This window comes from Variovorax sp. RCC_210 (assembly GCF_041355175.1).
Classification (GTDB): Bacteria; Pseudomonadota; Gammaproteobacteria; order Burkholderiales; family Burkholderiaceae_C; genus Variovorax.
Genome location: NZ_JBFUPJ010000002.1, coordinates 333,146 through 554,316 on the forward strand (window position 1 = coordinate 333,146; position 221,171 = coordinate 554,316).

General features: G+C 68.0%; 217 protein-coding genes and 1 tRNA gene (2 of these 218 running past the window's edge). 92 read left to right on the forward strand and 126 right to left on the reverse strand.

Annotated elements, in window-relative coordinates; genetic code table 11:
- The 3 genes in view from AB6807_RS09545 to AB6807_RS09555 are tightly spaced (at most 29 nt apart) and all read left to right on the forward strand, a layout consistent with a single transcriptional unit that may run on beyond the window.
- Window positions 1-895 carry the 3' portion of a thiamine pyrophosphate-dependent dehydrogenase E1 component subunit alpha gene (locus AB6807_RS09545; RefSeq protein WP_371084718.1) on the forward strand. It extends 80 nt beyond the left edge of the window, so the window shows 895 of its 975 coding nt (coding positions 81-975); its start codon lies off the left edge, out of view; its stop codon occupies window positions 893-895.
- Window positions 886-1,884 (forward strand): alpha-ketoacid dehydrogenase subunit beta, encoded by a 999-nt coding sequence (locus tag AB6807_RS09550; RefSeq protein WP_371084379.1) that lies wholly within the window; start codon window positions 886-888, stop codon window positions 1,882-1,884. Before AB6807_RS09545 ends, AB6807_RS09550 begins: the two co-directional genes overlap by 10 nt.
- 29 nt (window positions 1,885-1,913) lie before the next feature.
- Window positions 1,914-2,336: a MarR family winged helix-turn-helix transcriptional regulator gene (locus tag AB6807_RS09555; RefSeq protein WP_371084380.1), complete on the forward strand. Its 423-nt coding sequence runs from the start codon at window positions 1,914-1,916 to the stop codon at window positions 2,334-2,336.
- 101 nt (window positions 2,337-2,437) lie between these two features.
- On the opposite strand, the gene AB6807_RS09560 is transcribed toward AB6807_RS09555, so the two are convergent.
- Window positions 2,438-3,223 (reverse strand): SDR family oxidoreductase, encoded by a 786-nt coding sequence (locus AB6807_RS09560; protein ID WP_371084381.1) that lies wholly within the window; start codon window positions 3,221-3,223, stop codon window positions 2,438-2,440.
- 125 nt (window positions 3,224-3,348) lie between these two features.
- Between AB6807_RS09560 and AB6807_RS09565 the strand changes: the two genes are divergently transcribed.
- Both AB6807_RS09565 and AB6807_RS09570 read left to right on the forward strand, forming a co-directional pair.
- Window positions 3,349-4,281, forward strand: coding sequence for a LysR family transcriptional regulator (locus AB6807_RS09565; RefSeq protein WP_371084382.1), 933 nt, complete (start codon window positions 3,349-3,351; stop codon window positions 4,279-4,281).
- 102 nt (window positions 4,282-4,383) lie between these two features.
- Complete coding sequence (locus tag AB6807_RS09570) at window positions 4,384-5,403, forward strand: tripartite tricarboxylate transporter substrate binding protein (protein WP_116910270.1); 1,020 nt, start codon at window positions 4,384-4,386, stop codon at window positions 5,401-5,403.
- 9 nt (window positions 5,404-5,412) lie between these two features.
- Here AB6807_RS09570 and AB6807_RS09575 read toward each other — a convergent pair whose 3' ends face one another.
- Both AB6807_RS09575 and AB6807_RS09580 read right to left on the reverse strand, forming a co-directional pair.
- Window positions 5,413-5,736 carry a DUF1840 domain-containing protein gene (locus tag AB6807_RS09575; protein ID WP_116910497.1) on the reverse strand — a complete coding sequence of 108 codons (324 nt, stop codon included), beginning with the start codon at window positions 5,734-5,736 and terminating at the stop codon, window positions 5,413-5,415.
- A 12-nt stretch (window positions 5,737-5,748) separates the two neighbouring features.
- Window positions 5,749-7,020, reverse strand: a complete 1,272-nt coding sequence (locus tag AB6807_RS09580) for a class I SAM-dependent methyltransferase (RefSeq protein ID WP_116910496.1) — start codon at window positions 7,018-7,020, stop codon at window positions 5,749-5,751.
- Between the two features lie 130 nt (window positions 7,021-7,150).
- Here AB6807_RS09580 and AB6807_RS09585 point away from each other — a divergent pair, with 130 nt between their 5' ends.
- The 6 genes from AB6807_RS09585 to AB6807_RS09610 are packed head-to-tail and all read left to right on the forward strand — an operon-like array spanning window position 7,151 to window position 14,085.
- A complete protein-coding gene (locus tag AB6807_RS09585) occupies window positions 7,151-9,532 on the forward strand; it encodes a bifunctional salicylyl-CoA 5-hydroxylase/oxidoreductase (protein WP_371084383.1) in 2,382 nt (793 codons plus the stop codon).
- A 1-nt stretch (window position 9,533) separates the two neighbouring features.
- Window positions 9,534-10,013: a MarR family winged helix-turn-helix transcriptional regulator gene (locus tag AB6807_RS09590; protein ID WP_116910272.1), complete on the forward strand. Its 480-nt coding sequence runs from the start codon at window positions 9,534-9,536 to the stop codon at window positions 10,011-10,013.
- Window positions 10,010-10,864 (forward strand): enoyl-CoA hydratase family protein, encoded by an 855-nt coding sequence (locus tag AB6807_RS09595; protein WP_371084384.1) that lies wholly within the window; start codon window positions 10,010-10,012, stop codon window positions 10,862-10,864. Before AB6807_RS09590 ends, AB6807_RS09595 begins: the two co-directional genes overlap by 4 nt.
- A gap of 4 nt (window positions 10,865-10,868) precedes the next feature.
- The gene (locus tag AB6807_RS09600; RefSeq protein ID WP_371084385.1) at window positions 10,869-12,062 is read left to right on the forward strand and encodes an acyl-CoA dehydrogenase family protein; all 1,194 of its coding nucleotides are present in this window, start codon (window positions 10,869-10,871) and stop codon (window positions 12,060-12,062) included.
- 5 nt (window positions 12,063-12,067) lie between these two features.
- The gene (locus AB6807_RS09605) at window positions 12,068-13,690 is read left to right on the forward strand and encodes an AMP-binding protein (protein ID WP_371084386.1); all 1,623 of its coding nucleotides are present in this window, start codon (window positions 12,068-12,070) and stop codon (window positions 13,688-13,690) included.
- Window positions 13,687-14,085: a RidA family protein gene (locus AB6807_RS09610; RefSeq protein ID WP_116910276.1), complete on the forward strand. Its 399-nt coding sequence runs from the start codon at window positions 13,687-13,689 to the stop codon at window positions 14,083-14,085. Before AB6807_RS09605 ends, AB6807_RS09610 begins: the two co-directional genes overlap by 4 nt.
- Before the next feature lie 35 nt (window positions 14,086-14,120).
- Here the strand turns inward: AB6807_RS09610 and AB6807_RS09615 are convergent, their stop codons facing one another.
- A complete protein-coding gene (locus AB6807_RS09615; protein ID WP_371084387.1) occupies window positions 14,121-15,095 on the reverse strand; it encodes a GlxA family transcriptional regulator in 975 nt (324 codons plus the stop codon).
- Window positions 15,096-15,210: 115 nt separating this feature from the next.
- Here AB6807_RS09615 and AB6807_RS09620 point away from each other — a divergent pair, with 115 nt between their 5' ends.
- The gene (locus AB6807_RS09620) at window positions 15,211-15,861 is read left to right on the forward strand and encodes an HD domain-containing protein (protein WP_371084388.1); all 651 of its coding nucleotides are present in this window, start codon (window positions 15,211-15,213) and stop codon (window positions 15,859-15,861) included.
- 103 nt (window positions 15,862-15,964) lie between these two features.
- Here AB6807_RS09620 and AB6807_RS09625 read toward each other — a convergent pair.
- The 18 genes from AB6807_RS09625 to rplN all read right to left on the reverse strand — a co-directional run bounded on the left by AB6807_RS09625 (window position 15,965) and on the right by rplN (window position 24,887).
- Window positions 15,965-16,041, reverse strand: a tRNA-Met gene (locus AB6807_RS09625).
- Window positions 16,042-16,059: 18 nt separating this feature from the next.
- Window positions 16,060-16,458: a 50S ribosomal protein L17 gene (gene rplQ, locus AB6807_RS09630; RefSeq protein ID WP_371084389.1), complete on the reverse strand. Its 399-nt coding sequence runs from the start codon at window positions 16,456-16,458 to the stop codon at window positions 16,060-16,062.
- 95 nt (window positions 16,459-16,553) lie between these two features.
- The gene (gene rpoA / locus AB6807_RS09635) at window positions 16,554-17,543 is read right to left on the reverse strand and encodes a DNA-directed RNA polymerase subunit alpha (protein WP_009124827.1); all 990 of its coding nucleotides are present in this window, start codon (window positions 17,541-17,543) and stop codon (window positions 16,554-16,556) included.
- A gap of 142 nt (window positions 17,544-17,685) precedes the next feature.
- Complete coding sequence (rpsD, locus tag AB6807_RS09640) at window positions 17,686-18,309, reverse strand: 30S ribosomal protein S4 (RefSeq protein WP_009124826.1); 624 nt, start codon at window positions 18,307-18,309, stop codon at window positions 17,686-17,688.
- 130 nt (window positions 18,310-18,439) lie between these two features.
- Window positions 18,440-18,844, reverse strand: a complete 405-nt coding sequence (gene rpsK / locus AB6807_RS09645) for a 30S ribosomal protein S11 (RefSeq protein ID WP_009124825.1) — start codon at window positions 18,842-18,844, stop codon at window positions 18,440-18,442.
- A 12-nt stretch (window positions 18,845-18,856) separates the two neighbouring features.
- Complete coding sequence (gene rpsM / locus AB6807_RS09650) at window positions 18,857-19,222, reverse strand: 30S ribosomal protein S13 (protein WP_013544105.1); 366 nt, start codon at window positions 19,220-19,222, stop codon at window positions 18,857-18,859.
- A 23-nt stretch (window positions 19,223-19,245) separates the two neighbouring features.
- Complete coding sequence (gene rpmJ, locus AB6807_RS09655; protein ID WP_013544106.1) at window positions 19,246-19,359, reverse strand: 50S ribosomal protein L36; 114 nt, start codon at window positions 19,357-19,359, stop codon at window positions 19,246-19,248.
- 64 nt (window positions 19,360-19,423) lie between these two features.
- Window positions 19,424-20,737 carry a preprotein translocase subunit SecY gene (secY, locus tag AB6807_RS09660; protein WP_116910280.1) on the reverse strand — a complete coding sequence of 438 codons (1,314 nt, stop codon included), beginning with the start codon at window positions 20,735-20,737 and terminating at the stop codon, window positions 19,424-19,426.
- 27 nt (window positions 20,738-20,764) lie between these two features.
- On the reverse strand, window positions 20,765-21,196 hold the full coding sequence (gene rplO / locus AB6807_RS09665; protein WP_101491466.1) for a 50S ribosomal protein L15: 432 nt from the start codon (window positions 21,194-21,196) through the stop codon (window positions 20,765-20,767).
- An 11-nt stretch (window positions 21,197-21,207) separates the two neighbouring features.
- Window positions 21,208-21,393 carry a 50S ribosomal protein L30 gene (gene rpmD, locus AB6807_RS09670; protein ID WP_009124818.1) on the reverse strand — a complete coding sequence of 62 codons (186 nt, stop codon included), beginning with the start codon at window positions 21,391-21,393 and terminating at the stop codon, window positions 21,208-21,210.
- A gap of 24 nt (window positions 21,394-21,417) precedes the next feature.
- A complete protein-coding gene (gene rpsE / locus AB6807_RS09675) occupies window positions 21,418-21,936 on the reverse strand; it encodes a 30S ribosomal protein S5 (protein ID WP_013544109.1) in 519 nt (172 codons plus the stop codon).
- 18 nt (window positions 21,937-21,954) lie between these two features.
- Window positions 21,955-22,320 carry a 50S ribosomal protein L18 gene (gene rplR / locus AB6807_RS09680; RefSeq protein ID WP_042672913.1) on the reverse strand — a complete coding sequence of 122 codons (366 nt, stop codon included), beginning with the start codon at window positions 22,318-22,320 and terminating at the stop codon, window positions 21,955-21,957.
- Between the two features lie 14 nt (window positions 22,321-22,334).
- On the reverse strand, window positions 22,335-22,868 hold the full coding sequence (gene rplF / locus AB6807_RS09685) for a 50S ribosomal protein L6 (protein ID WP_116910281.1): 534 nt from the start codon (window positions 22,866-22,868) through the stop codon (window positions 22,335-22,337).
- Between the two features lie 24 nt (window positions 22,869-22,892).
- Window positions 22,893-23,288, reverse strand: a complete 396-nt coding sequence (gene rpsH, locus AB6807_RS09690; protein WP_056516708.1) for a 30S ribosomal protein S8 — start codon at window positions 23,286-23,288, stop codon at window positions 22,893-22,895.
- A 20-nt stretch (window positions 23,289-23,308) separates the two neighbouring features.
- Window positions 23,309-23,614 carry a 30S ribosomal protein S14 gene (gene rpsN / locus AB6807_RS09695; protein WP_116910282.1) on the reverse strand — a complete coding sequence of 102 codons (306 nt, stop codon included), beginning with the start codon at window positions 23,612-23,614 and terminating at the stop codon, window positions 23,309-23,311.
- Window positions 23,615-23,622: 8 nt separating this feature from the next.
- Entirely contained in the window at window positions 23,623-24,162 is a 540-nt protein-coding gene (rplE, locus tag AB6807_RS09700) for a 50S ribosomal protein L5 (protein ID WP_013544114.1), read from the reverse strand.
- Between the two features lie 11 nt (window positions 24,163-24,173).
- Complete coding sequence (rplX, locus tag AB6807_RS09705; RefSeq protein WP_116910283.1) at window positions 24,174-24,506, reverse strand: 50S ribosomal protein L24; 333 nt, start codon at window positions 24,504-24,506, stop codon at window positions 24,174-24,176.
- 12 nt (window positions 24,507-24,518) lie between these two features.
- Complete coding sequence (gene rplN / locus AB6807_RS09710) at window positions 24,519-24,887, reverse strand: 50S ribosomal protein L14 (protein ID WP_009124801.1); 369 nt, start codon at window positions 24,885-24,887, stop codon at window positions 24,519-24,521.
- Between the two features lie 242 nt (window positions 24,888-25,129).
- On the opposite strand from rplN, the gene AB6807_RS09715 reads away from it, so the two are divergent.
- A complete protein-coding gene (locus AB6807_RS09715; RefSeq protein ID WP_371084390.1) occupies window positions 25,130-26,284 on the forward strand; it encodes an esterase-like activity of phytase family protein in 1,155 nt (384 codons plus the stop codon).
- A complete protein-coding gene (gene proC, locus AB6807_RS09720; RefSeq protein WP_371084391.1) occupies window positions 26,281-27,147 on the forward strand; it encodes a pyrroline-5-carboxylate reductase in 867 nt (288 codons plus the stop codon). The genes AB6807_RS09715 and proC overlap by 4 nt, the downstream gene beginning before the upstream one ends.
- A 30-nt stretch (window positions 27,148-27,177) precedes the next feature.
- On the opposite strand, the gene AB6807_RS09725 is transcribed toward proC, so the two are convergent.
- From AB6807_RS09725 to AB6807_RS09775, 11 genes are all read right to left on the reverse strand, one after another.
- Window positions 27,178-27,648 (reverse strand): MaoC/PaaZ C-terminal domain-containing protein, encoded by a 471-nt coding sequence (locus AB6807_RS09725; protein WP_371084392.1) that lies wholly within the window; start codon window positions 27,646-27,648, stop codon window positions 27,178-27,180.
- Between the two features lie 10 nt (window positions 27,649-27,658).
- Window positions 27,659-28,519: a 4-hydroxybenzoate octaprenyltransferase gene (gene ubiA / locus AB6807_RS09730; RefSeq protein ID WP_371084393.1), complete on the reverse strand. Its 861-nt coding sequence runs from the start codon at window positions 28,517-28,519 to the stop codon at window positions 27,659-27,661.
- A gap of 93 nt (window positions 28,520-28,612) precedes the next feature.
- Window positions 28,613-29,188, reverse strand: a complete 576-nt coding sequence (locus AB6807_RS09735; RefSeq protein WP_371084394.1) for a Dps family protein — start codon at window positions 29,186-29,188, stop codon at window positions 28,613-28,615.
- A 134-nt stretch (window positions 29,189-29,322) separates the two neighbouring features.
- A complete protein-coding gene (locus tag AB6807_RS09740; RefSeq protein ID WP_371084395.1) occupies window positions 29,323-30,288 on the reverse strand; it encodes a LysR substrate-binding domain-containing protein in 966 nt (321 codons plus the stop codon).
- Window positions 30,289-30,383: 95 nt separating this feature from the next.
- Entirely contained in the window at window positions 30,384-32,885 is a 2,502-nt protein-coding gene (locus AB6807_RS09745; RefSeq protein WP_371084396.1) for an EAL domain-containing protein, read from the reverse strand.
- A 236-nt stretch (window positions 32,886-33,121) separates the two neighbouring features.
- Complete coding sequence (locus AB6807_RS09750) at window positions 33,122-34,849, reverse strand: biotin carboxylase N-terminal domain-containing protein (RefSeq protein WP_371084397.1); 1,728 nt, start codon at window positions 34,847-34,849, stop codon at window positions 33,122-33,124.
- 10 nt (window positions 34,850-34,859) lie between these two features.
- Window positions 34,860-36,479: a 5-oxoprolinase/urea amidolyase family protein gene (locus tag AB6807_RS09755; protein WP_371084719.1), complete on the reverse strand. Its 1,620-nt coding sequence runs from the start codon at window positions 36,477-36,479 to the stop codon at window positions 34,860-34,862.
- Window positions 36,480-36,481: 2 nt separating this feature from the next.
- Window positions 36,482-37,261 carry a LamB/YcsF family protein gene (locus AB6807_RS09760; RefSeq protein ID WP_371084398.1) on the reverse strand — a complete coding sequence of 260 codons (780 nt, stop codon included), beginning with the start codon at window positions 37,259-37,261 and terminating at the stop codon, window positions 36,482-36,484.
- An 85-nt stretch (window positions 37,262-37,346) separates the two neighbouring features.
- Window positions 37,347-38,033, reverse strand: coding sequence for a pyroglutamyl-peptidase I (gene pcp / locus AB6807_RS09765; protein WP_116910294.1), 687 nt, complete (start codon window positions 38,031-38,033; stop codon window positions 37,347-37,349).
- Between the two features lie 10 nt (window positions 38,034-38,043).
- Entirely contained in the window at window positions 38,044-39,000 is a 957-nt protein-coding gene (locus AB6807_RS09770) for a DUF979 domain-containing protein (protein WP_371084399.1), read from the reverse strand.
- 2 nt (window positions 39,001-39,002) lie between these two features.
- Window positions 39,003-39,746, reverse strand: a complete 744-nt coding sequence (locus AB6807_RS09775) for a DUF969 domain-containing protein (protein ID WP_371084400.1) — start codon at window positions 39,744-39,746, stop codon at window positions 39,003-39,005.
- Window positions 39,747-40,075: 329 nt separating this feature from the next.
- Here AB6807_RS09775 and AB6807_RS09780 point away from each other — a divergent pair, with 329 nt between their 5' ends.
- Entirely contained in the window at window positions 40,076-40,780 is a 705-nt protein-coding gene (locus tag AB6807_RS09780; RefSeq protein ID WP_116910297.1) for a GntR family transcriptional regulator, read from the forward strand.
- On the opposite strand, the gene AB6807_RS09785 is transcribed toward AB6807_RS09780, so the two are convergent.
- The gene (locus tag AB6807_RS09785; protein ID WP_371084720.1) at window positions 40,781-41,179 is read right to left on the reverse strand and encodes a GNAT family N-acetyltransferase; all 399 of its coding nucleotides are present in this window, start codon (window positions 41,177-41,179) and stop codon (window positions 40,781-40,783) included.
- 219 nt (window positions 41,180-41,398) lie between these two features.
- Between AB6807_RS09785 and AB6807_RS09790 the strand changes: the two genes are divergently transcribed.
- On the forward strand, window positions 41,399-42,031 hold the full coding sequence (locus tag AB6807_RS09790; RefSeq protein WP_371084401.1) for a LysE family translocator: 633 nt from the start codon (window positions 41,399-41,401) through the stop codon (window positions 42,029-42,031).
- Between the two features lie 35 nt (window positions 42,032-42,066).
- Here AB6807_RS09790 and recG read toward each other — a convergent pair whose 3' ends face one another.
- The 3 genes from recG to AB6807_RS09805 are packed head-to-tail and all read right to left on the reverse strand — an operon-like array spanning window position 42,067 to window position 46,444.
- A complete protein-coding gene (gene recG, locus AB6807_RS09795; RefSeq protein WP_371084402.1) occupies window positions 42,067-44,223 on the reverse strand; it encodes an ATP-dependent DNA helicase RecG in 2,157 nt (718 codons plus the stop codon).
- A gap of 5 nt (window positions 44,224-44,228) precedes the next feature.
- Window positions 44,229-45,719 (reverse strand): TIGR01777 family oxidoreductase, encoded by a 1,491-nt coding sequence (locus AB6807_RS09800; protein ID WP_371084403.1) that lies wholly within the window; start codon window positions 45,717-45,719, stop codon window positions 44,229-44,231.
- Window positions 45,716-46,444, reverse strand: a complete 729-nt coding sequence (locus AB6807_RS09805) for a DUF4166 domain-containing protein (RefSeq protein ID WP_371084404.1) — start codon at window positions 46,442-46,444, stop codon at window positions 45,716-45,718. Before AB6807_RS09805 ends, AB6807_RS09800 begins: the two co-directional genes overlap by 4 nt.
- Window positions 46,445-46,558: 114 nt before the next feature.
- Here AB6807_RS09805 and queA point away from each other — a divergent pair, with 114 nt between their 5' ends.
- From queA to tgt, 4 genes are read left to right on the forward strand one after another with little or no spacing between them, the layout of a single operon-like run.
- Window positions 46,559-47,608 (forward strand): tRNA preQ1(34) S-adenosylmethionine ribosyltransferase-isomerase QueA, encoded by a 1,050-nt coding sequence (queA, locus tag AB6807_RS09810; RefSeq protein WP_371084405.1) that lies wholly within the window; start codon window positions 46,559-46,561, stop codon window positions 47,606-47,608.
- 37 nt (window positions 47,609-47,645) lie between these two features.
- Window positions 47,646-47,852 (forward strand): AbrB/MazE/SpoVT family DNA-binding domain-containing protein, encoded by a 207-nt coding sequence (locus tag AB6807_RS09815; RefSeq protein ID WP_116910302.1) that lies wholly within the window; start codon window positions 47,646-47,648, stop codon window positions 47,850-47,852.
- Window positions 47,852-48,247 carry a type II toxin-antitoxin system VapC family toxin gene (locus AB6807_RS09820; RefSeq protein WP_371084406.1) on the forward strand — a complete coding sequence of 132 codons (396 nt, stop codon included), beginning with the start codon at window positions 47,852-47,854 and terminating at the stop codon, window positions 48,245-48,247. The genes AB6807_RS09815 and AB6807_RS09820 overlap by 1 nt, the downstream gene beginning before the upstream one ends.
- The gene (gene tgt / locus AB6807_RS09825; protein WP_116910304.1) at window positions 48,247-49,419 is read left to right on the forward strand and encodes a tRNA guanosine(34) transglycosylase Tgt; all 1,173 of its coding nucleotides are present in this window, start codon (window positions 48,247-48,249) and stop codon (window positions 49,417-49,419) included. The genes AB6807_RS09820 and tgt overlap by 1 nt, the downstream gene beginning before the upstream one ends.
- Before the next feature lie 37 nt (window positions 49,420-49,456).
- Here tgt and AB6807_RS09830 read toward each other — a convergent pair whose 3' ends face one another.
- A complete protein-coding gene (locus AB6807_RS09830; protein ID WP_371084407.1) occupies window positions 49,457-49,822 on the reverse strand; it encodes a hypothetical protein in 366 nt (121 codons plus the stop codon).
- Window positions 49,823-50,026: 204 nt separating this feature from the next.
- On the opposite strand from AB6807_RS09830, the gene AB6807_RS09835 reads away from it, so the two are divergent.
- Window positions 50,027-50,812, forward strand: a complete 786-nt coding sequence (locus AB6807_RS09835; protein ID WP_371084408.1) for an SDR family NAD(P)-dependent oxidoreductase — start codon at window positions 50,027-50,029, stop codon at window positions 50,810-50,812.
- A gap of 94 nt (window positions 50,813-50,906) precedes the next feature.
- Here AB6807_RS09835 and AB6807_RS09840 read toward each other — a convergent pair whose 3' ends face one another.
- The 7 genes from AB6807_RS09840 to AB6807_RS09870 all read right to left on the reverse strand — a co-directional run bounded on the left by AB6807_RS09840 (window position 50,907) and on the right by AB6807_RS09870 (window position 57,341).
- Window positions 50,907-51,296 carry a DUF3597 domain-containing protein gene (locus AB6807_RS09840; RefSeq protein WP_116910307.1) on the reverse strand — a complete coding sequence of 130 codons (390 nt, stop codon included), beginning with the start codon at window positions 51,294-51,296 and terminating at the stop codon, window positions 50,907-50,909.
- A 123-nt stretch (window positions 51,297-51,419) separates the two neighbouring features.
- Entirely contained in the window at window positions 51,420-52,517 is a 1,098-nt protein-coding gene (locus AB6807_RS09845) for a serine endopeptidase (RefSeq protein ID WP_371084409.1), read from the reverse strand.
- Between the two features lie 22 nt (window positions 52,518-52,539).
- Window positions 52,540-53,283: a DUF2145 domain-containing protein gene (locus tag AB6807_RS09850; RefSeq protein WP_371084721.1), complete on the reverse strand. Its 744-nt coding sequence runs from the start codon at window positions 53,281-53,283 to the stop codon at window positions 52,540-52,542.
- 68 nt (window positions 53,284-53,351) lie between these two features.
- Window positions 53,352-53,831 carry a hypothetical protein gene (locus AB6807_RS09855; protein ID WP_371084722.1) on the reverse strand — a complete coding sequence of 160 codons (480 nt, stop codon included), beginning with the start codon at window positions 53,829-53,831 and terminating at the stop codon, window positions 53,352-53,354.
- A 53-nt stretch (window positions 53,832-53,884) separates the two neighbouring features.
- Window positions 53,885-54,385 carry a YiaA/YiaB family inner membrane protein gene (locus AB6807_RS09860; protein WP_371084410.1) on the reverse strand — a complete coding sequence of 167 codons (501 nt, stop codon included), beginning with the start codon at window positions 54,383-54,385 and terminating at the stop codon, window positions 53,885-53,887.
- A 110-nt stretch (window positions 54,386-54,495) separates the two neighbouring features.
- Window positions 54,496-56,463, reverse strand: coding sequence for an MFS transporter (locus AB6807_RS09865; protein WP_371084411.1), 1,968 nt, complete (start codon window positions 56,461-56,463; stop codon window positions 54,496-54,498).
- 14 nt (window positions 56,464-56,477) lie between these two features.
- Window positions 56,478-57,341 carry a hypothetical protein gene (locus AB6807_RS09870; RefSeq protein ID WP_371084412.1) on the reverse strand — a complete coding sequence of 288 codons (864 nt, stop codon included), beginning with the start codon at window positions 57,339-57,341 and terminating at the stop codon, window positions 56,478-56,480.
- Window positions 57,342-57,479: 138 nt separating this feature from the next.
- Between AB6807_RS09870 and AB6807_RS09875 the strand changes: the two genes are divergently transcribed.
- Window positions 57,480-58,214, forward strand: coding sequence for a helix-turn-helix transcriptional regulator (locus AB6807_RS09875; RefSeq protein WP_093129097.1), 735 nt, complete (start codon window positions 57,480-57,482; stop codon window positions 58,212-58,214).
- Between the two features lie 6 nt (window positions 58,215-58,220).
- On the opposite strand, the gene pyrF is transcribed toward AB6807_RS09875, so the two are convergent.
- The 5 genes from pyrF to AB6807_RS09900 form a co-directional block, all read right to left on the reverse strand.
- Window positions 58,221-59,054 (reverse strand): orotidine-5'-phosphate decarboxylase, encoded by an 834-nt coding sequence (gene pyrF / locus AB6807_RS09880; RefSeq protein WP_371084413.1) that lies wholly within the window; start codon window positions 59,052-59,054, stop codon window positions 58,221-58,223.
- Between the two features lie 58 nt (window positions 59,055-59,112).
- Window positions 59,113-59,949: a uracil-DNA glycosylase family protein gene (locus AB6807_RS09885; RefSeq protein WP_371084414.1), complete on the reverse strand. Its 837-nt coding sequence runs from the start codon at window positions 59,947-59,949 to the stop codon at window positions 59,113-59,115.
- On the reverse strand, window positions 59,946-60,488 hold the full coding sequence (rimI, locus tag AB6807_RS09890) for a ribosomal protein S18-alanine N-acetyltransferase (protein WP_371084415.1): 543 nt from the start codon (window positions 60,486-60,488) through the stop codon (window positions 59,946-59,948). Before rimI ends, AB6807_RS09885 begins: the two co-directional genes overlap by 4 nt.
- A 77-nt stretch (window positions 60,489-60,565) precedes the next feature.
- Window positions 60,566-61,300: a tRNA (adenosine(37)-N6)-threonylcarbamoyltransferase complex dimerization subunit type 1 TsaB gene (tsaB, locus tag AB6807_RS09895; protein ID WP_116910316.1), complete on the reverse strand. Its 735-nt coding sequence runs from the start codon at window positions 61,298-61,300 to the stop codon at window positions 60,566-60,568.
- 73 nt (window positions 61,301-61,373) lie between these two features.
- Window positions 61,374-62,141, reverse strand: coding sequence for a DeoR/GlpR family DNA-binding transcription regulator (locus AB6807_RS09900; RefSeq protein WP_371084723.1), 768 nt, complete (start codon window positions 62,139-62,141; stop codon window positions 61,374-61,376).
- A 116-nt stretch (window positions 62,142-62,257) separates the two neighbouring features.
- Between AB6807_RS09900 and AB6807_RS09905 the strand changes: the two genes are divergently transcribed.
- From AB6807_RS09905 to AB6807_RS09915, 3 genes are all read left to right on the forward strand, one after another.
- Window positions 62,258-62,842 carry a GDP-mannose pyrophosphatase gene (locus tag AB6807_RS09905; protein ID WP_371084416.1) on the forward strand — a complete coding sequence of 195 codons (585 nt, stop codon included), beginning with the start codon at window positions 62,258-62,260 and terminating at the stop codon, window positions 62,840-62,842.
- A gap of 22 nt (window positions 62,843-62,864) precedes the next feature.
- A complete protein-coding gene (gene dacB / locus AB6807_RS09910; protein WP_371084417.1) occupies window positions 62,865-64,313 on the forward strand; it encodes a D-alanyl-D-alanine carboxypeptidase/D-alanyl-D-alanine-endopeptidase in 1,449 nt (482 codons plus the stop codon).
- Window positions 64,314-64,441: 128 nt separating this feature from the next.
- A complete protein-coding gene (locus tag AB6807_RS09915) occupies window positions 64,442-66,046 on the forward strand; it encodes an alpha/beta hydrolase family protein (protein ID WP_371084418.1) in 1,605 nt (534 codons plus the stop codon).
- A 15-nt stretch (window positions 66,047-66,061) separates the two neighbouring features.
- On the opposite strand, the gene AB6807_RS09920 is transcribed toward AB6807_RS09915, so the two are convergent.
- Genes AB6807_RS09920 through purE form a run of 3 tightly spaced genes read right to left on the reverse strand, consistent with a single transcriptional unit; the run spans window position 66,062 to window position 68,825 of the window.
- Window positions 66,062-67,072 carry an L-threonylcarbamoyladenylate synthase gene (locus tag AB6807_RS09920; RefSeq protein WP_371084419.1) on the reverse strand — a complete coding sequence of 337 codons (1,011 nt, stop codon included), beginning with the start codon at window positions 67,070-67,072 and terminating at the stop codon, window positions 66,062-66,064.
- The gene (locus AB6807_RS09925; protein ID WP_371084420.1) at window positions 67,069-68,265 is read right to left on the reverse strand and encodes a 5-(carboxyamino)imidazole ribonucleotide synthase; all 1,197 of its coding nucleotides are present in this window, start codon (window positions 68,263-68,265) and stop codon (window positions 67,069-67,071) included. Before AB6807_RS09925 ends, AB6807_RS09920 begins: the two co-directional genes overlap by 4 nt.
- Window positions 68,262-68,825 (reverse strand): 5-(carboxyamino)imidazole ribonucleotide mutase, encoded by a 564-nt coding sequence (purE, locus tag AB6807_RS09930; RefSeq protein ID WP_371084421.1) that lies wholly within the window; start codon window positions 68,823-68,825, stop codon window positions 68,262-68,264. The genes AB6807_RS09925 and purE overlap by 4 nt, the downstream gene beginning before the upstream one ends.
- 36 nt (window positions 68,826-68,861) lie before the next feature.
- Between purE and AB6807_RS09935 the strand changes: the two genes are divergently transcribed.
- Both AB6807_RS09935 and AB6807_RS09940 read left to right on the forward strand, forming a co-directional pair.
- Complete coding sequence (locus AB6807_RS09935) at window positions 68,862-69,782, forward strand: tetratricopeptide repeat protein (RefSeq protein ID WP_116910324.1); 921 nt, start codon at window positions 68,862-68,864, stop codon at window positions 69,780-69,782.
- A gap of 169 nt (window positions 69,783-69,951) precedes the next feature.
- A complete protein-coding gene (locus AB6807_RS09940) occupies window positions 69,952-70,422 on the forward strand; it encodes an META domain-containing protein (RefSeq protein ID WP_371084422.1) in 471 nt (156 codons plus the stop codon).
- An 89-nt stretch (window positions 70,423-70,511) separates the two neighbouring features.
- On the opposite strand, the gene AB6807_RS09945 is transcribed toward AB6807_RS09940, so the two are convergent.
- The 4 genes from AB6807_RS09945 to AB6807_RS09960 all read right to left on the reverse strand — a co-directional run bounded on the left by AB6807_RS09945 (window position 70,512) and on the right by AB6807_RS09960 (window position 74,147).
- Window positions 70,512-71,417 carry a phosphoribosylaminoimidazolesuccinocarboxamide synthase gene (locus tag AB6807_RS09945; RefSeq protein ID WP_116910326.1) on the reverse strand — a complete coding sequence of 302 codons (906 nt, stop codon included), beginning with the start codon at window positions 71,415-71,417 and terminating at the stop codon, window positions 70,512-70,514.
- Between the two features lie 116 nt (window positions 71,418-71,533).
- Window positions 71,534-72,598, reverse strand: a complete 1,065-nt coding sequence (gene fba, locus AB6807_RS09950) for a class II fructose-bisphosphate aldolase (RefSeq protein ID WP_371084423.1) — start codon at window positions 72,596-72,598, stop codon at window positions 71,534-71,536.
- Window positions 72,599-72,693: 95 nt separating this feature from the next.
- Window positions 72,694-73,626, reverse strand: coding sequence for an alpha/beta hydrolase (locus AB6807_RS09955; RefSeq protein ID WP_116910328.1), 933 nt, complete (start codon window positions 73,624-73,626; stop codon window positions 72,694-72,696).
- A gap of 35 nt (window positions 73,627-73,661) precedes the next feature.
- Complete coding sequence (locus tag AB6807_RS09960; RefSeq protein WP_093215558.1) at window positions 73,662-74,147, reverse strand: Lrp/AsnC family transcriptional regulator; 486 nt, start codon at window positions 74,145-74,147, stop codon at window positions 73,662-73,664.
- 135 nt (window positions 74,148-74,282) lie between these two features.
- Between AB6807_RS09960 and AB6807_RS09965 the strand changes: the two genes are divergently transcribed.
- A complete protein-coding gene (locus AB6807_RS09965) occupies window positions 74,283-75,299 on the forward strand; it encodes a 1-aminocyclopropane-1-carboxylate deaminase (protein WP_116910329.1) in 1,017 nt (338 codons plus the stop codon).
- A gap of 6 nt (window positions 75,300-75,305) precedes the next feature.
- Here AB6807_RS09965 and pyk read toward each other — a convergent pair whose 3' ends face one another.
- The 3 genes from pyk to AB6807_RS09980 form a co-directional block, all read right to left on the reverse strand.
- Window positions 75,306-76,754 carry a pyruvate kinase gene (pyk, locus tag AB6807_RS09970; protein ID WP_116910330.1) on the reverse strand — a complete coding sequence of 483 codons (1,449 nt, stop codon included), beginning with the start codon at window positions 76,752-76,754 and terminating at the stop codon, window positions 75,306-75,308.
- Between the two features lie 99 nt (window positions 76,755-76,853).
- The gene (locus AB6807_RS09975) at window positions 76,854-78,047 is read right to left on the reverse strand and encodes a phosphoglycerate kinase (protein ID WP_371084424.1); all 1,194 of its coding nucleotides are present in this window, start codon (window positions 78,045-78,047) and stop codon (window positions 76,854-76,856) included.
- A gap of 102 nt (window positions 78,048-78,149) precedes the next feature.
- Window positions 78,150-79,055: a LysR family transcriptional regulator gene (locus AB6807_RS09980; protein ID WP_371084425.1), complete on the reverse strand. Its 906-nt coding sequence runs from the start codon at window positions 79,053-79,055 to the stop codon at window positions 78,150-78,152.
- Between the two features lie 130 nt (window positions 79,056-79,185).
- Here AB6807_RS09980 and AB6807_RS09985 point away from each other — a divergent pair, with 130 nt between their 5' ends.
- From AB6807_RS09985 to AB6807_RS10010, 6 genes are all read left to right on the forward strand, one after another.
- Complete coding sequence (locus AB6807_RS09985; RefSeq protein WP_371084724.1) at window positions 79,186-79,761, forward strand: VOC family protein; 576 nt, start codon at window positions 79,186-79,188, stop codon at window positions 79,759-79,761.
- Entirely contained in the window at window positions 79,754-80,875 is a 1,122-nt protein-coding gene (locus AB6807_RS09990) for an alpha/beta hydrolase family protein (protein WP_371084426.1), read from the forward strand. Before AB6807_RS09985 ends, AB6807_RS09990 begins: the two co-directional genes overlap by 8 nt.
- Window positions 80,876-80,974: 99 nt before the next feature.
- The gene (locus AB6807_RS09995; protein WP_371084427.1) at window positions 80,975-82,663 is read left to right on the forward strand and encodes an FAD-dependent oxidoreductase; all 1,689 of its coding nucleotides are present in this window, start codon (window positions 80,975-80,977) and stop codon (window positions 82,661-82,663) included.
- Window positions 82,660-82,869, forward strand: coding sequence for a DUF2783 domain-containing protein (locus tag AB6807_RS10000; RefSeq protein ID WP_371084428.1), 210 nt, complete (start codon window positions 82,660-82,662; stop codon window positions 82,867-82,869). Before AB6807_RS09995 ends, AB6807_RS10000 begins: the two co-directional genes overlap by 4 nt.
- A complete protein-coding gene (locus tag AB6807_RS10005) occupies window positions 82,866-83,861 on the forward strand; it encodes an MBL fold metallo-hydrolase (protein WP_371084429.1) in 996 nt (331 codons plus the stop codon). The genes AB6807_RS10000 and AB6807_RS10005 overlap by 4 nt, the downstream gene beginning before the upstream one ends.
- 49 nt (window positions 83,862-83,910) lie before the next feature.
- A complete protein-coding gene (locus tag AB6807_RS10010) occupies window positions 83,911-84,882 on the forward strand; it encodes a Bug family tripartite tricarboxylate transporter substrate binding protein (protein WP_371084430.1) in 972 nt (323 codons plus the stop codon).
- 24 nt (window positions 84,883-84,906) lie between these two features.
- Here AB6807_RS10010 and AB6807_RS10015 read toward each other — a convergent pair whose 3' ends face one another.
- Genes AB6807_RS10015 through def form a run of 5 tightly spaced genes read right to left on the reverse strand, consistent with a single transcriptional unit; the run spans window position 84,907 to window position 87,995 of the window.
- Entirely contained in the window at window positions 84,907-85,257 is a 351-nt protein-coding gene (locus AB6807_RS10015; protein WP_116910338.1) for an AzlD domain-containing protein, read from the reverse strand.
- A complete protein-coding gene (locus AB6807_RS10020; protein ID WP_371084431.1) occupies window positions 85,254-85,994 on the reverse strand; it encodes an AzlC family ABC transporter permease in 741 nt (246 codons plus the stop codon). Before AB6807_RS10020 ends, AB6807_RS10015 begins: the two co-directional genes overlap by 4 nt.
- Window positions 85,994-86,965: a methionyl-tRNA formyltransferase gene (gene fmt, locus AB6807_RS10025; RefSeq protein ID WP_371084432.1), complete on the reverse strand. Its 972-nt coding sequence runs from the start codon at window positions 86,963-86,965 to the stop codon at window positions 85,994-85,996. The genes AB6807_RS10020 and fmt overlap by 1 nt, the downstream gene beginning before the upstream one ends.
- Window positions 86,962-87,462 carry a hypothetical protein gene (locus AB6807_RS10030; protein ID WP_116910341.1) on the reverse strand — a complete coding sequence of 167 codons (501 nt, stop codon included), beginning with the start codon at window positions 87,460-87,462 and terminating at the stop codon, window positions 86,962-86,964. Before AB6807_RS10030 ends, fmt begins: the two co-directional genes overlap by 4 nt.
- A gap of 14 nt (window positions 87,463-87,476) precedes the next feature.
- On the reverse strand, window positions 87,477-87,995 hold the full coding sequence (gene def / locus AB6807_RS10035; protein WP_371084433.1) for a peptide deformylase: 519 nt from the start codon (window positions 87,993-87,995) through the stop codon (window positions 87,477-87,479).
- A 158-nt stretch (window positions 87,996-88,153) separates the two neighbouring features.
- Between def and AB6807_RS10040 the strand changes: the two genes are divergently transcribed.
- From AB6807_RS10040 to AB6807_RS10050, 3 genes are all read left to right on the forward strand, one after another.
- Entirely contained in the window at window positions 88,154-89,371 is a 1,218-nt protein-coding gene (locus tag AB6807_RS10040; RefSeq protein WP_371084434.1) for a LysM peptidoglycan-binding domain-containing protein, read from the forward strand.
- A gap of 30 nt (window positions 89,372-89,401) precedes the next feature.
- Window positions 89,402-90,547 (forward strand): DNA-processing protein DprA, encoded by a 1,146-nt coding sequence (gene dprA, locus AB6807_RS10045; protein WP_371084435.1) that lies wholly within the window; start codon window positions 89,402-89,404, stop codon window positions 90,545-90,547.
- A 103-nt stretch (window positions 90,548-90,650) separates the two neighbouring features.
- A complete protein-coding gene (locus tag AB6807_RS10050) occupies window positions 90,651-91,169 on the forward strand; it encodes a DUF494 family protein (protein WP_371084436.1) in 519 nt (172 codons plus the stop codon).
- A 50-nt stretch (window positions 91,170-91,219) separates the two neighbouring features.
- Here AB6807_RS10050 and AB6807_RS10055 read toward each other — a convergent pair whose 3' ends face one another.
- The 5 genes from AB6807_RS10055 to AB6807_RS10075 form a co-directional block, all read right to left on the reverse strand.
- Window positions 91,220-93,709, reverse strand: a complete 2,490-nt coding sequence (locus tag AB6807_RS10055) for a DUF1631 family protein (protein WP_371084437.1) — start codon at window positions 93,707-93,709, stop codon at window positions 91,220-91,222.
- Window positions 93,710-93,866: 157 nt separating this feature from the next.
- A complete protein-coding gene (gene secF / locus AB6807_RS10060) occupies window positions 93,867-94,826 on the reverse strand; it encodes a protein translocase subunit SecF (RefSeq protein ID WP_116910347.1) in 960 nt (319 codons plus the stop codon).
- 18 nt (window positions 94,827-94,844) lie between these two features.
- A complete protein-coding gene (gene secD / locus AB6807_RS10065; RefSeq protein ID WP_371084438.1) occupies window positions 94,845-96,725 on the reverse strand; it encodes a protein translocase subunit SecD in 1,881 nt (626 codons plus the stop codon).
- Between the two features lie 79 nt (window positions 96,726-96,804).
- A complete protein-coding gene (gene yajC, locus AB6807_RS10070; RefSeq protein WP_056577179.1) occupies window positions 96,805-97,140 on the reverse strand; it encodes a preprotein translocase subunit YajC in 336 nt (111 codons plus the stop codon).
- A gap of 284 nt (window positions 97,141-97,424) precedes the next feature.
- A complete protein-coding gene (locus AB6807_RS10075) occupies window positions 97,425-101,033 on the reverse strand; it encodes an indolepyruvate ferredoxin oxidoreductase family protein (protein WP_371084439.1) in 3,609 nt (1,202 codons plus the stop codon).
- A gap of 178 nt (window positions 101,034-101,211) precedes the next feature.
- Here AB6807_RS10075 and AB6807_RS10080 point away from each other — a divergent pair, with 178 nt between their 5' ends.
- On the forward strand, window positions 101,212-101,688 hold the full coding sequence (locus AB6807_RS10080; protein WP_116910350.1) for an Lrp/AsnC family transcriptional regulator: 477 nt from the start codon (window positions 101,212-101,214) through the stop codon (window positions 101,686-101,688).
- A 112-nt stretch (window positions 101,689-101,800) separates the two neighbouring features.
- On the opposite strand, the gene AB6807_RS10085 is transcribed toward AB6807_RS10080, so the two are convergent.
- From AB6807_RS10085 to AB6807_RS10100, 4 genes are all read right to left on the reverse strand, one after another.
- Complete coding sequence (locus tag AB6807_RS10085) at window positions 101,801-102,160, reverse strand: hypothetical protein (protein ID WP_116910351.1); 360 nt, start codon at window positions 102,158-102,160, stop codon at window positions 101,801-101,803.
- A gap of 96 nt (window positions 102,161-102,256) precedes the next feature.
- Window positions 102,257-102,694, reverse strand: coding sequence for a roadblock/LC7 domain-containing protein (locus tag AB6807_RS10090; protein ID WP_371084440.1), 438 nt, complete (start codon window positions 102,692-102,694; stop codon window positions 102,257-102,259).
- Window positions 102,691-103,233, reverse strand: a complete 543-nt coding sequence (locus tag AB6807_RS10095) for an ATP/GTP-binding protein (RefSeq protein WP_207786717.1) — start codon at window positions 103,231-103,233, stop codon at window positions 102,691-102,693. Before AB6807_RS10095 ends, AB6807_RS10090 begins: the two co-directional genes overlap by 4 nt.
- 100 nt (window positions 103,234-103,333) lie before the next feature.
- On the reverse strand, window positions 103,334-103,999 hold the full coding sequence (locus tag AB6807_RS10100) for a hypothetical protein (protein WP_371084441.1): 666 nt from the start codon (window positions 103,997-103,999) through the stop codon (window positions 103,334-103,336).
- 267 nt (window positions 104,000-104,266) lie between these two features.
- Between AB6807_RS10100 and AB6807_RS10105 the strand changes: the two genes are divergently transcribed.
- The 12 genes from AB6807_RS10105 to AB6807_RS10160 all read left to right on the forward strand — a co-directional run bounded on the left by AB6807_RS10105 (window position 104,267) and on the right by AB6807_RS10160 (window position 118,161).
- Window positions 104,267-105,043, forward strand: a complete 777-nt coding sequence (locus AB6807_RS10105; RefSeq protein ID WP_116910355.1) for a basic amino acid ABC transporter substrate-binding protein — start codon at window positions 104,267-104,269, stop codon at window positions 105,041-105,043.
- Window positions 105,044-105,124: 81 nt separating this feature from the next.
- On the forward strand, window positions 105,125-105,895 hold the full coding sequence (locus tag AB6807_RS10110; RefSeq protein ID WP_371084442.1) for an amino acid ABC transporter permease: 771 nt from the start codon (window positions 105,125-105,127) through the stop codon (window positions 105,893-105,895).
- Between the two features lie 32 nt (window positions 105,896-105,927).
- Window positions 105,928-107,553, forward strand: a complete 1,626-nt coding sequence (locus AB6807_RS10115; protein WP_116910357.1) for an MFS transporter — start codon at window positions 105,928-105,930, stop codon at window positions 107,551-107,553.
- 281 nt (window positions 107,554-107,834) lie between these two features.
- Window positions 107,835-110,522: an autotransporter outer membrane beta-barrel domain-containing protein gene (locus AB6807_RS10120; RefSeq protein ID WP_371084443.1), complete on the forward strand. Its 2,688-nt coding sequence runs from the start codon at window positions 107,835-107,837 to the stop codon at window positions 110,520-110,522.
- Between the two features lie 173 nt (window positions 110,523-110,695).
- Window positions 110,696-111,517: a creatininase family protein gene (locus AB6807_RS10125; RefSeq protein ID WP_371084444.1), complete on the forward strand. Its 822-nt coding sequence runs from the start codon at window positions 110,696-110,698 to the stop codon at window positions 111,515-111,517.
- A gap of 23 nt (window positions 111,518-111,540) precedes the next feature.
- The gene (locus tag AB6807_RS10130; RefSeq protein ID WP_116910360.1) at window positions 111,541-112,371 is read left to right on the forward strand and encodes an ABC transporter ATP-binding protein; all 831 of its coding nucleotides are present in this window, start codon (window positions 111,541-111,543) and stop codon (window positions 112,369-112,371) included.
- On the forward strand, window positions 112,349-113,242 hold the full coding sequence (locus AB6807_RS10135) for an ABC transporter permease (RefSeq protein ID WP_371084445.1): 894 nt from the start codon (window positions 112,349-112,351) through the stop codon (window positions 113,240-113,242). Before AB6807_RS10130 ends, AB6807_RS10135 begins: the two co-directional genes overlap by 23 nt.
- Window positions 113,232-114,614 (forward strand): FAD-binding oxidoreductase, encoded by a 1,383-nt coding sequence (locus AB6807_RS10140; RefSeq protein ID WP_371084446.1) that lies wholly within the window; start codon window positions 113,232-113,234, stop codon window positions 114,612-114,614. The genes AB6807_RS10135 and AB6807_RS10140 overlap by 11 nt, the downstream gene beginning before the upstream one ends.
- 105 nt (window positions 114,615-114,719) lie before the next feature.
- On the forward strand, window positions 114,720-115,748 hold the full coding sequence (locus AB6807_RS10145; RefSeq protein WP_116910362.1) for an ABC transporter substrate-binding protein: 1,029 nt from the start codon (window positions 114,720-114,722) through the stop codon (window positions 115,746-115,748).
- A 151-nt stretch (window positions 115,749-115,899) separates the two neighbouring features.
- Window positions 115,900-116,496, forward strand: a complete 597-nt coding sequence (locus AB6807_RS10150) for an NAD(P)H-dependent oxidoreductase (protein ID WP_116910363.1) — start codon at window positions 115,900-115,902, stop codon at window positions 116,494-116,496.
- 16 nt (window positions 116,497-116,512) lie between these two features.
- Entirely contained in the window at window positions 116,513-117,508 is a 996-nt protein-coding gene (locus tag AB6807_RS10155; RefSeq protein WP_371084447.1) for a 2Fe-2S iron-sulfur cluster-binding protein, read from the forward strand.
- Window positions 117,505-118,161, forward strand: coding sequence for a TetR family transcriptional regulator C-terminal domain-containing protein (locus tag AB6807_RS10160; protein WP_371084448.1), 657 nt, complete (start codon window positions 117,505-117,507; stop codon window positions 118,159-118,161). Before AB6807_RS10155 ends, AB6807_RS10160 begins: the two co-directional genes overlap by 4 nt.
- Here AB6807_RS10160 and AB6807_RS10165 read toward each other — a convergent pair.
- From AB6807_RS10165 to mdeB, 9 genes are all read right to left on the reverse strand, one after another.
- Entirely contained in the window at window positions 118,154-118,621 is a 468-nt protein-coding gene (locus AB6807_RS10165) for a RidA family protein (RefSeq protein ID WP_116910366.1), read from the reverse strand. The genes AB6807_RS10160 and AB6807_RS10165 overlap by 8 nt on opposite strands.
- 30 nt (window positions 118,622-118,651) lie before the next feature.
- The gene (locus AB6807_RS10170) at window positions 118,652-119,878 is read right to left on the reverse strand and encodes an amidohydrolase family protein (RefSeq protein WP_371084449.1); all 1,227 of its coding nucleotides are present in this window, start codon (window positions 119,876-119,878) and stop codon (window positions 118,652-118,654) included.
- A complete protein-coding gene (gene otnI / locus AB6807_RS10175) occupies window positions 119,875-120,717 on the reverse strand; it encodes a 2-oxo-tetronate isomerase (RefSeq protein WP_371084450.1) in 843 nt (280 codons plus the stop codon). Before otnI ends, AB6807_RS10170 begins: the two co-directional genes overlap by 4 nt.
- A 12-nt stretch (window positions 120,718-120,729) precedes the next feature.
- Window positions 120,730-121,404 (reverse strand): aldolase, encoded by a 675-nt coding sequence (locus AB6807_RS10180; RefSeq protein WP_371084451.1) that lies wholly within the window; start codon window positions 121,402-121,404, stop codon window positions 120,730-120,732.
- A gap of 69 nt (window positions 121,405-121,473) precedes the next feature.
- Window positions 121,474-122,772 carry a 3-oxo-tetronate kinase gene (gene otnK, locus AB6807_RS10185; RefSeq protein WP_371084452.1) on the reverse strand — a complete coding sequence of 433 codons (1,299 nt, stop codon included), beginning with the start codon at window positions 122,770-122,772 and terminating at the stop codon, window positions 121,474-121,476.
- Between the two features lie 3 nt (window positions 122,773-122,775).
- Window positions 122,776-123,789 (reverse strand): D-erythronate dehydrogenase, encoded by a 1,014-nt coding sequence (denD, locus tag AB6807_RS10190; protein ID WP_371084453.1) that lies wholly within the window; start codon window positions 123,787-123,789, stop codon window positions 122,776-122,778.
- 16 nt (window positions 123,790-123,805) lie between these two features.
- The gene (gene ltnD / locus AB6807_RS10195; RefSeq protein ID WP_371084454.1) at window positions 123,806-124,732 is read right to left on the reverse strand and encodes an L-threonate dehydrogenase; all 927 of its coding nucleotides are present in this window, start codon (window positions 124,730-124,732) and stop codon (window positions 123,806-123,808) included.
- Between the two features lie 156 nt (window positions 124,733-124,888).
- Window positions 124,889-125,665 (reverse strand): FadR/GntR family transcriptional regulator, encoded by a 777-nt coding sequence (locus tag AB6807_RS10200; RefSeq protein WP_371084455.1) that lies wholly within the window; start codon window positions 125,663-125,665, stop codon window positions 124,889-124,891.
- An 80-nt stretch (window positions 125,666-125,745) separates the two neighbouring features.
- Window positions 125,746-128,433: an alpha-ketoglutarate dehydrogenase gene (gene mdeB / locus AB6807_RS10205; RefSeq protein WP_371084456.1), complete on the reverse strand. Its 2,688-nt coding sequence runs from the start codon at window positions 128,431-128,433 to the stop codon at window positions 125,746-125,748.
- 105 nt (window positions 128,434-128,538) lie between these two features.
- Between mdeB and AB6807_RS10210 the strand changes: the two genes are divergently transcribed.
- Window positions 128,539-129,012, forward strand: coding sequence for an Lrp/AsnC family transcriptional regulator (locus AB6807_RS10210; RefSeq protein ID WP_116910375.1), 474 nt, complete (start codon window positions 128,539-128,541; stop codon window positions 129,010-129,012).
- Between the two features lie 16 nt (window positions 129,013-129,028).
- On the opposite strand, the gene AB6807_RS10215 is transcribed toward AB6807_RS10210, so the two are convergent.
- Both AB6807_RS10215 and AB6807_RS10220 read right to left on the reverse strand, forming a co-directional pair.
- Window positions 129,029-131,077, reverse strand: a complete 2,049-nt coding sequence (locus tag AB6807_RS10215) for a PhoX family phosphatase (RefSeq protein WP_371084457.1) — start codon at window positions 131,075-131,077, stop codon at window positions 129,029-129,031.
- 204 nt (window positions 131,078-131,281) lie between these two features.
- Window positions 131,282-132,433, reverse strand: a complete 1,152-nt coding sequence (locus AB6807_RS10220) for a murein transglycosylase A (protein WP_116910377.1) — start codon at window positions 132,431-132,433, stop codon at window positions 131,282-131,284.
- On the opposite strand from AB6807_RS10220, the gene AB6807_RS10225 reads away from it, so the two are divergent.
- From AB6807_RS10225 to AB6807_RS10235, 3 genes are all read left to right on the forward strand, one after another.
- Window positions 132,432-132,629: a hypothetical protein gene (locus AB6807_RS10225; RefSeq protein ID WP_371084458.1), complete on the forward strand. Its 198-nt coding sequence runs from the start codon at window positions 132,432-132,434 to the stop codon at window positions 132,627-132,629. The two genes, AB6807_RS10220 and AB6807_RS10225, sit on opposite strands and share 2 nt — an antisense overlap.
- A gap of 197 nt (window positions 132,630-132,826) precedes the next feature.
- Entirely contained in the window at window positions 132,827-133,486 is a 660-nt protein-coding gene (locus tag AB6807_RS10230; RefSeq protein ID WP_116910379.1) for an OmpA family protein, read from the forward strand.
- Between the two features lie 92 nt (window positions 133,487-133,578).
- Window positions 133,579-134,145: an OmpA family protein gene (locus tag AB6807_RS10235; RefSeq protein WP_116910380.1), complete on the forward strand. Its 567-nt coding sequence runs from the start codon at window positions 133,579-133,581 to the stop codon at window positions 134,143-134,145.
- Between the two features lie 38 nt (window positions 134,146-134,183).
- Here the strand turns inward: AB6807_RS10235 and AB6807_RS10240 are convergent, their stop codons facing one another.
- The 4 genes from AB6807_RS10240 to AB6807_RS10255 are packed head-to-tail and all read right to left on the reverse strand — an operon-like array spanning window position 134,184 to window position 142,000.
- A complete protein-coding gene (locus AB6807_RS10240) occupies window positions 134,184-134,810 on the reverse strand; it encodes a response regulator transcription factor (protein ID WP_093129028.1) in 627 nt (208 codons plus the stop codon).
- Window positions 134,811-134,847: 37 nt separating this feature from the next.
- On the reverse strand, window positions 134,848-136,929 hold the full coding sequence (locus tag AB6807_RS10245; RefSeq protein WP_371084459.1) for a nitrogen regulation protein NR(II): 2,082 nt from the start codon (window positions 136,927-136,929) through the stop codon (window positions 134,848-134,850).
- 2 nt (window positions 136,930-136,931) lie between these two features.
- A complete protein-coding gene (locus AB6807_RS10250; RefSeq protein WP_371084460.1) occupies window positions 136,932-137,747 on the reverse strand; it encodes a carbon-nitrogen hydrolase family protein in 816 nt (271 codons plus the stop codon).
- Window positions 137,744-142,000: a YhdP family protein gene (locus AB6807_RS10255; RefSeq protein ID WP_371084461.1), complete on the reverse strand. Its 4,257-nt coding sequence runs from the start codon at window positions 141,998-142,000 to the stop codon at window positions 137,744-137,746. Before AB6807_RS10255 ends, AB6807_RS10250 begins: the two co-directional genes overlap by 4 nt.
- 25 nt (window positions 142,001-142,025) lie before the next feature.
- Between AB6807_RS10255 and glnE the strand changes: the two genes are divergently transcribed.
- Entirely contained in the window at window positions 142,026-144,830 is a 2,805-nt protein-coding gene (gene glnE, locus AB6807_RS10260) for a bifunctional [glutamate--ammonia ligase]-adenylyl-L-tyrosine phosphorylase/[glutamate--ammonia-ligase] adenylyltransferase (RefSeq protein WP_371084462.1), read from the forward strand.
- The gene (locus AB6807_RS10265; protein ID WP_371084463.1) at window positions 144,823-146,076 is read left to right on the forward strand and encodes a septal ring lytic transglycosylase RlpA family protein; all 1,254 of its coding nucleotides are present in this window, start codon (window positions 144,823-144,825) and stop codon (window positions 146,074-146,076) included. The genes glnE and AB6807_RS10265 overlap by 8 nt, the downstream gene beginning before the upstream one ends.
- A gap of 35 nt (window positions 146,077-146,111) precedes the next feature.
- Here AB6807_RS10265 and AB6807_RS10270 read toward each other — a convergent pair whose 3' ends face one another.
- From AB6807_RS10270 to AB6807_RS10280, 3 genes are all read right to left on the reverse strand, one after another.
- Window positions 146,112-146,573 (reverse strand): carboxymuconolactone decarboxylase family protein, encoded by a 462-nt coding sequence (locus AB6807_RS10270; RefSeq protein ID WP_116910386.1) that lies wholly within the window; start codon window positions 146,571-146,573, stop codon window positions 146,112-146,114.
- Window positions 146,574-146,659: 86 nt separating this feature from the next.
- Window positions 146,660-147,571, reverse strand: coding sequence for an RNA polymerase sigma-70 factor (locus AB6807_RS10275; RefSeq protein ID WP_371084464.1), 912 nt, complete (start codon window positions 147,569-147,571; stop codon window positions 146,660-146,662).
- Window positions 147,572-147,682: 111 nt separating this feature from the next.
- A complete protein-coding gene (locus AB6807_RS10280; protein WP_116910388.1) occupies window positions 147,683-148,540 on the reverse strand; it encodes a ferritin-like domain-containing protein in 858 nt (285 codons plus the stop codon).
- 128 nt (window positions 148,541-148,668) lie between these two features.
- On the opposite strand from AB6807_RS10280, the gene AB6807_RS10285 reads away from it, so the two are divergent.
- The 6 genes from AB6807_RS10285 (at window position 148,669) to AB6807_RS10310 (ending at window position 155,180) form a co-directional block, all read left to right on the forward strand.
- Complete coding sequence (locus AB6807_RS10285) at window positions 148,669-149,283, forward strand: glutathione peroxidase (protein WP_371084465.1); 615 nt, start codon at window positions 148,669-148,671, stop codon at window positions 149,281-149,283.
- Between the two features lie 302 nt (window positions 149,284-149,585).
- The gene (locus AB6807_RS10290; RefSeq protein WP_371084466.1) at window positions 149,586-150,941 is read left to right on the forward strand and encodes an NAD(P)/FAD-dependent oxidoreductase; all 1,356 of its coding nucleotides are present in this window, start codon (window positions 149,586-149,588) and stop codon (window positions 150,939-150,941) included.
- Window positions 150,938-151,828 (forward strand): DUF1365 domain-containing protein, encoded by an 891-nt coding sequence (locus AB6807_RS10295; protein WP_371084467.1) that lies wholly within the window; start codon window positions 150,938-150,940, stop codon window positions 151,826-151,828. The genes AB6807_RS10290 and AB6807_RS10295 overlap by 4 nt, the downstream gene beginning before the upstream one ends.
- 22 nt (window positions 151,829-151,850) lie before the next feature.
- Window positions 151,851-153,065: a cyclopropane-fatty-acyl-phospholipid synthase family protein gene (locus tag AB6807_RS10300; RefSeq protein WP_116910392.1), complete on the forward strand. Its 1,215-nt coding sequence runs from the start codon at window positions 151,851-151,853 to the stop codon at window positions 153,063-153,065.
- A 16-nt stretch (window positions 153,066-153,081) separates the two neighbouring features.
- The gene (locus tag AB6807_RS10305; protein WP_371084468.1) at window positions 153,082-154,389 is read left to right on the forward strand and encodes an MFS transporter; all 1,308 of its coding nucleotides are present in this window, start codon (window positions 153,082-153,084) and stop codon (window positions 154,387-154,389) included.
- A gap of 5 nt (window positions 154,390-154,394) precedes the next feature.
- A complete protein-coding gene (locus tag AB6807_RS10310) occupies window positions 154,395-155,180 on the forward strand; it encodes an SDR family NAD(P)-dependent oxidoreductase (RefSeq protein ID WP_371084469.1) in 786 nt (261 codons plus the stop codon).
- A 68-nt stretch (window positions 155,181-155,248) separates the two neighbouring features.
- Here the strand turns inward: AB6807_RS10310 and AB6807_RS10315 are convergent, their stop codons facing one another.
- Window positions 155,249-155,860 (reverse strand): glutathione S-transferase N-terminal domain-containing protein, encoded by a 612-nt coding sequence (locus AB6807_RS10315; RefSeq protein WP_116910395.1) that lies wholly within the window; start codon window positions 155,858-155,860, stop codon window positions 155,249-155,251.
- Window positions 155,861-155,990: 130 nt separating this feature from the next.
- On the opposite strand from AB6807_RS10315, the gene purB reads away from it, so the two are divergent.
- The 4 genes from purB (at window position 155,991) to AB6807_RS10335 (ending at window position 161,471) form a co-directional block, all read left to right on the forward strand.
- The gene (purB, locus tag AB6807_RS10320; protein WP_116910396.1) at window positions 155,991-157,370 is read left to right on the forward strand and encodes an adenylosuccinate lyase; all 1,380 of its coding nucleotides are present in this window, start codon (window positions 155,991-155,993) and stop codon (window positions 157,368-157,370) included.
- Window positions 157,371-157,515: 145 nt separating this feature from the next.
- Complete coding sequence (locus tag AB6807_RS10325; RefSeq protein WP_371084470.1) at window positions 157,516-158,649, forward strand: PepSY-associated TM helix domain-containing protein; 1,134 nt, start codon at window positions 157,516-157,518, stop codon at window positions 158,647-158,649.
- A gap of 16 nt (window positions 158,650-158,665) precedes the next feature.
- A complete protein-coding gene (locus AB6807_RS10330) occupies window positions 158,666-160,876 on the forward strand; it encodes a TonB-dependent receptor family protein (protein WP_371084725.1) in 2,211 nt (736 codons plus the stop codon).
- A gap of 34 nt (window positions 160,877-160,910) precedes the next feature.
- Entirely contained in the window at window positions 160,911-161,471 is a 561-nt protein-coding gene (locus AB6807_RS10335; RefSeq protein WP_116910398.1) for a YaeQ family protein, read from the forward strand.
- Window positions 161,472-161,487: 16 nt separating this feature from the next.
- Here the strand turns inward: AB6807_RS10335 and AB6807_RS10340 are convergent, their stop codons facing one another.
- Together AB6807_RS10340 and AB6807_RS10345 are read right to left on the reverse strand one after the other, a co-directional pair.
- A complete protein-coding gene (locus tag AB6807_RS10340) occupies window positions 161,488-161,793 on the reverse strand; it encodes a putative signal transducing protein (protein WP_116910399.1) in 306 nt (101 codons plus the stop codon).
- A 2-nt stretch (window positions 161,794-161,795) separates the two neighbouring features.
- On the reverse strand, window positions 161,796-162,284 hold the full coding sequence (locus AB6807_RS10345; RefSeq protein WP_371084471.1) for a DUF3717 domain-containing protein: 489 nt from the start codon (window positions 162,282-162,284) through the stop codon (window positions 161,796-161,798).
- A 486-nt stretch (window positions 162,285-162,770) separates the two neighbouring features.
- On the opposite strand from AB6807_RS10345, the gene AB6807_RS10350 reads away from it, so the two are divergent.
- From AB6807_RS10350 to AB6807_RS10360, 3 genes are all read left to right on the forward strand, one after another.
- Window positions 162,771-163,517, forward strand: a complete 747-nt coding sequence (locus AB6807_RS10350) for a TerC family protein (RefSeq protein ID WP_116910401.1) — start codon at window positions 162,771-162,773, stop codon at window positions 163,515-163,517.
- A 72-nt stretch (window positions 163,518-163,589) separates the two neighbouring features.
- Window positions 163,590-164,054: a hypothetical protein gene (locus AB6807_RS10355; RefSeq protein WP_116910402.1), complete on the forward strand. Its 465-nt coding sequence runs from the start codon at window positions 163,590-163,592 to the stop codon at window positions 164,052-164,054.
- 85 nt (window positions 164,055-164,139) lie between these two features.
- Complete coding sequence (locus tag AB6807_RS10360; RefSeq protein WP_116910403.1) at window positions 164,140-164,493, forward strand: phage holin family protein; 354 nt, start codon at window positions 164,140-164,142, stop codon at window positions 164,491-164,493.
- Between the two features lie 44 nt (window positions 164,494-164,537).
- Here the strand turns inward: AB6807_RS10360 and AB6807_RS10365 are convergent, their stop codons facing one another.
- Complete coding sequence (locus tag AB6807_RS10365; RefSeq protein ID WP_116910404.1) at window positions 164,538-166,112, reverse strand: M48 family metalloprotease; 1,575 nt, start codon at window positions 166,110-166,112, stop codon at window positions 164,538-164,540.
- A 111-nt stretch (window positions 166,113-166,223) separates the two neighbouring features.
- Between AB6807_RS10365 and moaC the strand changes: the two genes are divergently transcribed.
- A complete protein-coding gene (gene moaC, locus AB6807_RS10370) occupies window positions 166,224-166,715 on the forward strand; it encodes a cyclic pyranopterin monophosphate synthase MoaC (protein ID WP_371084472.1) in 492 nt (163 codons plus the stop codon).
- Between the two features lie 10 nt (window positions 166,716-166,725).
- On the opposite strand, the gene AB6807_RS10375 is transcribed toward moaC, so the two are convergent.
- Window positions 166,726-168,414 (reverse strand): PglL family O-oligosaccharyltransferase, encoded by a 1,689-nt coding sequence (locus AB6807_RS10375; protein WP_371084473.1) that lies wholly within the window; start codon window positions 168,412-168,414, stop codon window positions 166,726-166,728.
- A gap of 134 nt (window positions 168,415-168,548) precedes the next feature.
- On the opposite strand from AB6807_RS10375, the gene AB6807_RS10380 reads away from it, so the two are divergent.
- Complete coding sequence (locus AB6807_RS10380) at window positions 168,549-168,884, forward strand: hypothetical protein (protein WP_116910406.1); 336 nt, start codon at window positions 168,549-168,551, stop codon at window positions 168,882-168,884.
- A 3-nt stretch (window positions 168,885-168,887) separates the two neighbouring features.
- On the opposite strand, the gene AB6807_RS10385 is transcribed toward AB6807_RS10380, so the two are convergent.
- The 17 genes from AB6807_RS10385 to sucC form a co-directional block, all read right to left on the reverse strand.
- Window positions 168,888-169,271 (reverse strand): energy transducer TonB, encoded by a 384-nt coding sequence (locus AB6807_RS10385; protein WP_371084474.1) that lies wholly within the window; start codon window positions 169,269-169,271, stop codon window positions 168,888-168,890.
- 440 nt (window positions 169,272-169,711) lie between these two features.
- Window positions 169,712-176,464, reverse strand: coding sequence for a PilC/PilY family type IV pilus protein (locus AB6807_RS10390; RefSeq protein ID WP_371084475.1), 6,753 nt, complete (start codon window positions 176,462-176,464; stop codon window positions 169,712-169,714).
- Window positions 176,465-176,475: 11 nt separating this feature from the next.
- A complete protein-coding gene (locus AB6807_RS10395) occupies window positions 176,476-177,051 on the reverse strand; it encodes a hypothetical protein (RefSeq protein ID WP_132748845.1) in 576 nt (191 codons plus the stop codon).
- Window positions 177,048-178,253, reverse strand: coding sequence for a PilW family protein (locus AB6807_RS10400; protein ID WP_371084476.1), 1,206 nt, complete (start codon window positions 178,251-178,253; stop codon window positions 177,048-177,050). Before AB6807_RS10400 ends, AB6807_RS10395 begins: the two co-directional genes overlap by 4 nt.
- Before the next feature lie 10 nt (window positions 178,254-178,263).
- Window positions 178,264-178,815 (reverse strand): hypothetical protein, encoded by a 552-nt coding sequence (locus AB6807_RS10405; RefSeq protein WP_132748843.1) that lies wholly within the window; start codon window positions 178,813-178,815, stop codon window positions 178,264-178,266.
- Entirely contained in the window at window positions 178,809-179,402 is a 594-nt protein-coding gene (locus AB6807_RS10410) for a GspH/FimT family pseudopilin (protein ID WP_116910412.1), read from the reverse strand. Before AB6807_RS10410 ends, AB6807_RS10405 begins: the two co-directional genes overlap by 7 nt.
- Complete coding sequence (locus AB6807_RS10415; protein WP_371084477.1) at window positions 179,396-179,851, reverse strand: type IV pilin protein; 456 nt, start codon at window positions 179,849-179,851, stop codon at window positions 179,396-179,398. The genes AB6807_RS10410 and AB6807_RS10415 overlap by 7 nt, the downstream gene beginning before the upstream one ends.
- Window positions 179,852-180,484: 633 nt before the next feature.
- Window positions 180,485-182,347, reverse strand: a complete 1,863-nt coding sequence (locus AB6807_RS10420) for a sulfatase-like hydrolase/transferase (RefSeq protein ID WP_371084478.1) — start codon at window positions 182,345-182,347, stop codon at window positions 180,485-180,487.
- Between the two features lie 37 nt (window positions 182,348-182,384).
- Window positions 182,385-183,086 (reverse strand): class I SAM-dependent methyltransferase, encoded by a 702-nt coding sequence (locus tag AB6807_RS10425; protein WP_371084479.1) that lies wholly within the window; start codon window positions 183,084-183,086, stop codon window positions 182,385-182,387.
- Between the two features lie 226 nt (window positions 183,087-183,312).
- Window positions 183,313-183,804: a pilin gene (locus tag AB6807_RS10430; protein WP_371084480.1), complete on the reverse strand. Its 492-nt coding sequence runs from the start codon at window positions 183,802-183,804 to the stop codon at window positions 183,313-183,315.
- 208 nt (window positions 183,805-184,012) lie between these two features.
- Entirely contained in the window at window positions 184,013-184,816 is an 804-nt protein-coding gene (locus AB6807_RS10435) for a 3',5'-cyclic-nucleotide phosphodiesterase (protein WP_371084481.1), read from the reverse strand.
- Window positions 184,817-184,845: 29 nt separating this feature from the next.
- Window positions 184,846-187,116, reverse strand: coding sequence for a CHASE2 domain-containing protein (locus AB6807_RS10440; RefSeq protein WP_371084482.1), 2,271 nt, complete (start codon window positions 187,114-187,116; stop codon window positions 184,846-184,848).
- 48 nt (window positions 187,117-187,164) lie between these two features.
- The gene (locus AB6807_RS10445; RefSeq protein WP_116910419.1) at window positions 187,165-187,833 is read right to left on the reverse strand and encodes an FHA domain-containing protein; all 669 of its coding nucleotides are present in this window, start codon (window positions 187,831-187,833) and stop codon (window positions 187,165-187,167) included.
- A gap of 66 nt (window positions 187,834-187,899) precedes the next feature.
- Window positions 187,900-188,709, reverse strand: coding sequence for a Stp1/IreP family PP2C-type Ser/Thr phosphatase (locus AB6807_RS10450; RefSeq protein WP_371084483.1), 810 nt, complete (start codon window positions 188,707-188,709; stop codon window positions 187,900-187,902).
- Window positions 188,710-188,737: 28 nt separating this feature from the next.
- Window positions 188,738-189,421 (reverse strand): TerC family protein, encoded by a 684-nt coding sequence (locus AB6807_RS10455; protein WP_116910421.1) that lies wholly within the window; start codon window positions 189,419-189,421, stop codon window positions 188,738-188,740.
- A gap of 119 nt (window positions 189,422-189,540) precedes the next feature.
- On the reverse strand, window positions 189,541-190,434 hold the full coding sequence (gene sucD / locus AB6807_RS10460) for a succinate--CoA ligase subunit alpha (protein ID WP_116910422.1): 894 nt from the start codon (window positions 190,432-190,434) through the stop codon (window positions 189,541-189,543).
- A gap of 10 nt (window positions 190,435-190,444) precedes the next feature.
- The gene (sucC, locus tag AB6807_RS10465) at window positions 190,445-191,611 is read right to left on the reverse strand and encodes an ADP-forming succinate--CoA ligase subunit beta (protein WP_116910423.1); all 1,167 of its coding nucleotides are present in this window, start codon (window positions 191,609-191,611) and stop codon (window positions 190,445-190,447) included.
- A 238-nt stretch (window positions 191,612-191,849) separates the two neighbouring features.
- Here sucC and argC point away from each other — a divergent pair, with 238 nt between their 5' ends.
- Window positions 191,850-192,773 carry an N-acetyl-gamma-glutamyl-phosphate reductase gene (argC, locus tag AB6807_RS10470; protein WP_371084484.1) on the forward strand — a complete coding sequence of 308 codons (924 nt, stop codon included), beginning with the start codon at window positions 191,850-191,852 and terminating at the stop codon, window positions 192,771-192,773.
- A 33-nt stretch (window positions 192,774-192,806) separates the two neighbouring features.
- Here the strand turns inward: argC and AB6807_RS10475 are convergent, their stop codons facing one another.
- On the reverse strand, window positions 192,807-193,550 hold the full coding sequence (locus tag AB6807_RS10475; RefSeq protein ID WP_371084485.1) for a hypothetical protein: 744 nt from the start codon (window positions 193,548-193,550) through the stop codon (window positions 192,807-192,809).
- A gap of 210 nt (window positions 193,551-193,760) precedes the next feature.
- Between AB6807_RS10475 and yiaA the strand changes: the two genes are divergently transcribed.
- Window positions 193,761-194,198, forward strand: a complete 438-nt coding sequence (gene yiaA / locus AB6807_RS10480; protein ID WP_286517113.1) for an inner membrane protein YiaA — start codon at window positions 193,761-193,763, stop codon at window positions 194,196-194,198.
- A gap of 33 nt (window positions 194,199-194,231) precedes the next feature.
- Here the strand turns inward: yiaA and AB6807_RS10485 are convergent, their stop codons facing one another.
- Window positions 194,232-195,086 (reverse strand): IclR family transcriptional regulator, encoded by an 855-nt coding sequence (locus AB6807_RS10485; RefSeq protein WP_371084486.1) that lies wholly within the window; start codon window positions 195,084-195,086, stop codon window positions 194,232-194,234.
- A 10-nt stretch (window positions 195,087-195,096) separates the two neighbouring features.
- Complete coding sequence (locus AB6807_RS10490) at window positions 195,097-195,867, reverse strand: SDR family oxidoreductase (RefSeq protein ID WP_371084487.1); 771 nt, start codon at window positions 195,865-195,867, stop codon at window positions 195,097-195,099.
- 238 nt (window positions 195,868-196,105) lie between these two features.
- Here AB6807_RS10490 and AB6807_RS10495 point away from each other — a divergent pair, with 238 nt between their 5' ends.
- From AB6807_RS10495 to AB6807_RS10530, 8 genes are all read left to right on the forward strand, one after another.
- A complete protein-coding gene (locus AB6807_RS10495) occupies window positions 196,106-196,762 on the forward strand; it encodes an RraA family protein (protein WP_371084488.1) in 657 nt (218 codons plus the stop codon).
- Between the two features lie 7 nt (window positions 196,763-196,769).
- Entirely contained in the window at window positions 196,770-197,105 is a 336-nt protein-coding gene (locus tag AB6807_RS10500; protein ID WP_116910430.1) for a UxaA family hydrolase, read from the forward strand.
- A 14-nt stretch (window positions 197,106-197,119) separates the two neighbouring features.
- The gene (locus tag AB6807_RS10505; RefSeq protein ID WP_371084489.1) at window positions 197,120-198,391 is read left to right on the forward strand and encodes a UxaA family hydrolase; all 1,272 of its coding nucleotides are present in this window, start codon (window positions 197,120-197,122) and stop codon (window positions 198,389-198,391) included.
- A gap of 65 nt (window positions 198,392-198,456) precedes the next feature.
- Window positions 198,457-199,140 carry an amino acid ABC transporter permease gene (locus tag AB6807_RS10510; protein ID WP_116910432.1) on the forward strand — a complete coding sequence of 228 codons (684 nt, stop codon included), beginning with the start codon at window positions 198,457-198,459 and terminating at the stop codon, window positions 199,138-199,140.
- Between the two features lie 22 nt (window positions 199,141-199,162).
- Window positions 199,163-199,819: an amino acid ABC transporter permease gene (locus tag AB6807_RS10515; RefSeq protein WP_371084490.1), complete on the forward strand. Its 657-nt coding sequence runs from the start codon at window positions 199,163-199,165 to the stop codon at window positions 199,817-199,819.
- Window positions 199,803-200,531: an amino acid ABC transporter ATP-binding protein gene (locus AB6807_RS10520; protein ID WP_371084491.1), complete on the forward strand. Its 729-nt coding sequence runs from the start codon at window positions 199,803-199,805 to the stop codon at window positions 200,529-200,531. Before AB6807_RS10515 ends, AB6807_RS10520 begins: the two co-directional genes overlap by 17 nt.
- Before the next feature lie 35 nt (window positions 200,532-200,566).
- Window positions 200,567-201,385 carry a transporter substrate-binding domain-containing protein gene (locus AB6807_RS10525; protein WP_116910435.1) on the forward strand — a complete coding sequence of 273 codons (819 nt, stop codon included), beginning with the start codon at window positions 200,567-200,569 and terminating at the stop codon, window positions 201,383-201,385.
- Between the two features lie 144 nt (window positions 201,386-201,529).
- Window positions 201,530-202,639 carry a mandelate racemase/muconate lactonizing enzyme family protein gene (locus AB6807_RS10530; RefSeq protein ID WP_371084492.1) on the forward strand — a complete coding sequence of 370 codons (1,110 nt, stop codon included), beginning with the start codon at window positions 201,530-201,532 and terminating at the stop codon, window positions 202,637-202,639.
- Between the two features lie 25 nt (window positions 202,640-202,664).
- Here the strand turns inward: AB6807_RS10530 and AB6807_RS10535 are convergent, their stop codons facing one another.
- From AB6807_RS10535 to recA, 3 genes are all read right to left on the reverse strand, one after another.
- Entirely contained in the window at window positions 202,665-203,102 is a 438-nt protein-coding gene (locus tag AB6807_RS10535) for an SRPBCC family protein (RefSeq protein ID WP_371084493.1), read from the reverse strand.
- Window positions 203,083-203,544: a recombination regulator RecX gene (gene recX, locus AB6807_RS10540; protein ID WP_116910438.1), complete on the reverse strand. Its 462-nt coding sequence runs from the start codon at window positions 203,542-203,544 to the stop codon at window positions 203,083-203,085. Before recX ends, AB6807_RS10535 begins: the two co-directional genes overlap by 20 nt.
- Window positions 203,545-203,616: 72 nt before the next feature.
- Window positions 203,617-204,732: a recombinase RecA gene (gene recA / locus AB6807_RS10545; protein ID WP_116910439.1), complete on the reverse strand. Its 1,116-nt coding sequence runs from the start codon at window positions 204,730-204,732 to the stop codon at window positions 203,617-203,619.
- Window positions 204,733-204,879: 147 nt separating this feature from the next.
- Between recA and AB6807_RS10550 the strand changes: the two genes are divergently transcribed.
- The 3 genes from AB6807_RS10550 to AB6807_RS10560 all read left to right on the forward strand — a co-directional run bounded on the left by AB6807_RS10550 (window position 204,880) and on the right by AB6807_RS10560 (window position 207,678).
- Window positions 204,880-205,374 carry a MarR family winged helix-turn-helix transcriptional regulator gene (locus AB6807_RS10550; RefSeq protein ID WP_371084494.1) on the forward strand — a complete coding sequence of 165 codons (495 nt, stop codon included), beginning with the start codon at window positions 204,880-204,882 and terminating at the stop codon, window positions 205,372-205,374.
- 71 nt (window positions 205,375-205,445) lie between these two features.
- Window positions 205,446-206,120 carry a response regulator transcription factor gene (locus tag AB6807_RS10555; RefSeq protein ID WP_116910441.1) on the forward strand — a complete coding sequence of 225 codons (675 nt, stop codon included), beginning with the start codon at window positions 205,446-205,448 and terminating at the stop codon, window positions 206,118-206,120.
- Between the two features lie 115 nt (window positions 206,121-206,235).
- Window positions 206,236-207,678 carry a sensor histidine kinase gene (locus tag AB6807_RS10560; protein ID WP_116910442.1) on the forward strand — a complete coding sequence of 481 codons (1,443 nt, stop codon included), beginning with the start codon at window positions 206,236-206,238 and terminating at the stop codon, window positions 207,676-207,678.
- 10 nt (window positions 207,679-207,688) lie between these two features.
- Here the strand turns inward: AB6807_RS10560 and AB6807_RS10565 are convergent, their stop codons facing one another.
- The 3 genes from AB6807_RS10565 to AB6807_RS10575 are packed head-to-tail and all read right to left on the reverse strand — an operon-like array spanning window position 207,689 to window position 209,362.
- Entirely contained in the window at window positions 207,689-207,886 is a 198-nt protein-coding gene (locus AB6807_RS10565; protein WP_371084495.1) for a sporulation protein, read from the reverse strand.
- 5 nt (window positions 207,887-207,891) lie between these two features.
- The gene (locus AB6807_RS10570; RefSeq protein WP_371084496.1) at window positions 207,892-208,704 is read right to left on the reverse strand and encodes a biotin--[acetyl-CoA-carboxylase] ligase; all 813 of its coding nucleotides are present in this window, start codon (window positions 208,702-208,704) and stop codon (window positions 207,892-207,894) included.
- Window positions 208,705-208,708: 4 nt separating this feature from the next.
- Window positions 208,709-209,362, reverse strand: coding sequence for an SET domain-containing protein (locus tag AB6807_RS10575; RefSeq protein ID WP_371084497.1), 654 nt, complete (start codon window positions 209,360-209,362; stop codon window positions 208,709-208,711).
- Window positions 209,363-209,447: 85 nt separating this feature from the next.
- Between AB6807_RS10575 and AB6807_RS10580 the strand changes: the two genes are divergently transcribed.
- Window positions 209,448-212,408: a DNA topoisomerase III gene (locus AB6807_RS10580; protein WP_371084498.1), complete on the forward strand. Its 2,961-nt coding sequence runs from the start codon at window positions 209,448-209,450 to the stop codon at window positions 212,406-212,408.
- A 2-nt stretch (window positions 212,409-212,410) separates the two neighbouring features.
- On the forward strand, window positions 212,411-213,394 hold the full coding sequence (locus AB6807_RS10585) for a tripartite tricarboxylate transporter substrate binding protein (RefSeq protein ID WP_371084499.1): 984 nt from the start codon (window positions 212,411-212,413) through the stop codon (window positions 213,392-213,394).
- Between the two features lie 31 nt (window positions 213,395-213,425).
- On the opposite strand, the gene AB6807_RS10590 is transcribed toward AB6807_RS10585, so the two are convergent.
- A complete protein-coding gene (locus AB6807_RS10590) occupies window positions 213,426-214,352 on the reverse strand; it encodes a LysR substrate-binding domain-containing protein (RefSeq protein ID WP_116910448.1) in 927 nt (308 codons plus the stop codon).
- 112 nt (window positions 214,353-214,464) lie between these two features.
- Between AB6807_RS10590 and AB6807_RS10595 the strand changes: the two genes are divergently transcribed.
- Both AB6807_RS10595 and AB6807_RS10600 read left to right on the forward strand, forming a co-directional pair.
- The gene (locus tag AB6807_RS10595; RefSeq protein WP_116910449.1) at window positions 214,465-215,427 is read left to right on the forward strand and encodes a tripartite tricarboxylate transporter substrate binding protein BugE; all 963 of its coding nucleotides are present in this window, start codon (window positions 214,465-214,467) and stop codon (window positions 215,425-215,427) included.
- Window positions 215,428-215,440: 13 nt separating this feature from the next.
- Window positions 215,441-216,313, forward strand: a complete 873-nt coding sequence (locus AB6807_RS10600; protein ID WP_371084500.1) for an N-formylglutamate amidohydrolase — start codon at window positions 215,441-215,443, stop codon at window positions 216,311-216,313.
- 73 nt (window positions 216,314-216,386) lie between these two features.
- Here the strand turns inward: AB6807_RS10600 and AB6807_RS10605 are convergent, their stop codons facing one another.
- Entirely contained in the window at window positions 216,387-217,247 is an 861-nt protein-coding gene (locus AB6807_RS10605) for an oxidoreductase (protein WP_371084501.1), read from the reverse strand.
- 154 nt (window positions 217,248-217,401) lie between these two features.
- Here AB6807_RS10605 and AB6807_RS10610 point away from each other — a divergent pair, with 154 nt between their 5' ends.
- Window positions 217,402-218,343, forward strand: a complete 942-nt coding sequence (locus AB6807_RS10610; protein ID WP_371084502.1) for a LysR family transcriptional regulator — start codon at window positions 217,402-217,404, stop codon at window positions 218,341-218,343.
- Window positions 218,344-218,389: 46 nt separating this feature from the next.
- Window positions 218,390-218,572, forward strand: coding sequence for a hypothetical protein (locus tag AB6807_RS10615; RefSeq protein WP_116910453.1), 183 nt, complete (start codon window positions 218,390-218,392; stop codon window positions 218,570-218,572).
- 25 nt (window positions 218,573-218,597) lie between these two features.
- Here the strand turns inward: AB6807_RS10615 and AB6807_RS10620 are convergent, their stop codons facing one another.
- On the reverse strand, window positions 218,598-219,263 hold the full coding sequence (locus AB6807_RS10620) for a TetR/AcrR family transcriptional regulator (protein ID WP_371084503.1): 666 nt from the start codon (window positions 219,261-219,263) through the stop codon (window positions 218,598-218,600).
- 71 nt (window positions 219,264-219,334) lie between these two features.
- Between AB6807_RS10620 and AB6807_RS10625 the strand changes: the two genes are divergently transcribed.
- The gene (locus AB6807_RS10625) at window positions 219,335-220,171 is read left to right on the forward strand and encodes a thioesterase family protein (RefSeq protein WP_371084504.1); all 837 of its coding nucleotides are present in this window, start codon (window positions 219,335-219,337) and stop codon (window positions 220,169-220,171) included.
- Between the two features lie 44 nt (window positions 220,172-220,215).
- Window positions 220,216-221,171, forward strand: the 5' portion of a protein-coding gene (locus tag AB6807_RS10630; protein WP_371084505.1) for an acyl-CoA dehydrogenase family protein. 685 nt of this gene lie beyond the right edge of the window; only the first 956 of its 1,641 coding nucleotides appear in the window; it begins with the start codon at window positions 220,216-220,218; its stop codon lies off the right edge, out of view.

Here is a 221,171-nt window from a genome sequence, read left to right on the forward strand (position 1 = left end):
GGGCGCCGCCAAGGTGCGCGGGCCGCTGCACCTCTCCACGGGGCAGGAGGCGGTGCCCGCGGGCGTGTGCGCTCACCTGCGCGCCGCCGACTACCTCACCTCCACCCACCGCGGCCACGGCCACACGCTGGCCAAGGGCGCGGACCTCGCGCGGATGATGTGCGAGCTGTTCGGCAAGGCCACCGGCTTCAACGGCGGCAAGGGCGGCTCGATGCACATCGCGGACTTCTCGGTCGGCATGCTCGGCGCCAACGGCGTGGTGGCGGCGGGCCTGCCCATCGCGGTGGGCGCGGCGCATGCGCAGAAGCTGCTGAAGCAGTCGGACGACATCACGGTGTGCTTCTTCGGCGACGGCGCCATCAACCGCGGCCCCTTTCTCGAGGCGCTGAACTGGGCGCGCGTGTACCAGCTGCCCGTGCTGTTCGTGTGCGAGGACAACCGCTGGAGCGCGACCACCGCCAGCGGCCCGATGACGGCGGGCGACGGCGCCTCGGCGCGCGCCGAGGCCATGGACATCGCGGCCACGCAGGTCGACGGCAACGACGTGTTCGCGGTGCACGAAGCCGCGGCCCGCCTGGTGGCCGAGGTGCGCGCCGGCGGCGGGCCGCGCCTGCTGCACGCGCTCACGTACCGGGTGAAGGGCCACGTGTCGGTCGACCTGGCGGCGTACCGCGACCCGGCCGAACTGGCGGCGGCGCTGCAGACCGACCCGATCGCGCGGGCGCGCGACCGCCTGCTGACCCAGGGCGTTGCCGCCGCGACGCTGGACGCCATCGAGAACGCGGCGCGCGACGAGGTCGACACCGCGCTGGCCATCGCCGACGCGGCGCCTTGGCCCGAGGCCGGCGCCGCCTTCACCGACGTGCAGACCACCGGCGCGGGCCAATGGCACTGACCCCGGAAACCACGCAAGCGAAGACCTCGATGAAAAAAGACCTGAGCTATTCGGAAGCCGCCGTGCTTGCCCTGCAGCGCGAGATGGAGGCCGACCCGCGCGTGGTGGTGCTGGGCGAAGACGTGGGCCGCGGCGGCATCTTCGGCCAGTACAAGGGGCTGCAGCAGCACTTCGGCCCCGAGCGCGTGATCGACACGCCGATCAGCGAGGCCGCGATCATGGGCGCCGGCGTGGGCATGGCGCTGGCGGGGCTGCGCCCGGTGGTGGAGATGCGCGTGGTCGACTTCGCGCTGTGCGGCATGGACGAGCTGGTGAACCAGGCGGCCAAGAACCGCTTCATGTTCGGCGGCCAGGGCCGCGTGCCGCTGGTGGCGCGCATGCCCGGCGGCATCTGGGACGCCTCGGCGGCGCAGCATTCGCAGTCGCTGGAGGCCTGGTTCGCGCACCTGCCGGGCGTGGTGGTGGTGTGCCCGTCGACCCCGCAGGACAACCACGGCCTGCTGCGCGCGGCGCTGCAGTGCGGCGACCCGGTGGTCTACATCGAGCACAAGACGCTGTGGGGCGTGCGCGGCGAGGTCGACGAGGGCATCGACGTGCCGCTGGGCAAGGCGGCGCGCGTGCGCGAAGGCAACGCGCTCACGCTGGTGAGCTGGAGCCGGCAGATGCAGGCCTGCGCGGCCGCCTGCGACGCGCTGGCGGCCGAAGGCGTGGCGGTCGACCTGATCGACCTGCGCACGCTGTGGCCCTGGGACCGCGAGACGGTGCTGTCGTCGTGCGGGCGCACCGGCCGGTTGCTGGTGGTGCACGAGGCGGTGCAGGCGGCGGGCTTCGGCGCCGAGATTGCGGCGAGCGCGGCCGAGGCCACGGGCTGCCGCGTGGCGCGGCTGGGCGCGCCGCGCATTCCGGTGGGCTACGCGCCGGTGCTGGAGGCGCAGTCGCGCGTGGGGGTGGAGGCCATCGTGGCGGCGGCGAAGAAGCTGGCGGGCTGAGCTGAGCTGAGCGGCCGGGGCTTTTTCGCATGGACCCGCTTTTCTTCAAGCTGGTGCGGGTGGTGAACCTGACGGCGCGGCCGTTCCACGAGCGCGTGGGCCGCGAGCACCAGCTCACGCTGAACGAATGGCGCGCCATGGCCGTGCTGGGCGCGCAACCGGGGCTGACCGCCACGCAGGTGGCCGACCAGACCGGCCTGGACAAGATGGCCGTGAGCCGCGCGCTGGCCGGCCTGAAGCGCCACAAGCGCGTGCAGCGCCACGAAGACCCGACCGACCAGCGCCGCAGCCGGCTCTACCTGACGGCGGCCGGCAAGGCGTTGCACGAGACGGTGAGCGCGCTGGGGCGGGAGCGCGAGGCGGCGCTGTTCGCGGGCGTCGATGCCGATGAGCTCGCCGGGCTGGGGAAGACGCTGGACAAGCTGATCCTGTCGGTGTCGGGGCGGCCCTGAAGCGCTCGGCGCTCGGCGCTCGGCGCTCGGCAGCGTCGTGCCACCGAGCGAGCGCTGCCTGCCGCCAACCCGACCTTCCCCCAGAAGGGGAAGGCGCAGCTTCAGGCTGCGAAGCCGCCGTCGATGTTCAGGCCGGCGCCGGTCACGAAGGCCGCTTCCGGGCTGGCCAGGTAGGCGACCATGCCGGCGATTTCATCGGCGTGGCCGTGGCGGTCGATGGCCATGAAGCTGTGCATGGTCGAGGCCATCGGGCCGTTGGCGGGGTTCATGTCGGTGTCGACCGGGCCGGGCTGCACGTTGTTGATGGTGATGCCGCGCGGGCCCAGGTCGCGCGCCAGGCCCTGCACCAGGCCGGTCAGCGCCGACTTGCTCATGGCGTACACGCCGCCGCCGGCGAAGGGCATGCGCTCGGCGTTGGTGCTGCTGATGTTCACGATGCGCCCGCCCGTGCCCATGTGCGACAGCGCGGCCTGGATGGCGACGAACACAGCGCGCACGTTCACCGCCAGGGTGCGGTCGAAGTCGGCCAGCGTGAACTGGTCGATGGGGCCGAGGTGCAGCACGCCGGCGTTGTTCACCAGGATGTCGATGCGCCCGCCGAAGTGCCTGGCGGCCTGGTCGATGCCGGCCTTGAGCGCGTCGGCTTCGGCGCTGTCGATCTTCAGCGCCAGCGCGCGGCCGCCTTCGGCCTCGATGGCGCGGGCCAGTTCGTCGGCGGTGGCCTGGGCGTTGCTGTAGCTGAAGGCCACGGCCGCGCCGTCGCGTGCCAGGCGCCGGACGATGGCCGCGCCGATGCCGCGCGAGCCGCCGGTGACGAAGGCGACCTTGCCGGCCAGCACGGCGGACGAAGTCGAAGAAGAAGAGGAGGAAGCAGTGGTGGAAGCCATGATGTTTTCCGTTCGATGTAGTGGAGGAATAGACGCAGTTTCCGCCTTTCATTCCCCTGCCGATAGCCATCAATCCGCGCAATCAAATTCAACTGGAAGTTGAAGATGCGCGAGACAATCCGGCGATGGAACCACTCAATCACCTGGAGTCCTTCGTGCAGAGCGCCGAGGGCGGCAGCTTCTCGGCGGCGGCGCGGCGGCTGGGGCTGACGCCGGCCGCGGTCAGCAAGAACGTGGCGCGGCTGGAGGCGCGGCTGGGCGTGCGGCTGTTCCAGCGCAGCACGCGCCGCCTGACGCTCACCGAGGGCGGTGAGCGCTTTCTGGCGCAGGTCGGCGGCGCGCTGGCCACCCTGCAGGAGGCGGTGGCCGGCATCGACACCGACGACGGGCGCCCCGCCGGCACGCTCAAGGTGAGCATGGGCCAGGCCTTCGGGCGCGAGCATGTGCTGCCGATGATGGGCGACTTCCTGGCGCGCTACCCGGCCATCCTGCCGGACTGGCACTTCGACAACCAGCAGGTCGACCTGGTGGGCGAAGGCTTCGACGCGGCCATCGGCGGCGGCATCGAGTTGTCGGCCGGGCTGGTGGCGCGCGAGCTGTCGCGCATCCACGTGGTGGCGGTGGCTTCGCCGGCGTACATGAAGGGGCGCAAGAAGCCGCGCCACCCGTCGGAGCTGGCCCTGCTCGACACGCTGCTGCGCCGCTCGTCGCCCACCGGCCGGCTGCGCAGCTGGACGCTGCGGGAAGCCAGGAGCGGCGGCGAGCAAGCCACCGTCGAGCTGCCGCACCCGCGCGCGATCTTCAACGACCCGCAGGCCATCGCGGACGCCGCGCTGATGGGGCTGGGCGTGGCGATGCTGCCCATGCCTTTCGTGGAACGCGGGCTGCGCACCGGCGAGCTGGTGCGGCTGCTGCCCGAGTGGTACCAGGACACGGGCGCGGTGTGGCTCTACTACCCGAGCAAGAAGCTGCTGCCGCCGAAGACGCGCGTGTTCATCGACTTCGTGCTGGAGCGCTTTCGCACCGAGCGCTTCGCGCAGCGCATGCAGGTGGACTGACGCGCGGGTTGTCCGTCGACTTGTTGCGTCGCGTCGCCGCCCCGCGGGTTCACGGGGTTTTCACTCGCGACGCCCGCGGCGCGCCCCTGTACAAACGCGCGCATGACTTCTTCCTCATTCGCATCGAGCCGCCGCACCGCGCTGGCCACTTCCATCGCTACCGCCCTCACCGTGCTGGCCGCGCCCTCGTGGGCCCAGGCCACCTGGCCGACCAAGCCCGTGCGCATCGTCGTGCCCTTCGCGGCCGGCGGCACCACCGACATCCTGGCGCGCGCCGTGGCGCCCGAACTCTCGAAGGCCTTCGGCCAGCAGTTCATCGTGGACAACCGCGCAGGCGCCGGCGGCAACGTGGGCGCCGAGCTGGTGGCGCGCGCCCCCAACGACGGCTACACGCTGCTCATGGGCACGGTGGGCACGCACGGCATCAACCGCGCGCTGTACCCCAAGCTGCCCTTCGACCCGATCAAGGACTTCGTGCCGATCACGCTGGTGGCCGCCGTGCCCAACGTGATGGAAATGAACGCCGACAAGGCCAAGGCGGCGAACATCCACAACGTGCAGGACTTCATCAAGTACGCCAAGGCCAACCCCGGCAAGCTGAACATGGCGTCCAGCGGCAGCGGCACCTCCATCCACCTGGCGGGCGAGCTGTTCAAGAGCATGACGGGCACCTTCATGGCGCACATTCCGTACAAGGGCTCGGGCCCGGCGCTGCTGGACATGGTGGGTGGCAACGCCGACGTGATGTTCGACAACCTGCCCTCGTCGATGGCGCAGATCAAGGCCGGCAAGCTCACGGCGCTGGCCGTGACCAGCGCGCAGCGTTCGCCTGCGCTGCCGGACGTTCCGACGGTGGAAGAGGTGGGGGGCCCGACGCTCAAGGGCTTCGAGGCGAGCTCGTGGTTCGGGCTGCTGGCGCCGGCCGGCACCTCGCCCGAGATCGTCAACCGCATTCAGCAGGAAGTGGCCAAGTCGCTGGGCACGCCGGCCATCAAGGAAAAGATGCTCGCGCAGGGCGCGCTGCCCAGCGGCAACTCACCCGCCGACTTCACCAAGCTCATTGCGAGCGAGCACGTGAAGTGGGCGAAGGTGGTGAAGGACTCCGGCGCGAAGGTCGACTGAACCGGAAGCTCAGGTCTTCCAGGTCACGTCCTTCTTCTCGGCCAGGGAGTCCTTGAGCATGTGAAGCAGGGGGGCTGCACGCTGGTGCAGTCCTACATGCTGCTTCTCGGCGTCGTTCGCGTGGCCTTCGACGGCGTAGTCGTCGTGGTTGTGGGCGTTGCTGCCCTCGCGGGCCAACGCGGCCTCCAGCGCCGAGATGGCGCCGGGGATCTGGTCGACCGTGATGATGCCTTGGGGCGCGACCGACTTGCCGACGATGTCGAGCAGTTGGCGCGCATGCACTTCGAGCATCACGAAATCAGCGGAAGCCCGGGACTGGAAACGGTAGAGCATGGTGTTTTTCACTCACTTGTAGATGTAGTCACGGGCAAAAGGGTACTCCGATTGCGCGCCCCGCAAGACGCCTGCGCGCCCTACGTTGCCGTCAGGCTTTGTCGACAACATCTGGTGCAAGGAGATCCATCCCTGCTCGAAACTCATGGCCGATCCGGCCAGGTACAGGCGGTAGGCGCGCAGCACGCGCTCGGCGTTCTCGCCCTGGCGCCCGCCGCTGCGCTGCAGCACTTCCAGCGCCGCGCCCAGCTGCGCCTCCAGCGCGTCCGACCAGGCCCACAGCGTGCGCGCGTAGTGCGGGCGCAGGCTTTCGGTGTCGACCATCTCCAGCCCCGCGGCGGCGGTTTCGCGCAGCACGTGCGTCACGTGCAGCAGCTCGCCGCCCGGAAAGATGTACTTCTCGATGAAGTCGCCCATGCCGGCGCCCAGCTGCCGGTAGTTGAGCTCGCCCGAGGTGATGCCGTGGTTGAGCACCAGCCCGCCCGGCTTGAGCAGCTTGTGGATCTTGCGGAAGTAGGTCGGCATGTTGGCCGCGCCCACGTGCTCGAACATGCCCACGGAGGAGATCTTGTCGAAGGGCTGGGCGTCGGGCAGCTCGCGGTAGTCGCGCAGCTCCACGCGCACGCGGCCCTGCAGGCCCTTTTCCTCGATGAGCCGCTGCACGTGCGCGTGCTGGTTCTTCGACAGCGTGATGCCGGTGGCGTCCACGCCGTAGTGCTCGGCCGCCCACAGCAGCAGGCCGCCCCAGCCGGAGCCGATGTCCAGGTAGCGCTCGCCGGGCTTGAGCATCAGCTTGCGGCAGATGTGGTCTAGCTTGGCTTCCTGCGCCTGGGCCAGCGTGAGCTCGGGGGTGCGGAAGTAGGCGCATGAATACACGCGGCGCGGGTCGAGCCACAGCGCGTAGAAGTCGTCGGACACGTCGTAGTGGAACTCGATCTGCGCGGCGTCCTTGCGCAGCGAATGCGAACCGCGCGACTTGGCGCGGTGCTGCAGGCGGCTCCACCAGCTGGTGTCGGTCTCGGCCGGGTTGCCCGGCAGCAAACCCACGGTGGCGTCGATCAGGTCGCGCATGGCGCCTTCGATCTGCACCTTGCCCTCGACGTAGGCCTCCCCGATGGCCCCGACCTGCCGGGCCGCCAGCTTGGCGAGCACCGTCCACTCCTTGAAGGCCAGCGTGACGCGGGCCCCCGCCTGGGCAACACGCCGGCCATCCGGCAGTTCCAGCGCGATGGGGACAGGCAGCGAAGCCAGCTGCGACTCGATCTTCGGTATCAAGTTTTGCATGGGGCCCATGGTATTGATTTTTCACAGTTCGTGCATGGGTTGCCCTGCCGGCGCGGGGTACCGCCCCCTTGCCGGCCCCCGTTACCAATCCTCATTGACAGCAGATTGTTTATGCCTAAACTATTCAACCATGAACAGCCTCAGCACGGTCAAACCCGCCCCCGCCTCGGACCTCCAACGCATCCTGTGCATCGGCGGCGGGCCGGCAGGCCTGTACTTCGCCCTGTTGATGAAGGCGCGCAACCCGGCGCTGCAGATCACGGTGGTCGAGCGCAACCGCCCCTTCGACACCTTCGGCTGGGGCGTGGTGCTGAGCGACCAGACGCTGGGCAACCTGCGCGCCGCCGACGGCCCCACCGCCGCGCTCATCGGCAACGAATTCCATCACTGGGACGACATCCAGGTGTTCTTCAAGGGCGGCCAGGTGCGCTCGGGCGGCCACGGCTTCTGCGGCATCGGCCGCAAGCGGCTGCTGAACATCCTGCAGGAGCGTTGCCTCGAGCTGGGCGTGGACCTGGTCTTCGAGACCGACGCCACCGACGACCAGGCCATTGCCGCGAAGTACAACGCCGACCTGGTCATTGCCAGCGACGGACTGAACAGCCGCATCCGCCAGCGCTACGCCGAGGTGTTCAAGCCCGACGTCGACCTGCGCGAGTGCCGCTTCGTGTGGCTGGGCACGCACCAGACCTTCGACGCCTTCACCTTCGCCTTCGAGCAGACCGAGCACGGCTGGTTCCAGGCGCATGCCTACCAGTTCGACGACAAGACCTCGACCTTCATCGTGGAGACGCCCGAGGCCGTGTGGAAGGCCCACGGGCTCGACCAGATGGAGCAGCCCGAGGCCATCGCCTTCTGCGAGAAACTGTTCTCCAAGTACCTGGGCGGCCACTCGCTCATCAGCAACGCCACGCACCTGCGCGGCTCGGCCAACTGGATTCGTTTTCCGCGCGTGGTGTGCGAGCGCTGGACGCACCGCATCGACGTGGAAGGCCGCTCGGTGCCCGTCGTGCTGATGGGCGACGCCGCGCACACGGCGCACTTCTCCATCGGCTCGGGCACCAAGCTGGCGCTCGAAGACGCGATCGACCTCGCGAACGAATTCGAGCAGGGCGGCACGCTCGACCATGTGCTCGAAGGCTACGAGGCGCGCCGCAGCGTCGAGGTGTTGAAGATCCAGAATGCCGCGCGCAACTCCACCGAATGGTTCGAGAACGTGCCGCGCTACACGGGCATGCAGATCGAGCAGTTCGCTTACTCGCTGCTCACGCGCTCGCAGCGCATCAGCCACGAGAACCTGCGCGTGCGCGACACGCAATGGCTCGGCGGCTACGAACAGTGGCTGGCCGGCGGCAAGGCGATGCCGCCCATGCTCATGCCCTACAAGGTGCGCGGGCTCACGCTGAAGAACCGCATCCTGGTGTCACCGATGGCCACCTACAGCGCGGTCGACGGCGTGCCGCAAGACTTCCTGCTGGTGCACCTGGGCGCGCGTGCGCTCGGCGGCGCCGCGATGGTGTTCGTCGAAATGACGAGCCCGACGCCCGAAGGCCGCATCACCCCGGCCTGCACCGGCCTGTACAACGACGCGCAGCAAGCGGCCTTCAAGCGCATCGTCGATTTCGTGCACACGCAGTCCAGCGCCAGGATCGCCATGCAGCTCGGCCACAGCGGCCCCAAGGGTTCCACCCGCGTGGGCTGGGAAGGCACCGACGAGCCGCTGGAAGACGGCAACTGGCCGCTGCTGGGCGCCAGCGCCGTGCCCTACGGCGAACAGAACCAGCTGCCCGCGGCCATCACGCGCGCCGAGATGGACACGCTGCGCGATCAGTTCGTGGACGCCACCCGCCGCACCCTGGAGGCCGGCTTCGACTGGCTCGAGCTGCATTGCGCGCACGGCTACCTGCTGTCGGCCTTCATCAGCCCGCTGACCAACCTGCGCACCGACGAATACGGCGGCGACATCGAGGCGCGCTGCCGCTACCCGCTCGAAGTGTTCCGCGCCATGCGCGCCGCGTGGCCCGAAGACAAGCCGATGAGCGTGCGCATCTCCGCGCACGACTGGGCTCCCGGCGGCAACACCGACGCCGATGCGACCGTGGTCGCGCGCCTGTTCAAGGAGGCCGGCGCCGACTTCATCGACGTGTCGTCGGGCCAGACCACGCGTGCGGCCAAGCCGGTGTACGGGCGCATGTACCAGACGCCGTTCTCCGACCGCATCCGCAACGAGGTCGGCATCGCGACCATTGCCGTGGGCGCCATCACCGACGCCGACCAGGCCAACAGCATCATCGCGGCCGGTCGCGCAGACCTGTGCGCCATCGCGCGCCCGCACCTGGCCGACCCGGCATGGACGCTGCACGAAGCGGCCAAGCTGCAGAGCCGCCATGTCGACTGGCCCAGGCAGTACCTGAGCGGGCGCGACCAGATGTACCGCGAGATCGCCAAGCAACAGCAGATCGCCGCAGCCACAGCATCGGCCGCCGCAGCCAACAGCGAGGAGACGCATTGACATGGACCTCGAAGCGCGCGCGCACAGCGAACACCCCGAAGCCTTGCGGCTCTGGCTGCGGCTGCTCACCTGCACCCAGCTGATCGAGAAGCAGGTGCGCAACGAACTGCGCTCGCAGTTCACCACCACGCTGCCGCGCTTCGACCTGATGTCGCAACTCGAGCGCTCGCCCGACGGCCTGAAGATGAACGAGCTCTCGCGCCGCATGATGGTCACGGGCGGCAACGTCACCGGCATCACCGACCAGCTGGTGACCGAAGGGCTGGTGGAGCGCATCAACGTCGAGGGCGACCGGCGCGCCTGGCGCGTGCGCCTCACACCGCGCGGACGCAAGCTCTTCAACGACATGGCGCAACAGCACGAAGACTGGATCGTCGGGGCCTTCTCGGGCCTCAGCACCAAGGAGATCGCGCAGCTGCACAAGCTGCTCGGCAAGGTCAAGCAACACTCACACAACCAATCGATGGCGGAGACCGAATGAAGCACTACATCGGCGCAGGCAATCCCATGCGCGCGCAATTCGAACCGAAGGCAGCCTACAAGGCCGAGCACTTCGCATGGAGCTACGACAACGGCATCGGCACCATCACGCTGAACCGGCCCGAGCGCAAGAACCCGCTCACCTTCGACTCGTACGCCGAGCTGCGCGACCTGTTTCGCGCGCTGAACTACGCGACCGACGTGAAGGTGATCGTGGTCACCGGCGCGGGCGGCAACTTCTGCTCGGGCGGCGACGTGCATGAGATCATCGGCCCGCTCACCGGCATGCGCATGCCCGAGCTGCTGGAGTTCACGCGCATGACGGGCGACCTGGTGAAGGCCATTCGCGCCTGCCCGCAACCCATCGTGGGCGCCATCGACGGCGTGTGCGCCGGTGCCGGCGCAATGATCGCGCTGGCCTGCGACCTGCGCTACGGCTCTCCCGCCACGCGCACCGCGTTCCTGTTCACGCGCGTGGGCCTTGCCGGTGCGGACATGGGTGCGTGCGCCCTGCTGCCGCGCGTGATCGGCCAGGGCCGTGCGTCGGAGCTGCTGTTCACGGGCCGCGCCATGACCGCGCAGGAAGGCCATGCCTGGGGCTTCTTCAACGCGCTGCATGAAAGCGACGCGCTGCTCGAGGCCGCCACCAAGGTCGCGCGCGACCTGGCCGAAGGCCCGACCTTCGCGCACGGCATGACCAAGACCATGCTCGCGCAGGAATGGTCGATGACCATCGACCAGGCCATCGAATCCGAAGCGCAAGCGCAAGCCATCTGCATGCAGACCGAAGACTTCAAGCGTGCGTACGAAGCCTTCGCGGCCAAGCGCAAGCCGGTGTTCGGCGGAGACTGACTCGATGATGACGAAGATTCCCGCACCGCCTTCGACGGCGCATCTCGCGCTGCCGTTCTTCGACGAGGCCCATCGCTCGCTCGCGCGTGACCTGCTGCCCTGGTGCGCGGCGCAAGAGATCGACGAGCGCGACGACCGTGCGGCCTGCCGCGAATGGGTGCGCCGCCTTGGTGACGGCGGCTGGCTGCGCTACGCCGTGCCCGGCAGCGCAGGCGGCGCGCTCGAGCGCCTCGATTCACGCGCGCTCGTGCTGCTGCGCGAAACACTCGGCTATCACTCGCCACTGGCCGACTTCGCCTTTGCCATGCAGGGGCTGGGCAGCGGCGCGATCACGCTCGCTGGCACGCCCGAGCAGCAATCGCAGTACCTCACCGCCGTCGGCAAGGGCGAGAAGATCGCGGCCTTCGCACTGAGCGAGCCCGACGCAGGTTCCGACGTCGCTGCGATGGCCATGCGCGCCGAGGCCACCGCCGACGGCTGGCTGCTGAACGGCGAGAAGACCTGGATCAGCAACGGCGGCATCGCCGACTTCTATTGCGTGTTCGCGAAGACCGATCCGACCGGCGGCACGCGCGGCATCACCGTCTTCATCGTCGATGCGACGACGCCGGGCCTGGACACCTCGCAGCACATCGACGTGATGGCGCCGCATCCGCTGGCCACGCTGCGCTTCGAGAACTGCGTGGTGCCGCGCACCGCGCAGCTCGGCGAGCTCAACGGCGGCTTCAAGCTGGCGATGCGCACGCTCGACATCTTTCGCGCGTCGGTGGCGGCAGCGGCACTGGGCATGGGCCGCCGCGCACTGGCGGAGGCCATCTCGCATGCGAAGAACCGCCGCATGTTCGGCCAGACCCTTGCCGACTTCCAGCTCACGCAGGCCAAGCTCGGCGAGATGGCCGCACTGATCGACAGCGCCGCACTGCTCACCTACCGCGCGGCATGGATGCGCGACGACGCCGAGCAGCGCGGCGCGCCTGCCGTGGGCGATGTGTCTGCCGCCGCGGCCATGGCCAAGATGTGCGCCACCGAGAACGCGAGCCGCGTGATCGACATGGCGCTGCAGATGCACGGCGGCCTGGGCGTGAAGGTTGGCACGAAGATTGAAAGCCTCTACCGCGACATCCGTTCGCTGCGCATCTACGAAGGCGCGACGGAAGTCCAACAACTGATCATTGGCAAATCCGTTCTGCGGGGATAAATACCGTGTCTGCCCAAGTCGACCGCTTCGTTCACGACCGCCTGCCGCCTGCCGCGCAGCTGCCCATCTTTCGCTATGAGCTGCCCGAGCTGCAGCTGCCCGACCAGCTGAACCTGGTCGAGGAGCTGCTCGACAAGGCCGCGGCGAAGGGCTTCGGCGACAAGCCGATGCTGCGTTCGCCGCAAGGCACGCTGACGTACGCGCAAGCGGCCGTCGAGGTCAACCGCATCGCGCAGGTGCTGACGGAAGACCTCGGGCTGGTGCCGGGCAACCGCGTGCTGCTGCGCGGCGGCAATTCGGTGGCGATGGCGCTGTCGTGGCTCGCGGTGGTGAAGGCAGGGCTCATCGCCGTGGCGACGATGCCGCTGCTGCGTGCCAAGGAGCTGGGCGAGATCATCGAAAAGTCGCGGCCCGTGGCTGCGCTGTGCGACGGCCGCCTGCTCGACGAACTCGTCATCGCGCAGCGCGAGCATCCTGTGCTTGCCACGGTGGTCGCGTTCAACAAGCCCGATGCGCCCGACTCGCTCTCGGCACGCGCCGCGACCAAGAGCGGCGTGTTCACGGCCTGCCCCACCGCGTCGGACGACATCGCGCTGCTGGCGTTCACCTCGGGCACCACGGGAAAACCCAAGGCACCCGTGACCACGCACCGCGACGTGCTCGCGATGTGCGAGACCTGGCCGCGCCATGTGCTGCGCGCACGCAGCGACGACATCGTGATCGGCTCGCCGCCGCTCGCCTTCACCTTCGGGCTGGGCGGCTTGCTGGTGTTTCCGATGTGGGCCGGTGCTTCTATCTACTTTGCCGATGCGCCGTTCACGCCCGAAGGGCTGGTGAAGCTCATCAACGAGGTGGGCGCGACCATCTGCTACACCGCGCCCACGTTCTACCGCCAGATGGCGCCGTTCGTGAAGCAGCACGGCATGCCGAGCCTGCGCATCAGCGTGAGCGCGGGCGAGGCCTTGCCCGACGCCACGCGCCAGCTGTGGAAGGAAGCCGCCGGCATCGAGATGCTCGACGGCATCGGCGGCACCGAGGTGTTCCACATCTACATTTCCGCGGCAGGCGCCGAAGTGCGCCGCGGCGCGGTCGGCAAGGCCGTGCCCGGCTTCACCGCGAAGGTGGTGGACAACGAAGGCAACGAGGTGCCGCGCGGCACCGTCGGCAAGCTGGCGTTGCAAGGCCCGGTGGGCTGCCGCTACCTCGACGACGCACGCCAGGCAGACTATGTGAAGAACGGCTGGAACTACCCCGGCGACTCGTTCGTGCAGGACGACGACGGCTACTTCTTCTACCAGGCGCGCGCCGACGACATGATCATCACCGCCGGCTACAACGTCGGCGGGCCGGAGGTCGAAGACGCGCTGCTCAAGCACCCGGCGGTGGCCGAGTGCGGCGTCATCGGCAAGCCCGACGCCGACCGCGGCATGATTGTGAAGGCCTTCTGCGTGCTCAAGCCGGGCAACGAAGGCGACGCCGCGCTTGTGAAGGCGCTGCAGGACCACGTGAAGGCCACCATCGCGCCTTTCAAATACCCGCGCGAGATCGAGTTCGTGCCGGTGCTGCCGCGCACCGAGACCGGCAAGCTGCAGCGATTCAAACTGAGACAACTGAACACCACACCATGATTCACAAACTTCTTCAGCCCGAGGGCTGGTTGCCTCCCAAGGGCTATGCGAACGGCGTCGCCGCACGCGGCACCACGCTGTTCGTCGGCGGCCAGATCGGCTGGAACGCGCAGCAGCAGTTCGAGTCGGACGACTTCATCGACCAGTGCGGCCTGGCGCTGCGCAACATCGCCGAGGTGCTGCGCGCGGGCGGCGCGGGCCCCGAGCACATGGTGCGCATGACCTGGTACGTGACCGACCGCGACGAATACACCCGCCGCCTGGCCGAGCTCGGCCCGGTCTACCGCGATGCGATGGGCCGCAACTTTCCGGCCATGACCTGCGTGCAGGTGGCTGCGCTGGTGGAGCACCGCGCGAAGGTCGAGATCGAGGTGACGGCGGTCGTTCCGGACTGATCGATCGATGCTGTCTTCGCGCCGCCGATCGCCGTTCAGGCGATGGCGTGCGCAAAGCGCTTGCGGTATTCCGCCGGCGTGATGCCGACCTGGCGCTGGAACGCGCGGCGCAGCGTGTCGGCATCGGCAAAGCCGCACAGGGAGGCCACCTGCTTGGGTGCGGCGTCCCCAGCCTCGAGCAGGCGGCGCGCGGCGGCCACGCGAATGTCTTCCACCCATGCCGCGGGTGTGACCCCCACCTCCTGCCTGAAGAGCCGCGCGAAGTGCCGCTCGCTGAGGCCCATGCGCGCCGCGAGGCTCGCGACGCCGTGGTCCGTCGCGGGGTGGGCCGCGACCCAGCGTTGAACCTCCTGCAGCGCGGAGCGGCCGGCCGGTGCCGCCTCGCCCTTGCGGCTGAACTGCATCTGCCCGCCCGGGCGCTTGAAGAACATCACGAGTTGCGCGGCGACCTTCATCGCGATCTCTCGGCCCAGGTCTTCCTCCACCAGTGCGAGCGCGAGGTCCAGGCCTGCGGTCACGCCCGCGGCGGTGCGCAGGCGGCCGTCGCGCACGTGGATGGCGTCCGCATCGACGGTGACCGAAGGAAAGTCCTGCGCGAGTTGCTCCGCCACGGCCCAGTGCGTGGTCACGCGGCGGCCGTCGAGCAAGCCGGCCTGCGCGAGCACGAAGGCGCCACTGCAGACCGAGCCGAAGCGACGCACCTTGGGGGCGCGCCGGCGCAGCCATTCGCTCACGCCGAGGTCGCACACGGTGCTGGCCGCGTGCGGTGTGCCGGCAACGAGCAGCGTGTGGATGGGCTCGTCGAACTCGTCGCCGATCACCTCGTCGGGCATCAGGCGCACACCCGATGAACTCTGGATCGCACCACGACGGCTTGCGATGACTTTCAGCCGATAGGCCTGTGCATGGGCTTGCACGTTGGCTTCGGCGAATACGTCGAGCGGGCCCGACACGTCCAGCAGCTGCACACCTGGCATGGCGAGGATGGCGATGGTCTTGGTGCTGCGCATGGTGCGTGTGTGTGTCTTCTTTGTCCCGGCAATGTCTGGATTCGCCGTGCCGCGGCGGTTCAGGACACTCTACCCGACTCCTAAAGTGGAGCTCACACTCACAGGAGAAATCCACATGGCTTCGACGAAGACCGATATCGAGGGGGTTCGCATCCCCGACAGCAAGCTCGCGAGCGAGATCACTGAGCTGGTTCGGGACACCGCGCCACCGCTGCTCTTTCACCACTCGAGCCGGGTCTACTACTTCGGCGCGCTCGCGGGCAAGCGCCGCGGCTTCACCTTCGACCCCGAGCTGCTCTATGCCGGCGCAATGTTCCACGACATGGGCCTGGTGAAGCAGCACAGCAGCGTGAACGAGCGCTTCGAGGTCGACGGTGCGAACGTCGCACGTGACTTTTTGCGCGGCCATGGGATCTCGCAGCAGGACATCGACCTCGTGTGGACGGCCATCGCGCTGCACACCACGCCGGGGATTCCGCAACACATGCACCCGGTGGTGGCGCTCGTGACGGCCGGCGTCGAGATGGATGTTCTGGGGCTGACCTACAAGGAATACAGCGAGCAGGAGCGCACGCGGGTCGTGCATGCGCATCCGCGTAGCGAACACTTCAAGGAAGACATCATCCTGGCCTTCTATGACGGGATTCGTCACAAGCCCGAGACCACTTTTGGCAACGTCAAAGCAGACGTGATCGCGGACAAGGAGCCGCACTTTCACCGGGACAACTTCTGCAGCGTGATTCGCTGCTCCGCCTGGCACGGTTAACCGTAGTTTCCAGAAACAGAAAAGCCCTCTTTGCGAGGGCTTTTTCAATTCATTAACCGGCCAAAGAAAAAAGGCCCTTTGAAATTCAAAGGGCCTTTTAAATTGGTTGCGCGAGCAAGATTTGAACTTGCGACCTTTGGGTTATGAGCCCAACGAGCTACCAGGCTGCTCCATCGCGCGGCAAGTATAAATTATAGCTTATTCAGCAGCGTTTTGCTCGGCTGCGTCATTTTTAATTTCAGCACGGTCCACGAGTTCGACGAGCGCCATCGGAGCGTTGTCGCCCACGCGGAAACCCATCTTCAGGATGCGGGTGTAGCCACCCGGACGCGCGGCGAAGCGCGGGCCGAGTTCGCCGAACAGCTTGACCACGCTGTCGCGGCTGCGCAGGCGGTCGAATGCCAGGCGCTTGTTGGCCAGCGTGGGCTTCTTGGCGAGCGTGATCATCGGTTCGATGACGCGGCGCAGTTCCTTGGCCTTGGGGACCGTGGTCTTGATGACTTCGTGCTCGATGAGCGAATTCATCATGTTTTGCAGCATCGCAAGGCGGTGCGAGCTGGTGCGGTTGAGTTTGCGGAGTCCGTGACCGTGACGCATGGTGCTTTTCCTTTACTTTATAAAAACAGGCAGCCGTAATCAGGTACTGCCCGGTGCACTGGCCCTTTTCAGGGGGCCGATTTCAAAAATTCAAATCAACGCTTGTCGAGGCCGGCCGGCGGCCAGCTTTCGAGCTTCATGCCCAGCGTCAGGCCGCGCGAAGCAAGGACTTCCTTGATTTCGTTGAGCGACTTGCGACCCAGGTTAGGCGTCTTGAGCAGTTCGTTCTCGGTGCGCTGGATCAGGTCACCGATGTAGTAGATGTTTTCGGCCTTCAGGCAGTTGGCCGAACGCACCGTCAGTTCGAGTTCGTCGACAGGGCGCAGCAGGATCGGATCGAATTGCTGTGCGCTGCGCGGTGCGGGTGCATCGAATGCAGCGAGTTCGCCGCCTTCGAGCTGCGCAAACACGGCGAGCTGTTCGACCAGGATTTTAGCCGATGCACGCACTGCGTCTTCGGCGGTGATCGCACCGTTGGTCTCGATCTCAACCAGCAGCTTGTCCAGGTCGGTACGCTGTTCGACACGGGCGCTTTCGACGGTGTAGCTCACGCGCTTCACAGGCGAGAACGACGCGTCGAGAACGATGCGGCCAATCGACTTGGTCGGCTCGTCCGCGTAGCGGCGCATCGTGCCGGGCACGTAGCCGCGACCCTTTTCAACCTTGATCTGCATGTCGAGCTTGCCGCCTTGCGACAGGTGCGCGATCACGTGGTCGGGGTTGATGATCTCGACGTCGTGCGGGGTCTGGATGTCCGATGCCAGGACCGGGCCTTCGCCGTCCTTGCGCAGGCTCAGCGTGACTTCGTCGCGGTTGTGGAGCTTGAACACCACGCCCTTGAGGTTCAGAAGGATGTTGACGACATCTTCCTGCACGCCGTCGATCGACGAGTACTCATGCAGAACGCCAGCGATCGTGACTTCGGTGGCCGAGTAGCCCACCATGGACGACAGCAGAACGCGACGCAGCGCGTTGCCGAGCGTGTGGCCGTAGCCGCGCTCGAAAGGTTCGAGCGTGACCTTGGCCTTGTTGGCGGCAAGTTGCTCGACCTGAATGGTCTTGGGTTTCAGCAGGGTGGTTTGCATGCAGACTTCCTCTCAATACCCCCGGCTCGTTACACCGGTAAGGCTGGTGAAGCACCTGATCCGCAGCAGAGTGCGGAGCAGGAACGTGAACAACAATAACAATCTCCCGCACGCGCCGAAGGGCGGGTGCGGGTAGAAAAAATCAACGCGAATACAGTTCGACGATCAGCGATTCGTTGATGTCGGCTGCGAATTCGTCGCGATCGGGCACCTTCTTGAACGTGCCTTCAGCCTTGTCGGCGTTCACATCGACCCATGCCGGGATACCGACTTGCTGGGCGAGTTGAAGCGCTTCAACAATGCGGTTCTGCTTCTTCGACTTGTCGCGCACGGCAATCACGTCACCGGTCTTGACCAGGTACGACGGGATGTTGACCGACTGACCGTTCACCGTGATCGCCTTGTGCGACACGAGCTGGCGCGCTTCGGCGCGGGTCGAGCCGAAGCCCATGCGGTAGACGACGTTGTCCAGGCGCGATTCGAGGATGAACAGCAGGTTGGCGCCGGTGTTGCCACGGCGGCGGTCCGCTTCTTCGAAGTAGCGGCGGAATTGCTTTTCCAGCACGCCGTACATGCGCTTGACCTTCTGCTTTTCACGCAGTTGCAGGCCGTAGTCGGAAGTGCGCTGACCCGAGGTGCGACCGTGCTGGCCGGGCTTGGAGTCGAACTTGGCCTTGTCTTGAATGGAGCGGCGGGCGCTCTTCAGGAACAGGTCGGTGCCTTCACGGCGGGAAAGTTTGGCCTTGGGGCCGAGGTAACGTGCCACGATTCTTCCTTTGTGTATCTGCCGCAGTTGCCTGCGGGAGCCACTTGCGAGACGCGAGTGGCGGTGGGCTTAGATAAAAAACAAATGCGCAGCCGCTATTCAAAGCCGGCTGCGCCTTGCGGACTGACGATCAGATGCGGCGACGCTTCTGGGGACGGCAGCCGTTGTGCGGAACGGGCGTCACGTCGGCAATGGAATTGATCCGGATGCCGAGCGCAGCCAGTGCGCGCACCGACGATTCGCGACCGGGGCCGGGGCCCTTGATCTCGACGTCGAGGTTCTTGATGCCTTGTTCGACAGCAGCACGGCCGGCCACTTCCGAAGCGACCTGCGCAGCGAACGGGGTCGACTTGCGCGAGCCCTTGAAGCCCTGGCCACCCGACGAAGCCCACGACAGGGCGTTGCCCTGGCGATCGGTGATCGTGATGATGGTGTTGTTGAACGAGGCATGCACATGGGCGATACCGTCCGCAACGTTCTTGCGAACCTTCTTGCGAACGCGCTGTGCGGCGTTGTTTGCAGGTGCTTTAGCCATGCTGGTCTATCCTTATTTCTTCAGGGACTGCGCAGCCTTGCGCGGACCCTTGCGGGTGCGGGCATTGGTGCGCGTGCGCTGGCCGCGCATCGGCAGGCCGCGACGGTGACGGAAGCCGCGATAGCAACCGATGTCCATCAAACGCTTGATGTTCATCGTCGTTTCGCGACGCAGATCGCCTTCGATGGTGAACAGAGCGATCTGGTCGCGGATCTTTTCGAGATCGGCGTCGGTCAGATCCTTGATCTTCTTCGAATATTCGATGCCGCTCGCTTCGCAGATTTGACGGGCGCGGGTGCGACCGATACCGAAAATGGCGGTCAGGCCGATTTCAGCGTGCTTGTGCGGCGGGATGTTGATGCCAGCAATACGTGCCATGTGCGTCCTCTAATACTCTTCAATCAACCCTGGCGCTGCTTGTGGCGCGGGTCGGTGCAAATCACACGCACCACACCTTTACGGCGGATGACCTTGCAATTACGGCAGATGGTTTTGACCGAAGCCGAAACTCTCATTTCATTCTCCTAAAACTGTTTAACGTGGCGGTCTACCGCCCGGACTCAATACTGAAACACAGCCTTACGATGTCTTGAAGTTAGCCTTCTTCAGCAGCGATTCGTACTGCTGGGACATCATGTAGTTTTGCACCTGGGCCATGAAGTCCATCGTGACGACCACGATGATCAGCAGGGAGGTACCACCGAAGTAGAACGGCACGTTGTACTTCAGGATCAGGAACTCTGGCAGCAGGCAGACGAAGGTGATGTACACCGCGCCGGCCAACGTCAGGCGAACCAGAATCTTGTCGATATAGCGAGCGGTCTGGTCACCCGGGCGAATGCCAGGAATGAATGCACCACTCTTCTTCAGGTTGTCGGCGGTTTCCTTGCTGTTGAACACGAGTGCCGTGTAGAAGAAGCAGAAGAAAACGATCGCAGCGGCATACAGCAGCACATAGATCGGCTCACCCGGACGCAGTGCGCCAGCGATATCCTTGATCCAGCGGAAACCACCGTCACCCGTGCTGAACCAGCCAACCACCGTTGCGGGCAGCAGGATGATCGACGAAGCGAAGATCGGCGGGATCACGCCAGCCATGTTCAGCTTCAGCGGCAGGTGCGACGACTGACCGCCGTAGACCTTGTTGCCCACCTGACGCCGCGCATAGTTCACGAGGATCTTGCGCTGACCGCGTTCCACGAACACCACGAAGTAGGTGACCAGCACCACGACCGCGATGATGAAAAGCGCAATGATGGGATTCATCGCACCGGTCGTCACCAGCGAAGCCAGGCCGCCGATGGCGTTGGGCAGACCGGCTGCGATACCTGCAAAGATCAGGATCGAAATGCCGTTGCCCAGGCCGCGTTCGGTGATCTGCTCGCCGAGCCACATCAGGAACATCGAACCGGCCGTCAAGCTCACCATGGCGGTCAGGCGGAAGCCGAAACCGGGTGCGATGACCAGGCCAGCCGACGACTCGAGCGCCACTGCGATGCTGAACGACTGGAACAGTGCCAGACCCAGCGCGCCGTAGCGCGTGTACTGCGTGATCTTGCGGCGACCAGCCTCGCCTTCCTTCTTCAATTGCTCGAAGGTCGGAAGCACGTAGGTCATCAACTGCATGATGATCGACGCCGAGATGTACGGCATGATCCCCAACGCGAACACGGTGAAGCGCGAAAGCGCCCCGCCCGAGAACATGTTGAACAGGCTCAGAATGCCGCCCTGCTGGCCCTGGAACAACGCTGCCAGCTGGTCCGGGTTGATACCCGGCACAGGAATGTGCGCGCCGACCCGGTAGACCACGAGCGCGAGCAGCAAAAACACGAGCCGACGACGGAGGTCGCCGAACTTGCCTGTCTTTGCGATCGTTGCCGCGTTAGTTGCCACGAAGAACTTCTTTCAGTCCGAGGGTGATCAGGCGAAGCTGCCGCCAGCTGCTTCGATAGCAGCCTTGGCGCCAGCCGTTGCGCCCACGCCCGTCAGCTTGACGGCCTTGGTGAGCTCACCGGTCTTGATGATCTTGACGACCTTGGCGAGCTGGCCCACGAGGCCGGCTTGCTTCAGCGCCAGGACGTCCACTTCGGCCAAGCCGAGCTGCTCGAGAGCAGTCAGCGTGACTTCAGCGTTGAACTTCAGCAGATGCGATTTGAAGCCACGCTTCGGAAGACGACGCTGCAGAGGCATTTGACCGCCTTCGAAGCCCACCTTGTGGAAACCGCCTGCGCGCGACTTCTGGCCCTTGTGACCGCGACCCGCGGTCTTGCCGATGCCAGAGCCGATACCACGGCCAACGCGACGCTTGGCGTGCTTGGCGCCGGCTGCCGGCTTGATGCCATTGAGTTCCATATCAGTCTCTCTTACAGAACTTTGACCAGATAACTGATCTTGTTGATCATGCCGCGCACCGCCGGGGTGTCTTGCAGCTCGCTCACGCTGTTGAGCTTGCGCAGGCCGAGGCCACGCACGGTCGCGCGATGCGATTCCTTGGTGCCAATCGGGCTCTTGACCAATTGCACCTTGAGGGTTTGTTGTTGCGTCGTCATTTGAATGCTTCTTTCGGCTTGCGCTTAAGCGAAGATTTCTTCGACGGTCAGGCCACGCTTGGCAGCCACCGCGGACGCGGTCGTCGAGTTCTTCAACCCGTCGAGCGTGGCGCGAACCATGTTGTAGGGGTTCGACGAACCATGGCTCTTGGCCACGATGTCGGTGATGCCCATGACTTCGAACACAGCGCGCATCGGGCCGCCGGCGATGATGCCGGTACCCTTCGGTGCGGGGATCATGACGACCGAAGCGGCGCCGTGATGACCCGTCACGCGGTGATGCAGCGTGCCGTTCTTGATCGAGATCTTGGCCAGGTTGCGACGGGCTTCTTCCATTGCCTTCTGCACGGCAGCAGGCACTTCCTTCGACTTGCCCTTGCCCATGCCGACGCGACCTTCGCCGTCACCCACCACGGTGAGTGCTGCGAAACCGAGGATACGACCACCCTTCACCACCTTGGTGACGCGGTTGATCGCGATCATCTTCTCGCGCAAACCGTCTTCAGGGCCTTCGTTCTGCGTTCTTGCTTGAATCTTTGCCATTTTGAATCTCGTGTCCGGTTAGAACTGCAGACCGGCTTCGCGGGCGGCCTCGGCCAGCGCCTTGACGCGGCCGTGGTAAGCGAAACCAGCGCGGTCGAAAGCGACCTTCTCGACGCCGGCTGCCTTCGCCTTCTCAGCGATGCGCTTGCCGACGGCGGTGGCTGCGGCGGCATTGCCGCCCTTGCCGGAACCGCCGAGCGAGGTACGCACTTCGGCTTCTGCCGTCGATGCGGTTGCAATCACCTTGGTGCCGTCGTCGGAGATGACGGTGGCGTAGATGTGCAGGTTGGTGCGGTTCACCGTGAGACGGGCCACGCCCTGCGTCGCGATGCGAATGCGGGTCTGGCGCGAGCGGCGAAGACGCTGTGCTTTTTTGGTCAACATCATTTTGCTGCCCCTTACTTCTTCTTGGTCTCTTTGATCACGATCTTCTCGTCCGAATAACGGATGCCCTTGCCCTTGTAAGGCTCAGGCGGACGAACAGCGCGGATCTCAGCGGCGATTTGACCAACGCGCTGACGGTCAGCACCCTTGATCACGATTTCGGTCGGGGTCGCGGTGGCCACCGTGATGCCCTGGGGCATCTCGATGTTGACCGGGTGCGAGTAACCGACTTGCAGGTTCAACTTGTTGTTGGAGGCTGCAGCCTTGTAGCCGACGCCGACCAAGTTCAGCTTCTTCTCGAAGCCCTTGGTCACGCCAACCACCATGTTGTTCACCAGCTGACGGATCGTGCCGCTCATCGCATTCGCTTCACGCGAATCGTTGGCGGGCTCGAAGTTCAGCTTGCCGTCATTGCTGACGACGTTGACCAGTGCATTGCGGTGCAGGACGAGCGAACCGCCCGTGCCCTTCACGCTGATCTGGTCTTCCTTGATCGACACATCCACGCCTGCGGGGATGGTGATCGGCATTTTTCCTACTCGGGACATTTCAGTGACTCCTCGATGTCTCGGTTAGGCGACGTAGCACAGAACTTCGCCGCCGACACCGGTGGCGCGAGCCTTGCGGTCGGTCATCACGCCTTGGGGGGTCGTGACGATCGCAACGCCGAGGCCGTTCTGGACTTGCGGGATGGCTGCGCTGGCCTTGTAGACGCGCAGGCCGGGGCGGCTCACGCGTTCGATACGTTCGATGACCGGGCGGCCAGCGTAGTACTTCAGCGTGATAACGAGTTCGGACTTGCCGGCATCGGTCTTCACTTCGAAGCCGTCGATGTAGCCTTCGTCCTTCAGGACTTGTGCAATCGCGGCCTTCACCTTGGAGGACGGGATCGACACAGTGGGCTTCGCCACCATCTGCGCGTTACGGATACGCGTCAGCAGGTCGGCAATGGGATCACTCATGCTCATGTTGTTTGCTCCTGCCTGGCTTACCAGCTGGCCTTGGTGACACCGGGGATGTCGCCAGCGAAAGCCAGTTCACGAATCTTGGCGCGAGCCAGACCGAATTGACGGAAGGTGCCACGCGGGCGACCGGTGATTTCGCAGCGGTTGCGTTGACGCGTCGGATTTGCGTTGCGCGGCAGCTTCTGCAGCGCCAGGCGTGCAGCAGCGCGCTCTTCTTCGCTCTTCTTCAGGTCGTTGGAAGCAGCCTTCAGTTCAGCGTGCTTCACGGCGAACTTGGCAACCAGCTTGTCGCGCTTGAGTTCGCGCTGGATCAGAGATTGTTTGGCCATGGTTCGCCTCAGTTCTTGAACGGGAAACGGAAACCAGCGAGAAGCGCCTTGGCTTCTTCGTCGGTCTTGGCCGTCGTCGTGATGCTGATATTGAGACCGCGCAGGGCATCGACCTTGTCGTATTCGATCTCAGGGAAAATGATCTGTTCCTTGACGCCGATGTTGTAGTTGCCACGGCCGTCGAACGCACGGCCGGAGATGCCGCGGAAGTCGCGAACACGCGGCAGCGCGATGGTCACGAAACGGTCCAGGAACTCATACATCTGCACGCCACGCAGCGTGACCATGCAGCCGATAGGCTGGTTTTCGCGGATCTTGAAACCGGCGATAGCCTTCTTCGACTTGGTGACCACGGGCTTCTGGCCGGCGATCTTGGTCAGATCGGCGACAGCGTTGTCGAGAACCTTCTTGTCGGCGACTGCTTCACCCACACCCATGTTCAGGGTGATCTTGGTGAGGCGGGGGACCTGCATCGGCGACTTGTAGCCGAACTTTTCCGTCAGGTCTTTCGCGATCTTTTCGCGATAGTGTTGTTGGAGACGTGCCATGTGAGTACCTCTTAGGCGAACTTGATTTCGTCGCCGCTGGACTTGAAGACGCGAACAGCCACGCGCTTGCCGTCAGCACCCTGGGTGATCTTGATGCCCACGCGATCGGCCTTGCCGGTCGCGGCATTGAAGATCGCCACGTTGGATTGGTGAATGGGCATGGACTTCTCGACGATGCCACCGGTCGTACCCTTGAGGGGGTTCGGCTTGGTGTGCTTCTTGACGAGGTTCAGGCCGTCGATGACGATGTGCGAATCGTCCTTGCGAAGCGAGACGGTGCCGCGCTTGCCCTTGTCACGACCGGCCAACACGATGACCTGGTCGCCTTTGCGAATCTTGTTCATGGCGTTGTGTCCTTAGAGAACTTCGGGTGCCAGCGACACGATCTTCATGAACTTCTCGGTGCGCAGTTCGCGCGTGACCGGTCCGAAGATGCGGGTGCCGATGGGCTCCAGCTTGGCGTTGAGCAACACTGCGGCGTTGCCGTCGAACTTGACGAGCGAGCCGTCAGCGCGGCGGATGCCCTTGGCGGTGCGAACCACCACTGCGCTGTAGATCTCGCCCTTCTTGACGCGACCACGCGGAGCGGCTTCCTTGATGCTCACCTTGATGACGTCGCCCACGCTGGCATAACGCCGCTTGGAGCCACCGAGCACCTTGATACACAGGACGGATTTCGCGCCTGTGTTGTCGGCCACTTCGAGCCGGGATTCAGTTTGGATCATTTCTTGATATTCCCAACTTGTACCGATGCGCCTCCAGGAGGGAGACACCGCGGTCAGTCTTGGTCCCGTCGTCCACACCCCGAACCACTCGGGGCGCTTCCGCTTTGGGCTGAAAGCTTCGCCTTTTGGAAGCGAAGCCCGCGATTGTGGCACGCACTTATGGCGATGTCAACAACCCCATTACACCATTTCCCGCTGGCACTAGACTTCGGGGCGTGCAGTCGCCCGAGAAACCCCCTCTGATGCCCCTGTCGCCCCAGCGCCGCCGCCTGCTGGCGGGCGCCGCCAGCCTGCTAGCGCTGGGCCTGGCCGCCTGCAGGAGCGCCACGCCGAAACCCGACACCGGCCGGCTGCGCCTGATCGCGGAAAGCCGTTGGTCTCACCGCCTCCATATAGAAGGCACCACCGCGGGCGGCCTGTCGGGCATCGACTACGACCCGATCCGAGGTGAGTACCTGCTCATCAGCGACGACCGGTCAGATCTGGATCCGGTGCGCTACTACATCGCCCGCTGGCCGCGCCCGGAGGCCACCCAGCCCGAACCGATCGGCGTGGTACAGCTGCAACGGCCCGGCAGCGGCCCCTGGCCGAACCGGCGCCACGCGGTCGACGGCCTGCCCGTGCCCGACCCCGAAGCCTTGCGGCTGCGCCCCGCGACGAACACCCTGCTCTGGACCAGCGAGGGCGACGTGGCCCGCGGCTTCGGTCCCGCGCTGTACGAATCGACCCGCGACGGCCGCTTTCTGCGCGAATTCCCGATGCCGGCCATGTTCCGGCCCGATCCGGCGCAGCGCCGCGGCCCGCGCGACAACCTGACCTTCGAGGGCGTCACCCTCACGCCCGACGGCCGCTTCGCCTGGCTGGGCATGGAAAACGCCCTGATGCAGGACGGCCCCGAGCCCACCGTCGGCGCGCCCGGCGGCCCCTGCCGCTTCACCTGCATCGACCTGCAGACCGGCCAGCCCGACCGCCAGATCGCCTACGTGCCCGACGCCATTCCGCTGCGCCCGCTGGTGCCCGGCACCTATGCCGACAACGGCGTGAGCGAGATCCTCATGCTCGACGCCGACCGCATGCTGGTGCTGGAGCGCGCCTACGCCACCGGCAAGGGCAATTCGCTGCGCCTGTACGAAATCGACACCCGCGCCGGCAGCGACGTGCTCGCCGTCGATGCGCTGGCGCCCGGCAACCACCGCCCCACGACCAAGACCCTGGTGGCCGACTTCGCCACGCTGGGCCTGTCCCGCCTCGACAACACCGAAGGCATGTGCTGGGGGCCGCCGCTGCCCGACGGCAAGCGCCTGCTGGTGGTCGTGAGCGACGACAATTTCAACCCGCTTCAGGTGACCCAGTTCGTCGCCTTCGAATACACAGACAGCACCGACCGCCAACCATGACCATCGCCGTCACCTTCCTCCCCCGCACCGGCCCCGCGCCCCTCCCTCCGCTGCCGCCCGTTGCCTTCATCGGCGGCGGCAACATGGCCAGCGCCATCATCGGCGGCCTGGTGCAGCAAGGCACGCCGGCGGAGTCCTTCGAGGTGGTGGAGCCCTTCGAGGAAGCCCGCGCGAAGCTGGCGCATTCGTTCGGCATCACGGCGCAGGCCGAGGCCGGGCCGGCGCTGTCGCGCTGCGGCGTGGTGGTCTGGGCGGTCAAGCCCCAGACCTTCGCGGACGCCGCCCGTCCCGTGCGCGAATTTGCCCAGGACGCCCTGCACCTGAGCGTGGCCGCGGGCATTCCTTCAGACAGCATCGCCCGCTGGCTGGGCACCGAGCGCGTGGTGCGCGCCATGCCCAACACGCCGGCCCTGGTGGGCAAGGGCATGACCGGCCTGTACGCCCGTCCCGGCGTGGAAAGCGCCGACCGCGCGACCGTCGGCCAGCTGCTGGCGCCGACCGGCGAGCTGATCTGGGTGGACGCCGAGCCTGCGCTGGACGCCGTCACCGCCATGTCGGGCTCGGGCCCGGCCTATGTCTTCTATTTCATCGAGGCCATGACCGAGGCCGGCGTCGAGATGGGCCTCACGCCCGAGCAGGCGCAGCAGCTGGCCATCGGCACCTTCACCGGCGCCTCGGCGCTGGCGCACAGCGCCACCGAGCCCCCGTCGGTGCTGCGCGAGCGAGTCACCTCCAAGGGCGGCACCACTTACGCGGCGATCACCTCGCTGCAGCAGGCCGACGTGAAGGCGCAGTTCAAGACCGCGATCCGCGCCGCGCAGAAGCGCGCCGCCGAGCTGGGCGAGGAATTCGGCCGCGGTTGATCGGCTGGTTGGGCCGTCAGTCGACCGGCTTCAGGCCGGCGGCAACGCACCCGGCCCGAGCAGGAAGAGCCATTCGGCGGCCAGCGTGACGGTGCCGTCCTCCAGCTCGAGGCGCACTTCTTCTTTCAGCAGAAAGCTGTCGTCGCCCTTGGGCGTGACGTCCATGATGCGCACCCGTGCCCGAAAGCGCGCGCCCACCGGCATGGGCCGCACGAAACGCAGCCGGTCGAAACCGTAGTTCAGCGCGTGGTTCGAATCGAAGGGCAGCAGCGTGCGCATCGCCTCGCCGGTCAGCCGGATCAGGTGCGACACCTGAAAAAAGCCCTGCACGATGGTGCCGCCGTAGCCCGCTTCGCGCGCGGCGCGCTCGGGGTCCAGGTGGATCCACTCGCCTTCGCCGTCGCCCGACAGGTCCGAATAGCGCTGCACCATCTCCTGCGTGATGCGGTGCCACCCGGAGAAGCCCTCTTCGCCGACCTTCTGCTGAAGCCGTTCCAGCATCGGCGACGCCTCAGCGCACCGCGTATCCGGCGACGATGCCGGCGAACACGGTGAAGCCCAGCCAGTGGTTCAGCCGGAAGGCCTTGAAACAGCCCTCACGGGTGCGGTCGCGAATCAGCCGCCAATGCCACGCGGCCTGCGCCGTCGCCAGGGCGATGCCCGCGTAGAACAGCAGGCCCAGCCCGTGCGCGACGCCGGCCCAGCCCCAGATCGCCAGGAAGATCGCATAGCTCGTCATCACCGCCGCCACGTCGAGGCGCCCGAAGGTGATGGCCGAGGTTTTCATGCCGATCTTCAGGTCGTCGTCGCGGTCGACCATCGCGTACTCGGTGTCGTAGGCCAGCACCCAGAACAGGTTGCCCACCAGCAGCCACGCCACCAGCACCGGCACCGTCGACTGCACCGCCGTGAAGGCCATCGGAATGCCGAAGCTGAAGGCAATGCCCAGCACCGCCTGCGGAATCGACACGAAGCGCTTGGCGAAGGGATAGATCAGCGTGATGGCCAGCGCCGCGAAAGACCACAGCACCGTCAGCCGGTTGGTGGTCAGCACCAGGGCGAAGGCCACCAGCGCCAGCACCGCGCCGAGCCCCAGCGCCTCCTTGACCGAGATGGCGCCGCTGGTGACGGGCCGCTGCGCGGTGCGCTTCACGTGGCGGTCGAAGTCGCGGTCGGCCACGTCGTTGATGCAGCAGCCCGCGCTGCGCATGAGGAAAGTGCCCAGCGTGAACACCACCACCAGGTGCCAGCCGGGCCAGCCGCCGGCCGCGAACCACAACGCGCCCAGCGTGGGCCACAGCAGCAGCAGCCAACCGGCGGGCCGGTTCCAGCGGATCAGGTCGAGGTACAGCGCGAAACGGCGGGCGAGCATTGCGGTGGCTACTGAAGACGCGCGCGGGATTGCGGCGGGCAAAAAAAGAGCGGCTATTGTGCCGCTCGTGTCAGGGGGTGTGAGGCGCTCGACTCAGTCTTCAAGCAGCGAGCGCAGCATCCACGCCGTCTGATCGTGCACCGTGCAGCGCGCGGTGAGCATGTCGGCCGTCGGGTCGTCGCCGGCTTCCTCGGCCACCGGAATGAATTCGCGCGCAATGCGCGACACCGTCTCGTGGCCCTTCACCAGGATGCGCACCATTTCCATCGCCTTGGGCGGGGTCTGCGGCACGTCGGGCACGGTGGCGATCTTGCTGAACTCGGCGTACGAGCCCGGCGCGTAGTGGCCCAGGGCACGAATGCGCTCGGCCAGCACGTCGGTGGCGCCCCACAGCTCGGTGTACTGGCCCATGAACATCGCGTGCAGCGAGTTGAAGTGCGGGCCCGTCACGTTCCAGTGGAAGTTGTGCGTGGTGAGGTACAGCGTGTAGGTGTCGGCCAGCACGCGGCTCAGGCCTTCGGCGATGGCGGCGCGGTCCTGGCGCTCAATGCCGATGTTGATGATCGGCGCATTGCGGCTGCCGGACTCCTGCGCGACCACCGCGCCGCCCTTCTTGGGCACCTTGCCGACGGAGGAAGCAGGCGACGATTTCTTCGGGGCTTTGGCCATGGCGAGAGCTCTTTCTTCAAGTTGGAGGGAACACCGGAATTCTGAAAGCCGGCAGGCGGCTTCGCAACAGCGAGACTCTATCCCAGCGATCAACGATGCAAACCGCACGGCGCGTAGGCCGACCCCGCAAAGTGCTAGGACAGCCGCTTCACGCCCGGCAGCTCGCACGCATAGATGGCGTTGCGCAGCGCCGCGATGGCCTCGTAGCGCGTGAAGGTGCGCCGCCACGCGAGCACCACGCGGCGCGTGGGCGGCTCGCGGTCCTGCGCGTCGCGCACGGGCAGGTAGCGCACCATCTGCTCGGAGCTGCCACGGCCCTTGCCCTTGGGCTTGAGCGCCTCGGCCGGCACCGACAGCCGCGGCACCAGCGTCACGCCCATGCCCGAGGCCACCATGTGCTTGATGGTTTCGAGCGACGAGCCCTCGAAGCTCTTGCGGATGCCTTCGGCATTGCTGGAGAAGCGCGCGAACTCCGGGCACACCTCGAGCACGTGGTCGCGAAAGCAGTGGCCCGTGCCCAGCAGCAGCATGGTCTCGCTCTGCAGCTCTTCGGAGGTGATCGAGTCGCGGTCGGCGAACTTGTGCTTGGTGGGCAGCGCGGCCATGAAGGGCTCGTCGTACAGCGGTGCCATGGCCAGGCCGGTGTCGGGAAACGGCTCGGCCATGATGGCGCAGTCGATCTCGCCGGCGCGCAGCATCTCCAGCAGCTTGACGGTGAAGTTCTCCTGCAGGACCAGCGGCATCTGCGGCGTGCGCGAGATCACCTGGCGCACCAGGTCGGGCAGCAGGTACGGCCCGATGGTGTAGATCACGCCCAGGTTCAGCGGGCCGGCCAGCGGGTCCTTGCCGCGCTTGGCGATCTCCTTGATGCTGGCGGCCTGGTCGAGCACGCTTTGCGCCTGCTGCACGATCTGCTCGCCCAGCGGCGTGACGGTCACTTCGCCGGCGCTGCGCTCGAAGAGCTTGACCTCCAGCTCGTCCTCCAGCTTCTTGATGGCGACCGAGAGGGTCGGCTGGGAAACGTAGCAGGCCTCGGCCGCCTTGCCGAAGTGCCGTTCGCGGGCTACTGCGACGATGTATTTGAGTTCGGTGAGAGTCATAGCTTGCGTCAATTATGCGCAAGGGGCCCCCGACCGGGCCGGGCCGGGGCCGGAAGGCCCTGCAAAGCGCCGTGGCCCTCGGCCCAGCCCTCGGCTCAACCCACGGCTTCCCCGTCTTCCACCGCTTCCACGGCTTCCTCCTCCTCCACCATCCCCACCAGCATCGGCGCCGTCATCGGCCGCCCCAGCAAGAAGCCCTGCACCTCCGCGCAGTGGTCTTCGATCAGCGTCTGCAGCTGCCCGTCGGTTTCCACCCCCTCGGCCGTCACCGACAGGCCCAGCGCCTTGCCCAGCGCCAGGATGGCCTTCACCACGTCGCGGCTGCCGTCGCGCTGCTCGATGTCGGCGATGAAGCGGCGGTCGATCTTGATGACGTCGAACGGAAAGCTGCGCAGCGAGCTCAGCGACGCGTAGCCGGTGCCGAAGTCGTCGATGGCCAGCTTCACGCCCATGGCCTTGAGCTCGCGCAGCACCAGGCCGGCGCCCTCGGCGTCGTCCATCAGCACGCCCTCGGTGATCTCGATTTCCAGCCGCTCGGGCGCCAGGCCGGCGCTGCGCAACGCGTCCCTCACGCGCTGCACCAGCCGGCCGTCGCGGAACTGCACCGGCGACACGTTCACCGACACGCCGATCTCCGGCCACTGCACCGCGGCCTCGCAGGCGGTCTGCAGCACCCAGTCGCCCAGCGGCAGGATGAGGCCGCTTTTCTCGGCGAGCGGAATGAAGTCGTCCGGCCCGATGCGCCCGCGCTGCGGATGCGCCCAGCGCACCAGCGCCTCGGCGCTGCGGATCGACTGCGTGCGCGTGTCGAAGCGCGGCTGAAAGTCCAGGTAGAACTCGCCGGCCGCGATGCCCAGGCGCATCTCCTCGATCAGCCGGCGATTGGCCGTCACCCGGTCGTTCATCTCGTTGGCGAAGAAGCAGTAGGTGTTGCGCCCGTTGTGCTTGGAGCGGTAGAGCGCCGTGTCGGCCGAGCGCAGCAGCTCGTCGGGCGTGGTGCCGTCGGCCGGCGACACCGCCACGCCAATCGAAGCACCCACCTCCAGGTCGCCCACGTCGTTGCGAATGGGCGCGCCGATGGCCTCCAGCAGCTGCTGGCAGTAGGCGTCGATTTCCTCGTCGGCGAGGTTGGGCGCGGCAATCACGAACTCGTCGCCGCCGATGCGCGCGGCCAGCTGGTCGCTCTTGAGCGAGCGGCGCAGCCGGTCGGCCACCTCACCCAGCACCTTGTCGCCCACCGGGTGGCCGTAGGTGTCGTTGATGGGCTTGAAGCGGTCCAGGTCCAGGTACAGCACCACCAGCCGCGCCTGCGGATGCGTGAGCGCGGAGGCCATGAAGGCCGACAGCCGCGTGCGGTTGGGCAGCGAGGTGGCCGCGTCGTGCTGGGCCTGGCGCTGCGCGTCCTCGAAGGCCTGGGCCAGCGCCACGTCGGAGGTGACGTCGCTGGCGAACTTGATGATGCGCGTGAGCTTGCCGTTCAGGTCGTACACCGGGTTGTACGAGGCCTGCAGCCACAGCTCGCGGCCGTCCTTGCCGATGCGCTTGTGCCGCCCCGACACGAACTTGCCCGAGCGCAGCGTCTGCCAGAACTGCGCATAGGCCTCGGTGTCGGCCACGCCGGGCTCCATCAGCATGCGGTGGTGGCGGCCCACCATCTCCTCCAGCGCATAGCCGAAGGTGGCGAGAAAGTTCGCGTTGGCGCCCAGGATGGTGCCGTCCACGCGAAAGGTGATCACGCCCTGCGACTTGTTGATGGCCACGATCTGGCTCTGGAAGTCGGCCTGGCGCAGCTTTTCCTGCGTGGTGTCGGTGGCGTACTTGACCACCTTCAGCACGCGGCCCGCGGGGTCGAAGATCGGGTTGTAGGTGGCCTGCAGCCAGACCTCGCGGCCGTCCTTGCCCAGGCGCCGGTACTCCGCCGCATGGTGCTTGCCGCTGGCCAGCCTGGCCCAGAAGGCGGCGTACTCGGCGCTGCGCGCATGGGCCGCGTCGACGAACATGCGGTGGTGGCGCCCCGCCACCTCGTCCACCCGGTAGCCCATGGCGTCGAGAAAACGCGCGTTGGCGTCGAGCACGGTGCCGTCGAGCGCGAACTGCACCACCGCCTGCGACACGTTGATGGCCTCGATCTGGCCGCGGTCGTCAGCGGCCTTGAGCACGCGAGAAGAGATGTCGCTCGACGTTTCCACCACCTGGCGCACCACGCCGTGGGCGTCGGCGACGGCCGAGTAGAAGGCCTGGATCCAGCGCCGCGTGCCGTCCTTGTGCAGCCGCGGCCGCTCGACGATGCGCTGCTCGCCGCGCAGCACATCGGCCCAGATGCCGGCCCAGTTGTCGTCCCTGTTGCCGTCCCAGTTGTCGGCCAGCCCGTCGCCGGGGCCGATGTCCAGAAGATCGCGCCCCTGCAGCTCCTCGGGCGTGTAGCCCCAGGCGCGCAAAAAGTGCCTGTCGGCCCGCAGCACGCGGCCTTGCGCGTCGAGCGTCAACGTGGAGAAGGCGCTGTCGCGCGCCGCCCCCTCGTTGTCAGGCCCTGTGGGGGCCTTGGCCCCGCCCCTCTCCCCATCCGTCCACGCGTCTTGCATCTTGCACACCGGCATTCATCGACCAGAAGAAACTGCACAGAGAGCCATCCCCCCTCGACTTGCCTTCTTGGTTGCCTTGTCGATGCTTGAAGCGATCTATGGATGTATTGCTCAGAAATGCAGGGAAAAACCCGAAGATCATACGCAGGTTTGAAACAAAAGTTAACCGTTTCGCGGTTGTCGAAAGAGGGAGTGCGGTGCCACCGGCAGCGATGCCGATGGCACCGCGCATCAACTCACATCAGCCAACCTCAGCCGATGGTCGCGAGCGTGGCCCCGGCCGCCACGTAGCCGCCCGCCGCGACCGAGAAGGCAATGCGCCCCGCGCGGTGCGCGACCACCTGCATTTCCATCTTCATGGCTTCCATCACCGCGACGACGGCGCCCCGCGCCACCTCATCCCCGTCGGCCACCTTCCAGCCCTGCAGCGTGCCCGACACGGGCGCGGCCACGGCGGCGGCGTCGACCACCGGCGCGTCGGCGGCTGCGACGCCCGGCGTTCCCGCGGCGGCCGACAACCCGCTCAGCAGCACCGCCGGCAGGCCCAGCGCCATGCGCTTGCCGTCCACCTCGATCGCGGTGCGCAGCAGCGCGGTGTCGGGCAGCGGGTCCGGGCGCATGGCCGCGGCCTCGCCGTTGGCGAAGTCGGTCTCGATCCAGCGCGTGTGCACCTTGAAGGCATCGGCCGAGACGAAATCCGGGTGCGCCATCACCGCGCGGTGAAACGGCAGCACCGTGGGCAGGCCTTCGATGCGGAACTCCTTCAGCGCACGGCGCGCGCGTGCCATCGCCTGCTCGCGCGTGGCGCCGGTGACGATGAGCTTGGCCATCAGCGAGTCGAAGGTGCCCGGCACCTGCGAGCCCGCGTCCACGCCCGTGTCCACGCGCACGCCAGGGCCCGAGGGCGCGTCGAACACCTTCACCGGCCCCGGCGCCGGCAGAAAGCCGCGCCCCACGTCCTCGGCGTTGATGCGGAACTCGAAGGCATGGCCGCGCGGCGCCGGCGTCTGCGTGATCGACAGCGGCAGCCCTTCGGCGATGCGCAGCTGCTCGATCACCAGGTCGATGCCCGTGGTTTCCTCGGTCACGGGGTGTTCCACCTGCAGCCGCGTGTTCACCTCGAGGAAGGAGATGGCGCCGCTCGCGCTCAGCATGAACTCGACCGTGCCCGCCCCCGTGTAGCCGGCCGCCGCGCAGATGTCGCGTGCCGACTGGTGGATGCGCGCGCGCTGCGCGTCGCTCAGGAAGGGCGCCGGGGCCTCTTCGACCAACTTCTGGTTGCGCCGCTGCAGCGAGCAGTCGCGCGTGCCGACCACGACCACGTTGCCGTGCGTGTCGGCCAGCACCTGCGCCTCGACGTGGCGCGGGCGGTCCAGGAACTGCTCCACATAGCACTCGCCGCGGCCGAAGGCGGTCACGGCCTCGCGCACCGCCGATTCGTACAGCCCCTCGACCTCGTCGAGCCGCCACGCCACCTTGATGCCGCGCCCGCCGCCGCCGAAGGCCGCCTTGATGGCGACCGGCAGGCCGTGCTTCTCGGCAAAGGCGAGCACCTCGGCCGCGCTGCCCACCGGGTCGGCCGTGCCGGCCACCAGCGGCGCGCCCACCTTCAGCGCCAGCTTGCGGGCCTGCACCTTGTCGCCCAGCATCGCGATGGCCGCGGGCGAGGGGCCGACCCAGGTGAGGCCGGCGTCGATCACGGCCTGCGCGAACGCGGCGCTTTCCGAGAGAAAGCCGTAGCCGGGGTGCACCGCGTCGGCGCCGCTGCGCCGGGCCACGGCGAGCAGCTTGGCGATGTGGAGGTAGGTGTCGGCGGGCTTGTCGCCTTCGAGCCCGTAGGCCTCGTCGGCCATGCGCACATGCAGCGCGTTCAGGTCGGCGTCGGCGTACACGGCGACCGACTGCACGCCGTGGTCGGCACAGGCGCGTGCGATGCGCACCGCGATTTCGCCGCGGTTGGCGATCAGGAGTTTTTTCATCGGAAGGCTTTCACGAAATGCCGAAGACGCCCGGGGCGGCAGGCCCCGGTGCGGCGATGGGGTTGAAGCGGACGCGGGCGTTCACCGGGATCTGCCCCGCGCGGTCCAGGTGGTGGGTGGCGACCGAGGCGATCACCGGGTAGCCGCCGGTCAGCGGATGGTCGGCCAGGAACAGCACGGGCTGCCCGCTGGGCGGCACCTGCAGCGCGCCGCAGGCCGTGCCCTCGCTCGGCAGTTCGGCATGGACGACATTCACGGCGCGCGCCAGCGGCACCTCGCCCGCCAGCCGGATGCCCACGCGGTTCGACTGCGGCGTGACCGCCCACGACTGGCTGCACAGCAGCGCGAGCGCGTCGGGCGTGAACCAGTCGGTGCGCGGGCCGAGCACGATGTCGAGCACCACCTCTTGCTGCACCGTGGGCAGGTCCGCCGGCGGCGTTTCGGGCACGCCGACCAGCGCGCCGGCGGCAACCGCGCGCACGGGCAGCACGTCGCCCGTGGCCACGGCCGGCGGGCCGATGCGCGCCAGCGTGTCGGTCGAGAGGCTGCCGAGCACCGGCGCCACGTCGAAGCCGCCGCGCACCGCCAGGTAGCTGCGGATGCCGGCGCGCGGCTCACCCAGCGCGAGCACGTCGCCGTCGGCCAGCGCGATCGGCTGGTAGCGCGGCAGCGGCCAGGCCGCGCCGTCGGCGCGGGTGAGCGTGACGGGGCCGTCCGCACCGGCAAGGGCCACCACCGCGTCGCCGCGGCAGGCGAGCTGGAAGCCGCCGTAGGCGATCTCCAGGCAGGCCGTGTCCGACGGGTTGCCCACCAGCCGGTTGGCCGTTTGCAGCGAGCGCCGGTCCATGGCGCCGGAGGCGGACACGCCCTGCTTCGCCTGGCCGTGGCGGCCGCCGTCCTGCAGCAGCGCCTGGAGGCCGGCGGCGCGGATTTCGAAGGCGCTGCCGCCGTTGGCGACCACAGGCTGGGGAAGATGAACAGCAGCGGGAGCGGGCACCGCCCGCGGCTGCCCGGTGACGTCCACGAAGCGCACCGTGTCGCCCGGCTGCAAGAGCGCGGGCAGCGCGGGCGACTCGCGCGACAGGTCCCACATCGGCGCGTCGGTGATGCCGATGATCTGCCAGCCGCCCGGGCTGGCCTGCGGATAGACGCCGCTGAAGCTGCCCGCCAGGCCCACCGCACCGGCGGGGATGCGCGTGCGCGGCACCTGGCGGCGCGGCACGTTCAGGCTCGCGTCGCCGCCCGAAAGGTAGGCGAAGCCGGGCGCGAAGCCGGTGAAGGCCACCGTGTAGTCGCTGCCCGTGTGGCGGCGCACCACTTCTTTGGGCGCGATGCCCAGCAGCCCGGCCACTTCGGCGAGGTCTTCGCCGTCGTAGCGCACCGCAATCTCGATGCGCTTGTCGACGCGCGTCTCGCGGGCGTCGAGGCTGCGCTGGCCGATCTGCCTCACGAGTTCGTCGGCGCCAATGGCCGCCGGGCGGAAGGTGACCAGCAGCGTGCGCGCGGCAGGCACCAGTTCTTCGATGCCCGCGATGGGCTCGGCGCGCAGCGAGGCCAGCAGCGCCAGCGTCTGCGGCAGGTCGTCGAGCTCGACCAGCAGCGCGTTCAGGTTGACCGGCAGGAAGCGCATCGTCATGCGGCGGCGCTCGCGAGGTTGCCGGCGAAGGGGCGGATCGTGACGCCCGCCTGCTCCAGCCGCGCGCGCACCTGGCGCGCCATCTCGACCGCGCCGGGGCTGTCGCCGTGCACGCAGACCGACTCGGCCTCGATGCGCACGGTGCTGCCGTCGATGGCCGTGAGCACGCCGTCGGCGGCCAGCCGCAGCATGCGCTCGGCCACCTCGTCGGCGTCGTGCAGCACGGCGCCGGGCTCGCGCCGCGACACCAGCGTGCCCTGGGGCGTATAGGCGCGGTCGGCGAAGGCCTCGGCCACGGTCCGCAGGCCTTCGGCGCGCGCCCAGCCCAGCAGCGGCGAGCCCGCGAGCGCCACCAGGCACAGCGCGGGGTCGGCTTCTTGCATGGCGGCGATCACGTCGCGTGCCTGGCGCTCGTCGTGGGCGATGGTGTTGTACAGCGCGCCGTGCGGCTTCACGTAGCGCACCGTGGTGCCGGCCGCGGCGGCCAGGCCCTTGAGCGCGCCGATCTGGTAGATCACGTCGGCGCGCAGGTCGGCGCTTTCCACGTCCATGTTGCGCCGCCCGAAGCCCACCAGGTCGCGGTAGGACACGTGCGCGCCGATGGCCACGCCGCGCGCCTTGGCCTGGCGCAGCGTGCGCAGGATGCCGGCCGGGTCGCCCGCGTGGAAGCCGCAGGCCACGTTGGCGCTGCTCACCAGCGACAGCATGGCCGCGTCGTCGCCCATGCGCCACACGCCCAGGCTTTCGCCGAGGTCGCTGTTCAAGTCGATGTTCATCGTTGGTCTTTCCGGCGCGCGGTGTCGGTGTCGGTGTGGGTGTCGGGTCGCGCGCGCCCTGGTGTCAATGTGGGTTCGGTGCGGCTCAGTGCAGCCGGCCGGCGGTCTCGCGCACGTCCTCGCGCACGGTGAGCGCGGTGCGTACGCCCACGCGAAACGCCTCCACCTGCGCGGCCAGCGCCATGCTCGCCACGCCCGGTTTCGGCGCGGCCTGCTCGGGCAGGTACGGCACGTGCACGAAGCCGCCGCGCGTGCGCGCCAGCGCAGGCCGGGTGGCCAGCCGGTGCATCAGCGCATAGAAGATGTGGTTGCACACGAAGGTGCCGGCGCTGTTCGACACGGCCGCGGGCAGCCCGGCGGCGCGCATGTCGCGCACCATGGCCTTGATGGGCAGGCTCGAGAAGTAGGCCGCCGGCCCGCCGGGCACCACCTCGGTGTCGATGGGCTGGTAGCCCGCGTTGTCGGGGATGCGCGCGTCGTCGACGTTCAGCGCGGCGCGCTCCATCGAGATTTCGGTGCGCCCGCCCGCCGCCCCGATGCACAGCACCAGCGGCAGCGGCGCCTTCTTTTCCAGGAGGCCCGCCAGCGCCGCATCGAGCGTGTCGATGGCGCGGCCGAACACGCAGGGCAGCTGCAGCGCCTGCACCACCGCGCCCTCGCAGGCCCAGCCGTCGAGCGCGCGGGCAATTTCCCATGCGGGGTTGACCGGGTCGTTCTCGAAGGGCTCGAAGCCCGCGAGCAGCACGCGGGGCGTCTTGGCGGCAGGGGTCATGCGAGGCACCTCAACGGAACATCAGGAAGTACAGCAGGAAGATGTTGACCACCAGCAAGGCCGCGGCGGTCGGCACCTGCACCTTGATCACCGCGTTCTTGTCGGGCAGCTCCAGCAGCGCCGCGGGCACGATGTTGAAGTTGGCCGCCATCGGCGTCATCAGCGTGCCGCAGTAGCCCGAGAACATGCCGATGGCCGCCATCACGGCCGGGTCGCCGTGGTACACGCCCACCAGCACCGGCACGCCCACGCCGCCCGTCATCACCGGGAAGGCCGCGAAGCCGTTGCCCATGATGATGGTGAACAGCGCCATGCCCAGCACGTACACCACCACCGCCACGAAGCGGATGTCCATGTTGATGTAGCTGGTGGTGATGTACGCCACGGCCTTGCCCACGCCCGCGTCGGAAAACACCAGCCCCAGCATGCCCAGCATCTGCGGCAGCACCACGGCCCAGCCCAGCGCGTCGGTCAGGCGGCGCGATTCGCGCAGGCCCTGCACGGGCGTCTCGCGCGTCAGCCAGCAGGCCAGCCCCAGCGCAATGACGCAGCCCACGCCCAGGCTCACCAGCGTGGTGTTCTTGGGATCGAGCAGGAAGGCGTCGCCGATCTTCACCTTGCTCATCAGCACGGTGCCGATCACCGTCACCAGCGGAATCGCCAGGGCCGGCATGAAGAGCTTGTTGCCCAGCCGCCTGGCGCTGGCGGCGTAGTCGGTGGCGGTCGGCTCGCGGTGCTTGCCCGCGCCCACGCCGCGCAGCCCGGCAATGACGGCCATGGCGATGGCGCCCACGCCGACCACCGCCGGCGGCAGCTTGTCGCCGACGAGGAACACCAGCGCATACAGCGCCCAGAAGAGCCCGCTGGTGTAGCGCTTGGGGTGCTGCCTGTCGGTCAGCGTCATGATGGCCGTGACCGCGAGGATCAGGCCGACCAGGATGTACAGGTGCTGGATCGAGAGAATCATGATCAGCGGCCTTCCTGGGTGGCGACGGGCGCGGCGACGGCGTCCCGGGCCTTCTCGCCGGCCATCTCGCGCGCGATCGACTGGTCGAGCCGGCGCAGGCGCCACGAATGGATGATGAAGGCCGCGATGGCCGTCGGAATGCCCCACAGCGCGATGTGCAGCGGCTCCACGTCGATGCCGGCCTCGTGCAGGAAGGTGCTCATCAGCACGATGGCGCCGAAGGCCACGAAGATGTCTTCGCCGAAGAACAGGCCCACGTTGTCGGTGGCCGCGGCATAGGCGCGCAGCTTGTGGCGGATGCGCTCGGGCAGCTTGCCGTAGCGGGTCTCGGTGGCGCCTTCGGCCATGGGCGCGAGCAGCGGGCGCACCATTTGCGGGTGGCCACCCAGGCTGGTGAGGCCCACCGCGGCCGTGAGCTCGCGCGCGGCGAGGTACACGATGAGAAGGCGTCCGGCGGTGGCCGACTTGATGCGGCTGATCCAGTTCTGCGCGTGCTGGCGCAGGCCGTGGCGCTCGAGCAGGCCGATGACGGCCAGCGGCAGAAGAATGATCAGCGGCAGGTTGCGCGTCTTGATGAACCCGCTGCCGATGGCCGTGAGGATGGCCATCGGCCCGAAGCCCGCGGCCGCCGCCGTCGCGATGGCCGTGGCGATCACCACCAGCATCGGGTTGAAGCGCAGGATGAAGCCCGCAATGATCACGGCCACGCCGATCAGCGGCCACAAATGAGGGATGTCAGGAGTCATGTTGGTCTTTCGTTATGGATTCAGAGACACCTTGCGCGGGAGCGCCGGCCTTCCGCTTGATGCAAACCTCGTGCCAATGAATGAGCAATCAAATTGGTTTGAATCACTCATTAATTAGAGATTGTTGAACAATCGTGGTGAGTGTGCCCAACAACAGTGCCGCGTCGACCCCATGGAAACCCTGATCGCGGCTGCGTTTGGTGCATCGGGGCCATGGCCTGAAAGCTGCGGCGGACCGGGGCGAAACTGCTGCAAACTCGCGATTCCCCCGGTTACCCGCTCTTCTTTCCTGCTCTTCCTTCCCGCTCTTCCTTCCTTTCACTTCCGGCATGAATTCACTGGCTTCCCCGACTTCCCCCGCCTCGCCGGCCGCCGGCACGCAGACGCTCAACGACCGGGTGGCCGAGCTGATTCGCCAGAAGATCGTCAAGGGCGAGTTCTCACCCGGGCAGCGGCTGTCGGAGGCCGCGCTGGCCGACAGCTTCGAGATTTCGCGCAACACCCTGCGCGAGGTGTTCCGCACGCTGACCAAGGAAGGGCTGCTCAAGCACGCGCCCAACCGCGGCGTGTTCGTGGCGGTGCCGAGCATCGCGTCGATCATCGACATCTACCGGGTACGCCGGCTCATCGAATGCCAGGCGCTGGCGCAGGCCTACCCGCGGCACCCGGCCAAGAAGCACATGCGCGAGGCGGTGGAAACGGCGCTGAAGTGCCGCGACGCCGGCGACTGGCTGGGCGTGGGCACGGCCAACATGGAGTTCCACAAGGGCATCGTGGAGCTGGCAGACAGCGAACGGCTGAACGTGCTGTTCGCGCACATTCTGGTGGAGCTGCGGCTGGCCTTCGGCCTGCTGAAGGACCCGGAGTTCCTGCACGCGCCCTACGTGGACATGAACACCAAGTTGCTCGAGCTCATCGAGGCCGGCAAGTTCGCCGAAGGCTCGGCCTCGCTGAACGACTACCTGATTCACTCCGAGCGCATCGTGCTCGCCGTGTACGCGCGCCAGATGCCCGAGAACGGCCTCGACAACTGATCAGGACAGCTCGAGCTTCATGCCCTCGTGCGTGGCCTCGAAGCCCAGGCGCTCGTAGAAGCGGTGCGCGTCGGCGCGGCGCTTGTCGGTGGTGAGCTGGACCAGCCGGCAGCCCGCGCGCCGGGCGGCCTCGATGGCGAAGCGGATCATCTGCTCGCCGATGTCCTGCCCGCGGTGGGTGGACGCCACGCGCACGCCCTCGATCTGCGCGCGCAACGCGCCCTGGCGGGCCAGCCCCGGAATCACGATGAGCTGCAGGCAGCCGACCACGCCCTCGGGCAGCTCGGCCACCCACACGTCGTTGCCGTGCTGCGCCTCGATCTGCCGCCACGCGGCTTCGTAGAGCGCGCTGTCGCCGGGCTTCTCGCGCGCGGCGCCGAGCACGTCGTCGGCCAGCATCGCGGCAATGGCGGGGAGGTCGGCCTGCACGGCCTTTCGAAAGGTCGGGGACTTTGGAGACTTCGCGGAAGTCGGGGAGGTCGGGGAGGTCGGGGAGGTCGGGGAAGTCGGAGGGTTCAGAGAGGCCGGGGCCGGTGGCGCGGTCATGGTGCTTGCCTTGTGGTGCGTGTCGGCTGAAATAATGCCTCCTCCCCGCATTGCTCCGCTGACGGATACGCCATGACCTTGTCTGCCTACCTGCTCTTCCTGCCGGCCTGCTTCGCCATCAACATGGCCTTCGGCCCCAACAACCTGCTGTCGGTGACCAACGGCGCGAAGCACGGCGTGTCGCCCGCCGTGGTCGCGGCCAGCGGGCGCATCGTGGCCTTCGCCCTCATGATCGCCATCGCCGGGCTGGGCATGGGCGCGGTGCTGGTGGCCTCGGAGATGGCCTTCGACGTCATCAAGTACATCGGCGCGGCCTACCTGGTGTGGATCGGCGTTCGGTTGCTGCGCGCGCCGGCGCCCACGGCCGACGTGCAGTCGCGCGAGGCCTCGGCCGTGCCGTCCATGCGCGCGCTGGTGCGCCAGGAATTCACCGTGGCGGCGGGCAACCCGAAGGCCATCCTGGTGTTCACCGCCTTCTTTCCGCAGTTCGTGGTGCCGGGCGCGTATGCGTCGAGCTACCTGCTGCTGGGCCTGACCTTCCTGGTGTTCGAGGTGGTCGCGATCGCGCTGTACGCCATGCTCGGCGCGCGCATGCGCCGGCTGGCCGACGGCAGCCGCGCGATGCGCTGGTTCAACCGGGTGAGCGGCAGCATGATGGTGGGCTTCGGGCTGATCCTGGCGTTCACGCGCCGGCCGGCGGGTTGAACTTGGCCTGCCGCCGGTCGGCGGGCTGAGCCTGCTCAGGCCTTGAGGTACTCGGCCTTGGTGCCGAGCCAGCGGTCGATGTGCCGCTGGGCCAGCTCGGGGTGCTTCTGCAGCATCACCGGCGCCAGCTCGCGCGCCCAGTCGAGCAGCAGGGTGTCGGTGGCCAGGTCGGCAAAGCGCAGCAGCGGCGCGCCCGACTGGCGCGCACCCAAAAATTCGCCGGGCCCGCGAATCTCGAGGTCGCGCCGCGCGATCTCGAAGCCGTCGCCAGTCTCGGCCATCGCCTTCAGCCGCGCGCGCGCCGCCTCGCCCACGCGCCCGCTGTCGCCCGGCGCATAGAGCAGCACGCAGGCCGAGGCCGCAGCGCCGCGCCCCACGCGCCCGCGCAGCTGGTGCAGCTGCGACAGGCCGAAACGCTCGGCGTGCTCGATCACCATCAGCGAGGCGTTGGGCACGTCGACGCCCACTTCGATCACGGTGGTGCTCACCAGCACCTGGATCTCGTTGGCGGTGAACGCGGCCATCACCGCCTGCTTCTCGGCCGTGGGCATGCGCGAATGCAGCAGCCCGACCTTCACCGGCTCGCCCAGCGTGCCGGCCAGTTCGTCGCGCGTCTCGGTGGCGTTGCGCAGGTCGACCGCCTCGCTCTCCTCGATCAGCGGGCACACCCAGTACACCTGCCGGCCCTGCCCGATCTGCGATTGGATGCGGTCGATGACCTCGTCGCGCCGGTGGTCGGCCACCAGCTTGGTGACGATGGGCGTGCGGCCCGGCGGCAGCTCGTCGAGCGTGGACACGTCGAGGTCGGCGTAGTAGCTCATGGCGAGCGTGCGCGGGATGGGGGTGGCGCTCATCATCAGCAGGTGGGGCTCGAGGTCGCCGCCGGCCTTGCCGCGCAAAGCGAGACGCTGCGCCACGCCGAAGCGGTGCTGCTCGTCGATGATCGCCAGCGCCAGCTTCCTGAAGCGCACCTTCTCCGAGATGACCGCGTGCGTGCCGATGACCAGCGCGGCCTGGCCGCTTTCCACGGCCGCCGACATCTCGTCGCGCTCCTTCTTCTTCTGGCTGCCCGTGAGCCACGCCACGCGCAGGCCGCGCTCGGCCAGCAGCGGGTCGAGCCAGCCGACGAGCTTGCCGAAATGCTGGGCCGCGAGGATTTCGGTGGGCGCCATCAGCGCGCACTGGAAGCCCGCGTCGATGCAGCGCGCCGCCGCCAGCGCGGCCACCACGGTCTTGCCCGAACCCACGTCGCCCTGCAGCAGGCGGTGCATGGGAATGGGCCGGCCCAGGTCGGCGGTGATTTCCTCGCCCACGCGCTGCTGCGCGCCGGTCAGGCCGAAGGGCAGCACCGCCATCAGCTGCGCATGCAGCGAGGCGGGGAGCGGCTCGGCCGACGAGGGCAGCACCGGCGCGCGCTGCGCCGCGCGCTCCAGCCGCGCCTGCAGCTGCGACAGCTGCTGCGCCAGCAGCTCCTCGGCCTTGATGCGCTGCCACGCCGGGTGGCTGTGGTCTTCCAGCGCGGCCATGGACACGTCGGGCGTCGGGTAGTGCAGGAAGCTCAGCGCGGCGCGCAGGTCCCACGCGCCGCGCAGGCCGATCTGCACCGGAATGGTCTCGTCGAGCACCGAGCGCGCCAGGCCCGAGCGCACCTCGCGGCGCAGCACCGGCTGCGCCAGCCCGGCCACGGTCGAGTACACCGGCGTGAGCGCGTTGGGCAGCGCGGTGCCGGCGGCCTTGACGGTGGGGTGCATCATCTGCCGCCCCACGAAGCCGCCGCGCATCTCGCCGCGCACGCGCACCTTGGCGCCGACGGCCAGCTGCTTCTGCTGCGACGGATAGAAGTTGAAGAAGCGCAGCTCGCAGGTGTCGGAGCCGTCGTCGATGGTCGCTATCAGCTGGCGGCGCGGCCTGAACACGACCTCGCATTCGGTGACCACACCCTCGACCTGCGCCATGTCGCCGTCGCGCGTGTCGGCCAGCCGCACGACGCGCGTCTCGTCCTCGTAGCGCATCGGCAGGTACAGCGCGAAGTCGATGTCGCGCACCAGGCCGAGCTTGCGCAGTGCGCGCTGCACCAGGCTCAGGCCGGTGCCGGGTGGGCCCGCGGGTGTGGGTGCGGACGCCGCGGCGGTTGCGGCGGCGCCGGCGGTGGCGGTGGCGGTGGACGGGGCTTTCTTGGCGGGCACAGGCAAGGCTTCTAGCGCGGGCGGCAAAGGTCCGTCAAGGCGCTGCGCGCATCGGGGAACGCGAAGCGAAAGCCGGTGTGCAGCAGCCGCGCCGGCACCACGCGCTGGCCTTCGAGCAGCAGGTCGGCCTGCTCGCCGAGCAGCAGCTTGACGGGCGCGGCGGGCGTGGGCATCCAGCAGGGGCGGTGCAGCACGCCGGCCGCCACGCGCGTGAAGTCTTCCTGGCTCAGCGCGCCGGGCGCTGTGAAGTTCCAGGCCTGCGCGCTCGCAGGGGCCGCGGTGTTTTCCGCCGTACGCCAGACATGCGCCATGGCACGGACCAGGTCGTGCACGTGCACCCACGACAGCCACTGCCGCCCGCTGCCCAGCCGGCCGCCCATGCCGAGCGAAATCGGCATCAGCAATTGCGGCAGCGAGCCCTGGTGCCCCAGCACGAAGCCGAAGCGCATGCAGGCCACGTGCACGCCGTGCGCCACGGCCGCGTGCGCCGCCTGCTCCCAGCGCTGGCACAGCCGCGACATGAAGATGGCCTGGGGCGGCGCGTCTTCGGCGAGCTCGGTGGCATCGCCCTGCGGCTGCACGCCGTAGTAGCCGATGGCGGAACCCGACAGCAGCAGCCACGGCTTGCGCGGGCGCGTGGCGATCCATGCGACCAGCTGCTGCGTGAGCCCTTCGCGGCTTTGCAGCAACTGCTGCTGGCGCCGCTCGCTCCAGCGCATGCCCAGGATGCGCGCGCCCGCGAGGTTGACGACCACGTCGATGTCGTCGGCCGCGGGCACCTGCGCCAGCGACTGCACGCAGCGCACCGCGCCGCCGAAGCCCCACGCGGCCGAGCGCGCGTCGCGCGTCCACACCGTCACCGCGTGGCCGTCGGCGACCAGTTGGCGCACCAGCAGCTGGCCGATGAAGCCGGTGCCGCCGGTGACCAGCACGCGCTGCGGCTTCGAGCCGAAGCGCACCGGCGCCTGCTCGTCGCGCGTGTGCGCCTGCCGCTGCCGCTTGAAGATGGCGCGCGCCGCCAGGCCGTCGCGCAGCCCCGACACGCCCACGCCGACACCGCACAGCGCCAGGAAGGCGCTGAGCCAGCCGTAGGGCTGCCACACCATCGCGGTCGGTTGCGCGGCCCAGTCGATCGCGTTCATCGCCAGCAGCGCGATGAAGGCCCCCGCGTTGATGGCCAGCACCGTGTGCGTGACGCGCTCGGTGGGCGGCAGCAGGCGGCTGCCGTCCTCGACCACGAAGTCCCACAGCGTGAGCACGATCTCGACGCTGAACACCGCCATCAGCACCCACGCCCACGCGCCGTGCCAGGCCCACGACGACAGCCCGAGGAACAGCGCGCAGTAGATGCTCGAGCGCGTCGCGTGGATCGACAGCTCGCGCCCCGCCGTGGCGCGCCGCGGCAGCGCCTCGGTGCCTTCGTGGTGGTAGAGCGTGTCGAAGGCGCCGAGCGCGCCCTGGGCAGCCATGAGCTGCAGGGCCAGCAGATGGGTGTCGATCATTCGGCGGCTTTCGGTTCGGGCACGTTCGGCACTCCCTGCACCTCCTCGAACACCCCGACCTGCGTGAAGGTCGTGCCCATCAGCCAGTGCCGGATCTCGATGCGGATGTTGAAACGCCCCGGCGTCTCGTTGTGGTGCCAGAGAAAGGTCTTGCCCGGCGTGAACAGCCCGGGCAGCGGAATGCGCCAGCCGAACACGTCCCAGAAGTAGCCGTCGCTCTGGAAATGCAGGCTGCCGTCTTCCACGCTCAGCACCAGCTTCATGCCCAGGCCCATGCCCACGTACTCCAGCACCTCGCCGCGCTCGCTCTCGTGCATGAAGCTGGTGAACTGGATGGGCTTGCGCCCGTGCAGGCGGTAGATGCGCTGCTTGTAGATGGCCGGGTCGTCCGGCCTGGCGTAGACCTGGATCTCGACGGGAAAGTGGCTGTCGCTGTACGGAATGAGCGCGCCCTGGATCATCGGCTGCGTCAGGTGCCCCAGCAGCTGGCCGAAGCGCGAGCAGCGCAGTTCGCTCAGCGCGCCCAGGTAGTGCAGCGCCTTGCCCGGCGCGGGGTTCTTGTCGAAGCGGCGGCGGATGTCGGGGTGCAGGCCGAGCCATGCGTTTCCCAGAATCTTCTTGAACAGCTCGCCTTCGGAAGGGCCGTGGGCTGTGCCTGTGTCTGTGCCTGCGCCTGCGCCCGGTTCGGCTCCTGTGGAAACGCGCGCTGCTTGTGAATCGACCATGCGCCGATTCTGCCTCGGCAACCCTGCGCAACCTCATGGGGCGAAACGGTTTTCGGGGCGTGGGACAATGCCGGCCGTCTTTCTTGGAACGGGCCCGTCCGGCCCTCAAGCACCATGCGCGCCTTCACGCTCTCCGATTTCGATTTCGTCCTACCACCCGATCTGGTGGCGCAACACCCGGCCTCCGAACGCACCGCCTCCCGTCTGCTCGACGGCACAGGGCCCGCCCCGGTCGACCGCATCTTCAAGCACCTGCCCTCGCTGCTGCGCACGGGCGACCTGCTGGTCTTCAACGACACGCGCGTGGTCAAGGCGCGCCTGTTCGGCGAGAAGCCGACCGGCGGCAAGCTCGAGCTGCTGGTCGAGCGCGTGCTGCAGGGGCAGGAGGTGGTCGCGCACATGAAGGTCAGCAAGAAGCCGCCCGTGGGCACCACGCTGGAAATGGTCGGCGGCTTCCGTGCCACGCTGCTGGGCCGCTGGCCCGAGGAAGACGGCGCGCTGTTCCGCTTCGCCTTCGAGAGCGACAGCGCAGAGAACCCCTACATGCTGATGGAGCGCTGCGGCCACGTGCCGTTGCCGCCCTACATCACCCACACCGACTCGGCCGACGACGAGAGCCGCTACCAGACCGTGTTCGCGCGGGTGCCCGGCGCAGTCGCCGCGCCCACCGCCGCGCTGCACTTCGACGAAGGCCTGCTGGCCGAGCTCGAGGCGCGCGGCGTGCAGCGCGCCAGCGTCACGCTGCACGTGGGCGCGGGCACCTTCCAGCCGGTGAAGACCGAGAACATCGCCGAGCACACCATGCACGCCGAGCGCTACGAAGTGCCCGAGGCCACGCAGCGCGCCATTGCCGAGTGCAAGGCCCGCGGCGGCCGCGTGGTGGCGGTGGGCACGACCACCGTGCGCACGCTGGAGTCGTGGGCCAAGAGCGGCGAGGCCGCGGGCGACACCCGCATCTTCATCACGCCGGGCTTCGCGTTCCGGCACGTCGACCTGCTGGTGACGAACTTTCATTTGCCCAAGAGCACGCTGATGATGCTGGTCTCGGCCTTCGCGGGGTACGAGCGGGTGATGGCGCTGTATGCGCATGCGATTGCCGATGGCTACCGCTTCTTCAGCTATGGCGACGCCATGCTGCTGGGGCGCATGAAAGCCACCGGATGATGATCGATACAATATCGCTTACCAATCAAGGGTCGATATGCCTACCGTTACAGTCTCTTCCAAATTCCAGGTGGTGATCCCGCAGGCGATACGCGAGCAAATGGCGATCGAGCCAGGTGCGCGTTTCAGCGTGATACGGCACGGCAAGGCCATCGAGTTGATTCCTGTGCCAACGCTCGAGGAGCTGCAAGCCGAACTGCGCGGCATTCCTACCGACATCGTCGACGATCCCGAACGGTTCTGATGGCGCGCACACCTGTGAAAGCGCCCGTTGGGCCGCTGGTGCTGGATTCGTCGTGCTGGTTGGAAGTCTTTGGCGCCACGGACCGCGCCAAGCTCTACCAGGCCGCAGCAGCCGACCCGAGCCTGCTGATCGTTCCTGTGGTGACCTTGTACGAGGTCTACAAAACCCTGCGCCGCATTCGCGACACGTCCATTGCCTCTCGCGCTGCGGCGTACATGCAGCAAGGCGAATTGGTGGAACTCGATGCCGCGCTGTGTCTGGCAGCCGCGGACAACGGCCTGCCATTTGCCGACAGCCTCATCTATGCCACCGCACAGGCCCGCAGCGCCACGCTCTGGACCCAGGACGCCCATTTCGACGGACTGGTCGGCGTCAAATACTTTTCCAAACCCTGATGCTGAACTTCGAACTCCTCAAGACCGACCCCGACAGCCACGCGCGCCGCGCCACGCTCACGCTCAACCACGGCAAGGTGCAGACGCCGATCTTCATGCCCGTGGGCACCTACGGCACCGTGAAGGGCGTGATGCCGCGCAGCCTGGAAGAGATGGGCGCGCAGATCATCCTGGGCAACACCTTCCACCTGTGGATGCGCCCGGGGCTGGACGTGATGCAGAGCTTCGGCGGGCTGCACCAGTTCGAGAAGTGGAACAAGCCCATCCTCACCGACTCGGGCGGCTTCCAGGTGTGGTCGCTGGGCGCGATGCGCAAGATCAGCGAAGAGGGCGTGAAGTTCGCCTCGCCCGTCAACGGCGACAAGCTGTTCCTCACGCCCGAGGTCTCGATGCAGATCCAGACCGTGCTCAACAGCGACATCGTGATGCAGTTCGACGAGTGCACGCCCTACGACACCAAGGGCCACATCACGACCGAGGCCGAGGCGCGCATCTCGATGGAGCTGAGCCTGCGCTGGGCCAAGCGCTGCCAGAGTGAATTCACGCGGCTGGAAAACCCGAACGCGCTGTTCGGCATCGTGCAGGGCGGCATGTTCGAGAACCTGCGCGAGGAGTCGCTGGCCGCGCTGGTGGACATGGACTTTCCGGGCTACGCCATCGGCGGCGTGAGCGTGGGCGAGCCCAAGGAAGAGATGCTGCACATCATGGGCCACACGCCGCACCGGCTGCCCGCGAACAAGCCGCGCTACCTGATGGGCGTGGGCACGCCCGAGGACCTGGTGCAGGGCGTGGCCGACGGCGTGGACATGTTCGACTGCGTGATGCCCACGCGCAACGCGCGCAACGGCACGATGTTCACCCGCTTCGGCGACCTGAAGATGCGCAACGCGCGCCACAAGAGCGACCCGCAGCCCGTGGACCCGAGCTGCACCTGCCATGCGTGCGCAGGCACCTCGGGCGTGAGCTGGAACGACGGCGGCCGCGAAGGCTTCAGCCGCGCCTACCTGCACCACCTGGACCGCTGCGGCGAAATGCTCGGGCCGATGCTGTGCACCATCCACAACCTGCACTACTACCTGAACCTGATGACCGAGATTCGCGCGGCGCTGGACGCGGGCACGTTCACCGAATTTCGCGCGCGGTTCAAGTCGGAGCGCGCGCGCGGCGTCTGAAGACCTGCACTAACTGTCTCCACGGCCGCCCCAGCCGCTACTTCAGCGGCTGGATCGGCAGCGGCGTCGCGTAGGGCTCCAGGCGCAGCGCCTCGTTCCTGAAGACCACGATCTGCCTGAGCGGCGCCTGCACCAGCGCGCCGCTCGCGTCCTTGTGCGAGGCGTACTGCCACAGCGTGAGCTGGCCCTTGGCCGCGAGTTGCGCGGCCAGCCGCTCCACGGCCGGCCCCGTGCCCGCGCCGAGCTGGGCGGCATCGGCGCCCACGATCACCTCGTCGCGCGGCGAGACCACCTTGAAGAGCTGCACCGGCACCGGTGCCTGGGCGCGCACGCCGCGCACCGCCAGGGCGGCGGGAAGAAGCACGAGCGCAAGGGCGGCGCGGCGGGGGAAGGTGTTCGTCATGAAGGGCGAGCGTAGCCACGCCGACCCGTGTCGGCCATTCGCCGGAAGCCATACGCCACCTGTACGGCCCAGCCCTGTTTCTCCGACGCGCTTGCGTTTTCAACCCGGACTTGGACCCGGACTTGGACCCGGACTTCGGCCTGGCCCGGCGCCTGCGCATCCGCTACGCTAGGCTTCCGTTCCCCCTGCTGTTGCCGCATTGCCATGACCAACGCATCCACTCCTTCCGCCCCGTACACCGCCCGCTACCCTTCGCTCGCCGGGCGCACCGTGTTCATCTCCGGCGGCGCCAGCGGCATCGGCGAATCGCTGGTGCGGGCCTTTCACGCGCAGGGTGCCAAGGTCGGCTTCTGCGACCTCGACGCCGCGACCGGCGATGCGCTCGCTGCGCAGCTGCAGGGCGAGCACCCGGCGCTGTTCGTGGCCTGCGACGTGACCGACACGGCCGCGCTCACCGCCGCCATCGACGCGACGCGCCAGCGCTTCGGCCCGGTCTCGGTGCTGCTGAACAACGCCGCCAACGACCGCCGCCACGAGATGGCCGAAGTGACCAGCGACGACTTCGACCGCCTGGTGGCCGTCAACTTCAAGCACCAGTTCTTCGCCGCGCAGGCGGTGGCCGGGGACATGCGCGCGCTGGGCGGCGGCTCGATCGTCAACTTCGGCTCGATCAGCTGGATGATCAAGGGCAAGGGCTACCCCGTCTACCAGGCCTGCAAGGCGGCGGCGCGCGGGCTCACGCGCTCGCTGGCGCGCGACCTGGGCAAGCAGGGCATCCGCGTGAACTCGATCGTGCCGGGCTGGGTGATGACCCAGCGGCAGATCAAGCTGTGGGTCAAGCCCGAGTCGGGCGCGGAAATCGACGCGGCGCAGTGCCTGCCGGGCCGTGTGATGGCCGAGGACATCGCGGCGATGGCGCTGTTCCTGGCGGCGGACGATTCGCGCATGTGCACCGCGCAGGACTACGTGGTGGACGCGGGCTGGACCTGAAGCCTTCCGCCCGCCCGCAAAGCAGAAAGCCCGGCATGCCGGGCTTTCTTGTTGAAGCTGAGCGCGGCTCAGTCGCGCGGCTCAGTTGCGCAGGTCAGTCACGCAGTTCCGCGGGCACCTTGCCGCCGTTGGCGGCCAGCTTGGTCATCACCTGGCGGTGCAGCCAGATGTTCATCTTGGCGCTGTCGCTGGTGTCGGCGCCGTAGCTCAGTTCGGCGGCCAGTTGCTTGCGGGCGTCCAGGCTGCTGTCCAGGCCCAGGAGCTTCATCAGGTCGACGATGGAGGTGCGCCAGTTCAGGCTGCTCGCGCCGGGCATGCCGTCGAGCAGGGCCTCGACGTCGACCACGGTGATGGCGGGCGGGGGCGCTGCGGCGGCGGGCGCGGCCGGGGCCGCCGAGGTGTCCGCCGGTGCCGGCGCGGCAGGTGCAGGCGCGGCGTTCGCGGACGGGAAGATCTTGGAAAGGATGCTGCCGAAAATGCTCATGCGAGTGCTCCGTGGAATGAGGGATTGATAACCTGCGGCAACATTTGTGTCACCGCCGCAGGTTGTAGCACGCCCCTGCGGCGCGCTGGCTACGGGGTGTGTCTTGCGCGGCCGCGGCGTGATCTAGTTCGCAGGCTGCGGCCTTGGCATGCCTTCTTCATTCCCATCCAGCGGCGGCAGCACGCGCGGCGCGGCCGAGGTGCCGCAGGCGTGGCAGAACTTGGAGAACGCGCTCTTGCGCGTCTCGCACACGCCGCAGTGGTCGTACAGGCCGATGCCGCAGTGCGGGCAGAAGTCGATGGCGTCGTTCTTCAGGTCCACCGGCCGCTCGCAGCCGGGGCACACGCCCTTGCCCAGGCGGGCCAGCGCGGTGTCGTAGCTGAGCTCTTCGCGGCGCACCTGGTCGGGCTGCTGCTCGGCCAGCTTCTGGCGCGCCAGGTAGCGGTTGAGCGCGACGATGGCATAGCGCCCCACGATCACCGTCATCACGATGCCCACCACGTAGCGCACATAGCCGCCGTAGCTCGGCAGGTAAGGCACCAGCTCCACGAAGAAGGCGAACAGCGCGAAGAAGATGAAGCCCCACACGAACGGCCACCAGATGCTCTTGCGCTTCTTCGCGAACAGCCAGCCGGCCACCACCAGCAGCGGCAGCGTGAGCGCCAGGCGGTAGCCGAACACGCGCAGCTCGATGCGGCGGTATTCGGCGTCGAGCTTCACCTGCGCGTCGCGCTCGAGTTCGGCGAGCGCGGTGCGCGCGCGCTGTTCGGCCTGGCGCGCGTCGAGCGTGATCTGCTGCTGCGCGGCGACTTGGCGCTGCACCTGCTCTTCCTTCTGCTTGAAGGCGTCCAGCGCCCTGGTGCGCGCGATGAGCTCGGTGTCCTGGTCGGGCTGCGCGGTGGCGCGGCGCGTGGCCAGCCAGTTGCCGAAGGTCTCGCGGGCATTGGCGTTGGCCTGCTGCGCGGCCTGCAGCTGCAGGCGGATCTGGTCGAGGTCGCGCGCGGCCTGCAGCTCGGTGGCTTCCGAGGCGGCGATGGTCGCGCGCAGCGGCTGCGCGGCGCGCAGGTCGATGAAGTCGTCGATGCCGCGCACGCGCTCCACCTGCGGCAGGTCGCCCACGATGGTGCTGCCCAGCCCGATGAGGAAGCTGGCGAACACGAAAGCCACGAGCCACAGGCCGCGGCGGAACCATTTTTCTGACAGGCGCAGTGATTTGCTCATGTCGGTCTTCTCCCCCTGTGTCTTATTGAATCTTCAGCGTCACCGGCGCCGCGCCCAGGCCGGCGCGCGGCAGCCAGGCGAACACCGAGTCGACCGTCACCGTCTCGATGCGGTCGCTGAAGCGCTTGTCGTTCGGATGATCGTCGAAGGCCACGTTGGCCGAGCCCACGCGCCCGCCCAGCCGCGTGAGCGGACCGAGCCTGAGCGTGGTGGGCTCGTAGCCCTTGAACTGCATCCACGCCTGCGCCTGCGCGCGGCTGTTGACGGTGGCGGGCTCCATGGCGGCGGCCAGCGTCTCGACGGCCCACTGGTTCGACTGCTGGTACTTCTGGCCCCAGGCGTAGCTCACGATGCTGTAGGGCGCGGCGTGCAGCCGCAGCAGGCGCGCGGGCGGCTCGTTCAGCGCGGCCATCAGCTGCGCCTGCACGGCTGGCGTGGGCACGACCCACGCCGCCTCGTAGCGCCACAGGTCGTCGAGAAAGAACTCGCCCAGCCCCTGGCGATACACCTCGGCCACCGCGGTGCCGCACTGGTTGAGCTTGTGCACCACGCGCCACGGGCCGGCCTCGGTCTTGTAGGCGATGCCCAGGTGCGAATAGCGCAGGCCGTACTTGCCCAGGTCTTGCCCGGCGCGCGCCAGCACGACCACGCGCGCGCCGCTGGCGTCGAGCGCCTGCGAGGTGCGCTCGGCCAGCTGCATGCCCTTGGCGACGACCGCGGGCGTGGGCTTGACCTGCTCGCACGAGCGGCCGGCCCAGGCCTGCATCGGCAAGGCGGCCGCGGCCAGCACGGCGGTGGACACGGCCAGCGCGGCGACGACGGACCGCGCGCGTTTCACGACAGCCTCTCGTTGTAGAGCAGCGCGCGGCCGATGGCGTTGGGCACGAAGGCCAGCACCTCGCCGGCGGCCGACAGCACCACGCCCGAGCCGATCACCGTCACCAGCACGCTGGTGCCCACGGCATTCGACACGCCGTTGGCGGCGCGCCCGGCCACCTTGATGCTGGCGCGTGCGCCGTCCGACGCGCGCTCGAGCACGTACACCGTGCCGTCGACGGCGGCCTCGACCGAGACCACGACCAGCATGGAGCCGCCCACCGACAGCGCGGCGGGCACCGCGACCACGCCGGCGGCCGAAGCACCGACCGCGTTGGCCGACGCCCCCACCGCCGAGCCGGCGACCAGCACCGAGGCGACCGGCATCATCGACAGCGCGACGGAAGCGTCGCTCTGCGCCCGGGCATGCAGGGGCAGCGCGAGGCCGGCGAAGGCCGTGCAGGCAGCGAGCAGGACGGTGGCGATGGACTTTTTCATGGTGTTCTTCATGACGTTCTTCATGGCGTTCTTTCGTTGAGCGGGCATGGGGTTCATTCAGCGGCCGTGGCGGCTTCGGCGCGGGCCAGGCGGCGGCCTTGCAGGCGGGCCTCGGCCATGTCGGCTTCATGGCGGTCGCGCAGGGTCTTGGCCAGGGTGAAGGCCGAACTCACGAGGAACAACCAGCTCACGCCCAGGAAGGCCTTGTACGAGTCGTTGATCTCCATGCGCACCAGGCCCCAGGCGGTCAGGCCCATGGCGGTGAAGAAGCTGCCCCAGACCACGAGGCGCCACATCGGCACGTCGCGACCGGCGGTGGCACCGGCGGAAGCGGCCTGCTCGCCGTCGCGGATGAACTTGGACAGCATGAACGCCGTGCTCAGGCAGAACACGTAGCCCATCACCATGAACGCCCGGTCCAGCGCCTCGCCCGGCAGCCAGCTCAAGCCGGTCGCGCACAGGAAGACGGCGATCGCGAAGGAGGCCCAGGTCTGGAACTGCCAGGCCCGCGAATCGCGCTGGATGGAAACGGTCGTGGATGAAAGGGGTTGCATGTGTGCCTCGCGGCGTAGTGAAGGTGTGCGAATGATGGTTCGCTCCCGCACTGCGAGGCTTGAATGCTTGCACCGGTGGCGGCGCGCGGCGCCACCGGTATCTCAGGGTGCTACTTTTGCCCGCCGAGCAGCGCGCCCACGCGCTGGCGCAGCAGCTCGGGCTGCACCTCGGCCGGCGGCACCACGGTGCCCACGTTCAGGCCCACGCGGCTATAGAAACCACGGCGAAACGGCTTGGCCATGGCCACGTTCTGCCCGCCGCGCAGCTCGATGCGGCTGAAGTACGAGCCCCACAGGTTGACCAGCGCCATCGGGATCACGGGCGGCTCCAGGCCTTCGGCGCGCGCGCTCTCCACGATCTTCATCACGCCGCCCTTGAAGGGCTGCAGCGTGCCGTCGCGGGTGATGGCGCCCTCGGGGAAGATGGCGAGCAGGTCGCCCTCGCGCAACACGTCCAGCGCCTTGGCGAAGGCCGCTTCGTAGGCGGCGGGGTCTTCCTTCTGCGGCGCGATGGGAATCGCCTTGGCCAGCTTGAACAGCCACCCCAGCACGGGCACCTTGAAGATGCGGTGGTCCATGATGAAGCGAATGGGCCGCGGGCTGGCCGCCATCAGCAGCACCGCGTCGATGAAGCTCACGTGGTTGCACACCAGCACGGCCGCGCCCTCGGTGGGAATGTGCTCGTCGCCCTTGATCTCGAAGCGGTAGACGAAGCGCGACAGCACCCAGGCCACGAAGCGCAGCAGGTACTCGGGCACCAGCAGGAAGATGTAGAACGCCACCACCGCGTTGGCGATGCCGGTGAACAGGAAGATCTGCGGAATGGTGAAGCCCGCGCCGAGCAGCGCGCCGGCGATGACCGAGCTGCCGATCATGAACAGCGCGTTGAGGATGTTGTTCGCCGCGATGATCCGCGCGCGGTGCGTGGGCTGGCTGCGCAGCTGGATCAGCGCGTACATCGGCACGCTGTACAGCCCGGCGAACAGCGACAGCAGCCCCAGGTCGGCCATCACGCGCCAGTGCGCGCCCTGGTGCACGAAGCTGCCGATGCCCATCTCGGCGACCTTCGGCAGGCCGCGCGAGGCGAAGTACAGGTCGATGGCGAACACGCTCATGCCGATGGCGCCCAGCGGCACCAGGCCGATCTCGACCTGCCGGCGGCTCAGCGTTTCGCACAGCAGCGAACCGACGCCGATACCGATGGAGAACACCACCAGCAGCAGCGAGGCCACCTGCTCGTCGCCGTGCAGCACCTCTTTCGCGAAGCTGGGGAACTGGCTGAGGAACACGGCGCCGAAGAACCACATCCACGAAATGCCCAGCAGCGAGCGGAACACCACCACGTTCTCGTGCGCCAGCTTCAGGTTGCGCCAGGTTTCGCTGAAAGGGTTCCAGTTGATGACCAGGCCGGGGTCGGTGGCCGGCGCCTGCGGAATGGCCTGCGCCACGCCGCGCCCCACCAGCGCCAGCAGCACGCAGGCCACGGCCACGCTGGTGTGGCCGATCTGCGGCACCGCCACCAGCAGTCCGCCCGCCACCTGGCCCAGCAGGATGGCCACGAAGGTGCCCATCTCGACCATGCCGTTGCCGCCCGTGAGCTCGCGCGCGTCGAGCACCTGCGGCAGGTAGGCGAACTTGACCGGCCCGAACAGCGTGGAATGCAGCCCCATGAGGAACACGCAGCCCAGCAGCACCGCCGCGTTGGCGGCAATAAAGCCCCAGGCCGCGATCAGCATGATCGCGATCTCCAGGTTCTTCACGAAGCGGATCATCCGCGTCTTGTCGAACTTGTCGGTCAGCTGCCCGGCCGTGGCCGAGAACAGCAGGAACGGCAGGATGAACAGCGCCCCGATCGCCAGGCCCGCCATGGCCGGCGGCATCCAGCTGAGCTGCAGCTGGTAGGTGACCATGACGGTGAAGGCGAACTTGAAGAGGTTGTCGTTCGCGGCGCCGGCGAACTGGGTCCAGAAGAAAGGCGCGAAGCGCCGCTGCTTGAGAAGGGCGAACTGGTTGGCGTGGGCGTTCGCTTCGTGGACCACGGGGGTCGCGGGGGCTGCAGCAGCGGCGGGGGTTGTCATTCGAAGGAAGCTCCTCATGCTGCCACGGCGGCGGCGCCCGGATTGTGCCGCAGCGCCGCCTGCCAGCGCATCTCCAGCTTGTGCAGGGCCAGCACCACCGGCAGGCCCGCGAGCGCGGCCGTCAGGTGCTTCAGCGAGTGGCCCGACACCACGTGCTGCGTGTACTCGTAGATCTGGTGGTCGGCCAGCTCGAACACCTTGGCCAGCACGTAGAAGAAGATCACCCAGCCTAGCTTCAGGCCCACCGACTTGCGCATCGGCGTGGACAGCGCCAGCGTCAGCACCAGCGCCATGCCGCCGAACTGCACCAGCGCCCAGGGCAGCACGTTGCCGGTTTCCTGGAACACCTCGGCCGACAGCAGGCCGGCCGTGAGCACGAACCACGCGGCCGGCCAGCCGGCGCGCTGGCTCACCCGCTCGCACACCGCCACGCCGATCAGCCCGGCGAAGGCCACCGCCATGCCGGCGCGGTCGGCGGCGAGCCGGGGGGCGTCGGGCACCAGGTGGTAGAAGGCCGAGCCCGCGGCGGCGGCGATCAGGCCGGCGAAGAACAGCCAGGCGCAGTCCAGCGTGTTGTCCGGCGGGTCGCTGGCCGGCGGCGCCAGGGGAAATGTGGACAGCGCCTGCTGGTGCGAGCGGTCGATGCGGTTGAGCCGGTACAGCCCCCACAAGCCGACCAGCACGAACGGCAGGTTGCTCAGCACGTCCATCGCGTTGGGCAGGCCGTGCCAGGCGCGGTCGTCGGCGAACACCGAGGCAATGGCCACGTCGGCGGCCGGCAGGTCGGGGCCGAACACCGCGACCAGCAGCAGCAGCGCGAAGGTGAAGAGCAGTCCGCGTTCGCGGCGGCTGAGGGGGGGCAGGGACGGCAAGAGCATGGCGGGCCTCGGTGGGTGGGGTAACAAGCCGCGGATTCTGGTTGCCAGCCTCGCCGCAGGCATCGAGAATCGATACGAGGTACTAATTCACACCCTTCGGTATCTTCTTTCAATACCTTCCGCCTGACCTGAACCTCCATGAGCACCACCGTCGATCTCGTCCAAGCCCTGAAAAACGAACTCAAGAGCGCCCGCATGACCTACGCCGACCTGGCGCGCTCGCTCGACATGGCCGAGTCCAGCGTCAAGCGGATGCTGGCCAAGAGCGACATGCCGCTGTCGCGCGTCGATGCCATCTGCCGGGCGTTGAAGATCGACTTCGCCGAGCTGGCGCGCCGCGTGGCCGACGCCCAGCCGCTGCTGAAGGAGCTCACGCACGAGCAGGAAAAGGCAGTGGTGAAGGACAAGAAGCTGCTGCTGGTGGCCATCAGCGTGCTGAGCCAGTGGACGCTGGAGCAGATCGTGACGGCCTACCGCATCAGCGAGGCCGAGTGCATCGGCTGCCTGGCGCAGCTGGACCGCATCGGCATCATCGAGCTGCGCCCGCTGAACCGCTACCGCCTGAAGCTGGCCAAGACCTTCCGCTGGCGCCCGCACGGGCCGGTGATGGAGTTTTTTCGCGAGAACGTGGTGCTCGACTACTACCGCGGCGGCTTCGACGGCCCGGCCGAAGGCCTGCTGCTGGTGCACGGCTCGATCAGCCGCTCGCTGGCGCCGGCCTTCCTGGAGCGCCTGCAGCGTGTGGCGCAGGACTTTGCCCAGCAGCACCAGACCGACCAGAAGCTGTCGGCCAAGGACCGCGAGGGCTACACGCTGCTGCTGGGCATGCGCAACTGGGAGTTCGAGCTGTTTACCCGGCTGCGCCGCGCCTGATTTCGCTCAGGGCTTGGCGGCTTTCGCGGCTTCCAGTGCGTCGCGCGTGGTGCGGGCGGCGGCCTTGGCCGCTTCGGCGAAATCTTCGCCGGACGACGCATAGATGATCGCGCGCGACGAGTTCACGATGATCGGCGCGTCCGCGCGCCAGCCGGCACGCACCGTGGCCATCGCGTCGCCGCCCTGGGCGCCGACGCCCGGAATCAGCAGCGGCACCGTCGGCGCGAGCGCGCGCACGCGCTCGATTTCGGCCGGATAGGTGGCGCCCACCACCAGCCCGAGCTGGCCGTTGAGGTTCCATGGGCCCTGCGCCAGCCTGGCAACGTGTTCGTACAGAAAGGGCTGGCCCTCGACGTCCGCCAGCCGCTGCCCCTGCAGGTCGGAGCCGCCCGGGTTGCTGGTGCGGCACAGCAGGAAGGCGCCCTTGCCCTCGTGCTTGAGGTACGGCGCGACCGAATCGAAACCCATGAACGGCGACAGCGTGACCGCATCGGCGCCGTAGCGCTCGAAGGCTTCCAGCGCGTACTGCTCGGCGGTGGAGCCGATGTCGCCGCGCTTGGCGTCCAGGATGGTGGGCACATGGGGCGCGTTGCGGCGCATGTGCTCCATGAGCTGTTCGAGCTGGGCTTCGGCGCGGTGGGCGGCGAAATAGGCGATCTGCGGCTTGAAGGCGATGACCAGGTCGGCCGTCGCGTCGACGATGCGGGCGCAGAAATCGAAGATGCGGCTGGCGTCGCCCTTGAACTGCCCCGGGAATTTGGCTGGCTCGGGATCGAGCCCCACGCAGAGCAACGAACCGTTTTTTTGCTGTGCGGCGGCCAGCTTGTCGAGGAAAGTCATGGGGCGGGATTTTAGGCGGGCCGCCCCGGCCCCCTGTTTCAGCCGCTGTTTCAGCCGGTCAGCCCGGCGTGGGCGTGTGCTGCTCCGCCGCCAGGCACAGGTCGGCCCAGGCGCGCGCCTTGTCGGCCGGGTTGCGCAGCAGGTAGGCGGGGTGGTACGTGGCGACCACCGAGGCGCCCGCGCCGGCTTGCGCCAGCGGCACGGCGCGACCGCGCAGCTTGCCCAGCGGGTCGCCGCTCTGCATGAGGCTCTGCGCGGCCAGCGGGCCCATGGCCAGCACGACGCGCGGGGCGAGCGCGGCGGCATGCGCGCCGAAGGCCTCGTCCATGGCGCGCGGGCTGCCCGGCTGGCCGGCGGCCACGCCGCGGTGGGTGCGCATGAGGTACACGGGCGTGCGGCCGTCGTGCAGCTTCAGGGCGCGCAGCATGTTGTCGAGCAGGCGGCCGGCGTCGCCCGCGAAGGGCTCGCCGTGGCGGCCGTCGGCCTCGGGCGGCATGTCGGCGACGACGAGCCAGCCGCCCTGCACAGGTTCGCCGCTCGTGTCGACCTCGGCATAAAGGCGGCAAGGCGCTTCGACCAGCACGGAGGCGCCCTGGGCGGCTTGCGGCGCGGCGGCCGGACGCGCTGCAGGCGCCGGCGCCATGGCGGGCCGGGGGGCCGGTGCGGGCGCCGAAGGGGGCGGAGGTGGGCGCGCGGCCACCGGCAATTCAGCCTCGATGCGCTCGTGCACCACCGCCACGTCTTCCGGCGCGGCAATGGGGGCTCCTGCGGGCGCTGCCGGCGCAGCCTCGGTCACCTGGGCCGCCTCCGGCACGGGCCACCACACCTTCACGCCCATTTCGTCGAGCATCGCGCGCTGTCGCGCGTCGAGCTTCAAAGTCTGCACCGCGCTCATCGCAAGGCTCCCCAGGCGGTGCCTGTTTCATTCAATCGCAGGCTCATGACGACCGCGTCTTCACGCTTGTTGTCATGGGCCGGGTAATAGCCCTTGCGCACGCCCACGCTGCGAAAGCCCTGGCGCAGGTAGATGTCGAGCGCGCGCTGGTTGCTCTGGCGCACTTCCAGCCACAGCCACTGCGCGCCCTCGCCGCGCGACCAGCCGCCCAGCGCTTCGAGCATGAGCGGCGCCCAGCCCTGGCGCTGGAAGGCCGGGGCCACGGTGATGTTCAGCAGGTGCACCTCGTCCACGCCCTTCATGGCGACGAAGTAGCCGATCAGCGTTTCGCCCAGCTCGGTGACCGGCGACGTCACGCCCTGCGCCACGCCCGGTGCTAGCAGGCACTGGCAGTGGTAGCCCACGGCCATGGAATCGGTAAAGTTGGCGCGCGTCCAGGGGTGGGTGTAGGCCGTTTGCTCGACCGCGCACACCGCGTCGATCCGCTCGATGGTGAGCGGTTCGAGGCGGGCTTCGACGGGCTGGAGGACGGCGCTCATGGGACGACGGGCGTGGTGTGTCGGGCGGGGTGTGGCGGGGTCTGACAGGGTCTGACGGAAGGGCTCGCGTATCGGGTTCAGGGGGCGGCAGCCGCGGCAGCGGCCGCCTTGATGGCGGCGCGCTCTTCGGTGGTTTGCGCCACTTTATCGCGAACATACAGCGGCCAGGCCTGCGCGGCGGGCACGGTGCGCCCCGCCGCCAGCAGCGCGGGGGCCAGCCGCAGCAAGGCGGTGGCGGTCGGCAGCGCCTCGTGGCGGGCGGTTGCCGGGGCCAGTCGCGGGCCGTAGGCGGCGAAGGCGTTGCCGGCGAGCGCCCAGCCGGCGGGCACCTCGAGTGCTTCGGGGGACAGCAGCAAGGGCTCGTCGTGGCCACCCGGCGCATCGACCGCGCCCAGCGGCCCACCGGCAGCGAAGTCGTAGCGCGCGGCGTACAGCTGGTCCATGCGGGCGTCCAGCACGGCCACCACCTGCTGCGCGCCGAAGGCGTGGCGCGCCTCCTCGGCCACGGCCAGCAGGGTGTCGACCGGCACCAGCGGCACCTTGGCGCCGAAGGCCAGGCCCTGGGCCACCGAGCAGGCGGTGCGCAGGCCTGTGAAAGAGCCCGGGCCGCGGCCGAAGACGATGGCGTCGAGTTCGGCCAGCTTCAGGCCGGCATCGGCCAGCAGTTGCTGGATCAGCGGGAGCAGCGTGGTCGAGGCCTGGGCACCGCCCACGCCGTTGTGCGCGAGCAGCGTGTCGCCGTGCAGCACGGCCACGGACAGGTGCTCGGTGCTGGTGTCGAAGGCGAGCAGCTTGGGCAGGGCGAGGGGCATGCGGGGATTATCGAGGGGCGGGCAATTCCGAGGCCGATGCGCCGGTATGCGCCGGTACGCGCCGCGACAGCAGTCACGCCCCGTCGTCGCTGCGCAAGATCGCCACCCCCGCCTTGCGCAGCGGCGCCAGCGCCTTCGAAGGCGCCTCCGGCGACACCAGCAGATGGCTGGCCGAGGCCACCGGGTTCACCACCCAGGCCGACGCGGCACCCAGCTTTTCGGACGAGGCCAGCACCACCGTCTCGGCCGCCGCCGCCATCAGCGCGCGCTTGATCTCGGCCTCTTCCAGGTCGCCGGTGGTGAGCCCCGCCTCGGCATGCACGCCGGTGACGCCCATGAAATACGTGTCGGCATGGATGCGCGCAATGGCCGCCATGGCGGCCGCGCCCACCGCCACCATCGAGTGCTTGAACAGGCGCCCGCCGACCAGCACCACCTCGATGCCCGCATGCGATACCAGCTCGACCGCCACCGACGGGCTGTGCGTGACCACGGTCGCCTGCAGGTTCTTCGGCAGGTGGCGCGCGAGCTGCACGGCGGTGGTGCCGCCGTCGATGAACACCACCTGCCCCGGCTTCACCAGGCGCGCGGCGGCGCGGCCGATGGCCACTTTCTCGCCGCTCGCGAGCTGCTGGCGGCCGGCAAAGTCGGCCTCGGCCGCGGCCACGGGCAGCGCCCCGCCGTGCACGCGCTGCAGCAGGCCTTCGGCGGCCAGCTCGCGCAGGTCGCGGCGGATGGTGTCTTCCGACAGCCCGAGTTCGTCGCTGAGCGCCTTGGCCACGACGTTGCCGTCGCGCTGCAGGGCCGAGAGGATGTGTTGCTTGCGCTGGCGGGTGAGCATCCGGTGGATGGTATCGGCGCCGTCGCGCAATTGCACGTTTTTTCTTGTTTTTGCACGAACATGCACATATGCTCGCCGCCACAAGCGCTCCCATAAACCTTCCCACAAGCCCTCGCATGACCCTTCAAGACCGCGTCCGGGTGCACGAAGTCACCCTGCTTTCCGACAACTGGTACACGCTGCGCACCACCGCCTTCGACTGGCGCCGCAACGACGGCCAGTGGCAGCGCATGCACCGCGAAACCTACGACCGCGGCAACGGCGCCACGCTGCTGCCATACAACCTCGCGCAGCGCACCGTGCTGCTGACGCGGCAGTTCCGCTACCCGGCGTTCGTGAACGGGCATGACGACCTGCTGATCGAAGCCGCGGCCGGCCTGCTGGACCACGCGGCGCCCGAGGCGCGCATTCGCGCCGAGGTCGAGGAAGAGCTGGGCTACCGGCTGGGCAGCGTGCAGAAGATCTTCGAGAGCTTCATGAGCCCGGGCTCGGTCACCGAGAAGCTGCACTTCTTCATCGCGCCTTACGAGCCTTCGATGCGCATCGGCGCGGGCGGCGGGCTGGCCGAGGAGGGTGAGGACATCGAGGTGCTGGAGCTGGGCATCGAAGAAGCGCTGGCCATGGTGGCCGACGGCCGCATCGCCGACGCCAAGACGGTGATGCTGCTGTACCACGCCAGGCTGCACGTGTTCGCTGCGTAGCCTGCGTCTGGATAATGGCCGGATGCCTCTTGCCTTCCGCCGCGCCGCCTGCGCATTGACACTTCCCCTGGTTTCCTTGCTGGCCCCGGCCGCAGCCTTCGCGCAGCAGGTTCAAGCCCTTCCTCAAGCCCTTCCCACCCAGGTCGACGCCGCCCTCGCCCGCGCCAAGGTGCCGCGCGAGTCCGTCACCATGCTCGTGGCCGAAGCCGACGGCACCCGCGCCCCGCGGCTGGCCTGGCGCACGCAGGTGCCGGTGAACCCGGCGTCGATCATGAAGCTGGTCACCACCTACGCCGCGCTCGACATGCTGGGCGCGGCCTACAACTGGACCACGCCGGTCTACGTCGAGGGCACCGTGGCCAACGGCGTGCTCAACGGCAACCTGTACATCAAGGGCCAGGGCGACCCGAAGCTGGTGCTCGAACGCGTGTGGCTGCTGCTGCGCCATGTGCAGGGCCTGGGCATCACCACCGTGAGCGGCGACATCGTGATCGACCGCAGCGCCTTCGAGACCACGGTCGAGGGCGACCCCGGCGCCTTCGACGGCGAGCCGCTGCGCCCCTACAACGCCTCGCCCGACGCGCTGCTGGTGAACTTCAAGTCGGTGAACATGACCTTCGCGCCCGACCGCGCGGGGCAGATCGCCCGCGTGAGCTACGAGCCCCCGCTGGCCAGCGTGGCCATGCCGCAGACCGTGCCGCTGGTGCCGGGCGAATGCGGCGACTGGCGCACCGGCCTGCGCGCCGACTTCAGCGACGTGAACCGCATCCGCTTCAACGGCGGCCTGCCCGCCAGTTGCGGCGAGAAGAGCTGGGCCGTGGCCTACGGCGACCCGCGCACCTACGCCCTGCGCGCCATCGGCGGCATGTGGGCCGAGATGGGCGGGCGCGTGAGCGGGCAGATGCGCGAAGGGCGCGTGCCCGCGGGGCTGAAGCCGGCCTTCGAGTTCGAGTCGCCGCCGCTGGCCGAGGTGATTCGCGACATCAACAAGTACAGCAACAACGTGATGGCGCAGCAGCTGTTCCTGACCATCGGCCTCACGCAGAAGAACCGCGGCACCTTCGAGGCCTCGCGCACCGCGCTGGGCCAGTGGTGGCGCGACCGCATCGGCACCGGCGAGGCAACGCCGGTGTTCGAGAACGGCTCGGGCCTGTCGCGCGACGAGCGCATCAGCGCCGCGGCGCTCGGCAAGATGCTGCAGGTGGCGTGGCGCTCGCCGGTGATGCCCGAGCTGATGTCCTCGCTGCCGGCCATGGGCGTGGACGGCACGCTGAAGCGGCGCACGCTGCGCTCCGGCGGCTCGGCCCACCTGAAGACCGGCACGCTGCGCGACGCCTCGGGCGTGGCCGGCTTCGTTGACGGCGCGAGCGGGCGCCGCTACGTGCTGGTGGCCATCGCCAACGGCGAGAACGCGGGCGCGGCGCGCGCGGCGTTCGACGCGCTGGTCGACTGGGCTTCGCAGGACAACTGAGTCGCCCCGGTGTTCGTTGCCGGGGCTGCGGGCTTCACCCTGTAGGCGAACACCGATTGCGTGGGGCTGCGCTGCTGAACAGAATCGGACGCTCGTTCGATTCCATTCCAACGCAGGAGACAAACCCCGTGCAACAACACACACATACCTCCACCCCGCCCGGCGGACAGCACAAGACGGCGGCGCTCGCGGGCATCACGGCAGGCATCACCCTGCTGCTCGCGGCCTGCGGGGGAGGCGGTGGGGGTGGCGGGGGTGGTGGCGTGGGTATCTTCCCGCCGCCCGTGGCCGACACCGGCCGCGGCTCGGTGGTGACCAGCCCGCCCGAGAAAACGGCCAGCCTCACGGCCGACCAGTTCAAGGCCAGCCTGCAGGGCAGCTCGCAGGGCAGCGCCGTGCTGCAGGTGGCCGGCACGCCCAAGTGCGGCATCGACGTGCGCTACCTCGAATACCGCACCGTCGGCGGCAAGAACGAAGCCACCAACGCCACCGCCGCCGTGATGGTGCCCACCGGCACCGACGTGGCCTGCGGCGGCCAGCGCCCGGTGGTGCTCTACGCGCACGGCACCACGGCGGCGCGCAACTACAACCTGGCCAAGTGGACCGACAGCACGCAGGCCGCCGCCGGCGAGGGCCTGCTGATCGCGGCCACCTTCGCGGCGCAGGGCTACATCGTGGTGGCGCCCAACTACGCGGGCTACGACAAGTCGACCCTGCCGTACCACCCCTACCTGAACGGCGACCAGCAGGGCAAGGACATGGTCGACGCGCTCACCGCCGCGCGCAAGACCTTCTCGGACATCGGCGCGAACGACGCCGGCTCGCTGTTCATCACCGGCTACTCGCAGGGCGGCTACGTGGCCATGGCGGCGCACCGCGAGATGCAGGCCACGGGCAAGAACGTGACGGCGTCGGCGCCGCTGTCGGCGCCCTCGGCCATCAGCCTGCTGACCGACTACACCTTCCAGGGCTGGCCGGCGCTGGGCGCCACGCTGTTCGTGCCGCTGCTGTCCACCAGCTGGCAGCAGCAGTTCGGCAACGTGTACGACAGCACCGCCGACATCTACGAATCGCAGTACGCCAGCGGCATCGACACCCTGCTGCCGAGCCTCACGCCCGACACGCTGTTCACCTCGGGCAAGCTGCCGCAGCTGGCGCTGTTTCCGGCCAACGCCACGCCGGGGCCCGTCAACGCGCAGCTGTCGATCTTCTACGGCGCCAACAACCTGGTGCGCCAGAGCTACCTGACGCAGGCGGCCACCGACATCCAGTCGAACCCCTGCCCCGGCAACGCGCTGCCGCCCACGGCCGCGTCGCTGAGCACGGCCACGCCGCTGGGCTGCACGCCGTCCACGGGCTTTCGCAAGGCGGCCGTGGCCAACGACCTGCGCAACTGGGTGCCGGCCAAGCCGGTGCTGATGTGCGGCGGCGCGAACGACCCGACGGTGAACTTCATCAGCACCCGCGCCACGGCAGGCTACTTCCGCGCCAAGGGCATGCCGGCCGCCGCGCTGACGGTGGTCGACCTGGAGGATGCCGCCGCGACCGACGCCTACGCGACCGCCCGCGCCGGCTTCGCGCAGGCCAAGGCGCTGCTGGTGCAGAACACCACGGGCAGCGCGGCGGACAAGGCGCAGGCGGTCACGCTGGCGTACCACGGCACGCTGGCACCGCCGTTCTGCCTGGCGTCGGCAAGGGGCTTCTTCCAGGGCGTGCTGGCCGCGGGGGGCTGACCGGGCAGGCCTCGATCAGGCTGCGGACGCGCGCTGCAGCCTGTCTCGCACGCCTTCCCACTCGGGCGTGTCCGGCGGGGTCTCGATCCAGATCAGCTTGACGCCCTGCGCGTCGAACTCGCGCAGCACCGCGAACAGCTGCTGCGCGCTGGCGGCCGCGTCGTCGGGCATGCGCCGCACCAGCACGCGCTGCGAGCGGCTGCGCGTGGCGGCGCGGGTCCACACGGCGATGTGCGCGGCGTTGGCGCCCAGCACGTCGAGCCCGGTCTGGATGGCCTTGGCGTCCATGAGCCGCACTTTGGCGTTGGGCGCGTAGTGCGCCTCCAGCGTGCCGGAGGCGCGCGGGTCGGGCGTGTCGAGCACTTCGCGGTCGGCGAGCTTTTCGCCGCAGGCCGCCTCGATCTGCGCGCGCGTGATGGCCCCCGGACGCAGCAGCCGCGGCGCGCCGCGGCTGCAGTCGACGATGGTCGACTCGATGCCCACCTCGCAGGGGCCGCCGTCGAGCACCAGCAGGTCGTCGCCGAACTCGCCCTGCACGTGCTGCGCGGTGGTCGGGCTGACGCGGCCGAAGCGGTTGGCGCTGGGGCCGGCGATGCCGGGCACGCCCAGCTCGGCGCAGGCCTCCAGCAGCGCCTGCGCCACCGGATGCGAAGGGCAGCGCAGGCCGATGGTGTCCTGCCCGCCGGCGGCGGCGGCGCCCACGCCCGGCTGGCGCGTGACGACCAGCGTGAGCGGGCCGGGCCAGAACACCTGCACCAGCTTCTGCGCGAACACCGGCAGCGGCTGGGCGAAGCGCGACAGCGCCTCGGTGCCCTTGATGCCGGCGGCCACGTGAACGATCAGCGGATGGTCGGAGGGCCGGCCCTTGGCCTTGAAGATGCCGGCGACGGCCATGTCGCTGGTGGCGTCGGCGCCCAGGCCGTAGACGGTCTCGGTCGGAAAGGCCACGAGGCCGCCGGCGCGCAGCACGCGCGCGGCCTCCGCGATGGCCACGGCAGCGTCAGGCGACCGCCCGTCCAGGATCATGCGAGGTCGGCGGTGGTCACCGCGGGCAGGCCCAGCAGCAGCGCGGCCTGCGACGCGGCGGCACGCGTGGCCTCCAGCGTGGCGCCGGTGAAGGTCAGGTGGCCCATCTTGCGGCCACGGCGCGGATCGACCTTGCCGTACAGGTGCAGGTGGGCGCCGGGCAACGCGAGCACCTCGCCCCAGCGCGGGGTCACGGGCGTGTCGCCGCCGTCGACGAACCACAGGTCGCCCAGCAGGTTGAGCATGAGCGCGGGGCTGTGCTGGCGCGGTGCAACCAGCGGCAGGCCGGCCAGGGTGCGCACCTGCAGCTCGAACTGCGACACGTCGCAGGCTTCCATGGTGTAGTGGCCGCTGTTGTGCGGGCGCGGTGCCATTTCGTTCACCACCAGCGAGCCGTCGGCCAGCGCGAAGAACTCGACGCACAGCACGCCCACGTAGCCCAGGCCGTTGGCGATGCTTTTGGCCGAGTTGACCGCGCCCTGCGCCACCGTCTTGGGCATGTTCTGCGGATGCACCTCGGTCACGGCCAGGATGCCGTCGCGGTGCAGGTTGCGCTGCGGCGGAAAGTGCACGACCTGCCCGTCGCGCCCGCGCGCCAGGATGACCGAGCACTCGAACTCCAGCGGCAGCATCTTCTCGAGCACGCAGGGCACGCAGCCCGTGGCCTGCCAGGCCTCGACCAGTTCGGCGCGCGTCTTCACGCGCTGCTGGCCCTTGCCGTCGTAGCCCAGGCGCGCCGTCTTCAGGATGCCGGGCAGCAGGCTGTCGTCGACCGCGGCGAGCTGCGCGGCGGTCTCGATGGCCGCGTAGGGCGCGCAGGGCACGCCGCAGCGCGTGAAGTGGGCCTTTTCGGCGATGCGGTCCTGCGCGATGGCAATGGCCGGGGCCTCGGGCGACACCGGGCGGGCGACCGCCAGGTGCTCCAGCGAGGGCGCGGGCACGTTCTCGAACTCGGTGGTCACCGCGTCGGCCAGGCCGGCCAGGCGGGCGAGGCCGTCGACGTCGCCGTAGTCGGTGTGGATGTGGTGGTGGCTCACGCGGCCGGCGGGGCTGTCGGCGTCGGGGTCGAGCACCGCCGTGAAGTAGCCCATGCGCTGAGCGGCGTGGACGAACATGCGCCCCAGCTGGCCGCCGCCGAGCACGCCGAGCGTGGCGCCCGGCAGGATCGGCAGGTCGGCGTCGTGGGCGCTCACAGGGCGCCTCCGCCCTGGGGCGAGAAGGGAGATACAGGGGACACGGGGGACGCAGGTGCCGGCTCGGAGGCCGGCGGCAGCGTCATGGCCTGAGCCGCCGCGGTCTGCGCCGTGCGGAAGGCGTCGAGCCTGGCGCGCAGCGCCGGATCGTTCACCGCCAGCATGGCCACCGCGAACAGCGCCGCGTTGGCCGCGCCCGCGTTGCCAATGGCAAACGTGGCCACCGGCACGCCCTTGGGCATCTGCACGATGCTGTAGAGCGAATCGACGCCCTGCAGGTGCCGGCTGGCCACCGGCACGCCCAGCACGGGCACCGTGGTCTTGGACGCCAGCATGCCCGGCAGGTGGGCCGCGCCCCCCGCCCCCGCGATGATGGCCGTGAGCCCGCGCCCGGCGGCGCTTTCGGCATACGCAAAGAGCGCATCGGGCATGCGGTGGGCCGAGACCACCTTTGCTTCGTGGCTGATTCCGAATTGCTGGAGAATCTCGACCGCGTTGCGCATCGTCTCCCAATCGGAGCTCGAGCCCATCACTACACCGACCTGAATGGTTTCGTTCATGGTTTCAATTTTACGTTTCACCCTCAGTTGGTTCCGATGATCGACATCACTCTCGAAAATTTCCAGGCCGAACTGATCGAAGGCTCCGTCGCCACCCCGGTGCTGCTGGACATCTGGGCCGAATGGTGCGGACCCTGCAAGCAGCTGGGCCCGGTGCTCGAAAAGCTCGAGGTCGAGTACGCCGGGCGCTTCACGCTGGCCAAGCTCGACGCCGACAAGGTGCCGCAGATTTCCTCGCAGCTCTCCGAGATGTTCGGCGTGCGCAGCATTCCGTTCTGCGTGATGTTCAAGGACGGCCAGCCGGTGGACGGCTTCGTCGGCGCCATTCCGGCCGAGAAGATCCGCGAGTTCCTCGACAAGCACGTGCCCGGTGCCGACGAGGCCGAGGCCGCTTCCGAGGAAGCCGCCGCGCAGGAAGCGCTGGCCGAGGGCGACACCCTGGGCGCGCTCGAGAAGCTGCAGCACGCCGTGGCCACCGACCCGGCCAACGACGACGCCCGCTTCGACTACATCAAGCTGCTGCTGCAGGAAGGCCGCGTCGACGACGCCAAGGTCGCCTTCGCGCCCGTGATCGCCAAGACCGGGCTGGTGCGCCGCTTCGACGCGCTGCAGCGCTGGATGGACGCCATCGACTTCGCCGCCCCGGCGGCGGGCGCCGCGCCGGCCATTGCCGAGTTCGATTCGAAGATCGCCGCCAACAAGCGCGACTTCGACGCCCGCTTCGCCCGAGCGCGCCTGCTGATGGCCGCGCAGCGCTGGACCGACGCCATGGACGAGCTGCTCGACATCCTGATGCGCGACAAGAGCTGGAGCGAAGAGCTGGCGCGCAAGACCTACATCGCCATCCTCGACGTGATCGAGCCGCCCAAGGTGAAGGTGGCCGACGGCCAGATTCCGCCGGACGATCCGGTGGTGGCCACGTACCGGCGCCGGCTCAGCAGCGTGGTGCTCAGCTGAACCAAGGCGCGCTTGCCCAGTTGCGCACTTTGCTGCGCATTTCCGACCAAAAGCGACTTTCGGGTCGCTTTTTTAATGGCCGATGCATCGGCATTGGCGAGCCGGGCGCCGTCGCATACGATCACGCCCGATTCAACTTGTTGCAGATCGCCAAAAGGAAAGACCGGCCATGCGCTCCTTCGACAACCTCGCGCACCTCTCCAGATTCACTCACCGCGCGGCGCTCCCCCTGGTCGCGACGGCCGCCCTGCTGGCCGGCCTGGCCGGTTGCGGCAGCGGCATCAGCCTGGACGAGCCGATCGAAGGCCCCACCTGGCGGCTGGCGCAGCTGGGCGACGAGCCCGTCGCGCCCGGCAGCGACGCGCAGGTGCAGTTCGACCGCGGCAGCGGGCGCGTCAGCGGCTCGGGCGGCTGCAACCGGCTCTCGGGCACGTTCACGCGCGCGGGCAGCACGCTGAAGATCGGCCAGCTGGCCTCCACCCGCATGGCCTGCCTGGACCCGGCGCGCGGGGCCAACGAGGCGCAGTTCATTTCCGCGCTGCAGAGCACGGCCAGCTACAGCCTGGCCGGCCCAGGCCGCCTGGCGCTGCTGGACGCGCGCGGGCGCACGGTGGCGCTGCTGAACAGCGGCGGGCGCTGAAAACAAAAAAAGACCGGCCTGGGCCGGTCTTTTTGCTTTGATTGGAGCCCGCTCAGGCTCCAAGTCATTGGATCAGCAACATCAGCACATCAGCCCGTGAGCCGCTCCAGCGCCTCGCGGTACTTGGCGGCCGTCTTCTCGATGACCTCGGCCGGCAGGCGCGGCGCCGGGGGCGTCTTGTCCCAGGGCTTGCCGTTGATCTTGGTGGCCTCGAGCCAGTCGCGCACGAACTGCTTGTCGTAGCTCGGCGGATTGGTGCCGGCGGCCAGGGCGGCCTGGTAGCCCTCCACCGGCCAGTAGCGCGAGCTGTCGGGCGTGAGCACTTCGTCCATCAGCACCAGCGTGCCGGCTTCGTCCAGGCCGAACTCGAACTTGGTGTCGGCAATGATCATTCCCTTGGCCAGGGCAATTTGCGCCGCCGTCTCGTAGATGGCAATGCTGGTCTCGCGGATCTGCTGGGCCAGCTTGGGGCCGACGATTTCGACCACGCGCTCGTAGCTGATGTTCTCGTCGTGCTCGCCGGCCGCGGCCTTGGCGGCGGGCGTGAAGATCGGGCGCGGCAGCTTGCTGGCGTTGGTCAGGCCCTCGGGCAGCGGCACGCCGCACACCGACTGGCTCTCCTGGTATTCCTTCCAGCCGCTGCCGGCCAGGTAGCCGCGCACCACGGCTTCCACCGGAATCGGCTTCAGGCGCTTCACCAGCATGGAACGCTGCGTGACCTGGGGCACCTCTTCGGGCGTGACCACGCTCTCGGGCGCGTCGCCGGTCAGGTGGTTGGGGCACAGCTGGCCGAGCCGCTCGAACCACCACAGCGCCATTTGCGTGAGGATCTCGCCCTTGCCGGGAATGGGCTCGCCCATGATGACGTCGAAGGCGCTCAGGCGGTCGCTCGCGACCATCAGGATGCGGTCTTCGCCGACCGCGTAGTTGTCGCGCACCTTGCCGCGCGCAAGCAGGGGCAGGCTCTGGATGGAGGAGGTGTGGACGGTGGTCATGGGGCAGGTGCGGTGAAAAACGACGGAAACAGGAAGACGGTGAAAGCGGATTGTGCGCGCAGAAAAAAGCCACCGCGAACGGTGGCCTTGGTGGCCTTTGATTTGTGCCCGGGTTCTTAGACCACGGCTTGCGCGAGCTCGCCGGCGGCGTATTTGGCGGCAACCACCTGCAGCGTGTCGCCCTTGATCTTCGCGCCCTGGCCTTCGCAGCCGAACTCGATGTAGCGCTGCTTGCAGATCAGCTTGGCGGCTTCGCGCGCCGGCTTGAGCCACTCGCGGGCGTCGAACTTCTCGGGGTGCTCGGCCAGGAACTTGCGCACCGCGCCGGTCATGGCCAGGCGGATGTCGGTGTCGATGTTGATCTTGCGCACGCCGTGCTTGATGGCTTCCTGGATTTCCTTCACGGGCACGCCGTAGGTTTCCTTCATGTCGCCGCCATACTGGCGAATGATGGCCAGCAGCTCCTGCGGCACGCTCGACGAGCCGTGCATCACCAGGTGGGTGTTGGGAATGCGGCGGTGGATTTCCTTGATGCGGTCGATGGCCAGGATGTCGCCGGTGGGCTCGCGCGTGAACTTGTACGCGCCGTGGCTGGTGCCGATGGCGATGGCCAGCGCGTCGATCTGGGTGCGCTTGACGAAGTCGGCGGCCTGCTCGGGATCGGTCAGCAGCTGCTCGCGCGTCATGGTGTCGTCGGTGCCGTGGCCGTCTTCCTTGTCGCCCTTCATGGTTTCGAGCGAGCCCAGGCAGCCGAGCTCGCCTTCGACGGTCACGCCCAGGCGGTGGGCCATGTCCGACACCTTCTTGGTGACGTCCACGTTGTATTCGTAGCTGGCGATGGTCTTGCCGTCGGCCTCGAGCGAGCCGTCCATCATGACCGAGCTGAAGCCCAGGTCGATGGCGCCCTTGCAGACGTCGGGGTTCTGGCCGTGGTCCTGGTGCATGACCAGCGGAATGTTCGGGTACTGCTCGATGGCCGCCTGGATCAGGTGCTTGATGAAGGCTTCACCGGCGTACTTGCGGGCACCGGCGCTGGCTTGCAGGATGACGGGGGCGCCGGTTTCCTTGGCGGCCTCCATGACGGCCTGGACCTGTTCGAGGTTGTTGACGTTGAAGGCGGGAATGCCGTAGCCATTGGCTGCGGCATGGTCGAGCAGTTCGCGCATCGAGACGAGTGCCATGGAGAAATACCTCGCGGGAATTAGAGAAAAAAGGGGAAAAAAGAAGGCGGAAAGACGAGAAAAACTGCCGCAATTCTACCGAGCGACCCCTCACCCTAATTGTGGGACGACACCGACGCCAACCCGAGGAAACCCAGGACGGGCGGCAGCACCGGCCCGCCCAGCCACTGGATGGGCTTGCCGAAGGCGCCGATCAACGTCACGTGGCTCAGGTTGTCGAAGAGCTTCACCTCCACCGGCACCCCCGCGGCACGCAGCGCGGCGGCCATCTGGCCGGTGTTGCGGTCGGGGTAGACGAGGTTGTCCTTCGAGGCCGCCATGAGTAGCGCGCGCGGCGAGGCCGGGGTGACGTGCGCCAGCGGCTGCGAGTCGCGCGGGGTGTTCGGCCAGTTGAAGGCGGCCTGCGCCTGCGGGTCGCCGATGGGCAGGAAGTCGTAGGGCCCGGCCAGGCCGATCCAGCCCGCGAGCTGGCGCGGGCTGGCGCCCACCTCGCCGAGCCATCGATCGTCCAGCGCCACCATCGCGGCGTTGTAGCCGCCCGAGCTGTGGCCCATCACGTAGACCTGCTTGGGGTCGGCGCCGAGTTGCGCCGCGTTGTCGAGCGCCCACTTGACGGCCAGCGCGCTGTCGCGAACGAACACCGGGTAGGTGAAGGCGGGCGACAGCCCATAGTCGGGCACCACCACCACGGCGCCGCGCGCGGCCAGCGCCTCTCCGACGAACTTGTAGCTGGCGCGGTCGCCATGAGTCCAGGTGCCGCCGAAGAAGAACACCACCAGCGGCCGAGCCCCCTTGGCCGGCGCGGTGGACGGCAGCGGCTGGTACACGTCGAGCACCTGGCGCGGGGCCGCGCCGTAGGCGATGCCGCCCTGGAACTGGTAGGTGTCGTCGGGCACCAGGCCGTTGAGCACCTTGATCGGCGAGCAGGCCGAGAGCACGGCGGCGGCGGTGACGGTGAAAGCGGTGAAAAGGGCGCTGCGGCGGCGGCGAAGGGAATGGAAAGCGGTGGCGAAGGTGGGAAAGCTCATCGAACCAGTACGCACGCCGGCGCGCACCGGTTTCGTCAGATAGGAAGCTGCGTGGTCGACAGCACCTGCTTCAGCACGACGAAGGTGCGGATCTGCCGCACCCCCGGCAGGTACAGCAGCTGCTCGGCGTGCAGGCGGTTGAAGCTGTCGTTGTCGCGCGTGCGCACGAGCATGAAGTAGTCGAACTCGCCCGTGACCACGTGGCATTCGAGGCAGCCCGAGACCTTCTGCGCGGCCTTCTCGAAGTCGGCGAAGGAGTCGGGCGTGGAGCGGTCTAGCACCACGCCGATCATCACGAGCATGCCCAGGTCGAGCGCGTCGGGGTCCAGCAGCGCGACGATGCCCTTGATGAGCCCGGCCTCCTTCAGCCGCTCCACGCGCCGCAGGCAGGCGGCGGCGCTGAGGTTGACCTTGGCGGCCAGCGCCACGTTCGACAGCGACGCGTCGCGCTGCAGCGCGCGCAGGATGGCCCGGTCGGTGCGGTCGAGCTCCGGGGGAGAACGCAATTTTGTTGTGCCCATGGCGCTTCTTTCGGCTTGAAAGTTTCTGCTTTGTTCATCGTGCCCGCTTTTCCGCCGGGAAGCCAGCGAACTTCGCAAGCACGTTGCGAGCCCTTCTTTCTACGATTCAAGGCTTCAACCTCCTGGAGCCGGACCATGAACCTGAAGAAATTTCCCCGCCACGCCCTGACCTTCGGTCCCACGCCGATCCATCCGCTGAAGCGGCTGAGCGCCCACCTCGGCGGCGAGGTCCAGCTGTACGCCAAGCGCGAGGACTGCAACAGCGGCCTGGCCTTCGGCGGCAACAAGACGCGCAAGCTGGAGTACCTGATTCCCGAGGCGCTCGAAGGCGGCTACGACACGCTGGTGTCCATCGGCGGCATCCAGTCGAACCAGACGCGCCAGGTGGCGGCGGTGGCCGCGCACCTCGGGCTGAAGTGCGTGCTGGTGCAGGAGAACTGGGTCAACTACTCCGACGCGCTGTACGACCGGGTCGGCAACATCGAGATGTCGCGCATCCTGGGCGCCGACGTGCGGCTGGACGCCGCGGGCTTCGACATCGGCATCCGCAAGAGCTGGGAAGAGGCCATGAACGACGTGCGCAAGGCCGGCGGCAAGCCGTTCCCGATTCCGGCGGGCTGCTCGGAGCACCCGCGCGGCGGGCTGGGCTTCGTGGGTTTTGCGGAAGAGGTACGCCAGCAGGAGGCCGAGCTGGGCTTCAAGTTCGACTACATCGTCACCTGCTCGGTCACGGGCAGCACGCAGGCCGGCATGGTGGTGGGCTTCGCGGCCGACGGCCGGGCCGACCGCGTGATCGGCATCGACGCCTCCGCCAAGCCGCAGCAGACCTTCGAGCAGATCGTGCGCATCGCCAGGGGCACGGCCGAGCTGGTGGAGCTGGGTCGCGACATCACCGACCAGGACGTGGTGCTCGACCGCCGCTTCGGCGGGCCCGAATACGGGCTGCCGAACGAGGGCACGCTGGAGGCGATTCGCCTGTGCGCGCGCCTGGAAGGCATGCTGACCGACCCAGTGTATGAGGGCAAGTCGATGCACGGAATGATCGAGAAGGTGCGGCTCGGGGAATTCCCGGCCGGCTCGAAGGTGCTGTACGCGCACCTGGGCGGGGTGCCCGCCCTGAACGCCTACAGCTTCCTGTTCAGGAACGGCTGAGCAGGCTCAGCTCGCCCTGCAGATCTTCAGCATGTTGGTGCCGCCCGGGGCGCCCATGGGCTCGCCGCAGGTGATGGCGTACACGTCGCCGCTCTGCACGATGCCGCGCTTCTTCAGGTGGGCCTCGGCCTGCTCGAGCGCGGTGTCGCGGTCGGTCTGCGAGTCCATCAGCAGCGGGCGCACGTTGCGGTACAGCGCCAGCTTGCGCTGCGTGGCCAGGCGCGAGGTCAGCGCGTACATGGGAATGTGCGCGCGGTGGCGGCTCATCCACAGCATGGTGGAGCCCGACTCGGTCAGCGCCACGATGGCCTTGGCGCCCAGGTGGTGCGCAGTGAACAGCGCGCCCATGGCGATCGACTGGTCGATGCGGCTGTAGGTCTTGCCGCTGAAGTCGGCGTCCAGGGTCTTGTCCTCGGCGATTTCGGCGGCTTCGCAGATGCGGCTCATCTCCTGCACCGTTTCCAGCGGGTAGCGCCCCGAGGCGGTCTCGGCCGAGAGCATCACGGCGTCGGTGCCGTCGAGCACGGCGTTGGCCACGTCGCTCACCTCGGCGCGGGTGGGCACGGGGTTGGTGATCATCGACTCCATCATCTGGGTCGCGGTGATGACCACCTTGTCCATGTCGCGCGCCATGCGGATCATCTTCTTCTGCAGCGCGGGCACCGCCGCATTGCCGACCTCGACGGCCAGGTCGCCGCGCGCGACCATGATGCCGTCGCTGGCGCGCAGGATTTCTTCCAGCTTGGGAATGGCCTCGGCGCGTTCGATCTTGGCGATCATGCCGGGCTTGTGGCCGAACTCGGCCGCGGCCACGTTGCACAGCTGGCGCGCCATTTCCATGTCGGTGGCGTTCTTGGGAAAGCTCACGGCCACGTAGTCGGCCTGGAAGCTCATCGCGGTCTTGATGTCTTCCATGTCCTTGGCGGTCAACGCGGGCGCGGTGAGGCCGCCGCCCTGCTTGTTGATGCCCTTGTTGTTCGACAGCTCGCCGCCGAGCTTGACGGTGGTGTGCACCGCCTCGCCCTTCACGGCGTCGACCGTGAGCACGATGAGGCCGTCGTTCAGCAGCAGCTTGTCGCCGGGCTTCACGTCGCGCGGCAGGTCCTTGTAGTCCAGGCCCACGGCGTCGATGTCGCCGGGCTCGGTGCGCGAGGCGTCGAGCACGAACTTGGCGCCGGGCTCCAGCCAGATCTTGCCCTGCGCGAACTTGCCCACGCGGATCTTCGGGCCCTGCAGGTCGGCCATGATGGCCACTTCGCGGCCCGTCTTGCGGGCGGCTTCGCGCACCATGGCGGCGCGGTCGATGTGGTCCTGCGCCGTGCCGTGGCTGAAGTTCAGCCGCACCACGCTGACCTTGGCCAGGATCATCTGTTCCAGCAGTTCGGGCGTGTTGGACGCCGGACCGAGCGTGGCAACGATCTTGGTGGCGTGGCGGGGGATGCGGTCCGTGCTCATGAAGGTAGTCTCCGTTTTGTATTCGCTACTGTATACACTTTGTGTGTCTGACGGAAGTCACCCTGAAGGGCTTTCATCGCGCACCCACCGAGCGCAGGATCAACCCGCGGCGCGCCTGGACAGGATTTCGAAGGCCGGCAGGGTCTTGCCCTCCAGCACCTCGAGGAAGGCGCCGCCGCCGGTCGAGATGTAGCCGACCTGCTTCTCGATGCCGTACTTGGCGATGGCGGCCAGCGTGTCGCCGCCGCCGGCAATCGAAAACGCGCTGCTTTCGGCGATGGCCTGCGCAATGGCCTTGGTGCCGCCCGCGAAGGCGTCGAACTCGAACACGCCCACCGGGCCGTTCCAGACGATGGTGCCGGCCTCGCGCAGCTGCGCGGCCAGGATGGCGGAGGTCTTGGGGCCGATGTCCAGGATCAGGTCGTCGTCCGCCACGTCGCTGGCGTCCTTGACGGTGGCGGCCGCATCGGCCGCGAAGGTCTTGGCCGTGACCACGTCCACCGGAATGGGCACGTCGGCGCCGCGCGCGCGCATGGCGTCGATCACCGCCTTGGCCTTGTCGACCAGGTCGGGCTCGGCCAGCGACTTGCCGATCTTCAGGCCGGCGGCCAGCATGAAGGTGTTGGCAATGCCGCCACCGACGATCAGCTGGTCCACGTTGGCCGACAGGCTCTCCAGGATCGTGAGCTTGGTGCTCACCTTGGAGCCCGCCACGATGGCCACCAGCGGGCGCTTGGGTTGCGCCAGCGCCTTGGTGATTGCGTCGATCTCGGCGGCCAGCAGCGGGCCGGCGGCTGCGATCTTGGCGAACTGCGCGATGCCGTAGGTGGTGGCCTCGGCGCGGTGGGCGGTGCCGAAGGCGTCGTTCACGTAGATGTCGGTGAGCGCGGCGAGCTTGCGGGCCAGCGCCTCGTCGTTCTTCTTCTCGCCCTTGTTGACGCGGCAGTTTTCCAGCAGCACGACCTGGCCTGGCTCGACGTCGACGCCGTCGACCCAGTTGGCAACCAGCGGCACGTCGCGGCCGAGCAGTTCGCCCAGGCGCTTGGCGACCGGCGCCAGCGAGTCTTCGGGCTTGAACTCGCCCTCGGTCGGGCGGCCCAGGTGCGAGGTGACCATCACGGCCGCGCCGGCGTCCAGCGCCAGCTGGATGCAGGGCACCGAGGCGCGGATGCGCGTGTCCTCGGTGATGCGGCCGGTGTCGTCTTGCGGCACGTTGAGGTCGGCACGGATGAAAACGCGCTGGCCGGCGGCTTTGCCCTGTGCGCAGAGGTCGGTGAATCGAATGACGTTCATGGATCTGGAGGAGGTGGAAGACGGTCGGCCTGCATTGTAGGTTTGGCCCTGCCGCCGCTCTATACGGCCCTTGCGGGCGCCCGGTGCTTTCAGGCGGGTTGCTCAGCCCGTCGGCTGGGCCTTCGCGAAGCCTTCCAGTATCTCCACGAAGCTCGCCGCGGCCGGCGACAGCGTGCGCCGCGCCGCGCTGTAGACGCACACCTCGCGGTGGAAGTCGGGCGACTCCAGCCGCACCATCTGCAGCCCGTGGGCGCGCACCAGCGGCGCGGAATAGGTCGGGCACACCGTCAGCCCCAGCCCCGAGGCCACCATGCCCAGCGCGGTGGTCATGTACGACACCTCCTGCGTGCCGGCGCGCAGCATGTAGTCGCGCTCCGCCGGGGCCAGCTCGGGCAGCACGCGCTGGCGAAAGTCGCGCGTGGGCGCGATGAAGGTGTAGGGCCCCAGCTCGTGCCAGCGCACCTTGCGGCGCCGGGCGAAGGCGTGCTCCGGCGGGCAGATCAGCCAGTGCCGGTCACGAAACAGCGTGCGGCGCTCGATGGCGCCGTCGACCGCCACGTCCTGCCCCACGGCCAGCTCCACGTCGCCGGCCATCACGCCGCTCAGCAGGTGCTCGGGCAGCGTGTCGGCCAGGCGCACATCGACATCGGGGTAGGTTTGGCGATAGGCCGCGATCACGCGCGGCATCAGCGTGCAGGCCATGAGCTGCGGCGCGGCAAGCCGCAACACCCCTTTCTTCTTGTCACGCAAATCCGTGACGCCGGCTACCGCGCTCGTCAGGTCGCCGAGCAGCCGATGCACCGACGGCAAGAACTCGCGCCCCGCCTCCGACAGCTGCACGCTGCGGGTGTGGCGGTCGAGCAGCTGCACGCCCATCTCGCGTTCCAGCTCGCGCACCAGCACGCTGAGCGCCGACTGCGTGAGGTGCAGCTGCTGCGCCGCGGCGGTGAAGCTGCCGGTCTCGGCCACGGCGGCGAAGGCGCGCAGCTGGCGCAGGGTCAGGTTCATATATATGGATTTTTCATCAATCGATGAATTAATTTCGATTGCATCATAAGACGCGCCGTCGCCCAATCGCGCCTCCACGGAGACACGCATGCCGACGACCACTGCCACCACCAAGGCCTCCACGGCCTCCATGGCCTCCACGGCCATCGCGGCCACCGCGCCCTCGCTCGCGCCGCCGCCCCCGCCCGTTCGCGGGCTGCACCACTTCGCCTGGCGCTGCCGCGACAGCGAGGAAACCCGCCATTTCTACGAAGACCTGCTGGGCCTGCCGCTCACCCACGTCATCAAGAGCGACCACGTGCCCAGCACGGGCGAGTACTGCCCCTACGTGCACATCTTTTTCCAGATGCGCGACGGCGCGTACATCGCCTTCTTCGACCTGGGCGACGACACTGCCGCGCTGCCCTCGCCCAACACGCCCGCGTGGGTGAACCACATCGCGCTGCGGGTGGACTCCGTGGCCGACCTGCTGGCCGCCAAGGCGCGACTGGAGGGCGCGGGCGTCGAGGTGCTGGGCGTGACCGACCACCACATCATCGAATCGATCTACTTCTTCGACCCCAACGGCATTCGCGTGGAGCTCACCACGCCCACTGTGCCGCAGGCCGAGATGGACGCGCACGCGCTGCGCGCGCATGCCGACCTCGACGCATGGACGGCGCGCAAGGCCGAGCTGCGTGCCTCGAAAGGAGCGTCGAATGCCTGAGCTGCAACTCGCCGTCATCGACGTGAAGCCCGGCGCCTCGATGGAGAGCCAGTCGGGCCTGCAGATGCTGCGCCCGCGCATCTACGGGGCGTTTCGCGCGCCGCAGGGGCCGAAGAAGGTCGCCGCCATCGTGATGCACCCGACCAGCAACTTCATGGGCCACTACCTGATCGCCCCGCTGGCCGAGCGCGGCATCTGCTGCATGGGCCTGAACTCGCGCTACGTGGGCAACGACACGGTGCTGCTGATGGAGCGCGCCATCCAGGACCTGGGCGCCGGCGTGCAGCACCTGCGCGCGGCGGGCTACGAGAAGGTGTTCCTGGTCGGCAACTCGGGCGGCGCCGCGCTCGCGGCCTTCTACCAGGCGCAGGCCGAGCAGCTCACGGCCACCCACCTGCCCGACGGCAACCCGACGCACCTGCACCCGAGCGACCTGCCGCCGGTGGACGGCATCGCGCTGTGCGCCGCGCACCTGGGCCGCACGCGGCTGATGCGCGACTGGATAGACCCCTCGGTCACCGACGAGCACGACCCGCTCTCGGCGGACCCCGAGCTCGACATGTACGACCCGCGCCACCGCGTGCCCTACGACAGCGACTTTCTGGCGCGCTTCAGCGCGGCGCAGAAGGCGCGGCTGGACCGCATCGAGCAATGGGCCGTCGAGCGCCTCGCGCTGTTGCGCAGTACGCCCGGCGCGCCGCGCGACCAGGCCTTCGTGGTCTACCGCACGCACGCCGACCCGCGCTGCGTCGACCTCTCGCTCGACGCGAACGACCGGCTGCCCGGCAGCGTGTGGGGCGACGCGCGGCAGGTGAACTACTCGGCCAACGCCATGGGGCGCACCACCTCGCTGACGGCGTTTCTCTCGCAGTGGTCCTCGCGCTCGCAGGCCGACGGGCCCACCAACCTCGCGCGCACCACGGTGCCCAAGCTGCTGCTGACCTACACGGGCGACCAGTCGACCTTTCCGAGCACGCGCGACGCGTGGATGGCGGCGGGCGGCGCGCGCATCCGCAATGTCGACATCGTGGGCGGCAACCACTACCTGGCAGGGCAACCCGGGCTGGTGCCGCAGGCGGCCGACGCCATCGCCGAATTCGCGCACGCGCTCTAGCGCCTTGCGCAACAGCCGCAACAGCCGCAACAGCAGCACCTGCAGCACCTGCAGCACCTGCAGCACCTGCAGCACCTGCAGCAACAGCATCACTGAGACATGGAAACCTTTGCATTTGCACCGGCCTACGAGTTGCCGTCCTGGCCCTTCACGCCGCCCCCGGAGCTGAACAGCGCCAAGGCCGTTCGCCACCCGATCGTCATCGTCGGCGCCGGCCCCGCCGGCCTCACGCTGGCCTGCGACCTGGCGCAGCGCGGCGTGCGTGCCGTGCTGCTCGACGAGGACGACACCGTGGGCGTGCGCGGCGCCTCGTCGCGCGGCATCTGCTACGCGCAGAAGAGCCTGGAGATCTTCGAGCGCCTGGGCATCTACGAGCGCGTCGCGGCCAAGGGCATCACCTGGTCGTTCGGGCGCACCTTCTCGGGCGAGCAGGAGGTCTACAACTTCAACCTGCAGGCGAACAGCGTCTCGGCGCAGCCGCCGTTCATCAACCTGCAGCAGTTCTACGTCGAGTGGTTCCTGGTCGAGCGCATCCTCGCGCTCGGCGTGACCGACGTGCGCTGGAAGAGCCGCGTGACGCGCGTGGAGCAGCTGGCCGACGGCGTGCGGCTCGACGTGGAAACGCCCGCCGGCCGCTACACCCTCGAGGCCGACCTGCTCATCGACGCCACGGGCGCCAACAGCGCCATCCGCACGCAGCTCGGCATCGACGCGCACGCCTCGCGCAGCACCGACCGCTGGTGCATCAGCGACGTGCGCTTCAAGAAGCCGCTGCCCACCGAGCGCTGGACCTGGGTGGACGCGCCCTTCAACGAAGGCCGCGGCGTGTGGCAGCACCTGATGGCCGACGGCGTGTGGCGCATCGACTACCAGATGCCCGAGGACTGCGACCCGGCCTACATCAGCCAGCCCGAGGTGGCGGGCGCGCGGCTGCGCGAACAGCTCGGGCCGGGCGTGGAGTTCGAGTTCGTGTGGATCGGGCCGTACGGCTACCGCGACCACCTGCTCGACAGCTTTCGGCACGGCCACGTGTTCTTCATCGGCGACGCCGCGCACGTGGTGAGCCCTTTCGGCGCGCGCGGCGGCAACAGCGGCATCCAGGACGCCGCCAACCTCGGCTGGAAGCTGGCGCTGGTCGCGCAGGGCCGCGCCGGCGACGCGCTGCTCGACAGCTACGACGCCGAGCGGCAGCCCGCGGCGAAGGAAAACCTGCAGGTGACGAGCCGTTCGGCGCGCTTTCTCGCGCCGCGCTCGCCCGCCGAGCACACGCTGCGCCGCGCGGTGGTGGCGCTGGCGGCGCGGTATCCGTTCGCGCGCGCGCTGGTGAACACGGGGCGCATGTCGGTCGCCAACCCCTACCCGGCCGCACCGCTGCTGCCCGAAGGCGCCCGCACGGTGCAGAACCTGCCACTGCGCTGGGCCGGCGACGGGCGCCAGACCACGCTGATGCAGCTGCTGGCCCAGGGCACGGAGTGCATCGGCCTGTGGTTCGCGCCGACGCGCGCGCAGGCCGACGCGGCGCGCGAGGCCACGGCCGCCTTGCCGCTGCGCCTGCTGGCCATCTGCAACAACGACGACGGCGGCAACGACGGTGGCAGCGACAGCGGCCTGCCCACGCTGCAGGCCGACGACACGCTGGCCAGCCACCTCGGCATCGGCGATGCCGGCAGCTTCGCGCTGGTGCGGCCCGACGCCTACCGCGCGGCCGTGCTGCAACACGCCACGCCGCAAGCCATTGCCTCCGCCGTGCGCACCGCGCTCGCCCACCACGTACCCGCCTCGCGATGAACACCGAACCCCGTATTCCCGACCCCGACGGCTTCTACGCCGCCTTGCTCGCCGCGCACGAAGGCCGCAGCGAAGCGCTAAGCGCCGACCTCAACGCCCGCCTTGTCTTGCTGCTGGCCAACCAGTGCGCCGACCAGGGCGTGCTGCTGGCCTGCATCCAGGCGGCAGCGGCCGCCGAAGACCCCACGACCACCCACGCCCCATGACCACTTCCATCTCTTCGGCCCCGTCCGTCTCTTTCGCCTCCGCCTCCGACACCCGCGAGCAGAAGCCGCAACTGCGCGAGCTCGCGCCCGGCGCCTACGGCTACATCAGCGACTTCGATCCCAACTGCGGCTTCGTCGTCGGCGACGACCAGGTGGTGCTGATCGACACGCGCCCCACGCCGCGCATGGCGCGCGACTTTCTCGCGGCCATTCGCACCGTGACCGACAAGCCCATCAAGACCATCGTGCTCACGCACTACCACGCGGTGCGCGTGATGGGCGCGAGCGCCTTCGACGAGGTCGAGCAGATCGTTGCGAGCAACGGCACGCTCGACTGGATCCGCACGCGCGGCCAGGCCGACTTCGACTCGGAAGTGGGCCGCTTTCCGCGCCTTTTCGCGGGCGTGGAGGAAATTCCGGGCCTGACCTTTCCGACCATGAGCTTCCAGGGCGAGATGAGCCTGTGGCTGGGCCCCCGGCCGGGCACCGGACGCGAGCTGCGCCTGATGGCGCTGGGCCGCGGCCATTCGAGCGGCGACACCGTGGCCTGGCTGCCCGACTGCGGCGTGCTGTTCTCGGGCGACGTGGTCGAGAACCACTGCGGCGTGTACGCGGGCGACGCCTACATCGGCGACTGGGCCGGCACGCTGGACGCCGTGCTGGCGCTGGGGCCGCGCGTGCTGGTGCCGGGGCGCGGCGCCGTGCTGCAGGGCGAAGCGGCCTGCGCCGAGGCCATCGGCCTGACCAAGGCCTTTCTGTCGACGCTGCTGGCCAGCGTGAAAGAGGGCATTGCCGCGGGCGACACGCTCAAGGGCTGCTTCGCACGCGCCGAAGCGGCCATGGCGCCGCGCTTCGGCGGCTGGCCGGTGTTCCAGCACGTGCTGCCCTTCGACGTGTCGCGCGCCTATGACGAGCTGCGCGGCATCGAGCACCCGGTGGTGTGGACCGCCGAGCGCGACCGCGCGCTGTGGCAGGTGCTGCGCGGCGAGTGAGCCCCACCCATTTCCAGATTTCCATACGAAGCAACGGAGACAAGAGACGATGAAGCGATTGATTCCCCTGCTGGCCGCGACCCTCGCGCTGGCGACCCCCTTCGCGTCGGCGCAGCCGGCGGCCTACCCGAGCCAGCCGATCAAATGGATCGTGCCCTACTCGGCCGGCGGCGGCACCGACAACCTGGCGCGCACGCTGGCCGAGGCGATGCAGCCGTCGCTCGGGCAGCCGCTCATCATCGACAACCGGCCCGGTGCCTCGACCAACATCGGCGTGTCCGTGATGATGCAGGCCAAGCCCGACGGCTACACGGTGATGCAGGCCGAGAACGCGGCGCTGCTGTTCAACGAGCACATGTTCGTCAAGCTGCCGTACAAGCCCGCAAGTGACTTCACCTACATCGGCACCATCGGCCGCTTTCCGGTGGCGCTGGTGGTGAACCCCGACTTTCCCGCGAAGAACGTGGCAGAGTTCGTGCGCTACGTGAAGGCCAACCCCGACAAGGTGAGCTATGCCTCGCCCGGCAACGGCTCGCCGCACCACATGGCGATGGAGCTGTTCAAGCAGAAGGCGGGCCTCACGATCACGCACGTGCCGTACAAGGGTGCCGCGCCGGCCATGACCGACGTGATGGGCGGGCAGGTGCCGGTGATGATGCTCGACCTGGCCTCGGGCCTGCCGATCATCCGCTCGGGCAAGGTGCGGGTGCTGGCCATTGCGCTGCCGCAGCGCGCCAGCGCCCTGCCCGAGGTGCCGACCTTCGTGGAGGCCGGCTTCAGCGACGTCAACGCCTACGCCTTCCACGGCCTGATCGGGCCGGCCGGCATGCCGCCCGAGGCGGTCGCGCGGCTGAACACCGAGCTGCACAAGGCGATGAAGGCGCCGAAGGTGGTGAAGCTGTTCGCGGACTTCGGCTTCGAGGCGCTGCCGGGAACGCCGCAAGACTTCTACAAGCTCTCGCGCGCGGAGAGCGACCGCTGGGGAAAGATCATCGCGGCGGCCGGCGTGAAGCTGGACTGACCTGAAGGCCCGCCCGTCGTGCCCCTACCAGCCCAGGCCGAGGTGCAAGGGCAGGTAGACGGCCATGCCGGCCAGCATCGTGCCCAGCACGCCGCGCCGCCAGTAGAAGTACGCCGCGCCGACCACCGCCGCGTAAAGGCGCGCGTCGTGCAGCGTGGTGATCAGGTGGCCCTGCGTCATGACGATCTCGGGCGCGATCACGCCCGCGAGCGCGGCCGCCGGCGCGTAGTGCAGCGCGCGGTGCGCCCACTCGGGCAGGCCCCAGGGCCGGTCGAGAATGAAGAAGAAGCAGCGCGTGAGCACGGTGACCAGCGCCAGGCCGACGATCACGCCCAGGGTCCACCAGTCGGTGGTCGCGTTGGCGGTGCCGGTCACTTGTCGTCCTCCGCCGTGGGGTCGAGGCCGAACTGCTTCTCGAGCCAGAAGCACAGCAGCACGGCCACGCCGATGGCCACCACGATGTTGAGCTTCAGCGGCAGCGCGTAGGCGGCCACGGCGGTGGCGCCGGCAATGAGCGCGGCCAGCACGCGCAGGCGGGTGGTCGCCATCGAGCACACGATGGCCACCAGGCTCAGCACGCCGGCAAAGCCCAGGCCCCAGTTCTGCGGAATGAAGTTGGCCAGTGCGATGCCGAGCACGCTCATGCCCATCCAGGCGCACCAGGTCACGAAGTAGTTGCCGGTGAGGTAGGCCTCCTGCTCTTCCTGCTCGGAAATGGTCAGCGGCGGCTTGGGGTACTTCTTGATGAAGAGCGCGTAGCTCATGTCGGCCGTGAGGTAGCCGTGCATCATGCGGCGCCAGCGCGGCATGTGCATGAGGTAGGGGCGCAGGTGCAGGCTGAACACCACGAAGCGCAGGTTGACGCAGAAGCCCGTCGCCAGGATCACCCAGGCCGGGGCGCCCGCGAACAGCAGCGGAATGGCCGCGAGCTGCGAGCTGCCCGCGTAGACCAGGAAGGTCATGGCCAGCGCCTCGATCACGCTCATGTTCGACTTGACCATGGCCACGCCGGTCATGAGGCCCCAGGCGCCGATGCCCAGCGCCACCGGCGACATGTCGCGAATGCCGACGCGAAATTCAGGACGGCCGCGGATGCTTTGCGAGAGAAACATCAGCCGAAGGCCTGCCCGGGCTTCAGGTCGAAGCCGCGCAGGAAATCGGCGACGGCCAGGCGCTTGCCGCCCGGTCGCTGGAGTTCGGTGACGGTGACGGCCGAGCCGGCGGCGGCAGCCACGGTCACGCCGGCGTCGCTGACGGCCAGGAGGGTGCCCGGCGCGGCGGCGTCCATCGACACGGCTTCGGTATGTGCGTGGGTGTGGGCGGTCCACAGCTTCACGGTTTCGCCATCCAGCGGGCTGTTGGCGCCCGGGAACGGATCGAAGGCGCGAATGCGCCGCACGATGGCGTCAGCCGGCTGGGCCCAGTCGATCAGCGCTTCGTGCTTCTCGACCTTGCTGGCGTAGGTGACGCCGTCGGCGGGCTGCGGCGTGCGCTCCAGCGTGCCGATGCGCGCCAGCGCCTCGACAATCATGCGGCCCCCCAGCTCGGCCAGGCGGTCGTGCAGGCGGGCGGTGTTGTCGTCGCCGATGTCCAGCGCCTCGCGCAGCAGCATGTCGCCGGTGTCCAGGCCGGCGTCCATCTGCATGATGGTGATGCCGGTCTGCGCGTCGCCGGCCTCGATGGCGCGGTGGATGGGCGCGGCGCCGCGCCAGCGCGGCAGCAGGCTCGCGTGGATGTTCAGGCAGCCGTGCACGGGCAGGTCGAGCACCCACTGCGGCAGGATCAGCCCGTAGGCGGCCACCACCATCACGTCGGGCCGGGCGGCCAGCAGGGTGTCGCGCGCGGCCGAAGCCTCGTCGGGGTACTTGCCGTCCAGCCGCAGGCTGCGCGGCTGGGCCACGGGCCAGTCGCTGGCGACGGCGCATTGCTTGACGGGCGAGGCCTGCAGCTTCATGCCGCGGCCGGCGGGGCGGTCGGGCTGGCTCATGACCAGCACCACCTCATGGCCGGCGGCGGCGATGGCCTCCAGCGCGACGCGCGCGAACTCGGGCGTGCCCGCGAAAACGACTCTGAGGGGGCTCAATCGCGGACCCGATCGAGCTCGAGATCGTCTCCCGTGTGATAGCGCCGGACCACGCCGGTCGGGTCGATGTAGATGTACAGCATGCGGCGCTCGTTCACCGACTTGTAGCGCCAGGTCCAGACGGCACCGTCGAAGGAGCTGACGCGGCTGATTTCATAGGGGCGGCCGTAGAAGGCCATCACGTCGTTCTGGCGCCACTGGTTGACCTTGATGTCCTGCCCGAAGCGCGCTTCGCTGAGCACCTGCGTCACCGAGACGACCTTGCCGGAGGCGTCGACGTCGATGTCGGTCACCTCGAAGCCGGCCGGCATGCGCGAGTACTGCAGCCGTTCGCCGCCGCCGGTGAGCGGGTAGCGGCCGGTGGGCGCGCCCAGGCGCTGCAGCGTGTCGGCGGCGCTGGCGCCCGGTTGCACGCGGGTGGGCTCGTTGGCGCAGCCGGCCAGGCCCAGCGCAGCGGCCGCGAGAAAAGCCAGGGCACCGAGGCGACGTGAGTTCATGGGGTCTGTGGGGGTCAAGCGCGCTCGCGCAGTTCTTCGCGCTGCAGTTTCAGCAGCTTGCTCTTGATGCGGTTGCGCTTCAGGGGCGAGAGGTATTCGACGAAGACCTTGCCCAGCAGGTGGTCGAGCTCGTGCTGGATGCACACCGCCAGGAGGCCTTCGGCCTCGATGGTGCGCTGCTCGCCGTTCTCGTCGAGCGCCTGCACCTTGACCGAGGTCGAGCGCATCACGCCGTCGTAGATGCCGGGCACGGAGAGGCAGCCTTCTTCGTTCAGCACGCGCTCGTCGCTGGCCCAGGTGATCTCGGGGTTGATGAGCACGATCGGCTCGTTGCGCTCCTCGGACACGTCGATGACGACGAGGCGCTCGTGCACGTCGATCTGCGTGGCGGCCAGGCCGATGCCGTTGGCGTCGTACATGGTCTCCAGCATGTCGGCCACCAGGGCCTTGATGCGCGCGTCGACGCCCTGCACCGGCTTGGCCACCGTGTGCAGGCGCTTGTCCGGGTAACTCAGAATGATTCGTTTGGCCATGAAATCGGGGGGAAGTTGTGGCTATTTTCGCCAATTCCGCGACGCGACGCGCCGTCCGGGGCCGAAAACGTTGCCCTCCCTGGGGCTTCAGCGCAGAATTCGTAGCAAATTGTGAGATTCGTATGTGCAGCGATACGTCGCGCGCTCACCATCCAGACATGAAAAAGCTCAGACTCACCGACCGCCAGCGCCTTTCCCTTCCAGCCACGCTGACAGCCCTCGCGGTGATCTGCGGCTGCGGCGCCACGACGGCCTGGGCTCAAAACTACCCCGTCACGCCCCAGCAGCGCGCCACGGCGCAGCAAACCGCCCAGCAGGGCGTGCCGCTGAGCGAGCTGGCGCCCAACGCGCCCGACGAATACACCGTCAAGCCCGGCGACACGCTGTGGGCCATTTCGCGCCTCTACCTGCTGCGCCCCTGGCGCTGGCCGGAACTGTGGGGCATGAACATCAGTGAAATCGCGAACCCGCACCGCATCTACCCGGGCCAGGTGCTCTACCTGGACAAGACCGGCGGCCGCGCACGCCTGACCACCCGCCGCGGTGGCTTCGGCGGCGACGGCGGAACCATCAAGCTGTCACCCCGCACCCGATTCGACTCGCTGGCCGGCATGGCTTTGCCCACGCTCAACCCGAGCATCATCGAGCCCTTCCTGAGCGAACCCATCGTGGTCGACGCCAACGCGCTGGATGCCGCGCCGCGCATCGTCGCGGGCAACGACAGCCGCGTGCTGCTGTCGCGCGGCGACCGCGCCTATGCGCGCGGCAATGCCGATTCGCCGCTGGTGGAAGCCGCCGGGCCGGTGCAGAACTTCCGCATCTTCCGCAACGCCACGCCGCTGAAAGACCCGGGCACGGGCGAAATCCTCGGCTACGAGGCCCAGTACCTGGGCAAGGCGCGGCTGCAGCGCGGCGAGACGACCACCATCGAGACGGTGGAAGACAAGGACGTCATCACCGTGGTGCCGGCCAGCATCGACATCATCGCGTCGCGCGAGGAAATGCGCGCCGGCGACCGCCTGCTGCCCGAGCCGCCGCGCCAGCTGCTGAGCTACGTGCCGCGCGCACCGTCGACGCAGGTCGAGGGCCGCATCATCTCGGTCTACGGCAACGCGGTGCAGTTCGCGGCGCAGAACCAGGTGGTGGCCATCAACAAGGGCACGCGCGACGGCATCGACAACGGCCACGTGCTGGCCATCATGAAGAACGGCGAGACCCTGCTCGACCGCACCGGCGCCCGCAAGGAAACCATCAAGCTGCCCAACGAACGCATCGGCCTGCTGATGGTGTTCCGCACTTTCGAGAAAGTGTCCTACGCGCTGGTGCTGGAAATCAACGACACTCCGCGCGCCGGCGACTTCCTCGTCAATCCCTGACCTGCGACCCCGGCTTTCTCGAACACTCGTTTGGAACGCGCAGAACTCGCAGGCTGGCTGCGGCTTTCACTGACGCCGGGCATCGGCGACGGCGCCGCTCGCCGGTTGCTCGCCGCCTTCGGCTTGCCCGAGCGCATCTTCACGCAGCCCGATGCGGCGCTGCGCGAGGTCGTCTCGCAGGCGCAGGCCGCTGCATTGCAGCAAATACCCGTCAACCTGCAGGCGCAGATCGACCTGACCTGGCAGTGGCTGCACGCCGGCGACAACGGCGTGGTGCGCCGCGTGGTGACGCTCGGCGATGCCGGCTACCCGGCCTCACTGCTCGAAATGACCGACCCGCCGCTCATGCTCTATGTGCTGGGCGCCGCCGACTACGACCTGACACAGCTCGGCCACAGCATCGCCGTGGTGGGCAGCCGCAACCCCACGCCGCAGGGCGCCACCAATGCGCGCAGCTTCGCGCGCGCGCTGGGTGAAGTCGGCTTGCCCGTGGTGTCGGGCCTGGCGCTGGGCGTCGACGGCGCCGCGCACCAGGGCGCGCTCGACGCGGCCGGTGACACGCCACGGCTGGCCACGGTGGCCGTGGTGGGCACCGGGCTCGACCGCGTGTACCCCGCGCGGCACCGCGACCTGGCGCACCGCATCACGCTGCAGGGACTCATCGTGAGCGAGCTGCCGCTGGGCACGCCACCGCTCACGCAGAATTTTCCGAAGCGCAACCGGCTGATTGCCGGGCTCGCGCGTGGCACGCTGGTGGTCGAGGCGGCGCTGCAGTCGGGCTCGCTCATCACCGCGCGGCTGACGTCCGAGCAGGGCAAGGAAGTGTTCGCGATTCCCGGCTCCATCCACTCGCCGCAATCGCGCGGCTGCCATGCGCTGATCCGCCAGGGCGCGAAGCTGGTGGAATCGGTGAGCGACATCCTCGAAGAACTGCCGCCGCTGCAAGCCAAGGCCGCGCCCGGTGCCGCCACTGCCAACGGCGTTGGCCATGCCGACGACACCGCTGAAGACCCGCTGCTCGATGCCCTCGGCTTCGACCCTGTGAGCCTCGACGCGCTGAGCGCGCGCACCGGCTGGAGCGCCGCGGCGCTGCAGGCAAAGATGCTCGAGCTCGAGCTCGACGGCCAGATCGCACGCCTGCCCGGCGGGCTCTTCCAGCGCACGGCCACGGCCTGAACGCATGGGCCTGCCGCGCCGCGGGCAAACATGGCAGCCGAACGTCGCATGAAGGGCACAAACGCAAGGGGCGAGCGACCACTTCCTCGGCTATATTGAGGCCATGTTCGAAGTGCTCGTTTTTGTCTACGAAAACTATTGGCGCGGCGATGCCTGCCCCGAACCCCAGCAACTGGGCCGCAAGCTCAGCGCGCACGGCTTCGAGGCAGAAGAGATCCGCGAAGCCCTTCACTGGCTCGACGGCCTGAGCCTTGCAACGCAAGGCATGCAGATCGAACGCAGCGCCAACGACGAGGCCAGCGCCACCGTCACCTTGCGCGGCGCACCCGAGCCGGCACTGCCGCAATCCGACAACGCCATGCGCGTGTACTCGCAGGCCGAGCAGGAGCACCTGGGCGCCGAGTGCCTGGGCTTCATCCGCTTTCTGGAGTCGTCGAACGTGCTGTCGTGCGGGCTGCGCGAGATCGTCATCGAGCGCGCCATGGCCGCACCGGGCGACCCGGTTGCCATCGACGAGCTGAAGATCATCGTGCTGATGGTGCACTGGAGCACCGGCATCGAGCCCGATGCGCTGGTGCTCGACGAACTCTGCGAGAGCCGCGATGGCCGCATCGCCCACTGACCCCACTGACCCTACCGACCCCGTGAGCTGGCGAACCTGTCGCCAGGCTGCTAGTTCAGCAAGCGCTCGGGGTTCGCATCCAGCTTCGCCAGCGCCTCGCGCGTGGCGCGTACCGTGAGCGTTTCTTCCTCGGCCGGCACCAGCAGGCCTGCTTGCAGGTAGGTCGCCAGCCGGCCGGCTTGAATAAGGAAGCTGCGGCCGTCCGCCGAAGCGAACAGGTGCAGCTGCTTGCGGTCGCTGCGCCACACGAACTGCACCTGGCTCACGCGGTCGTTGTGGTCCAGCATGAACCAGTTGCCCACCTGCAGCTCGTGCGCCCAGGCCAGCATGTCCTCGGGCACCTTGGTGCCAGCGGCGTCGGGAATGACCTCGATCGACGCCGCGTCCACCCCCAGCAGCAGCTCGATGCTGTGGGCGTCGAGCGGCAGCTCGTTGCCGCCGGAGCCGTCGACGTCGCTCACGAAGTCTTCCAAGTGGGTCAGCCGTTCGGCCATGGCCTCGATCTTGGCCTGCGGAATGGCCTCGGTCTTCGACATGAACGCGTCGGACAGCGTCGCACCGATGATCTTGATGTGCGCTTCCTGCGGCTCGTCGACGATGCCCAGCAGCGCCATGCCCTGGCGCAAGCGTTGCAGCAGCTGCGGCAGGTCTTGAATCACGCGGGCGCGGTCGGTGCGGTTGGGCTTGGCGCTCGCGGCCCACACCAGCTCGGAGGCCACGCGCTTGAGCATCACGGTCTGCTCGCCCTGCGCCCCGTAGCGCAGCGCGGCAATGGCCAGCACCTCGGCCCAGACCTTGAACAGGAACTCGCGGATCTCCTCGCGCACCGGCATGTCGTTGAGCATCTTGCGCAACTCGATGGTGTACTGGATCGCCATCGTTTCCTTCTGCTCGACCTGCTGCGCCACGCTCATCACGCGCTGCGTGGTGTCGCTCTGCGTGAGGTAGCGGTTCAGGAAGGCGACGAACTCGTCGAACACCAGCTTGAACACGCGCTGCCCGGTCTCGGGGTACTGCTCGATGACCTGCACCACCCGGCGGATCTCGCCCTCGAGCGCGCTGCCCGTGATGGCGGCGGCATCGAAGCCCATGACGCATGAGCCCATGCGGTCGATCAGCATGCGCGCAGGATGCTGCAAGGTGCCGAAGAACTCGGGCTCGGCGATGGCCACGCGCAGCACCGGCATCTGCAGGCGCGCGAACCACACGCGGGCGGAGAACGGAATGCGCTCCTCGGCCAGGATGGCCTGGAACATCAGCGCCACGATTTCCACCGTGGCCTTGTCGGCCGTGGTGGGCGCTCGCTTCTTGAGCTCGGCGGTGCGCTTGCGCAGGTCGACCGCGGTCTGCTGCATCAGCGTGGCCTGCTCGCCGGTGCCGTCCAGGTACTGGGTGGCGGCCATGCGATAGGCGACCTCGGCGTCGGCGATGGCGCCGGCAAAGGTTCTGGAGAAAACGCGCGGTGCGCCGTTGCCTGCGCCTTGGTTCACCTGGCCCGCACCACCGGAGCCGCCATGGCTGCCATGGCCGCCGGTCGCCCGACCTTCGGTGCCCGGCGCGGTGTACTGCCCCGCGCCCGAACCCGCAACGCCGCCGGGGCCCAGGGCACCGCCGCCGTCACCGCCGATGCGCGCGGCAACGAAACGCTTGAGGCTCAGCAGCGCGGTCTGCGCGCGCTGCCGCGCGATCATCAAGGGCGAGCCGCCGGTGGTGGCCGTCGCCGGCGCCGCACCCGATTGCGCCATGCCCGGCTGCCCTTCGAAGCCGAAACCGGCGCGCTGCGCGCTGCGAGGGCCGGCGGAGGCGGAAGAGACTGAAGAGGCCGAAGAAACGGCCGACCCACCGCCGCTGTCCATCGGCACGCCCGACGCGGTCGCCGGCCCGCTCCCGGCATTGCCGGTGCGGCGCACGAAGCTCTTGAGATCGATCTCTTCCATCACGCCGTTGGCGATCAGGAAGGCGTTGGCATTCTGGTAGGCCTTGACCACCACCTCGACCAGCCCCTGCTGCACGGTGTCCTGCACCCGGGTCCACAGCCCGCGGCTCAGGCCGGCGGCCAGCCATTGCTCGACCAGCAGCTTGGCCAGGGTCTCGGGCTTGAGCACGTCCTTGGCATCGAACTCGTTCGTGCCCTCGAGGTGCTGGATGCGCAGGCGCAAGTCGCTGAGCTCGAAGCCGGCCTTGTCGTGGATCATCTGCGCGAGGCGCGATGAAAGGATGTTGCTTTCGACCACCTCGTCGCCGATCAGCTCCAGCCGCAGCGCCGAAGGCACGGCGGATGCGCTCGCCGTGGCGTCCAGCGCCTTGCGCCAGCCGGTTTGCGACAGCGACACCCAGTGCGTGGCCTGGCCCTGGAACGCGACAAAGTCGTCGCGGTGTTCCTGCATGGCGCGGGCATTGCCGGCCTCGGAGGAGATGGCCGTCAGCCGGTCGCGGATCGCGCGGGCCAGCGGCGCAATGGCGCCTTCCGTGGCCGACACGAAACGCTCACGCGTCTCGCGTGCGAGCTGCAGGGAAGAGGCGGACCGCGCAATGCTCATTGAAAAGTCGGAAGGGCCAAGGTAGTCGATTCGTCAGCAACAACCGCGAGCTTGCATCGGTATGCGCCAGGGCACAAGTGTGGAGAGTGCCCGACGTTGCATGCGAACCGCGGCGCGGCCTTCGCCGCCACCGCACACAGTAACCCCGGAGTATCCGTCAGACCACGGCGCCGGCGTTGGGATCGTCCTCGGATTCGCCGTCGCGCTTGGTCGGGCCGCCCTTCACCAGGTCTTCGCGCTTCACGCCCAGCCACATGGCGATGGCCGCCGCCACGAAGGCCGACGAGTAGATGCCGAAGCAGATGCCGATGGTCAGCGCCAGCGCAAAGTAGTGCAGCGTGGGGCCGCCGAAGAAGAACATCGACAGCACCACCAGCTGGGTGGAGCCGTGGGTGATGATGGTCCGGCTGATGGTCGAGGTGATCGCGTTGTCGATGATCTCGGTGGTCGACAGCTTGCGGTAGCGCCGGAAGTTCTCGCGGATGCGGTCGAAGATCACGACCGATTCGTTCACCGAATACCCCAGCACCGCCAGAACCGCCGCCAGCACCGCCAGCGAGAACTCCCACTGGAAGAAGGCGAAGAAGCCCAGGATGATCACCACGTCGTGCAGGTTGGCCAGCACGGTGGCGAGCGCGAACTTCCATTCGAAGCGGAACGCCAGGTAGATCATGATGCCCACGACCACCATGCCCAGCGCCTTCAGGCCGTTGGTGGTGAGCTCTTCGCCCACCTGCGGGCCGACCACCTCGATGCCGCGCTGCGTGGCCGACGGGTCGACCGACTTCAGCGCGCCCATGACCTGCGCGCTCTGCTGGTCGGAGCTCATGCCCTTCTGGGCGGGCAGGCGGATCTGCACGTCGCGCGAGCTGCCGTAGCTCTGCACCTGCACGTCGGGGTAGCCGAGCTTGCCGATGGCGTCGCGCACCTTGCCGATGTCGGCCGACTGCTCGTAGGCGACCTCCATCACGGTGCCGCCCGTGAACTCGACCGACAGGTGAAGCCCGCGGTGGAACAGGAAGAACACCGCCAACGCGAAGGTGACGACGGAGACGATGTTCAGCACCACCGCGTGGCGCATGAACGGGATCGTCTTGTGGATGCGGAAAAATTCCATGGCGCTTGTCCTCGACCTTTACTTGGTGACCACGGCGGAGCCGTCGGTCGCTGGCCGCCAGACCGTGCCGATGGACACCGTCTTGAGCTTCTTCTTCTGGCCGTACCAGAAGTTCACGAGGCCGCGCGAGAAGAACACGGCGGAGAACATCGAGGTGACGATGCCGATGCAGTGCACCACAGCAAAGCCGCGCACCGGGCCCGAGCCGAAGGCCAGCAACGCGATGCCCGCGATGAGTGTGGTCACGTTGGAGTCCAGGATGGTGCCCCAGGCCCGTTCGTAGCCCGCGTGGATCGCCGCCTGCGGCGACGCGCCGTTGCGCAGTTCTTCGCGCACGCGCTCGTTGATGAGCACGTTCGAGTCGATCGCCACGCCGATGGCCAGCGCCATGGCCGCGATGCCGGGCAGCGTGAGCGTGGCCTGCAGCATCGACAGGATGGCCACCAGCAGCATCAGGTTGACGGCCAGCGCAATCGAGGAGAACAGGCCGAACAGTGCGTAGTACGCGCACATGAACACCATGATCGCCAGGAAGCCGTACATCACGCTCTTGAAGCCCTTCTCGATGTTGTCGGCGCCCAGGCTCGGGCCGATGGTGCGTTCCTGGATGATTTCCATCGGCGCGGCCAGCGAGCCGGCGCGCAGCAGCAGCGCAAGGTCGCTGGCTTCGGCCACCGTCATCGAGCCCGACACCTGGAAGCGGTTGCCCAGCTCGCCGTTGATCGACGGGGCCGTGAGCACTTCGCCCTTGCCCTTCTCGAAGATCAGCATGGCCATGCGTTTCTTGTAGTTCTCGCGGCTGACGTCGCGCATGATGCGGCCGCCCTTGGCGTCCATGGTCAGGTCGACCTTGGGCTGGTTGCTCTGCTGGTCGAAGCCGGGTTGCGCGTCGGTGAGGTTCTCGCCGGTGACCAGCACCTGCTTCTTCACGATCACCGGACGGCCCTGGCGGTCGAGGAATTTCTCGGAGCCGAAAGGCACCGGCCCGCCGCTCAGCTCGGCCGAGCGGCCTTCGGCGCTCTCGTCGACCATGCGCATTTCGAGCGTGGCGGTGCGGCCCAGGATTTCCTTGGCCTTGGCCGTGTCCTGCACGCCGGGCAGCTGCACGACGATGCGGTCCAGGCCCTGCTGCTGGATCACGGGTTCGGCCACGCCGAGTTCGTTGATCCGGTTGTGCAGCGTGGTGATGTTCTGCTTGAGCGCGGCGTCCTGCAGGCGGCGCGCGGCTTCGGGCTTGATGCTGGCCACCAGGCGCCAGTTGCTGCCGTCCTGGCTGTCGGTGGTGCTCAGGTCGGTGAACTGGTCCTGGATGATGCGCTTGGCCGATTCGAGCGAAGCGGCGTCGCGAAAGCTCACCTCCACGGTCTGGCCGTTGCGGCTCACCTGGGTGCCGCGGATGCTCTTGTCGCGGAAGGTGGTGCGCAGGTCGCTCGCGAAGGACTCGGCCTTCTTGTCGATGGCGCCCTTCATGTCCACCTGCAGCAGGAAGTCGACGCCGCCGCGCAGGTCGAGGCCCAGGTACATCGGGAAGGCATGCAGCGAGGTCAGCCACGAGGGCGAGCGCGACAGCAGGTTCAGCGCCACCGTGTAGGGCGGGTCGCTGGCGTCGGGCACCAGGGCGCGCTGGATCACGTCGCGCGCCTTGAGCTGGTCGTCGGGGGTGGTGAACCGGGCGCGCAGCGAACCGGCGTCGAGGGTGACGAGGTCGGGCGTCAGGCTGGCGGCCTTCAGCGCTTCCTCGACCCGGGTCTGGGTGGTGGCGTCGACCTTGACGGTCGTCTTGGCCGCCGACACCTGCACCGCAGGTGCCTCACCGAAGAAATTGGGCAGGGCATAGATGAGCCCCACGAGCAACACGATCACGATGATCGCGTACTTCCAGACCGGGTAACGGTTCATGAGAGAGCGCTTTATCTGAAACGGAACACGGCGTGAATTGGGGCCGTGCGCCGCAAAGCGCAAGGCTCAGCCCACGCTTTTATTGCTTGACGGCGCCCTTGGGCAGGACCTGGACCACGGCACTGCGCTGGACCTTGATCTCCACGCCATTGGCGATTTCGAGGCCCAGGTACTGGTCGCTGATGGAAGTGATCTTGCCGAGCACGCCGCCGGCGGTGGCGACTTCGTCACCCTTGGCCAGGGCCTCGATCATCGCGCGGGCTTCCTTCTGGCGCTTCATCTGGGGCCGGATCATGACGAAATACAGCACCACGAACATCAGCACCAGCGGCAGCATGCTGCCGAGCGAGGACAACATGTCGCCGCCGCCGGCTGCAGCAGGCGCGGTTTGGGCGAAAGCAGAGGAAATGAACAAGAGAGTCTCCAGCAGAGGGAAGAGAAAACGATGGGAGCGCGGGTAGCGCTCACGGTTCCTTGGACTTCGCGGCGGCACGGGATGCGCACCGGAAGTCAAAGCGCGGCGGGGCTTGGCCGCGCACAGCACCGGGCATTGTATTCGGCACGGATGACCGTTCCACGGGCTTATCCGGCGGGGTGGGGAGGGCTTTCCGGGTTTTCGGCCCTGCGAAAGTCAGCTACGTTTTCAATAGCAACGGGCGCCCAGAGGGCGCCCGTGATGCCGTTGAAGGGGCCGAAAACTCAGGCCGCCACGCGCTGCGCCTGCGGATTGCGCCACTTGCCCATCAGTTCGCTCCAGCGCGCACGCGCCGCCACCAGGTTGCGATCCTTCACGTGGCCGTAGCCGCGGATCTGCTCGGGCAGCCCGGCAATCTCCAGCGCCAGGGCGTGGTTGTCGGCGCGCAGGCCGGCCATCACTTCCTCGATGCTGGCGCGGTACTCGCCGATCAGCGCGCGCTCGGTCTTGCGCTCTTCGGTGCGCCCGAAGATGTCGAGCGCCGTGCCGCGCACGCCCTTGAGCCTGGCCAGCAGGCGGAAGCCCGTCAGCATCCACGGGCCGAACTTCTGCTTCTGCAGCTGGCCCTTGGCGTTCTTCTTGGCGACGATGGGCGGCGCCAGGTGGTAGTTGAGCTTGTAGTCGCCCTCGAACATGCCCTCGACGCGCTCGAGGAAGCTGCGGTCGGCGTGCAGCCGCGCCACCTCGTACTCGTCCTTGTAGGCCATCAGCTTGAACAGGTAGCGCGCCACCGTCTCGCTCAGGCCGGTGCGGCCCAGCGCCGACTCGGCCTGCTGCACCTTGCCGACGAACTGCTTGTACTCGGCGGCGTACGCGGCGTTCTGGTAGCCCGTCAGGAACTCCACGCGGCGCGCGACCAGGCTTTCGACCGTCTCGCGCTTCTTGAACTCGATGACCTGGCCCGGGCGCACGCGCTTCTGGAACTCTTCCGGGCGCACCGCGGCCTGGCGGCCCCACTCGAAGGCGGTCTTGTTGTTTTCCACGGCCACGGCGTTCAGCTCGATGGCGCGCATCAGCGACTCGTGCCCCAGCGGCAGCCAGCCCTTTTGCCAGGCGTAGCCCAGGATCATCGGGTTGACGTAGATGCTGTCGCCCATCAGCGTGGTGGCGGCCGCGTCGGCGTCGAAGGTGCCCATGGCGTCGAGCCCCACGGCGCGCGCAATTTCGGCTGCGCAGGCGTCTTCGGGGTTCTGCCAGTTGGCGTTGCGCACGAAGGCCGCGGTGGGCGAGCTGTGCGTGTTGAGCGCGACGCGCGTGCGCCCTTCGCGCATGCGTGCCATGGTTTCGGCGTTGATGGTGACCAGCGGGTCGCACGCCAGGACCAGGTCGGCCGCCGCGGTGCCCACGCGGGTGGTGCGAATGTCGTCCTGCGTGTCGCCGATGAGCACGTGGCTCCAGGTGGCGCCGCCCTTTTGCGCGAGGCCGGCCGCGTCCTGCGTGACGATGCCCTTGGCCTCGATGTGCGCGGCCATGCCCAGCAGCTGGCCGATGGTGATGACACCCGTGCCGCCCACGCCCGCCACCACCACGCCCCAGACCTTGCCGCCCACCAGCGACGGCAGCGCGGGCTCGGGCAGCAGGCCGAACTCGGCCGGCGTGGCGCCCTTGCTCTTGCTCTTCTTCTTGAGCTGGCCGCCCTCGACCGTGACGAAGCTCGGGCAGAAGCCCTTCAGGCAGCTCATGTCCTTGTTGCAGCTGCTCTGGTTGATGGTGCGCTTGCGCCCGAATTCGGTTTCCAGCGGCTCCACGCTCAGGCAGTTGCTCTGCACGCTGCAGTCGCCGCAGCCTTCGCAGACCAGTTCGTTGATGACCACGCGCTTGGCCGGGTCGACGGCGGTGCCCCGCTTGCGGCGGCGGCGCTTTTCGGTGGCGCAGGTCTGGTCGTAGATGATGGCCGTGGTGCCCGGCATGGCGCGGAACTCGCGTTGGATCTCGTCGAGCAGGTCGCGGTGCTTCACCTGCACGTGGTCGCCCGGGATGCTCACGCCTTCGTATTTTTCAGGCTCGTCCGTGACGATGACGACCTTCTTCGTGCCCTCGGCATGCAGGCTCTCGGCAATCTGCAGCACCGAGTGGCCTTCGGGCCGCTCGCCGACCTGCTGGCCACCGGTCATGGCGACCGCGTCGTTGTACAGAATCTTGTAGGTGATGTTCACGCCCGCCGCGATGCTCTGGCGAATGGCGAGCAGGCCGCTGTGGAAGTACGTGCCGTCGCCCAGGTTCGCGAAGATGTGCTGGTCGGTGGTGAAGGGCTGCTGCCCCACCCACGGCACGCCCTCGCCGCCCATCTGCGTGAAGCCGATGGTGGAGCGGTCCATCCAGGTGGCCATGAAGTGGCAGCCGATGCCGCCCAGCGCGCGCGAGCCTTCGGGCACCACGGTGCTGGTGTTGTGCGGGCAGCCCGAGCAGAACCAGGGCTGGCGCGAGGCGTCAGCCACGCTGGTGGAGGCCTGCTGCACCACCATCGACCGTTCCTTGGCCTCCAGGATGGCCAGCTGCGCGTCGATGCGCGCGGCCATGTCGGCGCCGGCCGCGGCCAGCACGCCGGTCTTCTTCAGGCGCGCGGCGATGGCCTTGGCGATCAGCGCGGGGTTCAGGTCGGCGTTGGCGCGCAGCAGCGTGTGCGCGGTCGGGTTGGGCATCGACCATTCGCCGCCGGAGTAGCCGTCGTCGCTCGCGCCCTGGCCTTCGTCGAACTTGCCGACCACGTTGGGCCGCACGTCGGAGCGCCAGTTGTAGAGCTCTTCCTTCAACTGGTATTCAATGACCTGGCGCTTCTCCTCGACCACCAGGATTTCCTGCAGGCCGGTGGCGAATTCGCGCGTGAGCTGTGCTTCCAGCGGCCACACCACGCCCACCTTGTGCAGGCGAATGCCCAGCTGGCGGCAGGCCGCGTCGTCCAGGCCCAGGTCGATCAGCGCCTGGCGCGTGTCGTTGAAGGCCTTGCCGCTGGCCATGATGCCGAAGCGGTCGTTCGGCCCCTGGATCACGTTGTAGTTCAGCCGGTTCGCGCGGATGTAGGCCAGCGCGGCGTACCACTTGTAGTGCATGAGCCGGGCTTCCTGCTCCAGCGCATGGTCGGGCCAGCGGATGTGCAGGCCGCCGGGCGGCATTTCGAAGTCGGTGGGAATGACGATCTCCACGCGCTCTGGGTCGATCATGGCCGTGGCGCTCGACTCGACGATTTCCTGGATCGTCTTCATGCCCGACCACACGCCCGAGAAGCGGCTCATGGCGAAGGCGTGGATGCCCAGGTCGAGAATTTCCTGCACGTTGGCCGGGAAGAACACCGGCGTGCCGCAGGCCTTGAAGATGTGGTCGCTCTGGTGCGCGGCGGTGGAGCTCTTGGAGATGTGGTCGTCGCCCGCCACCGCGATCACGCCGCCGAACTCGGTGGTGCCGGCCATGTTGGCGTGCTTGAACACGTCGGAGCAGCGGTCCACGCCCGGGCCCTTGCCGTACCAGATGCCGAAGACGCCGTCGAACTTGTTGGTGCCCTGCGGGGAGAAGCCCAGCTGCTGGGTGCCCCACAGCGCGGTGGCCGCCAGCTCTTCGTTGACGCCGGGCTGGAAGACGATGTTCTGTTCCTTCAGGAACTTGCTGGCCTTCCATAGCGCCTGGTCGTAGCCGCCTAGCGGGGAACCGCGGTAGCCGCTGATGAAGCCGGCGGTGTTCTTGCCGGCCTGCTTGTCGCGCAGCTGCTGCAGCATGGGCAGCTTGACGAGGGCCTGGACGCCGCTCATGAAGGCCCGGCCGTAGTCGAGCGAGTATTTGTCGTCGAGCGTGACCGTTTCGAGGGCCTTGCGAATGTGCGCGGGCAGCGGTGCATTCATTTTGTCTGTCTCCGTGTGGCAGGGCCTTGTGGGCCTGGCTAATGGGTGTGGGTCTGTGCCCGGGTAGGGCGCGAGCCCATGATCACGCAAAGTGTATGCCGGGGTCCGCGACAGGTGTTTGCGTTCTTTGCCCCGAAAAACGCGGTTCCAGAAAGAATCTTGCTTAATATCCACGCCCATGGAAAGCATTGACAAGTTCGACCTCGCAATCCTGCAAGAACTGCAGGCCGACGGCCGCCTCACCAACGCCGAGCTCGCCCAGCGCGTGGGCCTGTCGGCCGCGCCCTGCTGGCGCCGCGTGCGCGCGCTGGAGGAATCCGGCTTCATCAAGGGCTACCACGCCGAAATCGACCGCCACAAGATCGGGCTGGGCGTGCTCGCTTTCGTGCGCGTCGACACCGAGCGCGTCACCCACGAGGCCACCCGCAAGCTGGAAGACGCCATCCGCAAGCTGCCCGACGTGGTCGCCTGCCACTACATCAGCGGCACCGGCACCTTCGAGCTGCAGGTGGTGGCGCGCGACCTCGACGGCTTCTCGGCCTTCGCGCGCCAGCACCTGATGAACCTGCCCAACGTGAAAGACCTGCACACCAGCTTCTCGCTGGGCGAGGTGAAGGCGAGCAGCGCGCTGCCGCTGGGGCACCTGGCGCGCTGAGCGAGGAAAAGGCGAGCGCGACAAGCGGAAACGAAAAAAGCCGGCTCCTCGCGAAACCGGCTTCCTGAAAAAGGCAATTGCGGGGCGCTGGCCCCGCGACGTCATTTCACCTTCAGAAGGTGATGTCCTTCTCGACTTCCTGCAGCTTGCGGCGCGCCAGCGCCAGGTTCGACTTGGCCTTGTCCAGCACGTAGTAGATGAACACGCCTTCCTTCTGCGCCAGCGGGCGCAGCAGGTGGTATTGCTTGCCCAGGGTGATCAGGATGTCCTCGATCACGTCGTTCAGGCCCAGCGAGCGCATGGTCTTGAGCTTGGCGCGCACCACCTCGGTGTTGCCGGCGGCGGCCACTTCCAGGTCCACGCCGGTGCCGCCCGCGCCCAGCATCATGCCGCTGGCGGAGTCGACCACGGCCGCGCACAGGGCGCCGTCGGCGGTCAAAAGGTTGTCAATGCTTTGCTGGATCGTTGCCATCTCGGTGTTTCCTATCGGTCATGCGTATGAAAAGAGCGGGGGCGCCGCATGCAAACGCGTCCCCGCTCGCTGATTCGGATCGGTGCCGCCGGGTTTTCAGGCCAAGGGCTGCACAGGCTGCACGGATTGCAGGGGATCGGCTTGCTCCGGCTGGTGCGCCTCGAGCAGCTTCACGCAGGCGGCAGTGCGGTACATCACCTGCGCCAGCACCGCGCTGGCGCCGGCGATCACGTTCACCACCAGCTCGGTCTCGCCATTGCGCACCGGGCTGAACAGGGCGAAGCCGTCGTCGGTGGCCACGGTCGTGCACTTGCAGCGGCCCAGCCGGGCTTCCTGCGACACCACGGCGCCCATGGCCGAAATGGAGCTGGCCATGGCCGCGATGCGCGACGGGTCGACGCTGCGCACGCTGGCGCTGGCAATCTCGAAACCGTCGGGCGTGGCGATGACCACGGTGGTCACGCCCGCGATGTCCTCCAGGATGCGCTGCGCCTCGGACGCGGCCTTGAGCTTGAGAAGGCGGCTGATGTTCACAGGGCGGCTCCGGTGTCGGTGACTTCGATCTGCATCAGCAGCGTGTCGATGAGGGAAATGACGTCGTCGCCCCGGCGCAGGTCGACCGCGAGCACCGGAAGCACCAGCCCGCGGGCCTGCAGCGCGCGGGCGTAGTCGTCCAGCGAGGGCGAGGGGTGCGACTCGCTGCGGCTGATGCCCAGCGCGCAGGGCATGTGCTGCAGCGCGTCGGCAAAGCCGTCGAGGTAGGTGGCCAGGTCTTCCAGCGGCGCGGGGCGCGAGTTGTCCAGCAGGATGGCCAGGCCCAGCGCATCGCGGATCAAGATCTTCCACATGAAGTCGAAGCGGCTCTGCCCCGGCGTGCCGTACAGGCGCAAGCGGTCGCCGTTGTCCAGCGTGAGCTCGCCGAAGTCCAGCCCCACCGTGGTGGTGGCCTTGTCCACCGAGCGGTCGGCGTTGGCGACGTCGGTCGAAATGGGCGCCCGCTCGCTGATGGCGGCAATGGCGGTGGTCTTGCCGACGCCCATCGGGCCGGTGAAGACGAGTTTGTATTCCCTCAAGCGATTTCCCCTGGACGCACGAACGGATTGGTGAATGAACAAATAGAAGAGAAGCGGTGCGGCGCGCCGCAGCCCGGCGTGGCTCGGAGCAATGCGGCGCTCAGGCCAGCCCGAGCCGCCGGCGGATGCGCGAAAGCAGGCCGGTGCGCTCGCGCGCGTCGCCGGCGAGCCCCGCGAGCCCCGCGTTACCGGTGGCCCTGGCCGCCATCACGTCGCGCGCGGCGGCATCGGGCGACCATGCCAGCACGCCCTCCTGCTCGAGCAGGCCCATGAAGGTCGAGCATTCGTCGACGTCCACGCGGCTCAGCGCGCTCAGGCTTTCGGCGGACTGCGCGCTCTTCGACAGCGCCGCGGCCAGCCGCAGGTACACCGGGTTGCGCTGCATCGTGATCTGCGCGGGCCAGCGCACCAGCGAGGCGCGGTCGCGCGCCGAGCGCTCCACCGCCGCGGCGGTCGCCCAACCTTTGTCCTTGTCCTTGTCTTTGTTCTTGTGGACGCCCGCCGTCAACTCGTTGAGCAGGTCGACCAGTTCTTCCGCGAAGATCGGCCGCGCCAGCGTGCGGCCGGCGGCCGGCGCGCCGGCATTGGCCTGGCCGCGCTGCACCATGGGCACCATCACCACGGGCGCCGACGGCGCGTGCCAGGTGTCGATGGGCGTGGTGCTGTCCACCAGCAGCACGTCGCAGTTGCCCGACTCGCTCACAGTCCAGGTGGTGCGCAGGTTGGAGCTCAGGCGAACGATGATCTTCAGGAGTTCGACCTCCACCTTCGGGATTCCCAAGACCCCCAAAACGAGTGACATGACTGCTTACCTGCCCGTGTTTCTAATGGTCAGATATTGCTACATATGTGAACTAAATGATTCTTGAGGGGCGAATCCGTTGCGCGCTTCGAGAACAAATGCACAACAAAAGAGCGTGCCTGACGCAGTGCAGCAACGCCCGGCGCGCCCGGTCGCCGGGCCGGGCACCGGTCTTGCAGGCATAGAATCCCCGGCCTCCAAAGCCAACAATCCACCCTCCCGGGAGACTCCATGAACCGCATCCGGCGCGCACTTTCGTTCGGCATCCCGCTCGGCCTCGCTGCCGCGGCGGCCAGTTTCTCGCTCGGTGCCCAGGCCCAGAATCGCGAACTCACCGTGGCTTCCAGCGCCACCTACGCGCCCTTTGCCTTCGAGAACAAGGACAAGCAGATCGTCGGCTTCGACATCGACATCATCAACGCCATCGCCAAGCAACAGGGCCTGAAGATCAAGATCGTCAACACGCCCTTCACCGGCATCTTCGGCGCGCTGAACAACGGCGACGTCGACCTCGTGATCTCGGGCGTCACCATCAACGAGAAGCGCAAGCAAAGCTACGACTTCACGCCGCCCTACTTCGCGGCCCGCCAGCTCATCGCGCTGCCGAAGAACAGCAAGGTCGCCTCGCTGAAGGACCTGGCCGGCAAGAAGATCGCCGTGGTCAGCGCCTCCACCGCCGACGACATCGCCTCGCGCGAATTCGGCAAGACCAGCCCCGACATCCGCCGCTTCGAGAGCACGCCGCTCATCATTTCCGAGCTGGCCGGCGGCGGCGTCGACGCGGCCATGGGCGACAACGGCGTCATTGCCTACCGCGTGGCGCAGAACCCCGAGCTGAAGACGCTGGACGACAAGTCGTTTCCCGAAGAGGGTTTCGGCATCGTCGTGAAGAAGGGCGACAAGGCCCTGCTCGACAAGCTCACGGCCGGCCTGGCCGCCATTCGCGCGGACGGCAGCTACGTGACCATCTACAAGAAGTGGTTCAACAAGGACCCGAACGTGCGCTGAGCCGCACGGCATTTCCCTGAACACGGCCGCCCTCACGCGGCCGTTTCGTTTTTCGTTGACTGATGAGCTGAGGACGCAAGCATGGAACAACCGGTGCTGCTTTTTGGATGGTTCCGGTGGGACATCCTGGTCGAATACAAGGACCTGTTCTGGCAAGGCGCCTGGATGACGCTGCGCATGACGGTGGTCTGCGTGCTGCTGGGCGCGAGCTGGGGCCTGTGCCTGGCGCTCGCGCGGCTGGCGCAACCGCGCCACGCGCCCTGGACCTGGGTGGCGCGCTTCTTCCTGCGCTGGCCGGCCACGGTGTACGTGAGCTTCTTTCGGGGCACGCCGCTGTTCGTGCAGATCCTGCTGATCCACTTCGCGGTGATGCCGGTGTTCATCCATCCGACCTCGGGCCTGCTGATCGACGGCGAGCTCGCGCGCACGCTCAAGCAGGAGCACGGCGCGCTCATCTCTGGCGTGGTGGCGCTCACGCTCAACTCGGCCGCCTACATCTCCGAAGTGTTCCGCGCGGGCATCCAGTCGATTTCGCGCGGGCAGTTCGACGCGGGCCGCTCCATCGGCTTCACGCCCGCGCAGGTGATGCGCTACGTGGTGCTGCCGCAGGCCTTCAGGCGCATGCTGCCACCGCTGGGCAACAACGCCATCGCGCTGCTGAAGGACACCTCGCTGGTCTCCGCCATCGGCCTGGCCGAGCTGGCCTACGCGGCGCGCACCGTGGCCGGCGCCTATGCGCGCTACTGGGAGCCGTACCTGGCGATCTCGGTCATCTACTGGGTCATGACGCTGGTGCTGACCACGCTGCTGCGGCGCCTGGAAATCCACCTCGCGCGCAGCGACCGGGGCTGAGCGCAAAAAGCACGGCGCCACAATAGCGCCACATGCCACCCATATCCACCGAAGAGACACCGATTCCGCCCGCGCGGCCGCAGCCATCGAAGCTCGCGGCCCTCGAGCCCCTGAAGCTCCCCGTGTTCCGCATGCTGTGGAGCACCTGGCTCATCGCCAACATCTGCATGTGGATGAACGATGTGGCCGCCGCGTGGATGATGACCTCGCTGACCACCTCGCCCATCTGGGTGGCGCTGGTGCAGTCGGCCTCCACGCTGCCGGTGTTCCTGCTGGGGCTGCCCAGCGGGGCGCTGGCCGACATTTTGGACCGCCGGCGCTGGCTGGTGGCCACGCAGTTCTGGCTGGCCGGCACCGCCATCGTGCTGTGCGCCGCGCTGGCGCTCGACCTCATGACCGCGCCGCTGCTGCTGGCGCTCACCTTCGCCAACGGCATCGGGCTGGCGCTGCGCTGGCCGGTGTTCGCGGCCATCGTGCCCGAGCTGGTGCCGCGCCCGCAGCTGCCCGCCGCGCTGGGCCTGAACGGCATTGCCATGAACGCCTCGCGCATCATCGGCCCGCTCACCGCAGGCGTGCTGATCGCCAGCGCGGGCAGCGTCTGGGTGTTCGCGCTGAACGCGGTGCTGTCGGTGGCCTCGGGCTTCGTGGTGCTGCGCTGGCGGCGCGAGCACACGCCCAACCCGCTGGGCCGCGAAAAGCTCATCGGCGCCATGCGCGTAGGCGTGCAGTTCGTGCGGCAGTCGCAGCGCATGCGCGCGGTGCTCACGCGCGTGTCGATCTTCTTCTTTCACTCGACCGCGCTGCTGGCGCTGCTGCCGCTGCTGGCGCGCAACCTGCAGGGCGGCGGCGCCGGCACCTTCACGCTGCTGCTGGCGGCCATGGGCGCGGGCGCGATCATCGCCGTGCTGTTCCTGCCGCGGCTGCGCCAAGCGCTGGGGCGCGACCAGCTGGTGCTGCGCGGCACGCTGCTGCAGTCGGGCGCCACCGCGGTGATGGCCTTTGCGCCCAACGCCTGGGTCGCGGTGCCGGCGATGTTCTTCGGCGGCATGGCGTGGATCACGGTGGCCAACTCGCTGTCGGTGTCGGCCCAGCTCGCGTTGCCCGACTGGGTGCGCGCGCGCGGCATGTCGATGTACCAGATGGCCATCATGGGCGCGAGCGCCATCGGCGCCGCCATCTGGGGCCAGGTGGCCACGGTGAGCAACCTGGAAATCAGCCTGGCCATCGCCGCCGTGAGCGGCACGCTGCTGATGCTGGCCGCGCTGCGCTGGGTGACCGACCTGAGCGGCGAGGACGACACCAGCCCCGCGCAGGCCGGCTGGGCCGCCGGGCCGCCGGCCGAGGCGCCGCAGGAGCACGGCCGCGTGGTCATCACGGTGGAGTTCTTCATCGACCCGGCCCGCGCCGCCGCCTTTCACCTGGTGATGCAGCAGACCCGCCGCGCGCGCCTGAGCCAGGGCGCCGTCGGCTGGGAGCTGCTGCACGACATCGCGCAGCCCGAGCGCTACGTGGAGCAGATCGTGGACGACTCGTGGACCGACCACCTGCGCCGCTTCAACCGCGCCACCGCCAGCGACATGGCGCTGCGCGAGCGGCGCCTGGCGTTCCACCTGGGCGAAACGCCGCCGGTGGTGACGCGGTACGTGGTGCGGCGATGAGCGGGCAGATCGCAAGCGGCCGCTGCGGGCGGGGCTGCTCGGCTTGGCGCTCTTCAGCGCCGCGATCCTGAGCACGCCGCACCTGCTGACGGCCGTCGCCGCCTGAACAACCCTGGACGGCCTGGGACGCCTGCCAGATGTATCCACGGCGTCTCGCCGCGGCAACATGAGAACGAACGGCTGATTGTTTCCTAATTGTCAGGCGTGCCAAATGCCGTGACAAACGGCCAGGCGCTGCCCCAGCCCCCGGGGCGTGCACAAGAGACATTCAAGGAGCACCCATGAGCATCGCGCGATCGCGTCGGGTTCAGCACCGTCGTCCCTTTCCCTTTCCCTTTCCCCTTCCGTTTCCGCTTCCGCTTGTCTCCTGCCTGGCCGCCACGCTGGCCACGCTCGCCGCCGACGGTGCCAGCGCCGCCTGCGGCCCCGGCGCCACGCCGGGCTCCAACACCACGGTGACCTGCGACGGCACGACCACCGGCTCGGCCAGCGTCGTCGCCGCGCCCGGCAGCACCGGCGTGACCATCACCGTGAACCCCGGCGCCACGCTGTCCACCAACGCCACGCAGGCCCTGCTGGTGCGCGACGCCAGCAGCATCACCAACAACGGTCAGATCACGGTGTCGGGCGGCTCGGGCTCGGCGCGCGCGGCCATGGTGGCCACGGGCAACGACAACACCCTGACCAACAACGGCGCCATCCGCACCACCAGCGGCGGCACCTCGGGCATCCTGGTGACGTCGAACAGCAGCACGCGCACGCTCATCACCAACAACGGCAGCATCGTCACCACGGGCGGCAGCTCGCACGGCATCTCCACGCTGGGGCCGGGCAACACGGTGGTCAACAACGGCACCATCTCGGCCGGCGGCGCCTCGGCCAAGGGCGTGTACCTGCAGGGCGGCAACCTGGTCGCGAACCTGCTGGTCAATACCGGCACCATCGCCACCACGGGCGCCAACTCGCCCTCGGGCGGCGCCGACGCGGTGCATGCGAACACGCTGGGCGCCACCTTCTTCTCGCGCGTGGAAAACCGGGCCGGCGCCACGCTGTCGAGCGCCAACGGCTACGGCTACCGCGGCCAGAACGGCAACGACGTGCTGGTCAACGCCGGCACCATCGAAGGCCATGGCGGCGCGGGCAACGGCGACGCGATCTACATGGGCGCGCTGGGGGTCGGCACGCTGATTTTGCAGACTGGCTCGGTGATCCGCGGCGGCGCGGACGGCGGCGGCGGGCGCGCCAACGCCTTCCTGGAAGGCAGCGGCACGGTGGACAACGCCTTTCGCAATTTCCAGAACCTGACGATGCGCGGCACCGCGTGGTCGTGGCGCACCGACGCGAGCTTTTCAGACGCGGTGCGCATCGAGTCCGGCCGCTTCGAGCTGCCCGCTACGCTCGCCAGTCCGGTCATCGCCGTGCTGCCCGGTGCCACGGTGGCCGGCACCGGCACCTTCGCGGGCAACGTGACGAGCCAGGGCACGCTGCTGCCCGGGCCGAACGACGGGGTGAACTTCGGCGCCTTCACCGTGCGCGGCAACTACACGGGCAGCGGCCCGGCGCTGCTGCAGGTCAACACCGTGCTCGGCGGCGACAACTCGCCCTCCGACAAGCTGGTGGTCGACGGCGGCAACGCCTCGGGCAGCACGGCGGTGCGCGTGCTCAACCGCGGCGGGCTGGGCGCGCCGACGCTGGCCGACGGGATCCTGGTGGTGCAGGCGGTGAACGGCGCCACCACCGCGCCGGGTGCGTTCTCGCTCGCGCAGGCCGTCGAGGCCGGGGCGTACAGCTACCGGCTGTACCGCGGCGGGAACGTGGGCGGGAATGTGGGCGGAAGTTCCGACAGCTGGTACCTGCGCAACAGCGGCTATGCGGTCGGCGGCACGGTGGTCGGCTCGCTGGCGGAGGCGGTCGCGCTCCTGGAGGCGTTGGCACCCGGTGGCGGTGGCGGGGGCGGCGGTGGCGGGGCCGGACCCGCGACATCGCTGGAGCCCGTGAAGCTGTACCGCCCCGAGGTGGCGCTCTACAGCAGCATGCCGCTGGTGGTGCGCCGGCTGGGGCTGGCGCAGCTGGGCACCTTCCACGACCGGCAAGGCAATACCGACATGCAACTGCTGGCCGGCGATGACGGCCTGGGGAGCACGCAGGCCACGTGGGGCCGCGTGTTCGGCGAAAGCACCCGCCAGCGCCTGCGCGGCGACGCCGACCCGCAGTTCGACGGCCAGATCAGCGGCCTGCAGCTGGGCCACGACTTTCTCGCCGCCACCGACCGCGCGGGCGGGCGCCACCGCATCGGCGTGCTCGGCGGCTACACGCGCACCAGTGGCGACACCAGCGGCGTGGCCAGCGGCGGCACCAACACCGCCACCGGCCGCCTCACCGTCGAGGGCTACAGCCTGGGCGCCTACTGGACCCGCGTTGCCGCCAGCGGCTGGTACAGCGACGCGGTGCTCATGGCCAGCCGCTACAAGGCCGATGCCCGCTCCACGCTCGGCCGCGGCGGCACCCCGCGCGGCTCGGCGGTCACGGCGTCGCTGGAGGCCGGCTACCCGCTGGCGCTGGGCGAGAACCTCACGCTGCAGCCGCAGGTGCAGCTCGTCTGGCAGCGCAGTTCGCTCGACGACTTCGACGACGGCATTTCCGCCGTGCGCTTCCAGCGGGACAACGCCGTCACCGGGCGCATCGGCGCGCGGCTCGAAGGCCGGGTGGACGCTGGCGGAGGCACCTGGCGTCCGTACCTCAAGGCCAACCTGTGGCACACCTTCAGCGGCAGCAACGCACTCTTCTTCGGCCCCACCGACCAGGTCGTCAACCGGCGCAACGCGAGCGCGCTGGAGGTGGGCGCCGGTGTCGTCGGCCAGGTCAACAAGACGGTGTCGGTGTACGGCGGGCTGGCCTACACCAGCGCCGTGGGCAACACCGAGCAGACGGGGGTGCAGGGGCAGCTGGGCGTGCGGCTGCGCTGGTAAGGGCTGCCTCGGAACCGATTCGGCGCTGCAACTTGACCACTTGCTCTGGTTTGCACGTCCGTTACCTGTCTTTACCAAGCAGTGGGCAGGCATTCGGGTAATTGCCGAGCCACTTTTTTTGACCACATGGATAATTTAAACTGTCCAACCCGACGTCAAAGAGGTGTGCCACGATGAATCCGCCCCGCCTGCGCAGCCGCTTCTGGTCCGACCTGACCAGCGAAGAGTTCTCCCGCCTCGACCGCGAACGGCTCATCGCCGTGCTGCCGGTGGGCGCCACCGAACAGCACGGCCCCCACCTGCCGATGTCGACCGACACGGCCACCATCGACGGCATGGTGCGCGCCACGCTCCCGCACCTGCCCGACGAGCTGCCCGTGCTCTTCCTGCCCACCGTGCCCTACGGCAAGAGCAACGAGCACTCGCGCTATCCGGGCACGCTCACCGTGTCGGCCAACACGCTCATTTCGCTGTGGAAGGACATCGGCGCCTGCGTCGCCAAGGCCGGCGTGCGCAAGCTGGTGCTCTACAACAGCCACGGCGGCCAGATGAGCGTGATGGACATCGTGGCGCGCGACCTGCGCGAGGAACACGACATGATGGTCGTGGCCGCCAACTGGTACACGCTGGGCCTGCCCGAGGGCCTGTTCACCGCGCACGAGGGCAAGCACGGCATCCATGCCGGCGACCTCGAGAGCTCGGTCATGCTGCACCTCACGCCCGACTACGTGCGCCGCGACCAGTTCCAGAACTTCAGTTCCATGACCGAGCAGCTGGCCGAGGAAAACAAGTTTCTCTCGATCACGCCCAGCGGCAAGCTCGGCTGGCAGATGCACGACATCAACCCCGCGGGCGCCGCCGGCGACGCCACGCGCGCCACCGCCGAGAAAGGCGCGGCGGTGCTCGACCACGTGGGCCGGCGCTTTGTCGAGCTGCTGCACGAGATCGACCGCTTTCCGCTGTCTCGCCTCGCCAACACGCCGGCCTGGCGCTAGGCTGCGCGCCAAAGGAACGCGCCATGGAAAGCACCACGCCATCCACCACTCCCTCCACCACCGCCACGCCGCCGCTGGTCGGCCTGCGCAACGTCAGCAAGCGCTTCGCCAACGGCACGCTCGCGCTGCAGGGCATGACGCTCGACATCGGCGAGCACGACTTCGTCAGCTTCCTCGGCCCCTCGGGCTGCGGCAAGAGCACCGCGCTGCGGCTGATCGCCGGGCTCACCCGGCTCAGCTCGGGCGACATGCACTGGTCGGGCGCCAACACCGGCGCCGCCAAGGACAGCAAGAGCGACCGCGACCTGGGCTTCGTGTTCCAGGAGCCCACCCTCATGCCCTGGACCAAGGTGTTCGACAACGTGTGGCTGCCGCTGAAGCTCGCGGGCATGCGCCGCGACGAGGCCGCGCCGGTGGTCGAGCAGGTGCTGGAGCTGGTGGGCCTCTCGCGCTTTGCCGACGTGTACCCGCGCGAGCTCTCCGGCGGCATGAAGATGCGCGTGTCGATCGCCCGCGCGCTGGTCACGCACCCGCGCCTGCTGCTGATGGACGAGCCCTTTGCCGCGCTCGACGAGATGACGCGCATCAAGCTCAACAACGACCTGCTGGCCATCTGGCGCGAGCATCGTTTTTCGATCGTGTTCGTCACGCACAGCGTGTACGAGTCGGTGTACCTGTCGAACCGCATCGTGGTGATGGCCGCGCGCCCGGGCCGCGTGATCGACGAGATCCGCATCGACGAGCCGTACCCGCGCGGTGAAGAGTTCCGTACCTCGAGCCGCTACAACGCGCATTGCACGGCGGTGTCCCAATCCCTGCATGGAGCGCTGCATGGCCTCGACGTCGACCATTGAAACGGTGATTCCCGTGACACCCCTGGACGGCACCGACGCCGCGCCCACCGCCGAGATGCTGCGCGCCCACGAAGACAGGCTGCGCCGGCGCGAATCGATGCTGCGCATCGTGGTGCCCGCGGGCATCGTGCTCGGCCTGCTGCTGCTGTGGGAGTGGATGGTGCGGGCCAACAACATTCCGCACTACATCCTGCCCGCGCCCTCGCTCATCCTGCGCACGCTGTTCGACAACTGGGACTCGCTGTCGAGCGCGCTGTGGTTCACCGTGAAGCTCACGCTGCTCGCGCTCACCGCGGCCATCGTCGGCGGCGTGGCGCTGGCCATTGCGTTCGCGTTGTTCAAGTGGGTGGAAATCGGCCTGTTCCCCATTGCGGTGATCCTGCAGGTCACGCCCATCATCGCGATCGCGCCGCTGATCCTGATCTACGTGTCGAGCACCACGGCGGCGCTGCTGCTGTGCGCGTGGATCGTGGCCTTCTTCCCGATCCTGTCGAACACCGTCATCGGCCTGAAGAGCGCCGACAGCAACCTGCGCGACCTGTTCCAGCTCTACAAGGCCTCGCCCTGGCAGACCTTTCGCTACCTGCTCGCGCCGAGCGCGCTGCCGTACTTCATGGCGGGCCTGAAGATCGCGGGCGGCCTGAGCCTGATCGGCGCGGTGGTGGCCGAGTTCACGGCCGGCACGGCGGGCAAGGAAACGGGCCTGGCCTCGCGCATTCTCGAATCGAGCTTTCGCACCGAGATCCCGATGATGTTCGCGGCGCTGCTGCTGGTGTCCTTGCTGGGCATCGTGATCTTCATCGTGTTCGCGGCGCTGTCGCGCCTGGTGCTCGGCCACTGGCACGAGAGCGAGATGCGCCGTGAAAGGTAAATCGCTCCCCCCCAGGCTTCGCGACTGGGACGCGGTGCGCGACGACCTGGGCGGCCTCAACGTGATCACCGCGCCCGCGCAGCGCAAGCAGCTGTCGAAGGACTTCTACTGGTACAGCCCCATCCTCAGCGCGCAGCTCGCGGGCTGCGTGGCCGACCTGGTGGTCAAGGTGAGCACCGAAGACGACGTGCGCCAGGCTGCGGCCGTGGCCGCGAAGTGGAAGCTGCCGCTCACCGTGCGCGCGGGCGGCACCGGCAACTACGGCCAGTGCGTGCCGCTGCAAGGCGGCATCGTGCTCGACGTGACGCAGATGTGCCGCGTGCTGGACATCCAGCCGGGCAGCATGCGCGTCGAAGCCGGCGCGCGCATGCACGACATCGACCTGGCCGCGCGCGAGACCGGGCAGGCGCTGCGCATGTGGCCCTCGACCTGGCACGTGGCCAGCATCGGCGGCTTCATCGCGGGCGGCTTCGGCGGCATCGGCTCGTTCCGCCACGGCATCCTGCGCGACCCCGGCAACCTGCTGCGCGCGCGCGTGATGACGGTGGAGCGCGAGCCGCGCGTCATCGAGCTGCACGGCGACGAGATCCAGCAGGTGCACCATGCCTACGGCACCAACGGCGTGATCCTCGACGTGGAGGTCGCGCTGAGCCCTGCCGTCGAGTGGGTGCACTGCACGGTGCTGTTCGAAACGTACAGGGGTGCGCTGGACTTCGGCATCGCGGCGCAGGCGCCCACGCTCGACATCTTCCTGCTGTCGACGGTGGAGGCGCGTTTCTCGCCGTACTACACGGCGATGCGCGACCGTTTTCCCATCGACCGGCACGCGGTGTTCACCATGGTGTCGCCCGAGTCGATGGAAGCGTTCCGCGCGCTGGCCACTGCCCACGGCGGCACGATCTCGGTCGCGGGCACCGAGGCCGAGCTGCTCGCCGACGGCCTGCCGCCGGCCTACGAGTGCGCCTTCAACCACACGACGCTGCAGGCGCTGAAGGCCGACCGCGGCTGGACGTACCTGCAGGTCGCCTACGCGCAGCCTTTCGATCCGTCGGTGGTGGAGCGCCATCTGAAAATCTTCGGCGACGACGTGTTGCAGCACCAGGACTTCGCGCGCGCCGGTGGCGAGTGCGGCACCTTCGGCATCCTGCTGGTGCGCTGGAAGGGCGAGGCCCACCAGTACGAGCTGATCCGCGAGATCGAGTCGCAGGGCGGTTGCCAGATCTTCAACCCGCACGTGGTCACCATCGAGGACGGCGGCATGAAGACCATCGACACGCAGCAGATCGACTTCAAGAAGCGCAGCGACCCGATGGGGCTGATGAACCCGGGCAAGACGCGGGGCTGGACCGCGGACATGGCTGTCGAGCGTTGAGATGAAAAGCTGTTCCCTGTTGCATTGCCGCGCTGTGTTGCATCGTCGTTCAGGGCGCGATGACATGAAAATACCCGTCGAATTCAAAACCAGGAGTCCACTGCCATGCGCGTTCCCGCTCTGACCATTCGCCCGCTTGCCCTCGGCCTCGCCCTTGCGGCTGCCGCCTTCGCCGTGCAGGCGCAGGAAAAAGTGGTGTTCGCCACCAACTGGAAAGCACAGGCCGGACACGGCGGGTTCTACCAGGCGCTGGTGGACGGCACCTACAAGAAGTACGGCCTCGACGTCGAGATCCAGCAGGGTGGCCCCATGGTCAACAACCGGCCGATGCTGCCGGCCGGCAAGGTCGACTTCCTGATGACCGGCAACCTGCTGCAGTCCTTCGACAACGTGAAGAACGGCGTGCCCACTGTGGTGGTCGCGGCCTTCTTCCAGAAAGACCCGCAGGCCATGTTCGCGCACCCCGGCCAGGGCTTCGACACCTTCAAGGACATGACCAAGGCCCCCGTGGCCTTCATCGGCAAGGACGGCCAGTTCAGCTTCTGGCAATGGATGAAGTCGGAGCATGGCTTCAAGGACTCGCAGCTCAAGCCGTACACCTTCAACGTCGGTCCGTTCCTGGCGGACAAGAAGTCGATCCAGCAGGGCTACGCCATCTCCGAGCCGCTGTCGATCAAGGCGCAGGCCGGCTTCGACCCCGTGGTGCAGCTGCTGGCCGACAACGGCTTCTCGACCTACTCGACCACCATCGAGACGCGCGCCGACCTCATCAAGACCAAGCCCGAGACGGTGCGCAAGTTCGTCGAGGCGTCGATCATCGGCTGGAACAACTACCTCTACGGCGACAACAAGGCCGCCAACGAGCTCATCGCCAAGACCAACCCCGACTCGCCCGTCGCGTCGCTGCAGGGCTCCATCGAGCTCATGAAGAAGATGGGCATCGTCGACAGCGGCGAGTCGCTCACCAAGGGCATCGGCGCCATGGACGAGGCCCGCGTGAAGGACTTCTACGACAAGATGGTCAAGGCCGGCCTGTACAAGGCCGGCGAGGTCGACCTGTCGAAGGTGGTCACCACGCAGTTCGTGAACAAGGGCGTGGGCGTCGACGTGCGCAAGAAGCTCACCGGCAAATAACGCGTTTCGCCTTTTCGTTTCGTTGTCCTTCCCGTGGGTCGCGCGGGGCTTGCGCCGGGGTCAGATGCCGGCGCCTGGGTTGCCATAAGGCACGCGCGGCCTTTTATTCCTGGGCTCTGACCCCGTCTCGCCGACAGGCGAACCGGCCCTCATGAAAACGCTCGTCGTCCACTGCCATCCGAACCCTGACAGCTTCAACCACGCGCTCTACCGCACCACCCTCGAGGCCCTGGAGCCCCGCCACACCGTCAAGGCCATCGACCTGTACGCCGAAGGCTTCGACCCCACGCTCACGCGCGAAGAGCGCATTGCGTACCTCGACAACCCCGAGCTGATCCGCGAGCGCGTGAAACCCCACGTCGACGCGCTGCTGTGGGCCGAGCACCTGGTGTTCGTGTTTCCCATCTGGTTCCACGGGCCGCCGTCGATGCTCAAGGGCTGGCTGGAGCGCGTGTGGCTGCCGGGCGTGGCCTTCCTGCCGGCCGAGCGCAAGGGGCAGCTGGCCAAGTCGGGCATGCGCCACATCCGGCGCCTGACGGTGGTGACCACGGGCGGCTCGCCGCGCTGGTTCGTGATGCTCATCGGCGACCCGGCACGGCGGCTGTTCACGCGCGCGCTGCGGGCGCTGTTCGCGTGGCGCTGCAAGGTGACCTGGCTGCAGCTGCACGACATGAACGCCGTCACCGCGCACGACCGCACCCATTTCATCGAGCGCGTCGCGCGCCAGTTGCAGAAGATCCAGACCTGACAGGGAGACCCACACCATGAGCCTCGAACGCACGCTGACCGTGCGCGTCGCACGCATCTCGCGGCAGACGCCCGAAATCCTCGCCTTCGAACTGGCCCACCCGTGGGGCCGGCCGCTGCCTTCGTACGAGGCCGGCGCGCACATCGACGTGCACATGCCCGGCGGCTTCTCGCGGCAGTACTCGCTGGCGCGCGCGCCTTCTTCGCCGAACGAAGGCGGCGACGTGACCGGCGGCAACGCGATCGGCAGCTACGTGATCGGTGTCAAGCGCGAGGGCGCGAGCCGCGGCGGCTCGGCCTCGATGCACGAGCGCGTGCGCGAAGGCGACCTGCTGCCCATCAGCGCGCCGCGCAACACCTTTCCGCTGCGCGACGAAGCCACGCACCACCTGCTGCTGGCCGGCGGCATCGGCATGACGCCGCTGCTGGCCATGGCGCAGGCGCTGGCCGCGCGCGGCGCCGCGTTCACACTGTGCGTGTTCGCGCGCAGCGAAGAGCACCTGGCCTTCGCCGACGCGCTGCGCCACCCCGCGCTGGCCCCGCACCTGCGCCTGCACCTCGACCAGGGCGACGCCACGCAGCGCATCGACCTGCGCGCGCTGCTGGCCGAGCGCGCGCCCGGCACGCACCTGTACGTGTGCGGCCCCGGCGGCTTCATGCAGGCGGTGCGCGAGGCCTCCGCGCACTGGCCCGAAGACGCGCTGCACGCCGAATACTTCGCCGCCCCCACCGACGCCAACACCACCACCGGCCTGCCCTTCACGCTCAGGCTCGCGCAGCGCGGCATCAGCGTGCCGGTGGCCGCGGACCAGACCGCGGTCGATGCGCTGCATGAAGTGGGCATCGACATTCCGGTGTCGTGCCAGCAGGGCCTGTGCGGCACCTGCGTGGTCGAGGGCGACGGCGAAGGCGCCGAGCACCGCGACTTCTGCCTCACCGGCAGCGAGCGCCGCCACAAGGTGGCGCTGTGCTGCTCGCGCGCCAAGGGCACGGAACTGGTGCTGCAGCTGTGAGCCTGGGAGACAACGCCGCCGACACCGACGCGCCCGCCACGCGCGGCCGCTCGCGCAAGTACACGCAGGTGCTCGGCCTCATCAACCAGGCCGCCATCGAGGTGTTCGCCAGCGAGGGGCTGGCCGGGGCGTCGACGCAGGCCATCGCCGACAAGGCCGGGCTGTCGAAGGCGCAGCTGCACTACTACATCGACAGCAAGGAGGCGCTGTACCGGCAGGTGCTGCAGGACATCCTGACCGACTGGATCGTGGTGTTCGGCTTCAGCGACGAGGCCTTCGGCCCGCGCAAGGTGCTGGGCGACCTGATCCACCGCAAGATGATGTTCTCGTTCGAGCACCCGCTGCGCTCGCGCATCTTCACGGCCGAGATGATGCGCGGCGCGCCGGTGGTCAACGACATGATGGACACGAGCAAGCAGCGCACCGACCAGGCCGCCGCCGTGATCCAGAACTGGATGAACCAGGGCCTGATGGACAAGGCCGACCCGATGCTGGTGCTGTTCCACATCTGGGCCGTGACGCAGTTCTACGCCGACCACGCCACCCAGGCCGCCTACTACCGCAACACCGCGCAGCAGGGCGAGGACAAGGACCGCCGCTACCTCATCGAGCAGGTGACGGAGTTCCTGCTCAAGGGCGCGGGCGTCAGGTAGAAGAACGCTTCGGCAGGTACATGGTGGCTTCGACTTCCACCAGCACCTCGTCGCCCGGCAGGAAGCGCGACACCTCCACCACCGTGCTCACCGGCGGCTCGCCCGGGTAGAACAGCCCGCGCACGCGGTTGTAGAAGGCGTAGTGCGGCAGGTGTCGAAAGTACTGCACCAGCTTCACCACGTCTTCCATGGTGCCGCCGTGCTCGGCGGCGATCTGGCGGATGCGCTCCAGCACGAACCAGCTCTGCGCGACGATGGGCGCCTCGAACACGTCGACCGACATCTGGCCCGTGGCGTAGCCCACGCCCTGCAGCGCGGTGCGTGCTTCTTCAGGAATGGCGTCGTAGCCGGCGACCGCGCGGCGCGTGGCCGGGTCGACGGCGACCACGCCGCTCATGAAGACGAAATCGCCGACGCGCTTGGCGGCGGCGTAGTTGGCCATTGGCTTGCCCATGCTCATGGGGGTGTTCTCCGGGTTCAGTTCAAGGTATCACGGTGTCGGGGGCACGAGCACGCGGCCCGCGCGGATGACGGTGCGTTGCCGTCCGCGCGGGCCGACGAGCTCGTGTTCGTCGGTGGCCGCCAACACCAGCAGGTCCGCCGGGCAGCCCGGCGCAATGCGCCCGTCCCACGCGAGGCCCAGTGCTTTCGCGGGGCTCACGGTGACGGCGTCGAGCCAGTCGGAGGCAGGCGCCAGATGCGCCACCTGCACACCGAGGCCGAAGGTCTCCAGCAGGTCGTAGCTGCCGTAGGGATAGAAGGCGTCCTCCACGTTGTCGGTCGCCAGGCTCGCACGCAAGCCCCGTGCCGCCGCCTCGCGGATGCGCGTGATGCCGCGCTGCACCGGCGTGCGGTCCCAGGCGCCCTGAAGGTACAGGTTGGTGGTCGGCAGCGCGACCAGGTGCAGGCCCGCGCCGGCGCACAGTGCGAGCGTTTCGTTGGCGACCGCATCGTCCTGCACCGACAGCGAGCAGCAGTGGCCGCAGACCACGCCGTGGCGGAAGTCGCGCGCGCGCACCAGCTGCGCAATGGCGCGCAGGCCGCTCGCCTCGACGTCGAGGCCTTCGTCCACATGAAAGTCCAGGCCCAGGCCGTGCTGCTGCGCCAGGTCGAACACGCGGCCCAGCTTGTGCACGATGCCGTCGTTGCGGTAGACGAACGCGCCCAGCGTGCCGCCCGCGCGCTTCACCTCGCGCGCGATGCGTTCGCCCGCGGCAAGGTCGGCGAACAGGTCGAGCGGCGTGAGCGACACGAACTGCAGCTCGACGCGGCCGCGCCATTCGGCACGCAGTGCCTCGAACACGGCCAGCGCCGCGGGCGGCTCGGCCTGCACCCAGTCGAGGTGCGTGCGCAGCGCGCGCGTGCCCGAGCGCCAGGCATCGTTGAGCGCGCGTTCCATGCGCAGGCGCAGCGACTCGCCGGTCCAGCTGTCGCGGTGCCTGTTCATGCGGTCGATGGCGGCAAACAGGTTGCCCTGCGCCGCGCCCACGTCCTGCACGGTGTAGTTCTTGTCGATGTGCGCGTGCGCTTCGACCAGCGCGCTCAGCAGCGTGCCGCGCGCCTCGCGTTGCTGCGCGCTGGGAACGATGGACTCGACGGTGTCGCCGGCCAGCGTGACGTCGAACACGTTCACGTCGCCGGAACTGCCGGAACCCCCGGGACCGCCGGCATCGAAGCCGCGCAGCGGCGCGGGAATGCGCAGCGCCTCGAGCTTCATGCGCGTTGCGCGCCGCGTTGCTTCACGCGCTCTTCCTGCGCACGCAGCCACCCCAGGCCGGCCGACGTGCCGCCGGGTTCCGCGCCGCGCTTCGGCCGGTACTCGCAACCGACCCAGCCTTGCCAGCCGCATTGCGCCGACACCTCGTCGAGCACGTCGAACAGGTAGGGGTAGTTCTGCTCGCCCAGGTCGGGCTCGTGCCGGTCGGGCACGCCCGCGATCTGGAGGTGGCCGACGCGGCCGGTGGGCAGGTACTTGCGGATCTTCATGGCCACGTCGCCCTCGACGATCTGGCAGTGGTACAGGTCCATCTGCACCTTGAGGTTGGGCGCGCCCACGGCCTGGACGATCTCGTGCGCGTGGTCTTGCCGGTTGAGGAAGAAGCCGGGAATGTCGCGCGTGTTGATGGGCTCGATGAGCACGTCGCGCCCGGCCTTGGCGGCTTCGGTGGCGGCCCAGTGCAGGTTGTCGAGGTACACGGGTTGCAGCGCGTCGCGCGCGAGCCCTTCGGGCACGAGGCCGGCCATGACGTGGATGCGCGGGCAGTCCAGCGCCACGGCGTAGTCGATGGCCTTGGCAATGCCCTCGCGAAACTCGGCGTCGCGCCCGGGCAGGCAGGCCAGCCCGCGCTCGCCGCCGTTCCAGTCGCCGGGCGGGCCGTTGAACAGCACCTGCTGCAGGCTGTTGTGCTTCAGCCGCGCGAGGATCTCGTCCTTCGCGAAGTCGTACGGAAAGAGGTACTCCACGCCCTGGAAGCCGTCCTTCGCGGCGGCATCGAAGCGGTCGAGAAAGGCGAGCTCCGGGTAGAGCATCGAGAGGTTGGCGGCGAATTGGGGCATGGGGTGTTTGTACTACCAGCGTGCGCCGAAGGCGCGGCGCAGTTCATCGATCTGATCGGCGTCCAGCGGCGCGGGCATTGCTGTTCCTGCAGCCTGCGTGAGCATCTGGAGCCGGGCGGTTTCCTCGAGTTCCTCGAGCACGGACATGGCGGCGGCGGGCGTGTCGTGCCACACGTTGGGTCCCAGGCGCGTGAGCATCACGGCGCGGATGGGCGTGCCTGAATTTCCGAACCGCTCGATGGCCTGCGCCACCTGTTCCGCCGCCTCGGGTGCGCCGGGACGGTGGTACGCGATGACGGGGACGTGGCCGACCTTCATGACGAAGTACGGGGTGAGCGCGGGCAGCAGTTCGTCTTGCGGCGTGTTCAGCGTGAGCGCCACGCAGTGCGTGCTGTGCGTGTGGATGACGCACGCAGTGTCGGCGTCGAACTTGCGCGCCGCGGCGTAGATGCGCATGTGCAGCGCGATGGTCTTGCTGGCGCGGTCGCCGCTGGTCTGCCGGCCTTGCGCATCGAGCTTCGCGAGGCGCGCGGGGTCGAGAAAACCCAGGCATGCATCGGTCGGGGTGATGAGGAAGCCGTCGTCCAGCCGCACGCTGATGTTGCCTGCTGTCGCGTGCACGTAGCCGCGTTCGAAAAGGCTGCGGCCTGTTCGGCAGATTTCTTCTCTGGCTTGGGTTTCGGTCATGTCTTTTACTGTGTTGCTGTTCGGGACGATCAACGACCGCTTCGCATAACGATCACGAACCAGCGGCCGTCACTCCAACACCAAGAACGCTTTCGTAAAAAAATCGTCACTGCCGAAGTTGCCGGACTTCAGCGCGATGTGCAACCCCGATGCGGGCGCGGCGTCGGAGCGCGCATGGCACCACGGCACGCCCGGGTCGATCTGCGGGCCGATCTGCATCTGCGCGATGCCCAGCGCCTGCACGCACGCACCCGAGGTTTCGCCGCCGGCCACCACCAGCTGGTGCACGCCGCGCTCGACCAGGCCGCGCGCGATGGCCGCGACGGTGCGCTCGACCATGGCGCCCGCCTGCTCTGCGCCCAGTTGGCCTTGCACCGACTTGACGGCGCCGGCTTCGGCGGTGGAGTAGACGAGCACAGGGCCCTTGTCGAGCAACGGCGTGGCCCACGACAAGACCTCGGCCGCCACATCCGCGCCCTGCGCGATGCGCAAGGGGTCGATGGCCATGGCCGCGCCGCCGCGCTGCACGAAGTCTTGCACCTGGCGGTTGGTGGCGAGCGAACAGCTGCCCGAGACGACGGCCTGCTTGCCGCCGGCCGGGGGCAAGGCGCTGGCCTGGGACGACGGCGCCAGCCCGAAGTTGGCCGGCAGGCCGATGGCCACGCCCGAACCCGCGGTGAGCAACGGCAACTTCGCGAGCGCCGGGCCCATGCGCAGCAGGTCGTCGTTCGACACGGCATCGACGGCGGCGATGGACACGCCCTCGGCCTTCAGCTGCGCGATGCGTTCTTCGATGGCCTGTGCGCCGCGCGCGACCACGGTGTAATCGATAAGGCCGACCTTGCGCTGGCACTGCGCCTGCAGCACGCGCACCAGGTTCGGGTCGGTCATGGGCGTGAGCGGGTGGTTCTGCATGCCGCTCTCGTTGAGCAGCACGTCACCCGCGAACAGGTAGCCCTTGAACACGGTGCGCTTGTTGTCGGGGAAGGCAGGCGTGGCGATGGTGAAGTCGCACTGCAGCGCGTCCATCAGCGCCTCGGTGACGGGACCGATGTTGCCTTGGGGCGTGCTGTCGAAGGTGGAGCAGTACTTGAAGTAGATCTGCTGCGCGCCCTGCGCCTGCAGCCAGCGCAGCGCGTCGAGCGACTGGGCGACGGCCTCGGCCGGCGCGATGGTGCGCGACTTGAGGGCGACCACCACCGCATCGACATCCGCGCCGAGCGGGCCGTCGGGCACGCCGATGGCCTGCACCACGCGCATGCCCGCGCGCACGAGGTTGTTGGCAAGGTCGGTGGCGCCGGTGAAGTCGTCGGCGATGCAGCCGAGCAGGAGCCTGGGTTGTGCGGAGGGCGTGGACGGGTTCGCCATGGCTCAGCCCTTCACCGGCAGCTTCACGGCCTGCGCGTTCTCGCGCACGTAGTCGCGCAGGATGGCGTCGAAGCTCGCGTCGGCCTTCAAGCCCAATGCTTCGGCGCGTGCGGCGTGGATGCGGCTGGGCCAGCTGGTCACGATCTTGGCAATGGCGGCATCGGGCGTCCAGTCGATCAGCGCGCCGGCCTCCTTGCCCGCGATGCGTTCGAGCGCCTGCGCCATGTCGCGCACGGTGGTGGTCAGCGCGGGCAGGTTGACGGCGGTGCGCGCGCCCCACTCGGCGGCGCTGGCCGTGGCGGCGCGCACGAGGCCGGCGACGGTGTTGCCGGGCGATGCCAGTGCCACGGGCGTGTCCGGCGGCACCGGGCAGCGCGCGCGCTCCCCGGCCAGCGGCTCGCGCAGCATGCCGCTCAGGAAGCTCGATGCCGCGCCGTTGGGCTTGCCCGGGCGCACCGACACGGTCATGAGCCGCACGTTGCGGCCCTGCACGAAGCCCTTGCGCGTGAAGTCGGCGACCAGCTGCTCGCCGATGAATTTCTGGATGCCGTAGCTGTTCTGCGGCGTCGGCAAGGTGGTGTCCTCGATGACGGCGGGCAGGCGCTGCTCGGGCGAATCGCCGAACACGGCGACCGAGCTGGAGAACACGAACACCGGGGCGCTGCCGGCACGGCGCGCGGCCTCGAGCAGGCCGCGCGTGGTGTCGAGGTTGCTGCGCATGCCGAGGTCGAAGTCGGCCTCGCATTCGCCGCTCACGGCGGCGGCCAGGTGGAACACGAGCTGGGTGTCGGCGATGGGCAGCGCGTTGGCGGCCAGCTGCGCCAGCAGGTCGCCCTCCGCGAACTGCACGCGCGCGTCGGCGGCCAGGTCGGCGGGCGGTGGCACGCGGTCGGCCAGGGTGATGCGCGAGATGGCTTGCGCGGCGGCGCCGGCCAGGGCGATGTCGCCGCCTGCCAGCAAGGTGCGCGCGAGGCGCGCGCCGAGGAAGCCGCAGCCGCCGGTGATGAGGATGTGCATGGTGTCTCTGCTTTCTTCAGTCTTGTTGTTTTCCGGGCAGTTCGATGCCCGGGAAGATCTTGATGACCGCGCTGTCGTCCTCGCGCGCATGGCCCGCGGTGGAGGCCTGCATGAACATCTGGTGCGCGGTGGACGACAGCGGCAGCGGAAACTTGCTGGCGCGCGCCACGTCGAGCACCAGGCCCAGGTCCTTCACGAAGATGTCGACGGCCGACAGCGGCGTGTAGTCGCCGGCCAGCACGTGGGCCATGCGGTTCTCGAACATCCAGCTGTTGCCCGCGCTGTGGGTGATGACCTCGTACAGCGCGGCCGGGTCCACGCCTTCGCGCAGGCCCAGCGCCATGGCCTCGGCGGCGGCCGCGATGTGCACGCCGGCCAGCAGCTGGTTGATGACCTTCACCTTGCTGCCCGCGCCCGCGCTGTCGCCAAGCCGGTAGACCTTGGCGGCCATGGCGTCGAGCAACGCGCCGGCCTTGTCGTAAGCCGCGGGCGTGCCGGCGGTCATCATCGTCATCTGGCCGTTCGCGGCCTTGGCGGCACCGCCGGAAATGGGCGCATCGAGGTACAGGATGCCCAGCTCCTGGAGCCGCGCCTCCAGCGCCACCGACCAGTTCGGGTCGACGGTGGAGCACATCACGAACAGGCTGCCGGGCTTCATCGAAGCGGCGCAGCCGGGGGCGGTGCCGTCGCCGAACAGCACCGACTCGGTCTGCGCGGCGTTGACCACCACCGACACCACGACGTCGCATTGCGCGCCGAGCGCGGCCAGCGAATCGCAGGCGGTGCCGCCGTCGCGCGCGAAGGCTTCGGCGACCTCGCGGCGCACGTCGAACACATGCGGCGCGTGGCCCGCGCGGCGCAGCGATTGCGCCATGCCGGCGCCCATGGCGCCGAGGCCCACGACGCCGACTGCGCCGACGAAGGGAGAGGGGGAAGTGGTCATGGAGGGGCTTTTCCTTGAACGGGTGTGCAGCGTAGGCCTCTGTCGCCTGCGCTTCAATTTGTCAGGTCATCATACAAATTCGGGCGCTGCGGGCCGATCCGTTCGAACCCGTACCCGAGCCGTGTGCAGGGGCTCAGCGCCCCGAGGCCCAGGCGTTCAATGGCGCGCGGGCCAGCCTTCGACAAGCGGTCGTGCGAGCTGCGCGCCCTCTTGCTGCCAGAACGCCGGGTCGGCCTGCTCGATGCGGCGGATGGCGTTGTCCATGTGCGACTTGGCGGCCTCGCGCGCGCGCGCCGCGTCGCCCGCGTCGATGGCATCGACGATCAGCGCGTGCTCCTGCGCCACCTGGGCCGCGAAGTCGGCGCGGCGGGCTTCGTTGGCGCGCGTCACGCGCGTGGCGCCGTGCAGGAACTGGCGCAGGTACTGCAGCGTGCCGAGCAGGAAGGGGTTGCGCGCGGCCTCGGCGATGGCGGTGTGGAAGCGCACGTCTTCGTCGGCCCCGTTGCCCCCGGCCACCACCGCCGCCTTCAGCGCCTTGATGGCCTCGCGGATGCGGCGCAGGTCGGCCTTGGTGCGGCGCTCGGCCGCCAGCGCGGCCACTTCGGCCTCGAGCGCGCGGCGCAGCTCGACCATCTGGATGACGGCTTCGCGCGAGGCCACGTGCGGCATGTCGAAGCGCAGCGGCTCGATGCCGGCGGCGCGCACGTACACGCCGCTGCCCTGGCGCGAATCGACCAGCCCCAGCGACTTGAGCCGCGACACCGCCTCGCGCACCACGGTGCGGCTCACGCCGAATTGCGCGGCCAATGCGGTCTCGGTGGGCAGCCGGTCGCCTTCGCCGAGCCGCCCGCTGCGCACTTCGGCGGCCAGCGCGTCGGCCACCTGGTCGGCCAGGCGGACGGTGGGGGCTACGGACTGGAAGCGGGCGGTCATGGGGCGGAAGGTGGGGCCTGCGACTCTAACGCAGGCCCTCCGCGCGGGCGCGCCCGCGCACGCCCCCCGGCTGCGTGGGCTCAGCGCAGCGCGTGCCGCGCGGCGTTCGCGATGCTGGCCGCGTCCACCCCGAAGAACCCGCGCAGCGCGGCGCGCGTGTCGCTGCGCCCGAAGCCGTCGGTGCCCAGCGTGAGGTAGCGCCGGCCTTCCGGCAAAAAGGCGCGCACGCTCTCGGGCACGGCGCGCACGTAGTCGGTGGCGGCGACGATCGGCGAGGTGTTCATACCCTCGCCCTCGCCCTTGCCGAGCTGCTGCGCGATGAAGGCGGTGCCGGCTTCTTCCGCGCTCGCGCCGGCCAGTGCGCGCTGCTCGCAGGCCGCGCCGTCGCGTGCCAGCTCGCTCCAGCTCGTCACGCTGAACACCTCGGCCTCGATGCCTTCGTCGGCCAGCAGCTGCGCGGCCTTCACCACCTCGGTGAGGATGGCGCCCGAGCCCATGAGCGTGACCTTCTTCTGCGCCTTGCCGGAGGTGGGCGTGTACACACCGAAGCGGTAGCAGCCGCGCAGGATGTCGCTCTCCGCGCCCGCGGGCACGTCGGGCTGCGCGTAGTTCTCGTTCATGAGCGTGACGTAGTAGAAAACGTCCTTCTGCTCGACCATCATTTCGCGGATGCCCGCATCGACGATCACCGCCATCTCGCCCGCGTAGGCCGGGTCGTAGGCCTTGCAGTTGGGAATGGTCGCGGCCACTAGGTGGCTGCTGCCGTCCTGGTGCTGCAGGCCTTCGCCGCCGAGCGTGGTGCGGCCCGAGGTGGCGCCCAGCAGGAAGCCGCGCGCGCGCTGGTCGGCCGCCGCCCAGATGGCGTCGCCCACGCGCTGGAAGCCGAACATCGAGTAGTAGATGTAGAAGGGCAGCATCGCCAGCCCGTGCACGCTGTAGCTGGTGGCCGCGGCCGTCCAGCTCGCGATGGCGCCGGCCTCGCTGATGCCTTCTTCCAGGATCTGCCCGTCGGTGGCCTCGCGGTAGCTCAGCACCGAGCCGATGTCTTCGGGCGCATAGCGCTGGCCCACGCTCGAGTAGATGCCCACCTGCTTGAACAGGTTGGCCATGCCGAAGGTGCGTGCCTCGTCGGCCACGATGGGCACGATGCGCGGGCCCAGGGCCTTGTCCTTCATGAGGTTGCCCAGCATGCGCACGAAGGCCATGGTGGTGCTCATTTCCTTGCCGGCGGCGGCCGTGGCGAACTGCGCGTAGCTGGCGATGTCGGGCTTGGGCACCACGTCGCATGCGGTCTCGCGCCGCGGCATGGCGCCGCCCAGGGCTTCGCGGTGCTGGCGCAGGTAGCGCATCTCGGCGCTGTCTTCCGGCGGGCGGTAGAAGTCCATGGCGGTGGCCTGCGCGTCGCTCAGCGGCAGGTTGAAGCGGTCGCGGAACTCGATGAGGTCCACGTCGCCCATCTTCTTGTGCGAGTGCGTGGTCATCTTGCCCTGCGCGGCGCTGCCCATGCCGTAGCCCTTCTTGGTGTGGGCGAGGATGACGGTGGGCTGGCCCTTGTGCGCGGCCGCGGCGGCGTAGGCCGCGTGGATCTTCACGAGGTCGTGGCCGCCGCGCTTCAGGCGGTCGATCTGCTCGTCGGTCATGCCCTCGGCCAGGCGCGCGAGTTCGGGGTTCTGGCCGAAGAAGTTGTCGCGGTTGAAGCGGCCGTCCTTCGCGGCAAAGGTCTGCATCTGGCCGTCGACGGTTTCCGCGAAGACGCGCGCCAGCGCGCCGCTCACGTCCTGCGCGAAGAGGCCGTCCCAGTCGCTGCCCCACACGAGCTTGACGACGTTCCAGCCCGCGCCGGCGAAGAGCTTCTCGAGCTCGTCGATGATGCGGCCGTTGCCGCGCACCGGGCCGTCCAGGCGCTGCAGGTTGCAGTTGACGACCCACACGAGGTTGTCGAGCTTCTCGCGCGCGGCCAGCGTCAGCGCGCTCATGGATTCGGGCTCGTCCATTTCGCCGTCGCCGAACACGCCCCACACCTTGCGGCCCTCGCAGTTCAGCAGGTTGCGGTGCGTGAGGTAGCGCATGAAGCGCGCGTGGTAGATCGAGCTGATGGGGCCGATGCCCATCGAGCCGGTGGGGAACTGCCAGAAGTCCGGCATCAGGTACGGGTGCGGATAGCTGCTGAGGCCGCGCGCGCCCGTGCCCTGCGTGAAGGCGGGGGCCGTGAGCTCCTGGCGGTAGTGCGCCAGGTCTTCTTCGCTCAGGCGGCCCTCGAGGTACGCACGCGCGTACACGCCGGGCGCGCTGTGCGGCTGGAAGAACACCAGGTCGCCGCGGTGGTGTTCGCTGCGCGCATGAAAGAAGTGGTTGAAGCCGGTCTCGAACAGGTCGGCCGCGCTCGCGTAGCTGGCAATGTGGCCGCCGAGTTCGCCGTAGGCCTGGTTGGCCTTGGCCACCATGGCCAGCGCGTTCCAGCGCATCAGCGAGGCGAGCTTTTCTTCCACGGCGAGGTCACCGGGGAACGGCGGCTGGTCTTGCGCGGCGATGGTGTTGACGTACGGCGTCGCCAGCTCGGGCTGCCAGCCGATGCGCTGCTGGCGCGCCAGCCGGGCCAGCTCCACCAGCATCTGCCGCGCGCGCTGCGGGCCCTGCGTTTGCGCCAGCGCCAGGAAGGCGTCGCGCCATTCGGCGGTTTCCGCGGGGTCGGGGTCGTGCGACAGCGGCGTGGGCGACGCGTCCAGCAACAGGGCGCGCATCTGGTCGGGCGAGATCGGGGCGTTCATACCGGCACTTTAGGCCGCACCCAGGAAAATTAGCTACCGGCGCTCGCAAATCCGTGCCAAGGTCGCAGCATAAAATTTCTAAAACAGAATTGGAGACGGCATTTCATGCAACTCGACGCCATCGACCTGCGCATCCTCGACGAACTGCAGCGCGACGGCGCGCTGTCGAACGTGGAGCTCGCGCGCCGCGTGCACCTGTCGCCCTCGCCCTGCCTGGCGCGCGTGAAGGCGCTGGAAACCAACGGCGTCATCGACCGCTACGTGGCGCTTGCCAACCCGAAGGCGCTGGGCCTGGGGCTGAACGTGTTCATCTCGATCAGCCTGCGCACGCAAAGCAAGCAGTCGCTGGCCGACTTCGAGCAGCGCATCGCCGAGCACGACGAGGTGATGGAGTGCTACCTGATGACGGGCGACCGCGACTACCTCATTCGCATCGCGGTGGCCGACATGGCGGCGCTCGAAAAATTCATCATGGAACAGCTCACGCCGATTCCAGGCATCGAGAAGATCCGCTCGAGCTTCGCGCTCAAGCAGGTGAGATACAAAACGGCGCTGCCGTTGCCGACAGCGCCGTCCTGAACAGCGGGCAAGCCGCTTACTTGGCCAGCTTGGGCTGGATCGGGTCGGCGGTGAGGTAGCCGACGGCGGCGGCGTAGCGTTCCTTGTAGTTCGCGCGCACGTACGGGTCGAGCGTGGCCTGCACCTTGGCGTGGATGCTGCCCCAGTCGCCCGGATGCTGGAAGTTGCTCATGATGTAGGTCCAGCCGTTGATCTCGTCCACCGCGTGCAGGCCGGTCGACTCGCCGCCCGCGGGAATCGACATGATGCGCACCAGCTTCTTGGTGTCGACGTTGTACGCCCACAGGAAGTTGTTGACGTGGCTGCTGCTGTCCTCGCCGATGAACAGCGTGCGCATCTTCTCGGAGAACTTCAGGTTGTCCGGGTTGCCGATCGTGTTCGGATTCGAGGTGTTGCCCAGGGCATCGGAGGCGATGTCCTCGCCGACGATGAGCGCGCGGGTCTGCGTGGGCACCCAGTCGCTGTTGATCGAGGTGCTGCCGGCGTCCTTCTGGCCGCCCGCGAGGTTGTGGGCCATCACGCCGCCGGCGCTGAGCTTCTTCGGCAGGGCGATGTTGGTGCCCGCCGTCCAGCCCTTGCCGCCGCTGACCATCGAGTCCTGGATGTTCTGCAGCGCGGAGTAGGCGATCTTGTCCTTGATGTTGACGGTCGTGCCTTCCATCTTGGTGAAGGCCATGCTGGCGCCCACGAGGTTGGCGTAGCGGTGGGTCTCCAGGAAGGCGGCGGCCTTCTCCATGCCGGGCTTCAGGCGGACCCAGTTGGCCTTGCCGTCGCAGTACATCAGCGTGTAGGTGCCGTCGACCGGCGTCGCCGGGGCGAGCGGCGTGGCGTCGTTGCTGCCGTTCTGCACGGCGTACACCACGTCGAGGATGTCCGAGGCCTTCAGCGTATTGGCCAGGGCTTCGATCTCGGCGCTGGTGGCGTGGCCGAGCTTGATCCAGCTCATCTTGGCGGCGGCGGCGGCCGGGTCGATCGAGTAGCCCGCGTCGTACTTGGCGACGTAGAGCGTGCCGGCCGACAGGTCTTTTTCCTTGTCGGCGACGAACATGAAGAAGCCGCCGTTGGTGTAGTCGTCGCCCATGATGGCGGTGCGGTTGTCGGGCATGACCTGGATCAGCTCGTGCGAGATGCGGCCCAGGCAGTAGTGCTTCTTCACGCTGCCGGTGCCGTCGGCATTGACCGTGATCTCGGGCAGGTGGCCGTAGTGGTACGGGTTGGCCGTGGTCTCGTCGCCGAACACGTTCTTGCTGTAGGCCTTGAACATGGTGTTGGTGGCGATGCTGGCCGCGTCGGGTTCGTACTCCTCGCTCGACAGGTGGGTGCCCCAGGGCGACAGGCTGGCGCCGCAGGTGATCCACAGGCCGTGGGCGCTGGACATGTCGACGTTGTGGTACTTCACCAGGCTGAGCTTGCCGGTGGTCTGGTCCTGGTCGAGCGTGAGCACCGCGATCGGCGAGGGCAGCGTGCCGTAGGTGCTGTTGCCGGCGAGGTCGCGCGTGGTGTATTCGAACTGGACCACGGCGAAGACCGGCTTGCCCTTGACGCCGTCGACCTTGGCATTGGGCACGCTCAGCAGCGAGGTGCCGTCGGGGCTGTCGGAGTAGAACTGGCGCGTGTTGGCCGGCACCGACTTGTCCAGGATGGGCTGGTTCTTGCTGTCGTAGTAACCGCCGGCCAGCACCTTGCCGCCCTTGCCGTCAGACACCAGGTCGCCGGTCAGGAAGAAGGGCTGGTAGGCCAGCTTGTATTCGGTGGAGCTGCCGTTGTCGAAGGCGATCTTCAGCGTGGAGCCGACCGTGGTGGTGGCCATGGCGGCGGGGTCGGCCAGCGTGGGCGCGGCCATGCCGGTGAACTCGGCCGAAACGAAGTTCGGCGTGGGCGCAGGGGCCGGAGCGGGTGCCGGCGCCGGGGCGGGCGCGATGGGCAGGAAGGTCTGGCCGCCGTCGCCGCCGCCGCCGCAAGCGGTCAGGAAGGCGACACCGCCCAGTGGCAACATGGGCGCGGCGCCGAGCAACTTGAGGGCGTGGCGACGGGAGGCGCCGGGCGCCTTGGTGGAATCGGTCATTTTGTTTTCCAGAGATCGTGGGAGGGGATCGCCGTGAGGTCTGAAGTCAAAAGAAGTCAGCCTCTCGTCAGCCCGCGAACCTTAAAAGGCGCCCGTGACGGAACCATGCATCGCGCATGACAGAACCATGACAAGGCGCGCCGCGAGGGCGCGCCGGTCGTCTGGAAAACAGGGAACAGGCCCTTGCGCCGGGCCCGTTTCGAATCAGGGCGCCGGCAACTGCCGGGGCCACAAGGCCCACAACCGCAGCGGCTGGTTCATGCTCGCGGCCAGCCGCCCGGCATCGGCGCCGGTGCCCGCGAAGTAGTCCGCGCGCACCGCGCCGAGGATGGCGCTGCCGGTGTCTTGCGCGACCACCAGTTTCTGCAATTGCGCCGCCGGTCCGTTGGACGCAAGCCACACCGGCGTGCCGTAGGGAATGCTCTCGCGGTCGACCGCGATGGAGCGCCCCGCCGTCAGCGGCACGCCCTGCGCACCGCGCGGGCCGAAGGCGGCGTCGACCTCGCTCATGGTCTCCTCGCGGAAGAACACGTAGCGCGGGTTGCTCCACAGCAGTTGCGGCACGCGCTGCGGGTTCTGCGCGGCCCAGGCCTTGGTGTCGTCGGGCCACTTGCCGACCTTGCTCACGCCCTGGCTCATGAGCCACTGCTGCACGCTGCGGTAGGGCTGCTCGTTGGTGGCCGAGAAGGCCATGCGCACGGTGTGCTGGTAGCCGTTGGCCTCGGTGATGCGCAGGCGCCCCGAGCCCTGGATGTGCAGCATCAGCGCGTCGATGGGGTCGGCCATCCACGCGATCTCGCGCCCGCGCAGCGCGGCCTGCGCCTCGGGCAGCGTCTCGATCTCTTGCCGCGTGTACCAGGGGCGGCGCGGCGCGAGGCCCTCGGGCGCCTGGTAGATCGGCACGTTGAAGGTGGCGGTGGGCGTGCGCGAGGCCTCGTACACCGGCTCGTAGTAGCTGGTGAGCTTGCCTTCGGTCTGGCCGTTGAGCGCTTCCACGCGGTAGGGCTGCAGCCGGTCGGTCATCCACTGGCGCTGCTCTTCGGGCGTGGCGATGGTGAGCTGGCGCACGTCGCGGCACAGCGGCGCGAAGGCGGCGTTGGGGCGCGAGCAGTTGGCCAGCAGCGCGATCCACGCTTCATGCAGCGGGTCTTCGCCGAAGCCCGGCAGCTCCGACCAGCCGACCGGCACCCAGCGGCTCTTGGGGTGCGCGAGCGAGCCGGTGAGCGGACCGAGGTCGCGCGGCGGGGTGATGGCGGGGGGGCGGGTGGGCACGTCGGGTGCGCGCGGGCCGGTGGAACAGGCCGCGAGCGTTGCTACGATCACAAGCCCGACCAGCCACTGGAGTCCATTTCTCATGGGTTTGATTCTGCTTGAAGCCCTCGCCGCGGGACTCGTGTTCATCTTGATCATCTGGTGGACCATGTTTTCCGGGCGCAAGAAGGGTGAGCTGCACGACGAGGACGATGCCGACGCCCACCGCGGCACCCCGGACACCTCCGACGGCTTCGACCGCCCGGGCACCGCAAAGAACAGCACGCCGCCTCGACCCTGAAGTCCGCGCGTAGCCCGATGCCGATGCCGTGTGTCGGAGAAGCACCCCGTTGCTATTACTTTAGTAGCAATCATCGTAGCATTCATGGGCGATTGCGAAGCTTTTCTTATTTTCCGTAGGGCTTTGAGGCCGTACCATCGCGTGCTCCCCGGAGCTAAGCTGTGGCCCGCTTGACTCAACCTTGAAAGGGAAACGCCATGAAAAAATTCGTACTCGCCACCTGTGCCGCCGCTGTCGTCCTGTCCGGCTGCGCCGGCGGCATGAGCGACACGCAACGCAACACCGGCATCGGTGCCGGCATCGGCGCCCTGGGCGGTGCGGCCATCGGCTCGGCCACCGGCGGCAACCGCGGTGCCATCGGCACGGGCGCGGTGGTCGGCGCGGCAGCCGGCGCGCTGGGCGGCTACCTGTGGTCGCAGCGCATGGAAAACCAGAAGCGCCAGATGGAAGCCGCCACGCAAGGCACGGGCATCGCCGTCACGCAAACGCCCAACAACGAGCTGAAGCTGCAGATCCCGAGCGACGTGTCGTTCGACGTGGGCCGCGCCAACATCAAGTCGAACTTCGCGCCCGTGCTCGACCAATTCGCCAATGGCCTGCGCAACAACCCGAACGCCGAGGTGCGCATCATCGGCCACACCGACAGCACCGGCTCGGACGCCATCAACAACCCGCTGTCGGTCGACCGCGCGGCCAGCACGCGCGACTACCTCGTGGCGCGCGGCGTGAACGCGGCGGCCTTCCGCATCGAAGGCCGCGGTTCGCGCGAACCGATCGCCGATAACAACAGCGACACAGGCCGGGCACAGAATCGCCGCGTCGAAATCTACGTGGGTGAACGCGCACCGCGAGGCTGACCCGGGTTCGCGGCCTTACCGCACAGGGAACACGGCCGCGCCGAAAGGCCGGTTCCCGCCACCATTCCATTGGTCCATAGAGAGGGAAACTCATGAGGAAGTTTGTTGTTGCCGGCGCCGCCATGGCCGCGCTGGTTTTCGTCGCGGGCTGCGCTTCGCAGTCGCCACCGCCGGCCGCGGCCGAACCGGCCCCACCGGTCGCCGCTGCCCCAGCCAACAGCTGGACGGCGCGCCTCGCGGCGCTGAAGACCGACCTCGAGGCATCGACCAAGGGAACGGGCGCGGTGATCGAGCAGACCGCCGACAACCAGCTGCACGTGGTGATTCCGAACGAACTCTCGTTCGACACGGGCCGCGCCAACGTCAAGCGCAACCTGGCGCAGGTGCTCGACAAGGTCGCCGGCGGCCTGAAGAGCGCCACCGCCGCCAGCGTGCGCGTGATCGGCCACACCGACAGCACGGGCAGCGAAGAAGGCAACGAACGCCTCTCGGTGAGCCGCGCCGACAGCGTGCGCAACCACCTGGTGGGCCGCGGCGTGTCGACCACGGCCATCACCACCGACGGCCGCGGCTCGCGCGAACCGCTGGCGGACAACGCCACGGCGGCAGGCCGGGCGCAGAACCGCCGCGTGGAAATCTTCGTGGCGGAAAAAGCCTGAGGCCAGAAGCTCTGAAGCCCTGAGCTTTCAGGCGACCTCTAGAGGTCCCTGAGGCGGTTGGCCAGCTCCACCGCCGACTTCACTTCCATCTTGTCGAACACGCGCGCGCGGTGGACCTCCACCGTGCGCACGCTGATCGCGAGCTGGTCGGCAATCAGCTTGTTCGGCAAGCCCTCGACCACGAGCCGCATCACGTCGCGCTCGCGGTCGGTCAGCTCGGCGATGCGCTCGGCCAGGCCGCGGCGCAGGCGCTGCACCTCGAGCGCCTGCAGCGACGCATTCAGCGCATGCTCGATGCGGTCGACCAGCGCGTTGTCCGAGAACGGCTTCTCGCAGAAGTCGAAGGCGCCGCGCTTCACGGCGTCCACCGCCGTGGGCACGTCGGCATGGCCCGTCAGGAAGATGACCGGCATCGCGGGCAGCAGCCCGCGCTCCACCAGCCGGTCGAACAGCACCAGCCCGCTGGTGCCGGGCATGCGCACGTCCAGCAGCAGGCACAGCGGCTGCTCGGGCAGCGGGCCTTGGTCGAGAAACTGCTCGAACGCCTCGGCGCTGCCGAAATGCTCGCTCGCCAGGCGCCGCGAACGCAGCAGCCAGGCCAGCGCCTCGCGCACGCTGGCGTCGTCGTCCACGATAAAGATCAAGCCATCGATCAGCGGTTGCATGCCATGAGGTCCAGGAGATTGTTGGTTGAACGCGGCGTCAGCCGGCGGCCGGCAGCGTGAAGCGAAAGACGGTGCCGCGCGGCTTGTTGGGCTCGAACACCAGCGCCCCGCCGTGCTGCTCCACCACCGTGCGGCACAGGCTCAGGCCGAGCCCCATGCCGTCGGCGCGCGTGGTGAAAAAGGGCGTGAACAGCCGCTCGGCCACTTCGGCGCCGATGCCGCAGCCCAGGTCGGCCACCGAGAACTCGATCCAGCGCCGGCCGTCTTCCTGCCCGGTGCCGCCCACCGCCACGGCGCGCGCCACGCGCAGGCGCAGCACGCGGCTGCCGACGTTGTCGGGGCTGTCCATGGCCTGCATGGCGTTGCGCGCCAGGTTCAGCAGCACCTGCTCGACCAGGGTGCGGTCGCACATGGCCGCGGGCAGCTTGTCTTCGAACACCACCTCGATGATCACGCCCAGCTTGCGCGCCTGCAACCGCACCAGCGGCAGCACCGCGTCGATCAGCGCCTGCGGCGCCACGGGCTCGCGCGTGCGGTCGCGCCGGCGCACGAAGTCGTGCACGCTGCGAATCACCTGGCCGGCGCGGTCGGCCTGCTCGGCAATGCGCCGCACGGCCATCGCCACCTCGCCCTGGTCGCCCTTGGCGTGCGGGCCGAGCAGGTTGAGCGAGCCGCTCGCGTAGCTGGCAATGGCGGCCAGCGGCTGCGTGAGCTCGTGGCTGAGCAGCGAGGCCATCTCGCCCACGGTGGCCAGCCGCGCGCTGGCCTGCAGGCGCTCCTGGCTGGCGCGCGACAGTTCCTCGATGCGGCGCTGCTCGCTCACGTCGATGAAGGCGCTCATCCAGCCGGTCTGCACCTTGTGCGCGTTGATGAGCGGGGCCTCGAAGATCAGCACCGGAAAGCGCGTGCCGTCCTTGCGCATGAAGACCGACTCGAAGCCCTCGCGCGGCGGCATGCCGCCGGCCAGGCGGCGGGCCTGGCGCTGCTGGTATTCGTGCGCCAGCTCGGTGGGCCAATAGGGCGCTTCGGGTGCGCTGGGTGCGCCGGGGGCGGCGGGTGTTTCGGCGTTGCCCGCCATCAGCTCCTCGGGGCTGAAGCCCACCATCTCGCAGAAGGCCGGGTTCACGTAGGTGATGCGGCCCTGCAGGTCGCGCGCGCGCAGCCCGGTGATGACCGAGTCTTCCATCGCCTTGCGAAAGGCCAGCGCGTCGGCCAGGTCGCGCTCGGCGCGCAGGCGGCGGCGGGTGTCGCGCGCCAGCAGCACCAGCACCGACACCAGCGCGATGGAAATGGCCGTGACCAGCGCGGTGAGCATGTTGGGGAACAGGTCGGGCGCGGCGCGCCAGCCGTCCACGCGCAGCATCAGCGCGGTGCCCGGCAGGTCGATGAGCTGCTGCGAGGTGAACACCCGCGTGCCGGTGCGCCGCGAGGTGCCCAGCGCCACCAGCCGCGTGCCGTCGGCCTCGGTGAAGGCCACCTCCTGCCCGCGCGTGAGCGTGGGGCCGACCAGCTCGATGAGCGCGTCGCGCAGCGAATAGCTGGCCACCAGGTAGCCGCCCGCGTCGATGGGCACGCACAGCTCCATCACCTCGACGCCGCCGCCGCCGGCAATGGGCACGTAGTGGCTCGGCGAGTAGGCCGGCGCGCCCAGCTTGCGCGCGGCGGCGCAGGCCAGCGTGACGTCGGACTGCTCGGCGCCGCGCGTGGCCTCGTCGAGGATGCGCATGCGGTAGGGCGTGTTGACGGCCTGCAGCGGGCGCAGCGCGGCGTCGCGCCACTCGAGCCGCAGCCACTCGCGGTGCTCGCGCAGCAGCGAGGCCGCGATGTCGGGCCACAGCGCGCGGTCGGCGCCCGGGGCCTGCGTGGCGCGCAGGCTCTGCGCATTGCGCTGGAAGCCGCTGCGCAGGTCGGAGACGGCGTCGGCCGTGTCGCGGTCGAGCGCGGCCTGCACCTGCTCCACCTCGTGCCGGCCCGCCAGCCACACCACCGTGACCAGCAGCGCCGACACCAGCACCGCCAGCAGCAGCCACAGGAACCAGCGCTGCCACAGCGAGCGCAGCCGCGCGAGCGCCAGCAGCGCCCACCGCTGCGGTGCGACGGTCAGCAGCGCATCGGACATCGCTAGAGCACGCAGTGGGACAGCACGGGCAGTTGCGCCCGTGTGCGCGCGACCTGCGCGGCGTCGATGTCGAACAGCACCACGCCCTCGCCGGTGGCCTGCTGCGCCACCACCGAGCCCCAGGGGTCGACCACCAGCGACTGGCCCCAGGTGTGGCGGCCGTTTTCGTGCGTGCCGCCCTGCGCGGGCGCGACCACCCAGGCCAGGTTCTCGATGGCGCGGGCGCGCAGCAGCACCTCCCAGTGCGCGGCGCCGGTGGTGCGCGTGAACGCGCTGGGCACCAGCATCAGGTCGGCGCCCTGCCTGGCCAGCGCGCGGTACAGCTCCGGAAAGCGCAGGTCGTAGCACACGCTCATGCCCACGCGCCAGGCGTGGCCGTCGCGCGAAGGCAGCTCGAACACCACGGGCTCGTGGCCTGGCGCGATGACGCGGCGCTCGTCGTAGCGCTCGGTGCCGTTGTCGAAATAGAAGAGGTGGATCTTGTCGTAGCGCGCCACGCACTTGCCCTCGGGCGAGAAGGCGAGCGAGCTGTTGAACACATGCTCGGCATCGGTGCTTTCTATCGGCAGCGTGCCGCCCACGATCCACAGCCCGAACTCGCGCGCCGCGTCGGCCAGGAAGCCCTGCACCGTGCCCGCGCCCGCGGTCTCGCGCAGGGCCAGCTTGTCGGTGTCGCGCGCGCCCATCATGCAGAAATACTCGGGCAGCACGGCCAGCTCGGCGCCGGCGGCGGCGGCCTGCGCGAGCAGCTCGTGGGCGCGTGCGAGGTTGGCTTCGCGGGCGATGGCGGACACCATCTGGATGGCTGCGACTTTCATTGCGTGGTCTCCTGTTTCTTGCCTTCGTTCGCGCCCGATAGGCCCGGCATCGAAGGAATGCCCTGCGGCAGCAGCTGCAGCGAGCGCGGCACCTTCGCGATCTTGGGGTCGGCCCAGGTGCCTTCGACGTGAAATTCCTGCGTGGCGGCGGCCGACAGCGGCTTGCTCAGCACCCATTGGGCCAGGAAGGCGCCCAGCCCGATGGCCGGGTTGATGGCCGTGGCCACCAGCGCGGCCGTGCCGGCGGTGATCTCGGGCACCACCACCACGCGCAGGTCGGTGGTCTCGCGCACGATGTCGGCCGAGCCGTCCATCAGCGCGGCGGCGTTCACGCCCTTCATCTGCAGGTTGTTGGTGCTGGCGATGCCCTTGGCGATCTTTGCGTCGCCGCGAATGAAGTCGAAGGCGAAGCCCTGGCTGAACACGTCGCGGAAGTCGAGCGTGAGGCGCCGCGGCAGCGCCTGCAGGCTCAGCACGCCCAGCAGCTTGGCCAGGCCCGGGTCGGCCTTCAGGAACTGGCCCTGCTCCACGTCGACCTGCAGCTGGCCGCCCAGGCTGGGGTAGTCGAGCGAGAACGGCGAGCCGCTCCAGTTGACGTCGCCCTCCAGCCGGCCCTTGCCGCGGCGCAGCACGCCCGGCATGCCGAAGCGCGCGAGCAGCTCGCCGGCATCGGCGATGTCGAGCCTGAAGGTCATGCCGGTGCGGCGCTGGCCGGCCGTGCCGCCGGGCACGCCGGCCCAGGTGCCCTTGGCGGCGAAGCTGGCCTCGGGCATGGTGAAGGCGAGCTTGTTGAGCGCCCATTCGCGGCCCGCGCCGCCGCGGTTGACGGCGTCGATCTCGGCGCGGCCCAGGCGCTTGCCGAGCAGCTCGAAGTCGTCCACCACGATGTCCAGCGCGGGCAGCGTGCCGGGCTGCTCGTCGAGCAGGGTCTCGACCTGGGTGGCCTCGCTGGGCGCGATCTTCAGCCGCGCGAGCCGCGCATACAGGCGCCCGGCCTGCGTGTGGCGGTACTCGGCGTAGCCGCTGAGCTCGGTGGCGTCGATGTTGGCGCGCCACAGGGCGCCGTCGCGCGTGCCGCCGAGCACCACGTTGTGCAGCGTGCGGCCGGCCACGGCGAGCTGCTGCGCGCGCACGGCGATGCGCGTGGGCAGGTAGGCCATCGACGGGTCGTCGGCGCGCTCGGGCGTTTCGGTGGCGGCCGTGCCGGACGCCACCGGCGCGGCCTGCGCGGAACCGGTGGCCTCGCCGACCAGCGCCTGCCACGCGGCGGTGTCGAGCTTGGCCACGTTGATGTTGGCGAACACGCCCTTGTCGGGCAGCGCGGCCGTCTCGCCCGCCGACAGGCCGATGCCGATGCTGCCGCGCGCCACGCGGGCCTCGCCGCCCACCAGGTCGCGCACGTACTGCACGCTGCCGACGCGGCCGAGGTCGAGCAGCAGCTGGTCCTGCGTGGCAGTGCCCACGGGCACGGCCGTGCCCGCGCGGGTTTCGCGCGCCAGCACCTTCTTCTCGATGCGCAGCGGCATCTGCTCCTCGGCGGTCTTCACGAGCGGCGGCGGCAGTTGCAGCGCCAGGCCCTGCAGGCTGCTGGTGAGCGAGAACTCGGGCGTGCCGTCGCGCATCGAGAAGGTGGCCGCGTAGGGCGTGCTGCCCGTGGCCTTCCTGGCCAGGCGGGCCAGCCAGTCGACCTCGCGCGCGCCGCGCAGGCCGTCGGCGGTGGCGGTGCCCTGCGCCTTCAGCGCCACTTCGCGGTTGGGCCCGCTGAAGCGGCCGCGGCCTTCCACGCGGATGTCGCCGCCGAGCAGCTTCGCCTGCACGTTGGCCAGCGCGAAGCCGGTCTCGGTGAAGTTGAGCGTGCCCTTGGCCTGGCTGAAGCTGGGGGCCTCGGGCACGACCTGCAGCTCGTTGTCGGCCAGCACCACGCTGGCCTGCACCTTGGCGTTGTCCATGGCGGCGAGCGGCAGCTCCAGGTGCAGCTTGTAGTCGGCCGAACCGGTGGCGCGCGCGCGCAGCATGATCTCGCCGGTTTCGCCCGCCAGCGGCGCGCCCGCGCGCAGCACCTCGGCGAGCGGGCCCTTGGCCTGCGCGTCCACGCGCAGCAGGGAGGCGTGGTGCGACATGTCGGCAATCTGCGCCTCGGCCCTGGTCACCTCCACGCCCGGCGCGCCGACCAGCCGGCCGCGCGCGTTGCGCACCAGCATGCCGGCGCGCTCGAACACCAGCTCGCCGGACAGCGCCGTGAGCGGCGGCCACACGGGCGGGGGCATGCCGTTGCGCGCGGCGGTGGGCGGGTTGCGAGGGGGTGCGTAGGCGTAGTCGACATCGGCCACCTTGGCCGCGATGCGGAAGTCGCCCAGCTTCGGGTCCATGAAGGGCATGTCGTGCAGGTCGCCGCGCACGCGGAAGTCGACGCTGCTGGCGGTGCCCTTGGTGACGGCGTCGCGCACGTAGTCGCGCGTGTGCTGGGGAATGTCCAGCGGCAGGTAGCGGAACACGCGCGTGCCGTCGGCGCGCGTGAGCTTGCCCTGCAGGTCGAGCACGCCCGGAAAGCGCGCCTTGCTGCTCGAGGCGGCCGGGTCGCTGGTGCGCCAGCTGGCCTGGGCGTCGCCCTCGGCGTCGGTGTTGGCGAAGCTGAGCTTCGACACCTGGAGTTGCGCGTTGCCCTTGTCGAGCTTCCACTGCAGTTGGGTGGAAAGCCGGTCGATGGGAATCACCGGCTCCTCGAACACGCCGGGGAATTCGAGCGTGCCCTGCGCGATGGCCAGCGTGGCGGTGCCGCCGGTGTGGGTGGCGTCGAAGTCGACGGTGGCGCCGCTCAGGCCGGGCGTGCCGGGGTGGACCTTGGGCGGTGTGGCGGCTGCCGCGTTGGCCGCGGCGGTGGTCGTGGGTGCGCTCGGCGTGGTGGTCGATGCCGTGGTGGATGTCGTGGTCGATGCCGGTGCCGTGGCCGCCGCGTCGCTCGCGCCCGGCTGCGAGGCCACGCGCAGGCCGACGATGCGGCCCTTGGCCTGGTAGCGCTCGGGCGCGCCCAGCGAGCCCTGCCAGTTGACGTCGATGTGCTCCACCAGCCCGCGCGGCGCATAGGCATCGAGCACCTTGTGCGTGGCCGCGCCGAGCGGCAGCCGGTCGGCGATGAGCGCCAGCGCGGCCAGGTCGAGCCGGTCGGCGCGCATGGCGCCGTGCTCGGGCGTGCGGCCCTTGTTGGGCGTGTGCTGCAGCCACAGGTTGCCGCCGGGCCAGCGCAGGCCGTCGCTGGTGTCGAACTGCAGCGCGGTGGTCGAGAACTCGAGCGTGTCTTCGGTCAGCAGGCCGGCCAGGCGGCCGGTGACGGCGCGCAGCACCAGCGGCTGCAGGCCCTTGTCGAGCGAGACGTCGACCTTGGCCAGCCCCAGGTCGGCCGCGCCGCCTACGACCTGGCCGTCGTCCACGTCGGCCCACACGCGCAGCGCGCCGTTGCCTTCGCGGATGCGCGCGTCCAGCGACACGTACTGGCCCAGGCGCGTGACGTCGATGTAGGGCAGGTCGGCGTAGAGCTGCCCGTCCCAGGTCTGCCAGTGGCCGCTGCGGATGGACAGCAGCGGCTGGCGGAACTGCCCGCGCAGGGTGAAGCGCTCGCCCCAGCCTGCCGGCGGCGTGGCGTCGAGCCGCAGGCCGTGGCGGCGCGCGGTGTTGCGCGCGACGAAGCGCACGTCGGTGAGCATCAGCGGCTCGGCCTGGCGCAGCTCGTCGGTCCAGCGCACGGTGCCGCCTTCGATCACCAGTTCGCGCTGCGCAAAAAACCAGTCGGCGCCGCGGGTTTCTCCGGTGGTGTCGGTGGCCATGTGCAATCCAGCCACATGGAGTTTTCCCTGAGTGTCGCGGCGCACGTCGAGCTGCGGGCCCTCGATGTAGAGCTGCTCGAAGTTCAGCCGCCAGAGCGAGCGCGGCGACACGCTGGCCACCACGCGCACGAGGCGCAGCGCCTCGCGCTGGTCGGCGTCCTGCAACACCACGTCGCGCAATTCGAAGGCCGGAAAAAGCCCTTCGGAGCGGGCGGTGATCGAGCCGATGCGCACCGGCACGCCGATGGCCTTGCTAGCCTGTGCTTCCAGGGCGCCGCGAAAATCACCGATTCGCGGCACAATCCACGCGTGCAGGACCACGACTGACAGCGCCAGCAGAAGCCATGCGGCGATCAACAGACCCAACAGCCAGCGCGCCGTCACAGCGGTGATTTTGAGCAGACGTGAAGGGGAAGACGCCGTGTCGTTCATTGAGGATCGCGCTGTGTCGGGAATTATGACCGCCAGCATTCAGAGGGGTTCCACGGAAACCGATAGCAGTGTGAACCAGTTGCCAGCCACTTCGACGCCCGTCGCGCAGATCGCGTCCTCCTCCTACTCCCGCTTCGTGCAGCGCCTGCGTCGCAGGTATGCGGCCGAGCTTTCATTGCTTCCCCCTGGCGCGCCGCGGCGCGATTCGATGACTGTGGCTTACGAGGCATTGCGCCGACGTGGGGACAGCGTGGGCGATGCACTGAGGATTGTGCGGCAGCTGGTGATGGAGCGGCTCGTCACCCTCGATTGCGACGCGCAGGCGCCGCTGGCCGTGGTGACCACCGCCGTCACCGAGCTGGCCGAGCTGGCGCTCGACCTCGCCTGCGAGGACGCCTGCCACGAGCTCGACACCGTGCACGGCGCACCGCTGGGCCCCGACGGCCAGCGCGCGCAGCTGTGGATCGTGGGCATGGGCAAGCTGGGCGCGCGCGAGCTGAACGTGTCGAGCGACATCGACCTGATCTACCTCTACGACCTCGACGGCGAGACCCGCGGCGACGCCGACGGCCGCGGGCGGCTGTCGAACCAGGAGTACTTCTCGCGCGCCGTGAAGCGCATCTACGCGCTGGTGGGCGACACCACCGAGCACGGCTTCGTGTTCCGCGTCGACCTGGCGCTGCGGCCCAACGGCAACTCGGGGCCGAGCGTGGTCTCGCTCGATGCGCTGGAAGAGTATTTCCAGGTGCAGGGCCGCGAGTGGGAGCGCTTTGCCTGGATGAAGAGCCGCGTGGTGGCGCCGCGCGACATCGTGCTGGCGGGCCAGGCCCAGGGCCTGCGCGGGGCGGTGCTGCCCTTCGTGTTCCGCCGCTACCTCGACTACAGCGTGTTCGATGCGCTGCGCGTGCTGCACCGGCAGATTCGCGAGCAGTCGGCGCGCCGCAGCGCGGGCCGGCCCGAACGCGCCAACGACGTGAAGCTGTCGCGCGGCGGCATCCGCGAGATCGAGTTCACCGTGCAGCTGCTGCAGGTGGTGCGCGGCGGCCAGTTTCCCGAGCTGCGCACGCGGCCCACGCTCGACGCGCTGCAGCGCCTGGCGCGCGCCAACCTCATGCCGCAGGAAACCGCCGACGCGCTGGCGCAGGCCTACGAGTTCCTGCGCCGGGTGGAGCACCGCATTCAATACCTGGACGACCAGCAGACCCACGTGCTGCCGGTGGCCGACGACGACCTGCGCTGGATTGCCCAGACCCTGGGCTATGCCGACACCTGCCCCTTCCTGGCGCAACTCGACACGCACCGCGAATTCGTGGCGCAGGAGTTCGACAAGCTGCTCGGCGGCGAAAAGCCCTGCAACGGCAAGTGCAGCGGCAAGAAGGCCGCCGCGCCCGCCGAGCTGGCCGACCTGCTCGACGACCTGCCGCCCGCCTTCGCCGAGCGCATTCGCGACTGGTGCGAGCAACCGCGCGTGCTGGCGCTGCGCGAGGAAACCCGCGCACGGCTGCGCCAGCTGGTGCAGCGCACCGGCACCTGGCTGAAGGAGCCCGACGGCGACGGCGAAGGCCAGACGCCGCGCCACGTCGATGCCGCGCTGCGCTGGGCCGACTGGATCGAGCCGCTGATGCGCCGCGAGAGCTACCTGGCGCTGCTGGTCGAACGCCCCGCCGTGCAGGAGCGCCTGCTGCGCCTGCTGGGCTCGGCCAAGTGGCCGGCGCGCTACCTGCTGCAACACCCCGGCGTGATCGACGAGCTGGCAAGCGACGAGATGCTGTCGGGCCGCTTCGTGGCCGCGGAATTCGAGCGTGAGCTCGAAGCGCGCCACGCCTCGCTCACCCGCACCGGCGAGGCCGACGAGGAGCGCCTGCTGAACCTGCTGCGCCACGCGCACCACGCCGAGGTGTTCCGCACCCTGGCGCGCGACGTGGACGGCCGCATCACCGTGGAGCAGGTGGCCGACGACCTGAGCGCGCTGGCCGACACCACGCTGCGCGTGACCGCGCGCTGGTGCTGGCCGCATGTGCGCAACCGGCACCGCGAGGTGGCGCAGTTCGCGATCATCGGCTACGGCAAGCTGGGCGGAAAAGAGCTGGGCTACGGCAGCGACCTGGACATCGTGTTCGTCTACGACGACGACGACGAACGCGCCGGCGAGGTGTACGCGGCCTATGTGCGCAAGCTGATCAACTGGCTCACCGTGAAGACGCGCGAGGGCGACCTGTTCGAGATCGACACGGCGCTGCGGCCCAACGGCAACTCGGGCCTGCTGACCACCAGCTTCCAGGCCTACGAGAAGTACCAGCTCGGCCGCGGCAGCAACACCGCGTGGACCTGGGAGCACCAGGCCATGACGCGCGCGCGCTTCGTGCTGGGCAGCGAGGACCACGGCGCCGAACTGGGCGCGCGCTTCGACCAGGTGCGCGAGGCCGTGCTGGTGGCGCCGCGCGACCGCGAGGCGCTGAAGGCCGAGATCATCGCCATGCGCGACAAGCTGCGCGGCGCGCGGCCGGTGAAGGCCGGCCACTTCGACGTGAAGCACAGCCCCGGCGGCATGGTCGATGCCGAGTTCGCGGTGCAGTTCCTGGTGCTGTCGTCGTCCGGCGAGCACCCCGAGCTGATTCCCAACGTGGGCAACATCGCGCTGCTGCTGCGCGCCGAACTGGCCGGCATGCTGCCCGAGGGCGTGGGCCGCAGCGCCGCGCGCGCCTACCGCGAGCTGCGCCGCGTGCAGCATCGCGCGCGGCTGAACGAAGAGCCCACGCAGGTCACCCCGCCCGCACTGGCCGCCGAGCGCGACGCCATGCTGGCGCTGTGGAAGGCCGTGTTTGGCTGACGGCGGCCGTTCGCGCGCGACGACCGCGCTGGGCGCCTGCGCGGTGGCCGTGGCCATTGTTCTGGCTGGCTGCGCCAGCGGCCCCCGTGGAAACAGTGGAAGCAGCGGTGGCGTCGCCAGCGGCCGGGACGGCCCGGGCTCGAACATTCCACCGAACCTGGCCAGCGTGCCCGACGCCGAGCCCCGCATCGAACCCATCCGCACCAGCGGCGGCACCAGCAAGCCGTACACGGTGCTGGGCCGCGGCTACGCGCCGCTGACCGACGACCGGCCGTTCCGCGAATCGGGGCTGGCCTCCTGGTACGGCAGCAAATTTCACGCGGCCTCCACGTCCAGCGGCGAGCCCTACGACATGTACGCCATGACGGCCGCGCACAAGACGCTGCCGCTGCCGAGCTATGTGCGCGTGCGCAACCCGGCCAACGGACGCGAAGTGGTGGTGCGCGTGAACGACCGCGGCCCCTTCGTCGACGGCCGCGTCATCGACCTGAGCTACACGGCCGCGCTGAAGCTCGACCTGCTGCGCGGCGTGGCGCCGGTGGAGATCGAGCGGATCACCAACGAAGACATCCGCACCGGCGCATGGCGGCGGGATGACGGCACGGCGTATGCGGCTGCCGCGCCGGTCGCGGCACCCATGGCCTCGCCGCTGGCCGTTCCGGTGCGCATGCCGGCCACGCGCGTGGCGAGCGCCCAGCAGGTGCAGGTGCCGGCCGAATGGGTGGCGCCCGTGGGCGCGGCCTACAACGACCTGCCGCCGCCGGCCTCGACCATGCCGGTGGCGCCACAGACGCCGATGACCTCGGCGATGCCGGCCGGGAGCGGGGCCGAGCCGGAGTCGGCGCAATCGCCGCCGTCCGTGCCGCCTGCCAGGTCGCCTTCTTTCCAACCTTCTGTGCCGTCCGCGCCGTCCGGGCCCGCCATCGTGGTCAACGACCTCGCGCCGCTGCAGGCGGCACCTTCGTCGCCTCCGCCGCTGCCGCCCGGCGCACCTGCGCCGTCGGCCGCACTGCAGGGCTTCTGGGTGCAGCTCGGTGCCTTTCGCGAACGCGATGGCGCCGAGACCCTGCTGAACCAGGCCGCGCGCGGCCTGCCCTCGCTGGCGTCGCAGCTGCGCGTGTTCAACGAGGCGGGCACGCACCGGCTGCAGGCGGGGCCGTTCCCGTCGCGCAGCGCGGCCGGCGAGGCGGTCACGCAGTTGCGCGACAGCCTGCGCATTTCACCGATGGTGGTGGAAAGGCGCTGAGCCTTCCGGGCCTTCCAGGCCTTCAGCGCCCGAGCTCAGTCGATGGCCTTGGCCGCCACCGGCAGCTGCATGCCCACGCCCAGGCGGTTCCAGGCGTTGATCTGCGCGATGGCCACCGAGAGTTCGACGATTTCGAGCTCGTTGAACTGGGCCTTCACAGCCTCGTATTCCTCATCGCGCGAGCCGTGGTCGCTCGACAGGCGGGTCAGGCTTTCGGCCCAGCCGAGGGCGGCGCGTTCGCGCGCGTCGTAGAAGCTCACTTCGCGCCAGGTGGCCAGGCTGTTGATGCGCTGCCAGCCTTCGCCCTGCACGCGCAGGTCGCGCACGTGCATGTCCAGGCAGTAGGCGCAGCCGTTGATCTGCGAAACGCGGGCAAAGACCAGGTCGACCAGCTTCTTGCCGAGCGTGGTCGCCTCGATGGCGCCGTTGACGCCGATCATGGCCTGGAAGGCCTTGGGCGCGATCTTGAACCAGGCGAGACGGGGGGCGGTGTTCATGGTGAATTCCTTCAGGTGGTTGACGATGAAATTTGCTTACCCACTGAAGACGGGCGAACTGATCGCCCTGTGACACGCCGCGCGAATTATTTCGACGAAAGCGCCTGCGCAGTTCCAGCGATGTTCTCCATGTTCGCGATCCGCGCGAGCTTGTCCGGGTTGCGCTGCGCGCGGATGCGCACGATGCGCTCACCCTCGATCTCGAAGGTCTGCGCCGATTCGAGCTGGCCGTCGATGAAGCGCAGCAGCCCCGGCTCGCCGTTGAGGTCCACCAGCACCATGTGCGCGCCGCCCGGGCCCAGCCGGCGCCAGACCGAGAAATACAGCTGCGCCAGCCGCTGGCTGCCGCGCAGGATCTTGCCGAAGCTGGGCACCTTGCCGCCGCCGTCGGAGACGAGTTCGGCGTCTTCCGACATCAGCGCCTTCAGGTCCTGCAGGTTGCCGCGGGCGGCGGCGTCGGCAAAGGCGCGCAGCAGGCGCTCGTGCGTCTCGCGCGACACGCTGAAGCGCGGGCGCGCCTCCAGCACCTGCGACTTGGCGCGGTGCACCAGCTGGCGGCAGGCGGCCTCGGTCTTGCCGAGGGTGCTGGCGATGTCCTCGTAGTCGGCCTCGAACACCTCGCGCAGCAGGAAGGCGGCGCGCGACTCCGGCGCCAGGCGCTCGAGCACGGCCAGGAACGCGACGGAAACGTTGTCGGCGCGCTCCAGCAGCTGCTCGGGGGTGTCGGGCGCGCCCGTCATCGTGGGCTCGGGCATCCAGGTGCCGATGTAGTGCTCGCGCTCGACCTTGGCGGTGCGCAGCCGGTCGATCGACAGGCGAGTGACAACGGTCACCAGCCAGGCTTCGGCGCTGTCGAGGGTGTCTTTTGCGGCTTCGTGCCAGCGCAGCCAGGCGTCCTGCACCACCTCTTCCGCCTCGCCCATGGAGCCGAGCATGCGGTAGGCGATGCCCTGCAGCCGCGGGCGCAGGCGGTTGAAGGTGAGGGTGGCGTCGTCCATGGAGGCTAGACGGATGGCGTTGGTGGTTTGTGACGGTGGCTGCCAAAAAAAAGCGCCCCGGGGTGCGGGGCGCTTTCTGGTGTGTTGCTCGTGCGCCCTGGCGCCCTGCGCCTATGCGCCCTGGTACTCGGGCCTGGGGCCCAGCGTGGCCGCGACTTCCTTGCGGTAGCGGTTCAGCTCCTGCACGGTCTTGAAGCTGCGGTTCATCAGCAGGCTCAGGTTGTGCAGGATGCGCTCGCCCACCTTGGTTTCCCACACGGCGTCGAACTTGATCTGCTTGTCGAGCCAGTGCTCCAGCCAGTCCGGGTCGGGCATGCGGCTCTGGATGGTGTCGTTGGGGAACAGCGCCTTGTTCACGTGCAGGTTGGTCGGGTGCAGAGCCTGCGCGGTGCGCCGGGCGCTGGCCATCAGCACGCCGACCTTGGTGAACGCAGCGCGGGCTTCGTCGCCGAACTTTTCCATCGCGCGCTTCATGTAGCGCAGGTAGGCGCCGCCGTGGCGGGCTTCGTCCTGGCTCAGCGTGGTGTAGATGTGCTTGATGACCGGCTCGGTGTGCCACTGGGCGGCACGGCGGTACCAGTGGTTGAGGCGGATTTCGCCACAGAAATGCAGCATGAGGGTTTCCAGCGGCGGGGCCGGGTCGAAGTCGAAGCGCACCTCGTGCAGCTCGGCCTCGGTGGGCGCGTGCTTGGGGCTGAAGCGCTTCAGGTACTCCATGAGCACCAGCGAGTGCTTCTGTTCCTCGAAGAACCAGATCGACATGAAAGCGGAAAAATCGCTATCGTGGCGGTTGTCGCGCAGGAACATCTCGGTGGCCGGCAACGCCGCCCACTCGGTGATGGCATTCATCTTGATGGTCTGCGCCTGCTCATCCGTCAGCAAGGAAGCGTCGAACGACTGCCAGGGAATGTCTTTGTCCATGTCCCAGCGGACGGATTCGAGTTGTCTGAAGAGTTCCGGATAGAGCATCAATGTCTTTCTATGGCCGTCGATTTTAGTCGGCACGTTTGGCGCGACCATGACAGACGCGCGATGATGCGAATACGTGCGCCTCGACGACACGGATGCGCCCCCCTTTTCCGAACCTGGAGTCCGCCATGCGAACCCTCTCCCGATTGTCGACGCTGGTGCGCTGCGCACCTGCGATTTCCCTCGTGGCGAGCCTATTTCACGCCCTGCCGGCCAGCGCCCAGGGCACGCCCGCCGCACCTGCCGCGGAGCAGGCCGCGGGGTGCCCCGCCATCCTGCAACACACCTTCCCGCGACTGCAGGACGAAAAACCCCAGGCCTTGTGCCAGTACTCCGGAAAGGTGGTGCTGGTAGTCAATACGGCCAGCTTCTGCGGATTCACGCCGCAATACAAGGGGCTGGAGGCGCTGGACCTCAAATACCGCTCGCGCGGCCTCGTGGTGCTGGGCTTTCCGTCGAACGACTTCGCCCAGGAATCGGGCTCGAACAAGGAAATTGCCGACTTCTGCGAAAGCACCTTCGGCGTGAAATTCCCGATGTTCGCCAAGACCTCGGTGCGCGGCAGCGACGCCAACCCGCTGTTCAAGCAGCTGGCGCAGGCCTCGGGCACCACGCCCAAGTGGAACTTCTACAAGTACCTGATCGGGCGCGACGGCAAGGTCGTGCAGGCGTGGTCGAGCATGACGGCGCCTGACGAGAACGGCTTTGTGAACGTCATCGAGAAGCAGCTCGGGCCAAATTGAGACTGACCAGTTCACAAGAAGACGCATCGGTAATATTATTTACCGATGCGTCCAAATCAATGTGAACTCCGTGAGCCGAGAGAAACAAACGTTTACGAAACGCGCGGGAACCGTGCTGCGGATGCCGCGCTCCTAAATCGGGTGGGCAGTGAGTGCCCACCGGTTTTCATGTTGCGAGGTCTTCCGGGCGCCTGCCGTCCGGTCGAAATCCCGAGGCGATTCTTCTCCTCCTCCCTCCCTCCCTCCTTCGCGTCGGGGCGCCTCGCAGCATTTTTGTCTTCCCGCCGGCCGGGGGGTGCGTCATGACCACCGTGACGTCACCCGCCCGCGTGGCCGTCATCGGCGCCGGCATTTCCGGGTTGGCCGCGGCCCACGCATTGCGCGACGTGGCTGCCGTCACCCTCTTCGAAGCCAGTGACTACTTCGGTGGCCACGCCCACACGGCAACGATCGAGCTTCCACGCTCCGCCTCGGACCCCACCCGCGTCGCCCACGGCGTCGACACCGGCTTCCTGGTCTACAACGACCGCACCTACCCCCAGCTGATCCGGCTTTTCTCCGAACTCGGCGTCGACACGGCGCTGTCGGAAATGTCGTTCTCGGTGCAGGCCACGCGCGACGACGGCGGCTCGCTCGAATGGAGCGGCAACAACCTGAACACCGTGTTCGCCCAGCGGCGCAACCTGGTGGACGCCCGCTTCCTCGGCATGCTGGGCGACCTGCTGCGGTTCAACCGCCTGACCACCCGCATCGCCCTGGCCGGCACCGAGGGCGAGCTGGCCCAGCCGCTGGGCCAGTTCCTAGACGACCACCGCTTCGGCGCGGCGTTTCGCGACTGGTACTTCCTGCCGATGATGGGTTGCATCTGGAGCTGCTCGACCACCCAGATGCTGGCGTTCCCGGTGGCGACCATGATCCGTTTCTGCCACAACCACGGCCTGATCCAGATCGCCAACCGGCCGCAGTGGCGCACCGTGCGCGGCGGCTCGCGCCACTACGTCGAGAAGATCGTCGCGGGCCTGCCCGACACGCGGCTGAACACGCCCGTGCGCCACATCGACCGCGCCGCAGATGGCGTGCGGCTGGCCACCGACGCCGGCAGCGAGCACTTCGACCATGTGGTGCTCGCCACCCATTCGGACCAGTCGCTCGCGCTGCTGGGCGGCGGCGCCAGCCGGGCCGAGGCCGCGGTGCTGGGCGCCATCGGCTACCAGGCGAACCACGCCGTGCTGCACACCGACGCCGGCGTGCTGCCCCGGCGCCCCTCGGCCTGGGCTGCCTGGAACTACGAGCGCGCGGCCGCCGGCGAGCGTGAGTCGGGCCGGGTCTGCCTGCACTACCTGCTCAACAAGCTGCAGCCGCTGCCCTGGGAACAACCGGTCGTCGTTTCGTTGAATCCGGTGCGCGAGATCCAGCGTAGTCAGGTCATGGCCGAATACGACTACGACCACCCGGTGCTCGACCTTGCCGCGATCCGCGCGCAAGCCGATGTGCCCGCCCTGCAAGGCCAGCGCAACACCTGGTTCGCGGGCGCGTGGATGGGCTACGGCTTCCACGAGGACGGGCTGAAAGCCGGCCTGGCCGCGGCCGAGGGCCTGCGCGCCCGCCTGGCCGGCCAAAACGCGCCCGCCCATGCGATGGGGAGCGCGCTGGCATGACCCACGCGCAACCGACGCCGGCCCCGCTGATGGGATTCGGCGAGGTGCGCCATGCCCGCCTGCGCCCCGCGCGCAACGCCTTCGTCTACCCGACCTATTTCCTCATGCTGCCCATGCGCACCCTGCGCGCGCACGGCAGCGACAGCCTGGCCGTCAACCGCGCGGGCGCCCTGTCGTTCCACGACGTCGACCATGGCGACGGCCGCACGCCCGCACAGGGCGGCGCGTTGGCCTGGCTCGACGAGCTGCTGGCAGCGCACCACATCCACGACGCCGCCGGTGAAGCCTGGCTGCACTGCTACCCGCGCGTGCTCGGCTACACCTTCAAGCCTGTGAGCTTCTGGTACTGCCACACGCGCGAAGGCGTGCTGCGCGCCATCGTGGTCGAGGTGAACAACACCTTCGGCGAGCGCCATTGCTACCTGCTCGACCGGCCTGTGTACGGCACGGAGCTGAAGGCGAGCAAGGCCTTTCATGTGTCGCCGTTCTGCCACGTGAGCGGCAGCTACCGGTTTCGCTTCTTCGTCGACGCCGACATGACCCGCACCGTGGTGCGCATCGACCACGACGCCGCCGACGGCCCGCTGCTGCAGACCAGCGTGAGCGGCGACCTGGTGCTGGCAACGCCCGCCAACGTGCGGCGCGCGCTGTGGCGCTACCCCGCAATGACCTTCGGGCTGATCGCGCGCATCCACTGGCAGGCCGCGAAGCTCTGGTTCAAGCGCGTGCCTTTCATTGCCAAGCCGGCAGCGCCCACCCATTTCGTTTCGCGCGACAACCAGCAGCCACAGCAACCGCCGCAACAGCCGTATCCAACGCTGCCGCAACCGCAGCAGGCGACCTCCCGCGAGCCGCGCCAGGCCGCCCCCAGCAAGCTCGCACCGTAGTGCGACGTACCAAGGTATTTCCATGACGTCCACCACCACGGCCACCCGCTTTTCGCTTCCCCAAGACGCGCCCGGTTCCGCACGCACCGTGCTCGGCCTGCTGCAGCGGCTGGCCTACGGCTCGCTCACCGTGCGCCTGCCGGACGACTCGGTGCGCCACTTCGGCGCTACGCCGGGCAGCGGCCCCACGGCTTCGCTCACGCTGCGCAACTGGAACGTGTGCCACGCGGCGCTGAAGTCGGGCGACATCGGCTTTGCCGAGAGCTACATCGCCGGCGACTGGACCACGCCCAACCTCACCGAACTCATCAAGGTGTTCATCGCCAACCGCCGCGCCATCGAGGACGTGGTGTACGGCAGCTGGTTCGGCCGGCTGGTGTACCGGGTGCGGCACATCATGAACCGCAACAGCAAGGCCGGCAGCTCGCGCAACATCCACGCGCACTACGACCTGGGCAACGCCTTCTACAAGCTGTGGCTCGACGAGACCATGAACTACTCGTCGGCCTGGTTCGAAGGCGACCTCGCCAAGCCGATGCCCGTGGCGCAACGCGCCAAGGTGCGCCGCGCGCTCGAGCTGGCGGCGGTGAAGCCCGGCGACCGCGTGCTCGAAATCGGCTGCGGCTGGGGCGCGCTGGCAGAAATGGCGGCCGCCGACTTCGGCGCCTCGGTCACGGGCGTGACGCTGTCCACCGAGCAGCTGGCCTTCGCCCAGAACCGCACCGCCGGCATGGGCGCCGACCTGCGGCTGCAGGACTACCGCGACATCCAGGACGCGCCCTTCGACGCCGTGTGCTCCATCGAGATGGTGGAGGCCGTGGGCCGCGAATACTGGCCGACGTACTTCCAGAGCGTGAGCCGGCTGCTGAAGCCGGGCGGGCGCGCCTGCGTGCAGAGCATCGTGATCGACGACCAGCTGTTCGACCGCTACATCGACTCGACCGACTTCATCCAGCAGTACATCTTTCCGGGCGGCTGCCTGCCGTGCCCGCGCGAGTTCCGCCGCGAAGCCGAGGCCGCGGGGCTGGACGTGATCGACGAATTCGCCTTCGGCGCCGACTACGCCGAAACATTGCGCCGCTGGCGCGAGAGCTTCCTGGCGCAGCGCGCCCACATCCTGCAGCTGGGCTTCGACGAGCGCTTCATGCGCATCTGGGAGTTCTACCTGGCCTACTGCGAGGCCGCGTTCTCGCAGGCCAACATCGACGTGGTGCAGTACACGCTGCGCAAGCGCTAGCAGCGCGCGGCCTTCCGTGCCCCCTCTTTCTCCTTCCCGCTTCGGAACCCTCGACGGCCTGCGCTACGGACTGCTCGGGCTGCCGCTCGCGTTCGTCGCGCTGCCGCTGTACGTGCTGCTGCCCAACCACTACGCGCGCGCCTTCGGCGTGCCGCTGGCCACGCTGGGCGCGGTGCTGCTGGGCGCGCGGCTGCTCGATGCGCTGGTCGACCCGCTGCTGGGGCGGCTGAGCGACCGGCTGCATGCGCGCTCGCCGCAGGCGGTGCTGGGCTTCGGCGCCTTCGCCGCGGGCGTGCTGCTGCTGGGCTTCGGGCTGCTGTTCTTCCCGCAGTTGCTGGTCGACCCCGCGCGCCACGGCGCGCTGCTGGTGGCGGCGGCCGTGCTGCTGGCGGTGACCTATGCGGGCTACAGCATGCTGAGCATCGCGCACCAGTCGTGGGGCGCGATGCTGGGCGGCGACGCGCTGCAGCGCGGGCGCATCGTGGGCTGGCGCGAAGGCATGGGGCTGGTGGGCGTGGTGCTGGCGTCGGTGGTGCCGACGGTGGCGGGCCTGCCGGCGATGGTGGCTCTGTTCGGCGTGCTGCTGGTGCTCGGCTGGGCGCTGTGGACGCGGGCGCCCCGGCCGGTGCGCGGCACGGCGCTCCACGCGCCAGTCGACCTGCGCCTGCCGCTTCGGCGCCCCGCGTTCCGCCGGCTGCTCGCGGTGTTCGTGCTCAACGGCATCGCCAGCGCGGTGCCGGCCACGCTGGTGCTGTTCTTCGTGCAAGACCGGCTGCAGGCGCCTGCCTCGCTGGAGCCGGCCTTTCTCGGGCTTTACTTCGTGATGGCCGCGGCGTCGATTCCGGTGTGGCTGCGCATCGTGCGGCGCTTCGGGCTGGCGCGCTCATGGCTGGGCGGCATGTGCATGTCGGTGGCGGTGTTCGCCTGGGCCGGTGCCATGGGCGCGGGCGACGCGGTGCCGTTCCTGGTGGTGTGCGCGCTGTCGGGCTTCGCCATCGGTTCCGACCTGGTGCTGCCGGGCGCGATGCTGGCCGGCCTCATCGCCGAGGCGGGCGACCAGCCCCACGCTGGCGCCTACTTCGGCTGGTGGAACTTCGCGACCAAGCTCAACCTGGCGCTGTCCGCCGGGCTCGCCCTGCCCTTGCTCGGGCTGGCCGGCTACGTGCCCGGCGCGCGCGAAGTCGGCGCGCTGCAGGCGCTGTCGCTGGCGTACTGCCTGCTGCCCTGCGTGCTGAAGGTGGCGGCGGGGCTGGCGCTGTGGGCGCTGGTGATTCGCCCGTCCAACGGCTCCTCTTCCTTGCCGCTGCCGAAAGTTTCTCCTTGAAGCCAATGAATCCGCCGCTGACCGACTGGCAGGGCAAGACGGCGTGGGTCGTGGGCGCCTCGTCGGGCATCGGCCGCGCGACGGTGCTGGCGCTGCTCGCGCGCGGGGCGCGGGTGGGCGTGTCGGCGCGCAACGGCGAGGCGCTCGACGAACTGGCGGCGCTGCACAACGAGGCGGGGCAGCCCCCGCGCGTGATCGTGCTGCCGCTGGATGTGCGCGACGCCGCGGCCGTGGCCACCGCGCACGCGCACCTGCGCGCGGCCACCGGCAGCGTCGACTTCGTGCTGCACAACGCGGCCATGTACGACGCCCTGCGCGCGGACGCCTTCGCGCTCGACACGATGCTGGCGCACCAGCAGGTCAACTACGTGGGCGCGCTGCACGTGCTGGCGGCCGTGCTGCCCGACTTCGTGGCGCGCAACGCGGGCCACATCGCCATCACCGGCAGCGTGGCCGGCTTTCGCGGCCTGCCGAAGAGCCTGGCCTACGGGCCCACCAAGGCGGCACTGGCCAACCTGGCCGAGGTGCTGTACGTGGACCTGCACGCGCGCGGCATCGGCGTGAGCCTGGTGCAGCCGGGCTTCGTCGACACCCCGCTCACGGCGAAGAACGACTTCAGGATGCCCGCGCTGATCACGCCCGCCGCGGCCGCCGATGCCATGCTCGAAGGCTGGCGCCGGGGGCATTTCGAGATCCACTTTCCGCGCCGGTTCACCTTCTGGATGAAGCTGATGCGGCTGTTGCCGTACCGGCTGTACTTTCCGGCGGTAGCGCGGTTCACCGGGCTCTAGAAACGACCAAGGCGCCGTGAGGCGCCTTGGTTCCGACTTTTCGGGGCCTCTGGAGCTTGCTGAGCTCTTCAGGGCTTGGTGTCGATGAAGCTCGGCCGGAGCATGAGCTTGTCGTACAGCTTGGCGAGGTTGCTGTAGTCGGCGCGCCAGTCGATTTCAGGGAAACGCAGGTTCAGCCAGCCCAGCGTGCAGCCCACGGCGATGTCCGACAGGCTCAGGTGAATGCCGCTGCAGAAGGGCTTGTCGGCCAGGCCCTTGGCCATGGCGGCCACGCCGTCCTCGACCTTGGTGCGCTGGCGCTCGATCCAGGCGGCGCTGCGTTCGCCGTCGTTGCGTCCGGCCCAGGTGGCTTCCAGGCGCCAGAGCACGCCGGCGTCCATCACGCCGTCGGCCAATGCCTCCCAGGTCTTGACCTCGGCGCGCTCGCGGCCCTGCTGCGGAATGAGCTTGCCTACCGGAGACAGCGTGTCGAGATATTCCACGATCACGCGGGAGTCGAACATCGCCTCGCCGCCTTCCATGATCAGGCAGGGAACCTTGCCCAGCGGGTTGGAGCTGGAAATGGTGGTCTCGGCAGCCCAGACGTCTTCGATGACAAACTGGTAATCGAGCCGCTTTTCGGCCAGCACCACGCGCACCTTGCGCACATAAGGGCTGGCGGCGGATCCGATCAGTTTCATGAAGGCTCTCTCCCTAAGCGTGAAAACGTTTGTTAATAGTCATTTTAGGTGAACGGGAAAACCAGAGCCTCAAATCGAACCCCATGTGTAGGCAGCACCCCACGGACCGGCAGCCGCCTAAAATTCGGGCATGAGCTTTTCCACCGTTTCCGCCCTCTCCCCCCTTGACGGCCGCTATGCGGCCAAACTCGCGGCGTTGCGTCCGCTGATGAGCGAGCAAGGCTATATGCACCGGCGCGTGCAAGTCGAGGTGGCGTGGTTCATTGCGCTGTCCGACTGCGGCTTCGCCGAATTCAAGCCCCTCACGGGCGGCGCCCGTAAGTACCTGCTGGGCCTGGTCGCCCACTTTTCCGAGGCCGACGCGCTGGCCATCAAGGAAATCGAAAAAACCACCAACCACGACGTGAAGGCCGTCGAGTACTGGATCAAGTCCAAGTTCGAAGCCCGCCCGGAGCTGCTGGCCGCCGCCGAGTTCGTGCACTTCGCCTGCACCAGCGAAGACATCAACAACACCAGCCACGCCCTGCAGATCCAGGCCGCGCGCGAGAAGGTGGTGCTGCCGGCCATCGACGGCCTGATCGCCAAGCTGCGCGAAATGGCGCACCAGTTCGCCAACGTGTCGATGCTCTCGCGCACCCACGGCCAGACCGCCAGCCCCACCACCGTGGGCAAGGAAATCGCCAACGTGGCGGTGCGCCTGTCGAAGGCCCGCGCGCAGATCGCCTCGGTGCAGCTGCTGGGCAAGATGAACGGCGCGGTCGGCAACTACAACGCCCACCTGGCCGCCTGGCCCGACTTCGACTGGGAAGCCTTCAGCCGCAAGGTCATCGAGACGCCCGCGCCGCTGGGCCTGGGCCTGAGCTTCCAGCCGTACAGCATCCAGATCGAGCCGCACGACTACATGGCCGAGCTGTTCGACGCGGTGGCCCGCGCGAACACCATCCTGGTCGACTTCTCGCGCGACATCTGGGGCTACGTGAGCCTGGGCTACTTCAAGCAGCGCCTGAAGAAGGGCGAAATCGGCTCGTCGACCATGCCGCACAAGGTCAACCCGATCGACTTCGAGAACGCCGAAGGCAACCTGGGCCTGGCCAACGCAGTGCTGCGCCACCTGAGCGAGAAGCTCCCCATCAGCCGCTGGCAGCGCGACCTGACCGACAGCACGGTGCTGCGCAACATCGGCGTGGCCTTCGGCTACGCCACGCTGGCCTACGCCAGCCTGGCCACCGGCCTGGGCAAGCTCGAGCTCAACGAGGAAGCGCTGGCTGAAGACCTCGACGCCTCGTGGGAAGTGCTGGCCGAACCCATCCAGACCGTGATGCGTCGCTTCGGCGTGCAGGGCGCGTACGAGCAGCTCAAGGAAGTGACGCGCGGCAAGACCGTGACGGCCGAGGCGCTGCACGGGCTCATTCGCTCGCTGGAGATCCCGGATGAGGAAAAAGCCCGCCTCCTGGCCATGACGCCGGCCAGCTACGTGGGCAAGGCGGCGGAGCTCGCCAGTAGAATCTAAGGCTTCGTGTACCGATACACCAGCCGCCTGAGGGCGGCTGTTTCACGTCGGTCACGGGCTTCTTTCAGCTTCCAGTTCCCAGCCAACGCCCGTCCAGGGCGCCAGCCAACAACCTGCTTTTCGGGACTCGCCGTCCCCGTTGGTCATGCGCGCGCCTTTGAGACGCCTCTGGCTCAAGATTCACCGCTGGGTCGGGCTCACGCTCGGGCCGGTGCTCGCCTTCGTGGCGCTGCTGGGCGCGGTGTTGGTGGTGGGCTCGCCGATCGACCGAAGGGTGAATTCCGAACTCTTCGTCGCTCGCAGCACCGGTGATGCCGTGGCGGCCGCGGCGGCGCTGCCGCTGGAGCCGCTGCGCCAGCGCATCGTGGCCGAGTTCGGCCCCGACACCAACATCACGCTGCGCCCGCCGCGCACTCCTGACGAAACGCTCTGGGTGCTGGTGCGCGGCAAGTGGAGCGGCACGCTCTACCTCGACCCGGCCACCGGCGCCGAGCAGGGCCGGCGCGGCACCCAGCAGGGCGCCTACGCCCTCGTCTACAAGATCCACAGCAGCCTGCTGCTCGACAGCACGGGCAAGGCCATCCTCGCTTTCGTGGCGCTGTCCTACCTGTTGCTGCTGGTGACGGGCCTGGTGCTGTGGTGGCCGGCGCGCTGGCCGCCGTCGCTGCGCATCGTGCTGGACCGCGGCCTGCTGCGCGGGCTGTTCGACCTGCACCGCACCGGCGGCGCGGTGCTCGGGCTGCTGATTGCGGTGTCGGTGGCCACCGGCGCCTACATGGCCTGGCGGCCGCTGGGCGGCTACATCTCCGCGGCGCTGGGCCAGCAGCCGGTCAAGGCGCCCACGATTCCCAAGAGCTCCGCCGACGGCCCGCGCATGCCGCTGGACGAGCTCGTGGCGCGCGCGCAGCAGGTGTTTCCGGGCCAGCCGATCGGCTATGTGCTGGTGCCGGGCAAGGCCGACCGGCCGGTGCGCGTGCGCTTTCGCCTGCCGGACGACCCGCACCCGAATGGCATCAGCTCGGCATGGCTCCACCCCGTAACCGGCGACGTGCTGGCCGTGCGCAAGTGGCAGCAACTGGACACCGGCAACGGCATGGTGGCGGTGGTGTTTCCGCTGCACACCGGCGAGCTCGGCGGGGTGCTGCACGAGATCGTCACCGCGCTGCTGGGGCTGGGGCTGGCGCTGGGCGGGCTGGGCGTGAGCGGCGTCTGGCTCTGGTGGCGCCGGCGCGCCGAGCGGCGGCGGCTGGCCGCGCGACAACTGCATTCGACAACATAAAAGAGGGTTTCCTTTGATCTCGCACCAACACCATCACCCCAACCACCAGCCGAACCAGCGCAGGCTCCGGCACAAGCGCACCGCCCTGGCCCTCGCGCTGCTGCCCCTGAGCCTGCAGGGCTACGCCGCCGAGGCGGAGCCCGCGGCCGCCGAGCCGTCGGCATCGCTCGGCGCCATCACCGTCACCGGCGACTGGCTCGGCAGCCCCAGCGAGACGAAGGTGCTCGAGCACGCCGGCGCGCGGACCATCATCGAGCGCAAGCAGATCCAGGAAAGCGGCTCGGCCAGCGTGCGCGACGTGCTGCGCCAGGTGCCCGGCGTGCAGGTGCAGGAGAGCAACGGCACGGGTGGCAGCGACATCTCGCTGAACGTGGGCGTGCGCGGCCTCACCTCGCGGCTGTCGCCGCGCTCAACCATCCTGCTGGACGGCGTGCCGATGGCCTACGCGCCCTACGGCCAGCCGCAGCTGTCGCTGGCGCCGCTGTCGCTGGGCAACCTGGAAGCGGTGGACGTGGTGCGCGGCGCGGGCTCGGTGCGCTTCGGACCCCAGAACGTGGGCGGCATCATCAACTTCGTGTCGCGCGCGATCCCCGCGCAGTTCACGGCGCAGGCCAGCGTGGGCGTCGAGAGCGCCAGCCACGGCGGCGGCACCAAGACCACGCCCAGCGTGTTCATCGGCGGCACCAACGAGAACGGCCTGGGCCTGGCGCTGCTGTACTCCGGCACGCACGGCGACGGCTGGCGCCAGAGCAACGACCACGTGAGCATCGACGACCTGATGCTCAAGGGCGCGTACCGCATCTCCAGGACCGACGACATCGCGGTGTCGCTGCATCACTTCGAGGGCAGCGGGCGCATGCCGGGCGGGCTGACCACGGCGCAGTTCGCGGCCAACCCGTTCCAGTCGGACCGGCCCTTCGACGAATTCACCGGGCGCCGCACCGACGGCTCGATCAAGTACACGCACAACGACGGCGTGAACAAGTTCGAGATGCTCACCTACTACACCGACTCGTTCCGCGGCAGCCACCTGGAGCAGGAAGGCACCGGCACCAGCGCCGGCCAGCGCCGCCTGACCTCGGCCCCGCGCGACTACAACACCTTCGCCATCGAGCCGCGCTACTCGCGCCTGATCGATTCGGGCAGCGTGGTGCAGGAGGTGAGCGTGGGCTACCGCTACCTGAAGGAAGAGGCCGCCGAAACCGCCACGCGCAGCGCCTACTACCGCCCGCGCGCGGGCTTCGACGCCTACGGCCTGGCCAACCCCGCGTACCAGAAGAGCAAGGGCGGCACGACCGCGCACGCGTTCTACATCGACGACCGCATCGACTTCGGCAACTGGACGATCACGCCCGGCGTGCGCCATGAATCGATCAGCTCGTTCAACAACGTGTACACGCTGGTCAACAACCGCATCACCAACGCGATCGCCCCGACCATCGACTCCGACGAGTGGCTGCCCACGCTGTCGGTGATGTACCGCATGAACGAGCGCTGGTCGCTGTTCGCGAACGCGGGCGTGTCCTTCGGGCCGCAGCAGTACGCGCAGCTGGCGCAGTCGACCACCAACCTGCACCCCGAGAAGGCCAAGACCTACGAGATCGGCACGCACTACAAGGGCGAGGCCTGGAGCGGCGAGCTCACGCTGTTCAACATCAACTTCGACAAGGAACTGCAGCTGGCGCGCTCCATCACCGGCGACGTCGGCCAGTGGACCGACCTGGGCGCCACGCGCCACCGCGGGCTGGAGTCGGCGCTGCGCTACGACCTGGGCACGCTGAGCGATTCGCTCAAGGGCTTCTCGGTGTCGGGCACCTACACGTACACGCAGGCCACCTCCAAGGCCGGCGTGTTCGCGGGGCGCGACCTGCCGTTCTACTCGCGCCAGGTGGCGTCGCTGGGCGCGCGCTACGAGCGCGGCCCGTGGACCTTCAATGCCGACATCTACGCGCAGTCGAAGCAGCGCTCGCCCGGTTCGCCGGACGACGGCGCGCGCTACGTGACCATCGAGGACGCCACCGGCCGCCTGGGCAACATCCCCGGCTACGCCACCATGAACCTGCGCGCGGCCTACGACTTCGGCAAGAACATGAGCAACCTGAAGCTGGCCGTGGGCGTCAAGAACCTGTTCGACCGCCGCTACTTCAACCGCTCGGTGGACAACAACGGCGGCAAGTACGTGGGACAGCCCCGCACGGTGTACCTGCAGGCGTCGGTGGCGTTCTGAGGCCGGGGGTGCGCAGGCATACACTCGCGCACCCATGGCCCTCAAATCCACCATCTTCAAGGCCACCCTCGCGGTGGCCGACATCGACCACGGCTACTACGCCGACCACGCGCTGACCCTGGCGCGCCACCCCAGCGAGACCGACGAACGGATGATGATCCGGCTCGTCGCGCTCGCGCTCAATGCCCACCAGCTGCAGGACATCTGCCACGGCGACGGCACGCTGGCCTTCGGCGCCGGCCTGTCGAACGTCGAGGAGCCCGACGTGTGGCTGCGCGACTTCACCGGCGAGGTGAAGATCTGGATCGAGGTCGGCCAGCCGGAAGACAAGCCCATCATCAAGGCCTGCGGCAAGGCCGACGAGGTGATCGTGTACTGCTTCAACCACGCGGCCGAGATCTGGTGGCGTGGCATCGAGAACAAGCTCACGCGGCCGCAGAACCTGAAGGTCTACCGCGTGCCGACCGAGGCCTCGCAGGCACTGGCCGCGCTCGCGCAACGCAGCATGCAGCTGCAGGCGACCATCCAGGAAAACACGCTGACGCTGGGCGACGGCAAGAACAGCATCGACGTCGAGCTGCTGCGCTGGAAGTAGCTCCGCGCTGCCGGCGCTAGGCCGCCGGCATCATCTCGCCGCACTGCCAGCACTGCTCGAAGCCGCCTTCGACATGCTCGCCGCACACGCACAGCCAGCTGCGCTGCGGGCGGTGTTGCAGCTCGTGCAGCAGGCGCTGCGCCAGATCGAACTGGGTTTCGTCGTCGATCCAGATCTCGGGCAGGCACTGGTCGGGCGGCAACTGGCCCATGACGGCGCCGAGGAACTCGCGCTGCACCGTGGCGGCCACGCCCTCTTCGCGCAAGGCGTGCGCCCACACGGTCGCGATGGCGAGGTTGGGCGCTTGCGCGAGGCGGCGCATTGTCAGGGCGCCCAGTTCTTTTCGTCGTCGGGGTCGAACTCGGGCTCGGCGGCAGCGGGCGACGTGCCTTCTTCGCGCGTCTCGCGCGTCTCGCGCGCCCGTTCGGCGTAGCGATTGAAGCGCCAGGCCGAGTCTTCCATCGTGATGCGGCGCCACGTGGCGCGCTTTTCGACCGGGGTCATGGCGGGCCAGAGCTGCACCTCGTCGAAGCTGCGTCCGCAGCCCTTGCACTCGTCGTCGCCCTGGCTGGTGGAGCAGATCGCGATGCAGGGCGTGTCGGGCGTGCTTTCGTACCAGGCCATCCAGGCGGCCCAGGCCTTGGGCGGAAAGCCGAGCTCGGCGACCTCGTCCTCGTGATGGAAGACCATGAGCGCGTACACCTCGGCCAGCGCGCGCAATTCAGGGCCGAGCGTGACCCCGTCGGGCGAGGGCGTCTTCTCGCGCCAGTGGTTGATGGCGGCCTCGATGTCGGTGATGTGTATGGCGGCCATGGAACGTGAAAAAACAGCGGACGGCGATCATAGTCCGGCAAAGTCCCGAAGCGCCGAAGGGGCAAGATCGCTATGAAAAAAATAGCGATGCAGCCACTGTTCATCGGCGTTTCCAAAGGGTTCTCTTCAAGCCCCTGAAAACTTTCGATTGCGCCGGCGCGGGCTTCGATGCTTTAATCCGCCCCACGAAGGGGAGTAGCTCCCGACCGCTGTCCACGGCAGCGCGAATCGCCAGGTCGTCAATACGAAGCAAAACACTTCCGGCCTGTCGGACAACGAACGTGCACTCGCGCGCGCGCTGTCGAGCAAGACCTTCGATTTGAACCTGTGCAGGTTTGGTCGAAGCGTTCGCAAGCTCCCGGTCCCCCCGGTCTTCACCCCCGCTTTCGATCCTCCCCGCGCAGGATGAATCGAAACGCATCGGCATGCGCCTTCCGTCGTCACCCCTGAAGGGAGAGACAGGGGCGCGAAGACAAAGAGGAACTTATGGAAATGTTCATGGCCCCGGAATTCTGGGTCGCAGTCGGTCAGATCATCATGATCGACATCCTGCTCGGCGGCGACAACGCCGTCGTCATTGCGCTGGCCTGCCGCAAGCTGCCCGCGCACCAACGCACCAAGGGCATTCTTTGGGGCACCGCCGGCGCCATCATCCTGCGCGTCATCCTGATCTTCTTCGCGCTCACGCTGCTGGCCATTCCGTTCCTGAAGCTGGTCGGCGCCATCCTGCTGGTGTGGATCGGCATGAAGCTGCTGGCACCCGAGCACGACGACGCGCACGGCAACATCTCCGGCAGCGACAAGCTGTGGGGTGCCGTGAAGACCGTGATCATTGCCGACCTGGTGATGAGCGTGGACAACGTCATCGCCATCGCCGGCGCCGCACAGGGTGCGGGCGAAGGCCACCAGATGCCGCTCGTGATCTTCGGCCTGCTGGTGAGCATCCCGATCATCGTGTGGGGCAGCCAGCTGGTCATCAAGCTGATGGACAAGTTCCCGATGATCATCACGCTGGGCGGCATGCTGCTGGGCTGGATCGCCGGCACGATGGCCATGTCCGACCCCGCGCTGGCGAACACCGCCGCCTGGACCTGGGTACCCAAGGTGCCGCAGACCGACGTCGTCAAGTACGGTGCCGGCATTGCCGGTGCGCTGCTGGTGCTGGCCCTGGGCAAGTGGGCGGCCGCACGCAATGCGCGCAACAAGCCGGCCACGGCCGTGGCCGCCGACTGAGCCGCAGGGCCTTTCGAGAAACTTCCTGCCCCGCAGAGCCTCTGTCACTCTAACTACCTGAAGGAGCACACCATGGAAAAGATCATTCTTTATGTCGACGACGTCACTTACGCCAGTGAGCAGTTCGCCGAACTTGCGCCGGACGCGAACAACGTCGTGGCGCGCCATTGGGTGCTCGTGGCCTGCGCGCCGCGCATGACGCATCGCATCAGCAAGTGGGTGAGCCACAGCGCGCGCGAGAACTGGCGCGCCAAGTGGTTCAGCAAGGTGCAGGCGCAGATGCTGCCGCTGCTGGAGCGCAACGGCGGCCAGGTGACCCCGGTGCTGGCCAAGGGCCCGCTGACCGAGCTCACGGCGCAGCTCAAGCGCGAGCACGCCGCGGTGCACGTGGTCGATGCGCGCCGCCCGAAGATCGGTGTCGACCTGGAGCCGGTCACGCCCGAGCAGAAGCCGGCCCACCAGACGGGCTGGGCCTTTCCCGGCGCCGTGATGGGCATGGGTGCGTTGCTGGTGCTGGCGAACGAGCTGGCCGAGTAACACGGCAAGTTACCCCTCGACGAGCCCCGGTGCGGCAACGCACCGGGGCTCGTTGTTTTTCAGGCCCTGCGGTATCCTGCGCCGCATGCGCATCATCATCAAATGGCTGCTCAGCGCTGTCGCGCTGCTGGCGGTGGCTTATCTCTACAGCGGTGTCCAGGTCAACAGCTTCGGCTCCGCGCTGATCGCGGCCGCGGTCATCGGCCTGCTCAACATGATCGTGCGGCCGGTGCTGGTGGTGCTGACGCTGCCCGTCACCATCGTCACGCTCGGGCTCTTCCTGTTCGTGATCAACGCGCTGCTGTTCTGGGCCGCGTCGGGGCTGCTGGGCGGCTTCCACGTCAACGGCTTCGTGGCCGCGCTGATCGGCTCGCTGCTGTATTCGCTGCTGGGGCTGGTGATCGAGTCCGCGGTGGGCGGGCTGCTGTCCAAGCGCTGAGCTCCGCCGTGGCGCTCATTTAAGAAGCGGCTCCGCCGCAGCGCTTATTTAAGAGGCGGCTCTGCCGCCTGTTCCTTCACCAACGCCTCCACCGCCCGCGCGCGCGTATCGATGATCGACGCCTCGTAGTGATCGACCACCTTCGACTGGCGCACCAGCTCCTGCGCGGCCTTGAAGCGGTCGCGCGCGGCCGGGTAGTCGAGGATGGCGACGTTGGCTTCCGCATCGGCACGCACCGCGCGCAGCGTGTCGCCCTCGGCGCCGTAGAGGTTGCCGAGCGCGCGCCACACGGTGGCATCGCGCGGCGTGGCGGCCACCCAGTCGCGCAGCACCGGAATCATCGGTGCGGGCTGGTGCATGGCGGTCGCGGCTTCGGCGGCCAACAGCATCTCCGGGCGTTCCTTCGACTTGGGGTCCAGCAGCGCGGCCGCCTTGGGCGCCGCGCCCGCAGCCAGCTCGATCTCCGCGCCGAGCCAGCGCGCCTGCTTCGCCGCGGCGGGGTTCTCGGCCGTGCGCGCCGTCAGGCGCTCGGCCATCGCGCGGGCGGTCTTGTACTCGCGCATTTCCTTGGCCGACAGCGCGGCCGCGTACAGCGTGCCGGCCTGCTGGGCAGGGGAGCTTTTCGCGAACTCGCCGCTGTTGGCCGCGTCGATCCACTGGCGAAGCACATCGACGCCGGGGCGCGTCAGCACGCGGGCGCGCGAGGCGATCATGGCGTGGTCCATGGCCAGCGGCAGCGGCGGCACCGTGTCCATGCGGAACTGGAAGCGGCCCTGCATGTCGGAGATGCGCTCGGTGGTCAGCGGGTGGCTGCGCAGGTAGGGAAACGAGCCGTTGTCGTTCAGGCGCGAGGCGTACTGCAGCTTCTCGAACATGGCGGCGGCGCCCTGCGGCGCAAAGCCCGCCTGCGTCATCACGCCGAAGCCGATGCGGTCGGCCTCGCGCTCCATGTCGCGCGAGAAGTTCAGCTGGTTCTGCGCGAACATCGCCTGGCTGCCCATCATCACGGCCTGCCCGGCGTCGCCGCTGCGGCTTCGGCCGGCGGCGATCATCCCGAGGATGAGCCCTGCGATCATCAGCGGCATCTGCTTGCCCTGCTTGTCCATCATGCGAGAGATGTGGCGCTGCGTGACGTGCGAGAGCTCGTGGCCCAGCACCGTGGCCAGCTCGTCGCGGCTGCCCACCGTGGCGACCAGCCCCAGGTTCAGCCCCAGGTAGCCGCCGGGCAGCGCGAAGGCGTTGATGTTGCGGTCGCGCCCCAGCAGGATGGTCCAGGCAAAGCGCTCGTCGAGCTCGGGCGTGAGCTCGCCACGGGTGCGCGCGGCGGCCAGCAGGCGCTGCCAGATCTCCTGCACGTAGGCCGCGATGACCGGGTCGTCGATGTAGTCGGTGTCGCGGTACAGCTCGCGGGCAATCTGGTCGCCCAGGTGGCGTTCGGCGCTGGCCGTCATTTCGCCGCCGTCGCCCATGCCGGGCAGCACCTGCTGGATCTGTTGCATCTGCGCCAGCGCAGGGGCGGGCAGCAGCGCCTGCGAAGCGATCAGGAAGGCCGTGCACAGCGGCCGCAGCGCGGTCGCCGGCTGGCGTTTTCGGGGGCGTTCGGGAGTCAAGCGCGGCATTCCTCGTCAGTGGCTCGGGCTCGTATGATGCACCTTCGAACCGATCGTTCAACCACCCCCGTGCGCAAGCCGTACGGCACTTTTCGGCCACTTGTCCGTCACTTGTCCGCCATGAGCTCTCTCACCCATTTCGACGCGCAGGGGCAGGCCCACATGGTCGACGTCGCCGGCAAGCCCGCCACCCACCGCGTGGCCGTGGCCACCGGGCGCATCGAGATGCAGGCCGCCACGCTGGCGCTGATCGAGTCGGGCACCGCCAAGAAGGGCGACGTGCTCGGCATCGCGCGCATTGCCGGCATCCAGGCCGCCAAGAAGACCAGCGACCTGATTCCCCTGTGCCATCCGCTGGCGCTCACCCGCGTGGCGGTGGCGTTCGCGCTGGCCGACGCGGGCAACACGCCGCAGGTGGCATGCACGGCCACCGTCGAGACCGTGGGGCCGACCGGCGTGGAAATGGAGGCGCTCACCGCCGTGCAGGTGGCACTCCTGACCATCTACGACATGTGCAAGGCGGTCGACCGGGGGATGCGGATCACCGACGTGCATGTGCTGGAAAAGCACGGGGGCAAGTCGGGCAGCTGGACGGTGGGCCCCGCCGCGTAGCGCCCTGCGGCTACGGCGCGGACGCTTCCGCGGGCCTTGCTGGTGCGCCTTTCAGCCAGTGCGCGAACTCCTTCGGAAACGCATCGCTGAAGCGCGCCGCCTGCGCCCTGGCCTCGTCCTCGAGGCCGAGCATCTCGGCACTTTCGATCAACTTGACGATGACCCGCGGCTCCGGCGAAAAGTGGATCACCCGCAGCGCCATCGCATGCATCTCGGCCGCGTTGGCGCGCGTGACGGTGGTCAGCGTCAGCTCCGCGAATTCGGCCTGGCGGGCGAACAGCCAGGTTCCGCGCACCTTGGCGAGCGTGTCGTCCTCGTAGGCCGGAAGCCGTTCGTCGCGCGGCAGGTAGACCTGGCTCACACGAACGTAGTCCCAACTGGCGCACGCGACCACCAGCAACAGCACGCCCGCGGCCAGCGAGGACAGCGCCGGCCGCACCGCCGCGCCAGCCTTGCCCGGCCACAGCACGCCCAGGCACAGCCCGAAGACCAGCTGGAACGGCCCGTACCAGAGCGGATATTCGAGCAGGCTGTGCAGCACGATCGCGCCCAGCATGCCCCAGGCCATGAGCCGGGTCGGGTCGCGCTCTTGCCAGGGCCGCGCGGCCAGCACCAGCCACAGGAAGCCGCCGCAGATCAGCACCGCGGCGGGAATGCCCAGCTCCACGGCCAGGTGCAGCGGCAGGTTGTGCGCGTTGTCCAGGATCTCGACGAAGCGCGCGCCGGGGTACTGGGTGCTGTAGTGCGCAAAGCTGAGCTCGCCCCAGCCCCAGCCGGTCCAGGGGCGCTCGCCGATCAGCGTGAGCACGTTGTGCCAGAGGATCAGCCGGCCGTGGTCGTCGGGCGCGCCGGTCTGCAGGCGCTGGAGCATGCTTTCGACGCCGGCGCCGCTGCCGCCGGCCATCAATTGGACCAGTTGGGGCAGCGTCCAGGCGACGAGGAAGTAGAGCGGGATGATCGACAGCAGGAGCAGCGGCGAGGGCAGCCGCAGGTGTGAGGCCGCGCCTGCCTGCGTGCGCCAGCCCTGGCGGCGCTCCCGCCTGGCGATGAAGCTGGCCACGCCGATGATCGACAGCAACTGCAGCAGGCCTGTGCGCGAAGTCGAGGCGGCCGCGGCGACCAGGAGCAGCAGCGCCGCGGCGACCAGGGCGCGTCGCGTGCGCGGCGATGGATTGGTGGCGTAGAGCCACAGTGCCGCGACCCAGGCCATGCTGATCAGCGTGGCGAACTGGTTGCGCTGGCGCAGGTTGCCGTAGGCCTGGCCCAGGGCGGGAGAGGTGGTCCAGGGGACGAGAGGGTCGGCGAGGCCGTAGTACTGGAGGAGGCCAAGGACGGCGCTGAGGAGGCCCGCGGCGAGGATGCCCCAGGCCAGGGCGGCTCCCCCTCGCCCTTGCCCTTGCCCTTGAGCGACGCTCGGCATGCGCGCGCCCACCGTGGCTGCCAATGCGACGGTCACCATCACGACGCAGGCGGGGAGCCAGTAGCCCGCCTCGCCGCGGAATGCCGCGATGCAAATTGCGCAGAGCAAGAGCCAGCACAGCACGCGGCGGCTGGGCACGTTGCCACGGGCATCGCCCGCGCAGAGCAGGAACGCGATGCAAGCCCAGGTGCAAAGGAGCTGCCAGACATTGACGGACGGGCCGGCCACCCACGGCGCCAGGAAAGGAAGGGCGATCAGCGCCGCGCTGGAGAAGGGCATTGGCGGAATTGTGCAGTGCCACGCCGAACAGGCGTCTAACGCTTCACCAGCAACAACACGAGCGGCTCGATCGGCGAGCCGAGAAACCGGCGTTCGTTTGTATGATCCGAAAGTTTTTCCTGCCAGGGCCTGAAATGCAGAAGTCTCTATTCGCGGCAAGCCTCTTTGCTCTCCTCTCCCATGCCGCTTTCGCCAACACGCTCAGCGACAAGGTCGATGCGATGTCCGAGAACGGGCGCCGCAACTTCATCTCCACGCTGGTTCAGCAAAGCGGCGCACAGTGCCCCGCCGTGCAGCGCGTGTTCTTCCAGGGGCTGCTGGACAAGGCGGCGGTATGGAACGTGCGGTGCAGCGGCAAGAACGCCGACTTCGGCATCGTCTTCTATGACGACCAGGCCAACACCACCCGCGTGATGCCCTGCGCGCAACTCAAGGAACTGGGCGCGCCCGGCTGCTTCAAGAAGTTCTGAGTTTCAACGTGAGGGCGGGGCCTGCAGCGGCGCGTCCGCTCCGGAAACCGCCATGCCTGTGGCGCTGAACTGCACCGCCACCCGCATGCGCGCCGCCGTAGGCACACCGGCACGCATGCCCGGCGAAAAACGCGTGCTGACGAAGGCACCGATGGCCGAGGCCTCGAACATCCCGGGCGGCGTCGCCTCGATGACCTTGACGTTCTCCACGGCGCCGCTGCTGCCGATCAACAGCTCCAACACCACTTCGCCCGTGCGGATGCCGGCGCTCGGCGGATACGCCAGGCGGATCTCGGTGAGCGGGCGCGGCGGCGGATCGAGTTCAGAGGCAGGCAGGTAGGCCGCGGCAGCGCTCGCAGACGCGACCACGCCGACCTCGGGTTGCATGGGTGCGGACTGGGGCGTCGATTCGACGGCAGCAGCGGCAGGTGACTCGGCAGGTGTGCTCCTTGCCGGTTGTGTCGGTGTCGGTGTCGGTGTCGGTGTCGGTGTCGGTGTCGGTGTCGGTGTCGGTGTCGGTGCTTCGGGCACCGGCGCAGCAGCCGCCTCGCGAGCAGGCAACCGAGGGCTCGGTTCGCTGGCTTCTTTCACAGGCTGTGGCTGTGGCTCTGCCTCCGGCGCAGGCACCGGCAGGTCCGGCGGCGGCGCGCTGACCAGCATCGCGGCCGGGGCAGCAGGCATCGGTAGCAACCGCGCCTCTATCACCTGTACCTTCGACTGCGACGCCACCGGCGGCCGTGGCCATGCCGCATACAGCAGCGCCGCGTGCAAGACGACCGACCCCAGCACCGCGGCGGACAGGGACCGGCGCGGCGCCGGGAGCAAACTCAACGCACCAGCTCGCGCCAGCTGACCCGCTTGCCCTGCGGTGGCGGGCTGCCGACGGGGATGCCCACCGACAGGGGGACACCCGACGCATCGCGTCCCAGGGCCCGGAACGTGCCGTTCGGCAGTCCGAGGATGCCAAGGCCCACCACCACGGAATTGCCGAAGAACGGCACCGAGGTCACCCGGTTCTCGCTGGAGCTGACCGGCAGGCCCGTGATGAGGTCGACATAGTTCAGCCAGCTGTAGCCACCGCCCGAGCACATCGTGTTGCTCGGTACGTTGGATGCGAACACCAGGGTGCCGAGCACGCTTTGCATGTCCACGTTCACGCGCTCGCCGGTGTCGGGCAGGTCGATGTACCAACCCTTGGTCTGCGTGCAGGCACCGTCGCCGGTGGCCGCGCACTGGACCGTGCGCGTCGCCGTGCTGCCCGAGCCGGTCTGTACCAGTTGCAGGCCCCTCAGCTCGGTTCTCAGGTTGGAGTAAACCGACGGATCCACATTCGTCAGCGGATCCTGCATCGCGTAGACGGTCTGCGCGCTGGTATCGGTCAGGTCGTCCGTCGACAGCATCCGCCCGGTGGCAGTCAACACCATGGTGGTGCCACTGACCTCGGCCAATTGCGGTCGCGTGGTGATCGGCTGCGGATTGCCGCTCTTGTCCTTCGCCGTCGCGAGCAGCGCCGCTTCGAAACCAGCCGGATCGAGCACGTTGTTGATGTCGAAGCGCCAGATGTTGCCCAGCAAGTCGGCACCGTAGGCGCGCTCGGCCGTGTTGTTCAACGCGTAGTTGTTCACGAAGATGTTGATCTCTCGCAGGCCGCTCGGCGTGTCCTTGCTCCCCGACGAGGTGGCGATGCGCTGGATGATCGCGCCGGTGCCGGCGTCGAGCACGTAGAGGTAGCCGCGGCCATCGCCGCTGACCGAGTTGTTGTAGCCCGAAGTGACCAGCACCACCCAGGTGCCGTTGCGCAGCTTGGTGATGATCGGGCGTCCGTAGGTCAGCCCCACGTTGCAATCCGAGGTCGCGCCGACCGGATTGGTCGCGCAGGCGGTGCTCATGTTGAACTCCCACATCGCACGGGGCGCCGTCGGATTGGTGACGTCCAGCGCGTAATAGCCGTTGCCGCCATGGCCCAGGCCGGCGACGACCATCGTGCGCCATTGGCCGCCGGTGCGCACGTCGCCTGCGATCGGCGAACCGTCGACGAAGAACTGGTGCTTGTCGGCATAGTTCATATCGGCCAGCGTCCACATGTTGGGCATTACCACTTGCGGAACGAAGGCCCACGCTTCCTGCCCGGCGTTGGCGTAGTTCGAGTCGGTGGAGCTGGCCGGCGCGTAGAAGGCATGCAGCATGCCGTCGTTGGCGCCCACGTACACCATGGGGGTACGCGCCTTGTTCGTGGTCTTGAACGCGTCGTAGTCGGCGTCCTGGAAGAACTGGCTGGGGGCCTTCACGTAGGCAGGCTGCGAGTTGACGATGTCGCCCAGCACGTGCGCCCGAGCCCGGTAGAGCTTGGCGGTGTTGGAAACGTAGCCTTCCCGCTTGCGCTGGCCACGCAGGTAGTTCACCAGGTTCGCGCCAGTGGTAACGCTGCGCTGGTCGATGGTGCCGGAGCTGCCGTCGCTCATGAACGGGTACTGGCTCAGGCCGGTGGTGATGGCCGTGCTGGTGAACGCCGCCTTCATGGCGGTGGTCAACCCGGTCGTGGCGCTGCCGGTGGGCAGGCCGCTCGTGGTGTCGCAGGCGCTGGTATTCCAGGTGAAGTCGACCAGGTTGTTGGTCGCCGGATCGCGTGCGTAGATCTTCCGGTTGTCGCACTCGTCGCTCACCTTGGCGTCCAGCAGCCCGCGCCCGGACCATTTCACCGTCGTCGACAGGTTGCCGGTCGTGAGGTCCACCTCTTGCGCCAGCAATTCGCCGGTCCAGTCCAGCGTGGTGAAGCTGCCGGTGTAGGCGATGTTGTCGCCCGCGGTCGGCGTGAGGCTGGAAACCGATGCACCCGCGCCGGCACCGGCTTGCGCCTTGATGCCTGAGAGCGCTTCCTTCAGCCCGTCGACCACCGACTGGGGATCGCGCGCGCTGAAGTACTTGCCGCGGCCGTTCACCGCCGTGTGCCAGAAGTCGTCGATGGAGCGCGGGTCGTTGTACTGCAGCTGCGACAGGTTGGTGCCGTTCGGCCAGATCGGCCAGTTGACCGGTGGCGTGTTCTCGTAGCTGCGAATCTTCGAGAAGTCGCCCGTGGTCGCGCTCTTGTAGTTCTCCTGGTAGTTCAGGTTGCCCGAGACGCCCAGGCCCACGACGAAGGTCGTCATGTGCTGCCACGGTGCGCGGTCGTCCTCGATGCCTTCGCCCAGGCGCGGAATGTCGTTCGACATGCCGGGGCGCAGGTCGGTGATGTAGTAGTACTGCGCCACGTCGGCGAGAGAGTCGACGCTGCCCTGGATGCCGCTGCCGGTCACGGTGCCCTTGGTCGTCGTCGTCCCGCCCCAGGCGCCGGACACATCGACCACCGGCGGTGAGGCGGGGCTGGCGTAGCAGACATTGCCCACGTCCGCCCAGTCCGTTTCCTCCGTCGTCTTGTTGCGCACGCTGGAATCGATGGCCGTGCCGCCGCTCACGTCATAGGTGGCGGTGATGGTCTGCGTGCGGCTCTGAACCTTGGTGCCAGGAATGGACACGCAGGTGGTGGAGGTATATCCGTTGCTGGCGGTCGGCTCGACCGGCGAGCAACTCGTCACGCGGTCGGGCCCCTGCGTGTTCGCGGTGCAGGTGGTGGTGAGGAAGCTGGAATCCGTGCCAGGCGTGCACGCCGCCACCGGCGTCGGGCTGGTGGTCACCGTGGCGCAGCTCACCACGGGCAGCACGCCGCGCGGCGAGGGCACGCAAGTGCCCGAGGCCACACCCACCGTGGTATCGGTGGCGGTGCAGGTGGTACGCGTGAAGTTGTTGGCGCTCGTCGGTGCTTCGCTGGTGCAGGCGGTGCCTGGTGCCAGTTGCTGCGGCTGCGAGGTATTGACCGAGCAGCTGGTGACCTTGAAGTTGGCGTCCACGCCGTCCGTGCAGGCGGCGACCAGGGCCGGGCCTGTGTTGACGGTGTTGCAGCTGGTCGTGGTGAAGTTGCCGCTCGTGCCAGGCGTGCAGGTGCCTTGCGCGACGAAGGTCGGCCCCGTCGTGACCGTGTTGCAGCTGATCTGCTTGAAGCCATTTTCCGGGGCTGGCGCCTGGGCCACGCAACTGCCGGCAGCCACGCCGACAACCGGGCTCGCGGACACGCAGTTGATCGTCATGTAGCCGTTGGCTTGCGTCGGCTGTTGCGCCGAGCAGGTTCCGGGAACCACGTTGGTCACCGGCGTGTTGTTGGTCGAGCACGTCGTGATGGTGAAGTTGGCCGACGTGCCGGGTGTGCAGCTGGCCACCGGCGCGGGCGTCGTCGGCCCATTCATCGCGCAGGTCGTCGCCGTCCACGCGTTCGCCAGGCTGGCGGGCACAGGCGTACAACTGTTCAGCAGTACCCCGGTAGGTCCGGTCGTGACCGCGGCCGGGCAGGTGATCGTCACCCAGTTGTTGCCGGCGTTGCCGGTCTGGGCGGCGCAGGAGCCGGGCGGGGTCGGCACCGTTTCCGTGTGCTGGTTGCAGAAGGTGGCGGTGTTGCCGTTGCCGGGGCCGGCATTCACCGGTGTGCATGTGCCCACGTTGACTTCGGGCGTGTCCACGTTGCTGCAGCTCGTGATGACCCAGTTGGTGCTGGCATCGCCGCCTGGCGTGCACGAGGCGACCAGCGTCGGGCCTGTAACGGCCGTGGTGCACGTGACGACCGTCGCACCGGTCGCGTTGGGGACGCAGGACGACACCGGCACGTTGGACTCGACCGTGGGCGTGCAGGTGGTGACGACGCCGGCACTGTCAGTGCCTGCCACGCACGCGGTCGCCTGGACACGCATCGTGGTGGGGGGCGAGCTCTGCTGGCACTGGCGCTCGAGGAAGTTGTTGAGGGCAGTCGGAGATTGCGCGACGCAGCTCGTCGCGGTGGTCCAGGCCGTGTAGGCGGTGCCGCCGCAGGAGGTCCGCAGGAAGCCGTTCGCGCTCGTCGGGGTCACCGCGTTGCAAGTGTCAACGTTCTTGGTCGGGGTCACGGTCTCCACCGGGGTCTCGCACACGGTTTCGGTGAAGTTGGGCGAGCTTCCACCACTGTTGCTGCAACTGGCTGCAGCGGTCCTGGCGGTCGTCTGGACGGTGTTGCAGGAAGTGGACGTGAAGTTGTTGCTCGAGCTTGCCGACGCGAACACGCACGATGCCTTTGAGGCGACCTTGGTGGTGGTCGTATTCGGTGCCGGACAGGTGGTCGTGGTGTTGTTGTTGGCGGAGGTCGGTCCTGACGCCGTGCAACTCGCCACGGGCGTAGGGCCACTGACGATGGGGTCGCACGTGGTGACAGCCTTCGTCGACGGATTGGTGCCGGGCGTGCACGCTGTCACGAAGGTCTTGACGGGCGGAATCGAGGTGGAATCGCAGAAGGTCTGGGTAAAGGTCGAGTCGGTACCGGGGGTGCACGAAGCGACATTCGTCGTCTGCGACCGGTTTTGCGAGCAGCTCACCGTCGTCCAGCTGTTGCTGGCGCTCGCGGTCACCGGGGTGCAACTCGCAGCTGGAACAAAGCCGGTGTCTCGTGAGCGCGAGCAATCGACGCTGACGTAGTTGTTGCCGGAGTTGGCCGATTGCGGCGTGCAGCTTTGAACGGCAGTCACAGCGGACTGCTGCGTCGTGCAGGTCGTCGCCACCCAGTTGTTGCTGGCGGAAGCCGGCTGCGCAGTGCACGATGCGACAGGCGTCGGGCCCGTCCTGAGGGTCAGGCAAGAAATATTGCCGGCGCTGGTGCAAGACTGCACGGGGGTCGTCGTTTCGGTCGCGCCGTTGTACGCCAGCGTCTGCGTGGTCGACTGAAGGTACTGCGTGGTTTGCTGGAACGGTTGTACCGTTTTCTGCAACGGCTGAATCGTGTACGTCTGCGTCGTGGTGACGGTCTGCTGCATCTGGCTCTTCGTCTGCAAGACCTGCGACGTCGACTTGGTCGTCGTCTGCTGCGTGTACCACTGGCGCGTTTGCGTGAGGGTCTGCGTGCGCGTGCGCGTCTGGGTCTGGGTCTGCGACTTCAGCGTGTAGGAAGACGTCTGCAGATTCTGCAGAGTGCTCTTGTAGACCTTGCGCGTGCCCTGGCCCCACCACGTGCGGGTGAGCAGTTCCTGGCGCGTCGAGCGGGTCTGCTGCTGTGTGCTGGCCAGGTTCTGCAGGCTCTCGCGCGTTTGCGTGCTCGTCGTCTTTCGGTCCTGCGTCGTGGAGCGGCTGGTCTGCACGGTCGAAGCGTAGATCTGCTCGGTGGTCTTCGTCAGCGACTGGGTGCGCTGCGTCGGTTGCGAGGTAGCACGCGACACCACCGAGATCGTGCGGAAGAACTCGCCGCTGTCGCAAGGCATGTAGCGGTTCATCGACGACGTCGTCTTGTCCGTGCGGCTGCCGGTCGTGGTGCCGTCCCAGATGGGTCGATGCGTATACAACAGCGGATCGAAGCGGTCCAGGATCGTCTTGGAGGTGAGGTTGCCGTCCTGGTTGCCCACGCGCGTGACCCCGTCGACGCCCACTGGACCGCGCGTTTCCTGCGCGGTGTTCCAGTAACCGTCCGTGGTCATGATGGTGAAGTTCTGCTGGCAGGTGTAGCGCACCGGGTCGGGCGTCATCTCGGCGTTGATGCCGTCGGTGCGGCCGGCATAGTGGCGGCCCACCCGGGCTAGGCCTTCGCGCGCCGGCGACGAGCCATCGGGCGTCTGTCCGTACAGCTTGGCGTACCACGCGGCCTTTTGCGTGTCGTTGAAGTCGTCGATCGCCAGGTACTTGGTGGGGTTCACGCCGCTGTCGGCATTGCTCGAATCGCGCAGCGGGCTCATGCTGACCAGGCCGACGCGGAAGCCGTCGTTGATCGGGTTGAACGCAAGGCTGATGCTGCTCTTCACCATCGCCATGCGGGTGCGATAGAAGGTGTACCAGATCGCGAAATTTCGGCGTTCGTCGGCCCCGGCCGCGCCGGTGCCCGAGCCGGAGGTGACCAGCTTGCGGCGCCACAGGCCACCCGTGGTGTTGGCCGTGACATTCGATTGGGTCAGGTTGACGCCCGAGAAGCGCACGCTCTCCATGTCGGTGCAGGGCGCGGCGTCGTACCTCAGGGTTTGCGTGCCTTCGTACGTGTAGTAGTACGCTGCCTGCGCCGGGTCTTCGGCGTCATTGGCAACCTGAAGCTGGCGCGTGTTGCGGTCGTAGGCCCTGAAGCTGGTGGCCAGGTTGGTGGTTGCCGTGCCGGACGAATAGAAGTCGTAGCGTGCAGCCCCGAAGTCGACACTGGTCGGCGGGTTCACCAGGTAGTAGCCGTCGGCGCCGCGCGGCACCTCGTACACCTTGGCCGGGTCGTAATACAGCGCGTTGCACTGCGCGCTGCGATAGCCGATGGGCATCTCGTAGCTCGGATCGCCGCCGGGAAACTCCAGCTCGTCGGGCATGTGCGTGAAAGCCATGGACCGCGAGGTATCCATCAGCAGCATCACGTTCGGCTTGGGCACGGCCTGCCCCGTGCCCGCGACGGGCACGGTGGACAGTTGCGTCTGCGCCGCCTGCACGTCGGTCGTCGACGCTCCGTTCCCCCACAGGAGCGCGCCGGCGATGGCCGACACGGCTACCGCAAAAACCTTGGAGCGATTCATTTCCCCTGCCCTCATAGCATGATTACTTGTGTGTAGCTGACAGCGCCGCGCACCCCGTCCACGCGGGCGGTGATGCGGTAGTACGGCGACTTGGGCGCCACGAAGCCCCCTTCGACTCCGCCTCCGGTTCCCAGTCCGCTGGCCGATTGCGGAATGACGCACTTCTGCGTGACTTCGGTGGCCGGGCCGGGCATGGCGCACAGACGGTGGATCACGTAACGCACACGGTTGCCCGTGCCGTCGTTCGCGGTCGCTTCCTTGGCGTTCGACCAGTCGTAGGTCATCGGGTTGAACGTCTCGTCCCACGTGGCGAAGTACGCTTCGGCGGGAACGTCGGCGTTGAGCACATTGGGGGCCGTGCGCTGGTTGTAGACCCAGTTGAAGGCCGCCTCGGTGCCCAGGTCGGCCAGCGAGGTTGCGTTCTGCTTGAAGCCGACGTTGCCGGCAATTTCCACACCGGTGCCGCTGGTGCGGAACATCAGCAAGCCCGAAATCGTCATCACCACCAGAACGACCAGCGCGATGATCAGGACGATGCCGCGTTGCGCACTTGTGCGCAACGAACCGCGTGCGCGATTTGCTCTCATTGGGTCACTCCCCAGATCATGTTGCGCAGGGGCACGACGGTGTCGTACACCCGGTACCGGTAGTTGCGCCAGTTGTTGGCCGCGGCGTCGCCGTTGATGGCGGAGGCGCCGTCGCCCGAATCGTCGGTGTTGTCGACGTTCCTCATCGGGAAGGCGATCGAGCCGTTGGCCCACTTGGGCGCCGACGCGGTCACCGGCACCGCCGTGCCCGACTCCACGTTCGGACGCTCGAATTGCCGGCTGCGAATGAGCAGGCCGAAACGCACGGCGAGCAGCCGGGCGTAGTTGGGGGTCGGACCGGGCAGTGTGTCGTACCACTCGCCGGTACCGATGACACCATCGCCCGAGGCGTCGTAGCCGTACTGTGCCTTGAGCGTGACAACGTCCGTGACCACATCGGACGCATTCACCTCATCTTCGAACAGGCTGTTGTAGCGCGTGAGAGACTGGCGGCTCGGGTTGACTTTCCACACCGTCAAGGCGGGCGCCATCCCCAGGTTGAACAGGACACCAGAGGTGATGTCAGTGCCGGTGCCGCCGGCCTTGTTCATCGTTGCCGTCTTGTTCAGACCTTGGTTGGTCGTGTAGATGAATGCCTCTTTGTGCTCGACGGCATTCGGATCGGAGCTCGAAAGCCCCGTGATCTCCACCATGTTGCAACTGCCGGTGGCGGGATTGGCAGCAATGGCTTTGTCGCCAAGCAGGAAGCCCTCGCGCGACTTCAGCGAATTCGACTCCGCGGTCGACGACATGATTGGCTGGCTGGAAACGAAGTAGGACGAGTTGCCGTAGAGCATTCGGATCTCGTCTGGCTTGCCATCCGCCTTGATGATCTGGACAGGAGCGAGCTTGAAGGTGAAGGTCGGTGCCGCAAGGTCCTGGCTGAACGCCTTCACTGTGCAGCCCATCGCGCTGGTCGTGGGGTCTGCCGGGTCACCCCCGGCCGTACCGAAGCCGAAGCCCGCAAGCCGCAGGTCTCGGTCGAGCGCGAAGGCGCCCAGGGTGCCGCTGATCTGCGCGTCGTTGCCCGACCCGACGGAACGCTTGCGCGCGTCCCACAAGGTCTGCAGCTGCACGATGATGAGCACGCAGACCAGCCCGACGACCAGGCCGACCATCAGTTCGATCAGGGACACGCCGTGTTGCCGACGGGCGCGGTCGCGCCAGGAATGCGAGCGAGGATGCATGTCGTCTTTGCGCACGGCGCTTGTCTCAATTGATGAGGGTGGCAAAAACATGACGACGCTTCACGTCCGGTTGCGACGGGACCGTCCAGCACACCGTGACGGTCATCTTGTTGTACCCACCGGGGGTCGAATTGATGCGAATCTGCTGCATGAATTGCGTCGAGCCAGGCAAGCCGCCATGCGTCGCATCACGCACCGCAGCGACCCAGGCGGTCACCGTTTCGTTGGCTGCGGTTTTTCCCGAGAACTCGCAGTCGTCGCCATCTTGTTGATACTCGAAGGCGCCCAGCGACTCGGCCAACTTGGCGGCGCGCGTGACGGGGTCCACACCTGAGCGGCTTGCGCTGATCCAGGCCTCCTGACCGATCTGGCTGGCCCATTGCGCGGCCAGGGTGCGGTACTCTGCATCGGACTGCGTGGTGACGGCCTGCGCACTCAGCCCCACCATGCCGAGGATGCCGAGCATGAACAGCAGGATGGCGACCACGGCCTCGATGAGGAACATGCCGCGTTGGCGCACCGCGCCCCGCATGGTTTTCGAATGCAACGACATCCGATTGAAATGACGCTTCAGCATTTGCGCGTGTCCCCCGCACCCGAAGCCCCGGGATCGCATAGGCGCACCTGTCCGCCGCCGCTGGCCAACACCCGCAGGCAGCGAGCCGAGCCGCCATCTTCCACGCAGGTTGCCCCTTGCTGTTTGAAATCTACAGTCGCCAGCGTCCCCACCAACGCGCCTGCAGCGTTGAAGCGAATGCTGCTGGAGGTGTGCGCATCGATAACGACAGAAGTCCCCTGGCCCGCACGCCCTCCCCCTTCGGCGCCCGCCTTGCCTTCGATGAACACATGCGGGTCTTCGGTCGTTTCCGGCGTCTGGCGCACCATCCAATTAGGTCCACTCGTGGTCAGCGCTGTGGTCTCCACATTTGACGCCAACGGGGAGGCGGTCGTGAGGATCAACTCCACCGGGATGTTCCTGCGAAGGGCTTCGCCGCGCGCTTGCTGCAAGGAGGCAACGAAGGCTTCCGCAGTGGCGAGGGTCTTCATGTTCTCGGCGTACTGGCGTATCGATGGCGCCGCCATGGCCGCCATCACCGCGAATATGACGAGCGTCACCATCAATTCGACGAGCGAGAAGCCGTCTTCTCGCTCGGTGGTCAGCATGTGCCACCCTTGCTGGTGATCCAGCAGCTGTCCGTTGGAGCACCTGTCCAGCCAGCACCCAATGTGCTGGTGCTGCGTGTGCCGTCGGCTTTCAAGGTGTATACGAAACCAGCCGTGGAGGTGTTATCCAATCCAGTAGCGGTGATCGTGTACGTCGTTGCAGTGGGGGTTCCGCAATCGAAACGGAAGCCTTTCGTGGTAGCCGGTTTTGCCGCTACGCTGCCGCTGAGACATGCATCCACAAATGTGCGATTGTCTTGAAAGAACTGTTCCATTCGGGGACGCATCCCAGCCAAGAGGCCCAGCGCCTCCGATACCCGCGCACGACGCACATAGTCGGAATACTGGGGAACCGCGATCGCAGCCAAGATGCCGATGATCACGACAACGATCATGAGTTCGATCAGCGTGAAGCCGGCGTTGTGACGGCGGGTTTTATGAGTGGTCATGCCGAGGCCTCAAGGCGCGCAGGACGCGCGGAAACAAATGTGTATCTTTGTCTCTCAGCTTACTATTACTTACGTTACAGAAAGAAGCCACTCATCCGGAAAAATGCGCCGTCCGTCGCATCGAGCCTTCTTGACAAGCGGGCGAGGGGCTCACTTGCATCGATGAACAAGTCTCGAGTTAACGTGGATTCATGCGCGGACGTCTTGGATACGCTCGGCCCGCCCTAAGTCTTTTCGTGAAGGCGGTCGGCAGCAATAAGGCTGAGCGTCAACATGTCCACGTGAGAACCTTTTCAATTAAGCAGCCACCCCTTGTTCAAGACATCGATCACTGAATTGAATTGCTCCTCATTGGCTTTCGAAAACCAAACCTTAAATATCTTGATTCTGTACCCGGAAGTAGCGCCTCAGTAGTCGCGATTTGCGAAAAAAGAATTTATTTTAAAAAATAAATTTGATTTTTCAGGGTTCAACATTTTATTTTTCACGCCAACCATCACCTCGAGCACTGCTTCTCAATTGGCTAAGTCGACATATTTTGACCGTTGCATTTGAAATTCTTCGAAAAAACGACTAGCGCCCAAGATCTAGTTACTGCAAGTACTCCGGCCCGCCCTATTAAAAAATTTCTTCTCAATGCGAAGCTGGCTTGCTCGCTCGACTCAATAGATTTTCTCTATATTCAGAAGCAAGTGCAGCGGATCGGTTGGCAAGTAATCTCTGCCACTCCTGCCGCTGCAAGTCATTTACTTTCGACTCTATGTTTTTTTGCTCTTCAGGATCACTCTGCAAATCAAAAGCAAATTCTTTGCCTTCGCGCAAATCAATCCAATACTTAAGCAAGGAATTTGGCAAGCGAGCATCAATCAATCCAATTTGCTGCGCTTGCTGGAAATAAACAACGCGAGGAACTGCTGGATCTTGAAGAGGCATCCCTTCCCATGTACTTGGTATGGGCATGCCCAAAGCCCGCAAAATAGTTGGCGCGACATCGATTTGAGAAGAAATTGAATGGATCTCGAATTTCCCCGGGTCGGCATTGCCGAAGTTCATCAGCAAAAACGGGACGCGCACCGCTTCTTCCCAAACACTATGAGTATGAACATAGCGTCCTCGCTCACCTAAAGACTCGCCGTGATCCCCAGTGACAATGACCAAGGCATTTTGCAGATAACCTTGTTCCCTCAATTTTTTCAATAGGTCGCCTACTACACGGTCAACTTGCAAGACCCCTCGATCGTAAAAATTTGCAGCGAGCTCCGGCATATTTGAATTGCTGCTCCCCGACACGAGGCCGACATAACTTTGCTCTGGCCCAAAACTCGGCGTATCCTCGAAACGACTTCCCAATACGTGAGAAGACATCAAATGAAAATGAAACATTGTGGGAACGCCATCCCATCTAGCAAGCTCGTTCACGCGATTAATTAACAAGCGGTCATCGTTAATATATCGTGTCGTCTGCGAGGTGCCATCGAAATAGCTGTCTACCGGACCATACACATCTTTAAGCCCGTAAAAATTCGTGTGGTCTCCCGAAAATATTAGGTTTGTTCGATATCCGTTTTTCTTTAGCACTTCTTCCAAAGTAACTGGCTTTGTTGCTTGACGATCTAGATATCGAGAACTTGCAAGGCCACGCAGACCACACGACGATTCATTACACACAGAAATTACCGACGTCGCGAGCGACATGTGCCCTTCATAGCGCAGCACTTCGAGGTTAGGCGTGGTTTTTCTTTTGTAACCCAACAACGAAAGATGATCTGCCCGAAGTGCATCGACAACGATCAAAATTACATTGCTATTTTTTGCTGCCTTCGATGCTACATAATTTGATCTAACCAATTCTTCGTCGCGATCAATGCGCGACGAGTGCAACAACTCCAATGGATGGCTCTGCATTGCAGTGGTTCCTTGCTCAGGAAAAATTCCTAAGCTGAATGGCTCGCCCAGCCGCCCCCAGCCCCGATCAGATAACGTAACTACCGAAATTGATGCAATGGCAATAAGCAAGCACGGTAAAGCGATAAAAACAGCATTTGAAGTTTTTTCGCGAAGCTGCGGTATCCAATCGTAGCGGCTTAAAAACAAATAGACTGACAGCCAAGCAATACTGATGACCGCGGCCAATGCAACCATTGGAACCAAAGGGTGATAACCTAGCGCACCGAGAAATTCTGGGATTTGCTTGGCATAAGTGCTCGCCAAATCAACAGTAGTAACTCGCCCCCAATACTTCAGTCCAACCAACGCCAATACATAGCTTAAAAATAAGCAAAGCCCGACAAGCAACACCGCTACAGCCGAAACAGCTCGATAAATCGTCCCCTTCAATACCAACGAAGATAAAAGCCTAACTGCAGCAAGCGCGGCAAGAACATTCAATACCAAGCAAATATGCGGCTCGATCGCTGAAGCTGGCGCCCCAAAGCCATACAAGTAGATTATTAAAAAGACTACCGGAATAGACAAAAAAATGATCCACGACAACACCAATAGGCGAGCTGTGGACCACCAAGTCGCACTCTGATCACACATTTTTAATGTGGATTAATCGAGAAAGGGCGAATAAATTAGCAGGCGCCACCGATTGTAATTTCCAACTGTGACTGAGGATGTTTCGCTCATAGCTGAATTCCGATCGAAAGCCCAACCAACTAGAAAGCGGACGCGCTAGCGATTCAAGCCATCGCCACGAAGATTGACCGCTAAAGTGGTTGACGATTACGATATCTCCATCGGGTCGGCATACTCTACGTACTTCATTTACCAAACGATCAGGATTCGGAGTGACCGAAAGAACATATGGCAGGGTCACACAGTCAAATGAAGCATTCGGAAAATCCATGAGTTCAGCATCCATGGCATGCAAAACAATTCGATTTGAATCCCGCGGCTGAATTCTTCGGTGCGCCACGGCCAACATTTCTTCTGAAACATCTACGCCAGTAATGTGGGAGTTCTTTGGGTATCGAGATAGGGTTAGACCTGTACCGACGCCAACTTCTAATATGCGGCGAGGCTCGAGCGTGGAGACTAGGCGCGTCATGGACTCACGACCAGGCCCAAGCGAAGCGCCAAATAAAATGTCATATATTGGCGCATAACGACGATAGCTTCGCTCGACTTGCTCTTTGGACAAAGAGTCGCTATCGACATCCCCATGCTGTGCTGGAGTTTTTCCGCTCCTAAAAGGGGCGCTTTTATCAGCTTTATTTGAGTTCTGTCCCATACCACCATGATTATTTTAAGTGCCAAGGCTCAGCCGGCGTGAACCAGGCTCGCTTACATTTTTCGCTGTCAAGTGTTTCAGCGCATCTACTCGCCGATTGAGACTTGACGCATGCGAAAGTCAATTCGACGACACGTCGAATTTCTCAAATCATAAAAATTGGCCTGCGGTTTTAGCGCCTAATAAAAAAAGCCGCCCAAAGGCGGCTTTTTTAAAAAACGCGGAATTAGGTGCCAGTGCCAGTGCCGGTTGCAGCAGCGCCGATGTCCGTAGCGCAATCCTTCGGGCGAAGCTTGCTAGCGACGTTGGTTTGGCAAGCCCACGCACCGCTGGTACCACCAGTTGTGTCTGCAGTGCGAACCCATTGAATCTTTTGATCCTTGACTTGCGCATTGCCGATGATCGTGCAGGTCAACGTGGTCAGGCCGCTGGTAGCTACCGAGACAGTAATAGCGCAACGATTGGTGGTGGCAAGCGGCACGCCGAGTGTCGTGACATCGGTGATTTCCGCCGTAATGCCGTCTGCCAGCTTCGTTTCAATATTTACCTTGGCGGGCGTGATTTCCGCGAGAGCGGAAGCCACCTGCGACTTGGCGATGTAATCTTGGTAGGCCGGCAGAGCCACAGCAGCCAAGATACCAATGATCGCCACGACGATCATCAATTCGATAAGGGTAAAGCCGGCCTGTGCGCGGCGGGCGAGGGTACGACGGTTCATGTGAACTAACTCCAGGTTGGTTGGTTGTTACGCCCGGGAACCTGCCCGGAGCGGAGTACCTTCCGCAGCAACTGTGCCAACCTGTTTTCAGTAGTTTACAAAGTTGAATTAGTGCATTTGTTCACACTTCAGTTACAGCGAGTGACACTTTTTGCCTTCATTCGCAACAACCCGTGACAAGTTTGTCACTCCTGCGGCGGCGCCAAACTCAAAACGTCAGCACCCCGTCCGCCTCCAACCACCGGATGTCCCGCTCGGCCAATCCCGCCACCTGCCGCGCCGCCAGCACCTCGATCTGGCTCATGATTTCCTCGGTCTCGGCCGGCTTGGTGTGCGTGATGTAGATCGGGTATCGCTTGCCAGGATCGATCTGCGCCAACTCATCCGCCAGCACCGCGGGCGACAGGTGCAGGCTGCGTTCCGCCAGCACCTGCTCCCGGCTGCTGAACGCGGTCTCTATCACCAGCATGGCCACGTCCAGCGCGTTCACCCGCTCCCAGAACGGCGCGTTGCGTTCGGTGTCGCCGCTGAACACCCAGTGCGGGCCGCCATCGGCGCGCCGAATGGCGAAGCCGCAGGCGGGCACGGTGTGCACGGCCGGGAGCACCTCGATGCGCTTGGGCTCGCGGCTGCCGAGCGCCAGCACTTGCCCCACGGCGATGTCGTGGAATGTGACGAACGGCGCCTCCAGGCTGGGAATGCTCTCGAAATCGGGCCAGATCACGTTGTTGAACACATGGGCGCGCAGGGCCTCGATGGTCGCGCGCAGCGCATGAACGCGCAGCGGCCGGGTGCGGCGGCTGCCGACGGCGTCGAGCATCAGTGGCAGCGCGGCGATGTGGTCGAGGTGGCTGTGGGTGAGCACCACGTCGTCGATGGCGGCCATCTCGTCGAGGGTGAGGTCCCCGACGCCGGTGCCGGCGTCCACGAGCAGGTCGGAGTCCACCAGAAACGAGGTGGTGCGGCAGCCTTTGGCGATGGCGCCCGAGCAACCCAGCACACGAACCTGCATTGTGAGAGACCCCTTGTGTGTGTCTGCCGTCATTTGGTTTCGAACCGGGTCGCGCCGTCCCAGGTCGGGTCTTGCGGGCGCAACGCCATCGAGGCTAAACGCTGGGCGTAGAGCTGGTAAAGGACTTTTTTGGCATCCGCCGCGAGCAGAGGCGCAAGCAGGTTGCGGCCGACGGCCCAGTCCTGGCGGCGGTAGGCGGCAAGCACCTCGCTCCAGCGCTCGAGCAGCTGCCGGGTCTGCGCGACGGTCTCGGGGGTGCGCGCGGCCAGGGGGGTGAACACGGCCACGGCCTGGGCCTTCCCCTTGACGCGCACGCTGTCCAGCTCTTGCCAGACGTGCTCGGGCGCGAGTTCGCGGGTGGCGCCGCTGGCCACGATTTCCACGCCGTAGTGCCCGCTCAGGCCCTCCAGGCGCGAGGCCAGGTTGACGGCGTCGCCCACCACGGTATAGCTGCGGCGCGCGGCGGAGCCCATGTCGCCGACGCTCATCACGCCGCTGTTGATGCCGATGCCCACGCTGATCTCGGGCCGGCCGCTGGCGCGGTGCAGGCGGTTGATGTCGTGCACGGCGTCGGCCATGTCCAGCGCCGCCCGCACGGCGAGGGTGGCGTGCTCGGGCGTGTCGATGGGCGCACCCCAGAAGGCCATGACGCAGTCGCCCATGTACTTGTCGACGGTGCCGCGGTGCGCGCTGATGACATCGGTGAGCCGGCTGAACACGGTGTTGAGAAAGGCCTGCAGCTCGGCCGGCGGCATCTGCTCCGACAGGCGGGTGAAGTCGCGCATGTCGCAGAACAGCACGGTCATGGGCTTGCTCTCGGCGCGCATGCTGTAGCGGTCGGGGTGCACCAGCATCTCGTCGACCAGCTGGGGCGGCACGTAGGTGCCGAAAAGCCGCACCAGGCCGCGCCGCGCGTGCGACTCGACGAAATAGCCCCAGCTCATGTTCAGCGCGAAGGCCAGCGCGGTCATGGCCAGCGCCGAGGCGAGCGGCAGCACGAGGCCGTGGGCCATGTAGAGCCAGGCGTTCACCCCGGCCAGCGCGGCGACAGTGCCCGCCGCCAGCAGCACGGCACGCGGCGCCGACAGCAGCGACAGGCCGAAGGCGAGCACCAGCCCCGCCGTGAGCACGCTCAGCACCTCGTAGCCGGGCGCGTAGTCGGGCACGCTGAGCAGGCGGCGGTCGAGCAGGCCCGAGACCACGTTGGCGTGCACCTCGACCCCCGGAAAGGCGGCGTCCACCGGGGTGGCGCGCAGGTCCTGCAGGCCGGGCGCGGTGGCGCCGAGCAGCACGATCCGGTCTTTCAGCTCGCCGGGCGCGAGCTTGCCCTCGAGCACGTCGGCGGCCGACACGTAGCGAAACGAGCCGCCGTCCGGACCGCCCGGCCCGCGAAACGGCACGCGCATGCTGGCGGTGCGGTCGACCGGCACACGTAATGGGCCCAGCCGCAACGATTCGAGCCGCGGCGCGCCGGCGCCCGAGACGAAGGCCGGGTGCACGGCCGGCGCGCCGTTGGCGAGCCGGTAGACCGCCAGGGCGAGCGATTCGTAATAGCCGGGCTGCGCCTGGTCGCCCTCGTAGCGGGCCACGAGCGGCACGCTGCGGATCACGCCGTCGCCGTTGGCGCCCACCAGGGTATTGAGAAAGCCCGCCACCGGCGCGGCCTGCGCAAGCGCCGGGAGGCTGGCGCCGAAGCCGTTCCAGCTGGTGCCATAGGTTCCGAAAGCGTCTGAAGTGCCGTCGGTGGGAAAGCTGTCGCCCGAGACCACGGGCGCGGCCGGCAACTGCCCCTTGGCCCGGGGCGGCTGCGTGCGCGTGAAGTAGTAGCCCAGTGCCACCGGCCGGCCCTTCAGCGCTTCGGCAAAAGTGGCGTCATGGTCCAGCGATGGGGCCAGCCGTTCGACCTCCGACGCCAGCCCGGGCATGTCCTTGAGCGGCCCGCTGGCCAGCTCGCGCAGTCGGTCCAGGCCGGAACTTCGGTCGGGCTCGAGGAACATCACGTCGAAGCCGACCACCGCCGCCTGCTGGCGGGACAGCAGCTCGGTGGTGAGCGCGGCCATCTTGTCGCGCGCCCACGGCCACTGGCCCTGGCGCGCCAGGCTGGCGTCGTCGACGTCGACGATCACCACGCGCGTCTCGAGCGTGCGCGGCATGGTGGCGCGCAGGCGAATGTCGTAGATCAGCCGGTCGAGGCGTTCAAGGGCGCTCAGCGGCCAGGCGCCGGTGGCATGGGCCAGGGCCAGCAGCAGCGGCAAGAGGGTGATGGCAATGCGCGGCCAGTGCCGCCGCAGCTCGCTCACGGCATCCCGTCCATGCGGGCGTTGCCGCGGCAAGCCAAGAGAAAAACCTCAGATGCGAACGAACTGCATCCGAATGGCGCCGCCCAGTTCGAGCACGTCGCGCTCCTGCAACGCGACCGCCTCGGTGCCCAGCTGCAGGCCGTTGAGCGTGACGTTGCCTTCGACGCCCGCGGCCACGTAGCCCTGGCGCCGGCGCGTGACGACGGCCACGGCCACGCCGGGCTTGCCGATGGTGGTGACGACCTTCTGCAGGGCCACGTCCTGCCCTTCGTTGACGCCCGAAAGCACCCGCAGCACCGGAATGCCCAGCTCGACCAGCGCGCCCGATTCGGTGGGCGCCGACGACAGCGGCATCGACCCTGAGTTGCCCGAATGGCCCGGGTGTTCGTCCAGCGTGGTCCGCACGGAACCGGGGCCGATGGCCAGATTGCTGCGGGCACGGAAGTGGATGCGGCAGCCGCCGACCTCGATGACATCGTTGTCCTTGAGCGCCTGCCTCTGGATGGCGAGCGCGTTGACATAGGTGCCGTTGGTGCTGTTGAGGTCTTCAATTTCGACTTCGCCGTCGCTCATGTGCAACACGGCATGCTCGCCGCTGACCGCCAGGTTGTCGATCACGATGTCGTTATAGGCACGGCGTCCCAGCGTCGTGCGTTCCTTGGCGAGTGCCACTTGCCCGATGACAACGCCATCGACCGAAATGATCATCTTCGGCATTGCCGACTCCCCGATTGCAAAGCTTGAATGATGGCAAGCTGAACGGTGGGGTACCGCCCCGGCCTGCTACTTGGCTGCGCGAGGCGTTTCCGCGACGCCAGCCCTTGCCAGGACAACTGAAATATTGTCCCTGCCGCCATTGTCGTTTGCAATTGCAACCAAAAGTGCAGCTTTTTTCTGAAGCCCGGCATCGTGCTGAAGAAGCGTGAAAAGCTGCTCATCGGAAACCATCTCGCTCAAACCGTCGGAACACAGCATATACAGGTCGCCCGCCCGGGCGCTGTGCTCGTGCATTTCCAGCAGCACCTGGGCTTCCACGCCCACGGCGCGGGTCACGAGGTTGCGGGTGGGCGAGTTCGCCGCTTCTTCCGGCGTGATGGCACCGGCGTCGAGCTGCTGCTGGCGCAGCGAATGGTCGCGCGTGAGCAGTTCGAGCTTGTTGTTGCGCAGCCGGTAGCAGCGCGAATCGCCGATGTGGCCCACCAGCACGCGCTGGGGCCGGAACGCCGCCAGCACCAGCGTGGTTCCCATGCCCTGCAGCTCGGGGTTGGTGGTGCCGGCCTGCAGGATGGAGCCGTTGGCCTCGTCGGTGGCCGCCTGCAGCGCGCGCCGCACCACGCGGGCCGGCGCCTGCATGCCGGCATGGGCGAACCAGCGGCCGAAGCTGCCGTGCATCAGCGACACGGCCATGGCACTGGCCACCTCGCCGCCCTTGTAGCCGCCCATGCCGTCGGCCAGCAGGGCCAGGCCGAGCGCCGAATCGACATGGACCGCGTCTTCGTTGTGTGCGCGCAACTTGCCGACGTCGGTCAGCGAGGCGAACTCCCAGCTCAGCGCGGGGCGCGTGGAAAAAAGAGAGACGCCGACACTCGCCATGGTTTGCCAGCGCCGACTTCTCTGCGACTCAGTGTGCAGCGGCGTGCGCGCGCCGTTGCAGCAGGCGGCCGACGGCCACGACGAACAATGCACCGGCGGCAGCCGCCGCGTAGTGCAGCCAGGGGTTGGCCGCGAGCGTGTCGCGCAGCGCCACGTCGCTCACGATGGTTTCGCCACCGACCCAGCCGATCAGGGCGGCGCCCAGCATGACGATGATCGGAAAGCGTTCCATGAGCTTGATCATGAGGGTGCTGCCGAAAATGACCAAGGGAATACTGATCGCCAGGCCGAGCACCAGCAGCACCATGCTGCCCTGGGCGGCGGCCGCCACGGCAATCACGTTGTCCAGGCTCATCACCAGGTCGGCCAGCAGGATGGTGCGCACGGCGACCATCATGCTGCCGTATTCCTTGGATTCGCCTTCGCCCTCGTCGTCGCCGCTGAGCAGCTGCGTGCCGATCCACAGCAGCAGCAGGCCGCCGACGATCTGCAGGAACGGGAGCGCCAGCAGCTTGGCCGCCACCACCGTGAGCACGATGCGCAGCACCACGGCCGCGCCCGAGCCGAACATGACGGCTTTTTTCTGTTGCGCGGGCGGCAGCGATCGCGCCGCCATGGCGATCACGACGGCGTTGTCGCCCGACAGGATGATGTTGATCCAGACGATCTTGAGCAGACCTATCCAGAAATCTGTGCTTTGAAGGAGTTCCATGTCTCTGATCCCACTGTGTTTTATTTGAAAAAAGCGCCCGCAGTCGATGCGGGCGCTTTTTTATATCTGCGTGGTCCTCGAATGACCCGGCTCTGCGGCCGGTGTCCTGAAGCCGCTTTTTACAGCTTGGCCTTGAGCAGCTTGGCCAGTTCCGAGAAGTTGCGCGTCACGGTGAAGCCGCACTCTTCCATGATGGAGAGCTTGGCATCGGCCGTGTCGGCGCCGCCCGAGATCAACGCGCCGGCGTGGCCCATGCGCTTGCCGGGAGGGGCGGTGACACCGGCGATGAAGCCGACGACCGGCTTCTTCATGTGTTCCTTGCACCAGCGGGCTGCGTCAGCCTCGTCGGGGCCGCCGATTTCGCCGATCATGATGACCGCGTCGGTGTCCGGATCGTCGTTGAAGGCCTTCATCACGTCGATGTGCTTCAGGCCGTTGATCGGGTCGCCACCGATGCCCACTGCCGACGATTGGCCCAGGCCGATTTCGGTCAGTTGAGCCACGGCTTCGTACGTCAGCGTGCCCGAACGCGAGACCACGCCGATGCGGCCCTTGCGGTGGATGTGGCCGGGCATGATGCCGATCTTGATTTCGTCGGGCGTGATCAGGCCGGGGCAGTTCGGGCCCAGCAGCAAGGTCTTCTTGCCGCCGGCCGCTTCCTTGGCCTTCATCTTGTTGCGCACTTCGAGCATGTCGCGAACCGGAATGCCTTCGGTGATGCAGATCGCCAGGTCCAGGTCGGCCTCGACGGCTTCCCAGATGGCGGCGGCTGCGCCTGCCGGCGGCACGTAGATCACCGACACGGTGGCGCCGGTTTGCGAAGCGGCTTCCTTCACCGAACCGAAGATCGGGATGTTGAAGATCGACTCGCCGGCCTTCTTCGGGTTCACGCCCGCCACGAAGGCGTTCTTGCCGTTCGCGTATTCCTGGCACTTTTCCGTGTGGAACTGGCCGGTCTTGCCGGTGATGCCTTGGGTGATGACTTTGGTGTCTTTGTTGATATAGATCGACATGACTTGTTCCTTAGGCCTTCTTGACTGCTGCGACGACCTTCTGGGCCGCGTCCGCCATGGTGTCGGCACTGATGATCGGCAGGCCCGAATCGGCCAGCAGCTTCTTGCCTTCGACTTCGTTGGTGCCCTTCATGCGCACGACCAGCGGCACTTGCAGGTTCACGGCCTTGCAGGCCGCGATCACGCCGGTGGCGATGGTGTCGCACTTCATGATGCCGCCGAAGATGTTCACGAGGATGGCTTCCACGTTCTTGTTCTTCAGCATGATCTTGAAGGCTTCGGTGACCTTCTCGGGGGTGGCGCCGCCGCCCACGTCCAGGAAGTTGGCCGGCTCGCCGCCGAACAGCTTGATGGTGTCCATGGTGGCCATGGCCAGGCCGGCACCGTTCACCAGGCAGCCGATGTTGCCGTCCAGCGAGATGTAGGCCAGGTCGAACTTGGAGGCTTCGACTTCGGCCGCGTCTTCTTCGTCGAGGTCGCGCAGGGCCACGATTTCGGGGTGGCGGAACAGCGCGTTGCTGTCGAAGTTGAACTTGGCGTCCAGCGCCATGACGTTGCCCTTGCTGTCACGGTTGAGCGGGTTGATCTCGACCAGCGAGGCGTCCGTCTCCATGTAGCAGGTGTAGAGCTTCTTCAGGATGTCGACCGTTTGCGCGGTCGAGTCGGCCGGCATGCCGATGCCGTCGGCGATCTGCTTGGCCTGTTCGTCGGTGAGGCCCTTTTCGGGGTCCGCGAACACGGTGATGATCTTTTCCGGCGAGGAGTGGGCCACTTCCTCGATGTCCATGCCGCCTTCGCTCGAAGCGATGAAGGCCACCTTCTGGGTGGCGCGGTCGGTCACGGCGGAAACGTAGTATTCCTTGTTGATGTCGGCGCCGTCTTCGATGTACAGGCGGCGAACCTTCTGGCCTTCGGGGCCGGTCTGGTGCGTCTTGAGCTGCATGCCGAGGATTTCGCCGGCGAGCTTCTTGACGTCTTCGATGGTCTTGGCGACCTTGACGCCACCGCCCTTGCCGCGGCCACCCGCGTGAATCTGGGCCTTGACGACCCAGACCGGGCCTCCAAGTTTCTGGGCGGCTTCCACCGCCTCCTGGACCGTGTAGGCCGGAATGCCGCGCGGCACCGGCACGCCGAACTTGGCAAGAATTTCCTTGCCTTGGTACTCGTGAATCTTCATGAGGGATGTCTCTCGGAAGGAGGAGGTTGAGAACGGGAGATCTGCGGGTGAGAGTGTTTGTGCTCTGTTGCTCGCGGGCGACGGCAGCCTGACGGCTGGGGGCGGCGAACAACCGCGGACTGTATCATGGTGCGCCGCACCAATACTGTACGTGGGGTTGCGGTCAATACGTACTTTCTTCTAGATTGCATCTGGAAGCCCCTTTCCAGCCCCTCCAGACCACACCGAGCACTCCATCATGGCCAAGGTTTTCATCGACGGCGAAGCCGGTACCACCGGCCTGCAGATTCGCGAACGGCTCCAGACGATGCCGCAGATCGAACTCGTGAGCATCGCGCCCGAGCTGCGAAAAGACGTGAGCGCCAAGCGCGACCTGATGGCCGGCGTCGACCTGGTGGTGCTGTGCCTGCACGACGACGCGGCGCGCGAATCGGTGGCGCTGATCGACCAGCTGCCCGGCGCCAAGCCGAAGATCATCGACGCCTCCACGGCGCACCGCATCGCCCCGGGCTGGGTGTTCGGCTTCCCCGAACTGGCCGAAGGCCACTGGCAGGCGGTCGCCAAGGCAGACCGCGTGGGCAACCCCGGCTGCTACGCCACCGGCGCCATCGCCATGGTGCGCCCGCTGGTCGACGCGGGCATCCTGCCGGCCGATTTCGCGATTTCGCTGCCCTCCGTGAGCGGCTACTCGGGCGGCGGCCGGACCATGATCGAGGCTTACGAAAAGGGCGAGGCGCCCCTGTACGAGACCTACGCGCTGGGCCTGAAGCACAAGCACATCCCTGAAATCATGGCCTACACGGGCCTCACGCGCCGCCCGGTCTTCATTCCGGCCGTGGGCAATTTCAAGCAGGGCATGCTGGTCCAGTTGCCGCTGCACCTCGACCTGCTGCCCGGCAAGCCGAAGGCCGCCGACCTGCACGAAGCGCTGGCCGCGCACTACGCGAAGAGCAACACGCCTGAGCAGTTCGTGAAGGTGCTGCCGCCCACCGAAGACGGCAAGCTCGAGCCGCAGGCGCTCAACGACACCAACAACCTCGAGATCCGCGTGTTCCCGAACGAGGACCACCAGCACGCCGTGGTCATCGCCCGCCTCGACAACCTGGGCAAGGGCGCCAGCGGCGCCGCGGTGCAGAACCTGAAGCTGATGCTGGCGCTCTGAGCGCCCGGCCCCGCCTCGCTTCCCTCCCCTGGCTCAGTTGACGAGCCAGAGCCCCACGCCCAGCAACGCCGCGTGCGCGCCCAGCGCGATGTACAGCGGCGTGCGCGACGGCTCCGCCATTTCCTGCAAGGTCTCGTTGATGCGGCGCGTGAGCAGCGCGCGCAGCGCCGGGTCTTGCACCGGACCTTCCCCCGGTGACACGAGCGGCTCGCCGTGCGCGGCCCGGCTCTGCTGCCACTCGGCCATCATTTCGCCCAGCGGCAGCCGGTTGAGCACAAAGCCCACCACCGAACGCACCGCCCTGCCCTCGCCCAGCACGGGCGCGAGCTGCTTGCTCAAGGCATCGGCCGACAGCCAGTCGGCCGCCCGGTGCAGCGTGCCGTGGGCGCGCGGCATCGCCTCGATGCGCCCGGCAATCGCGCCGGCCAGCCGCTGCGACACCGCCTCGCCGCGCGCCGCCACCAGGTGCTGCATGGCGCGAGCACGGCCCTGGGCCACGCCCAGCATCGTGTAGACGACCACGAACAGCAGCAGCAACAGCGCCACCAGCACCGACGGCGTGGTGATCAGCGCAATGACCGCGCCCGCTCCGCCGGCCCGTGCCGCCACGTTGCCCGGCCCATTCAGCTGGCTCAGATAGAAGAAGAAAACGCCGCCGCCCAGCACCACGCCGAGCAAGCCGCCCTTGATGACTGAGCCGGCGAACGCAAGGCCGGCCTTGGCGCCGGTGCGAACGAGAGATGGCTGGGCGGCGGGACCGTCGGGACCTGTGGGCATGCGAAATTCCTCCAACTAATTTATTAATCTGATTCCGCACAACACTTTGGTTTGACGCGCGTTTCATGCGAATCGGTGCGGATCGGCGCGCATTGACGCTGAAATATTCGGCAAATGCGAACAAATGCAGCATGGCACGCATGCGCTGGATCATGCCATCGGCCCGACCCACCAGAATCGCGCCTCACAAACACAAAGGGAGGAATTTCAATGGACCGCACATTTCAAAAACCCACCGGCGCATTCATTGCGGCGTCCTGGACTGCACTGCTGGCAGGCGCTGTCGTCTACCTGATCGGGCTCTGGAACGCCACGATGCAACTCAATGAAAAGGGCTACTACTTCACCATCCTGATGTACGGGCTCTTTGCCGCCGTGTCATTGCAAAAGAGCGTGCGCGACCGGCTCGAGGGCACGCCCGTCACGGGCATCTATTACGGGCTGTGCTGGATATCGCTGCTGCTCGCCATCGGGCTCCTGACCATCGGCCTGTTCAATTCGACGCTGGCCAACAGCGAAAAGGGCTTCTACGCCATGGCCTTCCTGCTGAGCCTCTTCGGCGCGGTGGCGGTACAGAAGAACGTTCGCGACCTCACGGCGCGCCATCCCGAGACCTCGCCGGCCGCCGAGTTGCCCGAAGCCGGCTGACGCCCACCCTCAGGCATCCAGGCACCCGCCGCCTCACTCGTTGTCGTTGTACCCGCTGGCCCCCATCAGCGCCGACAGCCGCGCGGCGATGTTGCCCACGATGCCGCGCACCTGCACCGCGTCGGGCGCCGACTTCTGGTCGATGCGCTCGATGTACGGCACGTTGATCGACGCGATCACATGGTCGGCCGCGCCCATCACCGGGAAGGCGATGTTGGTGATGCCGCGCGTCTGCTGGCTCGGCATGGCCGAGTAGCCGCGGGCGCGCACCTCCTGAAGAATGGCGAACAGCTCGCCCGGGTCCATGTCGAGCTCGCCCTCCACGCCGATGTGGGCGCGCAGCATGCGGGCGCGGTCGATCTCGTCGCGAAACGCCAGCAGCACGTGGCCTGAAGATGTGTCCGTCAGCCCCATCACCACGCCCACCTTGAGCCCGAACGACCAGCGCTCCGGGCTCTCGACCTGCGCGATGACGACCACGCGGCCGCCCTGGTACATGGTCAGGTGGCACGACTGGCGCGCCCGGTTGGCCAGTTCGCGCAAAAGCGGCAGCGCCGCGCTCACCAGGCTTTTCAGCGGCTGCTGGCGGTGCGCCAGCTCGAACATGCGCAGCGTGAGCGTGTAGCGGTCGTTGTCGTCGACCTGCACGTAGCCGCGCCGCTGCAAGGTCACGGCCATGCGGAAGATCTCGCTGACCTTGCGCCCCACCTTCTGCGCCAGCTCGTTGAGCGTGTAGCCGCCGGGGCTGTCGGCCAACGCCTCCAGGATGTCCAGCCCCTTCTCCAGCGCGGGCGCGGCGTAGCGCAGAGCGCCCTCGCCTTCCGGCGCGGCCTCGGCCTCGGCCTCCGCGTGTTCCTGCTGTTGTTCCGGCGCTGGTGCTTGCTTCATTGTTCCCTGCTCAGTTCGACCATCCACCGTCGATCATATGGACCGCGCCGGTGGTGAAGGCCGACTCGTCGGACGCCAGGTACACGACCAGCGCCGCGATTTCCTCCGGCTTGCCCACGCGGCCCAGCGGCTGGCGCGCCACGAAGGCGGCGCGCACGGTGGCTTCGTCGGCGCCCGCCTGCTCGGCCTGCGCGGCGATGCGATCGCGCAACGAAGGCGACTCCACCGTGCCCGGGCAGATGGCGTTGCAGCGCACGCCCTGCTGGATGAAATCGGCCGCCACCGCCTTGGTCAGCCCGATCACCGCCGCCTTCGAGGCGCCGTACACGAAGCGGTTCGGCACGCCCTTCACGCTGGAGGCGGCCGAGGCCATGTTGATGATCGAGCCGCCGCGCTCCAGCATGGCCGGCAGGAAGGCGCGGATGGTGCGGTACATCGACTTGGCGTTCAGGTCCATGCTGAAGTCCCAGTCGGCCTCCTCGCACGCCAGGATGTTGCCGCTGTGCACGAAGCCCGCGCAGTTGAACAGCACGTCGAGCCGCCCCGCGGTCTGCGCAAAAGCCTGCAGCGCGGCGCTGTCGCGCACGTTGAGCGTGGCGGTCTTCAGGCCGGGCAGCCCCTCGTCGCGGGCCAGCGCGGCGAGCTCGGCCAGGGCGGCCTCGTCCACGTCGGTGGCCCACACGGTGCCGCCTTCGCGCGCCAGCGCCAGCGCACTGGCGCGGCCGATGCCCTTGCCGGCGGCGGTGACGAGGATGTTCTTTCCCTGAACGCGAGAAGTCATGGGGAGGTGCCCTTTGAGTGAAATTGAACGGTTTTGACGCATGAGTGAAATGCAAATTTCACTGATGAAATCAAATATACGCCACAGCCCAACGCCCTCACCCCCTCAAAAACCCGCGATCACAGGCGTACACATTGGTGAATACCCTCGAATTCGCGCAAACCCGAGGCCCGACTTCGGACTCGACTGCTAACCTTCTTCATGAAAACTAGTTTCATCTAAGAAAACAAGGTTTGCCATGCCCCCCGATTCCGCCCTGCTCACCCGACTGCAAGCCTGCTACACCGGCATCCTTCACGACGTGATGCGCGCGGCGGGCCTGCGCGACTTCACGCTGCCGCCCACGCTGCGCCCGCTGATCGCCGGCCAGAAGCTGTGCGGGCCGGCCTTCACGGTGAACGGCCGCGTCGACCCGACGGCCGATCCGCACGAGACACTGATGGCGTGGACCGGTTTTCTCTCGCGCGCCAAGCCCGGCCACATCGCGGTGATCCAGCCCAACGACTCCACCGTGTCGCACATGGGCGAGCTGTCGGCCGAGACGCTGGGGCGCAAGGGCGTGCTGGGCGTGATCGCCGACGGCGGCGTGCGCGACGCCGAATTCATCCTGCAGCAGGGCTTCCAGGTGTGGCACCGCTACTTCACGCCGCGCGACATCGTGGGCTACTGGCTGCCCGACGCCATGGACGTGCCGGTGCGCATCGGCGATGTCACGGTGAACCCCGGCGACCTGCTGCTGGCCGACACCGACGGCGTGATCTGCATTCCGCTGGCGCAGGCCGACGCGGTCATCACCGAGGCCGAGCACATGATGGGCCGCGAGAACCTCGTGCGCAGCGCCATCCTCGCGGGCACCGACCCGCAAGAGGCCTACCTGAAGTACCGCAAGTTCTGAGCGCCGGATGTCCGACACGTCGCCACTGCCCCTCATCGACACCCGGCTGGTGCTGCTCTCGCCGGCCGACAACTGCCTCGTCGCCTGCACCCACCTCGCCGCCGGCACCGAAGTGCGCCTCGAAGGCGGCGCAGTGACCTTGGCCACCGACATCGGCCTGGGCCACAAGCTCGCGCGGCACGCCATCGCGGCCGGGCAGAAGGTGCGGAAGTACGACGCCGTCATCGGCAGCCTGCGCACGCCGGTCGAGGCCGGCGCGCACATCCACACGCACAACCTCGACAGCGACTACACGCCCACCTACACGCTGGACGAAGGCAAGACCTTCGTCGGCCACGCCTGAGGCGCCCTCTTCGAATGAACTCCAACCCGCTCCAGATCCACGGCTTCCCGCGCGCCGACGGCCGCAAGGGCATCCGCAACGTGGTGGTCGTGGCCTACCTTGTCGAGTGCGCGCACCACGTGGCGCGCGAGATCACGCTCAACTTTCGCCGGCAGGAGGGCGAGGAGGGCAACGAGGGTGAATCGGACGTGCACCTCGTCGGCTTTCCCGGCTGCTACCCCAACGAGTACGCCGAGCGCATGATGCAGGCCATTGCCACGCACCCCAACGTGGGCGCGGCGCTGCTCATCTCGCTGGGCTGCGAGAGCATGAACAAGCGCAAGCTCGAGCAGGCGGTGGCCGCATCGGGCCGGCCGGTGCACACGCTCACCATCCAGCAGAAGGGCGGCACGCGCAGCACCATCCGCGAGGGCACGGAATGGGTGCAGTGGGCGCTGGCCGAACTCGCGCAGCAGCAGCGCGTGCCCATGGACCTGAACGAGCTGGTGGTCGGCACCATCTGCGGCGGCTCCGACGGCACCAGCGGCATCACCGCCAACCCGGCCGTGGGCCGCGCCTTCGACCTGCTGATCGAGCAGGACGCGCGCTGCATCTTCGAGGAAACCGGCGAGCTGATCGGCTGCGAGTTCCACATGCAGCGCCGCGCCGCCACGCCCGAGCTGGGCGAGGCCATCGTCGAATGCGTGAACAAGGCCGCGCGCTACTACAGCACCATGGGCCACGGCAGCTTCGCGCCGGGCAATGCCGACGGCGGTCTCTCGACCATCGAGGAAAAGTCGCTGGGCGCGTACGCCAAGAGCGGCGCCTCGCCCATCAACGGCATCGTGAAGCCCGGCGACGTGCCTTCGCAGCCGGGCCTCTACCTGCTGGACGTGGTGCCCGACGGCGAGCCGCGCTTCGGCTTTCCGAACATCAGCGACAACGCGGAAATCGTGGAGCTCATCGCCTGCGGCGCGCACGTGATCCTGTTCACCACGGGGCGCGGCTCGGTGGTGGGCTCGGCCGTGTCGCCGGTCATCAAGGTGTGCGCCAACCCCGACACCTACCGGCAGCTGGGCGAGGACATGGATGTCGATGCCGGCCGCATCCTCGAAGGGCGCGGCACCTTGCAGGAGGTGGGCGAGGAAATCTTCGGCGCGGTGCGCGCCGTGGCCAACGGCGCGGCGAGCAAATCGGAAGCGCTGGGGCACCGTGAGTTCATCCTGACCTACAAGGCCTTCGAACCGATCGGGCCTTCGTGCCTGCCCATCGCACAGGTGCCTCGCACTTCTCCTCACCCTGCGTGAGCGGCGTGCTCCTCACCTTCGCCCCCTTCCCGCCTTCCTTTTCCTGGACTCCCGGAGCCCTCTTCTTGAACTACCAGTTCGACTTCGCGCCCGTGCTCGCGCAGTGGCCCCTGCTGCTCGACGGCGCATGGACCACCGTGCAGCTGTCCTTCATTGCCACGCTGCTGGGCTTCGCGCTCGGCACGCTCTGCGCGCTGGGGCGCAACAGCCGCCACGGCTGGCTGCGCAACCTCACCGGCGGCTACGTGGAGGCCATTCGCAACACGCCGCTGCTGATCCAGAGCTACTTCCTCATCTTCGGCCTCTCGAGCGCGGGCGTGACCATGCCGATCATGGTGGGCGCCGTGCTGGCGCTGGTGGTGAACATCGGCGCCTACAGCTGCGAGATCATCCGCGCGGGCATCGAGTCGATCCACAAGGGCCAGCTCGAGGCCGCGCAGTGCCTGGGCCTGTCGAAGCTGCAGGTGTTCTGGCACGTGATCTTGCGGCCCGCCGTGGAGCGCGTGTACCCGGCGCTGGCGAGCCAGTTCGTGCTGCTGATGCTGGCCTCCAGCATCATGTCGTCGATCGGCGCGGAAGAGCTCTTCGGCGTGGCCAACCGCATCCAGTCGGACACCTTCCGCAACTTCGAGATCTTCATCGTGCTGTGGGTGGTGTACCTGGTGCTGTCGTACGCCATGCGCCTGGGGTTCTGGCTGCTGGGCATGGTGATCTTCCCGCGCCGGCGCAAGCTGGGCACGCCGCTATGAACCCAGCACAGAAGGCCGCGCCATGACGTTCATGCCCATCGATCACCTCGGCTTCCTGCTGATGGGCGCCTGGGGCACGGTGCAGCTCTCGGCATTGGCGTTCGTCGGCGGCGGACTCATCGGGCTGGCCGTGGCGCTGGCGCGCGTGTCGCCGGTCAAGGCGGTGCGCGTGGCGGCGGCGGGGTACATCCAGGTCATCCAGGGCACGCCGCTGCTGGTGCTGATGGGCGTGTGCTTCTTCGGGCCCAACATCGCGGGCATCGGCTCGGTGCCGGCCATCGTCGCGGCGGCGCTGGCCATCACCATCTACGCGAGCGCCTTCCTCGGCGAAATCTGGCGCGGCTGCATCCAGTCGGTGCCGCGCAGCCAGTGGGAGGCGGCCGAGTGCCTGGCGCTCACGCGCTGGGAGCGCATGCGCCGCGTGATCCTGCCGCAGGCGCTGCGCATCGCCACGCCGCCCACCGTGGGCTTCCTGGTGCAGATCATCAAGAACACGTCGATCGCCTCGCTGGTGGTCGGCTACGCCGAGCTTTCCTACAACGCCAAGGTGCTGAACAACTCCACGTTCCAGCCCTTCCTGTATTTCGGGTGCGCGGTGCTGCTGTATTTCATTCTTTGTTATCCGCTCTCGCGATGGAGTCGCGCCCTTGAAAGGAAGCTCAATGCAGCCCGTGGTTGAACTCAACGAAGTCCACAAGCACTTCGGCAAGCTGCATGTGCTGAAGGGCGTGTCGTTCTCGGTCACGCGCGGGCAGGTGGTGGCCATCATCGGCCAGAGCGGCTCGGGCAAGAGCACGGCGCTGCGCTGCATCGACCGGCTGGAAACCATCGACAGCGGCACCATCCAGTGCTGCGGCCACGCGGTACACGACACCGCGCTGAACCTGCGCGATTTGCGCAAGGACGTGGGCATCGTGTTCCAGAGCTACAACCTGTTCCCGCACCTCACGGTGAAGCAGAACATCACGCTCGCGCCGCAGTCGGTGAAGAAGATGAGCGCGTCCGAGGCCGGCGCCATCGCCATGGAAGTGCTCGAGCGCGTGGGCCTGGCCGAGAAGGCCGGCGCCTACCCCGAGCAGCTCTCCGGCGGCCAGCAGCAGCGCGTGGCCATCGCGCGCTCGCTCGCCATGAAGCCGCAGCTGATGCTGTTCGACGAAGTCACCTCCGCGCTCGACCCACAGCTCACCGGCGAGGTGCTCAAGGTGATGGAGAAGCTCGCGGCCGAGGGCATGACCATGATTCTGGTGACGCACGAGATGGCCTTTGCGCGCGGCGTGGCCGACAAGGTCATCTACATGCACCAGGGGCTGGTGTGGGAGCAGGGCGACGCCAGCATCCTGAGCCACCCGCAGACGCCCGAGCTGCGCCAGTTCATCGGCACCGGGCTTTGATTTTTTCTTCTACAGACAACTCCAGGAGACCTTCGATGACTTCCCTCTTTTCGTTCAAGCGCCGCGGCGCGCTGCTCTCGGCCCTTGCGCTGGCCCTGCCGCTGGGCTTTGCCGGCGCGGCGCACGCCGACCAGCTCGACACCATCACCGCGGCCAAGAAGATCCGCGTGGCCATCGACCTCGCCGTGCCGCCCTACGGCCTGAAGGACGAGAAGCTCAACGCCACCGGCTCCGACGTGGAAACCGCGCGCCTGCTGGCCAAAAGCCTGGGCCTGGAGCTCGAGATCGTTCCCACCACCGGTGCCAACCGCATTCCCTTCCTGCAGACCGACAAGGCCGACATCGTCATCTCCAGCATGTCGGTGACGCCGGAGCGCGAGAAGGTGGTCGACTTCTCGGTGCCCTACGCCGCCATCCTGGCCGTGGTGGGCGCGCCCAAGGGCATGGCCATCAGCGGCCCGGCCGACCTGGCCGGCAAGAAGGTGATTGCCACGCGCGGCACCACCAACGACCAGGAGCTGACCAAGATCGTGCCGGCCGGCGCGCAGGTGATTCGCTTCGACGACGACGCCACCTCCATCACCGCCGTGGTGAGCGGGCAGGCCGACATCTTCGCGACCGCGCCGCCGCTGCTGAAGACCATCAACGAGAAGAACCCGGCCAAGCAGATGGAGCCCAAGTTCACCATGAAGGTCAACTTCCTGGCCATCGGCATGCGCAAGAACGAGCCGCGGCTGAAGGCCAGGCTCGACGAGTTCGTGAAGGCGCAGCTGAAAAGCGGCGAGCTGAACACCATCTACAAGAAGTTCCACGGCGCCGACCTGCCCGCCGACGTGACCCGCAACGGGGCCTGAAATGCCGGCCTCCCGGCTTTTCACTCCGCTTCGCTTCGTGTAATTCGCCACCTCCCGAGGAGGAGGAGGCGCGGCCCGCCTCGGGGCAGCCCGTCGGCGGCCCGGCGGCGGCCGCCTCGTCGGCTCTCTCAACAAAAGGCATTCATGGCAAAGATCGACCAGGTCGAGATCGCGCAGATCGACATCGCGCCCAAGGTCAGGCGCACCGACGCCATCCAGTCCTTCGTGACGCAGGAGACCGTGATGGTCACCGTGCGCTGCGACGACGGCTCGTCGGGCACGGGCTACACGTACACCATCGGCACGGGCGGCTCGTCCATCGTGGCGCTGCTGCACGACCACCTGGTGCCGCGCCTGATCGGGCGCGACCCGCAGCAGTACGAGGCCATCTGGCGCGACCTGTTCTTCCACACGCACGCCACCGCGGTGGGCGCCATCACCAGCCTGGCTCTGGCGGCCGTCGACACCGCGCTGTGGGACCGCAACGCGCGCGCGACGGGCCTGCCGCTGTGGCGCCTGGCCGGCGGCGCGCAGCCGCGCGTGCCGGTCTACACGACCGAGGGCGGCTGGCTGCACATCGAGCCGGCGCAGCTGGTGGAACAGACGCTGGCCGCGAAGGCCGAGGGATTCCTGGGCGCGAAGATCAAGGTCGGCAAGCCGCATGTGGCGCAGGACATCGCGCGCCTGTCGGCCGTGCGCGAGGCCGTGGGCGCGGACTTCGAGCTGATGGTGGACGCCAACCAGAGCTTCACCGTGGCCGAGGCCATTCGCCGCGCGCGCCAGTACGCGCCGCTGGACCTCGCGTGGTTCGAGGAGCCGATGCCGGCCGAGCACGTGCGCGGCCATGCGCAGCTGCTGGCCAGCACCAGCGTGCCGATCGCAGTGGGCGAGTCGATGTACCACCCCTCGCAGTTCGCGGAATACATCCAGCAGGGCGCCTGCTCCATCGTGCAGGCCGACGTGGCGCGCGTGGGCGGCATCACGCCGTGGCTGAAGATTGCGCACCTGGCCGAGGCGCACAACATCGCGATGTGCCCGCACTTTCTGATGGAGCTGCACGTGAGCCTGTGCGCGGCGGTGCCGAATGCGCGCTGGGTCGAATACATCCCGCAGCTCGACGACCTCACGACCAGCCGCTTGCGCATCGAGGGCGGCCACGCGGTGGCGCCCGAAACGCCGGGGCTGGGCATCGAGTGGGACGTCGACCAGCTGAAGGCGCGGCGCAAGTTCGCGCCGATCGTGGTGCGCGGCTGAAAACCGCGCGCGGGCTGCCCGGGGCTCAGGCTTCCAGCAGCGCGCGCAGCGCCAGCAGGTCGCGCGCGATCCACTGCGCATCGCGCTCGAAGGCCGCGTCGTCCATGTGCGGCTGGCGCAGCAGCGTGAACTGCAGCTCGCAGGCGTCGGGCCCGATGCCGATCACGCGAAACGGCAGGTACACCTCGGGCACGCCTTCGGGCGCGACCCAGTGGTCGAGCACGCCGAAGTCGTTGCGCGGCGCGAAGCGCATGCGGGCGTCGCCGCTCTCGGGCGTGCGCACGGTCCAGTGGTCGCCGTGCGGCACCAGCGAGCTCTTCGCGAGGCCGCTGGCCCAGTCGGGCAGGCGCCTGGGGTCGGCCGCGAACGCGTAGGCGCGGCGCCATTCGCAGGCCACGCGCAGCGTGACGACACGCGACTGCACCGACTGCGGATTGAGGTCTTCATTCGTCTGCTGTTTCATCGAAGTTGCTCCTGAGGACCTTGGACACGACAGCGCCGGAGAACCCGCGCGCCATCAGGAATCGCATCTGCTTCGCCCGCTCCTTGGCGTCGGCGGGCGGTGCCTCGAAACGGCGGCGCCACAGGGCGGTGGCGCGCTCGACCTCCGTCTCCTGCAGGCCGGCCACCGCCTCGGCGATGGCTTCGGGCGCGATACCCTTGGCCTGAAGCTCCTGCTTCACCCGCAGCGCGCCCGAACGGGCCGCGCGCTGGTTGAGCACCGAGGCCACCACGCGCGGCTCGCTGATGAAGTCCTTGGCCGCCAGCTCGTCGAGCGCCTTGGCCAGCGTGCCGGGCTCTTCTTCGTGCCGGGCGAGCTTGCGTTCGAGCTCCAGGCGCGAATGCTCGCGCTGGCTCAGCAGGCGCAGGGCGCGGCCTTTGAGGGACGGGGCGTTGAATGCCATGCGGGGGGTTGCTCGCGCGGCCCGCGTGCAACCGCGGCGCCGCGCCTGGGGCTTGTTCGGCCTTATTCGCCCTTATTCACCCTTGTCTGCCTTCTCGGCCTTGTCCGCCTTGGCCGCCTTCTGCGGCTTCTCGGGCGTGGCGCCGGCGTCGGCGGCCAGCAGCGGAATGCCCAGCGACTCGCGCACCTTGTTCTCGATCTCGCGCGACAGCTCGGGGTTCTCGCGCAGGAACTCACGGGCGTTGTCGCGGCCCTGGCCGATCTTCTCGCCGTTGTAGGCGTACCAGGCACCCGACTTGTCGACGATCTTGGCGGTCACGCCCATGTCGATCACCTCGCCTTCGCGGCTGATGCCCTCGCCGAACAGGATGTCGAACTCCGCCGTCTTGAACGGGGGGCTGACCTTGTTCTTCACCACCTTCACCTTGGTTTCGTTGCCGATGGCCTCGTCGCCCTTCTTGATGGTGCCGATGCGGCGAATGTCCAGGCGCACCGAGGCGTAGAACTTCAGCGCGTTGCCGCCGGTGGTGGTTTCGGGCGAGCCGAACATCACGCCGATCTTCATGCGGATCTGATTGATGAAGATGACCATGCAGTTGGTCTTCTTGATGGTGGCGGTGAGCTTGCGCAGCGCCTGGCTCATCAGGCGGGCCTGCAGGCCGGGCAGCGAGTCGCCCATTTCGCCTTCGATTTCGGCCTTGGGCGTGAGCGCGGCGACCGAGTCGATGACGATCAGGTCGACGGCGCCCGAGCGCACCAGCGAGTCGACGATTTCGAGCGCCTGCTCGCCGGTGTCGGGCTGGCTGATCAGCAGGTCGGACAGGTTCACGCCGAGCTTCTGGGCGTATTGCACGTCGAGCGCGTGCTCGGCGTCGACGAAGGCGCAGGTGCCGGCCTGCTTCTGCATGGCGGCGATGACCTGCAGCGTGAGCGTGGTCTTGCCCGACGATTCAGGGCCGTAGATTTCGATCACGCGGCCGCGCGGCAGGCCGCCGACGCCCAGCGCGATGTCCAGGCCCAGCGAGCCGGTGGAGACCACCTGGATGTCCTCGAGCGCTTCGCCTTCGCCGAGCCGCATGATGGTGCCCTTGCCGAACTGCTTTTCGATCTGGGCCAGCGCGGCCTGCAGGGCCTTGGCTTTTTCACTGTTGGCGACCGAGATGCTTGCGCCCTTGACAACTGCGTCCATGTGGAAAACTCCTTGAATATCAACGGTTTGTGTGAGGTTTCATCCGATCTGCTTTTAACCACAGGCTGGATGCTTGAACAGTAGTGTAGGGGCTCGTTGGTTGGAGTAAACCCATTTTTTGGTCAGTTTGCTTTACCATTTAGCGCCATGTCCGAAGCCTCCATTTCCGCCTTTACTGCCGACCCCGACGCCTGGCGCCAGACCCACCTGGGCCGCCTGCTGGGCCACGCCATGCGCCGCTTCGACGAGCGCGTGCTGGAGCTGATGGCGCACGACGTCGACGTGCCGCTGGCGCTGTCGAACCTGGCGGCGCGCGCGCAGGTGAGCGCGGCGCACATCCACATCACACGGCACCTGGCGCGCGAGGGCTCGCGCCTGACCGAACTGGCCGAGCGCGCCGGCATGACCAAGCAGGCGATGGGCGCGCTGGTGGACCAGTGCGAGGCCTGGGGCCTGGTCACGCGCGGGCCCGACCCGCTGGACGCGCGGGCGCGGCGCGTGCTCTTCACCGCCGACGGGCTGGCCTGGCTGGACGCCTTCCGCAGCGCGGTGACGCAGGCGGAAAGCGAGTTCAGGAGCAGCGTGGGCAACGACATCGCCACCGTGGTAACCATCGGTCTGGAAGCCTATACAGCGGGCTAGACTCCGGCGAAGAGACAAATGTGAACGGTGCTGGCGTGGCGCCGCGCACCCACACAGGCCGGAGGTGGCGCATGCGGATTCTGATTGCCGAAGACGACCAGGTGCTGGCCGATGCCCTGCTGCGCAGCCTGCGCACCTCGGGCGCGGCGGTCGACCATGTGGCCAATGGCTCGCAGGCCGACACCGCGCTCATGACCCACGACGAGTTCGACCTGCTGATCCTCGACCTCGGGCTGCCCAGCCTGCACGGCATCGAGATCCTGAAGCGCCTGCGCGCGCGCGGCTCGCAGCTGCCGGTGCTGGTGCTCACGGCGGCCGACAGCGTGGAAGAGCGCGTGAAGGGCCTGGACCACGGCGCCGACGACTACATGGCCAAGCCCTTCAGCCTGCAAGAGCTGGAAGCGCGCGTGCGCGCCCTCACGCGGCGCGGCATGGGCACCACCAGCAACACCATCCGCCACGGCCCGCTGGTGTACGACCAGGGCGGGCGCGTGGCCACCATCGACGGCAAGATGGTCGAGCTGTCGGCGCGCGAACTGGGCCTGCTCGAGGTGCTGCTGCAGCGCGCCGGGCGGCTGGTGAGCAAGGACCAGCTGGTGGACCGCCTGTGCGAGTGGGGCGAGGAGGTGAGCCTGAACGCCATCGAGGTGTACATCCACCGCCTGCGCAAGAAGATCGAGAAGGGCCCGGTGCGCATCGCGACGGTGCGCGGGCTGGGGTATTGCCTCGAAAAGATCCAACCCTGATGCACCCTGACCTGCGGGAAATGCCGCGCAACCGGCTTCGCCGGGCCGCAGGCATCGCCCCCGGCAGGGGGCTGGCAAAACGACACGACGTGCGTGCAGCCCGGGGGCGAGCCAAGTGAAGCTGTTCCAGCGCGCCCAGCGCTCCCTGTTCGGCGAGATCCTCGACTGGATGCTCACGCCGCTCTTGCTGCTGGTGCCGGTGAGCATCGGCGTGACCTGGCTGGTGGCGCAGGGCATTGCCAACGCGCCCTTCGACCGCGCGCTGGAGCACAACGTGAAGGCGCTGGCCGAGCTGGTCACGGTGAAGGAGGGGCACACGCAGTTCGTGCTGTCGCAGTCGGCGCGCGAGATCCTGCGGGCCGACGACGCCGGCCGCGTGTACTACCAGCTGCTCGACGGCCACGGCACGCTGCTGAGCGGCGAGCACGACATTCCGCAACCCAACCTCGACGAGCCGCTGCCGCCCAACCAGGTGTTCCTGCACAACAGCGACGTGCACGGCCAGCCGGTGCGCGTGGCCTCGATGTGGATCGCCAGCGGCACCGACGACGTGCCGCCCACGCTGCTGCAGCTGGCCGAGACGCGCGAGAAGCAGTCGGTGCTGGCGGCCGAGATCATCAAGGGCGTGCTGCTGCCGCAGTTCGCGATCCTGCCGCTGGCGGTACTGCTGATCTGGCTGGCGCTGGTGCGCGGCATCAAGCCGCTGTCGGTGGTGGAGGCGCGCATTCGCGAGCGGCGCCCGGGCGACCTGAGCCCGCTCGACGAATCGTCGGTGCCGCTGGAAGTGGTGCCGCTGGTGTCGTCGGTGAACGAGCTGCTCGACAAGCTCAACGACTCCATCGGCACGCAGAAGCGCTTCCTGGCCGACGCGGCGCACCAGCTGAAGACGCCGTTGGCGGGCCTGCGCATGCAGGCCGACCTGGCGCAGCGCGAGGGCGCCAATGCCGACGAGCTGAAGCAGTCGCTCAAGCAGATCGGCCGGGCCAGCAAGCGCGCCACGCACACCGTCAACCAGCTGCTGTCGCTGGCGCGCGCCGAAGGCAACAGCGCCAACGCGCACCACCAGCCCTGCGACCTGGCGCGGCTCACCATCGAGGTGGTGCGCGAGGCCGTGCCGCGCGCCATCGAAAAGCGCATCGACCTGGGCTACGACGGTGCCGAAGCCGGCGCGCCGGGCGTGGTGTTCGACGGCAACGCCACGCTGCTGAAGGAGCTGGTGCGCAACCTGGTCGACAACGCGATCAACTACACGCCCTCGACGCCCGAGCGGCCGGGCCTGATCACGGTGCGCGTGCTGGCCGACCCCTTCGGCCACGTGCAGCTGCTGCAGGTGGAAGACAACGGCCCCGGCATTGCCGAGACCGACCGCGAGCTGGTGTTCGAGCCGTTTTACCGCGTGCTCGGCAACGAGGCCGACGGCTCGGGGCTGGGGTTGCCGATCGTGCGGGAAATTGCGAACCAGCACCGCGCGCAGGTGAAGCTGGAGGATGCGCACCCGGGCAAGCACCCACCGGGGGCGTTGTTCACGGTGCGCTTCGAGGGCGAGGCGCCAACCTGATCGCGCGGGGTCAGGGCGCCGTCGAGGCGGGCTTGGCGTCCTTGCGCAGCTGCAGCCACTCGGGGTGGATCTGCCGCGCCATGCGTTGCGGCTCGCGCTCGCTGAGGCCCGCGGGCGCCAGGCCGAAGCCGGCCAGGTCGCCGCGCGCCCACAGGAAGTAGGCCGCGTTGGCCAGCAGCAGCACGACGAGCGACACGCGCAGCTTCATGGCGACTAGAAAGCCATGCCGCGAGGGCGCACGCTCACTTCGTCGCTGGAGATGAGCTGCAGGCCGGCGTCGGTGCGCACCTGCAGCTCGCCGCCCCAGGCCACGCCTTCGCACAGGCCGGCGGTGCCGTCGCTGAGCGCCACCTCGCGCCCGCGCAGCACGTCGCGCGCGGCAAAGCGTTCGGCGAACGGGCCGAAGCCGCGGGCTTCGAACTCGCGCACGGCGCGAACCAGCGGCTCGGCCAGCTCGGCCAGCACGTCGGGCGCATGGGCGTCCGGGCGCCATTGGCGCAGCCATGCCGGCGGCGTGCGCATGCCGTCGGCGTCGCGCGCGCCGATGTTCAGGCCGATGCCGATCACCAGGTAGCGCGCCGCGTCGGCACGCCCGGTGGAGGGCATCGCGGTCTCGATGAGGATGCCGGCCAGCTTGCTGTCGTTGACCCACACGTCGTTGGGCCACTTGAGGCCGACCTTGTGCGCGCCGGTGGGGTCGAGGCTCTCGGCCACGGCCACGCCCACGGCCAGCGACAGGCCCGACCAGTCGGCCGGCGCCAGCGGCAGGCCGAGCGAGAACACGAGCGAGGCGGAGGCTTCCTGCCGCGGCGCGCTTTGCCAGGGGCGCCCAAGGCGGCCGCGGCCCGCGGTCTGGCGCTCGGCCACCAGCAGCACCGGCTCGGCGCGGCCGGCGCGCGCGCGGCGCATGAGCTCGGTGTTGGTGGAATCGATTTCGGCCACGGCCTCGACCGTGAAGCCGGGCAGCAGCGGAGCGACGGATGCGGCGATCCGGTCTTCGAACCAGGCGGCCGAGGTGCTGCTCATGGTGTCAGTCCTCGGCGGACTTGTCCTTCCTGGCGGACTTCTTTTCCGCATTCTTCTCGGTCTTCTTTTCAGACTTCTTTTCGGCTTTTTTCTCAGCCTTTTCCTTCGCCTTCCTGGCTTCCTTCTTTTCAGCCTTTTTCCTTTCGGCCTTCTTTTCCTTCTTCTTTTTCTTCTTCTCTTCGTCCTCGTCGTCCTTGGGCGTCAGCAGCGTGCCGCGGCACTCTTCGGAGCCGCACCAGCAAGGAAACTCGGACAGCAGCTTCGGCGTATACGGCTCGTCGATGATCAGGCCGTAGTCGTAGTTGAGCTCTTCTCCTGCAGCGATATTGCGCAGCGCCTTGATATAAACGCGCCCATCGACTTCGTCGGCTTCGCAATTCGGTTCGCACGAGTGGTTGATCCAGCGTGCGTCGTTGCCCTTGACGTTGCCGTCGATCACACGACCGTCATCGATGTGAAAGTAGAAGGTGTGGTTGGGCTGGGCCGGGTCGTGCGGATGGCGGCGCAGCGCCTCCTTCCAGTTGATGACCTCGCCCTTGTATTCGATCAGCGTTTCGCCTTCGGCGAGGTCCTGCACGGCGAAGACACCGTTGCCGTGGACATCGGAGCGTCGCATCTGAATGCGGCGGCCGCCGGAAATGGGGGTTTTGGAAGGCATCGCCGAAGTCTGTTAGTTTGAATGTGCACACATGCGCGTGTACGCGTGCGCACGCGGGAAGCCGCACAGTATAGAGAGCCCTTAGATGACAAAGACGTTGGTAATCGCAGAAAAGCCGTCGGTGGCACAGGACATCGTCCGTGCCCTCACGCCGGTGGCCGGCAAATTCGACAAACATGACGAGCATTTCGAGAACGACAGCTATGTCGTGACCAGCGCCGTCGGTCACCTGGTCGAAATCCAGGCGCCCGAGGAGTTCGACGTCAAGCGGGGCAAGTGGAGCTTTGCCAACCTCCCCGTGATCCCGCCGCACTTCGACCTGAAGCCGGTCGACAAGACCAAGACGCGCCTGAACGCGGTGGTCAAGCAGGCCAAGCGCAAGGACGTGACCCAGCTCATCAACGCCTGCGACGCGGGCCGCGAGGGCGAGCTGATCTTTCGGCTGATCGAGCAGTACGCCGGCGGCAAGACCGGGCTGAACAAGCCGGTCAAGCGGCTGTGGCTGCAGTCGATGACGCCGCAGGCCATTCGCGACGGCTTCGACGCGCTGCGCACCGAGAAGCAGATGCAGGGCCTGGCCGACGCCGCGCGCTCGCGCTCCGAGGCCGACTGGCTGGTGGGCATCAACGGCACGCGCGCCATGACGGCTTTCAATTCGCGCGACGGCGGCTTCTTCCTCACGACCGTGGGCCGCGTGCAGACGCCCACGCTGTCGGTGGTGGTGGAGCGCGAGGAGCAGATCCGCAAGTTCGTCTCGCGCAACTACTGGGAAGTGCACGGCAGCTTCGCGGCCGAGGCCGGCGAGTACCCGGGCAAGTGGTTCAACCCCGACTGGAAGAAGGCCAACGCCCCGCTGCAGGCCAACGGCGAGCCCGACCCCGAGCAGCGCGCCGACCGCGTGTGGAACGAACAGGACGCGCTGGCCATCGCCAACGCCGCGCGCGGCAAGCCCGCCACGGTCACCGAAGAAAGCAAGCCCACCACGCAGGCCTCGCCCGCGCTGTTCGACCTGACCTCGCTGCAGCGCGAGGCCAACGGCCGCTTCGGCTTCAGCGCCAAGACCACGCTGGCGCTGGCGCAGAGCCTGTACGAACGCCACAAGGCGCTGACCTACCCGCGTACCGATTCGCGCGCGCTGCCCGAAGACTACCTGCCGGTGGTCAAGCAGACCATGGACATGCTCGCCCACAGCGGCATGAAGCACCTGGCGCCGTTCGCCCAGCAGGCGGTCGACGGCAACTACGTGAAGCCCAACAAGCGCATCTTCGACAACGCCAAGGTGTCGGATCACTTCGCCATCATCCCGACGCTGCAGGCGCCCAGCGGCCTGAGCGACGCCGAGCAGAAGCTGTACGACTTCGTGGTGCGCCGCTTTCTGTCGGTGTTCTTCCCGAGCGCCGAGCACCAGGTGACCACGCGCATCAGCACGGTGGAGCAGGGCGGCAAGAAGTACCCGTTCCGCACCGACGGCAAGGTGCTGGTGAAGCCGGGCTGGCTCGCCATCTACGGCAAGGAAGCGCAGGACGACGAGAAGGAAGACGACAAGGACGGCAAGCGCCTCGTGCCGGTGAAGCCGGGCGAGATCGTGAACACCGAGTCGGCCGACATCAAGGGCCTGAAGACGCGCCCGCCTGCGCGCTATTCGGAAGCCACGCTGCTCGGCGCCATGGAAGGCGCGGGCAAGACCATCGACGACGACGAGCTGCGCGAGGCCATGCAGGAGAAGGGCCTGGGCACGCCTGCCACGCGCGCGGCCACCATCGAAGGGCTGATCGCCGAGAAGTACATGCTGCGCGAAGGCCGCGAGCTCATTCCCACGGCCAAGGCGTTCCAGCTGATGACGCTGCTGCGCGGGCTGGGCGTGGAAGAACTCTCCAAGGCCGAGCTCACGGGCGAGTGGGAGTACAAGCTCGCGCAGATGGAGAAGGGCGCGCTCAGCCGCGACGCCTTCATGCGCGAGATCGCCGCCATGACGGAGCACATCGTCAAGAAGGCCAAGGAGTACGACCGCGACACCGTGCCGGGCGACTACGCCACGCTCGCGACGCCATGCCCCAATTGCGGCGGCGTCGTGAAGGAAAACTACCGCCGCTACGGCTGCGTGGGCAAGAGCGGCACCGGTGAGGACGCCTGCGGCTTCTCGTTCGGCAAGTCGCCAGCCGGGCGCACCTTCGAGGTGGCCGAGGCCGAGGCACTGCTGGCCAACAAGCACATCGGCCCGCTGGAAGGCTTCCGCTCCAAGGCGGGCTGGCCCTTTACCGCCGAGATCATCCTCAAGTACGACGAGGAAGAATCGAAGAACTGGAAGCTGGAGTTCGACTTCGGCGACGACAAGAACGCCGACACCGGCGAGATCGTCGACTTCAGCGAGCAGGACACCGTGGGCCCGTGCCCGGTGTGCGGCGCGCCGGTGTTCGAGCACGGCAGCAACTACGTCTGCGAGAAGTCGGTGCCCACCAATGCACAGCCCACGCCGAGCTGCACCTTCAAGACCGGCAAGATCATCCTGCAGCAGCCGGTGGAACGCGCGCAGATGGAAAAGCTGCTCGCCACCGGCAAGACCGACCTGCTCGACAAGTTCGTGAGCATGCGCACGCGCCGCGCCTTCAAGGCCTTCCTGACGTGGAACGCCGAAGAGGGCAAGGTGACCTTCGAGTTCGCGCCGCGCGAAGGCGGCAGCAAGTTCCCGCCGCGCAAGACCTTCGGCAAGCCGGCGGCCAAGACGGCCGCCGCGAAGAAGGTGGCGGCGAAGAAGACACCGGCCGCCAAGAAGGCGCCCGCCGCGAAGAAGGCCGCCGCGCCGCGCAAGCCCGGCGCGGGCCTGAAGCCCAGCGACTCGCTGGCCGCGGTGATCGGCGCCGAACCGGTGGCGCGCACCGAGGTCATCAAGAAGCTGTGGGACTACATCAAGGCCAACGGCCTGCAGGACGCGACCAACAAGCGCGCCATCAATGCCGACGCCAAGCTGAAGCCCGTGTTCGGCAAGGACCAGGTGACGATGTTCGAACTGGCGGGCATCGTGGGCAAGCACCTGTCGGCGCTTTAAGTATGCGGCGCAGGCAGTTCAACGCAGTGGCGGCCGTGGCACTGGCGGCACTGGTGGGCACCGGCGCGGCGCAGGCCGCCGCCTGGCCCGACAAGCCGGTGAAGCTGGTGGTGCCGTTCCCGCCGGGGCAGGCCACCGACATCTTTGCCCGCGCGGTGGCCGAGCAGCTCGGCAAGCGCCTGGGCCAGCCGGTGATCATCGACAACAAGGCCGGCGCAGGCAGCAACATCGGCACCGAGTTCGTGGTGCGCTCGGCGCCCGACGGCTACACGCTGGTGGTGGCCGGCAGCGCGATGGCGGTCAACCAGACGCTCTACGCCAAGCCGGGCTTCGACCCGCGCAAGGACCTCGTGGGCATCTCGCTGATCGCCAAGGTGCCGCTGGTGTTCCTGGCCACGCCCGAGAGCGGCATCCGCACGCTGGCCGACCTCACCGCGCGCGCCAAGGCCGAGCCCGGCCGCCTCAGCTACGCCAGCGCCGGCATCGGCGGCACGCAGCACCTGTCGGGCGAGATGTACAAGGCGGCGGCGCACGTGTTCATCACCCACATTCCGTACCGCGGCAGCGGCCCGGCGCAGTCGGACTTCCTGGGCAACCAGGTGCCGCTGATGATCGACTCCGTGACGGCCGCGCTGCCGCACATCAAGTCGGGCAAGGCGGTGGCGCTGGCCGTGACGTCGGCCACGCGCTCGTCGCAGCTGCCCGAGGTGCCCACGGTGCGCGAAAGCGGCGTGGCCGGCACGAAGAACTTCGAGGCCGTGGGCTGGCTCGGCCTGATGGCGCCGCGCGGCACGCCGGCGGACATCGTCGAGCGCCTGAACCACGAGGTGACCGACATCCTGAAGAGCGAGCAGATGGCGCGCTTCATTCGCGAGCGCGGCTCCGAGCCCGCGCCCACGACGCCGGCCGAATTCGACCGCCTCGTGGCGAGCGAAATCGGCGTGTGGGGCGCGGCGGTGAAGGCCTCGGGCGCCAAGCCCGAGTAGCGAGCCGCCGGAAAGTACAAAAGGGCCGGGCTCAGGCCGGCGCGACAGTGAGCGCGTCCGCCCCCCGGTCGACCTCCGCGAGCAGCCAGCTGCGGAAGTGGTCGAGCGTGGCCAGCTGGCCGCGCCCTTCGGGGTAGCAGAACCAGTAGCCCCGGTCGCCGCGGTAGCCGCCGCCGGGCAGCGGCTCGTCCACCAGCCCCGAGGCAATTTCGTCCTGCACCAGGCAGCGCGGCACCAGCGCCACGCCCATGCCCACCATCACCGCGCGGATCATGGTCTGGAACTGGTCGAACTGCGGGCCCGCCAGCGGGTCGAGCCCGCGCACGCCGTGCGCCTCGCTCCACTGCAACCACGACTGCGGCACCGTCACGTGGCGCAGCAGCGTGCAGCGCGCCACGTCCTGCGGCGAGCGGATGACCACCTCGGCCTGCGCCGCGCGCGGCGCGATCAGCGCCACGTCCTGCCCCGCGAGGTAGTGCGAGCGGGCGCCGGGCCAGTGGCCGTCACCGAAAAGAATGGCGCAGTCCAGCTCGGGCCGCTCGAAGTCGTAGCCGTGCACGAAGGGCACGAAATGCAGCGTGATCTGCGGGTGCAGCCGCTGGAAGTCGGGCAGCCGCGGAATCAGCCACTTGGCGCCGAAGGTGGGCAGTGTCGACAGGTGCAGCGCGCCGCCGCCGTCGCCGCTGGTAATGAGCTCCAGCGTGGCCGCCTCGAGCTGCGCGAGCAGGGCGCGCACCGCCTTCTCGTAGCGCTCGCCGGCCGGCGTGAGCGCCAGGCGCTTGCGGCTGCGCTCGAACAGCGGCGCGCCGATCCAGCGCTCCAGCTCCTGCACCTGCTTGCTCACCGCGCCCTGCGTGAGGTGCAGCGCCTCGGCCGCGCGCGAGACGCCGCCGAAGCGCACCACGGTCGAAAAAGCACGCAGCAGGTTCAGGGGCGGATTGAGACGGCGCAACGACATGGCGAAAAGCCCATTAAAACATTCCAGATCAGAATGTTAGCTGGTCTATCCTTTGCTTTGAAGTGAGGCGGAAATCGCTCCTTCACTCTCAATGCACACTGGAATACACCTCATGCAACGTCGTCATTTCATCTCCACGCTGGCTGCCGCTTCTATCCTTCCAGGAATATCCTTTGCCCAAGGCAAACCCATTCGCCTGGTCGTTCCGTTCCCGCCCGGCGGCGCCACCGACATCACCGCGCGCGTGCTCGGCGAGCCCGTGGCCAAGATCCTGCAGCAGCCCGTGGTCATCGACAACCGCGCCGGTGCCGGCGGCTCCATCGGCATGGCCGAGCTGGCCCGCGCCACGCCGGACGGCCTGACCTTCGGCATTGCCACGCTGTCCACGCACGGCGTGAACCCGGCCGTGTACCAGAAGCTGCCGTACGACCCGATCAAGGGCTTCACCGCCGTGACCGAGATCGTCAAGGCGCCGGGCGTGATCGTCATCAACCCGTCGAAGCTGCCGGTGGCCAACTTCGCCGAACTGGTGAAGTACCTGAAGGCCAACCCGGGCAAGGTGTCTTACGCCACGCCGGGCAACGGCACCATCGGCCACATGTGGGGCGAGCTCTTCAAGAGCAGCACCGGAACCTCGATGGTGCACATCCCCTATCGCGGTGCGGGCCCGGCCATCAACGACGTGCTCGCGGGCGAAGTGCCGGTGTACTTCGACCAGGTGGCCTCGTCGCTGCCGCACGTGAAGTCGGGCAAGCTGAAGGCGCTGGCCGTGTCCTGGAGCGGCCGCCTCGACGTGCTGCCCGACGTGCCCACCTACGGCGAGCTGGGCTACCCGGCCAACAACGACCCGTCGTGGTTCGGCATGGTGGCGCCCGCCGGTACGCCCGCCGACCTGGTGCTGCGCATGCAGCAGGCCGTGGCCACCGCGCTGAAGGACGCCTCGGTGCGCGAGCGCCTGGCGCTGCAGGGCCTGTACGCCTCGGGCACCACGCCGGCGCAGTTCACCAAGCAGATCGCCAGCGAGATCGACAAGATGAAGAAGGTCGCCGAATTCGCCCGCGTCCGATTGGATTGACCCGCGCCTGCCTATGCATCCAGTCCTGAAAATCATCCAAAGCCGCGCCCAGGTCACCACCGTGGCCGGGCACACACCGCTGGTGCTCGACTCCCCGCACAGCGGCACCGTGTACCCCGACGACTTCGGCACCGTGCGCGAGCTGGCCACGCTGCGCCGCGCCGAAGACACGCACGTGGAAAAGCTCTACGCCTTCGCGCCCGCGCTGGGGGTGGCCTGGGTGGAGGCGCACTTTCCGCGCAGCTACCTGGACGCCAACCGCGACACCACCGAAATCGACACCACCATGCTCGACGGCGCGTGGACCGACCCGGTCTCCACCGACCCGCGCGTGCTCTCGAAGGTGCGCCTGGGCAAGGGGCTGATCTGGAAGCTGACCGACGAGGGCCTGCCCATCTACGACCGGCAGCTGCCGGTCGACGAGGTGCGCCAGCGCATCGACAGCTGCTGGCGGCCGTACCACGCGGCCGTGACGCAGGCGGTGGACGAGGCGCATGCGCGCCACGGCTACGCCATCCACATCAACTGCCACTCGATGCCGGCCATCGCGGCCAGCCATGCCACCGACTTTCCGGGGCTGGCGCATGCCGACTTCGTCATCGGCGACCGCGACGGCAGCACGGCCGACCCGGCGCTGTCGCGCAAGCTGTGCGAGCACCTGCGCGGCCTGGGCTACAGCGTGGACTACAACCACCCCTACAAGGGCGTGGAGCTGGTGCGCCGCAACGGCGACCCGGCCGGCAACCGGCACAGCATCCAGGTGGAGATCAACCGCAAGCTCTACATGGACGAGGCCACGCTGGCGCTCGACGAAACCGGCGCGGCACGGCTGCAGGCGCACCTGCGCTCGATGGTCGAGATGCTGCTGGCGACGGACCCGCGCTGAGCCGTGCGGCCCCGGTGATCAGGGCGTGATCAGGGCGTGATCAGGGCATGATCAAGGCCCGATCACGGCGTGATCACGCCGTGAAGTCGGTCGACACCGACAGCGCCTCCCACGCCTTGATCTCCTCCTGCAGCGCGCCCAGCTTCTCGCGCACCACCTTCACCGCGTCGGGGCCGAGCAGCAGGTGCGCGGGCGGGTTCGCCGCTTCGGTGAGCTGGAGCATGGCGCGCGCGGCCTTCGCCGGGTCGCCCGCCTGCTTGCCGCTGCGCGCCAGGCGCGCCTCGCGCACCGGGCCCATCACCGGCGCGTAGTCGTCGATGGTCTGCGGCGCGCGCACCATCGAGCGGCCCGCCCAGTCGGTGCGAAAGCCGCCGGGCTCCACCGCCGTCACGTGGATGCCGAAGCTCGCCACCTCCTTGCCCAGCGTTTCCGAGATGCCTTCGAGCGCGAACTTGCTGCCGTGGTAGTAGCCCAGCCCCGGAAAGGTCACGATGCCGCCCATCGAGGTGATGTTCAGGATGTGGCCGTGCCGGCGCGCGCGCATGAAGGGCAGCACCGCCTTGGCCATGGCCACCGCGCCGAACACGTTCACCTCGAACTGCTGGCGCAGGTCGTCGAGCGACGATTCCTCCACCGTGCCCTCGTGGCCGTAGCCGGCGTTGTTGACCAGCACGTCGATGGGGCCGACCGTGGCCTCGACCTCGGCCACCACGCGCAGCACCTCGGCGCCGTGCGTCACGTCGAGCAGGCGGCCGAAGGAGCGGCCGGGGTGCAGCGCGTCAAACGCGGCGCGGGCGGCCTCGTTGCGCAGCGTGCCGACCACGCGGTGGCCGGCGGCCAGCGCTTCCTGCGCCAGCGCGCGGCCGAAGCCGCTGCTGACGCCGGTGATGAACCAGGTGCGCAAAGATGAGGAAGAAGCAGCGGAAGCAGTCACTGGAAATGTCCTTGGCGGGGAGGTGGAAGAACCGATGGCCAGACTGTGCGCGCGCCGCATCGCTTTGATAATCCGCCCAATCAGCCAAGGACCTTGAAGGTTTTCTTCAAGACCGCGCCGGCTTCACTTCACGCCAATCACCTCATACCGCGTCATGCGCCAGGACCAGCTCGACGGCCTCGCCACCTTCGTGGCCGTGGCCGAATCACGCGGCTTTTCGGCCGCGGCGGTGCGCTTGGGCGTCTCGCCCTCGGCCGTGAGCCAGGCCGTGCGGCTGCTCGAAAAGCGCGTGGGCGTGCCGCTGTTCAACCGCACCACGCGCAGCGTGAACCTTACCGAAGCCGGCGCTCGCTTTCTGGAACGCATCGGCCCGGCGGTGCAGGAGCTGGCTTCGGCTTCGGAAGAATTGAGAGACAGCGCCGAGCGCCCCTCGGGCCTGCTGCGGCTCACGGTGTCGCGCGGGGCCTACCTGTGGGTGCTGCAGCCGGTGCTCGGCGCCTTCCTGCGCGCGTACCCGCAGATCGATCTGGAGGTGTCCATCGACAACACGCTGGTCGACATCGTGGGCCGGGGCTTCGACGCGGGCATCCGCTTCGGCGGCATGGTCGAGCGCGACATGGTGGGCCTGTGGGTCGGCCCGCCGATGGCCAATTGCATCGTCGCCGCGCCGCGCTACCTGGCCGAGCGCGGCACGCCGGTGCATCCGCGCGAGCTGCTGGCGCACGACTGCATCGGCTTTCGCTTCGCGAGCTCGGGCCAGCTCGAGCGCTGGGAGTTCGCGAAGAACGGCGAGGCCATGACGCTCGCGGTGAGCGGGCGCCTGGTGATGAACGACGTGGCCGTGATGCTCGACGCCGCGGTCGACGGCATCGGCATCGCCAACCTGATCGGCAGTTTCACCGAGCGCCACATCGCCGATGGCCGGCTGGTGCAATTGCTGGCCGACTGGACCACGCCGCTGCCCGACCTGACGCTGTACTACCCCGACCGCCGCCGCGTGCCGCCCAAGCTGCGCGCGCTCATCGACTGGCTGCGCGCAACAACCCCGCCGGCGTCGGGCGTGTTGTTACAGGACGGAAGCACGGCCGGCCTATAGTGGGCCGCTCGTTCCCCTCATCACTCAACCACCCTTGGAGTTTCCAGTGAAGCCATTCATCACCGCCGTGTTCGTGATCGCCATGGGCGCGCTGGTGTCGGGCTGCGCGGGCACCGGCGCCGCCGGCAGCGGCAACAGCGCATCGGGCACGACCGGCGGCAGCGGCGTGACCGTGTTCGGCACCATCGACGCCAGCGTCAGCGGCACGACGAACAAGTCGTCGCGCTGAGCGCGGCAACACGCTTCCTGTCCGTTCAGGCCATGCCGGCCGCGCTGGCCGTTCCCGGCATTCCCGCCGCTCCCACCAGGTAGCCGTGCAGCGCCCCGCGCAGCTGCCGTGACAGCGCCTGCAGGTCGGGCCGCCCGCCGGTGCCGATGTGGGTGTGCGCCACCAGGCCATAGATGATGGTCTGGCACACGCGGGCGACTTCCTTCTTCTGGCAATCGGGCGACAGGTCGGCGGCCGCGTCCAGCGCGCCCACCCATTCGACGACGAAGCGGTCGTACATCTTTCGGTAGGCCTCGGGGCTGGAGAGGTGCCGCTCCAGCAGGTAGTGCGCGCCCCAGGCCAGCGGCTGCTCGCGGTGGGCGTCCAGCTGCGCGTCGATCACCGCGTCGACGATCTCGCGCAGCGGCCGGCCCGCATGCGCGGCGACGGCGGCGCGCATGCCCATGAGCAGCGCCTTGGAACGCAGGTGCAGGCACACGCGGGCCAGGTCGTCCTTGTTCTCGAAGTATTCGTAGAAGCTGCCGAGCCCGGTGCCGGCCACGGCCGCGATCTCGCGGATGGTGACGCCCGCGTAGCCCTTCTCGACCCAAAGCCGAACAAAGGCCTCCTGCAGCGCCTGCGAGGTGTGGCGCGCGCGGGACTGGCGAGGTTTTCTCCTCGGGGCGGCGGCGGGGGTTCGCGTGCTTGTCATTCCGGCCGAACCCGAACACCCTGCAAGCGTGTTGTTCCTAGAATTTTTGGACCCATCGAACGGATTCTGCAATGGCCCTCCACGAAAGCACCTCGGACGAATCCCCCGCATCGCGCGCTTGCGTCTTTGTCGGCGGCGACGGCGCCTGGCTTCCCGGCGCGCTCTCGCGCGGCCCCTGGGACCCGCGCGCGCAGCACGGCGGCGCGCCCTGCGGGCTGCTCGCGCACATCGCCGAAAGCGCGGCGCCCGGCCCGGGCTGGCAGCTGGCGCGGCTCACGGTCGAGCTCGTCAAGCCGGTGCCGGTGGCGCCGCTGGTGTCGCGTTCGCAGGTGCAGTCTTCGCGCGCCACGGTGCGCGTGGGCATCGAGCTCCTGGCGGGCGACGTGGTGGTGGCGCGGGCGCACGCGCTGCTGCTCGCCAGGCAGCCGCTGGCGCTGCCCGCCGACCTGCCGCACGCGACCGCGCAAGCGCCGATGCGGCCGCCCGAAGACTGCACAGACCGCGTGCGCATTCCGGGCCTGCCCGAGGGCGTGTCCTTCTACAGCAGCGCGGTCGAATCGCGCGTGGCCGAGGGCGACTCGGCCCGACCGGGCCCGTGCGGCGCGTGGTTCCGGCTCGGCGTGCCGCTGGTGCAGGGCGTGCCCAATTCGCCGGCCATGCGCGCCGCCGCGGCGGCCGATTTCGGCAACGGCCTGAGCTGGGTGCTGCCGGCCGAGCGCTTCCTGTTCTCCAACGCGGACCTGAGCCTGAACCTGTTCCGCGCGCCCGAGGGCGAATGGATCGGCCTGCGCTCGACGACCGAGGTGCACGGCGACGGCGCGGGCCTTGCCGTGTCCCGGCTGTACGACACGCGCGGCCCGATCGGCATCGCGACCCAGACGCTGGTGCTGCGCGAGCGCGCGGCCTGAACCACACGGCACCTTCTTCCAACGAAACACCCCGGAGACACACCATGACCACCACCGGCATCCACCCCGACAACCAGGTCCCCGAACTGAAGGACTACAACGTCTACACCAGCGACCCCGCGCTGCGCGGCGCGGTGGCGCGCGGCGGCGCCGGCTGGCGCGACGACGAGCTGGTGCGCCAGGGCGCGGAATACGGTGCCGAGGCCACGCTGCGCGCCGCCGAGAACGCCAACCGCCACGAGCCCGAGCTGCACACGCACTCGCGCATCGGCGAGCGCATCGACCAGGTCGAGTTCCACCCCGCCTGGCACACGATGATGGCCATAGCGCGGCGCAACGGCATCGCCAACCTGCCGTTCTTCGACGAGCGGCCCTCGGCCTGGGTGGGCTACGGCGCGTCGCTGTACATGCACAGCCAGATCGAGTCGGGCTCCACCTGCCCGACCACCATGACCAAGGCCTGCATTCCGGTGATGCGGCGCAACGCGCCGCTGTACGCCGCGCTGAGCGGCAAGCTGGCCTCCAACGAGCACGATGCGCGCGACATTCCGCTGGAGCGCAAGACCTCGATGACGGTCGGCATGGGCATGACCGAGAAGCAGGGCGGCAGCGACGTGCGCAGCAACACCACGCGCGCGGTGCCCGCCGGCAGCGGCCCGTGGGGCGAAGAATTTCTCATCACCGGGCACAAGTGGTTCTTCTCGGCGCCGATGTGCGACGGCCACCTGGTGCTGGCCAAGACCGACGAGCACGGCTCATCGTGCTTCTTCGTGCCGCGCTGGCGGCCCGACGGCAGGAAGAACCCGATTCATATCCAGCGCCTGAAGGACAAGGTGGGCAACCGCTCCAACTCCAGCAGCGAGGTCGAGTTCAAGGAGGCCTGGGGCGTGCTGGTGGGCGACGAGGGCCGCGGCATTCCGACCATCATCGAGATGGCGACCGTCACCCGGCTCGACTGCGCGCTGGCCAGCGCCGGCTTCATGCGCCAGGGCTTCGCGCA

Bases quoted from the DNA above. Each gene is read 5' to 3' on its own strand.
- AB6807_RS10240 (WP_093129028.1), bottom strand. From the start codon at position 134,810: ATGCAACCGCTGATCGATGGCTTGATCTTTATCGTGGACGACGACGCC.
- AB6807_RS09955 (WP_116910328.1), bottom strand. From the start codon at position 73,626: ATGAGCTTTCCCACCTTCGCCACCGCTTTCCATTCCCTTCGCCGCCGC.
- AB6807_RS10515 (WP_371084490.1), top strand. From the start codon at position 199,163: ATGACGTTCATGCCCATCGATCACCTCGGCTTCCTGCTGATGGGCGCC.
- AB6807_RS10415 (WP_371084477.1), bottom strand. From the start codon at position 179,851: ATGACCACTCATAAAACCCGCCGTCACAACGCCGGCTTCACGCTGATC.
- AB6807_RS09760 (WP_371084398.1), bottom strand. From the start codon at position 37,261: ATGAACATCGACTTGAACAGCGACCTCGGCGAAAGCCTGGGCGTGTGG.
- AB6807_RS09830 (WP_371084407.1), bottom strand. From the start codon at position 49,822: ATGACGAACACCTTCCCCCGCCGCGCCGCCCTTGCGCTCGTGCTTCTT.
- AB6807_RS10355 (WP_116910402.1), top strand. From the start codon at position 163,590: ATGGAAAAGATCATTCTTTATGTCGACGACGTCACTTACGCCAGTGAG.
- AB6807_RS09940 (WP_371084422.1), top strand. From the start codon at position 69,952: ATGCGCTCCTTCGACAACCTCGCGCACCTCTCCAGATTCACTCACCGC.
- ltnD (WP_371084454.1), bottom strand. From the start codon at position 124,732: ATGACCACTTCCCCCTCTCCCTTCGTCGGCGCAGTCGGCGTCGTGGGC.
- queA (WP_371084405.1), top strand. From the start codon at position 46,559: ATGCGCGCCTTCACGCTCTCCGATTTCGATTTCGTCCTACCACCCGAT.
- AB6807_RS10235 (WP_116910380.1), top strand. From the start codon at position 133,579: ATGAGGAAGTTTGTTGTTGCCGGCGCCGCCATGGCCGCGCTGGTTTTC.
- purB (WP_116910396.1), top strand. From the start codon at position 155,991: ATGAGCTTTTCCACCGTTTCCGCCCTCTCCCCCCTTGACGGCCGCTAT.
- AB6807_RS09715 (WP_371084390.1), top strand. From the start codon at position 25,130: ATGCCCCTGTCGCCCCAGCGCCGCCGCCTGCTGGCGGGCGCCGCCAGC.
- AB6807_RS10020 (WP_371084431.1), bottom strand. From the start codon at position 85,994: ATGTTTCTCTCGCAAAGCATCCGCGGCCGTCCTGAATTTCGCGTCGGC.
- AB6807_RS09580 (WP_116910496.1), bottom strand. From the start codon at position 7,020: ATGCAAAACTTGATACCGAAGATCGAGTCGCAGCTGGCTTCGCTGCCT.
- AB6807_RS10300 (WP_116910392.1), top strand. From the start codon at position 151,851: ATGACGTCCACCACCACGGCCACCCGCTTTTCGCTTCCCCAAGACGCG.
- AB6807_RS10285 (WP_371084465.1), top strand. From the start codon at position 148,669: ATGCGAACCCTCTCCCGATTGTCGACGCTGGTGCGCTGCGCACCTGCG.
- AB6807_RS10200 (WP_371084455.1), bottom strand. From the start codon at position 125,665: ATGACCGCCCGCTTCCAGTCCGTAGCCCCCACCGTCCGCCTGGCCGAC.
- AB6807_RS09745 (WP_371084396.1), bottom strand. From the start codon at position 32,885: ATGCCGGTGTGCAAGATGCAAGACGCGTGGACGGATGGGGAGAGGGGC.
- dacB (WP_371084417.1), top strand. From the start codon at position 62,865: ATGCCTCTTGCCTTCCGCCGCGCCGCCTGCGCATTGACACTTCCCCTG.
- AB6807_RS10385 (WP_371084474.1), bottom strand. From the start codon at position 169,271: ATGCAACCCGAGGTCGGCGTGGTCGCGTCTGCGAGCGCTGCCGCGGCC.
- AB6807_RS10475 (WP_371084485.1), bottom strand. From the start codon at position 193,550: ATGCCCACAGGTCCCGACGGTCCCGCCGCCCAGCCATCTCTCGTTCGC.
- rpmD (WP_009124818.1), bottom strand. From the start codon at position 21,393: ATGACGACGCAACAACAAACCCTCAAGGTGCAATTGGTCAAGAGCCCG.
- AB6807_RS09820 (WP_371084406.1), top strand. From the start codon at position 47,852: ATGGCGCGCACACCTGTGAAAGCGCCCGTTGGGCCGCTGGTGCTGGAT.
- AB6807_RS10010 (WP_371084430.1), top strand. From the start codon at position 83,911: ATGAAGCGATTGATTCCCCTGCTGGCCGCGACCCTCGCGCTGGCGACC.
- AB6807_RS10150 (WP_116910363.1), top strand. From the start codon at position 115,900: ATGAAAACGCTCGTCGTCCACTGCCATCCGAACCCTGACAGCTTCAAC.
- AB6807_RS10325 (WP_371084470.1), top strand. From the start codon at position 157,516: ATGCGCGCGCCTTTGAGACGCCTCTGGCTCAAGATTCACCGCTGGGTC.
- AB6807_RS09560 (WP_371084381.1), bottom strand. From the start codon at position 3,223: ATGGCTTCCACCACTGCTTCCTCCTCTTCTTCTTCGACTTCGTCCGCC.
- AB6807_RS09620 (WP_371084388.1), top strand. From the start codon at position 15,211: ATGGCTTCGACGAAGACCGATATCGAGGGGGTTCGCATCCCCGACAGC.
- AB6807_RS10555 (WP_116910441.1), top strand. From the start codon at position 205,446: ATGCGGATTCTGATTGCCGAAGACGACCAGGTGCTGGCCGATGCCCTG.
- otnK (WP_371084452.1), bottom strand. From the start codon at position 122,772: ATGGCGAACCCGTCCACGCCCTCCGCACAACCCAGGCTCCTGCTCGGC.
- AB6807_RS09770 (WP_371084399.1), bottom strand. From the start codon at position 39,000: ATGATTCTCTCGATCCAGCACCTGTACATCCTGGTCGGCCTGATCCTC.
- AB6807_RS10520 (WP_371084491.1), top strand. From the start codon at position 199,803: ATGCAGCCCGTGGTTGAACTCAACGAAGTCCACAAGCACTTCGGCAAG.
- AB6807_RS09850 (WP_371084721.1), bottom strand. From the start codon at position 53,283: ATGCAGGCCTGGGCCGGCCGCTCGTGCGAGCAGGTCAAGCCCACGCCC.
- AB6807_RS10610 (WP_371084502.1), top strand. From the start codon at position 217,402: ATGCGCCAGGACCAGCTCGACGGCCTCGCCACCTTCGTGGCCGTGGCC.
- AB6807_RS09835 (WP_371084408.1), top strand. From the start codon at position 50,027: ATGACCAACGCATCCACTCCTTCCGCCCCGTACACCGCCCGCTACCCT.
- AB6807_RS09575 (WP_116910497.1), bottom strand. From the start codon at position 5,736: ATGCTCTACCGTTTCCAGTCCCGGGCTTCCGCTGATTTCGTGATGCTC.
- AB6807_RS09900 (WP_371084723.1), bottom strand. From the start codon at position 62,141: ATGCTCACCCGCCAGCGCAAGCAACACATCCTCTCGGCCCTGCAGCGC.
- AB6807_RS10005 (WP_371084429.1), top strand. From the start codon at position 82,866: ATGACCACTTCCATCTCTTCGGCCCCGTCCGTCTCTTTCGCCTCCGCC.
- AB6807_RS09905 (WP_371084416.1), top strand. From the start codon at position 62,258: ATGACCCTTCAAGACCGCGTCCGGGTGCACGAAGTCACCCTGCTTTCC.
- AB6807_RS10535 (WP_371084493.1), bottom strand. From the start codon at position 203,102: ATGAAACAGCAGACGAATGAAGACCTCAATCCGCAGTCGGTGCAGTCG.
- purE (WP_371084421.1), bottom strand. From the start codon at position 68,825: ATGAACGAAACCATTCAGGTCGGTGTAGTGATGGGCTCGAGCTCCGAT.
- AB6807_RS10340 (WP_116910399.1), bottom strand. From the start codon at position 161,793: ATGCGCCGCCTCGCGCAAGCGCCCAACCTCGCCATCGCGACCGTGTGG.
- secF (WP_116910347.1), bottom strand. From the start codon at position 94,826: ATGGAATTTTTCCGCATCCACAAGACGATCCCGTTCATGCGCCACGCG.
- otnI (WP_371084450.1), bottom strand. From the start codon at position 120,717: ATGCCCCAATTCGCCGCCAACCTCTCGATGCTCTACCCGGAGCTCGCC.
- glnE (WP_371084462.1), top strand. From the start codon at position 142,026: ATGACCGCCAGCATTCAGAGGGGTTCCACGGAAACCGATAGCAGTGTG.
- AB6807_RS09855 (WP_371084722.1), bottom strand. From the start codon at position 53,831: ATGAAAAAGTCCATCGCCACCGTCCTGCTCGCTGCCTGCACGGCCTTC.
- AB6807_RS10405 (WP_132748843.1), bottom strand. From the start codon at position 178,815: ATGCTGAAGCGTCATTTCAATCGGATGTCGTTGCATTCGAAAACCATG.
- pyrF (WP_371084413.1), bottom strand. From the start codon at position 59,054: ATGACTTTCCTCGACAAGCTGGCCGCCGCACAGCAAAAAAACGGTTCG.
- AB6807_RS10170 (WP_371084449.1), bottom strand. From the start codon at position 119,878: ATGAAGCTCGAGGCGCTGCGCATTCCCGCGCCGCTGCGCGGCTTCGAT.
- AB6807_RS10080 (WP_116910350.1), top strand. From the start codon at position 101,212: ATGGAAAGCATTGACAAGTTCGACCTCGCAATCCTGCAAGAACTGCAG.
- AB6807_RS10450 (WP_371084483.1), bottom strand. From the start codon at position 188,709: ATGGCGAGTGTCGGCGTCTCTCTTTTTTCCACGCGCCCCGCGCTGAGC.
- AB6807_RS10085 (WP_116910351.1), bottom strand. From the start codon at position 102,160: ATGGCAACGATCCAGCAAAGCATTGACAACCTTTTGACCGCCGACGGC.
- AB6807_RS09980 (WP_371084425.1), bottom strand. From the start codon at position 79,055: ATGAACCTGACCCTGCGCCAGCTGCGCGCCTTCGCCGCCGTGGCCGAG.
- AB6807_RS10530 (WP_371084492.1), top strand. From the start codon at position 201,530: ATGGCAAAGATCGACCAGGTCGAGATCGCGCAGATCGACATCGCGCCC.
- AB6807_RS09785 (WP_371084720.1), bottom strand. From the start codon at position 41,179: ATGCTGGCCGACGACGTGCTCGGCGCCGCGCGCGAGAAGCCCGGCGAC.
- AB6807_RS10215 (WP_371084457.1), bottom strand. From the start codon at position 131,077: ATGACCGATTCCACCAAGGCGCCCGGCGCCTCCCGTCGCCACGCCCTC.
- AB6807_RS10120 (WP_371084443.1), top strand. From the start codon at position 107,835: ATGAGCATCGCGCGATCGCGTCGGGTTCAGCACCGTCGTCCCTTTCCC.
- AB6807_RS10130 (WP_116910360.1), top strand. From the start codon at position 111,541: ATGGAAAGCACCACGCCATCCACCACTCCCTCCACCACCGCCACGCCG.
- AB6807_RS10230 (WP_116910379.1), top strand. From the start codon at position 132,827: ATGAAAAAATTCGTACTCGCCACCTGTGCCGCCGCTGTCGTCCTGTCC.
- AB6807_RS09865 (WP_371084411.1), bottom strand. From the start codon at position 56,463: ATGACAACCCCCGCCGCTGCTGCAGCCCCCGCGACCCCCGTGGTCCAC.
- AB6807_RS09885 (WP_371084414.1), bottom strand. From the start codon at position 59,949: ATGAGCGCGGTGCAGACTTTGAAGCTCGACGCGCGACAGCGCGCGATG.
- AB6807_RS10290 (WP_371084466.1), top strand. From the start codon at position 149,586: ATGACCACCGTGACGTCACCCGCCCGCGTGGCCGTCATCGGCGCCGGC.
- AB6807_RS10050 (WP_371084436.1), top strand. From the start codon at position 90,651: ATGTTCGAAGTGCTCGTTTTTGTCTACGAAAACTATTGGCGCGGCGAT.
- rpmJ (WP_013544106.1), bottom strand. From the start codon at position 19,359: ATGAGAGTTTCGGCTTCGGTCAAAACCATCTGCCGTAATTGCAAGGTC.
- AB6807_RS10115 (WP_116910357.1), top strand. From the start codon at position 105,928: ATGCCACCCATATCCACCGAAGAGACACCGATTCCGCCCGCGCGGCCG.
- AB6807_RS10225 (WP_371084458.1), top strand. From the start codon at position 132,432: ATGGGTTTGATTCTGCTTGAAGCCCTCGCCGCGGGACTCGTGTTCATC.
- AB6807_RS09920 (WP_371084419.1), bottom strand. From the start codon at position 67,072: ATGATCCTGGACGGGCGGTCGCCTGACGCTGCCGTGGCCATCGCGGAG.
- rplE (WP_013544114.1), bottom strand. From the start codon at position 24,162: ATGGCACGTCTCCAACAACACTATCGCGAAAAGATCGCGAAAGACCTG.
- AB6807_RS10105 (WP_116910355.1), top strand. From the start codon at position 104,267: ATGAACCGCATCCGGCGCGCACTTTCGTTCGGCATCCCGCTCGGCCTC.
- AB6807_RS10245 (WP_371084459.1), bottom strand. From the start codon at position 136,929: ATGTCCGATGCGCTGCTGACCGTCGCACCGCAGCGGTGGGCGCTGCTG.
- AB6807_RS09840 (WP_116910307.1), bottom strand. From the start codon at position 51,296: ATGAGCATTTTCGGCAGCATCCTTTCCAAGATCTTCCCGTCCGCGAAC.
- AB6807_RS09570 (WP_116910270.1), top strand. From the start codon at position 4,384: ATGACTTCTTCCTCATTCGCATCGAGCCGCCGCACCGCGCTGGCCACT.
- AB6807_RS10145 (WP_116910362.1), top strand. From the start codon at position 114,720: ATGCGCGTTCCCGCTCTGACCATTCGCCCGCTTGCCCTCGGCCTCGCC.
- AB6807_RS10000 (WP_371084428.1), top strand. From the start codon at position 82,660: ATGAACACCGAACCCCGTATTCCCGACCCCGACGGCTTCTACGCCGCC.
- AB6807_RS09750 (WP_371084397.1), bottom strand. From the start codon at position 34,849: ATGAAAAAACTCCTGATCGCCAACCGCGGCGAAATCGCGGTGCGCATC.
- AB6807_RS10040 (WP_371084434.1), top strand. From the start codon at position 88,154: ATGAAAAAGCTCAGACTCACCGACCGCCAGCGCCTTTCCCTTCCAGCC.
- rpsE (WP_013544109.1), bottom strand. From the start codon at position 21,936: ATGGCAAAGATTCAAGCAAGAACGCAGAACGAAGGCCCTGAAGACGGT.
- AB6807_RS09960 (WP_093215558.1), bottom strand. From the start codon at position 74,147: ATGGGCACAACAAAATTGCGTTCTCCCCCGGAGCTCGACCGCACCGAC.
- AB6807_RS10360 (WP_116910403.1), top strand. From the start codon at position 164,140: ATGCGCATCATCATCAAATGGCTGCTCAGCGCTGTCGCGCTGCTGGCG.
- AB6807_RS09740 (WP_371084395.1), bottom strand. From the start codon at position 30,288: ATGACTCTCACCGAACTCAAATACATCGTCGCAGTAGCCCGCGAACGG.
- AB6807_RS10295 (WP_371084467.1), top strand. From the start codon at position 150,938: ATGACCCACGCGCAACCGACGCCGGCCCCGCTGATGGGATTCGGCGAG.
- AB6807_RS09615 (WP_371084387.1), bottom strand. From the start codon at position 15,095: ATGCGCAGCACCAAGACCATCGCCATCCTCGCCATGCCAGGTGTGCAG.
- AB6807_RS09735 (WP_371084394.1), bottom strand. From the start codon at position 29,188: ATGGCCAAAGCCCCGAAGAAATCGTCGCCTGCTTCCTCCGTCGGCAAG.
- AB6807_RS10525 (WP_116910435.1), top strand. From the start codon at position 200,567: ATGACTTCCCTCTTTTCGTTCAAGCGCCGCGGCGCGCTGCTCTCGGCC.
- rpsN (WP_116910282.1), bottom strand. From the start codon at position 23,614: ATGGCCAAACAATCTCTGATCCAGCGCGAACTCAAGCGCGACAAGCTG.
- recA (WP_116910439.1), bottom strand. From the start codon at position 204,732: ATGGACGCAGTTGTCAAGGGCGCAAGCATCTCGGTCGCCAACAGTGAA.
- AB6807_RS10135 (WP_371084445.1), top strand. From the start codon at position 112,349: ATGGCCTCGACGTCGACCATTGAAACGGTGATTCCCGTGACACCCCTG.
- AB6807_RS10030 (WP_116910341.1), bottom strand. From the start codon at position 87,462: ATGAACTCACGTCGCCTCGGTGCCCTGGCTTTTCTCGCGGCCGCTGCG.
- fba (WP_371084423.1), bottom strand. From the start codon at position 72,598: ATGGCACTCGTCTCGATGCGCGAACTGCTCGACCATGCCGCAGCCAAT.
- AB6807_RS09965 (WP_116910329.1), top strand. From the start codon at position 74,283: ATGAACCTGAAGAAATTTCCCCGCCACGCCCTGACCTTCGGTCCCACG.
- rimI (WP_371084415.1), bottom strand. From the start codon at position 60,488: ATGAGCGCCGTCCTCCAGCCCGTCGAAGCCCGCCTCGAACCGCTCACC.
- AB6807_RS09860 (WP_371084410.1), bottom strand. From the start codon at position 54,385: ATGCAACCCCTTTCATCCACGACCGTTTCCATCCAGCGCGATTCGCGG.
- AB6807_RS10490 (WP_371084487.1), bottom strand. From the start codon at position 195,867: ATGACTTCTCGCGTTCAGGGAAAGAACATCCTCGTCACCGCCGCCGGC.
- AB6807_RS09790 (WP_371084401.1), top strand. From the start codon at position 41,399: ATGACCTTGTCTGCCTACCTGCTCTTCCTGCCGGCCTGCTTCGCCATC.
- AB6807_RS10625 (WP_371084504.1), top strand. From the start codon at position 219,335: ATGGCCCTCCACGAAAGCACCTCGGACGAATCCCCCGCATCGCGCGCT.
- AB6807_RS09805 (WP_371084404.1), bottom strand. From the start codon at position 46,444: ATGGTCGATTCACAAGCAGCGCGCGTTTCCACAGGAGCCGAACCGGGC.
- recX (WP_116910438.1), bottom strand. From the start codon at position 203,544: ATGGCATTCAACGCCCCGTCCCTCAAAGGCCGCGCCCTGCGCCTGCTG.
- AB6807_RS10345 (WP_371084471.1), bottom strand. From the start codon at position 162,284: ATGGCCGCCATACACATCACCGACATCGAGGCCGCCATCAACCACTGG.
- tgt (WP_116910304.1), top strand. From the start codon at position 48,247: ATGCTGAACTTCGAACTCCTCAAGACCGACCCCGACAGCCACGCGCGC.
- AB6807_RS10430 (WP_371084480.1), bottom strand. From the start codon at position 183,804: ATGAACCGTCGTACCCTCGCCCGCCGCGCACAGGCCGGCTTTACCCTT.
- AB6807_RS10275 (WP_371084464.1), bottom strand. From the start codon at position 147,571: ATGGACGACGCCACCCTCACCTTCAACCGCCTGCGCCCGCGGCTGCAG.
- moaC (WP_371084472.1), top strand. From the start codon at position 166,224: ATGAGCTCTCTCACCCATTTCGACGCGCAGGGGCAGGCCCACATGGTC.
- pyk (WP_116910330.1), bottom strand. From the start codon at position 76,754: ATGAGCACGGACCGCATCCCCCGCCACGCCACCAAGATCGTTGCCACG.
- rpoA (WP_009124827.1), bottom strand. From the start codon at position 17,543: ATGCAAACCACCCTGCTGAAACCCAAGACCATTCAGGTCGAGCAACTT.
- AB6807_RS10310 (WP_371084469.1), top strand. From the start codon at position 154,395: ATGAATCCGCCGCTGACCGACTGGCAGGGCAAGACGGCGTGGGTCGTG.
- tsaB (WP_116910316.1), bottom strand. From the start codon at position 61,300: ATGCCCCTCGCCCTGCCCAAGCTGCTCGCCTTCGACACCAGCACCGAG.
- sucC (WP_116910423.1), bottom strand. From the start codon at position 191,611: ATGAAGATTCACGAGTACCAAGGCAAGGAAATTCTTGCCAAGTTCGGC.
- AB6807_RS10220 (WP_116910377.1), bottom strand. From the start codon at position 132,433: ATGAGAAATGGACTCCAGTGGCTGGTCGGGCTTGTGATCGTAGCAACG.
- rplN (WP_009124801.1), bottom strand. From the start codon at position 24,887: ATGATCCAAACTGAATCCCGGCTCGAAGTGGCCGACAACACAGGCGCG.
- rplR (WP_042672913.1), bottom strand. From the start codon at position 22,320: ATGTTGACCAAAAAAGCACAGCGTCTTCGCCGCTCGCGCCAGACCCGC.
- AB6807_RS10485 (WP_371084486.1), bottom strand. From the start codon at position 195,086: ATGAAGCAAGCACCAGCGCCGGAACAACAGCAGGAACACGCGGAGGCC.
- AB6807_RS10280 (WP_116910388.1), bottom strand. From the start codon at position 148,540: ATGCTCTATCCGGAACTCTTCAGACAACTCGAATCCGTCCGCTGGGAC.
- AB6807_RS10580 (WP_371084498.1), top strand. From the start codon at position 209,448: ATGACAAAGACGTTGGTAATCGCAGAAAAGCCGTCGGTGGCACAGGAC.
- AB6807_RS10455 (WP_116910421.1), bottom strand. From the start codon at position 189,421: ATGGAACTCCTTCAAAGCACAGATTTCTGGATAGGTCTGCTCAAGATC.
- AB6807_RS10410 (WP_116910412.1), bottom strand. From the start codon at position 179,402: ATGCTGACCACCGAGCGAGAAGACGGCTTCTCGCTCGTCGAATTGATG.
- AB6807_RS10505 (WP_371084489.1), top strand. From the start codon at position 197,120: ATGAACTCCAACCCGCTCCAGATCCACGGCTTCCCGCGCGCCGACGGC.
- AB6807_RS09775 (WP_371084400.1), bottom strand. From the start codon at position 39,746: ATGACTCCTGACATCCCTCATTTGTGGCCGCTGATCGGCGTGGCCGTG.
- AB6807_RS10180 (WP_371084451.1), bottom strand. From the start codon at position 121,404: ATGACCGAAACCCAAGCCAGAGAAGAAATCTGCCGAACAGGCCGCAGC.
- AB6807_RS10550 (WP_371084494.1), top strand. From the start codon at position 204,880: ATGTCCGAAGCCTCCATTTCCGCCTTTACTGCCGACCCCGACGCCTGG.
- AB6807_RS09985 (WP_371084724.1), top strand. From the start codon at position 79,186: ATGGCCTCCACGGCCATCGCGGCCACCGCGCCCTCGCTCGCGCCGCCG.
- AB6807_RS09815 (WP_116910302.1), top strand. From the start codon at position 47,646: ATGCCTACCGTTACAGTCTCTTCCAAATTCCAGGTGGTGATCCCGCAG.
- AB6807_RS09995 (WP_371084427.1), top strand. From the start codon at position 80,975: ATGGAAACCTTTGCATTTGCACCGGCCTACGAGTTGCCGTCCTGGCCC.
- AB6807_RS10585 (WP_371084499.1), top strand. From the start codon at position 212,411: ATGCGGCGCAGGCAGTTCAACGCAGTGGCGGCCGTGGCACTGGCGGCA.
- AB6807_RS09585 (WP_371084383.1), top strand. From the start codon at position 7,151: ATGAACAGCCTCAGCACGGTCAAACCCGCCCCCGCCTCGGACCTCCAA.
- proC (WP_371084391.1), top strand. From the start codon at position 26,281: ATGACCATCGCCGTCACCTTCCTCCCCCGCACCGGCCCCGCGCCCCTC.
- AB6807_RS09845 (WP_371084409.1), bottom strand. From the start codon at position 52,517: ATGAGCAAATCACTGCGCCTGTCAGAAAAATGGTTCCGCCGCGGCCTG.
- rpsK (WP_009124825.1), bottom strand. From the start codon at position 18,844: ATGGCTAAAGCACCTGCAAACAACGCCGCACAGCGCGTTCGCAAGAAG.
- AB6807_RS10270 (WP_116910386.1), bottom strand. From the start codon at position 146,573: ATGAACACCGCCCCCCGTCTCGCCTGGTTCAAGATCGCGCCCAAGGCC.
- AB6807_RS10075 (WP_371084439.1), bottom strand. From the start codon at position 101,033: ATGAATGCACCGCTGCCCGCGCACATTCGCAAGGCCCTCGAAACGGTC.
- AB6807_RS10620 (WP_371084503.1), bottom strand. From the start codon at position 219,263: ATGACAAGCACGCGAACCCCCGCCGCCGCCCCGAGGAGAAAACCTCGC.
- secD (WP_371084438.1), bottom strand. From the start codon at position 96,725: ATGAACCGTTACCCGGTCTGGAAGTACGCGATCATCGTGATCGTGTTG.
- rpsM (WP_013544105.1), bottom strand. From the start codon at position 19,222: ATGGCACGTATTGCTGGCATCAACATCCCGCCGCACAAGCACGCTGAA.
- AB6807_RS10500 (WP_116910430.1), top strand. From the start codon at position 196,770: ATGTCCGACACGTCGCCACTGCCCCTCATCGACACCCGGCTGGTGCTG.
- rplQ (WP_371084389.1), bottom strand. From the start codon at position 16,458: ATGCGTCACGGTCACGGACTCCGCAAACTCAACCGCACCAGCTCGCAC.
- AB6807_RS10425 (WP_371084479.1), bottom strand. From the start codon at position 183,086: ATGGGACAGAACTCAAATAAAGCTGATAAAAGCGCCCCTTTTAGGAGC.
- AB6807_RS10570 (WP_371084496.1), bottom strand. From the start codon at position 208,704: ATGAGCAGCACCTCGGCCGCCTGGTTCGAAGACCGGATCGCCGCATCC.
- denD (WP_371084453.1), bottom strand. From the start codon at position 123,789: ATGCACATCCTCATCACCGGCGGCTGCGGCTTCCTCGGCGCGCGCCTC.
- AB6807_RS09550 (WP_371084379.1), top strand. From the start codon at position 886: ATGGCACTGACCCCGGAAACCACGCAAGCGAAGACCTCGATGAAAAAA.
- AB6807_RS10380 (WP_116910406.1), top strand. From the start codon at position 168,549: ATGCAGAAGTCTCTATTCGCGGCAAGCCTCTTTGCTCTCCTCTCCCAT.
- AB6807_RS09990 (WP_371084426.1), top strand. From the start codon at position 79,754: ATGCCTGAGCTGCAACTCGCCGTCATCGACGTGAAGCCCGGCGCCTCG.
- AB6807_RS09725 (WP_371084392.1), bottom strand. From the start codon at position 27,648: ATGCTGGAACGGCTTCAGCAGAAGGTCGGCGAAGAGGGCTTCTCCGGG.
- AB6807_RS09595 (WP_371084384.1), top strand. From the start codon at position 10,010: ATGAAGCACTACATCGGCGCAGGCAATCCCATGCGCGCGCAATTCGAA.
- AB6807_RS09565 (WP_371084382.1), top strand. From the start codon at position 3,349: ATGGAACCACTCAATCACCTGGAGTCCTTCGTGCAGAGCGCCGAGGGC.
- pcp (WP_116910294.1), bottom strand. From the start codon at position 38,033: ATGACCCCTGCCGCCAAGACGCCCCGCGTGCTGCTCGCGGGCTTCGAG.
- AB6807_RS10165 (WP_116910366.1), bottom strand. From the start codon at position 118,621: ATGAGCATGGGCAAGCCAATGGCCAACTACGCCGCCGCCAAGCGCGTC.
- sucD (WP_116910422.1), bottom strand. From the start codon at position 190,434: ATGTCGATCTATATCAACAAAGACACCAAAGTCATCACCCAAGGCATC.
- rplF (WP_116910281.1), bottom strand. From the start codon at position 22,868: ATGTCCCGAGTAGGAAAAATGCCGATCACCATCCCCGCAGGCGTGGAT.
- AB6807_RS10335 (WP_116910398.1), top strand. From the start codon at position 160,911: ATGGCCCTCAAATCCACCATCTTCAAGGCCACCCTCGCGGTGGCCGAC.
- AB6807_RS09780 (WP_116910297.1), top strand. From the start codon at position 40,076: ATGAATTCACTGGCTTCCCCGACTTCCCCCGCCTCGCCGGCCGCCGGC.
- AB6807_RS10365 (WP_116910404.1), bottom strand. From the start codon at position 166,112: ATGCCGCGCTTGACTCCCGAACGCCCCCGAAAACGCCAGCCGGCGACC.
- AB6807_RS10495 (WP_371084488.1), top strand. From the start codon at position 196,106: ATGCCCCCCGATTCCGCCCTGCTCACCCGACTGCAAGCCTGCTACACC.
- AB6807_RS10125 (WP_371084444.1), top strand. From the start codon at position 110,696: ATGAATCCGCCCCGCCTGCGCAGCCGCTTCTGGTCCGACCTGACCAGC.
- AB6807_RS10110 (WP_371084442.1), top strand. From the start codon at position 105,125: ATGGAACAACCGGTGCTGCTTTTTGGATGGTTCCGGTGGGACATCCTG.
- rpsH (WP_056516708.1), bottom strand. From the start codon at position 23,288: ATGAGCATGAGTGATCCCATTGCCGACCTGCTGACGCGTATCCGTAAC.
- AB6807_RS09875 (WP_093129097.1), top strand. From the start codon at position 57,480: ATGAGCACCACCGTCGATCTCGTCCAAGCCCTGAAAAACGAACTCAAG.
- AB6807_RS10590 (WP_116910448.1), bottom strand. From the start codon at position 214,352: ATGTCGTTGCGCCGTCTCAATCCGCCCCTGAACCTGCTGCGTGCTTTT.
- AB6807_RS10250 (WP_371084460.1), bottom strand. From the start codon at position 137,747: ATGAAAGTCGCAGCCATCCAGATGGTGTCCGCCATCGCCCGCGAAGCC.
- ubiA (WP_371084393.1), bottom strand. From the start codon at position 28,519: ATGCTCGCCCGCCGTTTCGCGCTGTACCTCGACCTGATCCGCTGGAAC.
- AB6807_RS10255 (WP_371084461.1), bottom strand. From the start codon at position 142,000: ATGAACGACACGGCGTCTTCCCCTTCACGTCTGCTCAAAATCACCGCT.
- yiaA (WP_286517113.1), top strand. From the start codon at position 193,761: ATGGACCGCACATTTCAAAAACCCACCGGCGCATTCATTGCGGCGTCC.
- AB6807_RS09975 (WP_371084424.1), bottom strand. From the start codon at position 78,047: ATGAACGTCATTCGATTCACCGACCTCTGCGCACAGGGCAAAGCCGCC.
- AB6807_RS10565 (WP_371084495.1), bottom strand. From the start codon at position 207,886: ATGAAGCTGCGCGTGTCGCTCGTCGTGCTGCTGCTGGCCAACGCGGCC.
- AB6807_RS09935 (WP_116910324.1), top strand. From the start codon at position 68,862: ATGATCGACATCACTCTCGAAAATTTCCAGGCCGAACTGATCGAAGGC.
- rplX (WP_116910283.1), bottom strand. From the start codon at position 24,506: ATGAACAAGATTCGCAAAGGCGACCAGGTCATCGTGTTGGCCGGTCGT.
- AB6807_RS10055 (WP_371084437.1), bottom strand. From the start codon at position 93,709: ATGAGCATTGCGCGGTCCGCCTCTTCCCTGCAGCTCGCACGCGAGACG.
- AB6807_RS09590 (WP_116910272.1), top strand. From the start codon at position 9,534: ATGGACCTCGAAGCGCGCGCGCACAGCGAACACCCCGAAGCCTTGCGG.
- AB6807_RS10375 (WP_371084473.1), bottom strand. From the start codon at position 168,414: ATGCCCTTCTCCAGCGCGGCGCTGATCGCCCTTCCTTTCCTGGCGCCG.
- AB6807_RS10155 (WP_371084447.1), top strand. From the start codon at position 116,513: ATGAGCCTCGAACGCACGCTGACCGTGCGCGTCGCACGCATCTCGCGG.
- AB6807_RS09870 (WP_371084412.1), bottom strand. From the start codon at position 57,341: ATGCTCTTGCCGTCCCTGCCCCCCCTCAGCCGCCGCGAACGCGGACTG.
- AB6807_RS10435 (WP_371084481.1), bottom strand. From the start codon at position 184,816: ATGCAGGTTCGTGTGCTGGGTTGCTCGGGCGCCATCGCCAAAGGCTGC.
- AB6807_RS10390 (WP_371084475.1), bottom strand. From the start codon at position 176,464: ATGAATCGCTCCAAGGTTTTTGCGGTAGCCGTGTCGGCCATCGCCGGC.
- AB6807_RS09755 (WP_371084719.1), bottom strand. From the start codon at position 36,479: ATGCGCTTCCTGCCGGTCAACCTGAACGCGCTGCTGGTCGAGCTCGAC.
- AB6807_RS10210 (WP_116910375.1), top strand. From the start codon at position 128,539: ATGCAACTCGACGCCATCGACCTGCGCATCCTCGACGAACTGCAGCGC.
- AB6807_RS10595 (WP_116910449.1), top strand. From the start codon at position 214,465: ATGCAACGTCGTCATTTCATCTCCACGCTGGCTGCCGCTTCTATCCTT.
- rplO (WP_101491466.1), bottom strand. From the start codon at position 21,196: ATGGAACTCAATGGCATCAAGCCGGCAGCCGGCGCCAAGCACGCCAAG.
- AB6807_RS09945 (WP_116910326.1), bottom strand. From the start codon at position 71,417: ATGACCACCGTCCACACCTCCTCCATCCAGAGCCTGCCCCTGCTTGCG.
- AB6807_RS10350 (WP_116910401.1), top strand. From the start codon at position 162,771: ATGGAAATGTTCATGGCCCCGGAATTCTGGGTCGCAGTCGGTCAGATC.
- argC (WP_371084484.1), top strand. From the start codon at position 191,850: ATGGCCAAGGTTTTCATCGACGGCGAAGCCGGTACCACCGGCCTGCAG.
- AB6807_RS10575 (WP_371084497.1), bottom strand. From the start codon at position 209,362: ATGCCTTCCAAAACCCCCATTTCCGGCGGCCGCCGCATTCAGATGCGA.
- AB6807_RS10600 (WP_371084500.1), top strand. From the start codon at position 215,441: ATGCATCCAGTCCTGAAAATCATCCAAAGCCGCGCCCAGGTCACCACC.
- AB6807_RS09800 (WP_371084403.1), bottom strand. From the start codon at position 45,719: ATGATCGACACCCATCTGCTGGCCCTGCAGCTCATGGCTGCCCAGGGC.
- AB6807_RS09555 (WP_371084380.1), top strand. From the start codon at position 1,914: ATGGACCCGCTTTTCTTCAAGCTGGTGCGGGTGGTGAACCTGACGGCG.
- AB6807_RS10445 (WP_116910419.1), bottom strand. From the start codon at position 187,833: ATGCCGAAGATGATCATTTCGGTCGATGGCGTTGTCATCGGGCAAGTG.
- AB6807_RS09600 (WP_371084385.1), top strand. From the start codon at position 10,869: ATGATGACGAAGATTCCCGCACCGCCTTCGACGGCGCATCTCGCGCTG.
- AB6807_RS10395 (WP_132748845.1), bottom strand. From the start codon at position 177,051: ATGAGAGCAAATCGCGCACGCGGTTCGTTGCGCACAAGTGCGCAACGC.
- AB6807_RS09610 (WP_116910276.1), top strand. From the start codon at position 13,687: ATGATTCACAAACTTCTTCAGCCCGAGGGCTGGTTGCCTCCCAAGGGC.
- mdeB (WP_371084456.1), bottom strand. From the start codon at position 128,433: ATGAACGCCCCGATCTCGCCCGACCAGATGCGCGCCCTGTTGCTGGAC.
- AB6807_RS10315 (WP_116910395.1), bottom strand. From the start codon at position 155,860: ATGAAACTGATCGGATCCGCCGCCAGCCCTTATGTGCGCAAGGTGCGC.
- def (WP_371084433.1), bottom strand. From the start codon at position 87,995: ATGGCCAAACGAATCATTCTGAGTTACCCGGACAAGCGCCTGCACACG.